The organism is Hydrogenophaga bisanensis, from assembly GCF_042665135.1.
GTDB classification, from domain to species: domain Bacteria; phylum Pseudomonadota; class Gammaproteobacteria; order Burkholderiales; family Burkholderiaceae_C; genus Hydrogenophaga; species Hydrogenophaga bisanensis.
Genome location: NZ_JBHTBX010000007.1, coordinates 1 through 218,960, shown reverse-complemented (window position 1 = coordinate 218,960; position 218,960 = coordinate 1). Strand labels below are relative to the sequence as shown.

General features: G+C 66.1%; 226 protein-coding genes, 1 tRNA gene and 1 pseudogene (1 of these 228 running past the window's edge). 134 read left to right on the top strand and 94 right to left on the bottom strand.

Features of this window, described 5'->3' with window-relative positions; all coding sequences use genetic code 11:
• The 3 genes in view from ACFQNJ_RS12385 to ACFQNJ_RS12375 are tightly spaced (at most 43 nt apart) and all read right to left on the bottom strand, a layout consistent with a single transcriptional unit that may run on beyond the window.
• Positions 1-795: the 5' portion of an MFS transporter gene (locus tag ACFQNJ_RS12385; RefSeq protein WP_382257781.1), read on the bottom strand. It extends 381 nt beyond the left edge of the window; the window shows 795 of its 1,176 coding nt (coding positions 1-795); it begins with the start codon at positions 793-795; its stop codon lies beyond the left edge, outside the window.
• A 43-nt stretch (positions 796-838) separates the two neighbouring features.
• Entirely contained in the window at positions 839-1,564 is a 726-nt protein-coding gene (locus ACFQNJ_RS12380; protein ID WP_382257778.1) for a 16S rRNA (uracil(1498)-N(3))-methyltransferase, read from the bottom strand.
• 11 nt (positions 1,565-1,575) lie between these two features.
• Positions 1,576-2,667, bottom strand: a complete 1,092-nt coding sequence (locus ACFQNJ_RS12375; RefSeq protein WP_382257777.1) for an aminoglycoside phosphotransferase family protein — start codon at positions 2,665-2,667, stop codon at positions 1,576-1,578.
• A 111-nt stretch (positions 2,668-2,778) separates the two neighbouring features.
• Between ACFQNJ_RS12375 and ACFQNJ_RS12370 the strand changes: the two genes are divergently transcribed.
• Genes ACFQNJ_RS12370 through ACFQNJ_RS12360 form a run of 3 tightly spaced genes read left to right on the top strand, consistent with a single transcriptional unit; the run spans position 2,779 to position 7,508 of the window.
• Positions 2,779-5,253, top strand: a complete 2,475-nt coding sequence (locus tag ACFQNJ_RS12370; RefSeq protein WP_382257774.1) for an LPS-assembly protein LptD — start codon at positions 2,779-2,781, stop codon at positions 5,251-5,253.
• Entirely contained in the window at positions 5,246-6,628 is a 1,383-nt protein-coding gene (locus ACFQNJ_RS12365) for a peptidylprolyl isomerase (RefSeq protein ID WP_382257771.1), read from the top strand. The genes ACFQNJ_RS12370 and ACFQNJ_RS12365 overlap by 8 nt, the downstream gene beginning before the upstream one ends.
• A 22-nt stretch (positions 6,629-6,650) precedes the next feature.
• Positions 6,651-7,508, top strand: a complete 858-nt coding sequence (locus tag ACFQNJ_RS12360; protein WP_382257768.1) for a ribosomal RNA small subunit methyltransferase A — start codon at positions 6,651-6,653, stop codon at positions 7,506-7,508.
• Positions 7,509-7,726: 218 nt separating this feature from the next.
• On the opposite strand, the pseudogene ACFQNJ_RS12355 reads toward ACFQNJ_RS12360, so the two are convergent.
• The 8 genes and pseudogenes from ACFQNJ_RS12355 to ACFQNJ_RS12320 all read right to left on the bottom strand — a co-directional run.
• Positions 7,727-8,122 (bottom strand): annotated as a pseudogene (locus ACFQNJ_RS12355) (barstar family protein); the annotation flags it as partial.
• A gap of 54 nt (positions 8,123-8,176) precedes the next feature.
• On the bottom strand, positions 8,177-8,611 hold the full coding sequence (locus ACFQNJ_RS12350; protein ID WP_382257765.1) for a guanyl-specific ribonuclease: 435 nt from the start codon (positions 8,609-8,611) through the stop codon (positions 8,177-8,179).
• Between the two features lie 210 nt (positions 8,612-8,821).
• Entirely contained in the window at positions 8,822-11,122 is a 2,301-nt protein-coding gene (locus ACFQNJ_RS12345) for an NADP-dependent malic enzyme (protein WP_382257763.1), read from the bottom strand.
• A gap of 202 nt (positions 11,123-11,324) precedes the next feature.
• Positions 11,325-11,558 (bottom strand): (2Fe-2S)-binding protein, encoded by a 234-nt coding sequence (locus ACFQNJ_RS12340; protein ID WP_382257760.1) that lies wholly within the window; start codon positions 11,556-11,558, stop codon positions 11,325-11,327.
• Between the two features lie 113 nt (positions 11,559-11,671).
• Positions 11,672-12,148 carry a bacterioferritin gene (gene bfr / locus ACFQNJ_RS12335; protein WP_382257757.1) on the bottom strand — a complete coding sequence of 159 codons (477 nt, stop codon included), beginning with the start codon at positions 12,146-12,148 and terminating at the stop codon, positions 11,672-11,674.
• Between the two features lie 82 nt (positions 12,149-12,230).
• Positions 12,231-13,196: a 1-phosphofructokinase family hexose kinase gene (locus ACFQNJ_RS12330; protein ID WP_382257755.1), complete on the bottom strand. Its 966-nt coding sequence runs from the start codon at positions 13,194-13,196 to the stop codon at positions 12,231-12,233.
• Between the two features lie 42 nt (positions 13,197-13,238).
• Complete coding sequence (locus tag ACFQNJ_RS12325; protein WP_382257752.1) at positions 13,239-13,814, bottom strand: MOSC domain-containing protein; 576 nt, start codon at positions 13,812-13,814, stop codon at positions 13,239-13,241.
• Positions 13,815-13,825: 11 nt separating this feature from the next.
• On the bottom strand, positions 13,826-15,211 hold the full coding sequence (locus ACFQNJ_RS12320) for an aminopeptidase P N-terminal domain-containing protein (RefSeq protein ID WP_382257749.1): 1,386 nt from the start codon (positions 15,209-15,211) through the stop codon (positions 13,826-13,828).
• A 120-nt stretch (positions 15,212-15,331) separates the two neighbouring features.
• On the opposite strand from ACFQNJ_RS12320, the gene ACFQNJ_RS12315 reads away from it, so the two are divergent.
• Positions 15,332-16,192, top strand: coding sequence for a phosphate/phosphite/phosphonate ABC transporter substrate-binding protein (locus ACFQNJ_RS12315; RefSeq protein ID WP_382257746.1), 861 nt, complete (start codon positions 15,332-15,334; stop codon positions 16,190-16,192).
• A 12-nt stretch (positions 16,193-16,204) separates the two neighbouring features.
• Here ACFQNJ_RS12315 and ACFQNJ_RS12310 read toward each other — a convergent pair whose 3' ends face one another.
• Complete coding sequence (locus tag ACFQNJ_RS12310) at positions 16,205-16,948, bottom strand: nucleotidyltransferase family protein (protein ID WP_382257743.1); 744 nt, start codon at positions 16,946-16,948, stop codon at positions 16,205-16,207.
• Between the two features lie 132 nt (positions 16,949-17,080).
• On the opposite strand from ACFQNJ_RS12310, the gene tkt reads away from it, so the two are divergent.
• On the top strand, positions 17,081-19,156 hold the full coding sequence (gene tkt / locus ACFQNJ_RS12305; protein WP_382257740.1) for a transketolase: 2,076 nt from the start codon (positions 17,081-17,083) through the stop codon (positions 19,154-19,156).
• A gap of 45 nt (positions 19,157-19,201) precedes the next feature.
• Entirely contained in the window at positions 19,202-20,200 is a 999-nt protein-coding gene (gene gap, locus ACFQNJ_RS12300) for a type I glyceraldehyde-3-phosphate dehydrogenase (protein ID WP_374640819.1), read from the top strand.
• A gap of 72 nt (positions 20,201-20,272) precedes the next feature.
• Here gap and ACFQNJ_RS12295 read toward each other — a convergent pair whose 3' ends face one another.
• Genes ACFQNJ_RS12295 through ACFQNJ_RS12285 form a run of 3 tightly spaced genes read right to left on the bottom strand, consistent with a single transcriptional unit; the run spans position 20,273 to position 22,271 of the window.
• Entirely contained in the window at positions 20,273-20,989 is a 717-nt protein-coding gene (locus ACFQNJ_RS12295; protein WP_382257737.1) for an SPOR domain-containing protein, read from the bottom strand.
• Positions 20,983-21,780 carry a biotin--[acetyl-CoA-carboxylase] ligase gene (locus ACFQNJ_RS12290; protein ID WP_382257734.1) on the bottom strand — a complete coding sequence of 266 codons (798 nt, stop codon included), beginning with the start codon at positions 21,778-21,780 and terminating at the stop codon, positions 20,983-20,985. The genes ACFQNJ_RS12295 and ACFQNJ_RS12290 overlap by 7 nt, the downstream gene beginning before the upstream one ends.
• Positions 21,777-22,271: an SET domain-containing protein gene (locus ACFQNJ_RS12285; RefSeq protein ID WP_382257731.1), complete on the bottom strand. Its 495-nt coding sequence runs from the start codon at positions 22,269-22,271 to the stop codon at positions 21,777-21,779. The genes ACFQNJ_RS12290 and ACFQNJ_RS12285 overlap by 4 nt, the downstream gene beginning before the upstream one ends.
• Positions 22,272-22,368: 97 nt before the next feature.
• Between ACFQNJ_RS12285 and ACFQNJ_RS12280 the strand changes: the two genes are divergently transcribed.
• Both ACFQNJ_RS12280 and ACFQNJ_RS12275 read left to right on the top strand, forming a co-directional pair.
• Positions 22,369-25,314, top strand: coding sequence for a DNA topoisomerase III (locus tag ACFQNJ_RS12280; protein ID WP_382257728.1), 2,946 nt, complete (start codon positions 22,369-22,371; stop codon positions 25,312-25,314).
• Positions 25,315-25,337: 23 nt separating this feature from the next.
• Positions 25,338-25,994, top strand: coding sequence for a glutathione S-transferase family protein (locus ACFQNJ_RS12275; RefSeq protein ID WP_382257725.1), 657 nt, complete (start codon positions 25,338-25,340; stop codon positions 25,992-25,994).
• Positions 25,995-26,047: 53 nt separating this feature from the next.
• Here the strand turns inward: ACFQNJ_RS12275 and ACFQNJ_RS12270 are convergent, their stop codons facing one another.
• The 3 genes from ACFQNJ_RS12270 to ACFQNJ_RS12260 all read right to left on the bottom strand — a co-directional run bounded on the left by ACFQNJ_RS12270 (position 26,048) and on the right by ACFQNJ_RS12260 (position 28,798).
• The gene (locus tag ACFQNJ_RS12270) at positions 26,048-27,493 is read right to left on the bottom strand and encodes a sensor histidine kinase (RefSeq protein ID WP_382257882.1); all 1,446 of its coding nucleotides are present in this window, start codon (positions 27,491-27,493) and stop codon (positions 26,048-26,050) included.
• 52 nt (positions 27,494-27,545) lie between these two features.
• Complete coding sequence (locus ACFQNJ_RS12265) at positions 27,546-28,220, bottom strand: response regulator transcription factor (protein ID WP_374640813.1); 675 nt, start codon at positions 28,218-28,220, stop codon at positions 27,546-27,548.
• Positions 28,221-28,318: 98 nt separating this feature from the next.
• Positions 28,319-28,798: a MarR family winged helix-turn-helix transcriptional regulator gene (locus ACFQNJ_RS12260; RefSeq protein ID WP_382257721.1), complete on the bottom strand. Its 480-nt coding sequence runs from the start codon at positions 28,796-28,798 to the stop codon at positions 28,319-28,321.
• Positions 28,799-28,930: 132 nt separating this feature from the next.
• Between ACFQNJ_RS12260 and recA the strand changes: the two genes are divergently transcribed.
• Positions 28,931-30,040 (top strand): recombinase RecA, encoded by a 1,110-nt coding sequence (gene recA / locus ACFQNJ_RS12255; RefSeq protein ID WP_382257718.1) that lies wholly within the window; start codon positions 28,931-28,933, stop codon positions 30,038-30,040.
• 3 nt (positions 30,041-30,043) lie between these two features.
• Positions 30,044-30,493, top strand: coding sequence for a recombination regulator RecX (gene recX, locus ACFQNJ_RS12250; RefSeq protein ID WP_382257715.1), 450 nt, complete (start codon positions 30,044-30,046; stop codon positions 30,491-30,493).
• Here recX and argC read toward each other — a convergent pair whose 3' ends face one another.
• Complete coding sequence (argC, locus tag ACFQNJ_RS12245; protein WP_382257712.1) at positions 30,494-31,417, bottom strand: N-acetyl-gamma-glutamyl-phosphate reductase; 924 nt, start codon at positions 31,415-31,417, stop codon at positions 30,494-30,496.
• A 188-nt stretch (positions 31,418-31,605) separates the two neighbouring features.
• Between argC and sucC the strand changes: the two genes are divergently transcribed.
• The 11 genes from sucC to tfpZ all read left to right on the top strand — a co-directional run bounded on the left by sucC (position 31,606) and on the right by tfpZ (position 41,914).
• Positions 31,606-32,769 carry an ADP-forming succinate--CoA ligase subunit beta gene (sucC, locus tag ACFQNJ_RS12240; RefSeq protein WP_374640808.1) on the top strand — a complete coding sequence of 388 codons (1,164 nt, stop codon included), beginning with the start codon at positions 31,606-31,608 and terminating at the stop codon, positions 32,767-32,769.
• Positions 32,770-32,784: 15 nt separating this feature from the next.
• On the top strand, positions 32,785-33,678 hold the full coding sequence (gene sucD / locus ACFQNJ_RS12235) for a succinate--CoA ligase subunit alpha (RefSeq protein WP_374640807.1): 894 nt from the start codon (positions 32,785-32,787) through the stop codon (positions 33,676-33,678).
• A 177-nt stretch (positions 33,679-33,855) separates the two neighbouring features.
• Positions 33,856-34,638: a Stp1/IreP family PP2C-type Ser/Thr phosphatase gene (locus ACFQNJ_RS12230; RefSeq protein WP_374640806.1), complete on the top strand. Its 783-nt coding sequence runs from the start codon at positions 33,856-33,858 to the stop codon at positions 34,636-34,638.
• A gap of 50 nt (positions 34,639-34,688) precedes the next feature.
• Positions 34,689-35,327 carry an FHA domain-containing protein gene (locus tag ACFQNJ_RS12225; RefSeq protein ID WP_382257707.1) on the top strand — a complete coding sequence of 213 codons (639 nt, stop codon included), beginning with the start codon at positions 34,689-34,691 and terminating at the stop codon, positions 35,325-35,327.
• A gap of 56 nt (positions 35,328-35,383) precedes the next feature.
• Positions 35,384-37,531, top strand: a complete 2,148-nt coding sequence (locus tag ACFQNJ_RS12220) for a CHASE2 domain-containing protein (RefSeq protein WP_382257704.1) — start codon at positions 35,384-35,386, stop codon at positions 37,529-37,531.
• 55 nt (positions 37,532-37,586) lie between these two features.
• Positions 37,587-38,393 carry an MBL fold metallo-hydrolase gene (locus ACFQNJ_RS12215; protein ID WP_382257701.1) on the top strand — a complete coding sequence of 269 codons (807 nt, stop codon included), beginning with the start codon at positions 37,587-37,589 and terminating at the stop codon, positions 38,391-38,393.
• A 51-nt stretch (positions 38,394-38,444) separates the two neighbouring features.
• Positions 38,445-38,936: a helix-turn-helix domain-containing protein gene (locus ACFQNJ_RS12210; protein ID WP_382257698.1), complete on the top strand. Its 492-nt coding sequence runs from the start codon at positions 38,445-38,447 to the stop codon at positions 38,934-38,936.
• A complete protein-coding gene (locus ACFQNJ_RS12205; protein ID WP_382257696.1) occupies positions 38,929-39,639 on the top strand; it encodes a nucleotidyl transferase AbiEii/AbiGii toxin family protein in 711 nt (236 codons plus the stop codon). Before ACFQNJ_RS12210 ends, ACFQNJ_RS12205 begins: the two co-directional genes overlap by 8 nt.
• A 248-nt stretch (positions 39,640-39,887) precedes the next feature.
• The gene (locus ACFQNJ_RS12200) at positions 39,888-40,469 is read left to right on the top strand and encodes a pilin (RefSeq protein ID WP_382257693.1); all 582 of its coding nucleotides are present in this window, start codon (positions 39,888-39,890) and stop codon (positions 40,467-40,469) included.
• A gap of 58 nt (positions 40,470-40,527) precedes the next feature.
• Positions 40,528-41,106 (top strand): pilin, encoded by a 579-nt coding sequence (locus ACFQNJ_RS12195; protein ID WP_382257691.1) that lies wholly within the window; start codon positions 40,528-40,530, stop codon positions 41,104-41,106.
• A gap of 37 nt (positions 41,107-41,143) precedes the next feature.
• Positions 41,144-41,914 carry a TfpX/TfpZ family type IV pilin accessory protein gene (gene tfpZ / locus ACFQNJ_RS12190; protein ID WP_382257688.1) on the top strand — a complete coding sequence of 257 codons (771 nt, stop codon included), beginning with the start codon at positions 41,144-41,146 and terminating at the stop codon, positions 41,912-41,914.
• Between the two features lie 72 nt (positions 41,915-41,986).
• On the opposite strand, the gene moaC is transcribed toward tfpZ, so the two are convergent.
• The gene (gene moaC / locus ACFQNJ_RS12185; protein ID WP_382257685.1) at positions 41,987-42,487 is read right to left on the bottom strand and encodes a cyclic pyranopterin monophosphate synthase MoaC; all 501 of its coding nucleotides are present in this window, start codon (positions 42,485-42,487) and stop codon (positions 41,987-41,989) included.
• Between the two features lie 84 nt (positions 42,488-42,571).
• On the opposite strand from moaC, the gene ACFQNJ_RS12180 reads away from it, so the two are divergent.
• A complete protein-coding gene (locus ACFQNJ_RS12180; protein ID WP_382257682.1) occupies positions 42,572-44,152 on the top strand; it encodes a M48 family metallopeptidase in 1,581 nt (526 codons plus the stop codon).
• A 2-nt stretch (positions 44,153-44,154) separates the two neighbouring features.
• Here the strand turns inward: ACFQNJ_RS12180 and ACFQNJ_RS12175 are convergent, their stop codons facing one another.
• A complete protein-coding gene (locus ACFQNJ_RS12175; RefSeq protein ID WP_374640797.1) occupies positions 44,155-44,502 on the bottom strand; it encodes a phage holin family protein in 348 nt (115 codons plus the stop codon).
• An 80-nt stretch (positions 44,503-44,582) separates the two neighbouring features.
• Positions 44,583-45,305, bottom strand: coding sequence for a TerC family protein (locus ACFQNJ_RS12170; RefSeq protein WP_382257678.1), 723 nt, complete (start codon positions 45,303-45,305; stop codon positions 44,583-44,585).
• 388 nt (positions 45,306-45,693) lie between these two features.
• Between ACFQNJ_RS12170 and ACFQNJ_RS12165 the strand changes: the two genes are divergently transcribed.
• Positions 45,694-46,101, top strand: coding sequence for a DUF3717 domain-containing protein (locus ACFQNJ_RS12165; RefSeq protein ID WP_382257675.1), 408 nt, complete (start codon positions 45,694-45,696; stop codon positions 46,099-46,101).
• Between the two features lie 16 nt (positions 46,102-46,117).
• On the opposite strand, the gene ACFQNJ_RS12160 is transcribed toward ACFQNJ_RS12165, so the two are convergent.
• Positions 46,118-46,885, bottom strand: a complete 768-nt coding sequence (locus tag ACFQNJ_RS12160) for an oxygen-binding di-iron domain-containing protein (protein ID WP_382257672.1) — start codon at positions 46,883-46,885, stop codon at positions 46,118-46,120.
• 404 nt (positions 46,886-47,289) lie between these two features.
• Between ACFQNJ_RS12160 and ACFQNJ_RS12155 the strand changes: the two genes are divergently transcribed.
• The 5 genes from ACFQNJ_RS12155 to ACFQNJ_RS12135 are packed head-to-tail and all read left to right on the top strand — an operon-like array spanning position 47,290 to position 49,744.
• Positions 47,290-48,027, top strand: coding sequence for a hypothetical protein (locus ACFQNJ_RS12155; RefSeq protein WP_382257669.1), 738 nt, complete (start codon positions 47,290-47,292; stop codon positions 48,025-48,027).
• A 3-nt stretch (positions 48,028-48,030) separates the two neighbouring features.
• Positions 48,031-48,561 (top strand): GTP-binding protein, encoded by a 531-nt coding sequence (locus ACFQNJ_RS12150; protein ID WP_382257666.1) that lies wholly within the window; start codon positions 48,031-48,033, stop codon positions 48,559-48,561.
• Between the two features lie 30 nt (positions 48,562-48,591).
• Positions 48,592-48,987 carry a roadblock/LC7 domain-containing protein gene (locus tag ACFQNJ_RS12145; RefSeq protein ID WP_382257663.1) on the top strand — a complete coding sequence of 132 codons (396 nt, stop codon included), beginning with the start codon at positions 48,592-48,594 and terminating at the stop codon, positions 48,985-48,987.
• Positions 48,984-49,349: a hypothetical protein gene (locus tag ACFQNJ_RS12140; protein WP_382257660.1), complete on the top strand. Its 366-nt coding sequence runs from the start codon at positions 48,984-48,986 to the stop codon at positions 49,347-49,349. Before ACFQNJ_RS12145 ends, ACFQNJ_RS12140 begins: the two co-directional genes overlap by 4 nt.
• A gap of 35 nt (positions 49,350-49,384) precedes the next feature.
• Complete coding sequence (locus tag ACFQNJ_RS12135) at positions 49,385-49,744, top strand: hypothetical protein (RefSeq protein WP_382257657.1); 360 nt, start codon at positions 49,385-49,387, stop codon at positions 49,742-49,744.
• 7 nt (positions 49,745-49,751) lie between these two features.
• Here ACFQNJ_RS12135 and purB read toward each other — a convergent pair whose 3' ends face one another.
• On the bottom strand, positions 49,752-51,155 hold the full coding sequence (gene purB / locus ACFQNJ_RS12130; protein ID WP_382257654.1) for an adenylosuccinate lyase: 1,404 nt from the start codon (positions 51,153-51,155) through the stop codon (positions 49,752-49,754).
• An 84-nt stretch (positions 51,156-51,239) separates the two neighbouring features.
• Between purB and ACFQNJ_RS12125 the strand changes: the two genes are divergently transcribed.
• Positions 51,240-51,854 (top strand): glutathione S-transferase N-terminal domain-containing protein, encoded by a 615-nt coding sequence (locus ACFQNJ_RS12125; RefSeq protein WP_382257651.1) that lies wholly within the window; start codon positions 51,240-51,242, stop codon positions 51,852-51,854.
• Here the strand turns inward: ACFQNJ_RS12125 and ACFQNJ_RS12120 are convergent, their stop codons facing one another.
• The 9 genes from ACFQNJ_RS12120 to ACFQNJ_RS12080 all read right to left on the bottom strand — a co-directional run bounded on the left by ACFQNJ_RS12120 (position 51,855) and on the right by ACFQNJ_RS12080 (position 59,893).
• Complete coding sequence (locus ACFQNJ_RS12120; RefSeq protein ID WP_382257648.1) at positions 51,855-52,310, bottom strand: nuclear transport factor 2 family protein; 456 nt, start codon at positions 52,308-52,310, stop codon at positions 51,855-51,857.
• Positions 52,311-52,317: 7 nt separating this feature from the next.
• Positions 52,318-53,055 (bottom strand): SDR family NAD(P)-dependent oxidoreductase, encoded by a 738-nt coding sequence (locus ACFQNJ_RS12115; protein WP_382257879.1) that lies wholly within the window; start codon positions 53,053-53,055, stop codon positions 52,318-52,320.
• A gap of 112 nt (positions 53,056-53,167) precedes the next feature.
• Positions 53,168-53,704 carry a DUF3833 domain-containing protein gene (locus tag ACFQNJ_RS12110; RefSeq protein ID WP_382257646.1) on the bottom strand — a complete coding sequence of 179 codons (537 nt, stop codon included), beginning with the start codon at positions 53,702-53,704 and terminating at the stop codon, positions 53,168-53,170.
• A 2-nt stretch (positions 53,705-53,706) separates the two neighbouring features.
• On the bottom strand, positions 53,707-55,044 hold the full coding sequence (locus ACFQNJ_RS12105) for an MFS transporter (RefSeq protein ID WP_382257643.1): 1,338 nt from the start codon (positions 55,042-55,044) through the stop codon (positions 53,707-53,709).
• Positions 55,045-55,052: 8 nt separating this feature from the next.
• Positions 55,053-55,613, bottom strand: coding sequence for a chalcone isomerase family protein (locus ACFQNJ_RS12100; RefSeq protein WP_382257640.1), 561 nt, complete (start codon positions 55,611-55,613; stop codon positions 55,053-55,055).
• A 12-nt stretch (positions 55,614-55,625) separates the two neighbouring features.
• Positions 55,626-56,840: a class I SAM-dependent methyltransferase gene (locus ACFQNJ_RS12095; protein WP_382257637.1), complete on the bottom strand. Its 1,215-nt coding sequence runs from the start codon at positions 56,838-56,840 to the stop codon at positions 55,626-55,628.
• A 34-nt stretch (positions 56,841-56,874) separates the two neighbouring features.
• The gene (locus ACFQNJ_RS12090) at positions 56,875-57,666 is read right to left on the bottom strand and encodes a DUF1365 domain-containing protein (protein ID WP_382257634.1); all 792 of its coding nucleotides are present in this window, start codon (positions 57,664-57,666) and stop codon (positions 56,875-56,877) included.
• The gene (locus ACFQNJ_RS12085; protein WP_382257631.1) at positions 57,663-59,060 is read right to left on the bottom strand and encodes an NAD(P)/FAD-dependent oxidoreductase; all 1,398 of its coding nucleotides are present in this window, start codon (positions 59,058-59,060) and stop codon (positions 57,663-57,665) included. The genes ACFQNJ_RS12090 and ACFQNJ_RS12085 overlap by 4 nt, the downstream gene beginning before the upstream one ends.
• Before the next feature lie 311 nt (positions 59,061-59,371).
• Entirely contained in the window at positions 59,372-59,893 is a 522-nt protein-coding gene (locus ACFQNJ_RS12080; protein ID WP_382257876.1) for a glutathione peroxidase, read from the bottom strand.
• Between the two features lie 139 nt (positions 59,894-60,032).
• On the opposite strand from ACFQNJ_RS12080, the gene ACFQNJ_RS12075 reads away from it, so the two are divergent.
• The 3 genes from ACFQNJ_RS12075 to ACFQNJ_RS12065 are packed head-to-tail and all read left to right on the top strand — an operon-like array spanning position 60,033 to position 62,808.
• Positions 60,033-61,016 carry a MerR family transcriptional regulator gene (locus ACFQNJ_RS12075; protein WP_382257628.1) on the top strand — a complete coding sequence of 328 codons (984 nt, stop codon included), beginning with the start codon at positions 60,033-60,035 and terminating at the stop codon, positions 61,014-61,016.
• Positions 61,013-61,180: a DUF2256 domain-containing protein gene (locus ACFQNJ_RS12070; RefSeq protein WP_382257625.1), complete on the top strand. Its 168-nt coding sequence runs from the start codon at positions 61,013-61,015 to the stop codon at positions 61,178-61,180. Before ACFQNJ_RS12075 ends, ACFQNJ_RS12070 begins: the two co-directional genes overlap by 4 nt.
• On the top strand, positions 61,177-62,808 hold the full coding sequence (locus ACFQNJ_RS12065) for a cryptochrome/photolyase family protein (protein WP_382257622.1): 1,632 nt from the start codon (positions 61,177-61,179) through the stop codon (positions 62,806-62,808). The genes ACFQNJ_RS12070 and ACFQNJ_RS12065 overlap by 4 nt, the downstream gene beginning before the upstream one ends.
• On the opposite strand, the gene ACFQNJ_RS12060 is transcribed toward ACFQNJ_RS12065, so the two are convergent.
• Both ACFQNJ_RS12060 and glnE read right to left on the bottom strand, forming a co-directional pair.
• Entirely contained in the window at positions 62,752-63,360 is a 609-nt protein-coding gene (locus tag ACFQNJ_RS12060) for a rhomboid family intramembrane serine protease (protein WP_382257619.1), read from the bottom strand. The two genes, ACFQNJ_RS12065 and ACFQNJ_RS12060, sit on opposite strands and share 57 nt — an antisense overlap.
• A complete protein-coding gene (gene glnE / locus ACFQNJ_RS12055) occupies positions 63,357-66,128 on the bottom strand; it encodes a bifunctional [glutamate--ammonia ligase]-adenylyl-L-tyrosine phosphorylase/[glutamate--ammonia-ligase] adenylyltransferase (RefSeq protein ID WP_382257617.1) in 2,772 nt (923 codons plus the stop codon). The genes ACFQNJ_RS12060 and glnE overlap by 4 nt, the downstream gene beginning before the upstream one ends.
• A gap of 71 nt (positions 66,129-66,199) precedes the next feature.
• Between glnE and ACFQNJ_RS12050 the strand changes: the two genes are divergently transcribed.
• The 4 genes from ACFQNJ_RS12050 to ACFQNJ_RS12035 are packed head-to-tail and all read left to right on the top strand — an operon-like array spanning position 66,200 to position 73,952.
• The gene (locus ACFQNJ_RS12050) at positions 66,200-70,372 is read left to right on the top strand and encodes a YhdP family protein (RefSeq protein ID WP_382257614.1); all 4,173 of its coding nucleotides are present in this window, start codon (positions 66,200-66,202) and stop codon (positions 70,370-70,372) included.
• Between the two features lie 58 nt (positions 70,373-70,430).
• Positions 70,431-71,237 (top strand): carbon-nitrogen hydrolase family protein, encoded by an 807-nt coding sequence (locus tag ACFQNJ_RS12045; protein ID WP_374640773.1) that lies wholly within the window; start codon positions 70,431-70,433, stop codon positions 71,235-71,237.
• 15 nt (positions 71,238-71,252) lie between these two features.
• Positions 71,253-73,286 carry a two-component system sensor histidine kinase NtrB gene (locus ACFQNJ_RS12040; RefSeq protein ID WP_382257611.1) on the top strand — a complete coding sequence of 678 codons (2,034 nt, stop codon included), beginning with the start codon at positions 71,253-71,255 and terminating at the stop codon, positions 73,284-73,286.
• Positions 73,287-73,322: 36 nt separating this feature from the next.
• Positions 73,323-73,952, top strand: coding sequence for a response regulator transcription factor (locus tag ACFQNJ_RS12035; RefSeq protein WP_374640771.1), 630 nt, complete (start codon positions 73,323-73,325; stop codon positions 73,950-73,952).
• Positions 73,953-73,969: 17 nt separating this feature from the next.
• Here ACFQNJ_RS12035 and ACFQNJ_RS12030 read toward each other — a convergent pair whose 3' ends face one another.
• A complete protein-coding gene (locus ACFQNJ_RS12030; RefSeq protein WP_382257606.1) occupies positions 73,970-74,206 on the bottom strand; it encodes a hypothetical protein in 237 nt (78 codons plus the stop codon).
• Positions 74,207-74,255: 49 nt separating this feature from the next.
• Between ACFQNJ_RS12030 and mltA the strand changes: the two genes are divergently transcribed.
• From mltA to ACFQNJ_RS12010, 4 genes are read left to right on the top strand one after another with little or no spacing between them, the layout of a single operon-like run.
• Positions 74,256-75,356, top strand: coding sequence for a murein transglycosylase A (gene mltA, locus ACFQNJ_RS12025; protein WP_382257603.1), 1,101 nt, complete (start codon positions 74,256-74,258; stop codon positions 75,354-75,356).
• A gap of 46 nt (positions 75,357-75,402) precedes the next feature.
• Complete coding sequence (cysQ, locus tag ACFQNJ_RS12020) at positions 75,403-76,197, top strand: 3'(2'),5'-bisphosphate nucleotidase CysQ (protein WP_382257600.1); 795 nt, start codon at positions 75,403-75,405, stop codon at positions 76,195-76,197.
• Between the two features lie 44 nt (positions 76,198-76,241).
• Positions 76,242-76,571: a helix-turn-helix domain-containing protein gene (locus ACFQNJ_RS12015; protein WP_382257597.1), complete on the top strand. Its 330-nt coding sequence runs from the start codon at positions 76,242-76,244 to the stop codon at positions 76,569-76,571.
• The gene (locus ACFQNJ_RS12010) at positions 76,564-77,802 is read left to right on the top strand and encodes a type II toxin-antitoxin system HipA family toxin (protein WP_382257594.1); all 1,239 of its coding nucleotides are present in this window, start codon (positions 76,564-76,566) and stop codon (positions 77,800-77,802) included. The genes ACFQNJ_RS12015 and ACFQNJ_RS12010 overlap by 8 nt, the downstream gene beginning before the upstream one ends.
• Before the next feature lie 250 nt (positions 77,803-78,052).
• Here the strand turns inward: ACFQNJ_RS12010 and ACFQNJ_RS12005 are convergent, their stop codons facing one another.
• The 6 genes from ACFQNJ_RS12005 to ACFQNJ_RS11980 all read right to left on the bottom strand — a co-directional run bounded on the left by ACFQNJ_RS12005 (position 78,053) and on the right by ACFQNJ_RS11980 (position 83,090).
• Positions 78,053-78,532 carry a hypothetical protein gene (locus ACFQNJ_RS12005; protein ID WP_382257592.1) on the bottom strand — a complete coding sequence of 160 codons (480 nt, stop codon included), beginning with the start codon at positions 78,530-78,532 and terminating at the stop codon, positions 78,053-78,055.
• 72 nt (positions 78,533-78,604) lie between these two features.
• The gene (locus ACFQNJ_RS12000) at positions 78,605-80,617 is read right to left on the bottom strand and encodes a hypothetical protein (protein ID WP_382257590.1); all 2,013 of its coding nucleotides are present in this window, start codon (positions 80,615-80,617) and stop codon (positions 78,605-78,607) included.
• A complete protein-coding gene (locus tag ACFQNJ_RS11995; RefSeq protein ID WP_382257588.1) occupies positions 80,614-81,429 on the bottom strand; it encodes a COG1470 family protein in 816 nt (271 codons plus the stop codon). The genes ACFQNJ_RS12000 and ACFQNJ_RS11995 overlap by 4 nt, the downstream gene beginning before the upstream one ends.
• On the bottom strand, positions 81,426-81,881 hold the full coding sequence (locus tag ACFQNJ_RS11990; protein ID WP_382257586.1) for a hypothetical protein: 456 nt from the start codon (positions 81,879-81,881) through the stop codon (positions 81,426-81,428). The genes ACFQNJ_RS11995 and ACFQNJ_RS11990 overlap by 4 nt, the downstream gene beginning before the upstream one ends.
• The gene (locus ACFQNJ_RS11985; RefSeq protein WP_382257583.1) at positions 81,878-82,498 is read right to left on the bottom strand and encodes a hypothetical protein; all 621 of its coding nucleotides are present in this window, start codon (positions 82,496-82,498) and stop codon (positions 81,878-81,880) included. Before ACFQNJ_RS11985 ends, ACFQNJ_RS11990 begins: the two co-directional genes overlap by 4 nt.
• A 13-nt stretch (positions 82,499-82,511) precedes the next feature.
• Complete coding sequence (locus ACFQNJ_RS11980; protein WP_382257580.1) at positions 82,512-83,090, bottom strand: hypothetical protein; 579 nt, start codon at positions 83,088-83,090, stop codon at positions 82,512-82,514.
• 368 nt (positions 83,091-83,458) lie between these two features.
• On the opposite strand from ACFQNJ_RS11980, the gene ACFQNJ_RS11975 reads away from it, so the two are divergent.
• Together ACFQNJ_RS11975 and ACFQNJ_RS11970 are read left to right on the top strand one after the other, a co-directional pair.
• Positions 83,459-83,695: a hypothetical protein gene (locus ACFQNJ_RS11975; RefSeq protein ID WP_382257577.1), complete on the top strand. Its 237-nt coding sequence runs from the start codon at positions 83,459-83,461 to the stop codon at positions 83,693-83,695.
• A 3-nt stretch (positions 83,696-83,698) separates the two neighbouring features.
• Positions 83,699-84,085: a type II toxin-antitoxin system death-on-curing family toxin gene (locus ACFQNJ_RS11970; RefSeq protein WP_382257574.1), complete on the top strand. Its 387-nt coding sequence runs from the start codon at positions 83,699-83,701 to the stop codon at positions 84,083-84,085.
• 30 nt (positions 84,086-84,115) lie between these two features.
• Here ACFQNJ_RS11970 and ACFQNJ_RS11965 read toward each other — a convergent pair whose 3' ends face one another.
• Positions 84,116-84,598: an Lrp/AsnC family transcriptional regulator gene (locus ACFQNJ_RS11965; protein ID WP_382257571.1), complete on the bottom strand. Its 483-nt coding sequence runs from the start codon at positions 84,596-84,598 to the stop codon at positions 84,116-84,118.
• Positions 84,599-84,775: 177 nt separating this feature from the next.
• Here ACFQNJ_RS11965 and ACFQNJ_RS11960 point away from each other — a divergent pair, with 177 nt between their 5' ends.
• From ACFQNJ_RS11960 to ACFQNJ_RS11940, 5 genes are all read left to right on the top strand, one after another.
• Positions 84,776-88,369 carry an indolepyruvate ferredoxin oxidoreductase family protein gene (locus ACFQNJ_RS11960; RefSeq protein ID WP_382257568.1) on the top strand — a complete coding sequence of 1,198 codons (3,594 nt, stop codon included), beginning with the start codon at positions 84,776-84,778 and terminating at the stop codon, positions 88,367-88,369.
• 177 nt (positions 88,370-88,546) lie between these two features.
• Positions 88,547-88,867: a preprotein translocase subunit YajC gene (yajC, locus tag ACFQNJ_RS11955; RefSeq protein WP_382257565.1), complete on the top strand. Its 321-nt coding sequence runs from the start codon at positions 88,547-88,549 to the stop codon at positions 88,865-88,867.
• Between the two features lie 155 nt (positions 88,868-89,022).
• Positions 89,023-90,906: a protein translocase subunit SecD gene (gene secD, locus ACFQNJ_RS11950; protein WP_382257563.1), complete on the top strand. Its 1,884-nt coding sequence runs from the start codon at positions 89,023-89,025 to the stop codon at positions 90,904-90,906.
• Between the two features lie 30 nt (positions 90,907-90,936).
• Positions 90,937-91,887, top strand: coding sequence for a protein translocase subunit SecF (secF, locus tag ACFQNJ_RS11945; protein ID WP_382257560.1), 951 nt, complete (start codon positions 90,937-90,939; stop codon positions 91,885-91,887).
• Positions 91,888-91,966: 79 nt separating this feature from the next.
• Positions 91,967-94,405 carry a DUF1631 family protein gene (locus ACFQNJ_RS11940; protein ID WP_382257557.1) on the top strand — a complete coding sequence of 813 codons (2,439 nt, stop codon included), beginning with the start codon at positions 91,967-91,969 and terminating at the stop codon, positions 94,403-94,405.
• Positions 94,406-94,444: 39 nt separating this feature from the next.
• On the opposite strand, the gene dprA is transcribed toward ACFQNJ_RS11940, so the two are convergent.
• Positions 94,445-95,548 (bottom strand): DNA-processing protein DprA, encoded by a 1,104-nt coding sequence (gene dprA / locus ACFQNJ_RS11935; protein ID WP_382257555.1) that lies wholly within the window; start codon positions 95,546-95,548, stop codon positions 94,445-94,447.
• Positions 95,549-95,561: 13 nt separating this feature from the next.
• Positions 95,562-96,857, bottom strand: a complete 1,296-nt coding sequence (locus ACFQNJ_RS11930) for a LysM peptidoglycan-binding domain-containing protein (protein WP_417450029.1) — start codon at positions 96,855-96,857, stop codon at positions 95,562-95,564.
• A 283-nt stretch (positions 96,858-97,140) separates the two neighbouring features.
• Here ACFQNJ_RS11930 and def point away from each other — a divergent pair, with 283 nt between their 5' ends.
• The 4 genes from def to ACFQNJ_RS11910 are packed head-to-tail and all read left to right on the top strand — an operon-like array spanning position 97,141 to position 99,768.
• Positions 97,141-97,662 carry a peptide deformylase gene (gene def / locus ACFQNJ_RS11925; RefSeq protein ID WP_382257873.1) on the top strand — a complete coding sequence of 174 codons (522 nt, stop codon included), beginning with the start codon at positions 97,141-97,143 and terminating at the stop codon, positions 97,660-97,662.
• A gap of 57 nt (positions 97,663-97,719) precedes the next feature.
• Positions 97,720-98,697 carry a methionyl-tRNA formyltransferase gene (gene fmt / locus ACFQNJ_RS11920; protein WP_382257550.1) on the top strand — a complete coding sequence of 326 codons (978 nt, stop codon included), beginning with the start codon at positions 97,720-97,722 and terminating at the stop codon, positions 98,695-98,697.
• Entirely contained in the window at positions 98,697-99,440 is a 744-nt protein-coding gene (locus tag ACFQNJ_RS11915; protein ID WP_382257547.1) for an AzlC family ABC transporter permease, read from the top strand. The genes fmt and ACFQNJ_RS11915 overlap by 1 nt, the downstream gene beginning before the upstream one ends.
• Positions 99,433-99,768 carry an AzlD domain-containing protein gene (locus ACFQNJ_RS11910; RefSeq protein ID WP_382257544.1) on the top strand — a complete coding sequence of 112 codons (336 nt, stop codon included), beginning with the start codon at positions 99,433-99,435 and terminating at the stop codon, positions 99,766-99,768. Before ACFQNJ_RS11915 ends, ACFQNJ_RS11910 begins: the two co-directional genes overlap by 8 nt.
• Here the strand turns inward: ACFQNJ_RS11910 and ACFQNJ_RS11905 are convergent, their stop codons facing one another.
• The gene (locus tag ACFQNJ_RS11905; RefSeq protein ID WP_382257541.1) at positions 99,769-100,458 is read right to left on the bottom strand and encodes a phosphatase PAP2 family protein; all 690 of its coding nucleotides are present in this window, start codon (positions 100,456-100,458) and stop codon (positions 99,769-99,771) included.
• Between the two features lie 126 nt (positions 100,459-100,584).
• Between ACFQNJ_RS11905 and ACFQNJ_RS11900 the strand changes: the two genes are divergently transcribed.
• The 7 genes from ACFQNJ_RS11900 (at position 100,585) to ACFQNJ_RS11870 (ending at position 107,276) form a co-directional block, all read left to right on the top strand.
• Positions 100,585-101,382 (top strand): glycosyltransferase family 2 protein, encoded by a 798-nt coding sequence (locus ACFQNJ_RS11900; protein ID WP_382257538.1) that lies wholly within the window; start codon positions 100,585-100,587, stop codon positions 101,380-101,382.
• Entirely contained in the window at positions 101,379-102,065 is a 687-nt protein-coding gene (locus ACFQNJ_RS11895) for a TVP38/TMEM64 family protein (RefSeq protein WP_374641082.1), read from the top strand. The genes ACFQNJ_RS11900 and ACFQNJ_RS11895 overlap by 4 nt, the downstream gene beginning before the upstream one ends.
• Positions 102,062-103,795 carry an ArnT family glycosyltransferase gene (locus tag ACFQNJ_RS11890; RefSeq protein ID WP_382257535.1) on the top strand — a complete coding sequence of 578 codons (1,734 nt, stop codon included), beginning with the start codon at positions 102,062-102,064 and terminating at the stop codon, positions 103,793-103,795. The genes ACFQNJ_RS11895 and ACFQNJ_RS11890 overlap by 4 nt, the downstream gene beginning before the upstream one ends.
• Entirely contained in the window at positions 103,792-104,814 is a 1,023-nt protein-coding gene (locus ACFQNJ_RS11885; RefSeq protein ID WP_382257532.1) for an NAD-dependent epimerase/dehydratase family protein, read from the top strand. Before ACFQNJ_RS11890 ends, ACFQNJ_RS11885 begins: the two co-directional genes overlap by 4 nt.
• A 67-nt stretch (positions 104,815-104,881) precedes the next feature.
• The gene (locus ACFQNJ_RS11880) at positions 104,882-105,580 is read left to right on the top strand and encodes a response regulator (protein WP_382257529.1); all 699 of its coding nucleotides are present in this window, start codon (positions 104,882-104,884) and stop codon (positions 105,578-105,580) included.
• Entirely contained in the window at positions 105,577-106,899 is a 1,323-nt protein-coding gene (locus tag ACFQNJ_RS11875) for a sensor histidine kinase (RefSeq protein ID WP_382257526.1), read from the top strand. The genes ACFQNJ_RS11880 and ACFQNJ_RS11875 overlap by 4 nt, the downstream gene beginning before the upstream one ends.
• Complete coding sequence (locus tag ACFQNJ_RS11870; protein WP_382257523.1) at positions 106,896-107,276, top strand: diacylglycerol kinase; 381 nt, start codon at positions 106,896-106,898, stop codon at positions 107,274-107,276. Before ACFQNJ_RS11875 ends, ACFQNJ_RS11870 begins: the two co-directional genes overlap by 4 nt.
• A 36-nt stretch (positions 107,277-107,312) precedes the next feature.
• Here ACFQNJ_RS11870 and ACFQNJ_RS11865 read toward each other — a convergent pair whose 3' ends face one another.
• From ACFQNJ_RS11865 to ACFQNJ_RS11845, 5 genes are all read right to left on the bottom strand, one after another.
• Positions 107,313-108,620, bottom strand: coding sequence for a sensor histidine kinase (locus tag ACFQNJ_RS11865; RefSeq protein WP_382257520.1), 1,308 nt, complete (start codon positions 108,618-108,620; stop codon positions 107,313-107,315).
• Positions 108,617-109,276, bottom strand: a complete 660-nt coding sequence (locus tag ACFQNJ_RS11860; protein ID WP_382257517.1) for a response regulator transcription factor — start codon at positions 109,274-109,276, stop codon at positions 108,617-108,619. The genes ACFQNJ_RS11865 and ACFQNJ_RS11860 overlap by 4 nt, the downstream gene beginning before the upstream one ends.
• A gap of 10 nt (positions 109,277-109,286) precedes the next feature.
• Complete coding sequence (locus ACFQNJ_RS11855; protein WP_382257514.1) at positions 109,287-109,802, bottom strand: cytochrome b/b6 domain-containing protein; 516 nt, start codon at positions 109,800-109,802, stop codon at positions 109,287-109,289.
• Between the two features lie 65 nt (positions 109,803-109,867).
• On the bottom strand, positions 109,868-110,128 hold the full coding sequence (locus ACFQNJ_RS11850) for a PepSY domain-containing protein (RefSeq protein ID WP_374641091.1): 261 nt from the start codon (positions 110,126-110,128) through the stop codon (positions 109,868-109,870).
• A 151-nt stretch (positions 110,129-110,279) separates the two neighbouring features.
• Positions 110,280-110,933: a DUF5666 domain-containing protein gene (locus ACFQNJ_RS11845; protein WP_382257511.1), complete on the bottom strand. Its 654-nt coding sequence runs from the start codon at positions 110,931-110,933 to the stop codon at positions 110,280-110,282.
• A 173-nt stretch (positions 110,934-111,106) separates the two neighbouring features.
• Here ACFQNJ_RS11845 and ACFQNJ_RS11840 point away from each other — a divergent pair, with 173 nt between their 5' ends.
• The 7 genes from ACFQNJ_RS11840 (at position 111,107) to ACFQNJ_RS11810 (ending at position 119,238) form a co-directional block, all read left to right on the top strand.
• Complete coding sequence (locus tag ACFQNJ_RS11840; RefSeq protein ID WP_382257508.1) at positions 111,107-112,837, top strand: phosphoethanolamine transferase; 1,731 nt, start codon at positions 111,107-111,109, stop codon at positions 112,835-112,837.
• A 32-nt stretch (positions 112,838-112,869) separates the two neighbouring features.
• The gene (locus tag ACFQNJ_RS11835; protein WP_382257505.1) at positions 112,870-113,526 is read left to right on the top strand and encodes a TetR/AcrR family transcriptional regulator; all 657 of its coding nucleotides are present in this window, start codon (positions 112,870-112,872) and stop codon (positions 113,524-113,526) included.
• Positions 113,523-114,731 carry an efflux RND transporter periplasmic adaptor subunit gene (locus ACFQNJ_RS11830; RefSeq protein ID WP_382257502.1) on the top strand — a complete coding sequence of 403 codons (1,209 nt, stop codon included), beginning with the start codon at positions 113,523-113,525 and terminating at the stop codon, positions 114,729-114,731. The genes ACFQNJ_RS11835 and ACFQNJ_RS11830 overlap by 4 nt, the downstream gene beginning before the upstream one ends.
• On the top strand, positions 114,728-115,918 hold the full coding sequence (locus tag ACFQNJ_RS11825; RefSeq protein ID WP_382257499.1) for an ABC transporter permease: 1,191 nt from the start codon (positions 114,728-114,730) through the stop codon (positions 115,916-115,918). Before ACFQNJ_RS11830 ends, ACFQNJ_RS11825 begins: the two co-directional genes overlap by 4 nt.
• Positions 115,919-115,923: 5 nt before the next feature.
• Positions 115,924-116,643, top strand: coding sequence for an ABC transporter ATP-binding protein (locus tag ACFQNJ_RS11820; protein WP_382257496.1), 720 nt, complete (start codon positions 115,924-115,926; stop codon positions 116,641-116,643).
• A gap of 55 nt (positions 116,644-116,698) precedes the next feature.
• Complete coding sequence (locus tag ACFQNJ_RS11815) at positions 116,699-117,088, top strand: DUF2946 family protein (RefSeq protein ID WP_374641097.1); 390 nt, start codon at positions 116,699-116,701, stop codon at positions 117,086-117,088.
• A 95-nt stretch (positions 117,089-117,183) separates the two neighbouring features.
• On the top strand, positions 117,184-119,238 hold the full coding sequence (locus tag ACFQNJ_RS11810) for a TonB-dependent copper receptor (protein WP_382257493.1): 2,055 nt from the start codon (positions 117,184-117,186) through the stop codon (positions 119,236-119,238).
• An 8-nt stretch (positions 119,239-119,246) separates the two neighbouring features.
• Here ACFQNJ_RS11810 and ACFQNJ_RS11805 read toward each other — a convergent pair whose 3' ends face one another.
• Positions 119,247-119,945, bottom strand: coding sequence for a DUF2202 domain-containing protein (locus ACFQNJ_RS11805; protein WP_382257490.1), 699 nt, complete (start codon positions 119,943-119,945; stop codon positions 119,247-119,249).
• A 476-nt stretch (positions 119,946-120,421) separates the two neighbouring features.
• Between ACFQNJ_RS11805 and ACFQNJ_RS11800 the strand changes: the two genes are divergently transcribed.
• On the top strand, positions 120,422-121,177 hold the full coding sequence (locus ACFQNJ_RS11800; protein WP_382257488.1) for a response regulator: 756 nt from the start codon (positions 120,422-120,424) through the stop codon (positions 121,175-121,177).
• The gene (locus ACFQNJ_RS11795; RefSeq protein WP_382257485.1) at positions 121,174-122,481 is read left to right on the top strand and encodes an ATP-binding protein; all 1,308 of its coding nucleotides are present in this window, start codon (positions 121,174-121,176) and stop codon (positions 122,479-122,481) included. Before ACFQNJ_RS11800 ends, ACFQNJ_RS11795 begins: the two co-directional genes overlap by 4 nt.
• On the opposite strand, the gene ACFQNJ_RS11790 is transcribed toward ACFQNJ_RS11795, so the two are convergent.
• The gene (locus ACFQNJ_RS11790) at positions 122,478-122,942 is read right to left on the bottom strand and encodes a potassium channel family protein (protein ID WP_382257482.1); all 465 of its coding nucleotides are present in this window, start codon (positions 122,940-122,942) and stop codon (positions 122,478-122,480) included. The two genes, ACFQNJ_RS11795 and ACFQNJ_RS11790, sit on opposite strands and share 4 nt — an antisense overlap.
• Before the next feature lie 120 nt (positions 122,943-123,062).
• Between ACFQNJ_RS11790 and ACFQNJ_RS11785 the strand changes: the two genes are divergently transcribed.
• Both ACFQNJ_RS11785 and ACFQNJ_RS11780 read left to right on the top strand, forming a co-directional pair.
• Positions 123,063-123,605: an undecaprenyl-diphosphatase gene (locus ACFQNJ_RS11785; protein WP_382257479.1), complete on the top strand. Its 543-nt coding sequence runs from the start codon at positions 123,063-123,065 to the stop codon at positions 123,603-123,605.
• A gap of 46 nt (positions 123,606-123,651) precedes the next feature.
• Positions 123,652-124,842, top strand: coding sequence for a phosphoglycerate kinase (locus tag ACFQNJ_RS11780; protein ID WP_382257476.1), 1,191 nt, complete (start codon positions 123,652-123,654; stop codon positions 124,840-124,842).
• Between the two features lie 73 nt (positions 124,843-124,915).
• Here the strand turns inward: ACFQNJ_RS11780 and ACFQNJ_RS11775 are convergent, their stop codons facing one another.
• From ACFQNJ_RS11775 to ACFQNJ_RS11740, 8 genes are all read right to left on the bottom strand, one after another.
• Positions 124,916-125,578 carry a tetratricopeptide repeat protein gene (locus tag ACFQNJ_RS11775; protein WP_382257474.1) on the bottom strand — a complete coding sequence of 221 codons (663 nt, stop codon included), beginning with the start codon at positions 125,576-125,578 and terminating at the stop codon, positions 124,916-124,918.
• Between the two features lie 31 nt (positions 125,579-125,609).
• A complete protein-coding gene (locus tag ACFQNJ_RS11770) occupies positions 125,610-126,428 on the bottom strand; it encodes an SDR family oxidoreductase (RefSeq protein ID WP_382257471.1) in 819 nt (272 codons plus the stop codon).
• Entirely contained in the window at positions 126,425-127,123 is a 699-nt protein-coding gene (locus tag ACFQNJ_RS11765) for a TenA family transcriptional regulator (RefSeq protein ID WP_382257469.1), read from the bottom strand. Before ACFQNJ_RS11765 ends, ACFQNJ_RS11770 begins: the two co-directional genes overlap by 4 nt.
• 17 nt (positions 127,124-127,140) lie before the next feature.
• Entirely contained in the window at positions 127,141-128,580 is a 1,440-nt protein-coding gene (locus ACFQNJ_RS11760) for an AMP-binding protein (RefSeq protein ID WP_382257466.1), read from the bottom strand.
• Complete coding sequence (locus tag ACFQNJ_RS11755; RefSeq protein WP_382257463.1) at positions 128,577-129,233, bottom strand: thermostable hemolysin; 657 nt, start codon at positions 129,231-129,233, stop codon at positions 128,577-128,579. The genes ACFQNJ_RS11760 and ACFQNJ_RS11755 overlap by 4 nt, the downstream gene beginning before the upstream one ends.
• 110 nt (positions 129,234-129,343) lie before the next feature.
• Positions 129,344-130,726, bottom strand: a complete 1,383-nt coding sequence (locus ACFQNJ_RS11750; protein WP_382257460.1) for a sensor histidine kinase — start codon at positions 130,724-130,726, stop codon at positions 129,344-129,346.
• Positions 130,723-131,382: a response regulator transcription factor gene (locus ACFQNJ_RS11745; RefSeq protein ID WP_382257458.1), complete on the bottom strand. Its 660-nt coding sequence runs from the start codon at positions 131,380-131,382 to the stop codon at positions 130,723-130,725. Before ACFQNJ_RS11745 ends, ACFQNJ_RS11750 begins: the two co-directional genes overlap by 4 nt.
• Positions 131,383-131,394: 12 nt before the next feature.
• Positions 131,395-131,730, bottom strand: coding sequence for a PepSY domain-containing protein (locus ACFQNJ_RS11740; RefSeq protein ID WP_382257455.1), 336 nt, complete (start codon positions 131,728-131,730; stop codon positions 131,395-131,397).
• A 131-nt stretch (positions 131,731-131,861) separates the two neighbouring features.
• Here ACFQNJ_RS11740 and ACFQNJ_RS11735 point away from each other — a divergent pair, with 131 nt between their 5' ends.
• The 3 genes from ACFQNJ_RS11735 to ACFQNJ_RS11725 are packed head-to-tail and all read left to right on the top strand — an operon-like array spanning position 131,862 to position 133,574.
• The gene (locus tag ACFQNJ_RS11735; protein ID WP_382257453.1) at positions 131,862-132,248 is read left to right on the top strand and encodes a DUF1924 domain-containing protein; all 387 of its coding nucleotides are present in this window, start codon (positions 131,862-131,864) and stop codon (positions 132,246-132,248) included.
• Between the two features lie 28 nt (positions 132,249-132,276).
• A complete protein-coding gene (locus ACFQNJ_RS11730) occupies positions 132,277-132,795 on the top strand; it encodes a diheme cytochrome c (protein WP_465262226.1) in 519 nt (172 codons plus the stop codon).
• Between the two features lie 14 nt (positions 132,796-132,809).
• Positions 132,810-133,574 (top strand): cytochrome b/b6 domain-containing protein, encoded by a 765-nt coding sequence (locus tag ACFQNJ_RS11725; protein ID WP_382257450.1) that lies wholly within the window; start codon positions 132,810-132,812, stop codon positions 133,572-133,574.
• Here the strand turns inward: ACFQNJ_RS11725 and ACFQNJ_RS11720 are convergent.
• From ACFQNJ_RS11720 to ACFQNJ_RS11710, 3 genes are all read right to left on the bottom strand, one after another.
• Positions 133,550-133,972 carry a YbaN family protein gene (locus ACFQNJ_RS11720; RefSeq protein WP_382257447.1) on the bottom strand — a complete coding sequence of 141 codons (423 nt, stop codon included), beginning with the start codon at positions 133,970-133,972 and terminating at the stop codon, positions 133,550-133,552. The genes ACFQNJ_RS11725 and ACFQNJ_RS11720 overlap by 25 nt on opposite strands.
• Entirely contained in the window at positions 133,969-134,379 is a 411-nt protein-coding gene (locus ACFQNJ_RS11715) for a SirB2 family protein (RefSeq protein ID WP_382257444.1), read from the bottom strand. The genes ACFQNJ_RS11720 and ACFQNJ_RS11715 overlap by 4 nt, the downstream gene beginning before the upstream one ends.
• A gap of 107 nt (positions 134,380-134,486) precedes the next feature.
• The gene (locus tag ACFQNJ_RS11710; RefSeq protein ID WP_382257441.1) at positions 134,487-135,587 is read right to left on the bottom strand and encodes an alkene reductase; all 1,101 of its coding nucleotides are present in this window, start codon (positions 135,585-135,587) and stop codon (positions 134,487-134,489) included.
• A 149-nt stretch (positions 135,588-135,736) separates the two neighbouring features.
• On the opposite strand from ACFQNJ_RS11710, the gene ACFQNJ_RS11705 reads away from it, so the two are divergent.
• Complete coding sequence (locus ACFQNJ_RS11705) at positions 135,737-136,762, top strand: LLM class flavin-dependent oxidoreductase (protein ID WP_382257438.1); 1,026 nt, start codon at positions 135,737-135,739, stop codon at positions 136,760-136,762.
• Between the two features lie 9 nt (positions 136,763-136,771).
• Here ACFQNJ_RS11705 and ACFQNJ_RS11700 read toward each other — a convergent pair whose 3' ends face one another.
• A complete protein-coding gene (locus ACFQNJ_RS11700) occupies positions 136,772-138,076 on the bottom strand; it encodes an acyl-CoA dehydrogenase family protein (RefSeq protein ID WP_382257435.1) in 1,305 nt (434 codons plus the stop codon).
• A gap of 271 nt (positions 138,077-138,347) precedes the next feature.
• Between ACFQNJ_RS11700 and ACFQNJ_RS11695 the strand changes: the two genes are divergently transcribed.
• From ACFQNJ_RS11695 to ACFQNJ_RS11670, 6 genes are all read left to right on the top strand, one after another.
• A complete protein-coding gene (locus tag ACFQNJ_RS11695; RefSeq protein WP_382257432.1) occupies positions 138,348-139,598 on the top strand; it encodes an NAD(P)H-dependent flavin oxidoreductase in 1,251 nt (416 codons plus the stop codon).
• A gap of 32 nt (positions 139,599-139,630) precedes the next feature.
• Positions 139,631-142,069: an adenosylcobalamin-dependent ribonucleoside-diphosphate reductase gene (locus tag ACFQNJ_RS11690; protein ID WP_382257429.1), complete on the top strand. Its 2,439-nt coding sequence runs from the start codon at positions 139,631-139,633 to the stop codon at positions 142,067-142,069.
• A 25-nt stretch (positions 142,070-142,094) separates the two neighbouring features.
• On the top strand, positions 142,095-143,891 hold the full coding sequence (locus ACFQNJ_RS11685; protein ID WP_382257426.1) for a PHA/PHB synthase family protein: 1,797 nt from the start codon (positions 142,095-142,097) through the stop codon (positions 143,889-143,891).
• A 190-nt stretch (positions 143,892-144,081) separates the two neighbouring features.
• Complete coding sequence (locus ACFQNJ_RS11680; protein ID WP_382257423.1) at positions 144,082-145,395, top strand: NnrS family protein; 1,314 nt, start codon at positions 144,082-144,084, stop codon at positions 145,393-145,395.
• A gap of 30 nt (positions 145,396-145,425) precedes the next feature.
• Positions 145,426-145,998: a hemerythrin domain-containing protein gene (locus tag ACFQNJ_RS11675; RefSeq protein ID WP_382257420.1), complete on the top strand. Its 573-nt coding sequence runs from the start codon at positions 145,426-145,428 to the stop codon at positions 145,996-145,998.
• Between the two features lie 77 nt (positions 145,999-146,075).
• Positions 146,076-146,537, top strand: coding sequence for a bacteriohemerythrin (locus tag ACFQNJ_RS11670; protein WP_382257417.1), 462 nt, complete (start codon positions 146,076-146,078; stop codon positions 146,535-146,537).
• A gap of 8 nt (positions 146,538-146,545) precedes the next feature.
• On the opposite strand, the gene maiA is transcribed toward ACFQNJ_RS11670, so the two are convergent.
• The 4 genes from maiA to ACFQNJ_RS11650 are packed head-to-tail and all read right to left on the bottom strand — an operon-like array spanning position 146,546 to position 150,174.
• A complete protein-coding gene (gene maiA, locus ACFQNJ_RS11665) occupies positions 146,546-147,184 on the bottom strand; it encodes a maleylacetoacetate isomerase (RefSeq protein ID WP_382257415.1) in 639 nt (212 codons plus the stop codon).
• A 5-nt stretch (positions 147,185-147,189) separates the two neighbouring features.
• Complete coding sequence (locus tag ACFQNJ_RS11660) at positions 147,190-147,891, bottom strand: fumarylacetoacetate hydrolase family protein (protein ID WP_382257412.1); 702 nt, start codon at positions 147,889-147,891, stop codon at positions 147,190-147,192.
• A gap of 19 nt (positions 147,892-147,910) precedes the next feature.
• Positions 147,911-148,948, bottom strand: coding sequence for a cupin domain-containing protein (locus tag ACFQNJ_RS11655; RefSeq protein WP_382257409.1), 1,038 nt, complete (start codon positions 148,946-148,948; stop codon positions 147,911-147,913).
• Positions 148,949-148,965: 17 nt separating this feature from the next.
• The gene (locus tag ACFQNJ_RS11650) at positions 148,966-150,174 is read right to left on the bottom strand and encodes a 3-hydroxybenzoate 6-monooxygenase (RefSeq protein WP_382257406.1); all 1,209 of its coding nucleotides are present in this window, start codon (positions 150,172-150,174) and stop codon (positions 148,966-148,968) included.
• Positions 150,175-150,248: 74 nt separating this feature from the next.
• On the opposite strand from ACFQNJ_RS11650, the gene ACFQNJ_RS11645 reads away from it, so the two are divergent.
• Positions 150,249-150,803 (top strand): MarR family winged helix-turn-helix transcriptional regulator, encoded by a 555-nt coding sequence (locus tag ACFQNJ_RS11645; RefSeq protein ID WP_382257403.1) that lies wholly within the window; start codon positions 150,249-150,251, stop codon positions 150,801-150,803.
• A gap of 2 nt (positions 150,804-150,805) precedes the next feature.
• The gene (locus tag ACFQNJ_RS11640) at positions 150,806-151,516 is read left to right on the top strand and encodes an SDR family NAD(P)-dependent oxidoreductase (protein WP_382257400.1); all 711 of its coding nucleotides are present in this window, start codon (positions 150,806-150,808) and stop codon (positions 151,514-151,516) included.
• A 5-nt stretch (positions 151,517-151,521) separates the two neighbouring features.
• Here ACFQNJ_RS11640 and ACFQNJ_RS11635 read toward each other — a convergent pair whose 3' ends face one another.
• Positions 151,522-151,902, bottom strand: a complete 381-nt coding sequence (locus ACFQNJ_RS11635; RefSeq protein ID WP_382257868.1) for a DUF2237 family protein — start codon at positions 151,900-151,902, stop codon at positions 151,522-151,524.
• Positions 151,903-152,047: 145 nt separating this feature from the next.
• Here ACFQNJ_RS11635 and pyk point away from each other — a divergent pair, with 145 nt between their 5' ends.
• Both pyk and ACFQNJ_RS11625 read left to right on the top strand, forming a co-directional pair.
• Positions 152,048-153,481 carry a pyruvate kinase gene (gene pyk, locus ACFQNJ_RS11630; RefSeq protein ID WP_382257397.1) on the top strand — a complete coding sequence of 478 codons (1,434 nt, stop codon included), beginning with the start codon at positions 152,048-152,050 and terminating at the stop codon, positions 153,479-153,481.
• A gap of 42 nt (positions 153,482-153,523) precedes the next feature.
• Positions 153,524-154,417: an alpha/beta hydrolase gene (locus ACFQNJ_RS11625; RefSeq protein WP_382257395.1), complete on the top strand. Its 894-nt coding sequence runs from the start codon at positions 153,524-153,526 to the stop codon at positions 154,415-154,417.
• A gap of 10 nt (positions 154,418-154,427) precedes the next feature.
• On the opposite strand, the gene ACFQNJ_RS11620 is transcribed toward ACFQNJ_RS11625, so the two are convergent.
• Together ACFQNJ_RS11620 and purU are read right to left on the bottom strand one after the other, a co-directional pair.
• The gene (locus tag ACFQNJ_RS11620; protein WP_382257392.1) at positions 154,428-155,297 is read right to left on the bottom strand and encodes a LysR substrate-binding domain-containing protein; all 870 of its coding nucleotides are present in this window, start codon (positions 155,295-155,297) and stop codon (positions 154,428-154,430) included.
• Between the two features lie 100 nt (positions 155,298-155,397).
• The gene (gene purU, locus ACFQNJ_RS11615) at positions 155,398-156,246 is read right to left on the bottom strand and encodes a formyltetrahydrofolate deformylase (RefSeq protein ID WP_382257389.1); all 849 of its coding nucleotides are present in this window, start codon (positions 156,244-156,246) and stop codon (positions 155,398-155,400) included.
• Positions 156,247-156,383: 137 nt separating this feature from the next.
• Between purU and aptA the strand changes: the two genes are divergently transcribed.
• Genes aptA through ACFQNJ_RS11600 form a run of 3 tightly spaced genes read left to right on the top strand, consistent with a single transcriptional unit; the run spans position 156,384 to position 159,922 of the window.
• Positions 156,384-157,739, top strand: a complete 1,356-nt coding sequence (aptA, locus tag ACFQNJ_RS11610; protein ID WP_382257386.1) for an omega-aminotransferase AptA — start codon at positions 156,384-156,386, stop codon at positions 157,737-157,739.
• A gap of 32 nt (positions 157,740-157,771) precedes the next feature.
• Positions 157,772-158,845, top strand: a complete 1,074-nt coding sequence (locus ACFQNJ_RS11605) for an SPFH domain-containing protein (protein ID WP_382257383.1) — start codon at positions 157,772-157,774, stop codon at positions 158,843-158,845.
• Between the two features lie 9 nt (positions 158,846-158,854).
• Positions 158,855-159,922: a zinc ribbon domain-containing protein gene (locus tag ACFQNJ_RS11600; RefSeq protein ID WP_382257380.1), complete on the top strand. Its 1,068-nt coding sequence runs from the start codon at positions 158,855-158,857 to the stop codon at positions 159,920-159,922.
• Between the two features lie 9 nt (positions 159,923-159,931).
• Here the strand turns inward: ACFQNJ_RS11600 and ACFQNJ_RS11595 are convergent, their stop codons facing one another.
• On the bottom strand, positions 159,932-160,738 hold the full coding sequence (locus ACFQNJ_RS11595; protein WP_382257377.1) for a ChaN family lipoprotein: 807 nt from the start codon (positions 160,736-160,738) through the stop codon (positions 159,932-159,934).
• Positions 160,739-160,796: 58 nt separating this feature from the next.
• On the opposite strand from ACFQNJ_RS11595, the gene ACFQNJ_RS11590 reads away from it, so the two are divergent.
• Positions 160,797-161,882 carry an AbrB family transcriptional regulator gene (locus tag ACFQNJ_RS11590; RefSeq protein ID WP_382257374.1) on the top strand — a complete coding sequence of 362 codons (1,086 nt, stop codon included), beginning with the start codon at positions 160,797-160,799 and terminating at the stop codon, positions 161,880-161,882.
• Here ACFQNJ_RS11590 and ACFQNJ_RS11585 read toward each other — a convergent pair whose 3' ends face one another.
• The 4 genes from ACFQNJ_RS11585 to ACFQNJ_RS11570 form a co-directional block, all read right to left on the bottom strand.
• The gene (locus tag ACFQNJ_RS11585; RefSeq protein ID WP_382257371.1) at positions 161,883-163,010 is read right to left on the bottom strand and encodes an ABC transporter substrate-binding protein; all 1,128 of its coding nucleotides are present in this window, start codon (positions 163,008-163,010) and stop codon (positions 161,883-161,885) included.
• A gap of 135 nt (positions 163,011-163,145) precedes the next feature.
• A complete protein-coding gene (locus ACFQNJ_RS11580) occupies positions 163,146-163,433 on the bottom strand; it encodes a BTH_I0359 family protein (RefSeq protein ID WP_382257368.1) in 288 nt (95 codons plus the stop codon).
• A gap of 170 nt (positions 163,434-163,603) precedes the next feature.
• Positions 163,604-164,818 (bottom strand): DUF3108 domain-containing protein, encoded by a 1,215-nt coding sequence (locus tag ACFQNJ_RS11575; RefSeq protein ID WP_382257365.1) that lies wholly within the window; start codon positions 164,816-164,818, stop codon positions 163,604-163,606.
• Complete coding sequence (locus ACFQNJ_RS11570) at positions 164,818-165,693, bottom strand: IclR family transcriptional regulator (protein ID WP_382257362.1); 876 nt, start codon at positions 165,691-165,693, stop codon at positions 164,818-164,820. Before ACFQNJ_RS11570 ends, ACFQNJ_RS11575 begins: the two co-directional genes overlap by 1 nt.
• A 73-nt stretch (positions 165,694-165,766) precedes the next feature.
• Between ACFQNJ_RS11570 and ACFQNJ_RS11565 the strand changes: the two genes are divergently transcribed.
• Positions 165,767-166,780 (top strand): fumarylacetoacetate hydrolase family protein, encoded by a 1,014-nt coding sequence (locus ACFQNJ_RS11565; protein ID WP_382257359.1) that lies wholly within the window; start codon positions 165,767-165,769, stop codon positions 166,778-166,780.
• 127 nt (positions 166,781-166,907) lie between these two features.
• Positions 166,908-168,095 carry a rhodanese-like domain-containing protein gene (locus ACFQNJ_RS11560; protein ID WP_382257356.1) on the top strand — a complete coding sequence of 396 codons (1,188 nt, stop codon included), beginning with the start codon at positions 166,908-166,910 and terminating at the stop codon, positions 168,093-168,095.
• A 10-nt stretch (positions 168,096-168,105) separates the two neighbouring features.
• Here ACFQNJ_RS11560 and ACFQNJ_RS11555 read toward each other — a convergent pair whose 3' ends face one another.
• The 3 genes from ACFQNJ_RS11555 to ACFQNJ_RS11545 all read right to left on the bottom strand — a co-directional run bounded on the left by ACFQNJ_RS11555 (position 168,106) and on the right by ACFQNJ_RS11545 (position 169,458).
• The gene (locus tag ACFQNJ_RS11555; RefSeq protein ID WP_382257353.1) at positions 168,106-168,555 is read right to left on the bottom strand and encodes a VOC family protein; all 450 of its coding nucleotides are present in this window, start codon (positions 168,553-168,555) and stop codon (positions 168,106-168,108) included.
• Between the two features lie 96 nt (positions 168,556-168,651).
• A complete protein-coding gene (locus ACFQNJ_RS11550; RefSeq protein WP_374643159.1) occupies positions 168,652-169,029 on the bottom strand; it encodes a hypothetical protein in 378 nt (125 codons plus the stop codon).
• Between the two features lie 42 nt (positions 169,030-169,071).
• On the bottom strand, positions 169,072-169,458 hold the full coding sequence (locus ACFQNJ_RS11545) for a TraR/DksA family transcriptional regulator (RefSeq protein ID WP_374643160.1): 387 nt from the start codon (positions 169,456-169,458) through the stop codon (positions 169,072-169,074).
• A gap of 193 nt (positions 169,459-169,651) precedes the next feature.
• Here ACFQNJ_RS11545 and ACFQNJ_RS11540 point away from each other — a divergent pair, with 193 nt between their 5' ends.
• From ACFQNJ_RS11540 to ACFQNJ_RS11530, 3 genes are read left to right on the top strand one after another with little or no spacing between them, the layout of a single operon-like run.
• A complete protein-coding gene (locus tag ACFQNJ_RS11540) occupies positions 169,652-170,491 on the top strand; it encodes an enoyl-CoA hydratase/isomerase family protein (protein WP_382257350.1) in 840 nt (279 codons plus the stop codon).
• A 35-nt stretch (positions 170,492-170,526) separates the two neighbouring features.
• The gene (locus ACFQNJ_RS11535; RefSeq protein WP_382257347.1) at positions 170,527-171,387 is read left to right on the top strand and encodes a PhaM family polyhydroxyalkanoate granule multifunctional regulatory protein; all 861 of its coding nucleotides are present in this window, start codon (positions 170,527-170,529) and stop codon (positions 171,385-171,387) included.
• Between the two features lie 7 nt (positions 171,388-171,394).
• Entirely contained in the window at positions 171,395-172,678 is a 1,284-nt protein-coding gene (locus ACFQNJ_RS11530; RefSeq protein WP_382257344.1) for an FIST signal transduction protein, read from the top strand.
• Between the two features lie 77 nt (positions 172,679-172,755).
• Here ACFQNJ_RS11530 and ACFQNJ_RS11525 read toward each other — a convergent pair whose 3' ends face one another.
• Positions 172,756-173,379 carry a TetR/AcrR family transcriptional regulator gene (locus ACFQNJ_RS11525; RefSeq protein ID WP_382257341.1) on the bottom strand — a complete coding sequence of 208 codons (624 nt, stop codon included), beginning with the start codon at positions 173,377-173,379 and terminating at the stop codon, positions 172,756-172,758.
• A gap of 110 nt (positions 173,380-173,489) precedes the next feature.
• Between ACFQNJ_RS11525 and ACFQNJ_RS11520 the strand changes: the two genes are divergently transcribed.
• Entirely contained in the window at positions 173,490-174,392 is a 903-nt protein-coding gene (locus tag ACFQNJ_RS11520) for a crotonase/enoyl-CoA hydratase family protein (RefSeq protein ID WP_382257338.1), read from the top strand.
• A gap of 158 nt (positions 174,393-174,550) precedes the next feature.
• Positions 174,551-175,624 carry a serine endopeptidase gene (locus tag ACFQNJ_RS11515; protein WP_382257335.1) on the top strand — a complete coding sequence of 358 codons (1,074 nt, stop codon included), beginning with the start codon at positions 174,551-174,553 and terminating at the stop codon, positions 175,622-175,624.
• Between the two features lie 25 nt (positions 175,625-175,649).
• On the opposite strand, the gene ACFQNJ_RS11510 is transcribed toward ACFQNJ_RS11515, so the two are convergent.
• The 5 genes from ACFQNJ_RS11510 to ACFQNJ_RS11490 form a co-directional block, all read right to left on the bottom strand.
• Complete coding sequence (locus ACFQNJ_RS11510; protein WP_382257332.1) at positions 175,650-176,846, bottom strand: MFS transporter; 1,197 nt, start codon at positions 176,844-176,846, stop codon at positions 175,650-175,652.
• A gap of 10 nt (positions 176,847-176,856) precedes the next feature.
• Positions 176,857-178,035, bottom strand: coding sequence for a tRNA guanosine(34) transglycosylase Tgt (gene tgt, locus ACFQNJ_RS11505; protein WP_382257329.1), 1,179 nt, complete (start codon positions 178,033-178,035; stop codon positions 176,857-176,859).
• A 43-nt stretch (positions 178,036-178,078) separates the two neighbouring features.
• Positions 178,079-178,468, bottom strand: coding sequence for a c-type cytochrome (locus tag ACFQNJ_RS11500; protein ID WP_382257326.1), 390 nt, complete (start codon positions 178,466-178,468; stop codon positions 178,079-178,081).
• A 19-nt stretch (positions 178,469-178,487) separates the two neighbouring features.
• Positions 178,488-178,637, bottom strand: a complete 150-nt coding sequence (locus ACFQNJ_RS11495) for a hypothetical protein (protein WP_374643124.1) — start codon at positions 178,635-178,637, stop codon at positions 178,488-178,490.
• A gap of 151 nt (positions 178,638-178,788) precedes the next feature.
• A complete protein-coding gene (locus ACFQNJ_RS11490) occupies positions 178,789-179,736 on the bottom strand; it encodes a LysR family transcriptional regulator (RefSeq protein ID WP_382257323.1) in 948 nt (315 codons plus the stop codon).
• Between the two features lie 103 nt (positions 179,737-179,839).
• Between ACFQNJ_RS11490 and ACFQNJ_RS11485 the strand changes: the two genes are divergently transcribed.
• The 3 genes from ACFQNJ_RS11485 to ACFQNJ_RS11475 are packed head-to-tail and all read left to right on the top strand — an operon-like array spanning position 179,840 to position 181,952.
• Positions 179,840-181,150, top strand: coding sequence for an aromatic ring-hydroxylating dioxygenase subunit alpha (locus ACFQNJ_RS11485; RefSeq protein WP_382257321.1), 1,311 nt, complete (start codon positions 179,840-179,842; stop codon positions 181,148-181,150).
• Positions 181,147-181,638 (top strand): aromatic-ring-hydroxylating dioxygenase subunit beta, encoded by a 492-nt coding sequence (locus tag ACFQNJ_RS11480; RefSeq protein WP_382257318.1) that lies wholly within the window; start codon positions 181,147-181,149, stop codon positions 181,636-181,638. The genes ACFQNJ_RS11485 and ACFQNJ_RS11480 overlap by 4 nt, the downstream gene beginning before the upstream one ends.
• A gap of 2 nt (positions 181,639-181,640) precedes the next feature.
• Positions 181,641-181,952, top strand: coding sequence for a non-heme iron oxygenase ferredoxin subunit (locus ACFQNJ_RS11475; RefSeq protein ID WP_382257315.1), 312 nt, complete (start codon positions 181,641-181,643; stop codon positions 181,950-181,952).
• On the opposite strand, the gene queA is transcribed toward ACFQNJ_RS11475, so the two are convergent.
• Positions 181,935-183,047, bottom strand: a complete 1,113-nt coding sequence (gene queA / locus ACFQNJ_RS11470; RefSeq protein WP_382257312.1) for a tRNA preQ1(34) S-adenosylmethionine ribosyltransferase-isomerase QueA — start codon at positions 183,045-183,047, stop codon at positions 181,935-181,937. The genes ACFQNJ_RS11475 and queA overlap by 18 nt on opposite strands.
• Before the next feature lie 99 nt (positions 183,048-183,146).
• On the opposite strand from queA, the gene recG reads away from it, so the two are divergent.
• Genes recG through ACFQNJ_RS11455 form a run of 3 tightly spaced genes read left to right on the top strand, consistent with a single transcriptional unit; the run spans position 183,147 to position 187,185 of the window.
• Positions 183,147-185,264, top strand: coding sequence for an ATP-dependent DNA helicase RecG (gene recG / locus ACFQNJ_RS11465; protein ID WP_382257309.1), 2,118 nt, complete (start codon positions 183,147-183,149; stop codon positions 185,262-185,264).
• A 21-nt stretch (positions 185,265-185,285) separates the two neighbouring features.
• Complete coding sequence (locus ACFQNJ_RS11460) at positions 185,286-186,245, top strand: hydrogen peroxide-inducible genes activator (protein WP_374643138.1); 960 nt, start codon at positions 185,286-185,288, stop codon at positions 186,243-186,245.
• A gap of 16 nt (positions 186,246-186,261) precedes the next feature.
• Positions 186,262-187,185: a 4-hydroxybenzoate octaprenyltransferase gene (locus tag ACFQNJ_RS11455; RefSeq protein WP_382257305.1), complete on the top strand. Its 924-nt coding sequence runs from the start codon at positions 186,262-186,264 to the stop codon at positions 187,183-187,185.
• 3 nt (positions 187,186-187,188) lie between these two features.
• Here the strand turns inward: ACFQNJ_RS11455 and proC are convergent, their stop codons facing one another.
• The 3 genes from proC to ACFQNJ_RS11440 all read right to left on the bottom strand — a co-directional run bounded on the left by proC (position 187,189) and on the right by ACFQNJ_RS11440 (position 190,409).
• Positions 187,189-188,016: a pyrroline-5-carboxylate reductase gene (gene proC, locus ACFQNJ_RS11450; protein WP_382257302.1), complete on the bottom strand. Its 828-nt coding sequence runs from the start codon at positions 188,014-188,016 to the stop codon at positions 187,189-187,191.
• Positions 188,017-188,097: 81 nt separating this feature from the next.
• Positions 188,098-189,591, bottom strand: coding sequence for a glycerol kinase GlpK (gene glpK / locus ACFQNJ_RS11445; protein WP_382257299.1), 1,494 nt, complete (start codon positions 189,589-189,591; stop codon positions 188,098-188,100).
• Between the two features lie 35 nt (positions 189,592-189,626).
• Positions 189,627-190,409, bottom strand: a complete 783-nt coding sequence (locus ACFQNJ_RS11440) for a DeoR/GlpR family DNA-binding transcription regulator (protein WP_374643145.1) — start codon at positions 190,407-190,409, stop codon at positions 189,627-189,629.
• Positions 190,410-190,567: 158 nt separating this feature from the next.
• Here ACFQNJ_RS11440 and ACFQNJ_RS11435 point away from each other — a divergent pair, with 158 nt between their 5' ends.
• The 26 genes from ACFQNJ_RS11435 to ACFQNJ_RS11310 all read left to right on the top strand — a co-directional run bounded on the left by ACFQNJ_RS11435 (position 190,568) and on the right by ACFQNJ_RS11310 (position 207,478).
• Positions 190,568-191,650, top strand: coding sequence for an ABC transporter ATP-binding protein (locus tag ACFQNJ_RS11435; RefSeq protein ID WP_382257296.1), 1,083 nt, complete (start codon positions 190,568-190,570; stop codon positions 191,648-191,650).
• On the top strand, positions 191,647-192,717 hold the full coding sequence (locus ACFQNJ_RS11430) for an ABC transporter ATP-binding protein (protein ID WP_382257293.1): 1,071 nt from the start codon (positions 191,647-191,649) through the stop codon (positions 192,715-192,717). The genes ACFQNJ_RS11435 and ACFQNJ_RS11430 overlap by 4 nt, the downstream gene beginning before the upstream one ends.
• On the top strand, positions 192,714-193,610 hold the full coding sequence (locus tag ACFQNJ_RS11425; protein WP_374643151.1) for a carbohydrate ABC transporter permease: 897 nt from the start codon (positions 192,714-192,716) through the stop codon (positions 193,608-193,610). The genes ACFQNJ_RS11430 and ACFQNJ_RS11425 overlap by 4 nt, the downstream gene beginning before the upstream one ends.
• Positions 193,603-194,415 (top strand): carbohydrate ABC transporter permease, encoded by an 813-nt coding sequence (locus tag ACFQNJ_RS11420; RefSeq protein WP_382257289.1) that lies wholly within the window; start codon positions 193,603-193,605, stop codon positions 194,413-194,415. Before ACFQNJ_RS11425 ends, ACFQNJ_RS11420 begins: the two co-directional genes overlap by 8 nt.
• Positions 194,415-194,723 carry a DUF2160 domain-containing protein gene (locus ACFQNJ_RS11415; RefSeq protein ID WP_382257286.1) on the top strand — a complete coding sequence of 103 codons (309 nt, stop codon included), beginning with the start codon at positions 194,415-194,417 and terminating at the stop codon, positions 194,721-194,723. Before ACFQNJ_RS11420 ends, ACFQNJ_RS11415 begins: the two co-directional genes overlap by 1 nt.
• 102 nt (positions 194,724-194,825) lie before the next feature.
• On the top strand, positions 194,826-196,559 hold the full coding sequence (locus ACFQNJ_RS11410; protein WP_382257283.1) for an ABC transporter substrate-binding protein: 1,734 nt from the start codon (positions 194,826-194,828) through the stop codon (positions 196,557-196,559).
• A gap of 67 nt (positions 196,560-196,626) precedes the next feature.
• On the top strand, positions 196,627-198,201 hold the full coding sequence (locus ACFQNJ_RS11405; protein WP_382257280.1) for a glycerol-3-phosphate dehydrogenase/oxidase: 1,575 nt from the start codon (positions 196,627-196,629) through the stop codon (positions 198,199-198,201).
• A 198-nt stretch (positions 198,202-198,399) separates the two neighbouring features.
• A complete protein-coding gene (gene rplN, locus ACFQNJ_RS11400) occupies positions 198,400-198,768 on the top strand; it encodes a 50S ribosomal protein L14 (RefSeq protein ID WP_009514936.1) in 369 nt (122 codons plus the stop codon).
• 9 nt (positions 198,769-198,777) lie between these two features.
• The gene (gene rplX, locus ACFQNJ_RS11395; protein WP_374643254.1) at positions 198,778-199,098 is read left to right on the top strand and encodes a 50S ribosomal protein L24; all 321 of its coding nucleotides are present in this window, start codon (positions 198,778-198,780) and stop codon (positions 199,096-199,098) included.
• Between the two features lie 2 nt (positions 199,099-199,100).
• The gene (gene rplE, locus ACFQNJ_RS11390) at positions 199,101-199,640 is read left to right on the top strand and encodes a 50S ribosomal protein L5 (protein WP_374643256.1); all 540 of its coding nucleotides are present in this window, start codon (positions 199,101-199,103) and stop codon (positions 199,638-199,640) included.
• A gap of 8 nt (positions 199,641-199,648) precedes the next feature.
• Positions 199,649-199,954, top strand: coding sequence for a 30S ribosomal protein S14 (gene rpsN / locus ACFQNJ_RS11385; RefSeq protein WP_374643258.1), 306 nt, complete (start codon positions 199,649-199,651; stop codon positions 199,952-199,954).
• Positions 199,955-199,972: 18 nt separating this feature from the next.
• Positions 199,973-200,368: a 30S ribosomal protein S8 gene (rpsH, locus tag ACFQNJ_RS11380; protein WP_382257275.1), complete on the top strand. Its 396-nt coding sequence runs from the start codon at positions 199,973-199,975 to the stop codon at positions 200,366-200,368.
• A gap of 24 nt (positions 200,369-200,392) precedes the next feature.
• Positions 200,393-200,926, top strand: a complete 534-nt coding sequence (gene rplF, locus ACFQNJ_RS11375; protein ID WP_382257273.1) for a 50S ribosomal protein L6 — start codon at positions 200,393-200,395, stop codon at positions 200,924-200,926.
• A gap of 11 nt (positions 200,927-200,937) precedes the next feature.
• Complete coding sequence (gene rplR / locus ACFQNJ_RS11370) at positions 200,938-201,303, top strand: 50S ribosomal protein L18 (RefSeq protein ID WP_374643264.1); 366 nt, start codon at positions 200,938-200,940, stop codon at positions 201,301-201,303.
• Positions 201,304-201,321: 18 nt separating this feature from the next.
• Positions 201,322-201,840, top strand: a complete 519-nt coding sequence (gene rpsE / locus ACFQNJ_RS11365; protein WP_374643266.1) for a 30S ribosomal protein S5 — start codon at positions 201,322-201,324, stop codon at positions 201,838-201,840.
• 11 nt (positions 201,841-201,851) lie between these two features.
• Positions 201,852-202,034, top strand: coding sequence for a 50S ribosomal protein L30 (rpmD, locus tag ACFQNJ_RS11360; protein ID WP_374643268.1), 183 nt, complete (start codon positions 201,852-201,854; stop codon positions 202,032-202,034).
• A gap of 29 nt (positions 202,035-202,063) precedes the next feature.
• Positions 202,064-202,498, top strand: a complete 435-nt coding sequence (gene rplO / locus ACFQNJ_RS11355; RefSeq protein WP_382257268.1) for a 50S ribosomal protein L15 — start codon at positions 202,064-202,066, stop codon at positions 202,496-202,498.
• Between the two features lie 26 nt (positions 202,499-202,524).
• Positions 202,525-203,844 carry a preprotein translocase subunit SecY gene (gene secY / locus ACFQNJ_RS11350; protein ID WP_382257265.1) on the top strand — a complete coding sequence of 440 codons (1,320 nt, stop codon included), beginning with the start codon at positions 202,525-202,527 and terminating at the stop codon, positions 203,842-203,844.
• 3 nt (positions 203,845-203,847) lie between these two features.
• Positions 203,848-204,066 carry a translation initiation factor IF-1 gene (infA, locus tag ACFQNJ_RS11345; protein ID WP_043700245.1) on the top strand — a complete coding sequence of 73 codons (219 nt, stop codon included), beginning with the start codon at positions 203,848-203,850 and terminating at the stop codon, positions 204,064-204,066.
• A gap of 42 nt (positions 204,067-204,108) precedes the next feature.
• On the top strand, positions 204,109-204,222 hold the full coding sequence (gene rpmJ, locus ACFQNJ_RS11340) for a 50S ribosomal protein L36 (RefSeq protein WP_009514917.1): 114 nt from the start codon (positions 204,109-204,111) through the stop codon (positions 204,220-204,222).
• 20 nt (positions 204,223-204,242) lie between these two features.
• Entirely contained in the window at positions 204,243-204,608 is a 366-nt protein-coding gene (rpsM, locus tag ACFQNJ_RS11335; RefSeq protein ID WP_374643275.1) for a 30S ribosomal protein S13, read from the top strand.
• A gap of 18 nt (positions 204,609-204,626) precedes the next feature.
• Positions 204,627-205,028: a 30S ribosomal protein S11 gene (gene rpsK / locus ACFQNJ_RS11330; protein ID WP_105746626.1), complete on the top strand. Its 402-nt coding sequence runs from the start codon at positions 204,627-204,629 to the stop codon at positions 205,026-205,028.
• A 180-nt stretch (positions 205,029-205,208) separates the two neighbouring features.
• Positions 205,209-205,832: a 30S ribosomal protein S4 gene (gene rpsD / locus ACFQNJ_RS11325; RefSeq protein WP_374643277.1), complete on the top strand. Its 624-nt coding sequence runs from the start codon at positions 205,209-205,211 to the stop codon at positions 205,830-205,832.
• 91 nt (positions 205,833-205,923) lie between these two features.
• The gene (locus tag ACFQNJ_RS11320) at positions 205,924-206,907 is read left to right on the top strand and encodes a DNA-directed RNA polymerase subunit alpha (protein WP_382257259.1); all 984 of its coding nucleotides are present in this window, start codon (positions 205,924-205,926) and stop codon (positions 206,905-206,907) included.
• Positions 206,908-206,988: 81 nt separating this feature from the next.
• Positions 206,989-207,384, top strand: a complete 396-nt coding sequence (rplQ, locus tag ACFQNJ_RS11315; RefSeq protein ID WP_374643281.1) for a 50S ribosomal protein L17 — start codon at positions 206,989-206,991, stop codon at positions 207,382-207,384.
• Positions 207,385-207,401: 17 nt separating this feature from the next.
• Positions 207,402-207,478 (top strand) — tRNA-Met (locus ACFQNJ_RS11310).
• Between the two features lie 228 nt (positions 207,479-207,706).
• Here the strand turns inward: ACFQNJ_RS11310 and ACFQNJ_RS11305 are convergent.
• Complete coding sequence (locus ACFQNJ_RS11305; RefSeq protein WP_382257256.1) at positions 207,707-209,017, bottom strand: Y-family DNA polymerase; 1,311 nt, start codon at positions 209,015-209,017, stop codon at positions 207,707-207,709.
• 32 nt (positions 209,018-209,049) lie between these two features.
• Positions 209,050-209,490, bottom strand: a complete 441-nt coding sequence (locus ACFQNJ_RS11300; protein WP_382257253.1) for a LexA family protein — start codon at positions 209,488-209,490, stop codon at positions 209,050-209,052.
• A gap of 93 nt (positions 209,491-209,583) precedes the next feature.
• Here ACFQNJ_RS11300 and ACFQNJ_RS11295 point away from each other — a divergent pair, with 93 nt between their 5' ends.
• Positions 209,584-210,246 (top strand): SOS response-associated peptidase, encoded by a 663-nt coding sequence (locus ACFQNJ_RS11295; RefSeq protein WP_382257250.1) that lies wholly within the window; start codon positions 209,584-209,586, stop codon positions 210,244-210,246.
• Between the two features lie 91 nt (positions 210,247-210,337).
• On the opposite strand, the gene ACFQNJ_RS11290 is transcribed toward ACFQNJ_RS11295, so the two are convergent.
• On the bottom strand, positions 210,338-211,732 hold the full coding sequence (locus tag ACFQNJ_RS11290) for a heavy metal sensor histidine kinase (RefSeq protein WP_382257247.1): 1,395 nt from the start codon (positions 211,730-211,732) through the stop codon (positions 210,338-210,340).
• Positions 211,732-212,418 carry a heavy metal response regulator transcription factor gene (locus ACFQNJ_RS11285; protein ID WP_105749752.1) on the bottom strand — a complete coding sequence of 229 codons (687 nt, stop codon included), beginning with the start codon at positions 212,416-212,418 and terminating at the stop codon, positions 211,732-211,734. The genes ACFQNJ_RS11290 and ACFQNJ_RS11285 overlap by 1 nt, the downstream gene beginning before the upstream one ends.
• Before the next feature lie 146 nt (positions 212,419-212,564).
• On the opposite strand from ACFQNJ_RS11285, the gene ACFQNJ_RS11280 reads away from it, so the two are divergent.
• From ACFQNJ_RS11280 to ACFQNJ_RS11250, 7 genes are all read left to right on the top strand, one after another.
• Positions 212,565-213,674 (top strand): TolC family protein, encoded by a 1,110-nt coding sequence (locus ACFQNJ_RS11280; RefSeq protein WP_382257244.1) that lies wholly within the window; start codon positions 212,565-212,567, stop codon positions 213,672-213,674.
• A gap of 13 nt (positions 213,675-213,687) precedes the next feature.
• A complete protein-coding gene (locus ACFQNJ_RS11275; protein ID WP_382257241.1) occupies positions 213,688-215,082 on the top strand; it encodes a multicopper oxidase family protein in 1,395 nt (464 codons plus the stop codon).
• Positions 215,083-215,152: 70 nt separating this feature from the next.
• Positions 215,153-215,647 carry a cupredoxin domain-containing protein gene (locus ACFQNJ_RS11270; RefSeq protein WP_382257238.1) on the top strand — a complete coding sequence of 165 codons (495 nt, stop codon included), beginning with the start codon at positions 215,153-215,155 and terminating at the stop codon, positions 215,645-215,647.
• 41 nt (positions 215,648-215,688) lie between these two features.
• Positions 215,689-216,027: a copper-binding protein gene (locus ACFQNJ_RS11265; RefSeq protein WP_382257235.1), complete on the top strand. Its 339-nt coding sequence runs from the start codon at positions 215,689-215,691 to the stop codon at positions 216,025-216,027.
• 116 nt (positions 216,028-216,143) lie between these two features.
• On the top strand, positions 216,144-216,530 hold the full coding sequence (locus ACFQNJ_RS11260; RefSeq protein ID WP_382257232.1) for a c-type cytochrome: 387 nt from the start codon (positions 216,144-216,146) through the stop codon (positions 216,528-216,530).
• A gap of 104 nt (positions 216,531-216,634) precedes the next feature.
• Entirely contained in the window at positions 216,635-217,135 is a 501-nt protein-coding gene (locus ACFQNJ_RS11255; RefSeq protein WP_374522559.1) for a hypothetical protein, read from the top strand.
• A 57-nt stretch (positions 217,136-217,192) separates the two neighbouring features.
• Positions 217,193-218,833: a multicopper oxidase family protein gene (locus tag ACFQNJ_RS11250; protein ID WP_382257229.1), complete on the top strand. Its 1,641-nt coding sequence runs from the start codon at positions 217,193-217,195 to the stop codon at positions 218,831-218,833.
• Positions 218,834-218,960: the final 127 nt, after the last annotated feature.

The window sequence follows — 218,960 nt, the reverse complement described above, 5'->3', positions numbered from 1 at the left end:
GATCAGGTGGCCGGTGAAGAAGCCAGGCGCGAACATGCCGATCACGTGCCACTCCAGCACCAGCGCGGCATCGTCGAACTCGAAGCCGCAGACCTGCATGGCCAGGGGCGTGGCCGCCATCAGCAGGTTCATCACCCCATAGCCCAGCGCGGCGCCCGCGGCGGCTACGATGAACACCGGCTGCTTCATGATCACCGACAGCGGGCGGCCGGTGTCGGCATTGGCTTTCCTGGGAGGCAGGGGCGGAAACTTCATGAAGGCCATGATCACCATGGACAGCAGCGCCACCACCGCCAGCGCCAGGTAGGCGCCGGCAAACGGCACCTCCAGCAGGTTGCGGGTGCGGCTGGCCAGGTTGGGGCCGAGCACCGCGCCCACCAGGCCGCCGGCCAGTACCAGCGACACCGCTTTCTCGCGGTAGTCCGGCGCAGCCAGCTCGGCCGCCGCAAAACGGTAGAGTTGCCCGTTGGCGCTGTAGTAGCCGGCGATCACGGTGGCTGCCACCAGCAGCCAGAAGTTCCTGTCCATGGCCGCCCACCAGCACAGCAGGGCCGACAGCAGCGCCACCAGCAGACCAATCTGGAACGAGCCCTGGCGGCCGAAGGCGCTTTGCGTGCGCGCCACCAGCGGGGTGGACAGCGCGCCGCCCACCACATAGCCCATGACCGGCAGCGTGGCCATCCAGCCCAGCGGGGCCAGGCTCAGGCCTACCAGCCCGTTGATGGCGATGAAGACCACATTGTTGGTCAGGAACAGGCCTTGTGCGGCGGCCAGCAGCCAGAGATTTCGATTCATAAGCCGCTGTTTATACAGCGGCCGGCGCGCCTGCGCTGTCGCGTCAGCAGCCCAGGGCCTGTGCCAGGGCCACCAGGGCGGCGGTTTCGGCGCGCAAGGTGCGCGGGCCCAGGCTGACCGGCACGAACCCCGCGGCGCGTGCCAGTGCGTCTTCCTGTGCCGACAGACCCCCTTCCGGGCCGCTCAGAAAGGTCACCGGCTCATCGTCCGGCACGCCCTGCAGCGCCTCGCGCAGCGGCTGCGTGCCTTCGGCCAGCGACAGCACGCAACGCAACGCGGGTGGCTGGGCCGGCGTCCTCAGCCAGGCGGACAGATCCTGCACCGGCTGCACGGCGGGCACGCGGTTGCCACCGCATTGCTCACAGGCCGCGGCCGCCACCGATTGCCAGTGCGCGCTTTTCTTCTGGGCCCGTTCGCCGGACAGCCGCAGCACGCTGTGCGCCGTTTGCAGCGGCGTGATCGAGGCCACGCCCAGCTCGGCCGCCTTCTCCACCAGCCAGTCCATGCGCTCGTTGGCGGGCATGCCCATGGCCAGGTGCACCGGGCGAACCGGTTCCCGCTCGATAGGGTCATGCGATTGCACCTGCACCTCGACGTCGGAGCGGCCCATGCGCAGGATGCTCGCGGCCCATTCACCGCCCTCGCCGTTGAACAGGGTGATGACCGCGCCGGGTTGCAGGCGCAGCACCTGCACATGGCGGGCGGCGCCGGCCGGCAGCGTCAGCTGGGCGCCGGGCGACAGGGGAACAGGGCAGTGAAAACGGGGCATCGGCGCTCCGGTCACACCCGCCCGAAGGCAAAGCCGCTGGCCGCCTGCAGGCCCTCGACCTCGTCGATCAGGCGCAGCAGCGGGCCCAGTTCCCGATACCGGTGCGCCGTGGCCCGGATGTAGGCGATGAAGCGCGGCGCGTCGGCCAGGTACTTGGGCTTGCCGTCGCGCAGCGTCAGGCGCGCGAAGATGCCAGCCACCTTCAGGTGGCGCTGCAGGCCCATCCACTCGACCGCGCGGTAGAACGCGCCGAAGTCGCTGTGCCAGTCCTCGAAATCCATCAGTCCGGCCTTGCGGGCCTTTTCCCAGTAGCGGATGGTCACGTCGATGACGAAGTCCTCTTCCCAGCTCAGGAAGGCGTCGCGCATCAGGCTGGCGATGTCGTAGGTGATGGGGCCATGCACCGCGTCCTGGAAATCCAGCACGCCCAGCTGCTGTGCGGGCGTGTTCCCGGCCGTGAGGGGAATCATCAGGTTCCTCGGCATGAAGTCGCGGTGCACGTACACCTGCGGCGCGGCCAGGTTGCGCGCCACGATGGTGTCAAAGGTCTTGTGCAGGGTCTGTGCCATCGCACCTTCCACCGCCACGCCCTTGTGTTGCGCCAGGTACCAGTCCGGGAACAGCTGCAACTCACGGCGCAGCAATGCCTCGTCATAAGGTGGCAGCACGCCAGGGGCCGAGGCCAGCTGCCAGGCCAGCAGGGCATCGGTGGCCTGCTGGTAGCGCGCCAGATTGGCCTGGGGGCGCTCGGCATCGATCTGCGCCATCATCGTGTCCCGGCCCAGGTCGGTCAGCAGCATGAAGCCCTGCGCCTCGTCCCAGGCCAGCACCTCGGGTACCAGCAGACCGGCGTCCTTCATAAGCGAGGCCACCTTCACAAAGGGGCGACAGTCTTCCTTCTGGGGCGGCGCATCCATGATGATCCGGCTCTCGCCCCCCAGAGTGTCCACGCGAAGGTAGCGACGGAAACTCGCGTCGGCCGAAGCCAGGCGGACGCTGTCAGGCTTCAGGCTGTGAGCGCTGGCGATGGCTGCGAGCCAGCGGCCGAAGGCCTGTTCACGGTCGGCATCGGGCCAAGGGACGGACGGGTCAGGCTGGGTCATGAATCGCAAGGATGGGTGGGACGCGATGGCGACCTCCTCGGGTGCCCTGCGTCATAGGATAATGGGCCGGATTTTACTGACGCACCCCGGGCGAGCCTGCCGATCCCTTGCGTGCCGGACGTTCCTGACCTCACCGCCCCGACCATCGTGACCCAAGAACCGACCCCGACCCTGCGCAGGCGCTCCGCCCCGCTGCAATTCCACCTGGAACCCACGCCGATCGCCCGCGCCCTGCAGGTGCTGGTGGCAGCGATGGCCCTGGCGGCGGTGACCTCCCCCTCCATGGTGCGTGCCCAGCAGTCGGGCGATGTGGACAGCGGCCTCACGCTCAGGTCGGGCGGCATGTTGCAGGAAAACCTGTCACCCGAGTTGCGCCGGCAGGTGCCGACCTTTGTCTACGGCGAGCAGATCGAGGGCAAGAACGATGGCAACACGGTCATCGAAGGCGATGCCGAGTTGCGGCGCCATGACCAGGTCATTCGCGCCGATCGCATCGAGCACGACCAGTCCACCGGTGACACCAAGGCCATCGGCCAGGTGCGCATCCAGCGCAACGGTGACCGCTTCTCCGGTCCGCGCCTGGAGATGAATGTCAACACCGACAAGGGTTTCTTCGAGCAGCCCGAGTACCGCCTGCTCAAGAACGAGGGCACGGGTAACGCCAGCCGCGTCGATTTCCTCGACAAGGACCACATGCAGGTCCATGAGGGCACCTACTCCACCTGTCCGCGTCCGCCGGGCGGTGGTGCCTGGAAACCCGACTGGCTGGTGCGCGGCAAGCGCATCGACCTGGACCAGGTGGAAGATGTCGGCTACGCCTATTCCGGTGTGCTCGAGTTCAAGGATGTCCCGATCCTGGCCGCGCCCATCCTGAGTTTTCCCATTTCCGATGCGCGCAAAAGCGGCTTTCTCTCGCCCGCCGTCGGGGTGGATTCGCTCAATGGCTTCGAGGTCAAGGCACCCTACTACTTCAACCTCGCGCCCAACTACGACCTGACGCTCACGCCCACCCTGATGGGCAAGCGTGGTGTCGATGTGGAAGCCGATTTCCGGTACCTGATGCCGACCTTCACCGGTCAGGCCCGAGCCGCCCTGTTGCCTTCGGACCGTTTGCGCGATGAAAACCGCTGGTTCTATTCGCAGCAGCACTTCCAGCGCTTGCCGTCGCCTGTGGGTGCCCTGGTGCTTGGCATGAACCTCAATCGGGTGAGTGACAACAACTATTGGCGGGATTTCGAGCGTGTCGCTGATACCAAGTGGGGGCGCCTGCTCCCCAGTGGTGGCAACCTGGCGTGGTACTACGGCAACTGGATGGTCAGCGCTGGCGCCAACGTCTATCAGACGTTGCAGGATGAGACCTCCAGAATCATCCCCCCTTTCAATCAGCTGCCTCAGGTCAGTGCCGCTTACAACCGGTTTGACCTCGATCTGTTGGGCTTGCCCGAGTGGGAGTACCAGTTCTTTGCCAACAACTCGCGCTTCCGGCGGTCGTTCCTTGACACCGATAACACGCGAGTGAAGGATGGCGGCGATCGTTTCATGGCCAGTGCCATATTGACGCGCCGTTGGCAGGCACCCGGATGGTATGTGCAGCCACGAGCCAGGCTGCACGCCGCCCAGTACAAGTTTGACGACACGATCGGTTCTCCGCTGACCAAGTCCAGGGTGGTTCCCACCTTGAGCGTGGACAGTGGTCTGATCTTTGAACGAAACGCCGACATGTTCGGGCGCAGTTTTGTGCAAACCCTGGAACCGAGGGTTTTCCTGGCTTACACACCTTTCCGAGATCAGAACGAGTTGCCCAACTACGACTCGGGCTTTGTGGACTACAACTTCATGTCCATGTTCTGGGATGGGATCTATGGCGGCAACGACCGGATCAGCGACCTGAAGGCCATGACGGTCGGTCTCAGTTCGCGATTGCTCGACGTCGGGACAGGGGCCGAGATCCTTCGGCTGGGTATCGCACAGCGCTACCTCTTCGACGACATTCGTGTGACCTTGCCCGGGCGCAGCATCATCCCCAAGGGCATGGATGACCTGTTGCTGGCGGCTCGCCTGCAATTCAACCGCCACTGGTCGCTGGATTCCACCTTCCAGTTCAACCAGGAAACCCGGGAGTCGACACGCAAGACCATCGGGGGCCGCTATACACCGGGTGACCACAAGGTGATCAGTGCGGCCTACCGTTTCCAGCGCGACCGCAGCGAGCAGCTGGACCTGGGCTGGCAGTGGCCGTTGTCGGACCTGTTCGGCAAGTTGCCCGATCCTTTGCGGGGCAAGGCCTATGGACCCGGTCAGTGGTATACCGTCGGCAAGATCAACTACAGCATTGAAGAGCGCAAGCCGATCGAGGTGATCGCCGGCTTTGAATACGACGCCGGATGCTGGCTGGGCCGGGTCGTGCTCCAGCGGCAGCAGACCAGCAGCACGACGCGCAACCAGAAGATCATGTTCCAGCTGGAGTTCAACGGTCTGGCGAGCCTGGGTACAGGCTCCCTGCAGAACCTGGGTGACAGCATTCCCCGCTACAAGGCCTTGCGCGATGGCGAGATCGTGCCCAGCCGCTTCGAAAACTATGACTGACCATTCCTTGCCTGTCCGTGCCCTTGTCCGGTGGGCCTTGCCTGTTCTGGCCGGATGCCTGGGTCTGACTGCCTTGGCGCAACCCCTGCAGCGTGCGAACCAGCTGTCGATGCCGATGGCGCCAGCCGGGGCCGCCGCGGGTGCACGCACGGCCGACTTCATCGTCGCGCTGGTCAACTCCGAGCCCATCACCAACCACGAAGTGCGCCAGCGTCTGCGGCGGATCGAGCAGCAGTTTGCCCAGCAAGGCCGGCCACTGCCGCCGCGTGACCAGTTGTTGCCCCAGGTGCTGGAGCAACTGGTCAACGAGCGCGCCCAGATCCAGCACGCCGTGGATACCGGTATCCGGGTCGATGAGGCTTCACTGCTGGATGCCGAGCGCAGTGTGGCCGCCCAGAACCAGCTCAGTGTCGAGGCACTGCGCCAGCGGCTGGCCGCCGAAGGCATTGACCGCAACCGCTTGCGCAACGACCTGCGCAACCAGATCCTGTTGCAGCGGGTGCGGGACCGCGAGGTGGAGTCCCGGGTGAAGATCACCGAGAGCGATATCGATGCCTACGTCAGCGAGCAGACGGGTGGCGCGGCCGCCAACCTGATGCTCGACCTGTCCCATGTGCTGGTCCTGGTGCCCGAGAATGCCTCCCCTGCCCAGGTGCAGGCGCTGCAGGCCAAGGCCCAGCAAGTGGCCGACCGCGCACGCGCCGGCGCCGACTTTGCCGGCCTCGCACGAGAGTTTTCCGACGCGCCCGAGCGCACCAACGGCGGCCGCTTCGGTGCCCGCCCGGCCGACCGTCTGCCCGACCTGTTTGTGCAGGCCACGCGCGCCCTGCCCACGGGTGGCATTGCCGGTCCCTTGCGCAGCCCGGCCGGTTTTCACGTGCTGCGGGTCAACGACAAGGGGCAGGCGGGATTGCCACCGGCCTCGGTGGTTCAGACCCGGGCGCGGCACATCCTTCTGCGCACTGGCCCGCAGCTGACCGAAGCCCAGGCGGTGGCCCGTCTGGAGCAGTACCGGTCGGACATCCAGGCCGGGCGCGCCAGCTTCGAGGAACTGGCCCGCCAGCACAGCCAGGATGGCTCGGCGAGTGCCGGCGGTGATCTGGGATGGTCGGCGCCTGGGCAGTTTGTGCCCGAGTTCGAGCAGGTGATGAACCGCCTGCGTCCGGGCGACGTTTCGCCACCGCTGGTGTCGCGATTCGGTGTCCACCTGATCCGGGTCGACCAGCGCCGCGACGTCGAGATCAGCCAGCGCGAGCAGCGCGAGCAGATCCGGGCCATGCTGCGTGAGCGCAAGGCCGAGGAGGCGCTGGAGCTCTGGGGTGAAGACATCCGGGGTCGGGCCTTTGTCGAGTACCGGGATGCCCCCCAGCCATGACCGAGACAGAGTCGCGGGTGTGATGAAGCACCTGCCCCGCAAGCGCTTTGGCCAGCACTTTCTCAGTGACAGCGCCATCATCGACGCCATCGTCCAGGCCATTGCACCGCAGCCCGGTGAGCCGATGGTGGAGATCGGCCCCGGTCTGGCCGCGCTGACGCAGCCGCTGGTCGAGCGCCTGGGTCATCTGACGGTGGTGGAACTCGACCGGGACCTTGCGGTCCGCCTGCGCACCCATCCGCAACTGGAGGTGGTCGAGTCCGACGTGCTGAAGGTGGACTTCACCGCGCTGGCCGAACGCCTTTGCGCAGGCGTCCAAGTGCGAGACATCGCCGCCGGGCCGTCCCAAGGCGATGTCAGCCCCCTTGGGGGGCAGCGACCCGCGCAGCGGCGGAGCGTGGGGGCCAGAATCCGTGTGGTGGGCAATCTGCCCTACAACATCTCCAGCCCGATTCTTTTTCATCTGCTGGACCATGTGGACGTGGTGCAGGACCAGCACTTCATGCTGCAGAAAGAGGTGATCGACCGCATGGTGGCCCAGCCGGCCACGGCCGATTACGGTCGGCTGTCGGTCATGCTGCAATGGCGTTACGCGATGGAGAACGTGCTGTTCGTGCCACCCGAATGCTTCGATCCGCCGCCCCGGGTCGACAGCGCGGTGGTGCGCATGGTGCCGCTGGCGCAGCCGCCCGCCATTGACTTCAGGACCTACAGCGATCTGGTGCAGACGTCGTTCAGCCAGCGCCGCAAGATCCTGCGCAACACCTTGGGCAAATGGCTGGAGGCTCGGGGTTTTTCCGGTGAGTTCGACCTGCAGCGTCGGGCCGAGGAGGTGCCGGTGGCCGAGTACGTGAGCTTGGCGCAAGCCGTTCAGCCATAGCCTGCATGCCGCCATGAAAAAAGCCGCTGCAGGTGCAGCGGCTTTTCATTTCGAGGAGGCTTTGGACCAGCTCAGGCGGCGGCCATCCAGTAGCCCGCATTGAACGGGCTGCTCATGCGCAGCGCCATCGGGCTCACGTCCAGAATCTTGTCGGTGGGCATGGGCTCTTCGCCTTCGGCCTCGGCGGGCTCTTCACCCTTGGGCGCGCGGGCCACCGAAAAGGAATAGAAGCAGCGGAACGGGATCTTGCGGTCGGACCAGTAGTCTGCGGCGTCGCGGAAGATGTCCAGCAGCTGTTCGCGGGCTTCCTTGTCGAACTTGGCGTGGGCCGGGATGTGCTCCAGCACGACGATGAAGCCCGTTTGCGGCCCGGACTTGTGGACCAGATCGGTCATGCAGTCGTAGAGCGCATCGAAGTTCTTGCCGAAATGCGGCGGCAGCGTGTACTGGGCAGCGATCAGTTCCAGCACGTCCTGCTTGCTCTGGGCCTTGGCCAGGTTGGCGTACAGGAAGTGGTGACCCAGCTGCTCGGCGGCAGCCTGCAGATCCTTCACGCCATAGGCGCGAATGGACTGGACGATGTTGGTGCGTACGTTACGAAGTGGCGTGTCCATCTCCGCGTTTCTTTCCACATGCAAGGTTGAAGATCCGGGGCTCTTGGCCGGGGCTCACTGCAGGATCCGTCTGAAGCTGCTGTAGTGGTCCTCGGTGTAATAACAGGCGTCAGGGTTTCGGGGTTGTTCGCCGCCACACACGATGCGCCGGGCACCACGGTGACGCAGATCCGGGGTCGGGACGGTATATTCCCGGTAATAGCCCCGTTTGGCGCGCGGCAGCAGTCGCTCCCGGTTGCCGAACACGGTGCCGTCCTTCTCGTACCGGAAGGGACCACCCTGGCGGATCTGTTCCATGACCTGCTGCCCCTGTCGAGGCAGTTGTGTCAGATGGATCTGGTCAGCGGCCGCAACCGGTTCGGACAAGCTTTGTGGTGACCGTGCATGCACCATGTTGGTGCCCAACCCTGTCGCCAGCACGATGGTCAAACCTGTCAGCCAGGTCTTTCCGCGCTTGATCCAACCTGCCCGGATCTGATGCAGATCCATGAAAAACCCTGCTCCTGATGTGATCAACCCGCCTCCATGACCCGCCGGCCACATGGCCGGCGACCGGGTGTCGGGGGCGGGTTAACCCTGTAAATCAAGGCCTGTAGTGTGCCTGAAGCGTTACAAAAAGGCAAGCCTTTGCTGAATAAACAGGCAGGTAAGCAAGGGTAAAAACGATCGACAAGTTAGTGCTTGCTTTTTCAGAAAGCCTTATCTCTGCGCATTGGCTTCGGCCACGGTCAGGGCGGTCATGTTGACAATCCGCCGGACGGTGGCACTGGCCGTGAGCACATGCACCGGTTTGGCCACGCCCAGCAGCATCGGCCCGATGGCGATGTTGCCGCCGGCGGCGGTCTTGAGCAGGTTGTAGGCGATGTTGGCGGCGTCGATGTTGGGGCAGACCAGCAGGTTGGCATCGCCTTCCAGGGTGGTGTTCGGCATCAGCGCCCGGCGGGCGTCGGCGTCCAGGGCCACGTCGCCGTGCATCTCGCCGTCCACCTCCAGCCACGGGGCCTGCTCGCGCAGCAGGGCCAGGGTCTGCCGCATCTTGACGGCACTGGGCTGGTCCGACGAGCCGAAATTGCTGTGTGACAGCAGGGCGGCCTTGGGCGTGATGCCAAAGCGCAGCATCTTGCGCGCGGCCATCACGGTGATCTCGGCCAGTTGCTCGGCGGTGGGTTCGTAGTTGACGTGGGTGTCGACCAGGAAAACCTGGCGACCGGGCAGCATGAGCGCGTTCATGGCGGCGTAGCAGTGGGCGCCCTCGCGCTTGCCGATGACCTGGTCGATGTAGTTCAGGTGCATGGGGTAGGTGCCCCAGGTGCCGCAGATCACGCCTTCCACGTCGCCCCGGCGCAGCAGCATGGTGCTGATGAGCGTCAGGCGGCGGCGCATCTCGATCTTGGCCAGCTGCTCGGTCACGCCGCGGCGCTCCATCAGCTGATGGTAGGTCTGCCAGAGTTCGCGGTAGCGGGCATCCTGCTCGACGTTGACCACGTCGTAGTCCTGCCCTTCCTTCAGACGCAGGCCGAACTTCTCGATGCGCTGAGCGATGATGGATGGCCGCCCGATGAGGGTGGGGCGGGCCAGGTTCTCGTCCACCACGATCTGGGCGGCGCGCAGCACCCGCTCTTCCTCGCCTTCGGCGTAGGCGATGCGCTTGGCCGCCGCGCGCTTGGCGGCGGCGTAGACCGGCTTCATCATCGTGCCCGAGGCGAACACGAAGCTCTGCAGGCGCTCGCGGTAGGCGTCCAGATCGGCCACCGGGCGCAGGGCCACACCGCTGTCGGCGGCGGCCTGTGCCACGGCCGGTGCGATCTTCATCATCAGCCGCGGGTCGAAGGGCTTGGGGATCAGGTACTCGGGACCGAAGGCCAGCTTTTCACCGGCATAGGCTGCCGCCACCACCTCGTTCTGCTCGGCCTGGGCCAGCTCGGCGATGGCATGCACCGCGGCGATCTCCATCTCGTCGGTGATGGTGGAGGCGCCGGCGTCCAGCGCGCCGCGGAAGATGTACGGGAAGCACAGGACGTTGTTGACCTGGTTCGGGTAGTCGGTGCGGCCGGTGGCCATGATGGCGTCGTCGCGCACGGCCTTGACCTGCTCGGGCAGGATTTCGGGCGTGGGGTTGGCCAGCGCGAAGATCAGCGGGTGGGCCGCCATCCTGGCCACCATGTCGGGCTTGAGCACGCCGCCGGCCGACAGGCCCAGGAACACGTCGGCACCGGCGATCGCTTCAGCCAGCGTGCGCTGCTCGGTCTTCTGCGCGAACACGGCCTTGTCCGGGTCCATCAGTTCGGTGCGGCCTTCGTAGACCAGCCCGGCCAGGTCGGTGACCCAGATGTTCTCGCGCGGCAGCCCCAGCTTGACCAGCAGCTGGATGCAGGCCAGCGCGGCGGCCCCGGCACCGGAGGTCACCAGCTTGACCTGCGTGATGTCCTTGCCCACCACCTTCAGGCCGTTGAGCAGGGCCGCGCCGACCACGATGGCCGTGCCGTGCTGGTCGTCGTGGAAGACCGGAATCTTCATGCGCTCGCGCAGCTTGCGCTCGACATAGAAGCAGTCGGGCGCCTTGATGTCTTCGAGGTTCACGCCGCCGAATGTCGGCTCCAGCGCGGCGATGATCTCGACCAGCCGGTCCGGGTCCTTCTCGTTGATCTCGATGTCGAAGACGTCGATGCCGGCGAACTTCTTGAACAGCACGCCCTTGCCTTCCATCACCGGCTTCGCGGCCAGCGGGCCGATGTCGCCCAGGCCCAGCACGGCGGTGCCGTTGGTGATGACCGCCACCAGGTTGCCGCGGCTGGTGTACTTGAAGGCGTTGACCGGATCGGCCACGATCTCCTCGCAGGGCGCGGCCACGCCCGGCGAATAGGCCAGCGCCAGGTCGCGCTGGTTGGTCAGCTGCTTGGTGGCGGCGATGGCCACTTTGCCAGGCACCGGTTTCTCGTGGTATTCGAGCGCTGCACGGCGCAACTCGGCGCGCTTGTCGGCTTGGGGATCGGTGCTCATGGCGTGTCTCCGGAAGAAATCTTGCAATGTGGAAACTGATTGCGCATTCTAAAGGTTGGGTGGTGGCAAGACATTGCGGAATTCCACAACCGCCAGTCAACACCATCATGACAAGGCTGGCAGGGATGACAAGGATCCGGGGTCATTCGGGCGCAAAAAAACCCGCCGATGGGCGGGTTCTGGTGCCGAACGGGGCCGGGAATCAGGCTGCCGCCACCAGCATGCCTTCGCGGGCAGTCTCGGGCAGGACCTGGCGGATGTGGGCGAGCGACTGGCTGGCATGGCACTCGGACCACAGCGCCCGGGCACTGCACTCGCACTTGCCGCACTGGGTGGCGACGCCATACTCCAGCTGGATGTCGTCAAAGGCCATGCCGTTGCGGGCGGCGCGGACGATGGTCTGGTCGTTGACCCGGTGACATACGCAAACGATCATGGCTGGGAGGATCAGAAATTGAAGATGCGAGAGAATGATAATTGCTCGCATTCAAAGTCACAAGCCCCTGCCGATCAGAGGGGAATGCCCGGCCACGAGCCGGGCGTCCCCACTCAGGAGGCGTCGCCCATCTGGCTTTGCAGGTAGTTCTGCACGCCGACCTTCTCGATCAGTTCCAGCTGGGTTTCCAGGAAGTCGATGTGCTCCTCGGTGTCGTCGAGGATCTTGAGCAGCAGGTCGCGCGAGACATAGTCGCGCACGGACTCGCAGTAAGCGATGCCGTCCTTGATGGTGGCCTGCGCGCCGCGCTCCAGGGCCAGGTCGCTCTGCAGCATCTCGGGCACGTTCTCGGCGATGTTGAGCTTGCCCAGGTCCTGTAGGTTGGGCAGGCCGTCCAGCATGAAGATCCGGTCCATCAGCCAATCGGCGTGCTTCATTTCGCCGATGGATTCCTCGTATTCCTTCTTGGCCAGCTTGTCCAGGCCCCAGTGCTTGAGCATGCGGTAATGGACGAAGTACTGGTTGATGGCCGTCAGTTCGTTCTTGAGCTGGGCCTGCAGATGGGCAATGGCTTGCTGGTCGCCTTTCATGGGTCGACTCCTTTCAGTGTGTGTTGTGGTCGATTGTGCTTTCAGGTGCAGCGTTTGTGAACCATGGATCCACGGGGCAGATTCATTCAAATGGCACCGCGCAGGGTTGCACCAGCGGTTGCAAACGGTGCACGTCCGCCGGCTGGCACAAGCCCGTGCCCACAGACACGAGGGCCGCCGTGCCACTGGCCACGCCCCAGGTGAAGGCTTCCTTGAGGGCCTTGCCTTGCTGCAGCGCCCACAGCATGCCGCCCACGAAGCTGTCGCCGGCCCCCACCGCACTGGACACCGTGACCGGCAAGGCCGGGGTGGTCCACGCTTCGTCCGCCGTCATCAGCGTGGCACCCAGATGGCCAAGGGTCAGTGCCACCACTTCGGCCTTCCCCTGTTGCACCAGAACCCTGGCCGCAGCGTGCCAGGCGGTTGCGTCCTCCAGCGGGCGTCCACACAGGTCGGACAGTTCGCGCAAATTCGGCTTGACCATGTAGACCCCGGCCTCCAGGGCGGCCTGCAGCGGGGCACCGGAGGTGTCCAGCACCAGGCGGCCGCCCCTGGCCCGCACCCGCCGGGCCAGTTGCGCGTAGAAGTCCACCGGCACACCCGGTGGCAGGCTGCCGCTGGCCACCACCCAGGCCGGGAACGGATCCAGCGTGTCGACCATTGACAAAGCGGCCAGCCACTCGGGCTCGGTCAGGGTGGGCCCCGGCATCACGAAGCGGAACTCGCTCCCGCTGCGGGTTTCGTGGACGGTAAAGCTCACGCGGGTCTCCTCACCGATGGCCAGAAAACGCACGTCCAGGCCCTCGGCGCGCATGCGCTGCTCCAGCCAGTGTCCGGTCGGTCCGCCCTGGGGGCACAGGCTCAGGCAGCGCCCGCCCAGCCGTGTGAGCACGCGGGCCACGTTGACCCCGCCCCCACCGGCGTCGTGCAGGGTCGGCCCGCAGCGCAGCTTGTGGGTCGGCACGACCTGCTCCGTGTCGGTGGCCAGGTCGACCGACGGGTTCATGGTCAGGCACAGGATCGGGTGGGCGGTGGCGGTGGTACTCATGCGGCGTTTGTACCGCAAACCCGGGCGCGCTCGCCGCCCTCGTCAGCGCAGGTGCTTGACCTTGCGTGCCAGAAAAGCGTCGCTGATCGTCAATCCCCGCGGCCCGGGCTGCACGGTGAAGTGCTCACCGGCCGACAGGGTGCCCGGCACCTCGACCGCCAGATAGAAACCGCAGGCCGCGTGCTGCACCATCAGGCGCGCCGCAGCGCCAAAACCCATGACCTCGGTGAACTTGAAGCACGGCTCCCGGGGTGCCGTTACCCGCAGGGTGCAGTGCGGAAACTGAAGGCGGTCGCCCACCCAGACCCCGGACTCGATCAAGCCTTCGATGCTCAGGTTCTCGCCCAGGAAGCCCCAGGGCAAGGCCTCGTCAAACAGGCTGACCCCGGCCGCGCGCCGCGCCTCGTGCCACATGGGGTAGTGCCCGGCAGGGTAGGCGTAGACGGTCTTGTGCAGGCCCCCATGAACGCTCAGGTCGGCCTGTTCATCGCCCGCCAGGCCCAGTGCGCCCACCCCGACAGTTCCATCGACCGCCCGCTTGCCGATGGCGGACAGCACCGTTCTGCCACCGGCGCGCAGCGGGCGGGCGCCACCGATATTGACACTGAGCACCCGCACGCAGGGTCGCCTCAGTCGCGCATCAGGGCTTCGATCTCGGCCGCGTCCACCGGTACGCCGCGCGTGATCAGCTCGCAGCCGGCAGGGGTGACCACAGCGTCGTCCTCGATGCGGATGCCGATGTTCCAGAAGTCCTTGGGCACGTCGGCGGCCGGGCTCACGTACAGGCCAGGCTCGATGGTCAGCACCATGCCGGGGCGCAGGATGCGGCTGGGCCGGTCCTTGATCAGCTCACCCGACAGCGGGTCCTTGCGTTCGCTGAGCTGGCCCACCTCGCTGGGTTCGACGTAGCTGCCGCAGTCGTGCACATCCAGCCCCAGCCAGTGACCAGTGCGGTGCATGTAGTGCCGGAAGTAGTGGCGCTTTTCGATCACGTCATCCAGGTGGCCTACGTCGTTGCGGTTGAGCAGGCCCAGGTCCAGCATGCCCTGCGCCAGCACGCGCACGGTGGCATCGTGCGGATCGATGAACCGGTTGCCCGGTCGCGTGGCCTCGACGGCAGCCGCCTGGCTCGCCAGCACCAGGTCGTACAGATCCCGTTGGGGACCGGTGAATTTTCCGTTGGCAGGGAACGTCCTGGTGATGTCGCTCGCGTAGCCATCCAGCTCGCAGCCGGCGTCGATCAGCACCAGCTCGCCGTCGCGCACAGGGGCGTTGTCGGCGCGGTAGTGCAGCACGCAGGCATTGGCACCGGCGGCCACGATGGAGCCATAGGCCGGGTATTGCGAGCCGTGCTGGCGGAACTCGTGCAGCAGCTCGGCGTCCAGGTGGTACTCGCGCACGTCTTCCCCTGCGCGGATCATGCGCGCGCAGCGCTGCATCGCGCGGATGTGGGCCTGGGCACTGATCTGCGCCGCCCGCTTCATCACGTCGATCTCGTGTGCGTCCTTGACCAGGCGCATCTCGTCCAGGATGCCGCACAGGTCACGCTGAGCGTCCGGGCACAGCGCGCCATAGCGCACCCGCGCCCGCACCTTCTGCAGCCACCCGTCGATGCGGCCCTCCAGCCCGGCATGGATCGCAAACGGGTACCAGACCGTGCTTCGGTTTTCCAGCAGGCGGGGCAGCCGGGCCTCCAGCTCGTCCACCGAAAAAGCCTCATCGACCCCCAGCGCCGCCGGAGCGGCCTGGGGACCCAGGCGGATGCCGTCCCAGATCTCCCGCTCCAGATCCTTGGGCTGGCAGAACAGGGTGGTGTGCCCCTCGGCGGTGATCACCAGCCAGGCCCGCGGTTCGGTAAAGCCGGTCAGGTAGTAGAAGTAGCTGTCAAAGCGGAACAGGTACTCGCTGTCGCGGTTGCGCGTGCGCTCTGGGGCGGTGGGAACGATGGCGATGCCACCGGCGCCGAGCTGGGCGGCCACGCGGGCGCGCCGCTGCTGATGAAGTGTTTGGGACATGGAAATAGCTTATCGCAAGCGCACTGGTCGCGCAGACCCTACCGCTGGTAAGCCCGATGGATGAAACTCATTCAAATATTGGCATGCTCAATATTTAGAGCAAACTTTGCAGGAATGAACATGTCTGTTGGGAAATGGTGGGGCGCCACTCTGCGGCGCAGGGCGGTGGCGGGCTTCCTTGGTCTGGCGGGTTTGTGGCCGGTGGTGGCCAGCGCCGAGCTGGTGTTTGCGGTCAGCGAGGGCACGTCCGGCGGTGGCGCCTCCATCACGGACGCCCAGATGGCCACCAAGTACAAGCCCCTGGTCGATGTGATGGAAAAGATGCTCAAGGACACGGTCAGGGTGCGCTACGTGCGCGATTTCGCCGCGCTGGAAGCCGGCATGCGCAACGCCAGCTTCGATCTGGTGATCGCCAGGCCCAGTGACTACCCGGCCCGGGGCGTGCGCGACTACGGCTATTCGGCGGTCACCACCACCCGGCCCGACGGGCACTGCCTGATCGTGGTCCGCAAGGATGCACCCTTCAAATCCCTGGACGAGCTCGCGGGCAAGAGCCTGATCCTGCCCGAGGAATCGGCCTACATGACCAAGTTCTGCCTGGCCGAGCTGCGCGACAGGGGGATGCGCCTGGGCAGGGTCCACTATGTGCGTGAACAGGCCGCGATTCCGTTTGCGCTGGCCAATCACCTGGCCGTGGTCGGGGGCGTGGCCTCGTACTCGGGCGTGGCCAGGCGCCTGGATGCCGAGGGCCTGCGCGTCCTGGTCGAAAGCCGGCCGCAGCCCTTCCTGCCGCTGATCGCCGGGCGGCGGGTCAGCGCTGAGCAGGTGCAGGCCTTGCGGCGCGCGCTGACGGAGCTGATCCAGACCGAGCAGGGAGCCGCAGCCCTGGGGGCGATTGGGCTCAAGGCGTTCGACACCGACCCTCAGCAGCGTCTGCTGGCTCTGCTGGCATGGCTGGAAGGCAAGTCGGCGTCCAACTGACCGCCGCCACGGTCAAATCGCGTTGAGTTGCGCCAGCCGCTCTGGCGTGCCCACATCGGTCCATGCGCCGTGGTAGATCTCGGCGCTCACCAGGCCTGCGTCCATGGCGCGGCGCAGCACCGGCGCCAGCGGCGCCGCCGTGCCTTGCGGATTGCCAGGCAGGATGTCGCACCAGGGTGCCTCGAACAAGGCCCGCCGATACAGGCCGATGGTGCTGAAGGTCCAGCGGGGTGCCTCATCGGTGTTGAGGGCCAGGCCCTCGCCAGACAGACCGAAATCGCCTCGCGGGTTGTGCTCGGGGTTGGGCACCAGCCACAGGTGGGCCAGCCGCGTGCCCGCCGCAAAACGCCGCACCGCCTCTTCGGTGAAATCGAACCCGGGCACGAACACGTCGCCAGCGGTCACCCAGAAGATGTCCCCCAGCAGGGGCAGGGCGCGCACGATGCCACCCGCTGTCTCCAGGGCATAGCCGAAGTCCTGTCCTTCGTGTGAGTACACCAGGTCCGTGTCCGGATGATGGGCCGCCCAAGGCGCCATCGTCGATGGAATCTGGTCACCCAGCCAGGCCGTGTTGATCACGAAGCGGCGCAGGCCCGCCGCGTGCAGGGCATCCATCGGCCACTGCATGAGCGGCTTGCCCTGCACGGACAACAGGGGCTTGGGTGTGTGATCCGTCAGGGGACGCATGCGCATGCCCCGTCCGGCCGCCAGAACCATGGCCACCAGATCGCCTGCCAAGCCGCTTGTGTTGTTCATGCCAAACCCCCTCTCCTTCTGCCCCGGATTATTCCCCAGCTGGCCCTCCTCAGCCCTGGTTCGGCCCCGCCCGATAAAATCAGGGGTTTTGGCGCCCAGGCGCCCCACCCCTCGTCTCCAAATCGCCCGCCCATGTCCGACGCCACCACCCCCGTTTCTGTTCCGGCCCCCGTCGCCGTCACGCCCCAGGTCATGGCCAATGCCATCCGAGCCCTGGCCATGGATGCGGTGCAGGCCGCCAACTCCGGGCACCCCGGCGCGCCCATGGGCATGGCCGACATGGCGGTGGCCCTGTGGGGTCGTCACCTGCGCCACAACCCGGCCAACCCGTCCTGGGCCGACCGTGACCGCTTCGTGCTCTCCAATGGCCACGCGTCGATGCTGATCTACGCGTTGCTGCACCTGAGCGGCTACAAACTGCCGATCGAGGAACTCAAGGCCTTCCGCCAGCTCGGCAGCAAGACCGCCGGTCACCCCGAGGTCGGTCACACCCCGGGTGTCGAGACCACCACCGGCCCCCTGGGCCAGGGCATCACCAACGCGGTGGGCATGGCGCTGGCCGAGAAGCTGCTGGCCGCCGAGTTCAACCGCGACGGTCACGCCATCGTCGACCACCGCACCTACGTGTTCCTGGGCGACGGCTGCCTGATGGAAGGCATCAGCCACGAGGCCGTGGCCCTGGCCGGCGCCTGGAAGCTCAACAAGCTGATCGCGCTGTACGACGACAACGGCATCTCCATCGACGGCCAGGTCGCGCCGTGGTTCATCGACGACACGCCCAAGCGCTTCGAGGCCTGCGGATGGAACGTGATTCGCGCCGTCGACGGCCACGACGCCGACGCCGTGGACCGTGCCATTGCCGATGCGAAGAACAGCGCCGACAAGCCCACGCTGATCGTCTGCAAGACGGCCATTGGCAAGGGAAGCCCGAACCGCGCCAACACCGCCAAGGCCCATGGCGAGCCGCTGGGCAAGGACGAGATCGCCCTCACCCGCGAAGCCCTGGGCTGGAGCCACGAGCCTTTCAAGATTCCCAAGGACGTCTACGCCGCCTGGGACGCCAAGGCCGCCGGCAAGGCCCTGGAAGCGGCCTGGAACGACAAGTTCAAGGCCTACAAGGCCGCCTTCCCCGAGCTGGCCAAAGAGTTCCTGCGCCGCATGAAGGGCGAGCTGCCCAAGGCCTTCCATCAGGTGGCCGTCAACGCCGCCGTCGAAGCCCACACCAAGGCCGAGACCGTGGCCAGCCGCAAGGCCAGCCAGATCGCGCTGGAGCACTTCACCGCCGCCCTGCCCGAGCTGCTGGGCGGCTCGGCCGACCTGACCGGCTCCAACCTGACCAACACCAAGTCGACCCCCAACCTGCGCTTTGACCTGGCCGGTGACGTCGTCAAGAACGAGGCCGGTGTGGGTGGCCGCCACATCAACTACGGCGTGCGCGAGTTCGGCATGGCCGCCATCATGAACGGCGTCGCCCTGCACGGCGGCTACATCCCCTACGGCGGCACCTTCCTGACTTTCAGCGACTACAGCCGCAACGCCATCCGCATGGCCGCGCTGATGAAGCAGCGCGTGGTGCACGTGTTCACCCACGACTCCATCGGCCTGGGCGAAGACGGCCCGACCCACCAGTCGATCGAGCATGTGGCCAGTCTGCGCCTGATCCCCAACCTGGACGTCTGGCGCCCGGCAGACACCGCCGAGACCGCGGTGGCCTGGGCCGTGGCCTTGCAAAACGCCACCCGCCCGACGGCCCTGTGCCTGTCGCGCCAGAACCTGCCCTACGCACCCAAGAGCGACCTGTCCGACATCAGCAAGGGCGCCTATGTGCTGTCCGAGCCGTCCGATCTGGGCCTGAAGAAGAAGGCGCAGGCGGTGATCATCGCCACCGGCTCCGAGGTGCAGCTGGCGCTCAAGGCCCAGGAAGCCCTCGCCAGGGAGCACAAGATCGCGGTGCGCGTGGTCTCCATGCCCAGCACCACCACCTTCGACCGCCAGGACGCTGCCTACAAGGCCGCCGTGCTGCCGGCTGGTCTGCCGCGTGTGGCGGTGGAAATGGGCTCGACCGACGGCTGGTGGAAGTACGGTGTCGCCGCCGTGGTCGGTATCGACACGTACGGCGAATCGGCGCCCGCCCCGGTCCTGTTCGAGCACTTCGGTTTCACGCCGGCCAATGTGGTGGACACCGTCCGCACCGTGCTGGCCAAGTAAGGTTTCCCTTTCATTCTTTTTCATCCATCCACAGGAGCTGAGGACATGGCTATCAAAGTCGGTATCAACGGTTTCGGCCGCATCGGTCGCAACGTGCTGCGCAGCGCGATCCAGAACTTCCCGGACATCGAGATCGTTGCCATCAACGACCTGCTCGAACCCGACTACCTGGCCTACATGCTCCAGTACGACAGCGTGCATGGCCGCTTCAAGGGCACCGTCAAGGTCGAGGGCAGCAACATCGTCGTCAACGGAAAGACCATCCGCCTGACACAGGAGCGCGACCCCGCCAACCTGAAGTGGAACGAAGTCGGCGCCGACGTCGTCATCGAGTCCACCGGCCTGTTCCTGGACAAGACCACCGCCCAGAAGCACCTGGACGCCGGTGCCAAGAAGGTCATCCTGTCGGCCCCCTCCAAGGACGACACCCCGATGTTCGTCTACGGCGTCAACGACAAGACCTACGCCGGCCAGGCCATCATCTCCAACGCTAGCTGCACCACCAACTGCCTGGCACCTGTGGCCAAGGTCCTGAACGACAAGTGGGGCATCAAGCGCGGCCTGATGACCACCGTGCACGCTGCCACCGCCACGCAGAAGACCGTGGACGGCCCTTCCAACAAGGACTGGCGCGGTGGCCGCGGCATCCTGGAAAACATCATCCCGTCTTCCACTGGCGCCGCCAAGGCCGTGGGCGTGGTGATCCCCGAGCTCAACAAGAAGCTGACCGGCATGTCCTTCCGCGTGCCGACCTCCGACGTGTCGGTGGTTGACCTGACGGTGGAACTGAACAGCGAAGCCACCTACGACGAGATCTGCGCCGAAATGAAGGCCCAGAGTGAAGGCGCACTCAAGGGCGTGCTGGGCTACACCACCGACAAGGTCGTGGCCACCGACTTCCGCGGCGAGACCTGCACCAGCGTGTTCGACGCCGACGCCGGCATCGCCCTGGACAAGACCTTCGTCAAGGTCGTGGCCTGGTACGACAACGAGTGGGGCTACTCCAACAAGTGCCTGGAGATGGTCCGCGTCGTGGCCAAGTGATGTCCGTCGGACGTTGCTGAAAGAGGGCGCCTTCGGGCGCCTTTTTCATGGCTGGCAGGTCTTGCGGGGGCGTTATTCGCAGGGTGAGAGCCGCTTGCCGGCCAGCACCTCACCCAGCGCCTCGACGGCTGCCCGCTGCTCGTCGGTGACGGCGGGCAGGCGCAGGGCGAACACGGTCGCCTCGGGCCGTTCCTGCACCACGCGGGCGGTGCGCACGCCCTTGCGGGTGACGATGGCCAGACCCTGCTGGGCGGCCGCTTCGGTCGAGAAGGTGCCCAGGGCCAAGGCCGGGCCCAGCGCCCCACCTCGGATCTCACGGAACTCGACGTTCATTTCCCTCAGCTCGGTCTTCTTGCGTGCCATCAGCTCGTCGTTGAGCTTGCCCATGTAGACAATCCAGCGACCGCTGGTCTGCGCCTCATCCAGCTGCCACAGGCCCGCCAGGGCAGGCTGACCTTGAAGCGCCTGGCGCAAAGCGTCGGCTTGTGCCGGCGTGTAGCCGCCGACGCGCCAGCAGGCGGTGGCGGGGGGCGCAGCGACCGGGGCAGCGGTCTGCGGTGCGGGCGTTTCCACGGGGGCGGCGGCCTGGACCGTCGGCGGCGTGCGGGAAGCGGTGTCGGTTCTGGGGGCGTTGAGCAGCCGGATGGCCTCCGGCTGGACCTGTTCCTGCAGGCGGTGCGACTCGCTCTGGACCTGGGTGGACAAGCCCAGCGGAGCCAGCATTCCCTGGGTCCAGGCAAAGTATCCGGCGTTGGCCAGCACCAGCAGGATAACGACCAACCTCAGCATGGACGCACACTCACTTCCGCGCTGGTGACTTCCCGATAGCCAGACGCGGTTTGCACCTGCAAGGCGCCCTGCCGGCTCACGCCGCTGGCCACGCCCTGCGTGCCGTCGCTGAGCACCACGGAAAGGCCTTGCAAGGCGTCGCGGACCGCGAACCGGTCCTGGAACGCCTCGAAGCCGCGCGCCTCGAACAGCTGAAGGTCCCGTACCAGGGGGGCTGCCACCCGTTCGAACAGTTCTCCCACCGTGATGCCCATGATCAGCTCGGCCACGCCGGCGGGCGGCATGGGCGCCAGGGTGCCGGCGGGCGCTGACCCCGATGCCAGGGCCACAGCGTCCGGGCGGTTGACGTTCAGACCGACGCCCACCACCAGCATGCGCGGGGCATCCGGGGTGCCATTGCTGGCGGTCTCGACCAGGATGCCGCCAAGCTTGCGCTGTTGCCACCACAGGTCGTTGGGCCACTTCAGGCGCACCTGCGGGTCGATGCTTTCGGCCAGGCTCACGCCCACGGCCAGTGACAGGCCGGACCAGTCCGCTGGCGACAGCGGCAGTGCCAGCGAAAACGTCAGCGACTGGCCAGGCCGGCTGTGCCAGCCCTTGCCCACGCGGCCACGCCCCGCCGTCTGGTCCTCGGCCACCAGCAGCACCGGCTCATGCCGGCCCTGGCGCGCGCGCCGCATCAGTTCGCTGTTGGTCGAGTCGATGCTGGGGACCACCTCAACGGTGAAATCAGGCAACTGCGGAACTACCGCCTGCCAGATGCTCTCGACGTGGGCGAGCAGGTCGGTCATCGCTTCTTGGGGGCCAGCAGGGTACCGCGGCAGTTCTTCGAACCGCACCAGCAGGGGAACTGCTTCTTCAGGCGGGCGGTGTAGGGTTCGTCGATCACGAGCCCGTAGTCGTAGAACAGCTCATCGCCCGCGGGGATGTTGCGCAGCGCGCGAATGAACACGCGGCCGTCCTCGACCTCGGCCTCACAGTTGGGATCGCAGCTGTGGTTGATCCAGCGCGAGGAATTGCCCCCGAACTTGGCATCGATGACATGGTCCTCATCGATGTGGAAGTAGAAGGTGTGGTTCGGGTCCTTCGGGTCGTGCGGGTGACGCCGCAGTGCCTCGTCCCAGGTGATGACCTCGCCCACGTACTCGATGATCGTTTCGCCCTCGGCCAGATCGACCAGCGCGTAGACTCCCCGGCCGTGCACGCCCGAGCGGCGGGTCTGGATGCGTCGGGTCGCCGATGCCGGGCGGGAGCGGGGGGGGACACCTGCGGTTTTCGACACGGGCAGAATTTTTGGTAAGGTTGTTTCATGCAGGTGCGCGCGTGCGTGCGCCTACCCACGTGCGCGTGTACACGCGCGTGAAGCCCAGATTGTAGAGATGAACAAAACCCTGGTCATTGCCGAGAAGCCTTCCGTGGCGCAAGACATCGTGCGCGCCCTCACCCCGGTGGCGGGCAAGTTCGAGAAGCACGACGACTATTTCGAGAACGAGCAGTACGTGGTCACCTCTGCCGTGGGCCATCTGGTCGAGATCGCCGCCCCCGAACAGTTCGACGTCAAGCGCGGGAAGTGGAGCTTCGCCCACCTCCCGGTGCTGCCGCCCTTCTTCGAGCTCAAGCCCATCGACAAGACCAAGTCGCGCCTCTCGGCCGTGGTCAAGCTGGCCAAGCGCAAGGATGTGGGCCGCCTGATCAACGCCTGCGACGCGGGCCGCGAAGGGGAACTGATCTTCCGTCTCATCGAGCAGTACGCCGGTGGCCAGAAGAACGGCCAGTACCAGGGCCTGGGCAAGCCGGTGCAGCGCCTGTGGCTGCAGTCCATGACGCCGCAGGCCATCCGCGATGGCTTTGCGCAGCTGCGCAGCGACGAGCAGATGCGCGGCCTCGCCGACGCCGCGCGCAGCCGCTCCGAGGCCGACTGGCTGGTGGGCATCAACGGCACGCGGGCGATGACGGCCTTCAATTCGCGCGACGGCGGCTTTTTCCTGACCACCGTGGGCCGGGTGCAGACGCCCACGCTGTCCATCGTGGTCGAGCGGGAGGAGCAGATCCGCGCCCACCGCAGCCGCGACTACTGGGAGATTCATGCGTCCTTCCTGGCCGAGGCAGGCGAGTACCCGGGCAAGTGGTTCGATCCGGCTTTCAAGAAGCCCACGGGCGACGATGCCGATGGCGACCTGCGCGCCGACCGCCTCTGGGATCACCGTGAGGCCCTGTCCATCGTGGAGGCGGTGCGCGGCAAGGCCGCCAGCGTCACCGAAGAGAGCAAGCCCACCACCCAAGCCTGTGGCCTGCTGTACGACCTGACCAGCCTGCAGCGCGAGGCCAACGGCCGCTTCGGCTTCTCGGCCAAGACCACGCTTCAGCTGGCCCAGAGCCTGTACGAGCGTCACAAGGCCCTGACCTACCCACGGACGGATTCGCGCCACCTGCCCGAGGATTACCTGGGCACGGTCAAGCAGACCTTCGAAATGCTGGCCGATGTCCAGTCCCATGGCATGAAGCACCTGGCGCCGCACGCACTGACGGCGCTCAACGGCAACTACATCCGGCCATCCAAGCGCATCTTCGACAACAGCAAGGTCTCGGACCACTTTGCCATCATCCCCACGCTGCAGGCGCCCAGCGGCCTGTCCGAGGCCGAGCAGAAGCTGTATGACCTGGTGGTGCGCCGCTTCCTGGCGGTGTTCTTCCCCAGTGCCGAGTTCATGGTGACGACGCGCATCAGCAAGGTGCTCAACCACCACTTCAAGACCGAAGGCAAGGTGCTGGTCAAACCGGGCTGGATGGCCGTTTACGGCAAGGAGGCGGCCGAGGACGTCGAGGGTGCCAAGGACGGCGACAAGGGCCAGAACCTGGTACCGGTGCGCGAGGGCGAGACGGTGCGCACCGAGTCGGTCGAGGCCAAGGGCCTGAAGACCAAGCCGCCGGCACGCTACTCGGAAGCCACGCTGCTCGGCGCGATGGAAGGGGCGGGCAAGTTCATCGAGGACGACGAGCTGCGTGAGGCCATGCAGGAAAAGGGTCTGGGCACCCCGGCCACGCGCGCGGCCATCATCGAAGGGCTGCTGGCCGAAAAGTACATGCTGCGCGAAGGCCGCGAACTGATCCCCACCGCCAAGGCGTTCCAGCTCATGACCCTGTTGCGCGGCCTGGAGGTCGAGGAACTCTCGCGCCCAGAGCTGACCGGTGAGTGGGAATACAAGCTGGCCCAGATGGAGCACGGCAAGCTCAGCCGCGCCGCCTTCATGGCCGAGATCGCGGCCATGACCGAGCGTTTGGTGAAGAAGGCCAAGGAGTACGACCGCGACACCGTGCCGGGCAACTACGCCACGCTGGCATCGCCCTGCCCCAACTGTGGTGGCGTGGTCAAGGAGAACTACCGTCGCTACGCCTGCACCGGCGCCGACGGCCACAGCGAGGGCTGCGGCTTCTCGTTCACCAAGTCACCGGCCGGCCGCACCTTCGAAGTGGCCGAGGCGGAAGCCTTCGTGCGCGACCGCCACATCGGGCCGCTGGACGGCTTCCGCTCCAAGGCGGGCTGGCCTTTCGTGGCCGAGATGACGCTCAAGTACAGCGACGAGGACCGAAACTGGAAGCTGGAGTTCGACTTCGGTGATGACAGGAACGCCGAGGAGACCGGCGAACTGGTCGATTTCGCAGGTCAGGACAGCCTGGGGGCCTGCCCGGTCTGTGGCGCACCGGTCTACGAGCATGGCAGCAACTATGTCTGCAGCAAGGCGGTGCCCACGGCTGCACAGCCCACACCCGGCTGCAGCTTCAAGAGCGGCAAGATCATCCTGCAGCAGCCGGTGGCGCGCGAACAGATGAGCAAGCTGCTGGAAACCGGCAAGACCGATCTGCTCGACAAGTTCGTCTCCATGCGCACGCGCCGCAACTTCAAGGCCTTCCTGGCCTGGGACAAGGAGGCGGGCAAGGTGAACTTCGAGTTCGAGCCGCGCGAGAGCAAGTACCCGCCGCGCAAGACTGCTGGCGCCACCGCCAAGGCCGCTCCCGCGAAGAAGACAGCAGCCGCCAGAAAAGCGCCTGCGGCCAAGAAAGCCGCTGTCCCGAAGGCTCCGCGCAAGACCACGGCCGCCAGTGGCAAGCAGCCCAGTGCCGCGCTGGCCGCGGTCATCGGCAGCGATGCCGTCTCCCGACCCGAAGCGACAAAAAAGCTCTGGGATTACATCAAGGCCAATGGTCTGCAGGACGCCGGTGACAAGCGCAAAATCAATGCCGATGCCAAACTGGCGCCCGTGTTCGGCAAACCGCAGGTGACGATGTTCGAAATCGCGGGTGTGCTGGGCAAGCATTTGAACTGACCCCCGAAACCAGGAGACACCCCGTGAGCCTCAAACTCTTCTACGCCCCCGGCGCCTGTTCTTTCGTGCCGCACGCCATGCTGGAGCTGGCCGGCGCCCCGTTCGAGCCGATGATGGTCAAGCTGCACAAGGGCGAGCAGCGCAGCGCCGAGTACCTGGCGCTCAACCCGCGCGGCCAGGTGCCGGTGCTGGTGGACGACGGCGAAGTCATCACCCAGATCGTCGCCATCCTGCTGCACCTGGACGCGAAGTTCCCCCAGGCCGGCATCCTGCCCGCGTCGGGCCTGGCTCGCACCCGCGCGCTGTCGACGCTGGTCTGGATGAACAACACGGTGCACCCCACCTTCACCCACGTGTTCATGCCGCAGAAGTTCACCGACGACGAAGCGGCGCAGAAGGCCATCCGCGCCCATGCGGTGCAGACCTACCGCGGTCTGCTCGGCGAGATCGAGGCGATGGCGGTCAAGGCCTCGCCCTGGCTGGCGGGCGACCAGCCTTCGGCGCTGGACGCCTATGCGCTGACCCTGCTGCGATGGGGCGGCTACGCCGGCATCGACCCAACCACGCTGCCGGCCACCTGGGCGCTGTCGCAACGCTTTGCGGCGCTGCCGGCCGTGGCCCGCGTGATCGAACGGGAGCGCCTGCAGCTCAACGTCTACCAGCCGCCAACCGCCGCCTGATCCGGTGAGGTCGCCACCGCGGACCGCGCACGCCGGCGGTCCGTGATGCCGGCTCAGAGAATCTCTTCTGCCACCGGCTTGGGTGAGAAGCGGATCGAGGCCCGCAGGCCGCGCTGCGGAGCCTCGGAATGGGCGTCTTCCATGTGGATGGACGCCCCGTGCTGCTGGGCGATTTCCTGCACGATGGCCAGGCCCAGACCTGATCCATCCACGTTCGTCCCCAGCGCCCGGTAGAAGGGCTGCAGCACCAGCTCGCGTTCGCTCTCCGGAATGCCCGGGCCGTTGTCCTCGACCTGCAGAATCTGGACGCCGCTGAAGGGGTCGGCCAGGACCCGCACCGTGACCACGCCACCGCGTCCGGAGTAATTGATGGCGTTGTCCACCAGGTTGCGGGTCATTTCCTTGAGCAGCGTCGGGTTGCCATCCATCAGGCAGGCCTGGGGGACTTCGTCAGGGCCTTCGTAGCCCAGATCCACGCCGTGTTCCAGGGCGCGGGGTACGGAGTCCTGAACCACCTCCGTCACCAGCTGTGCCAGATCGATCTGCGCCGTCGGCAGCGTGCGCCCCGTGGTTTCGGCCCGCGCCAGTGCCAGCAGCTGGTTGACCGTGTGGGTGGCGCGGGTGCTTGAACGGGCGATCTGCTGCAGGGACTTGCGCACGTCCTCCGGGTTGCCCTCGCGCTGGGCAATCTCCGCCTGCATGCGCAGGCCCGCCAGGGGCGTCTTGAGCTGGTGCGCCGCGTCGGCCAGAAAGCGCTTCTGGGTGGACAGCGACAGCTTCAGGCGCGTGAGCAGGTCATTGATCGAGGACACCAGCGGCGCCACCTCCTGCGGCACGAAGGTCTCCTCGATCGGGCTGAGGTCGTCGGGCTTGCGCGCCCGGATGCGCTGCTCCAGCACGTTCAGCGGCCGGATGCCGCGCACCAGCGCCATCCAGACCAGCAGCACCGCCAGCGGCAGGATGACGAACTGGGGCACCATCACGCCCTTGATGATCTCTGTCGCCAGGGTGGATCGCTTGCCCTTGGTCTCGGCCACCTGCATCAGCACCAGACGCTGCGGGTCCTTGTTGCGCGAGAGCCAGGCGTAGGCCACGCGAACCTCATCACCACGGACCACGTCATCGCGCAGCTTGACCCGCCCGGGCGCCGGCGACACGCTCTCCTTGGGCAGCGGGAAATCAGGTTCGCCGCTGATGACCTCGCCCCGGGCGTCCACGACCTGGTAGTACACCAGGTCGCTGTCGTCGGCGCGCAGCAGGTCACGGGCCTGGGGTGTCAGGTCGAAGCTGACCTTGTCGTTGCGGGCCACCACGAACTGGGTCAGGGCCTGCAGGTTGAACTCCAGTGCCCGGTCAAACGGTTTGCTGGCAATGCCCTGCGCCACGAACCAGGTCAGCGCCAGGGACAGGGGCCACAGCAGCAGCAGCGGCGTGAGCATCCAGTCCAGGATCTCGCCGAACAGGCTGCGTTGCTCGCGCTGGAACAGGCCAAAGGACATCGGCCCCAGCCGCTCGTCCGTGGGGACGCGCGATTCGCCGGTGGGAGCGCTGTCAGCCGGGGATCTTTTCAAGGCAGTAACCCAGCCCGCGCACGGTGGCGATGCGGATCGGCCCCTTCTCGATCTTCTTGCGCAGGCGGTGGATGTAGACCTCGATGGCGTTGTTGCTCACCTCTTCGCCCCACTCGCACAGGCGTTCCACCAGCTGGTCCTTGCTGACCAGTCGGCCGGCCCGCTGCAGCAGTACCTCCAGCAGTCCCAGTTCGCGAGCCGACAGTTCCACCATCTTGCCGTCGATCGTGGCCACCCGGCCAGCCTGGTCGTAGATCAGCGGACCATGCTTGATGGTGGACGTGGTGCCTCCCATGCCGCGGCGGGTGAGCGCCCGGACACGGGCTTCCAGTTCCTGCAGGCTGAAGGGCTTGGCCATGTAGTCGTCGGCGCCGTAGTCCAGTCCCTTGACCCGTTCTTCCACGCTGTCGGCGGCCGTCAGGATCAGCACCGGCATCGACGACCCGCGCGAGCGCAGGCGCTTGAGCACCTCCAGCCCGTGCATCCGGGGCAAGCCCAGATCCAGGATCAGCAGGTCGAACTCGTTGTTGGTCATCAGGGCCGCGTCGGCCTCGGTGCCGGACGCCACGTGGTCCACGGCGGCACCGGCCGCGCGCAGGCTGCGCAGCAACCCGTCGGCCAGCACCTGGTCGTCTTCGGCAATCAGGATGCGCATGCAAGTCTCCTCTGGGCAATGCGGGCACGCCCGTTATGACGCCCATTTTAGGCCGCGCGCCCGGTCGCGGCGCAGGGCTTACCCGGTGACGCGGCGCATCAGCTGCCATAGGCCTCCAGCCCGAGCGCCACCACGGTCGCGACGTCATCGCCCACCTGGGCGCGGAATTCGCGTTCCGCCCGGGCCACGGCCTGTCGGAAAGCCTCCAGCCACAGCAGGCCATCGGCGGTGAATACCACCTGCCGTGCACGCCCGTCCAGCGGATCGGGCTCGCGCCGCACCAGGCCCCAGGCTTCGCATTGGTTGACCAGATCGCCCATGGCCTGCTTGCTCATGCCGGCGCTTTTCGCCAGTTCCGTCAACCGTGACCCTTTGAGTGACAGGTGACGTGTGATGTGGATGTGGGCCGCCCCGATCTGGTCGCGCGCCGCCAGGTTCGACAGCGCCAGCGGCACTTGGGCATCGTGCGCCATCAGGTGCAGCACGCGCTCGTCGAAGCGGCGCAGCGCCTCGCCCATCAGGCGGCCCAGGTGGGTGCTGCGCCAACGGTCGTCCAGTGGAAGTTCGGCGGGGTCCATTTGGTCAGGAAAACTGACCATATTTTAGCTTGATTGGCATCTATTGCCAGATAAACTCCTGTTCAAGCATCCAGCCTGTACACAAAAACACTGGATGAAGCGAACACACACTTTCACCCACAGGAGCACCGAATGGACACCGCCGTCAAGAACCCCGCCATCGCCAGCGAAAAAGCCAAGGCCCTGCAGGCGGCCCTGGCCCAGATCGAAAAGCAGTTCGGCAAGGGCACCATCATGCGCCTGGGCGAGGGTGAGGCCATCGAGGACATCCAGGTGGTGTCCACCGGCTCGCTGGGCCTGGACATTGCCTTGGGCGTCGGCGGCCTGCCGCGCGGCCGTGTCATCGAAATCTACGGCCCGGAATCGTCCGGCAAGACCACGCTGACCCTGCAGGTGATTGCCGAGATGCAGAAGCTGGGCGGCACCTGCGCCTTTGTCGACGCCGAACACGCGCTGGACATCCAGTACGCCCAGAAGCTGGGGGTGCACGTGCCCGACCTGCTGATCAGCCAGCCCGACACCGGTGAACAGGCCTTGGAAATCGTCGATTCCCTGGTGCGCTCCGGAGCTGTCGATCTGGTCATCGTCGACTCGGTGGCCGCGCTGACCCCCAAGGCCGAAATCGAGGGCGAGATGGGTGACTCCCTGCCCGGCCTGCAGGCCCGCCTGATGAGCCAGGCCCTGCGCAAGCTCACCGCCACCATCAAGAAGACCAACTGCACCGTCATCTTCATCAACCAGATCCGCATGAAGATCGGTGTGATGTTCGGCAGTCCGGAAACCACCACCGGCGGCAATGCGCTCAAGTTCTATGCGTCGGTGCGCCTGGATATCCGCCGCACCGGCACCATCAAGAAGGGCGAAGACGCGATCGGCAACGAAACCAAGGTCAAGGTGGTCAAGAACAAGGTTTCGCCGCCGTTCAAGACGGCCGAGTTCGACATCCTGTTCGGCGAAGGCATCAGCCGCGAGGGCGAAATCCTCGACCTGGGTGTGCTGCACAAAGTGATCGAGAAGTCCGGTGCCTGGTACGCGTACAGCGGCGAGAAGATCGGCCAGGGCCGCGACAACGCCCGCGAATTCCTCAAGGAGAACCCGGATCTGCGTGTCGAGATCGAGAACAAGGTGCGGGAGGCCCTGGGTGTGCCCCTGCTGCCGGTCGATGGTGCCGACGAAGCCCAGGCGCCTGCCAAGGGCCGCAAGGGCAAGGCCGCCGCAGCCGAGGCGGACGCCGCCGAGTAAGCGGTGGGCTTCCAGAAGCTCTCGCTCAAGGGCCGCGCGCTCAAGCTGCTCGCGGCTCGCGAACACTCAAGGTCCGAGCTCGAGAAGAAGCTGGCCTCTCATGAAGAGGTGCCCGGCGAACTGGCCCAGGCGCTCGACGAGCTCCAGGCCAAGGGCTTCATCAGCGAACAGCGGGTGGTCGAGTCGGTGTTGCACCGGCGGGCTGCCCGCCTGGGGGCGGGTCGCGTCAAACAGGAGTTGCAGGCCAAGGGCATCAGCGCCGAGGTCATGGCCGATGCCATCGACGCGCTGCGCAGCACCGAGATGGAACGCGCCCGCGAAGTCTGGCGCAAGAAATTCGGCGAACCCGCCGCCGATGCTGCTGGGCGAGCCAAGCAGATGCGCTTTCTCGCCGCGCGCGGCTTCGGCGCCGACGCGATCCGCCGCGTGGTCAGCGGCGCCGATGACGACTGATCAGAGGCCCAGCATCAGCTGCAGGTTCTGCACCGCCGCGCCGCTGGCGCCCTTGCCCAGGTTGTCCAGGCGCGCGATCAGCACCGCATGCCGGTGCGTCTCGTTGGCGAAGACGCGCAACTCCAATTTGTTCGTGTCGTTCAGGGCCGTCGCATCCAGCTTGCCATCGGCAGTGGCCGGCTGAACGCTCACCCAGCCGCCGGCCGCGATGCTTGGCGCGTAGTGGGCCGCCAGGGCGTCGTGCAGATCGGCCGCCTTGGGCTGGCTGGGCAGGTCGTCCAGGTGCAAGGGCAGTTGCACCAGCATGCCCTGGCGGAAGTTGCCCACCGCCGGAATGAAGATGGGGCGGCGCGTCATGCCGGTGTAGCGCAGGATCTCGGGCAGGTGCTTGTGGGACAGGCCCAGCGCGTAGGCCTCGTGCAGCGGCGCCTCACCCTTCTCGTAGGCCTCGATCATGCTCCGGCCGCCGCCCGAGTAGCCACTGACCGAGGGCAGGGACACCGGAAAGTCCCTGGGCAGCAGTCCGGCGTCCACCAGCGGCCGCAGCAGGGCGATCGCGCCGGTCGCGTAGCAGCCCGGGTTGGCCACCCGCTCCGCCTTCTGCACGGCCTCGCGCTGCCCGGCGCCCAGTTCAGGAAAGCCGTACACCCAGCCGTCCTGGCAGCGATGCGCGGTGGAGGCGTCGATGATGCGCGGCTTGTGGCCGGGCAGGCTGTCGATCATCGCCACCGACTCGATGGCGGCATCATCGTGCAGGCACAGCACCACCAGATCGGCCTGCGCCATCAGCTCGCGCTTGGCCTCGGGATCCTTGCGCCGCTCGGCGGCGATGCTCAGCATTTCAATAGCGGGCATCTGTTGCAGACGCTCGCGGATCTGCAACCCGGTGGTGCCGGCTTCGCCGTCGATGAAAACCTTGGCCATGGTGTGCCCCTCTTTGTCAGTTAGGGTTCAGCGACTGCTCTCTATAATTATGCATTATGTAAGCGGTCGCTTATATGATGAAATGGTGCGTCGCACCATGATACAGTCGTTGGTTGCCGTGTCCATCACCCGTGCACCGGCTGCGCCTTCCGGCCGGATCAAACAACCCCCAGTCCGAGAGAGACCTCATGAAGATTCACGAGTACCAAGGCAAGGAAATCTTGCGTCAATTTGGTGTGCCGGTTCCGCGCGGCATTCCCGCGTTCACGGTGCAGGAAGCCGTTGAAGCCGCGCAAAAGCTCGGCGGTCCGGTCTGGGTGGTCAAGGCCCAGATCCACGCCGGTGGCCGTGGCAAGGGCGGTGGCGTCAAGGTGGCCAAGACGATCGACGATGTCAAGGCCCGCGCCACCGACATCCTGGGCATGCAGCTGGTCACGCACCAGACCGGCCCGGAAGGCCAGAAGGTTCGCCGCCTGTACATTGAAGACGGCGCCGACATCCAGAAGGAGTACTACCTGTCCGTCGTGACCGACCGCGGCACGCAGAAGGTGGCCTTCATCGCTTCCAGCGAAGGCGGCATGGACATCGAGGAAGTGGCCCACAACACGCCCGAGAAGATCGTCAAGGTCTTTGTCGATCCGCTGCAGGGCTTCACGCAGGCCCAGGGCGAAGAACTGGCCAAGGGTGTCGGCATGCCCGACGACTCCAAGGCGCAGTTCATCGACGTCTGCCAGAAGCTCTACAAGTGCTACATGGACACCGACGCCTCGCTGGTCGAGATCAACCCCCTGAACCGCGACAGCAAGGGCAACATCATCGCCCTGGACGCCAAGTTCAACTTCGACGCGAACGCACTGTTCCGTCACCCCGAGATCGTGGCCCTGCGTGACCTGGACGAGGAAGACCCGGCCGAAATCGAGGCTTCCAAGTTCGACCTGGCCTACATCAGCCTGGACGGCAACATCGGCTGCCTGGTCAACGGTGCCGGCCTGGCCATGGCCACCATGGACACCATCAAGCTGTTCGGCGCCGAGCCGGCCAACTTCCTGGACGTGGGCGGCGGCGCCACCCCCGAGAAGGTCACCGAAGCCTTCAAGATCATGCTCAAGAACGACAAGGTCAAGGCCATCCTGGTCAACATCTTCGGCGGCATCATGAAGTGCGACACCATCGCCACGGGCGTGATCACCGCCTGCCGTGCGGTGAACCTGAACGTGCCGCTGGTGGTGCGCATGAAGGGCACCAACGAAGAGCTGGGCAAGAAGATGCTGGCCGAGTCCGGCCTGCCCATCATCTCTGCCGACACCATGGCCGAAGCCGCCCAGAAGGTGGCCGCCGCTGTCAAAGCCTGAGCCCGGAGAACGAACATGTCCATCTACATCAACAAAGACACCAAGGTCATCACCCAGGGCATCACTGGCAAGACCGGCCAGTTCCACACCGAGAAGTGCCAGGAATACGCCAACGGCAAGAACTGCTTCGTGGCGGGCGTGAACCCCAAGAAGGCCGGTGAGTCGATCTTCAACATCCCGATCTACAGCTCCGTCAAGGAAGCCGCCCAGCAGACCGGTGCCACCGTGTCCGTGATCTATGTGCCGCCCGCTGGCGCCGCTGCCGCGATCTGGGAAGCCGTCGAGGCTGATCTGGACCTGGCGATCTGCATCACCGAAGGCATTCCGATCCGCGACATGCTGGAAGTGCGCAACAAGATGAAGGCCAAGGAAGCGGCCGGCGGCAAGAAGACCCTGCTGCTGGGCCCCAACTGCCCCGGCCTGATCACGCCCGACGAGATCAAGATCGGCATCATGCCCGGCCACATCCACAAAAAAGGCCGCGTGGGCGTCGTCTCGCGTTCCGGCACCCTGACCTACGAAGCCGTGGCGCAGCTGAGCGAACTGGGCATCGGCCAGTCGTCGGCCGTGGGTATCGGTGGTGACCCGATCAACGGTCTGAAGCACATCGACGTGATGAAGGCCTTCAACGACGATCCGGACACCGACGCCGTGATCATGATCGGCGAAATCGGTGGCCCTGACGAAGCCGAAGCCGCCCAGTGGTGCAAGGCCAATATGAAGAAGCCCATCGTCGGCTTCATCGCTGGCGTGACCGCCCCTCCGGGCAAGCGCATGGGCCATGCCGGCGCGCTGATCTCCGGCGGTGCCGACACGGCCGACGCCAAGCTGGCGATCATGGAAGAGTGTGGTTTCAAGGTGACCCGCAACCCGTCCGAGATGGGCCGACTGCTCAAGTCGCTGCTGTAAACCGGCCGGCTGGATCCTGCATCCTCAAAAAGGCAACCGCGCGGTTGCCTTTTTTGTTGGCAAGCCTGCAGAAAATCGCCATGATCCGTGGGGGAAAGCCACGAATGTCAGGCAATCCGTGACAAATGTCAGACTCGACACCCTTGGCCGGGTCGTCAAACCGCTATAACCGACCCCATGATTTTCGAGTACTACAGCCTGACCGATCCAGGCCTGGTCCGCGACAACAACGAGGACTCGGTGGCCGTGGATGCGGGCAACCATGTGGTGGTGCTGGCTGATGGCATGGGCGGTTACAACGCTGGTGAAGTGGCCAGCGCCATGGCGACCAGCCATATCCTGGATGAACTGGGCCGCTGGCTGAGCGAAGGCGGCGTCGAGGCCAATCCGCGCGAGATCAAGCGGGCCATGGAGATTTGCTGCGACAACGCCAACCGCCGCATCTTCGAAGCCGCCCATGCCAATCCCCTGTACAGCGGCATGGGCACGACGCTGGTGATGGCGGTGTTCCAGGATTCCCGCGCCTTCATCGGCCATGTGGGCGATTCCCGCTGCTACCGGCTGCGGGGCAACCAGCTGCAGTTGCTCACCCGCGACCATTCCCTGCTGCAGGAACAGATCGACGCAGGTCTGCTCACGGCCGAACAGGCGCAATTTGCCACCCATCGCAACCTGGTGACCCGCGCGCTGGGGGTGGAAGACACCGTGCTGCTGGAGGTCAATGAATTCCGGTCGGAACAAGGTGATCTGTACCTGTTCTGCTCGGATGGCCTGAACGACATGATGACCGATGCGGACATCGGTGCGTTGCTTGGCAGCCACCTTTCGCTGGAAGAAACCGGCCGTATGCTGGTGGATGCGGCCAATGATCTGGGTGGACGCGATAATATTTCGGTAATACTGGCGAAAGTGCAGGCCCGGACGGCGCGACGTGGTCTGTTTTCTCGCATGCTCGGGTAGCATTGCCCCCAGAATCAGACCAACGCAGCAGGGTTCCAGAGGAGTCGGCCATGCCGAAAATGATCGTTTCCATCGATGGTGTCGTGATCAAGGAGGTGCAGCTCACCAAGGACCGCACCACCCTCGGTCGCCGGCCCTACAACGACATCGTGATCGACAACCTCGCCGTCAGCGGTGAGCACGCCGTGCTGCAGATGTCCGGCAGCGAAGTCTTCATTGAAGACCTCAACAGCACCAACGGCACGTACGTCAACGGCAAGGCGATCAAGAAGCAGCAGCTGCAGAATGGCGATACCGTCGAAATCGGGAAGTACAAGATCAAGTTCATCCACGACAGCGCCGCCCCGGCGCCCGGTAGTCCCGAGCGCACCGCCGTGATCAACACGTCGCAGGTGGCAGAAGGTGCTGTCGACACGGCCCCCCCGGTGGGCAATGCGGCCATCAAGGTGATGTCGGGCGCCGCCGCCGGTCGCGAGGTCCCACTGGTCAAGGTGGTGACCACCATCGGCAAACCCGGCGTGACGGTGGCGGCCATCACCAAACGCCCCCACGGCTATGTGGTGGCGCTGGTGGAAGGGGCCATGCCCCCCACGGTCAACGGCACAGCGATTGGCTCGGATGCCGTCAACCTGCGCCACGGCGACCTGATCGAGCTCGCCGGCACCCAGATGCAGTTCATCCAGCAGTGACGCGGTACTGACCGCGCCTGCCGGCATGCCGGGCGCCCCGGCGGGTGTCGCAAGTCATGAGCACCACCCGAGGCCATCGACGGCTCACCACGGCATCGCTGCTGCTTCTGCTGTGTCTGTTTGTCCTGCACGCCAGCGGGACATTGGCGGTGCTGCTGCTGCACCGCCTGGACGAGCAGATCCAGGACACTCGCCTGCGCGCGACCATGCCGCGCACGCTCGACGAGCGCATCGTCATCGTCGACATCGATGAGAAGAGCCTGGCCGAGGTCGGGCGCTGGCCCTGGCCGAGGGATCGGGTGGCCGATCTGGTCGACCGGCTTTTCGGGCACGACATCCGCCTGCTGGGCATGGACACCGTGTTCGCCGAGCCGGATCCTTTGCCCGGTGCGGACCAGCGCCTGGCGCAGGCCATCCGGGGCAGACCCGTGGTGCTGGGCTACTACTTCACCAGCGACCGGGAGGGGCGCATCACCGGACAGCTTCCGGCCCCGGTGCTGGATCTGTCCGATGGGTCGTCGTCGGTGCCCCTGACCCGCTGGAACGGCTATGGGGCCAACCTGCCCGGGCTGATGCAGGCCGGGGCCTCCGCAGGGTTCTTCAATGCCGTCACGGACGACGACGGTGTGGTGCGTTCCCTGCCCCTGCTGGCCAGTCATGGCGATCAGGTGTACGAATCCCTGGCGCTGGCGCTCTTTCGCCACCTGCTGGACAGGCCGGCGCTGGAACTCGTCGCCTCCGGCGCAGATGGGAGCTCGCCGGGGGTTCAGGGTATTCGTCTGATCCAGGGAGATCGGCAGATCGTTGTGCCGACCGATGGTCGGGGCGCACTGCTGGTCCCGTTTCGCGGCACGGGGGGGCCCCAGGGCGGCTCGTTCACCTACCTGCCCGCCGCCGATGTGCTGGCAGACCGGGTCCCGCCGCAGACCTTGCGTGGGCGCATCGTGCTGCTGGGCACCACGGCACCGGGCCTGCAGGACTTGCGGGCCACGCCGGTGTCGCAGGTCTACCCTGGGGTGGAGGTGCACGCCAACCTGCTGTCCGGGTTGCTGGATGGCCGCCTGCCGTACCGGCCGGACTATGCCGCAGGGTATGAGCTGCTGATGTTGCTGGTCATCGGCTTGGCGCTCGCGCTGTGGCTGCCCCGTCTGGGGGCCACGAAGGCGGTGGCCCTTTGCCTGGTGCTGATGCTGGGGGTGGTCGCTGTCACCCAGTTCCTCTACCTGGAGCATGGTCTGGTCATGCCCATGGCCGCGCTGCTGGCCCTGATCATGCTGGCGCTGGCCCTGTACATGGGGCTGGGCTTTCTGGGCGAGAGCCGGGCCCGCCGCGAACTCGCGCGTCGCTTTGGCACCTATGTGCCGCCCGAGATCGTCGAGGAAATGCTCCGCGACCCCGACCGCTACGACATGAGTGCCACCACGCGTGAGATGACGGTGCTGTTCTGCGACATGAAGGGTTTCACCCAGATGGCGGAAACCATGCTGCCCGCCGACCTGCAGCGCCTGCTCAACGAGGTGTTCAGCCGCCTGACGGCCGTGGTGCAGCGGCACCGGGGAACGATCGACAAGTACATGGGCGATTGCCTGATGGCCTTCTGGGGTGCACCGGTGCCGGCCGAAGACCATGCCACCCGGGCAGTGGACGCGGCGCTGGACATCGTGGCGGAGGTGCGGGCCATCAACCAGGCGCACCGCGACCGGGGCCTGCCCGAGATTGGCGTGGGGGTGGGCCTGAGCACCGGGCCGATGTGCGTGGGGGACATGGGCTCGGACCTGCGGCGCAGTTACACCGTCATCGGTGACAGCGTGAACCTGGGCGCCCGCCTGGAGGGGCTGTCCCGGGTCTACGGGGTCGACATCGTGGCCAGCGACCGCACCCGAGAGCAGGCCCCGGGGCATGTCTGGCAGGAGATCGACCGGGTGCGCGTCAAGGGCCGGTCGCAGGCGCTGGCCGTCCATCTGCCGTTGGGACCGGCCGGCGTGCCGGACGAAGCGATGCAGCGGGAGCTGTCACAATGGCGCGCCTTCCGCCAGGCGTGGCTGGCGAGGGACTGGCTGTCCTGTGACGCTTTGCTGGCCGGCCTGATGACGGGAAACGTCAAAAAAGTCCTTTACCGCTACTGGGCTGAGCGGGTAGGCTTGATGAAATCGTCGCCGCCCGGCCCAGATTGGGACGGCACGACGGACCACACCCACAAATGAACATCGCCAGCCAGGCTTGAGAGCCCAGCCACGCACCATCACCGGTCTGACGCACATGAGGGTACACGTCCTGGGTTGCTCCGGCGCCATTGCGCGCGGCTGTCGCACGACCTCGTTCCTGCTGGATGGCGATGTGCTTATCGACGCCGGCACCGGGGTGGGCGATCTGGACTTGGAGCAGATGGCGGGCATCGACCATGTGCTGCTGACCCACTCCCACCTGGACCACGTGGCCAGCCTGCCGCTGATGCTCGACGCGGTGGCGTCCCGGCGCATTGCGCAAGGCAAGGGGCCGGTGCAGGTGCACGCCCTGCCCGAAACCATCGCGGCGCTCAAGGCCCATGTGTTCAACGACACCATCTGGCCCGACTTTGCCGTGATCCCGCATGCCGATGCGCCGCTGCTGCGCTTCGTCACCTTTGCGGTGGGGCAGACCTTGACCGTGGCGGGCAAATTCATCGAGGTGCTGCCGGCTGTGCACACGGTACCGGCGGTGGGATTTGCCGTAAAGGGCGACCGCGGGCATTGGATGTTCAGTGGTGACACCGAACGCAACCCCGGTTTCTGGGCCCGGGTGAACCAGTTGCCGGTGGCCATGCTGGTGATCGAGACCGCCTTCAGCGACCGCGAGCGCCATGTGGCCCGGCGCAGCCTGCACCTGGCCCCGCACGTGCTGGCCGACGAGCTGGACCACATCGACACCACGCGGGCGCGGTTTCCGATCTACATCACGCACACCAAGCCGGCCGAGACCACGCTGATCATGGAAGAGATCCGCCGCTTCGACCAGAAGCCTGCCCGTGCCGGTGACGCTCCGCACGACATCCGCTGGCTGACCGCTGGCGACGTGTTTGAGGTGTAAAGTGTTTCTCAAAATTGACATTCGATCCAAGTTGTCAATAATGAGAAACAGATGCCTGCTGCACCTCCACCACTGATCCCAACAGCCTCCACAGCGCTCAAGCTTCTGGGCCAGCGCATTCGCGCCCATCGCAAAGCTCTGCGAGTGAGTGCGACAGCTGCGGCCGAGGCTGCGGGCGTTTCGCGGGTGACCTTGCATCGTGTCGAGAAAGGCGAACCCTCGGTGGCCGTAGGTGCCTGGGCGAATGTGATGGCCGCTCTGGGGCTCATGTGGCAGGTGAACCCATCTTACGGTGACGATGACGGCGAAGCCAAGGACTTGTCCCAGTGGCTGCCCGTGCGGGTCAGGCTGGCGGACTATCCCCAGCTCAAGTCACTGGCGTGGCAAGTACATGGCACGGATGAACTCAGCTTGGTCGAAGCGCTGGATATCTACGAGCGTAACGACCGTCACCTGGACAGGGACGCCATGTCTGAACGGGAACGGGCATTGTTGAGTGCACTGCTGGTGGCGTTCGGGCGAAAGAGCATCGGCCATGTTTGAGCGCGCGCACCATCAGCGCATTGCGCGCGTGTTGACCTCGCTCGATGGCGCCTTGCTGGCGCAGCATGGTGCGCTGTTTGGGGGTGGCACCTGTATCGCTTTGCGTTATGGGGAATACAGAGAGTCGGTTGACATCGACTTCATGGTCTCTGATGCGACCGGCTATCGTGAACTCCGCCAACTTTTGACAGGCACCGAGGGCCTGAATGTGATTATTCGGCCGGGTGCGCCACCTCTGATCATGTTGCGTGACATCCGGGCCGATCAATACGGCATCCGCACCCAGGTGCAGATGGATGGCCACGCGATCAAGTTCGAAGTTGTGCGGGAAGCACGCATCGTGCTGGAAACCCCTGGCCCGCTGGACCAGGTTTGCGGGGTAAATGCGCTGACGCCGCTGGACTTGGCCACATCCAAGCTGCTGGCCAACTCAGACCGGCAAGCCGATGACGGGGTGTTCAGTCGTGACGTGATTGACTTGGCGATGATGTCGTTGCCCTTGCCCATGTTGCGCAAGGCCGTGGCCAAGGCGGAGCAGGCCTATGGGCCAGCGATCACGCGCGATCTGGCCAAGGCCCTTGACCGCCTGCAAAACCGCCAAGGTTGGCTGGAGAGGTGCATGCAGGCAATGGCGATGGTCATGCCCAAGGCGGTGCTGTGGCAGAAAGTACGCCGGCTGAGGCGACTGTTGCTGTCAGCTTGACGGGCAGTGTCGCCCCGCACGACATCCGCTGGCTGACCGCTGGCGACGTGTTTGAGGTCTGACATTTCCTGTTGCTATCGTTGCGATTGACAAAATTTGTCACCTGCAGACGGTCGCAAAGGACACGAAATGTCACCTATGGGTGCTCATCCGTGAAAAAGCGCCGGAAAAGCGGCCCAGATCGGCCTGGCACGATGTGTGCTGCAGTACACCCGCAAAGACTTTTTCAACCCCTCAAGGAGTTCTCCATGAAGCGTTCCCTGCAAAAGGGCTTCACCCTGATCGAACTGATGATCGTGGTGGCCATCATCGGTATTCTGGCTGCCGTGGCTCTGCCCGCTTACCAGGACTACACTGTCCGCGCCCGTGTGACCGAAGGTCTGTCGCTGGCGAATACGCCCAAGCAGGAAATTGCGACCGACGGTTCCACCACTCAAGCAGATCTGTTGCGTGTGGCCACCGCATGGAATGAACGCTCGAATGGCAACGGTGCAACCAGCAAGTACGTTACTTCTGTACTGGTCACTGGTGCCGCTGGTGCAACCCAAGGACTGATCACGATTACCTATGCTGCTGCGGCTGGCGCAGGTGCAACGACTCTGACCCTCTCTCCTCAGATTCGCACTGATACTGCTGCTGCTGCTGTTGCTGTCCCGCTCGGAACAGCCTTGGGGACAACTCCGCCCACTGTTGGTACGCTTGACTGGCTGTGCACATCTGCTGCAGGTACAGGTGCTGGCACTCAGACCGCTACAGGTAATTTTGCAGTGCTTGCCGCTGGTAGCGTGGGTACACTTCCCGCTCGGTTTGCCCCTGCCCAGTGCCGTTGATTTGACGCGACGATAAAAAGGGCGCTTCGTGCGCCCTTTTTTTGCCAAGGAGGTTCCCGTGCAGACATTTCGTTGTCGTGGGTTCACGCTCATCGAATTGCTGATCGTCGTGGCCATCATTGGCATCCTGGTTTCCGTTGCTTTGCCTGCCTATCAAGACTACACCGTCAGGGCAAGGGTGACTGAGGGTTTGTCGCTGGCTTCCATGCCGAAGACCATGATCGGATCCGAAGGAGTGGCCTCCCAAGAAGATATGGTTGGTATTGCCACGGTCTGGAATGCACAAGCCGGTGGTAACGGTGCTTCCAGCAAGTATGTGCGTTCGGTTCTGATTGACGCCGGCGGCGCTGGCGCCAATACCGCCGACATCACCATCACGTATGACGAAACAAGGCTCGGCGGTGTGGATGCCGCGTCGAACACCCTGGTTTTGTCGCCCTATATACGTGCTAACGCGGGCCCTATCACCCTGTTAGCGGCCCAGTTGGCTTCGCCACCCATTACTGGGTCGATTGACTGGTTGTGCACGTCTGACGCGGGTGTCGGTGCAGGAACCCAGGCTGCTACTGGCGGATTCGGCGCGCCTGCCAATGTAGGCACGCTGCCCTCGCGCTACGCGCCCGCGATGTGTCGCTGAGTTTTCTGGGACTCTGTGTGCGACGTAAACTTCGCGTATGAGCATCAGTGTCCGATACAAGGCTGCCTTGAAGGCAGCGAGTTTCCATTTTGGTGTGAGCGTTGGTGTCGCGTTGCTCGCCGCAGCGCTGGTTTTTGGGGTTTGGTATCCCTATCCCTATCGGGAACTGGCTGGTGGCCGTGACCTGTTCCTGCTGATTGTCGTTGTTGACGTGGTGTGTGGTCCTTTGCTCACGATGGTGATGTTCAATCCCAAGAAGCCGCGTTGGGAGTTGACGATGGACCTCGGGATTGTGGCGACGATCCAGGTGGCCGCGCTGTTTTACGGTGTGTATACCTTGGCCATGGCGCGCCCCATCTACCTTGTATTTGAAGTTGACCGCTTCCGAGTAGTCTCCGTGGCAGATGTGCAAGAAGGCGAACTCAAGCCTGAGTTGGGCGGGTTGCACCGCGTGCCTTGGTGGGGGCCCAAGACGATTGGAGTTCGAACCTCCCGCGATGGCGAGGAGACACTCAAGAGTTTGGAACTTTCATTGCAAGGCAACGAGCCTTCAGCGCGTCCTGACTGGTGGGTGCCTTACGAAGAAAACCGGGACCAGGCCAAGTCCAGGGCGCAGTCAATCGATGTGCTGCGGCAGAAACATCCTGCACAACAGAACCTTCTGGAAATGGCCATCCAAGAGACTGGACGTAAAGAGTCGGATCTGAAATGGCTGCCATTGACTGGCTTCAAGTCCAGCGAGTGGGTTGCTCTCGTTGATGCTGTTACTGCCGATGTGGTCGGCTTTGCGCCGATAGACGGTTTTTAGCCAAGTATCAGTGGTGCGGTGGACGTTGAAACTGATCGTGGAGTTTTGAAAAGATGGACCATCTTTCTCTTGTCAACCCGCCACAAAACTCCCGCTCTTGCCCCCGTGCTTTTCCAGCAGGCGCACGCCGCTGATGGTCATGCTGCGGTCGGCGGCCTTGCACATGTCGTAGATGGTCAGCAGGGCGACGCTGGCGGCGGTGAGGGCTTCCATTTCCACGCCGGTCTGGCCGGTGCACTCGGTGGTGGCGCGGCAGATGACGGTGCTGGCGGTCTCGTCGATTTCGAATTCCACGGCCACGCGGGTCAGTCCGATGGGGTGACACAGGGGGATCAGGTCGCTGGTCTTCTTGGCGCCCTGGATGCCGGCGATGCGGGCGATGCCGAGCACGTCGCCTTTCTTGGCGGAGCCGCTCTGGATCAGGGCCAGGGTGGCTGGCTGCATGCTGATACGGCCTTCGGCCACCGCGATGCGGTGCGTGTGGGCCTTGGCGGCGACATCGACCATGTGGGCCTGGCCCTGGGCGTCGAAGTGGGTCAGGGGGCTGGCGGGGGAGGCTTTGGGGTCTGACATGGCGGGCATTGACGGGGAATGTGGTCGGGCTGTCTTTACGGGCGGTTCACAGGAACCGGCGCTTTCTCGCGGCATCATACGGGGATGCGCCGCTTAGCTGTCCCTTCGCTGTTCCAACACCTGCGCCGACCTGCGCTGACGGCGCTCAGCGCCGTGGCCCTGCTGGTGGCCAGCGGCGTGATGACCGGCGCTGGCACGCCAGCAGCCCGGGCGCAGGCTTTGCCCTCGCTGGGCGATGGCTCGGGGATGACGGTGGCGGCGGAACGGGCGCTGGGGGACAGCATCGCGCGCAGCATCTACCGCGACCCCGACTACCTGGACGACCCCCTGCTGGGTGACTACCTGCAGTCCATCTGGCAGCCGCTGCTGTCGGCGGCCCGCTCCCGCGGCGATGTGGACCCGGAACTGGCCGAGCGGCTGGCCTGGGAACTGATGATCTCCCGTGACCGCACGGTCAACGCCTTTGCCTTGCCGGGCGGGTACCTGGGCGTCAACCTGGGGCTGCTGTCGGTCACCGAGACACCGCAGGAACTGGCCAGCGTGCTGGCGCACGAGTTGAGCCACGTCTCGCAGCGCCACATCGCCCGCATGATCAGCCAGCAGGACCGCCAGGCCCCGTGGCTGATCGGCGCCATGATTCTGGGCGCGCTGGCCGCCAAGAGCAGCGTGGATGCGGCCAACGCCGCCATCGTGGGCAGCCAGGCGGTGGCCGCCCAGACGCAGCTCAATTTCTCGCGGGACATGGAGCGCGAGGCCGACCGGGTAGGGTTTGGCGTGCTGACCACGGCGGGCTTTCCGGGCGAAGGCTTCGTGTCGATGTTCGACAAGCTGCAGCAGGCTTCTCGGCTGAACGACGATGGCGGCTTTCCCTACCTGCGCAGCCACCCGCTGACCACCGAGCGCATCGCCGACATGAAGGCGCGCCTGCCCCTGGCGCCAGCGCGTCCCGTCGGGCCGGTGCTGCAGGCCGCAGCCACCGTGACGCCGGATCAGGAGATCCACACGATGATGTCGGCTCGCGCGCGCGTCATGGCCGAGAACGGGCCTGACCGCCTGCAGGTCTGGCTGCGCAACGGGCAGGAGGCCAAGGCCGGTCTGGGCGCGCGCTACGCCGCTGCCCTGGCGGCGTCGCGTCTGGGGCGGCACGACCAGGCCGAGCAGCTGGCGGCGCAGGTGGCCCGCCAAGCCGGGCCTGCCGCGCAGCGGCACGCCGAGTGGTTGCAACTGGAGGTGGGGCTGACGGCCTTGCAGCAGCGCGGGCGCAGCACGCCCTCGGCCGACTGGCTGACCTGGCGCGACCGTGCGCTGGCCAGTGGCACGCGGGCCGGACTCCTGCTGGGGGCTCAGGCGGCACTGGCCAGCGGCGTGCCCCGCGAGGCAGCCCAGCGTCTGCACAGCTGGGTGATTGAACGGCCCCGCGACGCCCTGGCCTGGCAGACCCTTTCACGCGCCGAGATGGCCCAGGGACAGCGCTTGCGTTCGGTGCGCGCCGAGGCCGAGGCGCGCGCCGCACAACTTGACTGGCCGGGCGCACTGGAGCGTTTCCGGGCCGCTCAGGCACTTCCGGCGCCAGACCGCAGCGCCGACCCGGTGGAGCTGGCCATCGTGGACGCCCGTGCCCGGGAAATGGACCAGAAGGTCCGCGAGCTGGCCCGCAAGAACTGAGGTCAGCGCAGGAAGGACTTCACCGCCAGGTTGACCACCAGCATGATCAGCGAGTAGATCAGCGAGCCCAGCAGCGCGGCCCAGAAGCCGGCGACATGAAAGCCGTCCAGGATGCTGGCGGCGGCCCAGAACAGCAGGGCATTGATCACGAACAGGAACAGGCCCAGGGTCACCACCGTGACCGGCAGCGTCAGCACCACCAGCACGGGGCGCACCAGCACATTGAACAGGCCGATGACCGCCGCCGCAATCAGGGCCGAGCCGAAGCTCTGGACCTGCACGCCCGGGTAGAGATTGGCCACGAGCAGCAGGGCGCACGCCGCGAGCAGCCAGGTCAGGATCAGTTTCATGGGTGCAGCATACCACCCCGGTCAGAAAAAAGGCGACACCCCCGGAGGGTGCCGCCCTGTGCTGTGGGCCTGGTGCGGGATCAGGCCTCTTCCATCCTGGGCTGGCGCGAGGCCATGTATTTGCCCAGCGCCAGCACCAGCAGGGCACCGGCCACGGCGGCGGCGTACTTGATGGTGTCGGTTTGCTCCAGCTTGAACATCCAGGCCATGTTGGCCGGGTCGGCCACGGCCGGGTCGGTAACCAGCATGCCCCCGGCAATCCAGCCCAGCAGCATGCCGCCGGCCGTGATGATGATGGGGAAGCGGGCCATCAGCTTGATCACCAGCTGGCTGCCCCAGACAATGATCGGGATGGAGATCAGCAGACCCAGGATGACCAGCAGCAGCGAGTGGTCGCCGGCGTTCTGGGCGGCACCGGCAATGGCGATCACGTTGTCCACGCTCATGACCAGGTCGGCCACGATGATGGTCTTGATGGCCGCCCACAGGCGGTCGCTGCCTTCGATGTTGCCGTGGTCGTCGTCACCCGGGGCGATGAGCTTGATGCCGATCCACACCAGCAGCAGGGCGCCCACCAGTTTGAGGAAGGGCACGTTGAGCAGCGTCATGGCAAACGCGATCAGGATCACGCGCAGGACGATGGCGCCGGCGGTGCCGTAGATGATGCCCTTGGTCCGCTGGGCCGGGGGCAGCTTGCGGCAGGCCAGCGCGATCACGACCGCGTTGTCGCCGCCGAGCAGGATGTCGATGATGATGATCTGGCCCAGCGCGACCCAGAATTCGGGAGATGTCAGGAAATCCATGAAGTCCTCGTGTTGTCGGTGTTTGTGGGGATCGCCGGTTCATGGATTGGCCGGCGTTCCTTCTTGTCGTCCCCGCACGGGATGGCCGCCGCTGCGTCGGGCCGCCCGCAGGTTCACCGGAGAGAACGCGAAGGGGCGGGTGCGCAGGCCGCTGCCGGCCCGTGCGGGCCTGCCAAAGGTCTTGCTCGACCTGCCTGTGGGCAGGCCCGGTGCGCCGGGAGCAGGACTCCGTGATGACGACGAACCGGACGGTGGGGAACACCGCAGAGCTACTCCCCTTCGATCGGGGGTGATTGTAGGACGGCACGCTGCCCGGCGGTTGGCCGGCCGCGTAAGCAGTTCCCACAGTACCGACAGGTTGCGCCGGGCTGGCTATGATCGTCGTCCCATGGCCGGTATCCACATCAGCGACATTGAGTCAGCCATCAACTTCTGGCGCGAGCGCCTGCCCTCGCCGGACGGGTTGTCGCTGTCCGAGCCGCTGAAGGCCCTGGCCGAGGTCTATGCCCTCATGGTCTACCGTCAGGTCACCGAATGGCCCGAGGACGAGTTGCCCGCGCCGGCCTGGCAGGCCTGGATGGGCTGGTTCGACACGACCCCGGACACGCCCTGCATCGCCATCTGCTCGACCAGCCAGGGCGATGACACCTGCAAGGGCTGCGGGCGCAGCTTTGACGAGGTGCAGCACTGGCCCGCGATGACGCCCGGCGAGAAGCGGGCCGTCTGGCGCCGCATCACCCTGCAGGCCAGTGCCTGGCGCTTCAACCGCTACGCCGAGCGGGCGATCGAATCCTGACCGCGCCGGATCGCCCTCAGGCGGGCACGGTGTAGTTGGCCTGGGTCAGGTGATCCACGCCGCAGGGCAGGGTCTCGATCCAGTCGATGAATTCCTTGACGGCCGCGCCGGCCAGCGGTGCCCCGTGCTGCGGCACGATCATCTGGATGGGCAGGGTGCGTGCCATGTTGGCCCACAGCTTGAGCACCTTCTGCGACACCATGTAGCGCCGGTGGAAGGCTTCCATGCGCGCCAGGTGCGGTGCCAGGCTGGTGATGGTCTTGGAGGCGTCCGACGAGGTGCCGATGGAGACCCCCAGGTCGCCCGAGAACAGGATGCGGCTGACCGGATCCCAGAACTGGAAGTTGCCCTCGGAGTGCATGAAGTGCGCCGGCAGGGCGACGATTTCGCTGCGGCCCAGGGGAATGCGCATGCCCGGATCGGGAATGCCGATGATGCGGCCCACCGTCTTGCCGGGCTTGCAGAAATGCGGCGCAAAACGTTCCCACAGGCGGGAGATGTAGAGGGTGGCCTGGGTGCTGGTCATCCAGCGGTCCAGAGAAGCGATGATGTCCGGATCGGCGTGCGAGGCCAGAATTTCGGTCAGCTTGCTCGGCGGAAAGTAGCGGCCAATGGTCAGCAGGAGCTCGTTGTAGGCCACGTTGCCGCCCGGATCGATGACGGCCCCCTGTTGCTGGTCGACGACCAGAAACTGGTTGGCCTGAACGGCTTCACCGTCCTCGTCACCCAGGTGGGTGAACATCAGGCACACGTGGCCATCCTTGTTGTACAGCTCGATGGCCATGCTAGGGTTCTCCTGCGAAAGTCTTGGGTCGCTTGTCCGCGACAAAGCCCAGGTGGGCGGACTTGGAATGGAAGCGCACGACTCTAGGAGTTGATGCACTTTTGTGATTTGCGCCACGTCAAACCATGAGTAAGTGGCAAAGCAAATATGTCACACAGGAGTCCATGTCCTTAGTGAAAAAGACAACATTTATTTACATTCGATGTGATCTATTCGCTGAAAGAGCGGTTTCTCCCGATGGGCGGATTCCGTGAAATACCCCGCCCGGTGTCTGGGAAATGAGCAGGGGGTCTGAAAGAAATCTATCGAGCCGGCATGATCAATCGATATGTCCGTATTCCCAGGCCGTCATTTTGCCTGCGGTGATCGCGCCACGACGCGTGGCGTCTGCTCTCCTCATCTTGATGAACCCCACCCTCACCCTTGGTCTGGTCGGCCTGTCCGACCCTGAATGTGCGCTCGTGGCGACGCTGTTCCGTCTGCACCGGGTCGAGCCGAGCTTCATCTGGACGCTGGCCGGCAGTGGCATGGTGGATGCCCTGCTGGTCGATGATTCGGTGGCCGAACAGGACTTCGCTCACCGGATGGGGCCGCGCGCTCAGGTCATGCGCCTGAGCCCGCACGGCGTGGATCGTGAGGGCCAGATGTCACGGCCCATCCGCTCCGACCGGCTCGTGGGCTGGCTCAATTCGGTCGAACTCGAACGCTTGCAGCAGGCCCCGGTCAAGTCTGCCCAGGCGGTCGCCCTGACGCCTGCGGTTCCTGCCGCAGTGGTGACCCGCCGTGAGGCTCCTGCGGCACCCGCAGCGGTGGGTTACGAAGGGCCCGCCTGGCGCCTGCGGCGCTGGCCGGCGCCTGCGCTGCTTGGCAAGGATGCCATCCGCATCCGACTGGCGACCATGCTGTCCCGGCGTGCCATGTCCTTGCCCGAACTGGCCGCGCTGGCCCGGGTGCCGCTGGCGCACTGCCAGCAGTTCGTGACCGAACTTCAGCGCCAGGGCCTGATCGATGTCCTGCCTTCCAGTCCCCAGACACGTGTCCCGCGGCCCGAGGCACGGACGGCCACCGCCGTGACATCGACACGCCGTGGCGTGGGGGCCTCGCTGATTCACAGCATCCGCCGCCGTTTTGGCTTCGCCTGATCCATGAGAGAGCACAAGATCATCCTCACCGGCACCATGGGGGCGGGCAAGACCACCGCCATTGCGGCCGTGAGCGAGACGCCCCCCATCGTGACCGATGTGGTGAACAACGACCGCAGCGTCGACAAGGCGCAGACCACCGTCGGGTTCGACTATGGCCAGCTCACCCTGGACAACGGCGACCGCATCCGCCTGTTCGGCACGCCGGGGCAGGAGCGGTTTCGCTTTGTCTGGCAGGCGCTGTCCTCCGGAGCGCTGGGGCTGATCATCCTGACCGACAACTCACGCCCCGATCCCCTGGCGGATTTGAGGGTGTACCTCGACGGCTTTGCGACGGAGCTGTCCACCCTGCCCAGCGTGGTCGGCGTCGGGCGGCTGGAGAGCCATCCTCATCCCGACCTTCAGGCCTATGCCGATGCGCTGGAGCAGGCCGGGCACGTGTTCCCGGTGCTGCCGGTGGATGTGCGCCAGCGCGAGGACGTTCTGTTGCTGATGGATGTCCTGCTGTCGCAGCTGGAGGCCGATCTGGCCTGACCCGTCCGTTCCCGTTCCCCTGGACCCCTGATGAATCCCTCAGACCTTTTTTCCGCCGCCTTCCTGCGTCAGGCGGCGCAGGAGCTGCAGGCCATGATCGATGCCGCGGTCGGCATCCGCAGCGCCGTGCTGGCCACCGTGGACGGCTTTGCGGTGGCATCGGCACAGACCGACGGCTCCGATTCCGCCCGAATGGCGGCGCTGGCCAGCTCGATCGCCAGCATTGCCTCGGTGGCCACCCAGGAGGCCGGGCTGGGCCGCTGCGCCAGTGTGACGCTGAACACCGATCAGGGCTTCGCCATCGTTCGGCAGCTTCGCCGGGACGGGCACGATCTGGTGATGATCGGCATCTCCGACGGGCAGGCCCTGCTGGCCCAGGTCATGTACCAGGCCAACCAGTTTGCCCGCCGGCTGGAGAGCGCATGAAGACGCAGCCGCTGCGCGAGGCGCTGGCCGACATGGCATCGCTGCCCGACTTTCTGGGCTGCGCCCTGGTCGACATGCAGGACGGCATGGTCTGTCATGCGGTGGGCAGCCTGGCCGAACTGGAGCAGGTGGTGTCCTACAGCTCGGACTACTGGCGGCTGAACCAGCGCAACCAGCCGGTGTTCGAGGGTCTGGGGGACCTGCGGGTGGTCGTGCTGATGCACCGCGCCGGGCAGATCACCCTCAGCGAATGCGGCAAACGGATGCTGCTGGTGCTGGTGACCCGGCGCCTGAGCGCCATCGACTGGGAGCGCTGGAAGACCGATCACACCCGGCTGGCGACCCTGGTCAACCAGCTCTGACCACAGAATTTGAACCAACCAAAGGAAACATCAAGATGGCCACCATCAAGCAGACCCTGGACGAAATCCTCAGCCTGGACGGCGCCATGTGCGCGGCCGTGGTCGACAGCACGAGCGGCATGATGCTCGGTTCTGCCGGCACGGGTGTGGACCTGGAAGTGGCGGCGGCCGGCAACACCGAGGTGGTGCGCGCCAAGCTCAAGACCATGAAGGCCCTGGGCCTGAACGACCTGATCGAGGACATCCTGATCACGCTGGGCAAGCAGTACCACATCATCCGCCCGTCCTCGCGGCAGGAAGGCGTGTTCGTCTACCTGGTGCTGGACAAGGCCAGGTCCAACCTGGCCATGGCCCGGCGCAAGGTGCAGGACGCCGAGAAGGAAATGATGTTCTGACGCGCCTTCAGGCGCGGCGGGCCAGCTCCGCCGCCTTGCCGACGTAGCTGCCCGGCGTCATGGCCAGCAGGCGGTCCTTCTCGGCCTGGGGGATCTCCAGGCTTCGGATCAGGGCGTGCAGGGCCTCGGCCGTGACCGTCTTGCCGCGCGTGACTTCCTTGAGCTTTTCGTAGGCGCCGGGCACGCCGAAACGGCGCATCACGGTCTGAATCGGTTCGGCCAGCACTTCCCACGAGGCGTCCAGGTCGGCGGCCAGCGCTTCCTCGTTGAGCTCGAGCTTGTTCAGGCCGGTCATGAGCGAGGCGTAGGCCAGCACCGCATAGCCCATGGCCACGCCCATGTTGCGCAGCACGGTGGAGTCGGTCAGGTCACGCTGCCAGCGACTGATCGGTAGCTTCTCCGACAGGTGCTTGAGCAGCGCATTGGCCAGGCCAAGATTGCCCTCGGCGTTCTCGAAGTCGATCGGGTTGACCTTGTGCGGCATGGTCGAGGAGCCGATCTCGCCGGCCTTGAGCTTCTGCTTGAAGTAGCCCAGGCTGACGTAACCCCAGATGTCGCGCGAGAGGTCGATCAGGATGGTGTTGGTGCGGGCGATGGCGTCGAACAGCTCGGCCATGTAGTCGTGCGGCTCGATCTGGATGGAATACGGCTGGAAGGTCAGTCCCAGGCCCAGCGGCTCGGGCGTCTCGATGACCTTCTTGCTGAAGGCTTCCCAGTCGAAGTCGGGCCAGGCGCTCAGGTGGGCGTTGTAGTTGCCCACGGCGCCGTTCATCTTGCCCATGAGCTTGACGCCCGCGATGCGCTCGCGGGCCCCGGCCAGGCGCACCACCACGTTGGCCAGTTCCTTGCCCACGGTCGTGGGGCTGGCGGTCTGGCCGTGCGTGCGGCTGAGCATGGGCACCGCCGCATGCTGGTGCGCCATCTCGCGCAGCCGGGCGATGATCAGGTCCAGCGCTGGCAGCAGCACGGCGTCACGGCCGCCCTTGAGCTGCAGGGCGTGGCTGGTGTTGTTGATGTCCTCGCTGGTGCAGGCAAAGTGCACGAACTCGGCGGCCTTTTCCAGCTCGGGCCGGGCCTCGAACTTGGACTTGATCCAGTACTCCACGGCCTTGACGTCGTGGTTGGTGGTTTTCTCGATGTCCTTGATGGCGGCGGCGTCGGCTTCGGAGAAGTTCTTGACCAGTCCCAGCAGGTAGGTGCGCGCGCCGGGGGACAGGGGCTCGAACTCGGCAAAGCCGGCATCGGACAGGGCAATGAACCAGGCGATCTCGACCTGCACGCGGCGGTGCATGTAACCCTGCTCGCTCATGAACGGGCGCAGGGTGGCCAGCTTGCTGGCGTAGCGGCCGTCCAGGGGGGACAGGGCGGAAATCGGGGACAGCGGGGAGGGGGCGGCAGAGGTCGGGTTCATGCCCCCGATTGTAGGTTCGTGGGGATTTGGGCGGCCCGATAGAATCGCCTGTCCGACCCACGATCTGTCTGTCAGACCCCAACCATGAAACTCATCGGTGCCATCACCAGCCCCTACGTGCGCAAGGTCCGCGTCGTCATGGCCGAGAAGAAGCTGGACTACCAGTTCATCCAGGAGGATGTGTGGTCGGCCGACACCACGATCATGGCCTCCAACCCGCTGGGCAAGGTGCCCTGCCTGGTGATGGAAGGCGGCGAGGCGGTGTTCGACTCGCGGGTGATCGTCGAGTACCTGGACACGCTCTCGCCCGTGGGCAAGCTGATTCCGCCTTCCGGTCGCGAGCGCGCCGAGGTCAAGACCTGGGAGGCACTGGCCGATGGTCTGCTGGATGCGGCCATCCTGGCGCGTCTGGAGGCCACCTGGCCGGGACGGACGGCCGAGCAGCGCAGCCAGGCCTGGATCGACCGCCAGATGGGCAAGATCCAGGCGGCCCTCAAGTCCATGAGCCAGGGCCTGGGCGACAAGCCCTTCTGCTCGGGCATCCACCTGAGCCTGTCGGACATCGCGGCCGGTTGTGCGCTGGGCTACCTGGATTTCCGGTTCCCGGACATCGACTGGCGTTCGGCCCACCCCAACCTGGGCAAGCTGCACGAGAAGCTGATGCTGCGCCAGAGCTTCGTGGACACGAAGCCCAACTGATCAGCTGTTGGCCCGGCGTTTGAGGTAGCGCATCAGCGTGCCCACGACGGGCAGCTTTTCGTAGAGCTCTTCGGCAGCGTCCCAGTAATCGCGGTGGTCGCAGACGCGCCCGTCGGCCGCCAGCACCAGATGCGAGCCGCCGCGGATCACCTGCAGCGTCACGGTGTCAAAGCGACGGAACCGGAAGCGGAACTCCCACACCAGAAAGGCCTGCCGCCCGTCCACCAGCCGCTGGGTCACCACGAACCGGGGTTCGTGCAGGTTGTGGAACATGTGCTCGAAGATCTGCCGGATGGCCGGTATGCCACGCACCTCGTTGAACGGGTCCTTGAAGCGCGCGTCGTCGGTGTAAAGCGTACCGAGGCTGGCCAGAGCACCCGGGCTGAGGGATTCGTAGAACACGCAGACACGTTCGACGGCGGCGCGCAGGTCGGCAGGGGAAGACGAATCGCTCATGCCGTGCTTATAACCCGGTGAACCGACGCACCACCGGGAAGTACAGCCGATAGGGCAGCACGCGCAGCAGCTTCATCCAGCGGGTGAATCGCTTGGGATAGTGGATGTCGAAGAGCCCGCGCGCCCAGTCTTCGATCATGGCGGCGGCGGCCTGATCGGGGGTGATCAGGGCCGGCATCTGGAAGTCGTTCTGCGCGGTCAGCGGCGTCTGCACGAAACCGGGGTGCACCACGCTGACCCCCAGTCCGCGAGGCTGCAGGTCGATGTAGAGGTTCTCGGCCAGGTTGGTCAATGCGGCCTTGGTCGGCCCGTAGGCCAGGCTCTTGGGCAGGCCCCTGAAGCCCGCCACGCTGCTGATCAGGCTGATGTGGCCGCTGCCACGGGCCAGCATGGCCGGCAGCACGGCATCCAGGACGTTCAGCGCGCCCCGGTAGTTGATGTCCAGGTGACGCTCCATGTCGATCAGGTCCATGGCGTCGGCCCGCATCGCGCGGTAGTGACCGGCGCAGTACACCATCAGGTCCAGCGGTCCCCGCCGTTGAAGGGATTGCGCTGCCTCACGGACGGCCGCCGCGTCGGTGACGTCGAGCGGGAACGACTGGATGCGGCCCTGGCCCTCGTTGACCAGCGCCTGCAGGGCGGCCTCGGACCGTGCCGACACGGACACCAAGGCGCCCTGACGAGCCAGAGCACGCGCGGTGGCCTCGCCGATGCCGCTGGAGGCGCCGACCACCCACACATGCATTCCGCGCCAGTCGCGCAGCGGCGGGTTGTAGGGGCGCAGCCATGACCAGCCCCCTGCGCGTCCGCTGGGCAGGGTTGACCGGTCGTCGGTGAACTGGTGCACGTGGTGGTCCTCAGGTGCGCTTGACGAAGCTCAGGGTGACTTCACCCAGGCGAACGCCGAACTTGCTCATGACCGCTTTGTTGAGCATCACGCGCTCGTCCATGAGGTACATCCAGTCGTCGAACTGCACCTCCCAGACCCGGCCGTCCACCGGCAGCGCGAGGGTGTAGGCCCAGCGGAACGCATTGCCCCGGGTTTCGCCAAAGGCTGTACCCACCACATCGCCCGCGGTGCCGCTGTAGCGGCCTTCGCCCAGGTGTTTCAGGCGCCAGATCCGCTTTTCGGTGGTGCCATCCGAATAGGTGAAATCCTCGTCGAGCACGCCCTCGTCGCCGTTCCATTGGCATTGCATCAGGACGGTGAAGCGGCGCACGACCTTGCCAGAGCGATCGGTGAACACGCCGTAGGCGTCCAGCGTGCCGTTGAAGTAGCGCCGAAGATCCAGCTCGGGCTTCTGCCCGGCGAAATCGGTGATCTGGGGAGAAGCGCAGCCGGCCAGCACGAAGGGCGTGGCCAGGGCGCCGGTGAGCAGCAGTCGTCGTTGCATGGTCAGGCTTTCAGGGGTTGGGGCGCCGGGGGTGCCGGCTCGTGGCGGATCACCAGGGCATAGAGCAGGCCGCCGGCCAGCAGCTTCAGGACGCAGGGCAGCAGGCAATAAGCCAGCGTGAGGGTCTGAAGCGCGGCTTCGTCGCGCGCGCCGGGGGTGTAGCCCAGCCAGGCCAGCACCGGCAGAGCCAGCCCGGCGGCCAGGGCCAGGTTCATCTTGGCAGCGAAGTTCCACCAGCCCAGATAGGCGCCCTCGCGCTGGCCGCGTTCACCCAGCTCACCCATCAGGCCGGTGAGGAGGGCGCCGGGCAGGGCCAGATCGGTGCCCACGGCCACGCCCGAGAGCGCGCAGACGATCAGGAATGGGACGATATCCCCGGTGCCGAGGGTGGCGGCCCAGACGAAGACGGCCACCGACAAGGCCATGCCGGCCAGCCAGCTGCGCGCCAGGCCCAGCCATCCCACCACCCGCACCCACAGGGGCAGCGACAGGGCGGCGCACAGGAAGTAGACCGCCAGAAACGCGGGTTCGGTTTGTGTCGAGGCCTGCAGGCGGTCCTGCACGAAGAAGAGCACCAGGGTGGCGGGGATGGCGCTCGCGGTGCCATTGACCACGAAGACCGCCAGCAGTCGCTGGAATCGGGGTTGGCGCAGCGGACTCAAGCGTGCGGCACCGCCCTCCGGTGTGTGGGGCTGTCCGGCAGTCGGGGCAAGGGACAGCGTCCAGGCCCACCAGCCCAGCGCGAGGAGGATGGCAAAGGCCGTCACGGTGGCACCCAGGCCGAGCGTGCCGGGCAGCACGGCAGCCAGCAGCACGCCCACCAGCGCGAATCCTTCGCGCCACGCCACGATGCGGCTGCGGGCGGCCTCGGTGCCACCGAGGCGGGCGCCCCAGCTCTGGTGAGCCACGCTGGCCACGCTGTAGGCGGTGTAGGTGATGGCCATCAGCAGACCGGCCCAGCTCAAAAGCGTTGTCATGTCCCCGCGCACCGTCGCTGGCGGAAACAGCAATCCCCACAGGCCCAGGGCCAGCACGATGGCCGATGCCGCGCCGGCGGTGAGTACGGCACGGCGCGAGCGGGCGAAGAGCCGGTCGCACCAGCGGCCGATCAGGGGGTCGAGCACGGCATCGAACAGGCGCGCGGCCAGCAACACGGCGCCCAGCGCCGCCAGCGGCGCCGCAAAGCTGCGGGCGTAGTGGTTGGGCAGCACCACGTACAGCGGCAACGCGACAAAAGCCAGTGGCAGTCCCAGCAAGCCGTAACGCAGGCCATGCCGCCAGGCGCCCGACCGGGTGAACGCCTCGGCCGGGTGGGACAGCGATGACGGCTTCGTGCTCATGGCGTTCTTCAGCGGCGCCACTGGGCCAGCAACGTGTCACGAAATCGCGGCTGCGATGTCTTGGGCGACAGCCAGATGCCGAAGAATCGCGCGGAAAACGCCTCGTCTGCCACCTCACCCAGCAGGCGGCCATTCAGGTAGAAGCGGGCACCCGTCCCGGGCACGTGCACGCCCAGAATGCGATCGCCTGGTTTGACGTCCGGGAAGAGCCCGGTCATCGACTGGAGCCAGCGGCTGGACTGCGCCTCACCCAGGGGCTCGATGCCCTGCATCTCATCGACCGAGCGGCGCGCGATGTCCGCGCCCTTGAAGTTGCGCCGGTACTGCAATTCAAGACCGAAGCGTTGCCGCTCGAAGCGGGCCGGGTCGAAGCCCTCGGGCGCGTACAGCGTGGCTTCATAGATTTCGAAACCCCACAGCCGCAGCAGGGCCTGTCCGGCCACCTGCTTGCCTTGCAGGGCGATGCGGGCGTCGGCCTCGGGCGTACTGGCCCAGCTGCGAGTGACCGGCAGCGCGGCCAGGGCGGTCAGCGAGATGAGCCGTGACAGGGCGTGACGTCGGGTGCTCATGGCGACTCGCGCTCAGTGCGCCGGGCGACGCAGGGTGAACTGGACGACGTCGGTGCTGCCTTCGGCGAAGGCAGCCTCGCAGTACGCCAGGTAGAACTCCCAGATGCGCAGGAAGCGCTGGTCGAAGCCCTGCTGCAACACGCGGTCCTGTTCGTGCATGAAGCGGTCACGCCATTCGCGCAGGGTGCGGGCGTAGTCCAGACCGAAGGCGAACTGGTCCACCACCTCCAGGCCAGCACGCTCGGCCTCGGCGCGGAAGGTCGACGGGCTGGGCAGGCAGCCGCCCGGAAACACGTACTGCTGGATGAAGTCGGTGCCGCGGATGTAGCGCTCGAACAGCTCGTCCTGGATCACGATGCTCTGGATGCAGGCCTGGCCACCCGGCTTGAGCAGGCGCGCGACCGACTGGAAATAGGTCGGCCAGTACTCGCGACCGACCGCCTCGACCATCTCGATCGAGCAGATGGCGTCGTACGGACCATCCTGGATATCACGGTAGTCCTGCAGACGCAAGTCGGCCTGCGGCACGCGCTGCCGGGCGTAGGCCAACTGCTCGGTCGACAGGGTCACCCCGGTCACCGAGGCACCGAACTCGGTGACGGCCTTCTCGGCCAGGGCGCCCCAGCCGCAGCCAATCTCCAGCACGCGGTCGCCAGGCTTGACACCGGCCAGTTGCAGGGCGCGCCGCACCTTGGCGTGCTGGGCCGAGACCATGTCCTGTTCGGGCGTCTGGAACCAGGCCGACGAATAGTTCATGGTCGGGTCCAGCCAGAGCTGGTAGAACGCGTTGCCCAGGTCGTAGTGGGCATGGATGTTCTTGCGGCTGTTGGTCCGCGAATTGCGGTTGAGCTTGTGGCGCACCCAGTAGGCCAGACGACCGAGCCAGGTGCCGTAGATCACGTCTTCCAGGTCGCGCCGGTTGGCCAGGAACAGACGCAGCAGGTCGGTGAGGTTGCCGGTGCTCCAGTCACCCGCGAAGTAGCTCTCGGCAAATCCGATGTCACCCGATTTGAGCGCCGCGCCGCAGGCGTTCCAGTTGTGCAGATGCAAGGTGGCGTGAACGCCCTGGCCATTGCCGAAGCGCTGCAGGCTGCCGTCGGGCAGTTGCAGGGTCAGGCTGCCATGCTGCAGGCGCTGCAGCAGTTGCAGGATGGTGCGGGCGGCGGAGGGCGCGTCGGAAGGCAGCGCGAATCCGACGGGGTGGTGACGGGCGGTGGTGCTGTTCATGGCGGAAACTCGTCAGGGTCGGCGGGAGAGTCGGTCAGGATCTGGACGATGCGGGTGCGTCGCCCAGGGTCACGAAGTCGGCTGGCGGCGCAGGCTGGCGAAAGAAGGGCGTGCGCTTGACCCACAGGCGCAGGGCCTGCCAGTGGATGCGGGCGATCACGCCGAAGGTCATGGCCGGGTGCTGCCAGAGGGCACGGCGTGCGGTGGCCGCGTCCAGCGGCACCAGATCGCCGCTGACGCTGGTGCCGATCAGCACCGGCGCGCCGTGCTCGTCGTGGTAGTCGATGCGGGCGACGGTGCGGTCGCGGCCGCCCTGCGTGGTGCGCATGAAGACGAAGCGGTAGTGACCGCGCACCGGGCAGAAGGGCGACACATGGAAAACCTTGTCAGCACTGCAGGGCACTCCGTAGCGCGGGTTCTCCAGCAGGTAGCAATGGCGCTCGCCGAAGGTGTTATTGACCTCGGCCACCACCGCGCGCAGCGAACCGTCGGCGCGGTGGCAGTACCAGAAGCTGACCGGCTTGAAGGTGTAGCCCAGCACGCGCGGGTAGGTGTGCAGCCAGATTTCGCCGTCGGCATCCTGGATGCCGTGCTGACCCAGCAGCTGCTCCATCCAGGCCAGGGCATCGGGCCCGCCGTCGCCATGGTCGCTGTCGTGAAAGGCCAGGGCCGCCCGGCGGTTGCGCACCAGCGCGCCGTCGCCATGGGCGCGCAGCGCGCGCATTGGCAGCATCAGAAACCAGGTGGGGTAGGCAAAGGCGTTGTGGCGCGGGCGATGGCGCACGTGGCGCACCGCCCCGAAACCGATCAGGGCCCGCTCGTTCATCCAGCCACCCCGGCCCGCACGCGGGTGCGTGTCGTGGTCAGGCCCCACTGGTCGATCAGCGCTCGAGCGGCCTGCAGCCCGGCCTTGAGTCCGTCTTCGTGGAAGCCGTAACCCATCCAGGCGCCTGCGAAGAAGGTGTGCTGCTGACCCTGCAACTGCGGCACCCGTGTCTGTGCGCGGATGGCGGCCATGTCGAACACCGGGTGCGCGTACTCGTACTCGCCAATGATGGTGGACGGATCGATGGCACGGTGCGGGTTGAGCGAGACCACCACCGGAACCTCGGTGGGCAAGGGTTGCAGACGGTTGATCAGGTAGTGCAGGCAGACGCGGGCCGACTCCTGGCCAATGTCCGGTGAGCGCTCGTAATTCCAGGCGGCCCAGGCGCGGCGGCTTTGGGGCAGCACCGAGGTGTCGGTGTGCAGCACCGCCCGATTGGGCTGGTAGCGGATAGCGCCGAGCACCTCCCGCTCCTGCACGCTGGCGCTCTCGCCCAGCAGGGCCAAGGCTTGGTCACTGTGGCAGGCCATCATCACCGCATCGAAGTGCTCGCTGCGCTCGTCGGTGACGATCCGCACGCCGCCGGCCTCGCGCAGCACCTGGCGCACCGGCGTGTTGAGGCGGGCGTCGGCGATCCCGCGAATGATCTTCCTGACGTACTGGCGCGCGCCACCGGCCACCGTGTGCCACTGGGGCCGGTTGGTGATCTGGATCAGACCGTGGTTGTGGCAGAAGCGGATCATGGTCGCCACCGGGAACCGCAGCATCTGGTCGGTCGGGCAACTCCAGATGCAGCCGAGCATGGGCAGGAAGTACCAGTCGCGGAACTCGGCCGAGAAGCGGTGCTCGCGCAGGAAGTCGGCCAGCGGCTGCATCAGCGGGCTGTGGTCGCCCAGATCGGCCTCCTGCAGCGCCAACTGCGTGGTGACGCGGTTGAAGCGAACGATGTCGGCCAGCATGCGCCAGAAGCGCCGGTTGCCCAGGTTGCGGCGCTGGGCAAATACGGTCGAGAGGTTCGATCCGCTCCATTCCAGCGGCCCGCCACCGACACCCGCACCCGGCGTCTGGACGGAGAAAGACATGTCTGATGCGGCCGTCGGCACATCCAGCACGTCCAGCAGGGCGATGAGTTCGGGGTAGGTGCGCTCGTTGAAAACCAGAAAGCCCGTGTCGACGCCGAAGGTGGTCGGGCGGCCGGTGTCGTCGGGCAAGGTCACATCGACGGTGTGCGTGTGACCGCCGAAGTAATCGCCGGCCTCGAAGACCGTCAGGTGGGTCAGGCCGTTGAGCGTGTGCGCGGCCGACAGACCCGAGATACCCGAGCCGATGATGGCCACGCGGGGGCGGCGCTGGGCGCTGCCGCCCATGGAGTGAACGGGGAGGTCCGAGTACATGGCTCAGACCCCCGTGGCCCGGAGGGCCGAATAAGAAATGCCTGCGAAGCGCCCCGAAACGAAGGAGGGAGGGAGGGAGGAGGAGGAGAAGCGCCTCGGGATTGCAACCGGGCCTTTCGGCACCGGAAGGCTTCGCAGAGCAAAAACCGTTTCAATGAATGTCTTCATCGACATCCGCTTGTGTGCATTGAGGGAGGTCTCTCGCAAAAAGTTCCGCGTGGGGATGAAATTCATGGGGAGACCCTCCGGAGTTGGTGTTGGGAAGTGACCAGGACAAACTCATACTGTGTGGTTGCATTGTGACTGAATAGTCACGATTTGTCCGAGAGAATTTTCTCCAAGTCCCTCATGAAGTTGGGGTTATTGGGTTCGACCGCACTCGGATAGCTCGTGACCCGGGCGCCATCGCGGCTGATCAGGTACTTGTGGAAGTTCCATTGCGGTGCCTGGCCGGTGCGGCGAGCCAGCTCTCGGTAGAACGGGTTGGCCTGCGGGCCGGTGACCACCGACTTGTCGAACATCGGAAAGCGCACGCCGAAGGTGTTCTCGCAGAAATCGGCGATGGCCTTGGCATCGCCGGGCTCCTGGCGACCGAAGTCGTTCGAGGGAAAGCCCAGCACCACGAGGCCGCGGGACCGGTAGCGTTCGTACAGGTCCTCCAGTCCGCGGTACTGACCGGTGAAGCCGCAGTAGCTGGCGGTATTGACCACCAGCAACACCCTTCCTGCGTATTGGCACAGGTCCTGCGGGGCGCCGTCCTGCAGCCGTGCAAAGCGGTGCTGAAGCAGGCCGGGGCAGGCGGTGGGCGTGGCTGGTGCATTGGTGCGGGCCATGGCCGGGAGGCTGCCCAGACTGCCCAGGACCAGACCTCCGCAAAGCAGCGTCCGGCGGGAGAGTCCTCTTTTGTCGATGACAAATTGGTGTTTCACGCGCTTCGCTCCATAATTTGTGAACTGATTGAATCATTTGTCCATGACAAATACAAGCCATACCATCGCCGACATCGAGCGTGACACCGGTCTGTCCAAGGACACGCTGCGGGTCTGGGAGCGACGTTACGGCTTCCCGACCCCGGTGCGCGATGCCCAGGGTGAGCGCCGTTACGACGATGGACAGCTGCTGCGTCTGCGGCACATCCGGCGGCTGATCGACGCGGGTCACCGCCCCGGTGCCATCGTCGCCCTGCCGCTGGATGCCCTGCTGGCCCTCTCTCCGGATACGCAGGGCGCGGAAATCCGGATGTCGGCGCCGGCGGGCGCATCGTCAGGCGACCCCGATGCCCCGGACCTGCCCGATCACCTGCGCCAATGGATGAACCTGCTGCGGCGGCACCAGACTCGGGGCTTGCGCGCATCGATCAACCAGTACCTCCTGGCCCACGGCCTCTCGGCGCTGGTGCGCGACGGGCTGGCACCCATGAATGCGCTGGTGGGGCAGTCGTGGCTGGAAGGTCGGCTGGCGGTCTTCGAGGAACACCTGTACACCGAGGTGGTGCTGCGCGTGCTGCGCCAGGCCATCAGTCAGGCGGCGGCCGGCCGTTCCGCCCAGCCGCCCCAGGTGCTGCTGACCACGGTGCCTGGCGAACAGCACCAGCTGGGGCTGATGATGGCCGAGGCCATGATGGTGCTGGAGGGATGCGAGACGGTGGCGCTGGGGGTGCAGACCCCCTTGCCCGACATCGCCCAGGCCACCAAGGCCTGCCAGGCCCAGGTGGTGGCGCTGGGCTTCAGCGCCGCGACCGTGGCCCGGGATGCCCGCGACGCGCTGGAACAGTTGCGCAGCCTGCTGCCACCGAACGTGGACATCTGGACTGGTGGCCAATGCGCTGGCCTGGCGCGCCGGCCGCGCACCCGCGAGGCAGTCGCCGGCCATACCCACCTGGCCCGGCTGGAGGACATCGGCGAAGCGGTGGCGCGCTGGCGCGCCGGTGCGATGTCGGCAGGGGTGACGGCATGAGCCGCCGTGAAGGCCATGCCGGCAACAAGGCATTCCTGCCGTCCAAGCCCTGCGAGCAGTGCGGCCGCCCGATGACCTGGCGCAAGGCCTGGGCGCGCAACTGGGATGCGGTCAAGTACTGCAGCGACCGCTGCCGCGGTCAGGCCCGCCGGCCTTCGGCATGACAGCGGCCGTGTCCAGCACCCCGGGTGTCCGCAGGCTGGTGCTGATCCTGGGTGACCAGCTCTGGCTGGACAACCCTGCGCTGGCGGACTTCGATCCTGCGCAGGACCGGGTGCTGATGATCGAGGCGCCCGGCGAGTCCACCGGTGTCTGGAGCCACCAGGCCCGCATCACCGTGTTCCTTTCGGCCATGCGGCACTTCCGGGAGCGGGTGCTGGCCCAGGGATGGCCCCTGGACTACATCGGGCTGGAGGACGAGCCCGAGGGACACGCCGACCGCTTCACCGACCGCCTCGCCCGCTGCCTGCAGCGCATCCGGCCTGTGCGTCTGGACGTGTGCGAGTGCGGCGAATGGCAGATGCAGCAAGGCCTGGAAGCCTGCGCCACCGCCGCTGGCGTACCCCTGCACTGGCATGCCGACACCCACTTCCTGTGCAGCCGCGAGCGCTTTGCCCGCTGGACACGTGGCCGCCGCGAGTGGCGGATGGAGCACTTCTACCGCGAGATGCGGCGCGAGCATCGCGTCCTCATGGACGGGGACCAACCGCTGGGCGGGCAGTGGAATTTCGACGCCGACAACCGCAAGGCCTACCCCCGCACGGGACCGGGCTGGATCCCGGAGCCGGCGCGCTTCGAGCCGGACGACATCACCCGCGAGGTCATGGCGCTGGTGCGGCGGCGCTTCGCCGGACACCCCGGTTCGCTGGATCACTTCATCTGGCCCGTGACGCGCGAGCAGGGGCTGCAGGCTTTGCGGCGCTTCATCGACGAGCGGCTGCTGGGCTTCGGGCCCTATCAGGATGCGATGTGGAACGACACGCCCTACGGCTGGCACTCCCTGCTGTCGGTGGCGCTGAACCTGCACCTGATCCATCCGCGCGAGGTCATCGACGCAGTGGAGCAGGCCCACCGCGAGCGGGGTGAGCAGGCGCTGCCGCTGGCCGGTGTGGAGGGCTTCATCCGTCAGGTGCTGGGCTGGCGCGAGTTCATCCGCGGCGTCTACTGGCAGGAGATGCCCGGCCTGCGCGAGGCCAACCATTTCGGCCACCAACGCCCACTGCCGGCCTGGTACTGGACCGGCGAGACCGACATGGCCTGCCTGCGCGATGCCATCGGCCAGACGCTGCGCCACGGCTACGCCCACCACATCCAGCGTCTGATGCTGCTGGGCCAATACGCCTTGCTGGCCGAGATCGATCCGCGCCAGGTGGCCGACTGGTTTCTGGCGGTGTACGTGGATGCGATCGAATGGGTGGAACTGCCCAACGTGGCGGGCATGGCGCTGTATGCCAATGGGGGGCGCTTTACCAGCAAGCCCTATGTGGCCAGTGGCCAGTACGTGTCCCGAATGAGCAACCATTGCCAGGGCTGCCGGTTCCGGCCCGAGCTTCGGACCGGCCCGCAGGCCTGCCCGATGACCACGTTGTACTGGCATTTTCTGGACCGCCATGAGGCCGAACTGGCGGCGAGCCCCCGCACGGCATTGATGGTCAGAAACCTGCAGCGCCTGACGCCCGGGGAGCGGCAGGCCATCCGGAGCCAGGCCGCATGGCTGCTGGACGGAGCTGCCGCCTCAGCCCCTGGCGCTGCGCACGGACCAGGCCCTGCGGGCAGCGATCAGTCCCAATGACAGAACAAGGGCCCAGATCACGCCGGTCAGATCGGCCGCCAGCACCACCGAGATCTCGTTGCTGTTGTCCCAGGCCACCGGCTGATGCCAGGCCTGGGCCACCAGCAACTTCACCGCCAGGCCCGCGGCCAGCATCAGACCCCATCGGCGGGCTTTCTCCACCGGGACGCGCTTGAGCAGCAGTTCCACCGCCATCACGGTCGCGGCCGCGTGCAGCAGACCCGACATGCCCACCGCGTGTCCGATCTGTGGCCACAGCAGCAGGGTGACCTGCGCCAGCGGCCAGGCCAGCAGCCAGGCCAGGGTGGCCAGGCGGCTGGGACGCAGCACCCAGGCCAGACCCGTGATGACACCCAGCGCCACCTGATTGACGATCAGGTGCGGCGTGTTGCGATGGACCCAGGCGCTGGTCCACAGCGTCCAGGGCTGCGCCTGCCAGTGGTCCGACTGCCAGGTCAGCGTCGCCAGTGCCGATTCACCCGCCCACCACAGCAGCATGCTGGCCACGCCATGCAGGGCGCAGACCAGCAGCCAGGTGCGGGTGCCTTTCATGCAGGCGCGCCGTCCGTGCCCAGCACGTGCCGCCACAGGGCCCGCACCGGGGTGGCCAGGGCCACCGCGTCGGCGGCCGGCAACTGCGTGGGCACCTCGTCCAGGCGGGCGCGGTGCTGCAGGCGGCGCAACTCGCGGTAGGCGTCGCCCGCGGCCTGTCCCATGCCCGGGCTCAGCAGACCGGCGGACTCGGCATGACGCAGCAGGGTGATGTTGCCCAGGTTGCCGCGCAGTTCAGGGTGGGCGGCGGAGTGCGCCAGCACCAGGTACTGCACCACGAACTCGACATCCACCATGCCCCCGGGGCTGTGCTTGATCTCGAACTGGTCACCCTTGACCGGGTGGGCCGCGCGAACCTTCTCGCGCATGGCGCGGATTTCCTGCGCCAGCGCCGCGTGGTCCCTCTCGGCGGTGATCACGGCCTCGCGCACCGCGTCAAAACGCGGTGCCAGCGCCGCCTGGCCGAGCACGAAGCGCGCCCGCGTCATGGCCTGGTGTTCCCAGGTCCAGGCGGTGTTGCTGCCGCGCCCGCGCTGGTAGTCTTCGTACGCGGTGAAGCTGGTCACCAGCAGACCCGAATTGCCGTTGGGCCTCAGGGCCGTGTCGATCTCGAACAGGTCACCTTCGCCAGTCTTGACCTGCAGCCAGTTGATCAGCTTGCGCACGAAACCGGCGTAGATCTCGCCGGCGCGTTCGTCCTCGTCCTCGTAGACGAACACGATGTCCAGGTCACTGCCGTAGCCCAGTTCCTTGCCGCCGAGCTTGCCGTAACCGATGATGGCAAAAGCCGGTTCTTCGCGGTGCCGGTTCTTCAGGCGCTGCCAGCACCAACGCGCCGTGACCCGCAACACCGTGTCCGCCAGCGCGGACAGATCGTCGGCCACCTGCTCCACGGTCAGCACGCCTTCCACATCCCGTGCCAGGGTGCGGAACACCTCGGCGTGGTGGGCGCGGCGCAGCAGGTTCAGCAGCTCCTCCTCGTCGTCCTCGCCGGTGCGCCGCAGTGCGGTGCGCCGTTCTTCCAGATCGGCCTCGAACTGGGTCGCATCGAAGCGCTCCTCCATCAGCTGGCGTCCGGCCAGCTCGTCGATCACGCCCGGGTGCTTGACCAGATACCGGGCCGGCCATTTGGCGGCGCCCAGCAGGCGCAGCAGGCGCTCGTGCACCGACGGGCGCTCCTGCAGCAGCGCCAGGTAGCTTTCCCGGCGCAGCATCGGTTCGAGCCAGTCGGCCAGGCGCAGGGCTGCTTGCTCACTCGCACGGCCCTCGTCGAGCCAGGACGCGGTGCGTTCGACCAGGCGCACCAGTCGCACCCGGGCGTCCTCGCGCAGGGCCAGCACCCGGGGGTGGTCGCACCATTGCGCCACCTTGGCCGCAAAGGCCTCCGGCAGCGATGGCAGCACACCCTGCAGGTCCTCGACCGCGCTGCGGCCGTTGCGCCCGTTGCATCCCTTGCCGTGGCAGCCACCCTGGGTGGAACCGCCCAACAGGATGTCGAACTCGTGCGCCACGGTCTCGCGGTGGGTGTCGAGCTCGCACAGGAAGGCGCACACGTCCGGGTAGCCCATGGTGGCGGCGATCCAGGCCAGATCGTCGTCGTGCGTGGGCATCAGGTGCGTCTGCTGGTCGTCCAGGTACTGGATGCGGTGCTCGACGCGGCGCAGGAATTCGTAAGCCCGGGCGAGTGATTCGGCGGTGGCCGGTGGCATCAGGCCCGCCTTGGCCACGCGCTGCAGGGCATCCAGCGTCGGGCGCGTGCGCAGTTCGGGGAACTGACCACCGCGCACCACCTGCAGCAGCTGCACGGTGAACTCGATCTCGCGGATGCCCCCCCGGGAAAGCTTCACGTCGTTGGAGCGCCCGGGATTGCCCGCCGCGCGCTTGGCCGCATGGTCGCGGATCTGGCGGTGCAGCGTGCGCAGCGACTCGAACACGTTGTAGTCGAGGTACTTCCGGAACACGAAGGGCAGCACCGGTCCGCGCAGCGCGCTGGCGCTTCGGGCCGCGATGCTGCTGGCCGGCGCGATGACCCGGCTCTTGAGCCAGGCAAAGCGCTCCCACTCGCGTCCCTGGACCAGGAAGTACTCCTCCAGCGCACCCAGCGAGACCGCCGGCGGCCCCGAATTGCCGTTGGGGCGCAGCGCCAGATCGACCCGGAACACCTGGCCGTGCTCGGTGATGTCGCCCACCGTGTTGTAGATGTGCTTGATCGCCTTGGCGAAGTATTCGTGGTTGGTGATGCGGTTTCGCCCGGCGGCGTTGCCTGCCGTCTGCCCGTCCTGGTCGTAGACGTAGATCAGGTCGATGTCGCTGGAGACGTTGAGCTCGCGGGCGCCAAGCTTGCCCATGCCGATGACCCAGAGTTCGGCGCGGCGGGCCGGTGCATCGGGGCTGGCTTCGGTCATGGGCGCGCCGTACAGGTCGTCCAGCTCGGCAAAGGCCAGCGCACAGGCCTCATCCAGTGCGATCTCGGCCAGCTCCGTCACGGCCCGCGTGATGTCGGCCAGTGGTGCTTGCTGCTCGCAGTCCAGCACCACCAGGCGTTCCATCACCAGCTGGCGCAGCACCCGCATGGCCGCCGGCACGGCCAGGCCGCGCTGGCGCAGGGTCTGCAGCGTCTGCGTCATCGTCTGCCGCACCGGGGGGCCGGGGGGCAGTAGCGCCAGTTCGTCCGGGTACCGGCGTCGGATGCGCTGCACATAGCGGGAATGGTCGGCGCGGGCCTGTTCGGCTGAGAGGGCCGGGCAGGCGTCGCCCCGCGGATTCACATTTGTTGACACAGCAGAAACCTCAGCAGCGGAACCTGGATCTTGTCAGGCCGTCATAATTTGCAGTGGACATGAATGCATCGAACCCGGCACCGGATGCCGAAACCCTGGCTCGCGCGGCTCCCTCGCGTTCCCTCAAGACCTTTTCTGCACTGACCCGACTTCTGTTGTGGCTGGTTGTCGCTGTCTGGGCGCTGTTCATACTCACCTGGGGGGCGCTTCACGGCTGGATTGTGCCGCGAATCAGCGACTGGCGTCCTCACCTGGAACGCTGGGCCACAGCGCAACTGGGGGTATCGGTCAAGGTGGGCGACATCCGCGCCGACCATGGTCCATCGCCGGCCTGGTTGCCTCTGCCGGTGTGGGGCCTGACCCCCACCATCCGCCTCATCGACGTGCGCCTGCTCGACCCGGCCGGCCGGGAGGCGCTTCGCCTGCCCCTTGTGCAGGCCAGCCTGTCGCCCGCCTCGGTCTGGCGCCTGGGTTTCGAGCAACTGCTCATCGACAGTCCGGTGCTGGATGTGCGCCGCACGCCCGATGGCCGCATCGAGGTGGCTGGCCTGGACATGGCCAGCGGCCCCGAATCCGACGGATCGGCCGCCGACTGGTTCTTCAACCAGTCCGAATTCATCATCCGCCAGGGCACGGTGCGCTGGATCGACGACCTCAAGCGCCAGCCGCCCCTGGCCCTGTCGCAGCTGGACTTCGTGGTGCGAAATGGCATCCATCGCCATGACTTCCGGCTCGATGCGACGCCGCCGGCGGACTGGGGCGAACGCCTGAGCCTTCGCGGCCAGCTGCGCGAGCCGCTGATCCAGCTGCAGGCGACCCAGCCCGGCCAGCTACCCTGGCGCGACTGGAGTGGCGAGGTCTTTGCGGACTTCCCCCACGTCGATGTGGCTCGTCTGCGCGCTTATGCCGACCTCTCGCGCTGGGACGTGCAGGTGCGCTCCGGACGCGGCGCGCTGCGTGCCTGGGCCGATGTGGAGCGGGGCAAGGTGCATGGCGTCACTGCCCAGATGGACCTGGAGGCGGTCGACACCACGCTGGGCAAGGACCTGCCCGCGCTGGCCCTGGACACCCTGACCGGGCGCCTGGAGCTGCAGTGGGGCGACGAAGGCTTCGAGGTGGCCACGGATGACCTGCGGTTTCGCACCCGGGAAGGCGACAACTGGCCGGGCGGCCAGTTGCGGGTGCGCCACCGCACCGGACAGGCGGGCAGCATCGCGGGTACCCAGCTCAGTGCCGACAGTGTCGATCTGGCGGCCTTGGCCACCATCGCCGGCCGCATTCCCTTGTCGGCCGAGCTGCGGGCACACCTGGCCGACCTTCAGCCCGCAGGCCGGGTCCAGGGCCTGACCGCGAGCTGGCGCCCGGCTGACGACCGGCGCCCCTTGAGCTATCAGGCCAAAGGCAAGGTCGTGGGACTGTCACTGGCCGGCCAACCCAGTGGGCAGAAATCGAGTTACGGCGACTATCCGGTGCCGGGCCGGCCCGGCATCCGCAACGCCGACATCGACTTCGACCTCAACGACACCGGCGGTCAGGCTCGCATCGCGGTGCGGGAAGGTGCGCTGGAGCTGCCCGACGTGTTCGAGGACCCCTTGCTGCCGCTGGACCGCTTCGACGGCCGGGCGCGCTGGACCGTGGCCGGCGAACGCATCGAGGTCACCCTGAGCGATGTTCGCCTGTCCAATGCCGATGCCGAGGGCTCGGCCGATGTCCGCTGGAGCACCGCGGACCCTGCCCGCAGCCAAGCCAAGTCCCGTTTTCCCGGCGAGCTGGACCTGACGGCCACGCTCACCCGAGCCGATGCCACGCGGGTGCACCGCTACCTGCCGCTGAGCGTGTCCCCCGACGTCCGACGCTACCTGAGCGAGGCGGCCAAGGCGGGCAACTCGCCCAAAGTCGATTTCCGTGTCAAGGGTGACCTTTGGGATGTCCCCTTTGATCGCGCGGCCGGCAGCCAGGGAGAGTTCCGGATCGCGGCGCAGCTCAAGGGAGTCGACTTTGCCTATGTGCCGGCTTTTCTCCAGAGCGCGGGCGAGGCCCCCTGGCCAGCGCTCAAGGGCATGGACGGGCAGTTCGTGTTCGACCGGGACAGCATCCGCATCACCGGCCTGCAGGGCGGCGCCCAGCCGCTGCCTGGCCTTCGCCTGAGCCAGGGCAGCTTCGTCATCGAGAACCTGATGAAGAGCCCGGTGATGGACATCTCGGCTCGGGTCCAGGGGCCGGCCAACGAGATCCTGGCCATCGTGCGCGACTCGCCGCTCAATGCCCTGACCAGCCAGGCCCTGGGACAGTCCCGGGCCACGGGCAACGCCAGCGGGCAGTTTTCCTTGCGCATCCCCTTTGACGACATGCGCAAGACCACCGTCAAGGGGAATGTGCGCCTGGCGGGCAACGACCTGCGCATCACGCCGGCAGCGCCGATGCTGGCCAACACCAGCGGCGATGTAAGCTTCAGCGAGAAAGGCTTCGAGGTGACCGCCGCGCGGGCGCGCGCCTTTGGCGGCGACCTGAGCTTCGACGGTGGCATGCAGACCGATGCCCGCGGCAACACGCGCATCCGCTTCCGGGGCCAGGGCACCGCCACGGCCGATGGCCTGCGTCAGGGTGAGCTCGGCATTGTCTCCCAGCTGTTTGCCAATGGCAGTGGGAGTGCGGCTTACGCGGCGCAGCTGAACTTCCGCGCTGGCGTGCCTGAGATCTCCGTGACCAGCAACCTGCAAGGCATGGCCATCAACCTGCCGGCGCCGCTGGGCAAATCCGCCGACACCAGTCTGCCCCTGCTGTTCGAGCAGTCGGTGCAGGGGGTTCGCAGCGCCGCGCAGGGCGAGGTGGCGCTCACCGATCGCCTCAACGTCGATATCGGCCCTCCCGCCGCTCGGGCGGTGTCGCTGCACTACGAGCGCGATATCACCGGCAGCGAGCCTCGCGTGTTGCGCGGGAGGATCAGCGTGGGCACCAGCCCGGATGAAGCCATCTCCACCCCCACATCGGGTGTGCAGGCCAACCTGCGCTTCGATGACCTGGATGTGGGTGCCTGGACCCGGGCCCTGCCGGCGCAGGAAGGCGGACAGACGCCCGCCGCCGGCGCCGCCGGCGCCGCCATGCAGTACCTGCCCACGGTGCTGGCTTTGCGCGCGGCGCGAGTGCTGCAGGACGGCCGCACATTCCAGGACGTGGTGGTGGGTGGCACCCGGGTCGACGATCAGTGGCGGGTCAACGTGTCGGCGCGTGAGTTCGACGGGTACGTTGAGTACCGCCAGCCTTCCGACAACTCGGCCGGCAGCATCTATGCACGCCTGTCCCGGCTGTCGCTGTCTCAGGCAGCCACCACCGATGTGGAGGAAATCCTGCAGCAGCCCAGCAGCGTGCCCGCGCTGGACATCGCCGTGCAGGACCTGGTGCTCTCGGGTCGCAGCCTGGGCCGCGTCGAGGTGCAGGCGGTCAACCGGGTGGGCGCCGACCGTGTGCGCGAGTGGCGCCTGAACCGCCTGCAGGTGATCATGCCCGAGGCGAGGCTGAACGGTTCCGGCAACTGGGCGCCGGCCGCCGGTGGCCGTCAGCGCCGGGCGGCCCTGACGTTCCAGCTGGACATCCGTGACTCGGGCAAACTGCTGGCCCGCTTTGGCCGCGACGGCGTGGTGCGCGGCGGCGAGGGCACCATCGAGGGCAACATCGGCTGGATCGGCTCCCCGTTCCGGCTGGATTACCCCACGCTGTCCGGCCAGATGAAGGCCGACATCGAGCGGGGACAGTTCCTCAAGGTCGATCCGGGGGCCGCCAAGCTGCTGGGCGTGCTCAGCCTGCAGTCCCTGCCCAGGCGACTGGTGCTGGACTTCCGCGACGTCTTCTCCGAAGGCTTTGCCTTCGATTTCATCCGCGGCGATGCCACGCTGGCGCAGGGCGTGATCTCGACCAACAACCTGCAGATGAAGGGCGTCAACGCGGCTGTGCTCATGGAAGGCAGTGCCGACATCGGCCGCGAGACGCAGGACCTCAAGGTGGTGGTGGTGCCCGAGATCAACGCCGGTACCGCGTCCCTGATTGCCACGGCCATCAACCCGGCGGTGGGGCTGGGCACCTTCCTGGCACAGTACCTGCTGCGCCAGCCGCTGCAGAGCGCCACCACGCAGCAGTTCCACATCACCGGCGGCTGGAGCGACCCCAAGGTCGACAAGATCGAGCGGCAGCCCGTTGCACCATCACCGGCCACCGCACCGGCGGCGCCACGATGAGCGCAGGCGTGGTACTTTCCGGTCGTTGATACCGTCATCTTTTCAGGAGCTGTCCACCATGCGAGTCGCCGCCATCCAGATGGTCTCGGGCACCAGCCTTGACGCCAACCTCAGTGAAGCCCTGCGCCTGCTGCGCCAGGCCGCGCAGTCTGGCGTCGAGCTGGCCGTGCTGCCCGAGTATTTCTGCTTCATGGGCCACAAGGACGAAGACAAGCTGGTGCTGGCCGAAACGCCGGGGCTGGGTACCGTGCAGGACTTCCTCTCGGACGCCGCGCGCGACCTCAAGATGTGGATCGTCGGCGGTACCCTGCCCATGGCCACCGACGACCCCACCCACGCGGCCAATGCCTCGCTGAGCTACACGCCCAAGGGGCACTGCGCCAGCCGCTACGACAAGATCCACCTGTTCCGTTACGACAACGGCCGCGAGCGCTATGACGAGGCGGCCGTGCTCAAGGCCGGCGACACGCCCACGGTCTTCGAGCTGACCGACCATGCCGGTGTGCACTGGCGCGTGGGCCAGAGCGTCTGCTACGACCTGCGTTTTGCCGAGCTTTACCGCGCGCTGGCGGCCGATCTGATCCTGGTACCGGCGGCCTTCACTTACACCACCGGTCAGGCCCACTGGGAGGTGCTGCTTCGCGCCCGCGCCATCGAGAACCAGGCCTACGTGCTGGCCAGTGCCCAGGGCGGGACGCACGAGAACGGACGCCGCACCTGGGGCCACAGCATGGTGATCGACCCCTGGGGCGAGGTCATGGCCCTGCAGTCGGGCGGTCCTGGCGTGGTCATTGCCGACATCGACATGGAGCGCCTGCGCAGCGTGCGCGAGCAATTGCCCTCCCTGCAGCATCGTCGTCTGTGACCGGACGCTGACGGCATGAAGCTGCCTGCGCGCCTTGCCGTGCTGGCCTCGCGGCGCTGGCTGCTGTGGGGCGCGCTGCTGCTGCTGGTGGTGGCGCTGCTTGTGGTGCTGGTGTTTCTGGCGGCCGAGTACGAAGAGGGCCGCGACCAGTCCGCTCTGGAGGCTGACGTGGCCGCCACCGCCAGCGACATCCGCGCCGGTCTGCTGCGCAACGTCCAGACGCTGCAATCCCTGCACAGCGTGGCGCCGACGGCCGCCTCCTGGGAGGCGCCGGCCGCCGAACTGCTGGCCATCAGCCGCGAGTTGGTCCGGCTGGAGTGGCGCGACAACCAGCTGAACCTGCTGGCCTGGCGCGATTCGCCCTACCAGGCGGGCCTGTTCGACATGCTGCCGCGCCAGGACGCCCTGCCGGATCTGCGGCTGGCCTGCGAGAACGCGCGGCGCCTGTCTGGGCACGCGTTCTCGCCCAGCTACTTCTGGCCCCTGCCCGGTGGCCAGGGACTGGAGCTGGTGGAGATGTGCCTGCCGGTGGTCAGGGCCGGCAAGCCGCAGGGGTACCTGGTGGCCACCTACTCGCTGCACGGCATCCTGTCCGAGCTGACCAACCGCGATCTGCTGCGCGGGCGCGGTCTGGCCTTCACCGATGCCGATGGCACCCGTCTGGCCCTGTACAGCTCCGTGCCGGTGCGCCGCCGCCTGCTGGTGGCCAACCATCTCATCGACATGCAAGGGATGACCCTGGTGCTGCGCATGGAAAGCGCCCGGGCCGCCTACGGATTGTTCCCCAACGTCCTCACCGCGGTGGTGGGGGTGCTGTCGCTGTCGCTGCTGGCGGTGCTGGCGCTGCTGGGGCGCGACATCCGCCGGCGCCAGCGCGCCGAGACCGAGCTGGCCGCCGCCCTGGCCTTTCGCAAGGCCATGGAGGACTCGCTGGTCACCGGCCTGCGTGCGCGCGACATGGAAGGGCGCATCACCTACGTCAACCCGGCCTTCTGCCAGATGGTGGGGTTCCCGGCCGATCAGCTGGTGGGCAGCGGTATACCGGCGCCGTGGTGGCCGCCCGAACTGGTGGACGAGTACCAGCAGCGCCAGGCGGTGCGCCTGGCCGGCAATGCCCTGCCGCGCGAGGGATGGGAATCGGTGTTCCAGCGCAGCGACGGCACCCGGTTTCCGGTGCTGATCATCGAAGCGCCTCTGATCGACGCCCGGGGTGTGCAGACCGGCTGGATGAGCGCGATCCTGGACATGACCGAACAGCGCCGGATCGAAGAACTCAACCGCGCCTCCCAGGAACGGCTGCAGGCCACCGCGCGGCTGGCCACCGTCGGTGAAATGGCCTCGCTGCTCAGTCATGAGCTCAACCAGCCGCTGGCGGCGATTGCCAGCTACACCACGGGACTGATCAACCTGATGGATCAGGCGCCGGCCGAGGACTTGCCGCCCGCCGAACTGCGCCAGGCCATCCGGCGCATCGGGGAGCAGGCCGATCGCGCCGGCCGTGTCATCCGCAGCGTGGCCGACTTCGTCCGGCGTCGCGAGCAGGCCCGTGAAACCGTCTCCCCGGCCGCCCTGTTCGATGCCATCGGCCCGCTGATTCACCTGCAGGCCAAGAAGACGGCCATCCGGCTGCACACCGACATCGCCGCCGACTGCCCGGCGGTCAGTTGCGACCGCACCATGGTCGAACAGGTGTTGCTGAACCTGGCGCGCAACGGCATGCAGGCCATGCCCGACGGCGAGCCGCCGCTGCGCTCGGGTCTGCGGGTGCTGACGATGTCGGCGCGGCCGGTGCGACCTCTGGCCGGCACCGATGCGTCAGCCGCTTCGGGACGTCTGTGGGTCGAGTTTGCCGTCACCGATCACGGCATCGGCCTGGCGCCCGAGGTGGCCGAGAAACTCTTCACGCCGTTTTTCACCACCAAGTCCGAAGGCATGGGCCTGGGGCTGAGCCTGTGCCGCACGGTCATCGAGCAGCACGGCGGCGCGCTTACCCACGAGCCCGCCCAGCCCCGCGGCACGGTGTTCCGGTTCACCCTCCCCGCGGGCTGATGTTTGACGCTGGCCACCTCGGTCTATCATCCGCCCATGACGCCCCATCCCGACGCCCGCATCTACCTGGTCGATGACGACGCCGGTGTGCGCGAGGCCTTGTCGTGGCTGCTGCGCACCCGTCGCCTGCTCAGTGTCGGTTTCGACAGTGCCGAGGCTTTCCTGGCGGAGGTTCAGGGCTGGCGTGCCGAACCCGATGTGCCCTGCTGCCTGCTGCTGGATGTGCGCATGCCGGGCATGAGCGGACTGGCCCTGTTCGACCACCTGCTCACGCAGCCCTGGCAGGCCTTGATGCCGGTGATCTTCCTCTCCGGTCATGCGGATGTGCCCACGGCGGTCGACGCGGTCAAGCGGGGCGCCTTCGATTTCTGCGAGAAGCCGTTTTCAGACAACGCCCTGGTCGACCGAATCGAGCAGGCGCTGGCGCAGTCGGCGCAGGTGCTGGCCCAGCGCACCGCCCGGCGCAGCCTTCAGCAACGCCTTGACAGCCTGACCGATCGGGAGCGGGATGTGATGCGGCTGGTGGTCGACGGCCTGCCGAACAAACTGGTCGCCGATCAGCTCAACATCAGTGTGCGAACGGTCGAGGTTCACCGATCGCGCGTGTTCGACAAGATGGGTGTCAAGTCGGCGGTGGAACTGGCCAATGCCTTGCGTGCATCCTGAGCCGACGGGGGCCTGGTTCAACTGCGAGGGGTCGGCGGTTCGCCCGGGTCCTTTTCGTCCGCTGTCCTGTCGTGAACCTCGTCGCGCAGTTCACCGTTCTTGCGCCCGGAAAACATCGTCCACCAGACAATGAAGATCAGCAGCAAAAAGGCGCCCAGCGCCTCCAGCAACAACAAGGTCATGCCAACATCCGGTGAAAAGTGTTCGGTGCCAGTCCGGCGCGCCAGCGTGGGTCGCTGGCGCCAGGCGCTCATGGGCGGCATTGTAGGAATTCTGGCCGGCTGCGCCGTGGTCACCCAGGACATGCCCTCCGCCCCCGCGGGGGCACCCGTCACCGCGGCGCCGGCGCCCGTGGTCACCGTGCCGGATACCGGCACCCTGCCGCCACCGATTGTGCGCGGCAAGAGCCTGTGGACACCGGTGCGCTGGGCCGATGTGCCCGGCTGGGGCAGTGACGGGCTTCACGAAGCCTGGAACGCCTGGCTCAAGTCCTGCGAGCGGCCCGGCGAGGGCGCAGGCCCCGGCAGTGCGACCATCTGCGGCGAGGTGCGACAACTCTCGATCGCCAGTGCGCAGGAGCAGCACGACTGGGTCCAGCGCCGCTTCGTGCCCTATCGCATCACCGAATCCGACGGCCGGGCGCCGGAGGGTCTGCTGACGGGCTACTACGAACCCGTGCTGGCCGCCCGCCGCCTGCCCGATGCCACCTACCGGGTGCCGCTCTATGGCCTGCCACGCGACTGGCGGCGCGGCCAGACCTGGTACAGCCGCAAGGAGATCGACACCCAGCAGGCTGCACAACGTGCGCTGGAGGGCAGGGTGATTGCCTGGCTGGCTGATCCGATCGATGCCCTGATCCTGCAGATCCAGGGTTCCGGGCGCCTGACCATCAGCGAACCCGATGGCCGCCAGCGCCAGGTGCGCCTGGCCTTTGCCGCGCACAACGGCCACACCTACCGCAGTCCGGTGCGCTGGCTGCTTGATCAGGGCGCGATCAGGGAAGGCCACTGGGCGGCGGTGCGTGCCTGGGCCCGTCAGTATCCCCACCTGGTCAACGAGATGGTGTGGAGCAACCCGCGCACCGTGTTCTTCCGTGAAGAGGCGCTGGGGGAATTTGACGCCCGCTTCGGCCCGCGCGGCGCGCAGGGCGTGCCGCTGACGCCCGGCCGCTCCATCGCAGTCGATCCGCAAAGCATTCCGTACGGCACGCCAGTCTGGATGGCCACGCAAGGCCCCACGCTCAACCAGCAGCGGCTGGTGCTGGCCCAGGACACCGGTGGCGCCATCCTGGGCGCGGTGCGCGCCGATTACTTCACCGGCTGGGGTGGATTCACCGACCCCGCCTACACCGTGGCCGCGGCGCTCAAACAGCCCTTGCAGCTGTGGGCGCTGTGGCCGAGGTGATTGATCGCACACACATTGGAAGTCCCGCGCAGTCGGGCGTTCGGCCATGACCTCTGCCACACCCCATCACCTGCCCACCCTGCTCGACAGCCTCGTCCCCCTCATCCGCCAGGCCGGCGACGCCGTCATGGCCGTCTATGCCACCGACTTCGCCGTCACCGGCAAGGCCGACGCCTCCCCTGTGACTGAGGCGGACCGCCGGGCCGAGGACATCATCACCGCCGGTCTGGTTCGTTTGACCCCGGACATCCCCGTCGTGGGTGAAGAGGCCGAGGCGGAGGGCCGCGCGCCCACCGCGGTCGGCCAGCGCTTCTGGCTGGTCGATCCGCTGGACGGCACCAAGGAATTCATCCATCGCAACGGTGAGTTCACGGTCAACATCGCCCTGATCGACCAGGGGCGTGCGGTGCTTGGGCTGGTGCTGGCGCCGGCGCTGGGCCAGTTGTATGGCGGTGGCCCGGGCCTGGGCAGTTGGGTGGAAGATGCCCACGGCCATCGCCAGGCCATCGCCTGCCGGGCGGAGCCGCCCGAGGGCCTGACCGTGGTGGGCAGCCGCTCGCACGGCGATGCAGCGGCACTCGACGCCTTTTTGCAGGGCCGGCGCGTGGCGCAGGTGCGCAGCGCCGGTTCATCGCTCAAGCTGTGCCTGCTGGCGGCCGGTCAGGCCGACGTGTATCCGCGCTTTGGTCGCACCATGGAATGGGACATTGCCGCCGGCCATGCGGTGCTGGCCGGGGCAGGGGGCGCCGTTCAGGTCATCGACACCGGGCAGCCTCTGTCGTACGGCAAACCCGGCTGGGAGAACCCCCACTTTGTGGCGTGGGGTGACTGCCCGGTATGAAACTATGAATTGATCGAAAGGCATGAATGTGAAAAAATACTTTCATGCCCATGCGATCTCCTGCCGTCGACACGCTGCCATCGGCCGTGGAAGCTGCCCTGCGCAAGCTGGGGGCAGATCTGTCGATCGCCCGCAAGCGTCGAAAGCAATCGTTGGCCAACTGGGCTGCCCGCCTCAACGTGTCCGTGCCCACCCTGTCCAAGATGGAAAAGGGTGATCCCAGCGTATCTGCCGGGGTCTACGCCACCGCCTTGTGGCTGATGCAGCGCCACGAGGCGCTGGGAGGTCTGGCGGATCCCCAGGTCGATCTGGGCGCACTTGAGAGCGAAGTCCAGGCTGCTGTGCAGCGTGGGGTCCGGAGAACCCATGCTTGACCCCAGGCCCTACACCCCGCAAGACCAGCTGACGCTGTGGATGCTGACCGATCCTGTCCGGCCGGTGCGGGTGGGGCAACTGTCCCTGGTGCTGGGCGGTCAAGGTGTGGCTTTGCAGTACGACCCTTCCTGGCTGGCGGTCGGCTACGCGCTCAGTGAGGACCTGCCGCTGGTGGACACCCTCTTCATGCCCGCCCACAAGCAGGAAGCTGTCGGCGCGGTGGATGACGCGCGCCCGGACCGTTGGGGTGAGCGTGTCATGAAGAAATTCGAGCGTTCACCGCGGCTCTCATTGCTGGAGCAATTGCTGTTTGCCGGTGGTGATCGCTATGGCGCGCTGGGAGTCAGCCAACGGGCCGATGTGTACCAACCTTGGCCCACCTCACCCATGCCCCTGCTGGGTGACCTGATGACCATGCATGAGGTGGTTCGCAAGGTCATGGCCAACGAGCCCGTGTCTTTGCTGGAACAGCGGCTTCTCAGGCCAGGGGTCTCCTTGGGTGGTGCCCGGCCCAAGTCGCTGATCGAGATCGAGGGCGAACCCTGGCTGGTCAAGTTCTCTGAGGGGGAGGACGAGGATACCCCGCTGATCGAGCACGCCGCCATGACGCTGGCTGCACGTTGTGGCATCCAGGTGGCCACCACCCGCGCGTTGCCGGTGGGGGACCGCCATGCCGTCGCCGTCAGGCGGTTCGATCGGGTCGGGGGGCACCGGATCCATGTCATCTCCGCCCGCGTCGCCTTGCGGGCAGCGCATGGAGAGCCGGGCTATCCCCAGTTCTCGCAACTTCTGCGTCGTCTGCTCCCTGCCCAGGACATCGCTGCCGCACAAGCCCAGCTGTTTCGCCGGATGGTGTTCAACATCCTGATGGACAACACCGATGACCACGAAAAAAACCACGCCCTGATGCGCAGGACCGATGGCTTCTGGGCCTTGTCCCCCGCATTTGATGTGGTTCCAAGCCTCAGCGGGCTTGGCTATCAGGCCATGGAGATCGGGCGCGAAGGCACTGTGTCCTCTCTGGACAATGCACTGTCCGCTTGTGCTTCATTCGGTCTGAAACTGCCCGCGGCCAGAGCCATCATTCACGAGCTGGCTCAGGTCATCGGCGGGTGGCAGATGCATTTCCGGGCCTGTGGTGTCCGTGAAACCGACATTGCCCTGCTGGCACAGTACCTGGATGGTGGCGTGCCGGGGCAACTGAGGCGCAGCGTGATCAGCCGCCCCTAAGCGCCCTCAAGCTCGCTCAGGACTTGGCTGGCGGTGTGTCAACGCACTCCAGCGTGGGCCGGCTCTTGCGTGCGTCCCTGCACATTGTGTTGGAGGTGGCGCGGTTGCGCGCTTCTACATCCGCGGTGTAGGTGCCCAGACCGGTGGCCGGGCCAATCAGCGGGCATACGGCTGCGGCTGCATGGACTGACAAAACACCCAAGAAATGTGTACAAGAATTCACACTGGCCAGAACAGGGTCAGGCGGAGATCAGATGGCGTGCAGGTCGGTTTGCACTGGCCAGGGCAGCGGCTGTGTCTGGCCGTGCGCCTCAAAACGATGCACCAGCGCGATCGCGGTGCGACCGATGCGCTGGGTGCACAGGCGGTAGCCGTCGCCGCCCAGGGGAGTCAGGCTGGCCGACGCCGGGTCGGCCACCTGCACCTGCCAGCCGCTGACCTGGGGCAGCGCCAGGCGCAACTGCATGCACAGGCCGCGCCGCAGGTTGCTGAACACGACCAGGCGCTGTTCGGCCCGGTGCATGCCCCTGTCCAGGTCATCTGCAACCGTTTGCAACGGATGCTGGTTCGATTCCAGTTGGGCCACGGCGGGCACAAGAATACGAAAGTTGAGGTGGGCGCTGGCCTTGCCGCCGGGTTCGGCGCGGGCGGTGTCGGCCTGCACAGGGCCAGCCGACAGCAGGCCGGCAGCGACCAGCAGCAGGGCAGACAGCGCAGGAACACAGTTCATGTTCCTGTTATCGGCCAGCCGCGGCCGAACTTGATGCCTGGCTGGATGCCCTGCGGAGGGCCAATGGTCGCTTTACTGGTCGCGCTGGACCGGCATCAGCAGCTGGGTCGTTTCGCGCAGGCGCACATCCACCCTGACCTGGCCGTCGTCCACCGTGGACCAGGGCAGCGGCAGGGTTTCGCTGCGCAGGGTGACGGTGCGCGGGCCGGCGGCAACAAAGGGGAAGCTGAAGCGCCCGAAGTCGTCGGTGCGAACGGCGTAGCGGTTGTCCAGGAAGATGGTGACGCCGGCCACACCGGTCTCGCTGGCCTCCTGGCTGCCGTTGCGGTTGTTGTCGAAGAAGACCACGCCCTCGATCCGGCCGCCGCCTTCCTGCGGCTTGCCGCCCAGCGGTGCGCTGCGGCTGCCGCCCTGCAGCTCATACCGCAACAGGGCATAGAAGCTGCGGTCCGACAGGGTGGCCACCTCGGGCAGCGGAGGCGCCAGCGGGTCGAGCGAAGGCTGGGCACGGCTGCGCCCGGTGTTGCGGTTGTAGTGCCCTTCCAGCGTCCAGCCCTGGCTGACGCGCCAGTTGGCCGACAGGTTGACGTTCTGACGGCTTTCGCCGTCGCTGCCATGCTCGGTGAGCAGGGTGCCACGCAAGGTGGTGCGGCTGTTGACTGGCGCGACCACGGCCAGTGCGGCGGTGATGAAGTCCTCGGCAAGTTCGTTGCGTAAGGGCACGGCGCTGTAGCGACCGGCCGACAGGCTGGTGCTCAGACTCCAGCCCAGCGGCACGTCCCAGTCCTGGTCGTAGGTCAGCTGCTGGGTACGCTGCGCGTCGCTGGCACTGCCGTCGCTGAGCTCCAGCCGCAGGCTGCTGGTGCCCCAGCCGTTCTGCCAGCGCCAGTCGGCATAGCTGTTCCAGGCGTTGCTGCGGAAGCGCCGGAAGGTCAGACCCGCGCCCAGTGCGTGGTCGCGGTTGACACGCCATCGGGCGCTGCCGGTGGCATAGGCGCCATCGGCCCGCTCGCCGCTGAGGTTGCGCAGCCAGTCGATCGAGAAGTCGGTGACCAGCTGGCGGGTGCGCCAGTTGTTGCGGTAATAGATGCCGCTGAGGTCGTTGGCGATGGCCTGACCGGCCCAGCTGAGGTCCCGCTCGAAGCGGTACAGCCCGTAGCCGTGGGTGCGCGGGCCTTCCATCAGCTCGCCCTCGAACCAGTAGCCCAGCCGGTTGCCTTCGATGTCGCTGCTGCGGGTGCTGATCAGGCGGGCGTGGATGTGATAACGGTCGACCTCGTGGCTGAAGCCCACCAGTGTGGAGTCGGCGTCGACGCGGCGGTCCAGGCCGCTGGCACCGATCACGCCCCGGGCGTTTTCATGAAGGGCCGCCACCATCCAGCCGGGACGGCTGGGATCTTTGCCGGGCCGCAGCTGCCACTGACCGCCCACGGTGCTCACGCGGCCGGGCTGGCGGATAAAGGCGTTGAGCGGCTGACCCGCCAGGCGACCCGGGGTGCCGGTACTGACCTGCACCTGGCCGAAATTGGCCAGGGATTCGACCTCGGCGCTGACGCCACGCAGGGTCACCAGCGGCAGGAAGATCCGTGAGGGGGTACGCAGCACGTCGGGCGACGGGGCACCGATGACGCCGGCCTCCAGGTGGGCCAGACGGTCGGCGTCGAGCGGGATGCCGCGCTGGCGCAGCGTGACACTGCCCAGCCCTTCACGCGGCGCGTAGTTGCCGTCCATCGAGAACGTGCCGTGGTTGGGTGTCTCGATCAGACCGTACAGGGCCATGGACGACTGCACGGTGCGGGTGGGGTCGAAGGGCAGGGTGCCCAGCCGTGTCTCGAAGCGCAGGTAGCGGGGCAGCCCGCTGGCGTCGTAGCTGAACTCGGTATCGGCGTCGTCATCGGACAGGGTCAGGCCCTCGATGACGCGATCCTCATAAGTCTGATCGGTTTGCGTGCCGGTGGCGGTGCCGATGCTGGTGCGACCGCCGCTGCCTGCCGCAGACCCAGGTGCCTGCGCCTGGGCGGCCAGGCTCAGCAGGGCCACCAGTGGCAACAGCACAGCCCTGGCAAAGCGGCCCGCCAAGGTCATGGGGCGCTGAACTGCAGATCCAGCGGCACGCGCTGGTTGCCCGACTCCAGCTGTCCGGTGACACGCAGGGGAAAGCGCGGATCCGGGGCGGGCAGACCGGCCGCGGCCACCGGGTTGAGCGAGATGCGGCGGGTCTCGTTGGGCAGGATGGGCAGGTCGGCGGGCGCCAGCTCGATCTTCTTGCCACTGGCATCGGTGCCGTCGACGACACCATCCAGCCGGCCATGGGCCAGTCCGTTGTTGCGCACATCGATGACGGCCAGCGGTTTGCCCTCCCGCAGAATCACGCCGCTGCCGGTCACCGACAGATCCGGCGAGGCGTCGCCCACCGAGGCGTAGACGATGACACCAATGCGCCCGCCCACCTGAGGCACAGGACCCTGCACCTGGGCGGCATCGCGTCCCTCGACCATGAGGGCAAAGCGGCATTCACCCGCAGGGGTGTTGGCCGGGGGGGTGATCTCGAAGCGGTATCGGTAACGGTTGCCGGGGTTGAGCGTCAGTTCTCGCCGCTCGATGGCCACCCAGGGTCGGCAACTGCCGGGCACCAGGGCGTCGGTGAAGCTCACCGCGTGCTCGGGGCTGAGGGTCCAGTCGTTGGTATAGAAGCGGTAGGCGCCCGGCTGCGTGCCCACGTGCTGGATCTCCACGATGAGGCGCGTGGGCTTGCCCGGTGTCAGCTTGGCCTCGAAGCGCGGCGGCGAGACGAAGGCGGAGAAGCCCTGCGCCACCGAAGTGGCGGGCAGGCACATCAGGGCCATCAGGGCAGACAGGAGCAGGGCGCCCGGGGATCGTGTCGGCAGCAGACTCACGGGGTGTCAAACTCGAAGTGGAAATTCAGGCGGCGGGTATTGCCCCGCCAGTCGGAGAGGGAGCGCAGCCGCATGACGAACTGGTCTTCCAGCGTAGCCGTGGTCAGGGTGCCCGAATACACCAGCGTCCGTTCCCCCGACTGGATACGGCCGGGCAGCAGGCGGCCCTCGGTGGTCCACTCGGCCTCGATGGCCGAGGTGTCGTCGCGGTCAAGCACCAGGTAGACCTGCCCAGGGCGGCCCACCCATTCGCGGGTGTCGATGCGCACGTTCACGCGCACCCAGGCTTCCATGCCCGAGTCACGCTCGCCGCGGACGAAGGGGCGCCACTGCATCTGCACATTGGCTGGCACGGTGTGGGTGAGCGAATCGTCCAGCCGGTAGCTGCCCGCATGCGTGGCGCTGGCGCACATCCACAAGACCAGGGCGAGTGCGGCGGTTCGTCCGGTCATGGATTGCTCAGGGTGTAGGTCACCCGCCCGTTGTAGGTGCCCGCAGCCCGGATCGCCGAGTTGGCGTAACGGAAACTGTGGCAGTTCTCGATGTAGGTGTTGGCGGGCACCGTGGCCAGCGTCTGCGTGCCGGTGGTGAAGGTGCTCGCGCGGATGACGTTGGGGTTGGGGCTGCCGGCGGCCGAGACGGTCCAGCTGATTTCGCTGAACGGAATGGTGTCCCCGCTGGCGTTGGTCAGGACGGCTGGGGCGGTCACGCTGAGGATGGCGGTGGCCGGGGCACCGTTGTTGTTTCGCCGGTAAGAGGCACCGATCATGACCTGGTTGGCCGGGTCGGGGCAGGTGAGGTAGTTGTCACCGTACAGGCTGCGGGACTGGCTGCTGTTGCTGGTCATGGCCAGCGGGACGCCATTGCCCAGCTGGTTGGCCGGCACCGTCACCTCCACCCGGTTGATCGTGCCGTTGCCGCCATTGAGGGTGCCGTCACCCACGTGCAGGAACACCCGCCGCGATGCCGACGCGATCGACAGCGACCAGGCGCGCGCGTCCAGCACCGGCAGCGCTGAGACCAGCGCTGCGGCGGAAAGGGTCAGTGCATGACGAAGTGCGAGCGGCACCTCAGATCAGGCCTCAGGGCATGGACGCGGTGTAGGTGACCCGGCCGTTGTTGGTGTTGACGCCACCATAGGTGCCCGCCGCCGGAATGATGTTGTTCAGGTACGAGAAGGTCCACTGCGCCTGACTGTCGGTGATCTTGCCGGCGGTGGTGGGCAGGGTGGTGGATCCGCTGAAGTTGGTGGCAGGATGGGGTACTCCACCGCCAGACACCGCTGCCGAGTTCACGCCGATGGAGTCCCAGGGAATGGTGTCGCCGGCGCCATTGGACAGGTCGCCGGTGTTGTTCACTGCCAGGGTGATGGCGCCGTTGTTGCCCAGCACGCGCACCGGCACGGCGCCGCCGTTGGTCCGGCCGACGGGGTTGTTGTCGCCCAGCGTGGTGGTGGTGGGCAGGCTGAATTCAACGAGGTCCACGTTGTTGGCACCCGTCGAACCCACCTGCAGCAGCAGCACCTGCGGGATCACGACACGGAAATCCAGGCGCGCGGTGGCGGGGCTGCCGTTGATGACCAGATTGGATTCGGCCGACGCCAGCATCGGCGAGACCATGGCCAGCGCCAGGGCCGACTTGAGTACGAAAGCTTTTTTCACGACATTTCCTTCCAGAACCGGGGGCGGACCACATGAACACTTCGGTAGGACATGCGGCCGACGAACGGTGGCGATGCTATGAAAACTTTTGGTGGAGGGCAAGCGGAAAGCGAGAACTAAGTCACGAACAAGGGTTTTGTTGGTAGTCTTTTGAGCCCAAAGGTCGGAAATCGGCGATGAATGGCCGTTCTGGATCTCAAGTTTTCGGCTGGCTTGCCGCGCGAGAACTTGGGTATGTGTTTGATGCAGGGTGCACAAGGGTTGTGTCGCCAACCCTGTTGACCCATCGGGCATCGAGCGGCATCTCTATGCCGGCAACCGGCCTCATCCTGATATATCATGAAATGTCAAGATAAATCATGATGGGGATGGCAATGACGATTGCTGCTCGCGAAAAGTTTTCTTCTCAAGCTGCCCCGGAGGTGCTGGCGGCATTGCGCCAGATCGCTGAAAGCCAAGGTCGACAGTTTCAGGCGGTGCTAGACGATGCCCTGCGCGACTACATTGACCGGCAGCAGAAAGAACGCCCACGTCGCCATGTGATGACTGCGTTTGCGTCCAGCGTGGATGAGTTCGACAGTCTCTACCGCGAACTGGCCAAGTAAGTGGTGGCCCGCGATTTCCTCACCGTGGCCGACGTGCTCGGCATGCACACGGCGCTGATGCAGCGCTATGGCGGCGCCACTGGCGTGCGGGATCCTGGAGCTCTGGAGTCTGCGCTGTTCCGTCCGCAGACAGGCTACTACGATGACGTCGTGAACGAGGCGGCCGCCTTGATGGAAAGCCTGGCGATCAACCATCCGTTTGTGGACGGCAACAAGCGCATCGCCTTTGCGGCTGCCGACGTGTTTCTCCGCATCAACGGATGGCGGCTGAAACGTGCTCCGGCACAGATCTACGCGGAGATGATGCAGATGTTCGAATCGGGCGCGTTTGATATCGCTCACCTCGATCCATGGCTGCGGTCTTTCGCCAGTCCGCCTGAGCGCGATTAACGATAGAACGGATGGCGAGATTCTCTGCCCTCAGTGACGTTGGGCCAGATGCCCCAGCGGCAGCGCGCCGCCGGCCTTGACCTCGCCCAGCGAGAAGCTGGTGTGCAGGTCCTTGACGTTGGGCAGGTTAATGAGCACCTCGCGTGCAAAGCGGCTGAACTCGGTCAGGTCCGGGCAGACCACCTGCAGCTCGAAGGTGCCCGAGCCGCTGATGTAGTGGCAGGAGACGATCTCGGGGATCTTGCGGATGGCCGCTTCCATGTGGCGCAGCACATCGCCGCTGTTGCGCTCGGCGTCCAGCCGCACAAAGGCCAGCACCCCCAGGCCGATCTTCGCGCGATTGAGTTCGGCCCGGTAGCCGGTGATGTAGCCCGCTTCTTCCAGGGCCCGAACGCGGCGCCAGCAGGGCGCGGCCGACAGGCCGACCCGGCTGGCCAGTTCGGCGTTGGTCAGGCGGCCGTCGGATTGCAGTTCGTGCAGGATGGCCAGATCAAACTTGTCAAGTGTTTCCATGATGAGACTATTCTAGAAAGAGTCTTTCTTCATCGTGGCAAATCAGGGCACGAAAAGCAAACACCTGTCGGCGGTGCGGCCATACACTGTGCGGCACACTGCACGGAGCCGAACCGGCTTCTTGTCGTCCACCGAAACCGCCCACAAGGTGGTCCCACCCCACGCAGGAGACAACACATGAACGCGCCGCTGCCCGAGCACATTCGCAAGGCCCTGGAAACCGTTACGCTGGACGACAAGTACGCGCTGGACCATGGTCGCGCCTTCATGAGCGGGGTGCAGGCCCTGGTCAAGCTGCCCATGCTGCAGCGCCAGCGCGACGCCCTGATCGGCAAGAACACCGGCGGCTTCATCAGCGGCTACCGCGGATCGCCGCTGGGGGGCTACGACCAGGCGCTGCAGAAGGCCCAGAAATACCTGGCCGCGCAGAACATCGTGTTCCAGCCCGGTGTGAACGAGGAACTGGCCGCCACCGCCATCTGGGGTACCCAGCAGCTGGGTTTTGCCCCGCCCGGCAGCAACAAGTTCGATGGCGTTTTCGGCATCTGGTACGGCAAGGGCCCTGGCGTGGACCGCTGCTCGGACGTCTTCAAGCACGCCAACATGGCCGGCACCACGCCCTGGGGCGGGGTGATTGCGGTGGCCGGTGACGACCACGTGGCCAAGAGCTCCACCGCCGCGCACCAGAGCGACCACATCTTCAAGGCCTGCGGCCTGCCGGTGTTCTTTCCGGCCACGGTGCAGGAGATCCTGGACCTGGGCATCCACGCCTTTGCCATGAGCCGCTTCAGCGGCGTGTGGACCGGCATGAAGACGATCCAGGAGATCGTCGAGTCCAGCGCCACCGCGATGATCGACCCCGAGCGGGTGGAGATCGTCATCCCCGAGTTCGAGATGCCGCCGGGCGGCGTGCACATCCGCTGGCCCGACCACGCGCTGGACCAGGAAGCGCGCCTGTTCGACTACAAGTGGTACGCGGCCCTGGCCTATGTGCGCGCCAACCGCCTGAACCACAACGTGATCGCCGGCCCGAACGACCGTTTCGGCATCATCGCCAGCGGCAAGGCCTACAACGACATGCGCCAGGCGCTGATCGACCTGGGTCTGGACGATGCCACCTGCCGCCAGCTGGGCATCCGCGTGCACAAGGTGGCGGTGGTGTGGCCGCTGGAGGCGTCCATCACCCGTGAATTCGCCACCGGCCTGCGCGAGATCCTGGTGGTTGAGGAAAAGCGCCAGGTCATCGAATACCAGCTCAAGGAAGAGCTCTACAACTGGCGCCCCGACGTGCGCCCCAACGTGCTGGGCAAGTTCGACGAGGTCGAGGGCGACCACAGCGGTGGCGAGTGGAGCAAGCCCAACCCCAGCAGCAATGCGCTGTTGCGCGCCAACGCCGACCTGTCGCCCGCGCTGATCGCCCGGGCCATTGCCAAGCGCCTGAAGAAGCTGGGCCTGCCGCAGGACATCGAATCGCGCATCGACGCGCAGCTGGCGATCCTGGATGCCCAGGAAAAGTCCACCCAGACGCTGCTGCTGCAGTCTTCGCCCGACGCCAACCGCCAGCCCTGGTTCTGCAGCGGCTGCCCGCACAACACCAGCACCAGGGTGCCCGAGGGCTCGCGCGCCATGGCGGGCATCGGTTGCCACTTCATGACCATCTGGATGGACCGCGCCACCGTGGGTTTCACCCAGATGGGCGGCGAGGGCGTGCCCTGGGTAGGCCAGCAACCCTTCAGCCACGATCAGCACATGTTCGCCAACCTGGGCGACGGCACCTACTTCCACAGCGGCATCCTGGCCATCCGCCAGAGCATCGCTGCCGGGGTGAACATCACCTACAAGATTCTGTACAACGACGCGGTGGCCATGACCGGCGGCCAGCAGGTGGGTGAGCGGCCCGAGGGCCACAGCGTGGTGCAGATTGCCCAGAGCATGCGCGCCGAGGGCGTCGTCAAGATCACCATCGTGACCGACGAGCCCGAGAAGTACGCGGGCGTGACCGGCATTCCGGCGGGCATCGCCATCCAGCACCGCGACACCCTGGATGCGGTGCAGCGCGAGTTCCGCGAAATCAAGGGCACCACGGTCATCATCTACGACCAGACCTGCGCCACCGAAAAGCGCCGCCGCCGCAAGCGCGGCACCATGGCCGAGCCGGACCAGCGCGTGGTCATCAACGAGCTGGTGTGCGAGGGCTGCGGCGACTGCGGCGTGCAGAGCAACTGCCTGAGCGTCGAGCCGCTGGAGACCGAATTCGGCCGCAAGCGCCGCATCAACCAGAGCACCTGCAACAAGGACTTCTCCTGCGTCAAGGGCTTCTGCCCGAGCTTCGTCACCGTCAAGGGCGGGCAGCTGCGCAAGAAGGACAAGAAGGGTGCTGGCGTGGAGTGGAGTGGCGGTGCCGTGCCGTCGCCGAAGCTGCCGGCACTGGGCGCCGACGCCTGGGGTATCGTGGTGGCCGGCGTGGGTGGCACGGGTGTGATCACCATCGGCCAGCTGCTGGGCATGGCCGCGCACATCGAAGGCAAGGGCATCGTCACCCAGGACGCGGCGGGCCTGGCTCAGAAGGGCGGCGCCACCTGGAGCCATGTGCTCATCGGTGCCAGCCAGGAGCACATCCGCACCACGCGGGTGGGCACGGCCTCGGCCGACCTGGTGATCGGCTGCGACCCGATCGTGGCGGCCGGCAAGGAAACCCTCCAGCGCCTGCGCACCGGTCGCAGCCACGTGGCCCTGAACACCAGCGCCACCCCCACGGCGGCCTTCGTCAAGAACACCGAATGGCAGAACCCGGCGCAGTCCTGCGTGGACTCGCTGGTGCAGATCCTGGGCGATGTCGATGTGGGCCGCTTCGATGCCGAGGCCGCCGCCACCAAGCTGATGGGCGATTCCATCTACACCAACCCCATGATGCTGGGCTATGCCTGGCAAAAGGGCTGGGTGCCGCTGGGCCTGGAGGCGCTGATGCGCGCCATCGAGCTCAACGCGGTGCAGGTGGAGAAGAACAAGCAGGCGTTCGAATGGGGTCGCCGGGCGGCCCACGATCCCCAGGCCATGGCCGCCCTGCTCACGCAGGCCGCCGGCACCGCCCAGGTGATCCAGTTCAAGCCGCGCGAGACGGTGGACAGCCTGCTGGCCCGCCGTGTGGAATTCCTGACTGGCTACCAGGATGCCGCTTATGCCGGCCAGTACGAGCTGTTTGTTCGCAAGGTGCAGCAGGCCGAGGCCAGGCTGGGCAAGACCGCCCTGACCGAGGCCGTGGCCCGCTACCTGTTCAAGGTGATGGCCTACAAGGACGAGTACGAGGTGGCGCGCCTGCACACCGATCCGTCCTTCCAGGCCAAGGTGGCCGAGCAGTTCGAGGGCAATTTCGAGCTGCGCCTGCACCTGGCGCCGCCCCTGTTTGCCAAGAAGAACGACAAGGGCGAACTGATCAAGCAGCAGTACGGCCCCTGGATGCTCAAGGCCATGGGCGTGCTGGCCAAGCTCAAGGGACTGCGCGGCACGGCACTGGACATCTTCGGCCGCACCGAGGAGCGCCGGATGGAGCGTGCACTGATCGCCCAGTACCGCGAGGACATCGAGCGGATCCTGGCCGGCCTGAACGCCGACAATCATGCGCTGGCGCTGGAGATCGCCCGTCTGCCCGAGCAGATCCGTGGCTTCGGCCATGTGAAAGAGCGCCACTTCAAGGCCGCCCAATCGCGCCGCGAGCAGCTGCTGGCCCAGTGGCCCCACCCGGTGGCCGCCGCCGAGCAGCGCGCAGCCTGAGATCGCGGCCGCCAGCGCGGCCGTCTTCAGGAAAAAGCGGCAGGAACCTCAGTTCGCCCGTGTCACCGGTGCGGCATACAATGCCCGTTTGGGCCGAAGTGCTCCCGGTGACCGGCGACAGGCGGGTCGCCGGGTTTCGGCTGTCTGTCACAACCGTCGTTTCCGGAGACCTCTGACGTGTTCATTTCCAACGCTTACGCCCAGGCTGCCGCTGGTGGCGATACCCAGAACACCCTGATCAGCATGATTCCGCTGGTGCTGATGTTCGTGGTGCTGTATTTCGTGATGATCCGGCCCCAGATGAAGCGCCAGAAGGAGCACAAGGCCATGATCGAGGCCCTGGCCAAGGGCGACGAGGTGGTGACCGCCGGTGGTTTCCTGGGCAAGGTGTCCAAGATCGGTGAGGTCTACATCGGTGTGGAACTTGCCAACGGCGTGGAAGTCCAGATGCAACGCACCGCCGTGGTCCAGGTGCTGCCCAAGGGAACTGTTAAATAACTCCCCCCTGCGCCGCTGCGCGGCTTCCCCCCTCTCTGGCGCCTTCGGCTTGGAGGGGGGACGGCACCAGTGGCCCGGCGGAGCCGGTTCCACGGTGCCCCTGACCGGTTCCGGCGCTGCTTCGATTCGATTTTTTGCCTACCGTAGGCTCGCTTATGAACCGTTATCCGCTGTGGAAGAACGCCATCATCGTGGTGGTTTTCCTGATCGGCCTGATCTATTCGCTGCCGAACCTGTTCGGTGAGTCGCCTGCGGTGCAGGTGTCTTCGGGCAAGGCCACGGTCAAGGTGGATACCGATACCCTGGCCAAGGTGGAGTCGGCACTGGCGGCCGAGAGCCTCAAGCCGTCGCTGGTGCAGTTCGACGGCAACTCGGTCAAGGCCCGGTTCGAGACGACCGACGACCAGATCAAGGCGCGCGACGTGCTGGAGCGCACCTTCAACCCCGATCCGGCGGCTCCGACCCATGTGGTGGCCCTGAACCTGCTGCCCCGCACGCCCGCCTGGCTGGCCAGCATGGGCGCCGCGCCCATGTACCTGGGTCTGGACCTTCGCGGTGGCGTGCACTTCCTGCTGGAAGTGGACATGGCCGCCGCCCTGCAGCGCCGGGCCGACGTGCTGGCCACCGACCTGCGCACCAGCCTGCGCGAAAAAGGCATCCGCCATGGCGGCATCAGCCGCAGCGGCCAGTCCATCGAGATCCGCACCGGCGACGCCTCGACCTTCGAGGCCGTGCGCAACGCGGTGCTCGACCAGTTCCAGGACCTTCAGGTGGCCGAGAACGCCGATCCCGCCAGCGGACGCCTGGTGGTGAGCATCCGACCCGAATCGGCCCGTGCTGTCCAGGACCAGGCCCTCAAGCAGAACATCACCACCCTGCACAACCGGATCAACGAGCTCGGCGTGGCCGAGCCGGTCATCCAGCAGCAGGGTGCCAACCGCATCGTGGTTCAGCTGCCTGGCGTGCAGGACACCGCCAAGGCCAAGGACATCCTGGGTCGCACCGCCACGCTGGAGGTGCGCCTGGTGGACGAAAGCGCCGAAGGCAAGGCCGCCGAGCGTGGCAACGGTCCTGTGCCGTTTGGCGCCGAGCGCTATCTGGAACGCAGTGGTCAGGCGGTCATCGTCAAGCGGGAAGTCCTGCTGACCGGCGAGAACCTCACCGATGCCCAGGCCGGTTTTGACGACCAGCAGCAGCCCGCGGTGCACCTGACCCTGGACAGCAAGGGTTCGCGCGTGTTTCGTGACGTCACGCGCGAGAACGTGGGCAAGCGCATGGCCATCATCCTGTTCGAGAAGGGGCAGGGCGAGGTGGTGACCGCGCCGGTCATCCGCACCGAGATCGGTGGCGGCCGGGTGCAGATCTCCGGTGCCATGACCACGGTGGAAGCCAACGACACGGCCCTGCTGCTGCGCGCAGGTTCGCTGGCTGCGCCGATGGAAATCATCGAGGAACGCACCATCGGCCCGAGCCTGGGCGCCGAGAACATCGCCAAGGGCTTCAACAGCGTGATCTGGGGCTTTGCGGTCATCGTGATCTTCATGAGCGTGTACTACATGCTCTTTGGCGTCTTCTCCAGTCTGGCGCTGGCCTTCAACCTGGTGCTGCTGGTGGCGGTGCTGTCCATGCTGCAGGCCACGCTGACCCTGCCCGGCATTGCCGCCATGGCACTGGCGCTGGGCATGGCCATCGACGCCAACGTGCTGATCAACGAGCGTGTGCGTGAAGAGCTGCGCAATGGCGTCTCGCCGCAGACGGCCATCAACATCGGTTACGACAACGCCTGGGGCACCATCCTGGACTCCAACATCACCTCCCTGATTGCCGGTATCGCGCTGCTGATTTTCGGCTCCGGCCCGGTGCGGGGCTTTGCCGTGGTGCACTGCATCGGCATCCTGACCAGCATGTTCTCGGCTGTGGTGTTCTCGCGCGGTCTGGTCAACCTCTGGTACGGCCGGCAGAAGAAGCTCAAGAGCGTCTCCATCGGCACGGTCTGGCGCCCCGACGCGGATGGCAAGTCCGTTGCCAAGGCCGACTGACCCCACGAGCGCACACCAAGGACTCCCGTCATGGAACTCTTCCGCATCCGCCGCGACATCCCGTTCATGCGGCACGCGATCGTCCTCAACGCGATCTCGGCCCTCACCTTCATCCTCGCGGTGTTCTTTCTGGTCACCCGTGGCCTGAACCTGTCGGTGGAGTTCACCGGCGGCACCGTCATGGAAGTGGCCTACGAGCAACCCGCCGACCTGGAGGCCATCCGCAAGGTGGTCGAGGCCCAGGGCTATGCCGAGGTGCCGGTACAGAACTTCGGTACCTCGCGCGACGTGCTGCTGCGCCTCCCACCCCAGGAAGGCAAGAGCTCCGGTGAGCAGGCCCAGACCCTGCTGGAGGCCCTCAAGGCGCAGGACCCCAAAGTGGAACTGCGACGCACCGAGTTCGTCGGTCCGCAGGTGGGCGAAGAGCTGGTGGAAAGCGGCCTGATGGCGCTCGGTCTGGTGATCGCGGGCATCATGATCTACTTGGCGATCCGCTTCGAATGGAAGTACGCGGTGTCGGCCATCATCGCGAACATGCACGACGTGGTGATCATCCTGGGCTTCTTTGCCTTCTTCCAGTGGGAGTTCTCGCTGGCCGTGCTGGCCGCGGTGCTGGCGGTGCTGGGCTATTCGGTGAACGAATCGGTGGTGATCTTCGACCGGATCCGCGAGAGCTTCCGCAAGTACCGCAAGAAGACCACGATCGAGGTGATCGACCACGCCATCACCAGCACCATCAGCCGAACCATCATCACCCACGGGTCGACCCAGATCATGGTGCTGTCCATGCTGCTGTTCGGTGGCCCGACGCTGCACTATTTCGCCCTGGCCCTGACCATCGGCATCCTGTTCGGTATCTACTCCTCGGTGTTCGTGGCCGCCGCCATTGCGATGTGGCTGGGCATCAAACGCGAAGACCTGATCAAGACAACCCGCAAGGAAGGCGATCCCGACGATCCGAACGCTGGCGCTGTCGTCTGACGGCCACAACCCGCCGGGGTATGGCAGACTCTGACAAAGGCTCACCAATGGCCGGTTGGTTTCATGTCATACTGAAATGATGGCGTCGCCACCTGATCCGCACGTCTCATCGCTGGGCAAGCAGGCACGTGAACTGTTCGTGGTTCACGTGGGTCGCATGCTGTCCGAACTTGGGCAGGTGTGCGAGACGCGCCTGCGCGAACTGATGGATGCGCCGGGCTCCAACAAGGACCGGCAGGATCGCACCGACGCGTGGCAGGCTTTTCAAAAGGCCCATGGCCCCTGGATCACGGCCAGCAAGAAAGCCCTGCAGCGCACGCTGTTGCCCCGCAGCACGCCGGCGAACAAGCCGCTGGCGATGACGGGGCGCCTGGAGCTGATGGCCGAAGGCGCCATGGACGACCAGATTCTGGCGTCGCGCCTGGCGCTGCGGGTGCTGGATGTGGCCTCCACCGAGCTCAATGACCTGCGCCTGCGCATTCAGCACCTGGAGCACCGGCAGGAACTGCCCAAGGGCGACGTGCTGCTGCCCGATGTCACCACCCGCATCCTGATCGATCACTGGCTGGAAGCCCAGATGAGCCGCGAGGCCTGGCAACTGGTGCAGGACGCCATGGCGCCGCTGCTGGCCAAGCGCATGCTGGAGGCCTATCAGGCGGCGAACCAGTTCCTGGTGTCCAGTGGCGTCATGAAGGACATCGATTTGAATGCGCTGGTGCGTCGCGCCCCGGGTGCCCGTTCCGACGTTCGTCCTCAGGACCCGGCCCAACCGCAGGCCAACATGGCGCCCGGTGGTGCCCGCCCGCCCGCCATGGCGCGGGTGCCGACGGCAGGGCCATCGGCCCTGCCCGGGCAGCCAGGCTACCGTGCGTCTTCGCCGATGCCGGCGGGCCCGGCCTCCGGGGGCATCAGTTCTCCGAGTTCTCTCGGTGCGGGGCGCCTCTCCAGTGCCAGTGGCAGCCTGTCGGGTGTGCATGAGGAAACCCGCATGATGACCGGTGCCACACCGCTGGCCCGTGCGCGCATGCGGGCGCAAGGGGTGGTGGGCAAGCTCAAGCGTTTCATCATGGACCGGGTGGGCGAGGACTTTGCCGCCACCGAGGTGATGCCTGTCTCACCCCGTCTGCAGCACGCCATCGCGGGCGCGGCGCCGGTGCTCAGTGCCGATGCGGGGCTGCCCTCCACCGGCCACTCGGGCGCGGAACCGGTGCCGGTCACCCGCGTCAATGTCGAGCGTGCTGCCGCCGCCCTGCGGGACCGCAGCAACGAGCTCAAGCAGGCGGCGGAGACGCCCAGTGAAAAGGCCACCATCGAGGTCGTGGCGCTGATGTTCCAGAGCATCCTGGCCGAGGAGCGCATCCCGGCCAGCGTGCGCGTGTGGTTTGCCAGGCTTCAGATTCCCGTGCTCCGCGTAGCGCTGGCCGAGCCCGAGTTTTTCAGTGCCCTGCAACACCCGGCCCGTCGCCTCATCGATCGCATGGGCAGCTGTGTGATGGGCTTCGAGACCGACGTCGGTTCGGCCGCGCTGGAGGCCGAGATCAAGCGGGTGGTCCAGGTAATCGAGCAGTACCCGGAAACCGGCCGCCGCGTCTTTCAGCTCGTCTATGACGAATTCGAGAAGTTCCTCTCCACCTACCTGAGCGAGAACACCAACGCCAGCCGGTTTGTACCCATCGCCCAGCAGATCGAACAGAAGGAAACCCTGTCGGTGCAATACACCATCGAGCTGCGCAAGCTGCTGGACGAAGTGCCGGTGCGCGACGAGATCCGCGAGTTTCTCTTCAAGGTCTGGGTGGAGGTGCTGGCGGTGGCCAGTGTCAAGTTCGGCATGCGTCACGATGAGACCGCATCCCTCAAGCAGGTGGCATCAGACCTGCTGTGGGCTGCCAGTGCCAAGCCCAACCGCAACGACCGGGCGAGGGTGATCCAGCAGTTGCCGGGTTTGCTTCAGCGTCTGCGGCAAGGGATGTCGCTGCTTGGCTACCCGCCTGGCCTGCAGGACCGCCACATCAAGTCCGTCAGCGACACGCTGGCCGATGCCTTCATGTCGCGCACCGAGCCGATTCCGCAGGAGAATCTGGACCGCCTGTCCGAGCGCCTGGCGAACCTGGAGGATTTCCTGCCCGAAGGCGGCATCGGCGATCTGGACCTGGACAACGAGAGCATCGAGATGATCACGGGTGTCGATGCCAGTAACATCGAGGTCATCAGTGCCGGCGGCAGTCAGCCTTCCGAGGCCATGCGGGCCTGGGCGGTGGAGCTGCAAATCGGCAACTGGTACAGCCTCGACCACAACGGCAAGCTGGCCAACGTTCAGCTGGCCTGGCGCAGCCAGCGCGGACAGCTGTTCATGTTCGTCACCAGTGGGGGACGCTGCTATCTGATGCAGGTCAACCGGGTGGCATCCTACCTGCAGGCAGGGCTGCTGTTGCCGAGCGAGGAAGAGGCGCTGACCGTGCGGGCCACGCGCGACGCGCTGGCCAAGCTCGACGCCAATCCGGAGCGGCTGCTGGCCTGACGTGTTCTCGGTTGGGCGACCGGCGATCCGGCCAGGCGCTCAGCCAGCGCCTGTTCTTTGAAGCAATCCACCTGGCAAGCGGGCCACCTGCCCGGCAAGCTCCAGTTCAAGCAATCGTGCCTGCAGCTGGGGTGTGGGTTCGCCCGTGCGGGACTGCAGAACATCGAAGCTGACCGGATCGAAACCCATGGCATCCAGCAGGGGGTCCCCGGTGTCGCTGAACAGCGCCGGCGCATGGTCCGGGGTGGCGGTCGGCGCCTGCAGGCGCAGGTCTTCCAGAATGTCCTGCGCCGATTCCACCAGTTTGGCACCCTGGCGGATCAGCGAGTGACAGCCTTTGGATTGCGGGGAATGGATCGAGCCGGGGATGGCAAACACCTCTCGCCCCTGCTCGGCCGCCACCCGGGCGGTGATCAGCGAGCCTGACTGCAACGCCGCTTCGACCACGAGCGTGCCCTGCGAGAGGCCGGAAATGATGCGGTTGCGTTGCGGAAAGTTCGGTGACAGTGGCGGTGTTCCCAGCAGGTATTCGCTGATCAGGGCGCCCTGGGCGGCAATCCGCCGGGCCAGCGAGGCGTGCTGGCGGGGGTAGACGCGATCCAGTCCCGTACCTACCACGGCAATGGTGGGCCCTCCAACCTCCAGCGCGCCTTCGTGGGCGGCACCATCCACCCCCAGGGCCAGTCCGGAAACCACGCACACGCCAGCCTCACCCAGGGCTTTGGCGAACTCGTGGGCGTTTTCCTGGCCCTGCGGGGTCGGGTGGCGGCTGCCGACGATGGCCAGCCGCCTGGGGTGGCGCAAGGTCTCCAGGTCACCCAGCACCTGGAGCATGACCGGTGGATCGGCAATCTGCAGCAGCTCGGCGGGATAGCCGGTGTCGCCCAGGGTCAGGATGTGCCGCTCGCCGGGGGCCAGGGCGAGCCATGCCAGGTGTCGTTCCAGGGCGTCTGCCAGTTCCGGCGGCTCCTGGGCAAGTGCACGCGCCACCTTGGCGCTGGCCACGTCGGCCAGCCGTGAGGTCGGCTGTGACAGGACCGCATCGGGCATGCCGAAGGCGGCCAGCAGACGCCGGGCCGTGTCGCGGCCCACGCCGGGGGTGAGAACCAGCCGCAGCCAGGCGGCCAGTTCGTGGCGATCCATCCCTCAGCGGGGTTCAGGGATTGACGAAACGGTCACCCACCTTGGCGGTGTCACCCACTTCCAGGATGAGCGCGTAGGACACCTTCTGGAACGTGAGGAACACCATCATGAGGCCGTTGCGTTCCCCGGGCAGTCGCAGCATGGTGCGGCTCTCGTCGGTCTTGTCGACCACCTGGCCAGCGTCGCGCAGCAAGGCGAGCACATGGCCGCGCTCCAGACCATGATCGGTGCCACGGTTGATGGCCACCACCTGGTTCTGACCGGCGTAGGTCACGCCGTTGCCGTAGACCTTGACGATCTGGCCGTTCTGCTCGGATGTCGGTGCGCTGGGCACGTAGCTGGAGAGGTCGCGTGGGGGTTCCGGCAGCAGCCGGTCGCCGACACGCAACTCTTCCTTGACGGCCACCACGTCGATGGTGGCTGGCACGATTTCGCCATCGGGGGCCTTGTCCTTGGCGGGGGTGGCCGCCACCTGCGAGCGGTCGATGTTCGTCGCCTGTTCGTGCGCCGGCTTGTACAGATCGGTCTTGGGTGTGGTCTCGTCGGCCTTGACCGGCACCACGGGCGCGGCCTGGACAGTTTCCTCCCGCGCCAGGTAGACACGGCCCACATACTGGGCTTCGTGGCCCAGGACTTCACCCGTGGTCGGGTCCTTGAGCGGCACGGCATTGCGGAATGCCCGGTACTCACGCGTTTTGCCATTGGCAAAGCTCAGGGGCTCTGAAGTGGTGTCGTTGCCGTAGCGGGCACGGGCATAGGCGCGGTCACCCCGACTGAGCAGAACCCGGTTCTCGGGCGTCGCGACGATCCGCGGTGCCTTGGCGAACGTGGCTTCTTCCACGATCAGGGGTTCGGTGAGGAAACTCTCGATCGCCTGGAGGTTGACCGGCGGAATGGCCGAGGCGGACAGGCTCTCGGCTCGGATGCGAGGCGACACCTTGACGGTTTCCAGTCCGCCGCCAGGCTTGCGGGTGGACAGACGGGCCCGGTCACCGTCGCGGATCAGGTACAGGTCCTGACCGGGGTAGATCAGGTGCGGGTTGCGGATCTGGTCCAGGTTCATGCCCCAGAGTTCCGGCCAGCGCCAAGGGCTGCGCAGGAAGACCTTCGAGATGCCCCAGAGCGTATCGCCGCGCTTGATCTTGTACTGATCGGGCGCGTCGGGGGCCAGTTCCGACAGCGGCACACCCGCCTGCGCCACCTGGTTGGCGGTGGAGCGCTGTCCTGCGGTGACCGGCCAGTCGCGTGCCATGGCGCTGCCAGTGGTCAGCATGGACAGGGCAGCGGCGGTCGCCAGCAGAGTGGGCATGGCGCGGAAAGTGCGCGCCGCAATGGTCGGACGGGTTTGTTTCAGCATGTATGGCCCCTGAGGCACGCCACCACCCGGCACCAGATGGGCCATCAGGCTCGGTGGCAGCGCTCTTTCTTGACAATTCGCTTTTGATTTTGCGCCCAAGCCCTTGATTAGGCAATGTTTATGGGGTGGATGCGCAGCGCGCGGGGACAAAAGTAGCGAAAATAACGACAAACGCCGTCGGTGAACCGTGACAAAGCGTGACATCGGCCCGACCAAATTTCCGCCGCTGCTGACCATGACCGCCCCCTTGCCCCTGCCCATCCTGCGCTACCCCGATCCCCGCCTGCACACGGTGGCCAGGCCGGTCGCCGCGGTCGACCAGCGCATCCAGGACCTGATCGAGCGCATGTTCGTGACCATGTATGAGGCCAACGGCATCGGTCTGGCGGCCACCCAGGTGGATGTGCATGAGCGACTGATCGTGATCGACGTCAGCGAGACCCGTGACCAGCGGCTGGTGCTCATCAACCCGGAGATCGAATGGGCCAGTGCCGAAAAGCGCAAGGGCGAGGAAGGCTGCCTGTCCGTGCCCGGCATCTACGACGGGGTGGAGCGCTCGGTCGAGGTCAAGGTGCGGGCACTCGATGAGCACGGCCACACCCGGGTGATCGATGCACAGGGCATGCTGGCGGTGTGCATACAGCACGAGATGGATCACCTGCTGGGCAAGGTCTTCGTCGAGTACCTCTCGCCCCTGAAGCAGAACCGGATCAAGACCAAACTGGTCAAGGCCGAGCGCGAGTCACGCCGGGGCTGATTCGCCTTGACCCCCTCGACGGGCGGCTGATCGCTGGCAGCCCGGGAAAGTTGCACCATGAGAGTCATTTATGCCGGTACGCCGGAGTTCGCCCGAGTGGCGCTGGAGCGCCTGCTGGCGGCCCGGTTCGAGGTGCCGCTGGTGCTGACGCAACCAGACCGCCCGGCTGGTCGCGGGATGAAGCTGCAGGCCTCGCCGGTCAAGCAGCTGGCGCAGGCCCACGGGATCACCGTCGCCCAGCCCCGCAGCCTCCGGCTGGAGGGCAAATACCCGGAAGATGCCTCTGCTGCGCAGATGGCGATCGAGAAGGCTCGTGCCGATGTGATGGTGGTCGCGGCCTACGGTTTGATTCTGCCCGCCTGGGTGTTGCAGGCGCCCCGGCTCGGGTGCCTGAACATTCATGCATCGCTGTTGCCGCGCTGGCGCGGTGCCGCGCCGATCCACCGCGCGATCGAGGCTGGCGATACCGAGACGGGCGTGACCATCATGCAGATGGACGAAGGCCTGGACACGGGTGACATGTTGCTGATCGAGAGGCTGCCGATCGGCCCCGAGGACACCACGGCAAGCCTGCATGACCGTCTGGCCGATCTGGGCGGGCGCCTGATCGTCGAGGCGCTGGAGATGGCCGCCTGCGGTGGCCTGACCCGCACGCCCCAGCCGACGGAGGGTGTGACCTACGCGCACAAGATCGAGAAGGCCGAAGGGGCCATCGACTGGACACTGCCGGCCGAGGTGATCGGGCGGCGGGTGCGGGCCTTCAATCCCTTCCCGGGGGCTAGCACCGCGATGCGGGGTGAGGCGGTCAAGGTGTGGTTGGCCAGGGTCGAGTCCGGCACCGTCGGCGGCGTGCCGGGACAGGTGTTGTCGGCGGGATCTGAAGGCATCCAGGTGGCCACCGGTGATGGTGCGCTGTGCCTGCAGGAGCTACAGCGCGCGGGGGGCAAGCGCCTGCGCGCCGCCGAGTTCCTCAACGGGTTTCCGCTGGAGGCGGGTGAGATCTTCGATCCCCCGGCTGGCGGGGAGGTCGCCTGATGTTTCTCAGCGCCGAGTACCGCCATCGGCCGGAATACCGCGAGGGCATCCGCGACCAGACCACGGTGGCCATGGGCATTGCCGCCTGGGGACTGATGACCGGTGTGGCGATGGTCAAGTCCGGGCTGTCGGTGCTGGAGGCCCTGCTGATGACCTTCATCGTGTACGCCGGCAGCGCGCAGCTGGCGGCGGTGCCCATGATCGCGGCCGGCGCGCCGATGTGGGTGATCCTGGCGGCGGCCTTCTGTGTGAATCTGCGCTTTGTGGTGTTTTCGGCGCACCTGCGTCCGTACATGATGCACATGCCGCGATTCACGCGCGTGATCTCGGGTTTCGTCACCGGGGATCTGAGCTATGTGTTCTTTGCCCGCCGCTACCCCAAGCCAGGCACGACGCCCGACGAGCTGACCGGACAGCAGGCCTATCTGATGGGCAACTGTGCGATCAACTTCGGGGCGTGGATGACGGCCAGTGTGATCGGCATCCTGCTGGCCAATGCCATCCCCACCGAATGGGGGCTCGGCTTTGCCGGCATTCTGGCGCTGCTGGGGGTGCTGTGTTCGCTGGCGACCTCACCGCTTCGCATGGTCTCGGCCGGGGTCGCAGGCGCTGCGGCTGTGGTGGCCTGGGCGCTGCCGCTCAAGCTCAACATCCTCGTGGCGATTGCCTGCGCGGTGGCGATGTGCCTGCTGCTGGAGAAGACCCCGCTGGCCGGGCGCCGGGAAGATGGTCACCATGCTTGATCTGGACCTGCACACCCTGCTGATCATCGTGGCCATGGGTGTGGTGACGGTGATCACGCGATCGTTCTTCCTGTTCTCCGACCGCCCCTGGAGCCTGCCGCACTGGGCCCAGCGCGGCCTGCAGTACGCGCCTATCGCAGCCCTGTCGGCGGTGGTGATTCCGGAAATCGTCACGACCCAGGGCGCTTTCGTCAGCACCTGGCAGGACGCCCGCCTGTTTGCCGCCGTGGCCGGCGCCGCCTGGTTCTTCTGGCAGCGTGGGGTGCTGGGCACCATCGTCGCGGGCATGGCGGTGTACCTGCCCCTGCACGTGGGGCTGGGCTGGTGATCAGGCGATCGCGCGCAAGCGCTGGCGGTGCATGACCACCATCCATGCTGCCAGGGAGCTGCCCAGGCAGATCACCAGCGTCCACAGGGTGTGGCTGGGGTAGTGCGCGCCGCGCAGTGTTTGCGCGCCTCCGGCGATGGCGCCCATGACCAGCACCAGGGCCAGCCAGGCCCAGCCTGAACGCTGTCCGCGGACGAGCCCTGGCAGTGCCAGTCCGACAAAGGCCAGGGCGCTGGAGGCGTGTCCCCCCGGAAAACAGCGCCCGCCGCCGCCATCGGGCGTGCCCCAGGCCCAGTGCGAGACGTAACGGGCGGAGCCACCGAAATCGGCCAGCTCCCAGGGGCAGCTGGTGAGGCTGCCCAGCTTGATCAGGTTGATGGCCAGCAGCGCCAGTAGGACGCCGGCGAGCACCGCCAGCCGTTCGCGGCGGGGCTGATCGCTGCGACCACCCGGCCGGACGGCCCAGATGCCAAGAACCAGCAGCAGTCCCAGTGCCACCTGCTTGAAGCCGTCGTGCAAGCCCAGCTTGAGCAGGGGGGCCTGGCGCAGGGCAAAGCCCTGCGCATCACCGAGCAGACGCATCACGGGCAGGTCCAGAGCGCTCACGTCCCAGGTCAGTGCAAGCCCGAGACAGCTGGCCCAGATGAGCAGGGGGCGTTGGAGCGGGTGGGCGGGTACCGTGGGTGGCATTCGGTCATCGTGAGCCCGAATCTTTAAGTCCAACTTAAGAACGGACGCCAAAATGCGAAAATTCATCTTTTGGCGTCGCCCCGATCTGGGCGGCGCATCCCATGGGCCTCTGTGCCACCTTTTCTCATGACCCCATCCACTCCCTTTCCCGATGTCCTGGACCAGTCTCCGGACTTGCAGGTTTCCGTCCTGATTCCCGCCAAGGACGAGTCGGGGAACATCGGTTCGCTGGTGGCCGAGATCGTGGCGGCGCTGCAGCCGGTGTGCAGCTACGAGATCGTGCTGGTAGACGATGGCAGCAGTGACGGTACCGGCGAGGTATTCCTTGCGCGCTGCCGTGAGCTGGGTGCCAGCGCGCAGTTGCTGCGCCATGAGCGCAGCTGCGGCCAGAGCACCGCGCTGTCGACAGCGGCGCGGCATGCACGGGCCCGCTACCTGGTCACCATCGATGGCGACGGACAGAACGACCCGGCCGACATACCAGCCCTCCTGATCGAGGCACAAAAAATGGCGGCCCAGGGCCCCGATTTCTGCATCGCCGGGTTCCGCAAGAACCGGCGTGATACCGAGTGGAAGAAGATCCAGTCGAAGATCGCCAATGCGGTGCGCCGCCGCATCCTGGATGACGGTGTGCCCGACACCGGCTGCGGCCTCAAGCTGATCCCGCGCCGCACCTGGCTGATGCTGCCGTACTTCGATCACATGCACCGCTACATTCCCGCCCTGGTGCGCCGGTTGGGCGGCCGTATCAGCGTGGTGGCGGTCAACCACCGTCACCGCCAGGCGGGTGTGTCCAAGTACACCGCCTGGAACCGGGTCTGGGTGGGTATCGTCGACATGTTCGGCGTGCGCTGGCTGACCCGTCGCAGCAAGCTGCCACGACTGGCGGCGCGCGAAGTCCTGGACGGGGCGGCCCGCGGATGAAGTCCGACCTGGGGATGCTGGTCAAGCCGCTGGTGTTGACGGCGGTCCTGACGCTGGCGTTCGTGTCGTTCCACTATGGCTGGTGGGGTTCCTACACCGAAGAGGACCTGCTGCGCGACCTGTTCCAGCAGCACTGGGCGCTGGCCTGGCCGCTGTTCTGCCTGGGGGCCATCGTGTTCACCGCCGTGGGCGGACCGCGCCAGGTGCTGGCCTTCAGTTGCGGCTACCTGCTGGGCGGGTGGTGGGGGGGCATCGTCAGCACCCTGCTGACCGGACTGGGCGCGCTGCTGACCATGAGCGTGATCAAGCATGCGGGCATGGACTGGCTGCGCCAGCGCCACGGTGCGCGCATCGAAGTGGTGCGCCGGGTGCTGGGTGGTGACACCTGGAAGTGGATCTGCATTGTTCGCCTGATGCCGGTGGGCAGCAACCTGGTCACCAACATCGCCGCCGCCCTGGCGGGCCTGAGCCGCCGTTCGGTGCTGCTGGGCAGCCTGCCCGGTTATCTTCCACAATCGCTGCTGTTCAGTTACGCCGGCCGCGGTGTGGCCTTGCAGGACGGTTCCAAGATCTGGATGAGTCTGGGTCTGCTGGTGGGCTCCACCGTCCTGGCCCTCTACCTGTATCACCATGGCTTCAAGCAGCGCCTGGCCCAGGTGCTGCAGGAGCGTCAGAGCGCATGACAACCTCTACCCAATCCCACACCAGTCCGCGCGAGCTGGGTGTGCTGGTGATCCTGATCGCCGTGGCGGTGGTGCTGGCGTCCGGCATCGGACTGCGCGCCCCCTGGCCCGCCGACGAGCCGCGTTTTGCTCAGATCGCGCGCGAGATGGTCGAGTCGGGGCAATGGCTGTTCCCGATGCGCGGCGGCGAACCCTATCCGGACAAGCCTCCCGTGTTCGTTTGGCTGGTGGCGGTGTTCTACCTGCTGACGGGCCATCTGAAGGTGGCCTTCCTGTTGCCCAGTGCCCTGGCGGGGCTGGGCACGCTGTGGCTGGTGCATGACATCGGCCGGCGCCTGTGGGGCAGCGATGTGGCCCGCACCGCGCTGCTGGTGCTGGTGTTCACGCCGCAGTTCCTGTTGCAGGCCAAGACGGCACAGATCGACGCGCTGGTGTGCTTCTGGATCACGCTGGGTTGCTACGGGCTGCTGCGCCACTTCATGACCGGCCCGGCGTGGGGCTGGTACCTGACGGCCTTTGCGGCGATGGCGCTGGGCATCATGACCAAGGGGGTGGGCTTCCTGCCGGTGCTGATGCTGATTCCACTGGCGCTGTGGGGCGCTGCGGCCAAGGGGCCTGGCGATGGCCGCCTGTGGGGCTGGCGCAGCTGGCTGGGTCTGGTGGTGCTTCTGGGCACGCTGGCGCTGTGGCTGGGGCCGATGCTCTGGCAGGTGGCAGCGTCTGGCAGCGAGGACCTGCGGGCGTACCGCGACAACATCCTGCTGCAGCAGACGGCCAAGCGCTATGCCAACCCCTGGGGCCACATCAAGCCCTGGCACTACTTCCTGACCGCGGCGATACCGACCATCTGGTTCCCGTTGGCCCTGTTGCTGCTGACCCAGGTCGGGCGTCTGGTGCGCGTCCTGCGTGACGACGCCCGGGTCCGCGTCCTGTTCGTGTGGGTGGTGCTGGTGATCGTGTTCTTCTCGCTCAGCCGGGGCAAGCGAGAGGTCTACATCCTGCCTGCCCTGCCCATGCTGTCCCTGGTGGCGGCTGTGGTGTGGCGTCGGGCGCAGGCCGAGGGTGGCACACGCTGGTCAACCGGCGCACTGCGCGTGGCCCTGGTGCTGGTCGGTCTGGCCACTGTGGCGCTGGGTGCGACCGCCTGGTGGCGACCGGAGCTGTTGGGCCCTCGGGTGGACGACTACGCCGACGAGCTGGCAGCGCTGGGGTTGCCGGTCTTGACGCTGGGTGTGGCGGTGCTGGGCGTCACGGTGCTGACGTGGCGACGGCAGGTATTGGAGCAACTGTCCATTGCCGCTCTGGCCTGCTGGCTGTTCGTGGCCTGGTGGGTGTGGCCGGTGATGGATCCGCACCGCACGCCTAAGGCCATGATGGCCCAGCTGGAGCAGCGTCTGGATCACAGCCACGAGGTGGGTCTGCTGAAGTTCAAGGAGCAGTTCCTGCTCTTCTCGCAGCGGCCGCTGGTGCACTTCAGTTATCTGGACCCGGCTGAGGAGCAGGAGCGCAACGCCTGGCTGTGGATGCGCGAGAGTCCACAGCGCGTGCTCCTCCTGCCAGACAGCCTGGCGCTGACCTGTTTCGACATCGCGCGTGCGCAGGTGCTGGGAACCGAGCACCGGCGCGACTGGGTGCTGCTGGATGCGTCGGCGATGAAGCCGACCTGCGAGGCGCCGGAACGTGTGCGCCGCTACCGCTGGGCGCCCCAGCGCATGGACATTCTCGAATGAGTGCAGATTTTTTGCAGCCGCGCCGGGTCCTGGTGACCGGCGCCGCCGGCTTCATCGGCTACCACCTCTGCGAGCGCCTGCTGGACGACGGCGTTCAGGTGCTGGGGGTGGACAGCCTGACTCCCTATTACGACCCGCGCCTGAAGGCCGATCGTCTGGCGCGACTGAGTGCCCGGGAGGGCTTTCGCTTCGAGCGCCTGGATCTGGCCGACCGGGTGGCGACCGCCGAGCTGTTTGCCCGCGAGCCGTTCGATGCGGTGCTGCACCTGGCCGCGCAGGCCGGCGTGCGCTACTCGGTGGAGAACCCGTTGGCGTATCTGGACAGCAACCTGGCCGGCATGATGAACGTGCTGGAGGGCTGCCGCCATGCCCGGGTGGGGCACCTGGTCTACGCATCGTCCAGTTCCGTCTACGGTGCCGGCAACACCATGCCCCTGTCGGAAGACAAGGTGACCGATCGGCCTGTCTCGCTCTACGCGGCCAGCAAGAAGGCCAACGAGGTGATGGCCTACAGCTACAGCCACCTGTACGACCTTCCAGCGACGGGGCTGCGGCTGTTCACGGTCTACGGCCCCTGGGGGCGTCCTGACATGGCGATCTTCCGCTTCGTGCGGGCCATCGAGGAGCGCGCGCCCATCGATGTCTACAACCACGGGCAGATGCGCCGCGACTTCACCTATGTGGGGGATGTGGTCGAAGCGATTGTGCGGGTCATGCACCGGCCACCGCAGCGCGAAGGTGCGGCCCCGCCGCAGCGCATCCTGAATGTCGGCAACAGCAGCCCGGTGATGCTGATGGATTTCATTGCCTGCCTGGAGCAGGCGCTGGGCAAGGTGGCCGACAAGCGCCTGTTGCCGATGCAGCCGGGCGATGTGCCTGACACCTGGGCCGACGTCACCCGACTGGGGGAGCTGACCGGTTTCTCGCCGGCCACCCCGATCCGCGAAGGCGTGCAGCGCTTTGTGGACTGGTACCGTGCCTATGTGCGCGAGCGCGGGGAACCTCCTGCCGCTTCCTGACCTGCGCTAAGGCCGGGATAAGGCACCGGTGCAACAATGCCCGGCTGAAATCGGAAAGGATGCGGGCATGCGTGTGCTGGTGGTGGAAGACGATCCGGGCATTGGTGAGGGCATCGTGACGGCACTGCGCGCGGCCGGTCATGCCGCCGACCTGTGCGGCACCCTGTCCTCGGCCTGGACGGCGCTCAACGTCGAGCCGTTCGATGTCATGTTGCTGGACCTGGGCTTGCCCGACGGGGATGGCCTGGACCTGCTCACGCGCCTGCGCCGGCAAACCGCGACGCCAGCCGCAGCCGCCACCGGGAGCCGGTCGGACATGCCGGTGCTGATCATGACCGCGCGCGATGGCGTGAGTGACCGCATCCAGGGGCTGGACAGCGGCGCCGACGACTACATCATCAAACCCTTCGATGCCAACGAGATGCTGGCCCGGCTGCGGGCGATGACCCGCCGGGCGTCCGGCCGCAGCCGGCCCGAGATCGAGTATGGCCGCCTGCGCATCGACCCGGCCGCCCGCCAGGTGTGGCTGGATGGCGAAGTCGTGGCCCTGGGGGTGAAGGAGTTTGCTCTGTTGATGGCCTTGATGCAGGACCGACCCCGCGTGATGTCGAAGTCGCGTCTGGAGTCGGCGCTGTATGGCTTTGGCGATGCGCTGGAGAGCAACGCGATTGAGGTGCACGTCCATCACCTGCGGCGCAAGCTGGGCGACGGCCTGATCAAGACCGTGCGGGGTGTGGGTTACTTCATCCCCGAGGAGCCCGCATGAGCGCCCGCCCTTCGTTGCAGCGCCACCTGTGGGGGTGGGCGGCGGGTGCGCTGGTGATGGTGTGGCTGACGCTGGCGTTGGCGGCATGGAACAGCGGCCACCATGAGGCCCGGGAGATCACCGACGGCAAGCTGGTGTCGGTGGCGCGGCTGTTGCTGAAGCCCCATGACCAGGCTTCTCTGGACACGAAGGAGAACCAGGCCACCCACCGCCGGGAGTATGCCCTGGAGCTCATCGTGCTGCGCTGGGCGGGCGATCGGCTGGTGGAGGACACCCATGCCATGGCCCCTTTGCTGGGGCTTACCACTCCTCCGTCCCCGGGCTTGCGGACTGTGCGGGTGAGTCAAGGTCAAGGGGGGCAGCCGCGCGAGTGGCGCATGTATGCCGCGGCCGATGACCAGGGCAACCGCGCCGCGGTGCTGGTGGACATGGACGAGCGTTACGACCTGGGTGCCGATCTGGCCGAACACGTGGTGTTGCCCGTGCTGCTGGTGCTGCCGCTGGTGATGCTGGTGCTCTGGCTGGCGATCCGGCGGGGCTTGCAGCCGCTGTCGCGCCTGTCGGCCGATGTGGCCGCGCTGGATACAACGGCCGGTCAGCGCCTGCAGTCCGATCACCGGTTTCGGGAGTTCGCCAGTTCGGTCGAGGCCATCAACCACCTGGTCGATTCGTTGCAGGAGCAGGCGCGCCGGGAACGGGCCTTTGCCTCCGACGTGGCGCACGAGCTGCGCACACCACTGGCTTCGCTGGCCCTGGGAGCGGCGGCTGCTCGCCAGGCACCGACGCCGGAGTCTCTGGAGCGGCTGGAAAAAGATGCCTTGCGGGCGGGACGGATCCTGCAGCAGCTGCTGGACCTGGCGCGTGTGCAGCGGGATGCGCTGGCGCAGTCCTCGACGGCGGTGGACCTGGGCGCCCTGGCGGCTTCGGTGGTCGAAGACCACGTACCCCGCGCGTATGAACAGGATCATGAACTGGCCCTGCTTCGGCCCGATGCGGCGGTGAAAGTGCAGGTGCCAGCCATGCTGGCGGAGCTGGCCTTGCGAAACCTGGTAGACAACGCGATCCGCCACACACCCGCCGGCACGCAGATCCAGGTGGATGTCTGGTCCGGCCCTTCGTCCCGGGGCGTGTCTGTCAGTGACGACGGGGGCCGCGCAGGGGCCTTTGGTGTGCCGACCTCGGATGGCCTGGGGCTGGGCTTGCGCCTGGTTGAACGCATGGCTGAACAGATGGGCGCACGCCTGGAAACCGGCGATGCCCTGACGCCCATGACCACCCGTTTTGCGCTGGTCTGGCCGACATCAGATTCACAGAAATGAACACTTCCCCCATCAAGAAGCGGCATGGTCTGCAGCGCGTCTGGTACGCCGCAGGATACTCTCTCAAGGGCCTGCGTGCGGGATGGCACGAGCCAGCCTTTCGTCAGGAGCTGCTGCTGTCGCTGGTGCTGATTCCGCTGGCGCTGGTCATTGCCCGGCAATGGCTGGAAGCGGTGGCCCTGATCGGCACCGTGGTGCTGGTGATGATCACCGAGCTGCTCAACACGGCGGTGGAGTCGGTCGTGGACCGCGTGGGGCCCGAGTGGCATGAGCTGTCCGGACGAGCCAAGGACATGGGCAGTGCCGCGGTCCTGCTCAGCCTGCTGCTGTGTGGCGGGGTCTGGGTGACGGCGGTGGTGCGCTGGTGGTGGTATTGATGGTGCGATGCCGCTGACGGCCCTTCTGCCCCCTTGTCAGGGCACGATGGGCCATTCGAGCCTGATGTGAAAACCCTTTGCGGCATCCGGCAGCCGCACCCGGCCCCCGTGGGCACGCATCACGATGTCTGCCAGTGTCAGGCCCAGCCCGTTGCCGCCGCGAATCGGATCGTGGTGTCCGGGTTCCAGGCGGTTTCTCTGCGCCATCAGTTGCTCCTGCGTACAACCCTCGCCGTCGTCGATCAGGTCAATGAACCAGGTTGAGCCTTCCTGGCCCGCCTGCACCGACAGGCGACTCGCCCCATGCCGCATGGCGTTGTCCATCAGGTTGAGCAGCACGGCGGACAGCAAGTCGGGATCGACGATCACCATCGACGACTCCGGAACATCGACGCTCAGGCCCGCAGGCGCGAGTGGGAGGATCATGTCGGCCAGGTCCACGGATTGTTGCCTGGGGGGCTCACCACTGCGGAACATGGTCAACAGGGCGCTCATGACCTGATGCAACCGGGCGGCGGCCTGCCTGGCGGTGGCGATGCGTTCTTTCAGGGGCGCCGGCGCCTCCCTTGCCGCCATGGCCAGCTGGACGTCGATGCCGGCCAGGGGCGTGCGCAGCGCGTGTGCCGCATGGGCGGTGAATGCCTGTTCGCTGCGAATGCGCTGCGCCAGACGGGCGCCCAGGGTGGTCAAGGCTTCTGCCAGAGGCAGCAGTTCGGCCCGCGTGGTCATGGCGCGGGCCGATGTCGGGTTCAGCGGATCGAAGGCAGCCACTTCCCGGGAGAAGTCGCGCAAGGGTGAAAGTTCCCGCCTCAGCAGCAGGGTCAGCAGCAAGGTCACACCGGCCCCCAGCAACATGGCCGCCACGGTGACGTATTGAACCGCTTCACTCTGGGCCTCTTCACGCTCACGCATGCTCTGACCAACCAGCAGCCAAGATCCGTCGGATGTCATGCGCAGCTGAACCACACGCCACAGACCGTCGGCTGAGTCGTCCATGGCAACCCCCGACGGCGTGGCGATCGGTGCCTCGGGGGCCTTGTGTGAGCGGTGCACGACCGCACCGGTTTGCGACGACACGATCTGCCAGATCAGGTGTTCTTCGTAGTCGCTGTGGGTCGTCAACTGCGGTGGCGTACTGCCCTCCCGGTACATCGCCGCCAGGGTGCCCTGCAGGATCTCGGCAGACTCCCGCAGACCCTGGTCCAGCAGTTCATTGACTTCGTGCTGTGACACATGTCGCATCACCATCGCCAGCACCACGGATCCCAGGATGGCGACCACCGCAAGGGTCCAGCGGATTCGGACCAGGATCGACGGCAGCGATCGGCGTTCCGATGAGGTCATTGGGCGTTTTGGCGAATGCGGTAGCCCATGCCTCTGACGGTCTCGATGAGTGTTTTGCCGAGCTTCTGCCGCAGGTTGAAGATGTGCACATCGATGGCGTTGCTGCTGAGCATGGCATCCATGCCCAACACCAGCGACTCCAGGTCATGGCGCGATATCACGCGGCCGCTTCGGAGGACCAGCGCCTCCAGGATGGCCCACTCCCGAGACGTCAGCTCCACCTCGACATCACGCAACCAGGCTTGTTTGGCGGCCAGGTTCAGGCTTACCTCGCCCCATTGCCGGATTTCCTCGGTGGAGGCCGTTCGGCGGAACAGAGCGCGAAGCCTGGCCGACAACTCTTCGGGGGCGAACGGTTTGACCAGGTAGTCATCTGCGCCGCTGTCCAGGCCCTCGATGCGGTCGGCCACTAGGTCGCGCGCCGTCAGCACAAATGCGGGTGTCTTGCGGCCGACCCGCCGCTGGGCGGACAACCACTGCACCCCCGAGCCATCGGGCAGGTTCCAATCGACGAGCCAGGCGTCATAGGGTTCGTCGGCCAATGATCTGGCCTGTGAAAGGCTGATGCACCAGTCGACGCGATAGCCATCCAGGGTCAAGAAGTCGCGCAGACCCGCACCCAGCGCCGGATCGTCTTCAATCAGCAGTACCCGCATGGATGTGTGCTCAATAGCTGCGTTTGAAGCCGGTGATCATGGCGCGCACCAGGTGCACGCGCTCCAACCGCCCCATGACAATGGCCGCAGCGGCATGAAGTCCGGCGGCCAGCAGGAGGCCGTTGGCCAGCCATTCGTGGAGTTCCATCAGCCACTCTTCGCCGAACCAGGTGTCGGTGGTCTGCATCCATCCGGTCACGCCCAGCGACAGAATCAGACCCATCAGCGCCAGCATCATCACGGCGCCCAGGGGGTTGTGGCCGGCGTACTGGGGATGCTCCCCACGGGCCAGCGCACGGACGTGGCGAGCCAGTCGGGCGGGCGTCGGAAAGAAATCAGAGAAGCGGGCATGCCGGCTGCCCACGAAGCCCCACACGATGCGGGCCAGCACCAGCGCGCTGGCGGTGTAGCCCACCCATTCATGGGGGGTCTCGCCCGCTTCCAGCACGAACTGGTTCAACACCACGCAGGAGACCAGGCTCCAGTGGAAGACCCGGACAAACCGGTCCCAAACCGGTTGATTCATGGGGGTGGCGGGCGAGGTCGGCATGATGCTTGTATTTCGGTCTAGGCGAGATGGACAGCAGTGGCTTACTTGCGCTCGAGCTCAGCGCCGTTGGAGGGGTCGAAGTAGATCTCGACCTTTTTGCCATCCTTGTCGAAGCCGTAGATCTCGTAGCACTTGCCTTTGCTGACCTTGAAGGTCTTGATCTGGTAGCCCTGCTTTTCCATCATGGCCTTGAAGTCGGCTTCCTTCATCCACTTGTCTTGCGGCACGGTGCAGGTGGGGCCGGCGAATGCGGCGGTGCTGGAGGCCAGGGCGAAGGCGATGGTGGCGATCTTGAGTTTCATGGTGAGTATTCCCTTGTTGGTTGATAAGACGTGAATGCATCCATCCACGGGTCCTATTGCACCGCTGCCTCCTTAAGCCACCATGAAGAAGCACCAAGAAATCAAAAAAAACCCCGCCGAAGCGGGGTCAATCAGAGAACCAAGACCTTGATCAGTCGTCGTCCCGACACGTCGGATCGACGTCGTCATCGCAGTCGTCTCTGTCGTCAATGCTGTCGTCATCTCGGTCATCGTCGGTGCCATCATCGTCCCGGTCGTCGTCAATCCCATCGTTGGTCTCCAGTTCGACGCGGGAGGCCTGCATGACGCCGTTGACCAGAATGCCGTAAACCTCGACAAGGCTGCCGACCCTCAGACCTGTCGGCAAGGCGGTGGCGCCGGTGGCGTCGACCGGTACGCCGTTGACCGAGAAGCTGGTGGGGCTGCTCATGGCGGTGATGGTGCCCTTGAGTTCGTTGCGGATGCCATCGGGGACGTCGTCGCTGCGGTCATCGTCCAGTTCGAGTCGCGTGGCCCGGATCACCCCGTTGTCGAGCGTCCCTTCCAGTTCCACGCGGGTGCCCACGGAAAGCCCGGCGGGCACCGAGCCCAAGGTGCTGGTGTCCACGGCGATCCCATCGACGGTCAACACGCCGTCACCGTACTGGGTGACCACACCCGAAAACGGCTTGGCCGTTGTGCTGGCGGTATCGTCGCTGCCGCCGCCGGTGCAGGCCATCAGGGCCGCCGTGGCGAGGATGGCTGTCGCGGTGCGCAAGGTCCGACCGAGATGGCTCGTCCGGCGGACATTCGTGGGTTTCTTCATGGGGTATCTCCGTGAATGTTTGGTAAGGCTTGCCGCCAAAGCTTAGCCGCCACCGCTTAGTTTTTCATTAAGACGCCAGGGCCGATCCCGCAGGGGGCCGCCCTAAGACACGCTTAATGTTCGGCTCCCATGCTGTCAGGTGAACGCGTTCTGCACCTACCTGCCCAGCTTCCATGCCCACGACTGCCTTTCGGCGCTTCCCACGGCTCCACGCACCCTTCCCTGGCCTGTTCAACCCGGCCGACGCTGGGGCGACGCCATTGCCAACGCTGGGTGCCCCCCCCTGGCAGACCAATGCCGTCCTGGCACTGTGGCTGACGCTCGCGGGCAATGTCCCGCTGTGGCAAAAGGTCCTTTCGGTCGGTGGCTCAGGGGCATGGACCCTTTGGATGACGATGGCGGCGCTCGTTGCATCGGTCAATTTCGCGTTGTTGTCGTTGATCACCTGGCCGCGTGGGTACCGGTGGATAGCCAGCTTGCTGGTGCTGGCAGCCGCCGCGAATACCCATTTCATGCGAACCTATGGGGTGGTGATCGATCCGTCGATGATGGCCAATGTGCTCAACACCGACGCTAGGGAGGTGGCCGATCTGCTGACACCGGCCTTGCCCGTGACCCTGGTGCTGGTGGCGGGGCCTGCCCTGTGGTGGATCTGGCTTCGGCCGCTGCGCCCGCGCCGGACGTGGCAACGGCTGTGGCGCAACACCGGGGCGGTCTCGCTGGGTCTCTCGTTGGCGGTGGCCTCTGGTGTGGCCGGTTATCAGGGGCTGGCCTCCCTGATGCGCAACCACAAAGCAGTCCGTTACATGATCAACCCGATCAACACGGTCTATGCTGTGGGCGCCCTGGCGGCCGAGCGTGTGCCGACCTCCGCGCGTGCCATCGAACCGGTGGGCGAAGACGCCCGCCTGGGAGCGAGTTACGCGGAGCAGGCACGGCCGCCCTTGCTGGTACTGGTGATTGGTGAGACCGCGCGTGCAGAGAACTTCGGCCTCAATGGCTACATTCGACAAACCACCCCGGTCCTGGCCCAATGGCAGCGCGACAAAGGCCTGGTCAATTTCCCGGACGTGAGCGCGTGCGGCACCAATACCGAGGTGTCCGTGCCTTGCATCTTTTCCCCCTTGACCCGTGAGCAGGGCGGCAACCGGAAGCCTGTACATGAAAACCTGCTGGACGTGCTTCAGCGCGCCGGACTGGCGGTGCTGTGGCTGGACAACCAGTCGGGCTGCAAGGGCGTCTGCGCGCGGGTGCCCACGGTGTCGACTCGCCAGCTCACCGATGTACGCTGGTGCCGCGATGGCGAGTGCCATGACGAGATCATGCTGGAAGGACTGGAAGAACGGCTGGCTGCTCTGGATCCGCAGCGCCGGGAACGCGGGGTGGTGCTCGTGATGCACCAGATGGGCAGCCACGGGCCGGCCTACTTCAAGCGTACGCCTGCCGATGCCAAACCCTTTGGACCGGAGTGCGTCAGCCAGACGCTCTCGGACTGCCGTGTCGAGGAAGTGCGCAATGCCTATGACAACACCATTGCGTACACCGACCGCTTCCTTGGCCGTACCCTGACGTGGCTGGAGGCGCAGTCCGGACAGTACGACACCGGCATGATCTATCTGTCCGACCATGGCGAGTCGTTGGGCGAGAACGGGCTGTACCTGCATGGCCTGCCGTACGCGGTGGCACCCGAGCAGCAGCTCAAGGTGCCGATGGTGGCGTGGTTGTCGCGTGGCATGCAACGGCGCACGGGGGTGGAGCCCCGATGCCTGCAGGGTCGGGCATCGCAAGCCCTGAGCCATGACCACCTTTTTCACTCTGTGCTCGGTCTGATGGATGTGAAGACACAGGTCCATGATCGGCGGCTGGACATCTTCTCTTGGTGTGCTCCCGGGGGTATGCTGTAGAATAAGTAATAGATTAATTACTTGTATGAGCCATGACGCCACGACTTCCCTCTCGGGAGCGCCAGCGTGAACTGATTGACGCGGCAATCGAACTGGCGGCCACCTGCGGCCCAGGCGACATCAGCACCGCTGCACTGGCGGCCCGGGTGGGCATTTCCCAGGGGGCGGTGTTTCGCCATTTCGACTCCAAAGAAGCACTCTGGGTGGCGGTCGTCGACGAGGTTCATCGGGGTTTGTTTGTGCAGCTTGACCTGGCCAGCCAGCGGGCCGGTCGGCGGTCGATGGACCGTTTGCAGGCGGTCTTCCTGGCGCACGCTGCCTATGTGGTCGCCCATCCTGGTGTTCCCCGCATACTGTTTCATGAACTGCAGCGGACCCAGGAGACGCCGGTCAAGGCCCGTGTCCGACTGCTGTTGCAGGAGTACCGGCTGCGGATTCTCGGATGGCTGCAGGCAGCGATGGATGAGGGTGACCTTCCTGCCGGGCTGGATATGCGGGCGGCGGCTGTGCTCTTCATTGGCGCCCTTCAGGGATTGGTGATGCAGGCTCTTTTCACTGGCGATCTGGCGCAGGTCTCGGTGCTTGCGCCACGTGTCCATGCGCTCTGGTGGTCTGGTTTGAGCAGCACGGTCGAACACCTCGAAAACCATCAGGATCGCCCGCAATGGGTGCAGGAGTTGCTGGCATGACAAGCACATCTTCATCGAAACGCCGCCTCTTGTTGGGCGTACTGGCCCTGCTGCTGTTGGGCACCCTGGCCTTCGTCGCCCTGCGTACCGGGCCTTTGGCGCCGGTGAAAGTCCAGGTCACCGAAGTGGCCAGGGGCCGCGTGAGTCCCGAGATCTTCGGCATCGGCCAAGTGCAAGCGCGGCGCAGCTGGCTGGTGGGACCCACCGTGGCTGGTCGCGTGCGCAGCGTCGCGGTGGACGTGGGCCAGGTGGTGCAGCCCGGTCAGGTGCTGGCCGAGATGGACCCGGTGGATCTGGACCAGCGCGTGATCGCGCTGGATGCTTCGCTCGCCCGCGCCCAGAGCGCCCGTGCCGCCACCCAGGCGCAGGTGGCCGACGCCCAGGCACGCCGCGCGCTGGCGCAGGCCAACCTGAAACGCAACCAGGACCTGGCCCGACAGAAATTCATCAGCACTGGCGCGCTCGAGGCGCGGCAGCAGGAGGTCGCCTCTGCCGAGGCGGGCCTGCAGGCCGCCCAGGCCAACGCTGGTGCCGCCGCGCAGGACATCAGCCGTCTGCAGGCCGAGCGGGCGGCTCTGCTGGCACAGCGCAACAACCTTCGCCTGCTGGCACCGGCCCCCGCGGTGGTCGCCAGCCGCGACGCCGAAGCCGGCAGCACGGTGGTGGCGGGCCAGTCGGTACTGCGTCTGATCGACCCAGCCAGCCTGTGGGTGGCGCTGCGGGTGGATCAGGGCCGCTCGGCCGGGCTGGCCCCGGGCCTGGCGGCGCGCATTACGCTGCGCTCGCTGCCGGGCCAGACATTGGCTGGCCGGGTCGAGCGCGTCGAGCTCCTAGCCGATGCGGTGACCGAGGAACGCCTGGCCATGGTGGCCTTCGAGGCGCCGCCGGCTGGCGTATCGGTGGGCGAGATGGCCGAGGTCACCCTGGCCTTGCCCGCCAGCGCCGAAGGCCTGCTGTTGCCCAACGCGGCATTGCAGCAGTACGAGGGGCGCACCGGTGTCTGGCGCGTACAGGGCGGCGACCTGATTTTCGTGCCGGTCAGCACCGGTGCACAAGGACTCGGCGGCTCGGTGCTGGTGGCACCCGTCGACGGCGCCGCGCTGGCCGAAGGCGACCGTGTGGTGCTCTACAGCCAGACCGCCCTGCGGCCGGACGCGCGCATCAGCGTGGTCGAGTCGCTGCTGCCCGCCGGAGGTGCGAAGTGATCAGCCTGGCTGGGCGCGACATCCTGCACGGCTGGGCCAAGTACGTCTTCACCGGCGTCGGCCTGGGCCTGCTGATCGGCGTGACGCTGACCATGGCCGGTGTCTACCGTGGCATGGTGGACGACGCTCACGCCCTGCTGGCCAACAGCCGGGCCGACCTGTGGGTGGTGCAGAAGGACACCCAGGGCCCCTATGCCGAATCCTCGAGCATCAAGGACGACGTGGTGCGCAGCATGCGCGGTATGCCCGGTGTGGCAGCTGCCGCCAATGTCAGCTACCTGACCATGCAGGTCCAGCGCGACGGGCACGACGTCCGTGCCATGGTGGTTGGCGCCGAACCCGGCGGCCCGGGTGCGCCGGGTTATCTGGTGGCTGGGCGCCACCTCACGCGCAGCCACTACGAGGCCGTGGTCGACATCAAGACCGGGTTTGAGATCGGTGACGCGATCCGTATCCGCCGCCACGACTACACGGTGGTGGGCCTCACGCGGCGCATGGTGTCCTCGGGGGGCGATCCGATGGTCTTCATCCCGCTCAAGGACGCGCAGGAAGCGCAGTTCCTCAAGGACAACGACGCCATCGTCAACGACCGTGCGCGCACCGCCGACAACCCGGCCTTCAACCGCCCCGGCAGCCCCGGCCTGCTCGAAGCCGTGCAAGGTCTGCAGACCAGCAGCCGCAATGTGAATGCGGTGCTGGTGCAGGTGGCGCCGGGTTTCAGCGCGGAGCAAGTGGCCGAACCGATCCGCCGCTGGAAGCACCTGAACGTGTTCACGCGCGACCAGATGAAGGACATTCTGGTCGTCAAGCTGATTGCCAACTCGGCCAAGCAGATCGGGATGTTCCTGGTCATCCTGGCCATCGTCAGCGCGGCCATTGTGGCCTTCATCATCTACACCATGACCATGGGCAAGCTGCGTGAGATCGCGGTGCTCAAGCTCATCGGCACGCGCGACCGGACCATCGCCGGCATGATCCTGCAGCAGGCGCTGGGTCTGGGCCTGATCGGCTTTGCCGTCGGCAAGATCGCCGCCACCATCTGGGCGCCAGCCTTCCCCAAGTTTGTGCTGTTGCTGCCGGATGATTCGCTGCGTGGGTTGGCGGCCACCCTGGTCATCTGTGCCCTTGCCAGCACCCTGGCCATCCGCATCGCGCTCAAGGTCGATCCGGGCGCCGCCATCAGCTGAACGTCATGAATACCCCCAGCCCCGGCGGCATCCAGATCGAAGGCCTGCGCAAGGTCTATGGCCACGGCGACACCGCGGTCGAGGCGCTCAAGCACGTCAACATGCAGGTCGCCCCGGGCGAGGTGGTCGGCCTGGTCGGCCCCTCGGGCTCGGGCAAGAGCACCCTTCTCAAGTGCCTGGGCGCCATCATCGAGCCCACGGCCGGCCGAATGACACTGGGCAACGAAGTCATCTACGACGAGGGCTGGAAAGTCAGGGACCTTCGCGCGCTGCGCCGAGACCGCATCGGCTTCGTCTTCCAGGCGCCGTACCTGATCCCCTTTCTGGACGTGACCGACAACGTGGCCCTGTTGCCCATGCTGGCCGGCCAGCCCAACGCCAGGGCACGCGAGCGTGCGCTGGAACTGCTGACGGCCCTGGACGTGCAGCACCGTGCCAGGGCTGAGCCCAACCAGCTCTCGGGCGGTGAACAGCAGCGCGTGTCCATTGCCCGTGCGCTGGCCAACCGCCCGCCCGTGATCCTGGCCGATGAGCCCACCGCCCCGCTGGACAGCCAACGCGCGCTGGGGGTCATGCGTCTGCTCAACCAGATGGCACGCCAGTACCAGACGGCCATCGTCGTGGTCACCCACGACGAGAAGATCATTCCCACCTTCAAGCGGATTTATCACATCCGTGACGGCCAGACGGTGGAGGAAGCGGGCGAGGGCCGCACGCTGGATTGAGCATCCCGCACGCCTACAATGGCGGCCGATGCTCACTGGCCGCGCACTCTTTCGCATGAACCTCCGCTGGCATGCGGTGGTGGCTGCTGCGTTGTTCTGCCTGCAGTTGCTGGTGTCGGGGCTGTCGGGTCTGGTGCTGTCTTCCCGGGTGGCCAGCGGTGAACTGATCGAGGTGTGCACCGCCAGCGGCGTGATGTACGTGGCGGCAGATTCGGCGGACCTTGCAGGTGAAGTTGGCTCCCTGTCGGTCAGTGCCCTGGGGGATTTCTGCCCCTTCTGTCCGGGGCTGGCAGGCGCTCCCCCGTTGCTGCTCGCGGCTCTGAGTTATCAGCTGCCCACCCTTTCTTCCAGGCCCTGGCTGCCTGAGCATGCGCAAGGCGCCCGCCCGGTCGTGCCCGACCTGCGACACGCGCCTCCCCACGCGCCTCCCCCGCGTTTCGCCTGATCCGCCCGCGCCCCATGCCGGCTGGCATGGCGTGTCTTGCATGCCTGCAACGTTTGCCGGCGTGCGCCTGTTCGATCCAACGAAACGCAATTCCGATGAAACCGTTTTCCCTTAACGCCATGGCGTTGGCCGTGGCCTGCGCCTATCCCCTCACCACGCTTGCCGACGATGCCACCCTTGAACCGGTCGTGGTCACCGCGCCGGCCATGAAGGCACCCCTGGAGGTCAGCTTCGATCCCCGGGCACCGCAGCAACCCTTGCCCGCCACCGATGGCGCCAGCCTGCTCAAGGCCATTCCCGGCATGAGCGTGATCCGCAAGGGTGGCACCGACGGCGACCCGCTGTTCCGTGGCATGGCGGCTTCGCGCCTGAACATCCTGCTCGACGGCGAACAGATCCTGGGGGGCTGCGGCATGCGCATGGACCCGCCAACGGCCTATGTCTTTCCGGATAGCTACAACCAGGTGACCCTGCTCAAGGGCCCGCAAAGCGTGGTGCACGGCCCGGGCGCATCGGCCGGAACTGTCCTGTTCGAGCGCAAGGCGCCCAGTTTCGACAAGCCCGGCTACCAGGTGGACGGTGCCTTGACGGTGGGCAGCTTCGGTCGTCACGACGAACTGATCGATGTGAAGGCCGGCAACCCGACCGCCTACGTGCAAGGCATTCTGACCCACGCCGAATCGGACAACTACCAGGACGGCGATGGCACCGAGGTGCACTCGCGGTATCAGCGCAGCAGCGCCACCGCGATCGTGGGATGGACGCCGGACCGAAACACGCGCCTGGAGTTCTCCAGCATCCACAGCGCGGGTGAGGCGGCCTATGCCGACCGGGGCATGGACGGCGTCAAGTTCGACCGGAGCAACTATGGCCTGAAGTTCGAGAAGAAGCACCTGGGCGGTCTGGTCGATGCGGTGGACGCACAGGTCTACTACAACTACGTCGACCATGTGATGGACAACTACTCGCTGCGACGCTTCATGCCCACCGCCATGATGGCCAATCCTTCGGTCAGCAACCCTGACCGCAAGACGACCGGGGGGCGCGTGGCGCTGACGCTGGTGCCCGGTGAGCGCACGCAGGTGATCGCGGGTTTGGACCAGCAGTCCAACACGCACACGGTGCGCTCGTCGATGAATGCCACGGCCATGCCCTACGAGGCCAAGCCACGCACCGATGACGCCGCGTTCCGCAACCTGGGTCTGTTTGCCGAGGCCACGCATGAACTGAGCGACAGCCGTCGGCTGGTGATGGGGCTGCGGGCAGACCGCTGGAAGGCCGAGGACCGTCGTCAGACACTGGCGGTGGGGATGATGAGCATGCCCAACCCGACCCGTGGACAGACCCGGGAAGAGACCCTGCCGTCGGGCTTTGCGCGCTATGAGTGGGACCATGCAGGCGGAGGCACCGCCTACGTGGGTGTTGGTCATGCCCGCCGGGCGCCCGACTACTGGGAACTGATTGCCAAGGAGTCGACCGGCAGCCTCAGCGCCTTTGACAGCCTCAAGCCCGAGAAAACCACGCAGCTGGATGTCGGCAGCACCTGGAAGCAGGGCGCCTGGGAAGCCTCGGTCTCGGGCTTTGTCAGCCGTGTGGATGACTATGTGCTGATCCAGACCGCCTATGCCAAACCGGCCATGGGTGGCATGACCAGAACCACCACTGTGGCCAGAAACATCAAGGCCACCACCTATGGTGCCGAAGCGGGCGTGAACCATGCGTTCAACGCCGCCTGGAAGGGCCTGGCCAGCCTGGCCTGGGTGCGCGGGCAGAACGACACCGACGATCGCCCGCTGGGCCAGATGCCACCGCTGGAAGCCCGCTTCGGGCTGGACTGGACGCAGGGCCGATGGACCGCTGGTTCGCTGCTGCGCGTGGTGGCGGCCCAGACCCGCTATGCCTTGAACCAGGGCAACATTGTGGGCCAGGACCTCGGGCCGACATCGGGCTATTCGGTGTTCTCCATCAACGGCAGCTACCGTTGGAACGACAGTGCCCGCGTGACCTTCGGGATCGATAACCTGTTCGACCGGACCTATGCCGAGGCGATCAGCCGCGGTGGTGCCATGGTGGCCGGTTACGACCGGATCCTGCGTGTCAACGAGCCTGGACGCACCTTCTGGGTCAAGGCGCAGTTCACGCTGAAGTAGACCGGCACTCAGCGTTCAATGGGGCTGCTGACGATCGCCTCGTAGGCAGCCCCACTGAGATAGACAGGGATGTAAGCCACCCCTTGTTGTCCCAGTGTCTTGACGAATGACCTCAGGTGGTTGCGGGAGCCTTTCATCAGGTTCTCGTACACCAGCCGGATGTCCTGGTTGTTGATGTTGGCCAGTGCGGCCTGGATGTCGGCAATATCGAGCTCCTCGATCTGTGCCCCGACCATCAGGGCTTGTGTCAGGGAAGGAGATCCCTTGGCCACCAGATCCGCGTAAAGCCCCTGCAACGTGGCGTTGGCGAAGCGGCCCGGGGGCAGGCCAGCGGCCGGATCTGGCAAGGCGTACCGGTTGAGCAACTGAAGCACCGCCGCCGTGTGGGTCGCTTCACTGGAAGCGATGTTGCCAAAGATCCTGAGCTGACCACCCCATGCGGCATCAAAGACTGCGTAAACGTCATGAGCGAGCTTTTCCTCTTCGCGCATGTAGGCCAGGGATGCCTTCTCCGCATCTGATACGGACTCCTGCGGGAGGCCATCCAGGTTGCTTGCCAGTGCAGATCCGTCCACCTGACTGGTGCCATCTTCGTTGACGACCAGCGGGGGGCCACTGCGCGGATCGGCGTCATCGCCCCCTGTGCATGCGGTGAGGCTCAGCATCAGGAGCGTGGCGGTCGCCAGGGTTCGGATGGGTGTTTTCATGACAGTCCTTTGGTGGGTGAAGATCGGTGTCTGGAGACGGGTGGCCAAGGTGCGTCAGCGTTTTCCGCCGGAGTTGCCGCCCCGACCGCCTGCGGCGCGGCCCTGTGCTTGTGGTGATCGGGTCTGTCGTTGCTCGAACCCGGTCCCGTATGGCATCGGCGCGCTCGGTGTGTTGGAGGTGGACGTGTCCGATACGACCGCTGCCGGGGTGGCTGCCTGGGTGCCATCCCCTGGCGGCTGCGAAGCCAGTGCACCGAAGGCATGGAAGAGCAGCACCGCAAACGTACCAACCCATCGTGAAGTCATGTGCCTAGATATCGCTGAAGGGGACATGAGCGGATCATGCGATTGCGCTGTCTTCGTTTGATGCCAACCTGGATCGGTTTTGTCGCGGTGTGTCGCAGACGGTCGCCATGGGCGTCTCCAGGCCACGAGTGCCAGCCATGAAAACTGGTGGACGATCTACACTCAAGCGCATGACATCCGAAGAGTTTCCGCAGGTGCTGGTCGTCGATGACGATGCGGATATCCGTGAGTTGCTCACAGCATACCTCGGTCAGAACGGGTTTCGTGTCAGCACCGCCGACGGCGGTCTTCAGATGCGAGCCATGCTGGCGGCATCGGTTCCTGATGTGCTGGTGCTGGACCTGATGATGCCGGGCGAGGATGGTTTGGCTTTGACACGCTGGGTCAAGGCACAGTGGAATTTGCCGATTCTGATGCTGTCTGCGCGTGGCGAGGAGACCGACAGGGTGGTGGGTCTGGAAGTCGGTGCGGACGATTACCTGCCCAAACCGTTCGGACCGCGCGAGCTGTTGGCCCGCCTCAGGGCGTTGCTTCGTCGCCATGCGACGGCCTCGTCTGTGCCCACCAAGGCCGTCGTGCCGGCGGGCAATCTGAGGGCAACGGGTGTGCCGGAATCGGTCGTTTTCGGACCGTTTCGGTTGAGCCTCCTGTCAAGGACACTCTGGCGAGACGGTGCAGAGATCGACCTGACGGCGGCCGAATACGACTTGCTGGCCGTGCTGGTCCAGCGGCCTGGCCGCGTACTGTCGCGCGATGTGCTCATCACCCTACTCAAGGGCTATGACCGGGATGCGTTTGACCGGAGCATCGACAACCGGGTCACCCGCTTGCGTCGCAAGATTGAAACCGATCCCGCTGCGCCCCGATACATCCGTACCGTCCGCGGAGAAGGGTATCTGTTCAACCCGCTAGGGGCATCGGGTTGAGGCGCACCACCAGTCTGGCAGGCCAGCACGCGCGGTGGCTGATGGGCGGTTTTGTGCTGATGCAGCTGGCGCTGACCGTAATCTTCGTGTTCATGCTGGTGTTGCCGCTGGCACAGCGGGCAGCCGACGACCTGGCCGGGCTTGCGGTGCTGTCGGCACAGACCTGGGCAGAGTTGCCGCCACAGACACGCCCTGCTTTCGAGAGGGAACTGCGGGAGCAGCACCGCCTGGAGATTCGACCTTCGCAGCCTTATGACATGCAAGATGAGCTTCATCCGCCGTTCGTGTGGTTGTATGAGGCGGCCATCAACCGGCGCCTTGCGACACCGACGCATCTGATGCGTCAGCAGCGAGGCGACGAAGTCTGGTACTGGGTGAACATCCCGACCGGCACCCATCCATTGTCCGTGGGTTGGCCGGAGAGCCGCAACCAGACGCACCCGTTTGCTGCCCTGTCGATCGGGTGGCTGCTGAGCATCGGCCTGTCCTGGTGGCTGGCACGGTGGCTGGCATACCGGGTGGTGAAGCCGCTGGCCCAATTGAACGAAGCGATGTCAGCCGTTGGCGAGGGACAGGTGCCTGCGCTTCTGTCGGAGGACGGTCCGCAGGAACTGGGCACGGTCAGTCGCCGGTTCAATGCGATGGCCAGGCAGGTGCAGGAACTGGTGCGGGCAAGGACGGCACTGGTAGCCGGTGTCTCTCACGACCTGAGAACGCCCCTGACGAAAATGAGGCTGACGCTGGAGCTGATGCGGGCCGCGCCTGATCCGTTGCATATCGAGCGCATGGACCGGGAGGTGACACGCATGAACCGGCTGATCGGGCAAGTGCTGGATCTGGCGCGTGGCTTGCAGAAGGAGCCTGTGCAGACGGTTCACGTGCCCACGCTGCTGACTGTCATCGCGGACGATTGGCGAGATTCTTCGATGGCCTTTTCCTATGCGTCGCCCGAGGTTGAGATACCCGTCGCCCGACAGGCCATCGAGCGTGCCTTGGGCAACCTGCTGGAGAACGCCCGTCGCTATGCGCCAGACGGACCGGTCGAGCTGGTCTTCGAATCGGATGGCCAGGTGGGCTGTTTTGGCGTGCTGGACCGAGGGCCGGGCATTCCGGCCAAGGAGATCGAACGGATGAAGCAGCCCTTCGAGCGCATGGAGCCGTCCCGCAGTCCGCTGACCGGAGGCACTGGCCTGGGGCTGGCCATCGTGCACGCGTTGGCCGACGCCAACGGCTGGCAGGTGCGCATGCTGCCGCGCGAGGGCGGTGGACTGGGCGTCTGGATCGATGTGCCGCTGGTTTCCTAGGGTGCCGGCGAAGGGCGGTCACCCTCACCGGCAGGCAGATCTATTGATCGCCTCAGCAGGTGCACCTCGTTTCTCAGGTGCCGGATTTCCCTCAGCAACTCCGCCTCGACCCGCCGCTCGTCTTCGACGACATCCTTTTCGACAAATATCGCCGCCAGCGACGCGGTGACCAGCGACAGGACAGACAGTCCGAGCAGGACCACCAGAACGGCAAACGCCCGAGACCAGGGGGTCGAGGGCACCATGTCTCCGTAGCCCACCGTGGCCGCGGTGGTGAACGAGAGCCAGAGGCCATCCTGCAGGGTGCTGACTTTGGGGTCGAGCATCCAGAAGCCGATGCCGCCGATCACCAGGATCACCACCACCAGGATCAGGGAGTAGGTGAGGCCCCGACGAACCACTTTGTGTCGCCACAGGCGGCGGGATATCGAGATGTCCATGCGGCAGGCAATCGAAGACAAGACCGCTCATGTTACCCAAGGGAGTATGCGTTGTCAGCACAGCCCCATGCAGCCGTGGTCTCAAGGCCACGTGATAATGAAAAGCTTCGGGTCTATGGGCCATTGATGAGAGATATCTGAATGGATGACATCAACGCAGCGCTGCTGCCCCTTTGGAACCTGTCGCCGGCCGCGCCTGGCTGGCTGGTCACGCTGGCCCGCCTGAGCAGCGAATACCTCTCCAAGATCGCCCTGGCCTGGGTGTTCGCGTTGCTGGTGTTCGGGAAACCGGCGTGGCGCCGCATGGCGATCCAGGTGCTGGTGGCCATCGCCATCGTCTGGCTGGTGGCGCGCGGCATCCATGAGACCTGGCCGCAACCCAGGCCTTTCATGGTCGGGCAGGGGCATCAGTGGATCGAACATTCACCGTCGCCGTCGTTTCCCAGCCGCCACGCCACCATTGCCATGGCCTTTGGCGTCATGGCCCTGCTGACGGCGCCGCGCCGCTGGGTGGGGGTGCTGTGTCTGGTGGTCGCCCTGATGGTGGGCTGGAGCCGGGTGGCGTTGGGCGTTCACTTTCCGATGGACATCATTGCCGGCGCACTGATTGCCACGCTGGTGGCCGTGGCGGTTCACCTGGCCTGGCGTGTCCGGGAGCGGTCAGGTCGATTGCCTACAATTTGAGCCGCTCCTTTCTGACCTTCTATGGCCCCGCGAGGCCCGCCACACCATGAAATTCATCCGCTTCTCCGACCTCTGTGCCAATGGCCAAGCCAAGGGCAAACGCGTTTTCATCCGTGCCGATCTGAACGTGCCGCAGGATGACGCGGGCAACATCACCGAGGACACCCGCATCCGCGCCAGTGTGCCGGCCATCCAGATGGCGCTGGATGCGGGTGCCGCCGTCATGGTGACCAGCCACCTCGGCCGTCCGACCGAGGGTGAATTCAAGCCCGAGGATTCGCTGGCCCCGGTGGCCAAGCGCCTGGGCGAGCTGCTGGGCCGCGAGGTGCGCCTGGTGGCCAACTGGGTGGACGGGGTGGAGGTGGCCCCGGGTGAACTGGTGCTGCTGGAGAACTGCCGCCTGAACGTGGGTGAGAAGAAGAACAAGCCCGAGCTGGCCGCCAAGCTGGGCCAGCTGTGCGACATCTTCGTGCACGACGCCTTCGGCACCGCGCACCGCGCCGAAGGCACCACCTACGGCATCGCCGAGACCGCGCCCATTGCCACCGCCGGCCCCCTGCTGGCCGCCGAGATGGACGCGATCAGCAAGGCCCTGGCCAACCCGAAGCGCCCGCTGGTGGCCATAGTCGCCGGCTCCAAGGTCAGCACCAAGCTGACCATCCTGCAGAGCCTGAGCAACAACGTCGACGGCCTGATCGTCGGGGGTGGTATCGCCAACACTTTCATGCTGGCAGCCGGTCTGAAGATCGGCAAGAGCCTGGCCGAGCCCGATCTGGTCGGCGAAGCCAAGGCCGTGATCGAAGCCATGAAGGCACGCGGCGCCGAGGTGCCGATCCCCGAGGATGTGGTGTGTGCCAAGGCCTTTGCCGCCGACGCGCAGGCCACCGTCAAGGCCGCGACCGAGGTGGCCGACGATGACCTGATTCTGGACATCGGTCCAAAGACCGCCGCCAAGCTGGCCGAGAAGCTCAAGGCAGCAGGCACCATTGTCTGGAATGGTCCGGTGGGTGTGTTCGAGTTCGCTGCGTTCGAGAACGGCACCAAGGTCATTGCGCAGGCGATTGCCGAGTCCAGCGCTTTCAGCATTGCCGGTGGTGGCGACACGCTGGCCGCGATTGCCAAGTACGGCATCGAAAAGGACGTGGGCTACATCTCCACAGGTGGCGGCGCCTTCCTGGAGGTGCTGGAAGGCAAGACCCTGCCGGCATTCGAAATCCTGGCCAAACGCGCAGGGTAAGTCGCTTCCACGTTCTGCAGAAGAAAAAAGGCGACCCGAGGGTCGCCTTTTTTCTGGGTGTTTGCGGTACTGTTCAGGAGGCCTTGGCCTTCTGCATCAGCTGGCGAACCTCTTCGCGCCGGCCCTTGTCGGCCAGCGCTCGGCCAGGGCGGTCCGGCGCCTGCAGGGCTTTCTGAAGGTAGGGCAGGGCGTTCTCGGCCTTGTCGTTTTCCAGCAGGAACTCACCGTAGAAGAAATTCGGGTCGATGCCCTGCGGGTTGATGGCCAGGGCCTTTTGCAGCAGATCGCGCGCCTGCTTCTTGTCGCCGAAGCCGATGGGCCAGCCTGGCACCTTGTAGTACAGCACGCCCAGGCTGTTGTAGGCCGATCCGTCCAGCGCCTTGCCGTCGATCTGGATGGCCTGTTCGTACAGACCCTTGGCCTGCTTGACCAGGGGCAGCGCGCCCAGCCCGCCCTTTTCGCCGGCCAGCGAGCTGACGATGATGCCTTCCCAGATCAGCGTTTCGGCCTTGCCGGGATGGGCCTGGCTCAGGGCATGGGCGCGGGCGGCCAGGGCTTCAAAGCGCTTCTCGCGTTCGTTGGCGGGTGCCTGGTAGCGGACGGCCTCCCAGCCTTGTTGGAGTTCCTGGACGGCATCGTCGACACCGGCGGCCTGTCCCAACAGGGGGGTGGCGAGCAGCAGGGCGGTCATCGAGGCACTGATCCAGTAGCGGCGGGTGATGCGGATGGGGTTCATGGTCGGGGTCTCCTGGAAGGAAAGAAAAGGGTCAGGTGCGGGCCACGCGGGTGGTGGCCGCGTGGTTCTGCAGGGATTGGCGGTGGCGCCGGAAGCTGCCGTCCAACCATTCGGGGGCCAGCCCGTTCAGGCGCGCGGCCAGCTTCTCCGGGAAGCCCAGCACGCGCTCGACCGCCTCGTCCTCGAGCATCTGCACGATCGCGCCAGCCACCACCTCAGGGCTGTCCTGCGCGGTGCCGGTGGCGCGGTTGTAGGCTTGCACGGCGGCGCTGTTGAAGCCGGTGTCGGTGCTGCGCGGGCCGATGTACTGGACCTTCACACCGCTACCCGCCAACTCGCGGCGCAGGGCCTGGGAGAAACCATGCACCCCGAACTTGCTGGCGCTGTAGACGCTGTAGCCCGGCAGCCCGATGCTGCCCAGCGCCGAGCCCACGAAGAGGATCCGGGCGGCGGGCAGGGTCTGCAGATGCGGCAGCAGCGCCTGTGTGAGCAGCATGGGGGCCAGCAGGTTGGTCTGCAGCACGGCGGCCATTTCATCGGGTGAATGCTCGGCCAGCGGACCGAAGGAGGGCAGCCCGGCGTTGTGGATCACGACATTGCAGCCCAGCCGCGCCGATTCGCTGGCCAGGCGGGTGATGTCATCGTGGCGTGTCAGGTCCGCCGGCACCCACTTCAACCGGGACGGGGAAATGCCCTCGCCGGTCAGTTCCCGGTGAAAGCTCTCCAGCGCGGGGACCGAGCGGCCCACCAGCATCACCGAAGCACCGGCCCCCAGCAGGGCGCGGGCCGTGGACTTTCCGATGCCGCCAGTGGCACCGGTGAGCAGGACACGCGAGTCCTGGGCTTTCATGCGGCCACCTCGTCGGCGATGACCGCCGTCGGTGCGGCCTGGGGCTGGGGCAGGGGGAGGCTTCGGAAGACGTCGGCGTACAGGTGATAGAAGGCGCGGGCGGCGTCAATGATGGCGGCCTGGTCGGCGGGATCCTGGATCTGTTCCATGAGCAGCGCGAAATGGGCCGTGTGCTCCTGATCCAGCGTGCCGTGCGAACGCAGGTAGCTGAAGGCCGAATCGGGCAGCCCCAGACCCCCCTGGATCTTGTCGGCCGCCATCAAGGCCAGGGCCACGCTGGTGCCTTCGAGCACGTGCACCATGCCAAAGAAGCCCAGCGGGTTGCGGCGCGCGATCATGTCGTAGGCATAGGCCACCATGACCTCGGTGGCCAGGGCCGGCCGGCCATGGCGCACGGCCTCGGCGTCCGCGCCGCAGGCGGCGATGTCGTCCAGGATCCACTCGTCGTGGCCCTGTTCTTCCTCCACGTACTCGTCCATGGCGTCATTGAGCCAGGCGTGGTGTGCCGGCAGGGCGGCCTTGCACGCCTTGAGCAGCGGCACCGTGTGGCGTACATGGTGATAGGCCTGCGTGAGGAAGGCCACGTAGCTGGGGATGGAGACCCGGCCCTGCAGGGCGCCCTGGATGATGGGGACCGACAGCAGTTCCTGCTGGGCCAGGCGGGTCTGGGCGATCAGTTGGTCGTGAAAGGACATGGGGTTCTCCTGAAAAATCATGCGGTGGCCGCCGGCACCAGGGCACCGGCGTGGCGCTGGAAGATGGCGTCGCGTTGTGGGCGACCATTGGCGGTGGCCATGCCGCTGGCGGTGTTGAAGGGTTCCTGGGCGCGGACCCAGTGACCGATGCGTGCGTAGTCCGGCAGGCTGTGGTTGGCCGCTTGCACCGCGGCCTCGATCTGCTCATCGGGGACCGACGGCTGCAGCGGCCAGATCACTGCGCTCAGCTGGGGCTGGCCTTCGCCGAAGATCACGGCCTGAGCGACCACGGGTTCGCCGCGCAAGGCGGTCTCGACCCATTCGGGCGAGACATTGCGACCATAGGCGGTGATGAGCACATGGCGCAGGCGGCCGTGAACGTGGAGGAAGCCATCGGTATCGAGGTGTCCGATGTCGCCGGTGGCCCACCATGCCGGTGCCAGTGCGGTGTCGCCCAGGTAGCCGGCCATCAGGCTGCCGGCGACGTGAATCTGGCCCTGCTCGTCGATGTGCAGCTGGGTGTGCGGCAGCGCACGGCCGGCACTGCCCGGCCGGCTGGCACCCGGCAGGTTCAGGGTCTGCACCGACGAACCTTCGGACAGGCCGTAACCTTCGTAAGCGGGGATGCCCACAGCGTGGGCCGCCTCGATCAAGCGTGCGCCGACCGCGGCACCGCCGACGGCCACCATCTTCAGCGACGCGGGCGCGCGCTGCCCGGTGGCCTGCAGCCACAGGGTCCAGGCCCTGAGCATCTGCGGCAGCAGGATCAGGCTGTCGGGCGCGTGTTGGACGACCGTCTGGTGGAACACCGCCGGGTTGAAGCTGGACGAGCCGCTCAGTCCGACACGTTCGAGCGGCAGCACCACACACTGTGCGCCGTGTGCCAGAGGGGCCATGACACCCGCGATGTTCTCCAGCAGGACGGGCAGCGGCAGCGCGCACAGGTGCTTCTGGATGTCCAGTGGCGCCAGCGCCTGCACGAGGCCCTGGACCACCTGGTCCATGCCCTGGGCACTGAGGCAGACCCCTTTGGGGTTGCCGGTGGTGCCCGAGGTGAAGGTGATCTTGCAGGTGCCCGCCGGCATCGGGACCGTCCGTCCGGGCAGGCTCAGTTGCGTCAGCATCTGGACACCGGCGGCCAGCGCGCGATGGGGGAGTCCGGCCCACCGTGATGCCATGGCAGAGGGTGCGATCAGGGTGTCGGCGCCACTGGCCGCGAGGGCGTGCTGAACCTGGGCCTCGGTGAAGAACACCGGGATCGGGATGTGCACCGCGCCGGCGCGTGCGAGGGCCATGTCCGCGATCACCCAGGCCGGGCCGTTGTCCAGCAGGGTGGCGGCGGTTCGCACACCCTGCATCCTGAACTCACCGGCCAGGCGAGTGACCTCGGCGTCCAGGTGTCCGTGGGTCAACTGTCCATGCTCGTGGGTGAGGGCGGGTCGAAAGCGATCGATCATGAGGAGGACTTCGAAGGATGTGACGGGGTGGCGGTCCGGCGGCGCATCAGCCGCAACGCGGCATCCAGGCGGCCGGCCAGCACCACCGGGTGATGCTCGTAGTAGCTTCCCCAGTCGGCGGCATCGGGGCCCACTGCCGAGGAATCGGCCTGACCCAGTGCGATGGGCGTGACACCCAGGCGGATGAACAGGTGGCGCAGCTCCTGGGTGAGCGTGCTAACCACCCATTGGGTCGATTGACGGGCCAGATGCTGGCCGAGCAGCGGAATGAGCAACCGTCCCGCGCCAGGCCGGCTGGCCGACAGGTGGCCGACTTCCACGATGCCCTGACGTGCGACCGGACGTCCCCGGTGCTGGCTGAGCATGTGTTCAACCGGCGCCTCCAGATAGCGCTCCAGAAACAGGGGCGACTGGTCGGCATGCCGGAAACCGGCCGCCGCGACCCACGCACCGCTGTGTGGATCGCGCAGACCCACCAGGTGAGGCGCAAACTGGGACACGCGTGCGCCAAAGCGCCGGGCGTAGACGCCCGCGATGAAGTGTTCGACCCCTGCGCGACCGGCATCGCCAGGCTCGAGGACTTCCAGCTCGCCCAGCGGCACGGGGCCGAACTCACCGGCGGATGTCGACGGCTGGGGTTGGGGTAAGGACATGCGATGGACTCCCGTGGTGGCGTCAGCCGCTGTGGCTGGTTTCGCACACCATGGAGCGCATCGTGCGCCGCCTGAATTAAGCGAGTCTTAGCCCCCTGGCGCGAGGTGCTTCAACCGACAGACGGCAGGGAAAGGGAAGCCTGCAAGCCGCCCAGGCTGGAGGAGCCCAGTGTCACGCGACCGTCGTAGAGCTGGGCCAGATCGTCCACGATGGCCAGGCCCAGTCCGCTGCCCGGGGTGGACTCGTCCAGGCGGATGCCACGCTGGAGCACCGCTTTCCGCTGGGCATCGGCGATGCCCGGTCCGTCGTCTGACACGTCGATGACCAGCAGTCGGTCATCCAGCCGGCGTGCCTCCACACGGACCACCTGACGGGCGGCCCTGCCGGCGTTGTCCAGCAGGTTGCCCAGCATTTCCTGCAGATCCTGTGCCTCGCCCGCAAAACACAGTGCGGGGTCGATGTCGGTGGCCACCCACCGGATGGCCCGGTCGGCGTGGACTTTCTGCATCACGCGCAGCAGACCGGTCAGGACCGGTGCGATCGGTGTCCGCTGACCTGGCAGACGGTGGGTGGCCGCCACCCGTGCCCGGGCCAGATGCCAGTCGACCTGCCGGCGTGCGGCCTGCACCTGCTCGCCAACTGTCGTCGCCAGCGGATGGCCAGGGTGCTGTCCAGCTGCATTGGTCAGGACCGCCAACGGCGTTTTCAACGCATGCGCCAGGTTGCCCGCCTGGGTTCTCGCCCGCTCCAGCGACGCCTCCTGCCGTTCCAGCACGGCATGGAACTCATCGATCAGCGGCTGTACCTCGGCCGGGAACCGACCCTCGATCCTTTGGGCGGATCCTCCACGCACCCGGGCCAGGGCCACCTGCATGGCCTGCAAGGGCGCCAGCCCGATGGCCACCTGGGCCAGGGCCCCGAGCACCAGCAGCAAACCCAGCGCCACCAGCGACAGGGTCAGCACCCGACCGAATCGCTGCACAGCCACGTCCGATGCCTGCAGGTCGGCCGCCATCATCAGCCGCCAGCGGCCGCTGGCTCCTTCGATCTGCAGGGCCCGTTCGGCCACCCTCAGGCGCGTGCCTTGCGGTCCCGTGGCTTCATGCAGGTGCAGCTGTCCGTCGGCCAGGGTGTCGACGGACAGGCTCAGTGCTTCGTCCCAGAGTGATCGGGACCGCAGCACCTCCTCGCGACTGCTGCCGTCAGGTGCCAGGCGGTCGAGTTGCCAGTACAGACCCGAAAACGGCTTGTCCAGTCGGGGGTCCGACAAGGCCCGGGTGTCGATGACGGGAGCACCTTTGTCGCCGATCTGCAGGCGCGCGGTCACTTGGTCCAGTTGCCGCACCAGGGTGGCATCGAACTCGCGCATCACCTCGTCGCGGAACAGGCTGGTCAGCCACCAGCCCGCGCTGCTCAGGGCCAGGGCCAGGGTCACCAGCGTCAGCGCCAGCAGGCGCACGCGCAGGGAGGTGAGCCAGGCGCGAGCGGTCACGGTGCAACCAGGCGGTAGCCCAGGCCCCGCACGGTTTCGATCAGGCTGGCCGGCAGCTTCTTGCGCAGACGGGCAATGAAGACTTCGATGGTGTTGGAGTCACGGTCGGCATCCTGCGCATAGATGTGCTCGGTCAGCTCGGTGCGCGAGACCACGGTGCCTGGGCGGTGCATGAGGTACGCCAACACTTTGTACTCATGGCTGGTCAAGGGGACCGACTGGTCTTCCAGCGTGACGCGGCCACTGCGTGTGTCCAGCGTCACCGGACCACAGTGCAGCAGGGGCGAGGCGTGACCCGATGCGCGGCGGATGAGCCCGCGCAGGCGTGCCAGCAGTTCCTCCATATGGAAGGGCTTGGTCAGATAGTCGTCGGCCCCTGCGTCAATCCCGGCCACCTTCTCGTGCCAATTGTCCCGGGCCGTGAGGATCAGCACCGGCATGGAACGTCCGCCACTGCGCCAGCGCTTGAGCACCGTCAGCCCGTCGATCTGCGGCAGTCCCAGGTCAAGCACCACCGCATCAAAGCTCTCGGTTTCGCCCAGGTGCAGGGCATCGCGCCCGTTGTCGGATTCGTCGACGGCGTAGCCGGCTTCCTGCAGGCCGCTGCACAGCTGCTGGCGCAATGTGGGTTCGTCTTCGACCAGGAGGATGCGCATCGTGTCAAGCTTTCATCGCTGGCTCGGCCGGCTGCGGCTGCGCAGCACCTCGGCGGTGGCCGCATCCAGTTCCAGTTTGACGAGCTTGCCGTCGGCCTGCAGCAGGCGGACTTCGTAGACCCAGCGACTCTTTTCCTCGTCGAGTTCGATCTCGAGCACCTGGCCGGGGTGGTCACGCTCCAGTCGCTCCAGCACGGCCCTGAGCGGCAGGATCTGTCCGGACTGCACGGCGGCACGGGCCCGGTTGTGGTCGTTGTCGGCCATGGCCGGCAAGAGGGCGGTCGAGAGGACGGCCGCCAGCGTCAGTCGGGCCAGCCACGAAGGAGGACGCGGGTGTGTGGATGTCATGAGCGAATTGTCCTGACGCCATTCTGAACCAGACATGAATGCCGGCTTCAGGTTCTGTTCAAGGATCTGGCGGCACAGTGATGCCGTCGCAGCGCTGCTGCCTGTTCATCCACGCTGGAGGAGTTCACGTCATGAAGGTCCCTGTCCTGGTTTCCCTGTTGCTGGCTACTGCGATGTCTTGGGCCGGCGACACCACTGCCGTGCAGCAGCAGGCCCGCTGGAGCGCCGAGGCCGGTGCACCCGCCAGCGCCGAGCGCGGTCGCTCTTTCTTCGTGAACCGGCACGGCGGCGAATGGTCTTGCTCATCTTGCCATGGCACGCCGCCGACGGCCGAGGGCAAGCACGCCAGCACCGGCAAGCGAATCCCGCCGCTGGCACCCGCGTTCAACGCCAAGGCCTTTACCGACAGCGCCAAGGTGGACAAGTGGTTCCGCCGCAACTGCAAGGACGTGCTCAGCCGGGAGTGCAGCGCCGCCGAAAAGGCCGATGTGCTGGCCTACCTGAACAGCCTCAAGTGAACGACATCCATCACCGGAGTACCTGACCATGAACCGATTCACCCCACGTGCGCTGTCCCTGGTGCCCATGCTGATGGCCGGCCTGGCCGCCGTCTCTCTGACCCATGCCGACAGTGGCCGCCAGTTGCCGCGTGACATGCCGGCCGCCTATGTGCAGGAATGCGGCAGCTGCCACACCGCGTATCCGCCGGGCATGCTGCCCGCGCCCTCGTGGAAGCGCATCATGTCCGGCTTGGACCAGCACTACGGCACCGACGCCTCGCTGGATGCCACCACCGTCCAGCAACTCAACCGCTGGCTGGTGGCCCACGCGGGCTCCTACAAGCGGGTGGCCGAAGAGCCTGCCCAGGACCGCATCACCCGATCGGCCTGGTTCGAGCGCAAGCACCGAAAGATCGAGCCGGCCGTCTGGAAGCACGTGAGCGTCAAGAGCGCCGCCAACTGCGCTGCCTGCCACACCGGCGCTGATCAGGGCGACTACGACGACGACAACCTGCGCTTTCCCGCCGGCCTTGACGCGCGCTACCGCCGCGCGTGGAACGACTGAACCCGGAGACCACCATGCATGCACCTGCTTCTGCCACCACCGCGCCGGCCAGCGTTCAACCATCCGCTTCATCCGGTCGCCGGGTGACCGATGCCCCCACCCGAATGTTTCACTGGCTCTTCGCGCTGAGCTTCCTGGGGGCCTATGTCACGGCCGACGGTGAGCGCTGGCGCCTGCTGCACGTGACGCTGGGCTACACCATGGCGGGCCTGCTGGGCTGGCGGGTGATTTATGGATTAATCGGCCCCCGGCACGCGGGTCTGGGTCTGCTGTGGCGCAAGCTCACCGGGCTGCCCGCCTGGTTGAGATCCCTGCCGTCCGCTTCGTCGCCGTCGTCCGTCAACTGGCGGCAGGGGCAGAACCTGCTCATGGCCATGGCGGTGGCGCTGCTGCTCGTGCTGGTGGTGCCGCTGACCCTCAGCGGCTACGGCACCTACAACGATTGGGGTGATGTGCTGGGGGGTGACTGGCTGGAGGAGTTGCACGAATTCTTCGGCGAAACCTTCCTGATGGTGGTGCTGGGTCACCTGGCCCTGATCGCGGGCCTGAGCGTCCTGCGACGCAAGAACCAGGCGGCGCCGATGCTCACCGGCCGCATCGAAGGCTCCGGACCGGATCTGGTCAAACACAACCGGGCCTGGCTGGCGGGCGTGCTGCTGATGGCGGTGTTGGCCTACTGGACCTGGGAGTGGCAGCAGTCACCGCAGGGTTTGATCACCCCGCAGGCCTTGAGCAGCCTGACCATCGGCAGCCATCACGACGATGAGGATGACGACTGAGCCCCAGGGCGCCGCGTCGGGATGCGTAGCACCACCCACGCCCCGATGGTGCCCAGCAGCACCAGCGCCAATTGGGCGATCAGGCGCCCGCGAAAGCTCCAGACCGACAGGCTGACCATCAGCGCCATCGACACGACGGCCACGGTCTTGGTACGCCGGGTCAGGCTGCGATGCTGTTCCCAGTCGCGCAACATGGGGCCCAGCAGGCGGTGGTTCAGCAGCCATGCATGCAGGCGTGGAGAGGCCTTGGCATAACAGGCGGCCGCCAGCAACACGAAGGGCGTGGTGGGCAGGCCCGGCAGCACCACCCCGAGCAGACCCAAGCCCAGCGCCAGCGAGCCTGCGGCCCACAGCAGCCAGCGCACCGCGCGCGACCGATGGGGCCTGGGCTGACTCATTGGGCCAGCAAACCCAGGGGGTGGTGGGCCACCGCGATGCTCGCCATGAAGCCGACCACCGCCAGTGCCGCCACGAAGAAGAACGCCTTGGTGGCACGCGTGGGTGCCCGCTTAAGGGCCATGCTGCCCAGTGCGATGTAGACGACCAGCAGCACCAGCTTCGCCCCCAGCCAGGTCTGCTGCCAGGGGTGCAGTTGCAGCATCCACCAGAGCGTGCCGCCAGCCAACAGCAGCAAGGAATCGATGACCGGGGCGAGGGCCCGCGCCGCCGGGCGCATGGGCCAGGCCTGCCCGGTCAGCACGCCCAGTCCGCGCGCGGCAAACAGCAGAACGCTGGCGCTCACCAGCGTGATGTGCAGGTGGCGCAGCCAGGGGTAGTGGGCGGCAACGAATTCGGCGGACGGCATGGTCCGCACATCATAGGCGCCTGGTGTTTCGCCGCCGGGCCGCCCCAAGGCGAAACGCGCCCCCTTGGGGGGCAGCGACCCGCGCAGCGGTGGAGCGTGGGGGTCCGTTAACCCAGCGTGGGGTAGTCGGTGTACCCCTTCTCGCCACCGCCGTAGAAGGTCATCTTGTCCGGCACATTGAACGGTCCCCCAGCCTTCAGGCGCTCGACCAGGTCCGGGTTGGCGATGTAGGCCTTGCCAAAAGCCACCAGCTCGGCGCCACCGGCCAGGGCCTGCTGGGCCAGCGGCAGGTCGTAGCCGTTGTTGACCATCCAGGCCCCGGTGCCGCCCGCCGCGCGGTACGCGGCCTTGAGTGCGGCGTAGTCGAAGGGACGGTCGGGCAGCTCGCGCGGGCCACCGGTGGCACCCTCGATCACGTGCACATAGGCCAGGCCCAAAGGTGCCAGCTGGCGCACCACAGAGTCGAACAGCGGCTGCGGGTCGGCGTCGACGATGTCATTGGCCGGCGTGACGGGCGAGAGGCGGATGCCCACACGACCGCCACCAATGGCGGCTGTGACAGCCTGCATCACCTCCACCAGCAGGCGGGCCCGGTTTTCGATGCTGCCGCCGTAGGCGTCGGTGCGCTGGTTCGCCCCGGTCTTGAGGAACTGGTCCAGCAGGTAACCGTTGGCCGCGTGCACCTCGACACCATCGAAACCCGCTTCGATGGCGGCCAGCGCCGCGCGGCGGTAGTCGTCCACGATGCCCGGCAGTTCATCCAGGCGCAGCGCGCGCGGCTCGGAAGTGTCGACAAACACCGCCCCGCCGTCCTTGAGCAGCACCGTCTTGGTCTTGGCGGTGATGGCTGATGGGGCCACGGGCGCGCCGCCGCCGGGTTGCAGTTCGGTGTGCGAGACGCGGCCCACGTGCCACAGCTGCGTCACGATCTTGCCGCCGGCAGCATGGACCGATGCCGTCACCGCCTTCCAGCCGGCCACCTGTTCCGGAGCATACAGGCCAGGCACGTCGGCGTAGCCCTGACCCTGGTGGCTGATGGCCGTGGCTTCGGTGATGAGCAGGCCGGCGCTGGCGCGCTGGGTGTAGTAGGTGGCCATGAGGGGGGTAGGCACGGCGCCCGGCGCGCGGTTGCGCGTCAGCGGGGCCATGACGATGCGGTTGGCCAGGGCAATGTCGCCGGCCTGGATGGGATCGAACAGGGTGGTCATGTGAATGATCAACGAAAGAGACAACACGAAACCGTTAGCCTAAGGTCGGTGGGGCCGGCGGGACGATCACCTGCCGGACATGCTGTGGCCTGGTAAGGCTTTCGATGCACTTTCTGCAGGACGGCGACGACAGGCGCACAATCGCGCGCATGAACGCCCTGCCCAAGTCCCTCTCGCAAATTCGCCTGTCCATGCTGGACCTCGTGGCCGTCCGGCAAGGCGGTACGGTCGGTGACGCGCTGGCCATCGCGCTGCGCACCGCACAGCATGCCGAACGACTGGGCTTTCAGCGCTACTGGCTGGCAGAACATCACAACATGCCGGGTATCGCCAGTTCCGCCACGGCGGTGCTGGTGGGGCACATCGCCGGCGGCACCAGGACCATCCGTGTGGGCTCTGGCGGTGTGATGCTGCCCAACCATGCCCCGTTGGTGGTGGCCGAGGCCTTCGGTACCTTGGCCGAGCTGTATCCGGGTCGCATCGATCTGGGGCTGGGCCGCGCGCCAGGCACCGATCCGCTGACCATGCGCGCCCTGCGCCGCGATCGCATCGAGACGGAAGAGGACTTCCCCCGCGACGTGGCCGAGCTCCAGCGCCTGCTGGGCGAGCCCCAACCCGGGCAGAAGCTGATCGCGATGCCGGGCGCCGGTACCCGCGTGCCGATCTGGCTGCTGGGCTCGAGCCTGTTTTCCGCGCAGCTGGCGGCGCAAATGGGTCTGCCCTATGCGTTTGCGTCCCACTTCGCACCCCGCTTCCTGATGCAGGCCCTGCACCTGTACCGGCAGAACTTCCGGCCGTCGGCGGTGCTGGACAAGCCCTATGCCGTCGTCGGCGTGCCCTTCATCGGCGCGCCCACCGACGAAGAGGCCGAGTACCTGGCCAGCAGCACCTACCAGCGGGTGCTCGGCATCCTGACGGGGCGCCGTGGCCAGTTGCCACCGCCGGTCGAGGGCTTCATGGCCGGTCTGGATGCGCAGGCACGCGCGGCCATCGACGATTTTCTGGCCTGCGCGGTGATCGGCAGCCCCCAGACGGTGCAGCAAGGCCTGCAGCGCCTGGCCGACGCCACCCAGGCCGATGAATTCATGATCGTCAGCGATGTGTTCGACCCGGCCCTGCGGCTGCGCTCACTGGACATCGCCGCCGAGGCGATGCGGGAGCCGGTGCCGGCCTGATCCGGCGGATCAGAGATCGAGCCTGACCGGTGCCCGCATCTGCTCGGGTGTGGTGAACCAGGCCGAAGAGCCGCCCATGCGCTCGCGTGCCCGGTCCAGCTCATGCCGGGCCACGCTGCGCAGGTGCACTTCGTCGGGACCGTCGAGCAGGTGCAGCGCACGGCCCCAGGTCCAGAACTGGGCCAGTGGCGTGTCCGGTGACAGGCCCATCGCGCCAAAGACCTGCATCGCGCGGTCGACCACCCGGGTCTGCAGGCCGGCGGCCACGACCTTGATCGCGGCCACCTGGGCCCGCAGGGCCCGGGACTCGGTCTGGTCGGGGTGGTCGAGCATCCAGGCGCAGCGCAGGACCAGCAGGCGCGCCTGGTCGATCTCGATGCGCGAGTGCGCGAGCCATTCCTGCACGTTGGCGTAGTCGGCCAGGTAGTGACCGAAGCTGCGGCGTTCCAGTGCGCGCTCGGCGGCCAGTTCCAGGGCCAGTTCGCACTGGCCGATGGTGCGCATGCAGTGGTGCACCCGCCCCGGGCCCAGGCGCGCCTGCGCCATGGCAAAGCCCTGTCCCCAGCCGCCCAGCAGATGGTCGACCGGGACCCGCACCTGGCGCAGGGCGATCTCGCAGTGGCCCTCCGGGGCATGGTGGTGGACGACCGCGATGTTGCGCAGCACCTCCAGTCCCGGGGTGTCCATCGGCACGATCACCATGCTGTGCTGGTGATGACGATCGCTATCGTCCGCCGGGGTGTCGCCATCGGCCGCATGGCGCGCCATGACGATGAGGAAGCGGCAGCGCGGATCGGCCACGCCGGTGATGAACCACTTGCGGCCGTTGAGCACGAGCGTATCACCCTTGCGCTTGACCGTGGTCTGCAGGTTGGTCGGGTCCGACGAGGCCACGTCGGGTTCGGACATGGCAAAGGCCGAGCGGATGCGGCCCTCCAGCAGCGGCATGAGCCAGCGCTCGCGTTGCGCTGCCGAGGCAAAGCGGTGCAGCAACTCCATGTTGCCGGTGTCCGGGGCGCTGCAGTTGAAGACCTCGGAGGCCCAGTGCAGCCGGCCCATGGTCTCGGCCAGCGGGGCGTAGTCCAGGTTCGACAGGCGGGTGCCGGGCTCATCTGGATGCAGTCCGGGCAGGAACAGGTTCCACAGCCCTTCCTCGCGCGCCAGGGTCTTGAGGTCCTCCAGAAAGGGTGGCGGCCAAGTGCCGTCCAGTACCGACTGGTGCCAGGCCGGGTTGTGCGGCAGGACATAGCGTTGCATGAAGTTCTGCAGGCGCTGCTGCAGGGCCTGGGCCTGGGGGCTGTGCGTGAAGTCCATGCGGGCCATTGTGGGCAAGGGGGTGCCTGGTGTCTGCGCACGGGCGACAGCGTGGCACCGGGGCACACCGGTCGTCGCCCCGATTTGATCAATGTGAGCACTTGCTACCTGAAATTTCTTTTCAAATCATGGCAAGTGCTGACAGACAACCCTTTTGCAGACAGGGGGATGGCGTGCAGATTTGATGCAGAACAAGGACCGTGGCGGATTGCGTCGCTAGGCTCCCCCCATTTGCCCGGCGATCCCCGTCCGGGGTTTCTGGACTTGCCTCATGATTTCTCAAGACCTGCTTGCCTCCGCCCGCTCGGCCGCCGAAGCGATCCCCAACCCGGTGACCTGGTTGCTGGACCTTGCCCGCCAGACGGGCCTGCGCACCTGGCGCCTGGGCGGACGCGAACTCATTCCCGTGGTGCAGGGTGGCATGGGCGTGGGTGTGTCGGCCGGCGGCCTGGCCGGTGCGGTGGCCCGCCACGGCGGCATCGGCACCGTGTCCTCGGTTGACCTGCGCCGCCTGCACCCGGACCTGATGGCCGAGACCGGGCATCTGGAGAAGGAACCCGACGCCCGAGAGCGCATCGACGCCGCCAACCTCGTGGCCCTGGACCGTGAAATCCGCCGCGCCAAAGAGACCTCTCAAGGGCAGGGGCTGATCGCGGTCAACGTGATGAAGGCCCTCTCGGCGTACGAGGCCTATGTGCGCCAGGCCCTGGCCAGTGGAGCCGATGCCATCGTGGTGGGCGCCGGCCTGCCACTGGACTTGCCCGAGATCGCCAAGGACCACCCGGCAACCGCCCTCATTCCGATCCTGTCGGACGCCCGGGGCGTGCAGCTGGTAGTCAAGAAATGGGAGAAGAAAGGGCGCCTGCCCGATGCCATCGTCATCGAGCATCCCCGCCTGGCCGGCGGCCACCTGGGCGCAGCCAAGGTGGCCGACCTGCAGGACACCCGGTTCGATTTCGAGAACGTGCTGCCAGCGGTGCGCCAGTTCCTCAAGGACGCCGGCTTCGAGCGCGACATTCCCCTGATCGCCGCGGGCGGCGTGAGCTCGCACGACGACATCCAGCGCCTGCAGGATCTGGGCGCCACCGCGGTCCAGCTGGGCACCGCGTTTGCCGTGACCGAGGAGTGCGACGCCGACCCGGCCTTCAAGCAGGTGCTGGCGGGCGCCCGGCCCGAGGACATCGTCGAATTCGTCAGCGTGGCGGGTTTGCCGGCCCGGGCGGTGCGCACGCCCTGGCTGGACAAGTACCTGCGCATCGAACCGAAGCTCAAGGCCGTGGCCCATGCCAAGAACCGGTGTAACATGGCGTTTGACTGCCTCGCCCATTGCGGGCTGCGCGATGGGAAGGCCGACATGGGCCAGTTCTGCATCGACCAGCAACTCGGACACGCCTTCGACGGCGACCAGCGGCGAGGCCTGTTCTTTCGCGGTGCCGGCCGCCTGCCTTTCGGCAGCGACATCCGTCCGGTCCGCGACCTCCTCCAATGGCTGCTGGCTGGACCTCGTCCCGCCGCGGCCTGATTTTTTCTGCGTTTTTCGACACCTTCATTGCCATGAAACGAGACACCGCCTTGCGTGCCCAGGACCTCACCCACACCCAACCCATCAGCCAGGACGTGCTGGCCGAGAAATACCTCAAGGAGGGGGAAACCGGCGTCGAGGACCTGTACCGCCGGGTGGCGCGGGCGCTGGCCTCGGTCGAAAAGGAAGACATCCGGGCCGAGTGGGAGCAGAAGTTCCTGGCCAACCTGCACGCTGGCGCCATCGGTGCCGGCCGCATCATGAGCGCCGCCGGGACCGACATCCAGGCCACGCTGATCAACTGCTTTGTGCAGCCGGTGGGTGACTGTATCCAGGGTTTCGACGACGAAGGTTACCCCGGCATCTACGAGGCCCTGCGCGAGGCGGCCGAAACCATGCGCCGCGGCGGTGGCGTGGGCTATGACTTCTCCCGCATCCGCCCCAAGGGCGCCGAGGTCAAGGGCACGCATTCGATGGCCTCGGGCCCGTGCAGCTACATCAACGTGTTCGACCAGAGCTGCTCGACCGTGGAGAGCGCCGGCGCCCGCCGTGGCGCGCAGATGGGCGTGCTGCGCATCGACCACCCCGATGTGCTGGAGTTCATCACCGCCAAGCGCACCCCGGGCCGCTGGAACAACTTCAACGTGTCGGTGGGTGTGCCCGATACCTTCATGGAGGCGCTGGCCAAGGACGACCCGTGGGAGCTGGTGCACAAGGCCCGGCCGGGCGCCAAGCTGATCGACAAGGGCGCCTACCAGCGTGCTGACGGGCAGTGGGTTTACCGCACCATCGCCGCGCGCGAGCTGTGGGACACCATCATGAAGTCGGCCTACGACTTCGCCGAGCCGGGCATCCTGTTCCTGGACCACATCAACCAGGACAACAACCTGCGCTACTGCGAAGGCATCGCTGCGACCAACCCGTGCGGCGAGCAGCCATTACCATCCTACGGCTGCTGCGACCTCGGCCCGATCATCCTCACGCGCTTCGTGCGCAATCCCTTCGGGTTCGGTGGCATGCCTGCGTTCGACTTCGACGCGTTCGAGCAGGTCGTGGCCACGCAGGTGCGTGCGCTGGACAACGTACTGGACGTGACATTCTGGCCGCTGGACCAGCAACGCGAGGAGTCCGCCGCCAAGCGCCGCATCGGCGTGGGCTTCACCGGCATGGGCAACACCCTGGCGATGCTGTGCCTGCGCTATGACCGCGAGCAGGGCCGCGAGATGGCGGCCAAGATCGCCGAGCGCATGCGCAACGCCGCCTACCGCGCCTCCATCGAACTGGCCAAGGAAAAGGGCGCCTTCCCCAAGTTTGACGCCAACGGCTACCTGGCCCCGGGCACCTTTGCCAGCCGCCTGCCGCAGGACATCCAGCAGGCCATCCGTGAGCACGGCATCCGCAACAGCCACCTGCTGTCGATCGCGCCCACGGGCACGGTCAGCCTGGCCTTTGCCGACAACGCCTCCAACGGCATCGAACCGCCGTTCTCGTGGATGTACCGCCGCAAGAAGCGCGAGGCCGACGGCTCCACCAGCGAGTACGCGGTGGAAGACCATTCCTGGCGCCTGTACCGCGAGCTGGGCGGCGACGTGGACCAGTTGCCCGAGTACTTCGTCAACGCGCTGGCCATGAGCGCCGGCGAGCACATCGGCATGATGGAGGCCGTCCAGCCTTACGTGGACACCGCCATCTCCAAGACCGTCAACGTCCCGGCCGACTACCCGTACGAGGACTTCAAGGGCCTGTATCAGCAGGCCTGGCGCGCCAACCTCAAGGGTCTGGCCACCTACCGTCCCAACAACATCCTGGGCTCGGTGCTGGACACCGGTACCCCGGAGAAGAAGGATGAGCCTGCTCCGGTGATCGCCACGCCGGTGGACCCGATGCGCACGGTGATCGAGAGCCGTCCCAAGGGCGCACTGTCGGCCGTGGCCGACAAGATCGAGTACTGGACCCAGGAAGGCCACAAGACGCTGTACATCGTCGTGTCCTTCCTGCCGGTGCCGACCGCCGATGGCGCCGGCATGGTCGAGCGTGCCATCGAGTTCTTCATGCCGGTGGGCCAGAGCGGTGAGTCGCAGCAGTGGACCACGTCCACCATGCGCATCCTGTCGCTGGCCGCGCGTGGCGGCTTCCTGGAGCGTGCGCTGGGCGACATGCGCAAGGTCGCCTGGGACCGTGGCCCGGTTCGCCTGGGCACCTACCAGAAGGCCGACGGCACGCATGTACCGATGTGGCACGACTCCGAAGTGGCCGCCATCGCGTTCGCGATCCAGAACATTCTGGCGCGCCGTGCCCAGCAGGTCGCGACCTCGGCCCCTGTCCACGCCCCGGCTGCACCTGAGCTGACGGGCATGCCCTCGTCGGTGATGGCGGGCAAGAAGTGTCCCGAGTGCGGCGCGCACGCCATGATCCGCAAGGACGGTTGCGACTACTGCACCTCCTGCGGCCACCTGGGTTCCTGCGGCTGAAAACCATGGTGATGGCGCGCGCGTGATGTCGCGATTCCCCTCGAAGTCCGGCGCCGGCACCTGCGCCGTGGCACCGCCTGCCAACGAGGCGCGTGCGCGTGCCGAGGCGCTGGACAGCCTGTTGCATGCCAAGGCGGCCGAGCTCTGGGGTGGCCTGTCGCCCATCTCGCTGGCCCTGGCGGCGACCGACTGGGCGCTGCATCTGGCCACCCAGCCCGCACAGATGTCGCGCCTGGCCAGCGAGGCGCTGGGCATGGCGACGCACGCCGCCCTGGCCGCGGCCACGCAGAGCCACCTGCCGCGCGACGCCAGCGATCGGCCCGATGACCAGCGCTTCCAGGCCGATGTCTGGCAAGCCTGGCCCTATTCATGGATCGTGCGCAACTACCTGGACGCCGAACGCTGGTGGCGTGACGCCACCGAGCTGCGCGGCATGACGGCCCACCACCGTGATGTCGTCGCCATGTTCGCGCGCCAGTGGCTGGACATGCTCTCGCCGGCCAATGCCGGCCTGGCCAACCCAGAGGTGATGGCGCGCACGCTGGAGCGGCGGGGTGACAACCTGCTGGAGGGCTGGTCGCACGCTTTTGACGACTGGCGCCGCCGTCAGGGCCTGGCGCAGATGTTCGATCACGGACAGCGCTTCGAACCCGGCGTGGACGTCGCGGTGAGCCCCGGCCGCGTCGTGCACCGCAACCACCTGGTCGAGTTGATCCAGTACAGCCCGACGACGCCCACCGTGCACGCCGAGCCGGTGTTCATCGTGCCGAGCTGGATCATGAAGTACTACATCCTGGACCTTTCGCCGCACAACTCGATGGTCCGATGGCTGGTGAGTCAGGGGCACACCGTGTTCATGCTCTCCTGGCGCAATCCGGATGAGAACGACGCGCTCCTGGACATGGACGACTACCTGCAGCTGGGTGTGTTCGATGCGCTGGCGGCCATCGGGCAGCGTGTGCCCGGTGAATCCGTGCATGCGGTGGGTTATTGCCTGGGTGGCACGCTGCTGGCCATTGCCGCGGCGGCGCTGGCACGTCCGGGTCAGGTGGCCGCCGCCGAAATGCTGCCGCCACTGGCGTCCGTGAGCCTGCTGGCCGCCGAGACCGACTTCAGCGAACCCGGCGAAATGGGCGTGCTGATCGATGAGAGCCAGATCTCGCTGCTGGAAGACATGATGGCCGAGCGCGGTTATCTGACGGGGCGACAGATGGCCGCGAGTTTCCAGTTTCTGCACTCGCGCGAACTCATCTGGTCGGCCACCCTGCGCGAGCTCTGGATGGGTGAGCCGCTGCGGCCGAACGACCTGATGGCCTGGAACGCCGACACCACGCGCATGCCCGCGGCCATGCACAGCGAGTATCTCCGGCGCCTGTACCTGCACAACGACCTGGCCGAGTCGCGCTACTGCGTGGAAGGTCGGCCGGTGTCGCTGAACGATGTTCACCAGCCGATGTATGTCGTGGGCACCGAGAAGGATCACGTGGCACCCTGGCGCTCGGTCTACAAGCTTCACCGGCTGACCCATGCCGAGATCACCTTCGTGCTGACCAGTGGCGGCCACAACGCCGGCATCGTCAGCGAGCCAGGCCACGCGGGACGTCGCTGGCGTGAGGCGGTGCGCGCGCCGGGCGATCCGTGGCTCTCGCCCGGCGAATGGGAAGCCCAGGCCAGAACGCATGAAGGTTCATGGTGGACCTCCTGGGGCGCCTGGCTCAAGGCCAGGGGCAGCGGTCGCGAGGTGCCGGCGGCCAGACGGGCCGTGGGCAAAGGCCTGTGCGCCGCGCCCGGAACCTACGTGCACCAGCGATACGACGACTGATCGCCCAAGAGGCCGCCAGCGGGCTTTCCATCCCCCGCATCAGGGTCTTTGCCTTCTGCGGCATTGACGTTAGATTCACGGAAAGTGAATCAGATCAAGGAGTGGTCGCGCTGCATCGATGACACTGGCCGTGTCCGTTGCGGGTTGCCGTGACGGCTTATTGATGTTCCATGGATGAAACAGCCAGCCTATGAGTAAGCCCATACCGGTGCGTCCGGTCGGAGCACCCGATGCCGCGATCAGGGCCGCGCGCCCGGAACCCGTGCCCACGCCCTGGCGTTGGTCCAACCTGTGGCTGGCGCCGCACCGTCTGGCGTTCTTTTCGGGCATGGTGGTGCTGATGGCCTCCGGTCTCTGGTGGGCCGCGGTGCAGGTCGACCGGGTGACGGGGTGGTTCGGTCTGGGCTATGCGGTTTCGCCCACGCTCACCCACGCGGCCGTCATGACGCTGGGCTTCATGCCTCTGTTCTTCTCGGGCTTCCTGTTCACCGCCGGTCCCAAGTGGCTGGGGGTCGAGGGCCCTGATGCCCGGGTGGTCACCCCGGCGCTGCTGCTGCAGGTGGTGGGCTGGATGCTCTGGCTGGCGGGTGCCCACTTGGACCTGTCGGTGGCGGTGGCCGGCGCGCTGCTGGCCAGCGCCGGCCTGGGGCTTCAGTACCTGCGCTTCTGGCGCCTGCTGCTGGGCAGCCACGTGGAGGACAAGGTTCATGCCACCGTCGTGGCTTTGGGTGGCGCGCTGGGCACCCTGTGCGCCGCCGGTGTGGCGCTGGCCTTGCTGTCCGATGCGGGGCCGGTGGCGCTGGCGCTGGTGCACACCGCGTTGTGGGGCTTCATCGTGGCCACCTATGTGGCGGTCGCGCACCGCATGATCCCGTTCTTTACCTCCGGCGTGCTGCCCATGATCGAGATCTGGCGCCCGTTCTGGGTGCTCTGGCTGATGCTGGGTGCGGCGGTGCTGGAGCTCATCTCGGTCTGGTTGCTGGTGGCTGGCTGGGGCGAGGCGACCGCCTGGCGTGTGGTGCGTGGTGCGCTGGAACTGGCGGCCGGTGGCGTGCTCGTGTGGCTGGCCTGGGTCTGGGGTCTGGTCCAGAGTCTGAAGTTTCGTCTCCTGGCCATGCTGCACCTGGGTTTCCTGTGGTTTGGTCTGTCGCTGATCCTGTCGGGATCGTCCCAGTGGCTGCTGGCGGCCGGTGGCGTACCGACGCTGGGTCTGGGCGCATTGCATGCCCTGACCATGGGCTTCCTCGGCTCGATCCTGCTGGCCATGGTCACGCGGGTCTCCTGCGGGCACAGCGGGCGCGCCCTGGTGGCCGATGCCACGGTGTGGGGCCTGTTCTGGGCCCTGCAGGTGGCGGTGGTGTTGCGCATCGCCGGTGCCCTGCCCTGGGTGGGCGGCGTCTGGCTGGCCCTGGCGGCCGGGGTGTGGGCCGTGGTGATGCTGGTCTGGGGCGGACGCCTGCTCAACTGGTACGGCCGTCCCCGGGCCGATGGCCGCCCCGGCTGACCCGCCGCCGGACCTTGAAGGACCCGCACCATGAAGATTCCCCTTTCCTCCATTGGCTCGGCCCTGCCGGGCCACCTGTCACCCGATGCGGGCTTTGAAGCGCCCTTTGACATGCTGACGGCCTGTCATGAACGGGTCCACCGCATGCTGCGTCTGCTCGATCGCCTCCAGCAACACCTGGCCGACAAAGGTTGGGACAGCCAGGCGGCCGATGCCGCGCGCGATGTGATGCGCTATTTTGACCAGGCCGCCCCGCTGCACCACGAGGACGAGGAACGTCATGTGTTTCCTGCGCTGCTGGCACAGGGCACGGAGACGCAGCGGTCCGTGGTTCGCCGCTTGCAGGCCGACCATGAGGCCATGGCGCAGGCCTGGCCCCGTGCCCGTGCGCTGTTGCTGGGCGTGCGGGACGCGGGCGCGCGCGAACACTGGCAGCCCTGGGATGACCAGGCCCTGCAGGTCCTGGCCGATTTCAGCGGCCGCTACGACGAGCACATCCGTCTGGAAGAAGAACTCGTCTACCCGGCGGCGCAGACCGTGCTGGACGAGCCTTCATTGTCCGCCATGGGTGCCGATATGCAAAAAAGGCGCACCTTGCGCTGAGCGCACCTGTCGTTCATCATGAGGACGACGGGTCGGGGCGGGCCAGCCTCGCTGACTTCAGGAGGATCTGCATACCCATGACAGAGGAACAGGCCACCGCTTTGGTCGACGGTGTCGGTGCGCCGGGAAGGCCGGCTTGGGACGCCCGTCTGGAGACAGGCGTGCCGACCATCGACCTGCAGCACCGCATCCTGTTTGAACTGATGCAGCGCATCCCCCACGGCGATGAGCGAGGCCTGAGCCCGGACCTTAGTGACCTGCTGCTGCAGTTGCGGTCCTATGCCGACTACCACTTCCGCTATGAGGAAGACTGGATACGGTTGAACGCCAGCACCCCCCGGATGGCCGAGGGTCACCAGCACCTGCACGCTGCCTTTGCGCAACGGCTCGATCAGCTGGAGGCCGACCTGGTGGGGGGCCGCCTGAAGTCGGCGGCGCTCCACGATTTCCTGCGTCGCTGGCTGATCGATCACATCGTCCGGCAGGACCTGCCGATGATTGGTGCGCTGCGCCAACGTTCCCCGTCGCATTTTCCCTGAGAAGCCCGTCAGGCCGCGTCCGGCTGGCGGGCGGGCGCCGCTGCCTGGAACGCGGGCAGGGCCATGCAGGCCTGCTCCACGCCGGCGATCAGCGGCCAGCGCGAGAGGTCGACCTGGAAGCGGCGTGCGCTTTCGATCTGCGGGATCAGGTACACGTCGGCGATGGTCGGCGTGTGGCCAAAGCTGAACGCACCGCGCTGCGCGTCGGCGGCCAGCAGGGCCTCGTAGGCGTCAAAGCCGGCCGTGATCCAGGTGCCGCACCAGGCGTTGATCGCGGCCTCGTCGGCGCCGAAGCTCTTGCGCAGGGTTTCGAGAATGCGGCGGTTGTTGATCGGGTGGATGTCGCAACCGACGATGGCGGCCAGTGCGCGCACCCGGGCGCGGCCGTCCGCGTCCTGCGGCAGCAGCGCGGGCGTGGGGTACTTCTCCTCCAGCCATTCGATGATGGCCGGCGACTGGATCAGCACCTGCTCGCCGGTGTCGAGCGCGGGTACCAGCTGCTGCGGGTTGACGGCCTTGAAGGCCTCGGTCAGGTGCGCCTCCTTGCCCAGGTGCACCGCGATGTACTCGTAGCTCAGACCCTTGAGGTTGAGCGCGATGCGCGTGCGGTGCGAAGTACCGCTGCGCCAGAAGTTGTGCAGCTTCATCGGGCTCACTCGGGCTGGCCGACGGTCAGCGCGATCTCGGCCACGCCGTCAACGCGACCGGTGATCCGATCTCCGGGCACCACGGCGCCCACGCCTTCGGGCGTGCCGGTGTAGATCAGGTCGCCGGGTTGCAGGTGGTAGTAGGTCGACAGGTCGGCGATGATTTCGCGGATGTTCCAGATCAGCTTGTCCACGTTGGACGACTGCTTGGTGGCACCATTCACTTCCAGCGCGATCGCGCCGTTCTCGATGACCCGGCCTTCCATCGGCACGATCTCGGAGCAGACCGATCCTTCCTCGATGTCCTTGCCGGTGTCCCACGGGCGGCCCTTGTCGCGCGCGATCAGCTGCAGGTCGCGGCGGGTCATGTCCAGACCGGCGGCGTAGCCGTAGATCAGTTCATGGGCCTGGTCTTCGCTCACGCGGAAACCGGGCTTGCCGATGGCCAGCACCAGCTCCATCTCGTAGTGGTAGTTGCTGGTGCGCGGCGGGTAGGCCACGGTGGCACCGCTTTCCACCAGGGTCTGGGGCGACTTGGTGAAGTAGAAGGCCTGCTCGACGCTCTTGTCGACCGGGCGGCCCATCTCGACGGCGTGCGCGTGGTAGTTGCGGCCGACGCAGAAGATGCGGTTGATGGGGAAGCGCTCGGCCCGGCCACGTATGGGCAGCGACGGGACGGCGGGCGGGGAGAAGAGGTACTGGGTCATCTGGAAGTCTCTGGAGGGCTTATCGGGTTTCGTAGACACCGAGTTTTCTGTGAAGGGGGGATTCGTCGGCGATGAAGACGAAGGCGGGCTGGTCGGCCGAGCGGTTCTTCAGCGTGACGGGTTCGTAGCCGGGCGCGCAGCAGGTGTCGGCCTCGACCAGACCGAAGGTCTTGCCGCAGGTGGACACATCCACACCGCCTTCGATCAGGTGGAACACCTGCGAGGGCGAGCGCGCCGGCAGGTTCAGCGTCTGGCCAGGCTTGAGCATCAGCGCGTAGAAGCCCAGGATGTTCTCGGCGTCATCACCGGTTTCCGGGTTCACGTAAGTGACCTGCACGCACTCCAGTTCGGGCTGGTTCTCGGCCATGGACACCAGTGCGGCGCGGGCGTCCACCCAGGGGTAGCGCAGCATGGGGTAGCGTTTGTCGCTTCGGCTGAACACCTGCGTGGGCACCACGCCGGCGCGGGTCCAGGCACGGTCGCCGCTGCCCTGCTTGACGGTCTGGCGCGTGCCGTTGATGTGGTAGCTGGCCTCCATGTAGTACACCAGCGGCAGGTCCAGCACGTCCAGCCACACCACCGGGTCCTTGCCGTCGTGGCCGTGCTCGTGCCAGAGGCCGGTGGGCGTGAGGATCAGGTCGCCGCGGCTCATGGGGCACTTCTCGCCATCGACCGTGGTGTAGGCGCCTTCGCCTTCGACGATCATGCGCACCGCGTTGGGCGTGTGGCGGTGGCTGGGCGCCCATTCGCCGGGCAGCAGCAGCTGCATGCCCAGGTACATGGCCGGGCTGGCCTTCATGTTCTCCAGGCCGTGACCGGGGTTGGCCAGCACCAGCACGCGGCGCTCGGCCTTCTCGATGGGCGTGAGTTCGCCGGCCTTGAGCAGCAGCGGTTTGAGCGTGGCGTAGGGCCAGTGGGTGGCCTGCGTGGCGCGCGTGGGCACGCCCGGCGGCAGCACCGCGCGCAGGCTGGGCCACAGGGGCACCAGGTTCAGCTTCGTGAGGTCGTCGCGGTAGTCCTGCGGCAGGTCTTCCAGGCGTCCGAGTTCGTGGCTCATGCGTGTCTCCTTGGTGTTCAGGCTTGCTGCAGACAATTCGTGACGTTCCAGCCATACAGCCATTCCATCGCGTCGTAGAAGCGCTCTTGCGAACGTCCCTTCCACAGGCTGTTGCGCACCAGGCGCTCGACGCCGGCGGCGTGGTACAGGCGGCCCATCTCACGGCCCGACAGCACGATGCGCGCGGTGCGGGTCACGCGGTTCTTCTGGTAGAGCGCCAGTGCAGCGTCCCAGTCCTTGTTGGTCACGCGCAGGGCTTCGCCCAGCGTCACGGCGTCTTCCATGGCCATGCAGGCACCCTGCGCCATGTACTGCGTGGTCGGGTGGGCGGCGTCGCCCAGGATGGTGGCGCAGCCGAACACCCAGGTGTCGATCGGTTCGCGGTCCGCCGTGGCCCAGCGCTTCCAGCTCTTGGGCAGCTCGATCAGCTGGCGCGCCTTGGGGCTGATGCCCTGGAAGTAGCTCTCGACCTCTTCCTTGCTGCCGTCGGTCACGCCCCAGGTTTCCTGCTGGCGGCTGTGGAAGGTCACCACCACGTTGTACTGCTCGCCGCCGCGCAGCGGGTAGTGCACCAGGTGGCACTTGGGGCCGGCCCACAGGCTGGCCGCGTTCCACTTCAGGTCATCGGGGAAGTCGGCCTTGTCGACCACGGCGCGGTAGACCACGTGGCCCGTCACGCGCGGCGGATCGTTCACGTACTGCGCACGCACCACCGACTTGCCGCCGTCGGCGCCGATCAGGGCCTGGCCCACCCAGCGCTTGCCGTTCTGGTCGATGGCGGTGACGGTCCTGGTGGTCTCGTCCTGCTCGATCTTCTCGATGCGGGTGTTGGTGAAGAACTGCACGCGGCCGGTTTCCACCGCGCCTTCGAGCAGCGAACCGTGGATGTCGGCGCGGTGGATCACCGCGTAGGGGTTGCCGAAGCGCTTTCGGAAGGCCTCGCCGGTCTCGATGCGGCCGACCAGGGTCTCGTCGATCGCGTCGTGCATGCACATGTAGTCGGTGTAGACCGCACGGCCGCGTGCCTTGTCGCCCACGCCCAGGGCGTCGAAGGCGTGGAAGGCGTTGGGGCCGAGCTGGATGCCGGCGCCGATCTCGCCGATCTCCGGCGCCTGCTCGAACACCTGCACATTGAAGCCCTGGCGCACCAGGGCGAGAGCGGCGGCCAGACCGCCGATGCCGCCGCCCGACACCAGGACGGGCAGATCCGAATTCGTTTGACTCATGGAGAGGTTTCCGGTGATGAAATGATTGACAGCATACAAATCATCAGTACGCTTACGATTAGTGTAGTGCTAACATGACTTTTCTCAAGATCAGGGTTTCCCCTGACCCTTTGGACTTCGCCACCGCTATGCATACCCCCGAGACCGTGGTCGGTATCGATATCGACCTTCAGCCAGGCCATGCCATTCGCCGTCTCCACCAGATTTCGGTGGGGGTGTTCCTGCAGGAGATGGGCGATCTGGGCATCACGCCGGTGCAGTACGCAGCCCTGCAGGTGGTGGCCAACCAACCGGGTATCGATCAGCGTACGCTGGCGCGGACCATTGCGCTGGACGCCTCGACGACCGGTGGCGTCGTCGACCGGCTCGAAGCACGCGGCTGGCTGGAGCGTCGCACCGCCCGGGAAGACCGCCGCACGCGCCAGTTGCACATCACCCCGGCGGGCCTGGACGGGCTGGCCCTGGCCGTGCCCGCCATGTTGCGCGCCCAGGAGCAGATCCTGGCGCCCCTGAGCCCGGTGCAGCGCCAGCAATTCATGTCCTTGCTCAATACCCTGGTCACCGAGAACAATGAACTCAGCCGGGCACCCAGTGAACTGACGGGCAAGCCGAGCACCGCGGCGGTCTGACCATGCCAGCGCCCACCCTGTCCCAATTGCGTCCGGGTTACCGCGCCCTCGTCGTGGGCGCCACGGGGGCGATCGGCTCGGCCTGGGTGGCTGCGCTGCACGCCGACCCGCATTGCGGCGAAGTGATCGCCCTGTCGCGCCAAAGCCAGCCAGCGCTGGATCTCCTGGACGAGGCGTCCATCGCAGACTGCGCGCGCTGGTTGTGCATGCAAGCCCCGCTGCACCTGGTGGTGGATGCCACGGGGGCGCTCACGATCAACGGCCGGGGGCCGGAAAAACGCCTGGATGAGCTGGACCCGCACGGTCTGCTGCAGGCCTTGCACCTCAATGCGGTGGGGCCGGCGCTGCTGATGCGGCACTTCCTGCCCCGGATGGCCACTGGCGAACGGGTGATCTGGGCCAAGCTGTCGGCGCGGGTGGGCAGCATCGAGGACAACCGCAAGGGTGGCTGGTACGGCTACCGGGCGGCCAAGGCGGCGCTCAACCAGCTGCTGCAGACCGCTGCCATCGAGGCCGCCCGCCGGCGCCCCGAGATGGTGGTGGCCGCCCTGCAGCCCGGGACCGTGCGCTCTGCCCTCAGTCGCCCGTTTGTCGGCGACCAGGCCATGGACCCTGCCGAATCGGTGCAGCGGCTGATGGGTGTGATCGATGCGCTGCCGGCCACCGGCCGGGCCCACTTCGTGGATCACCAGGGGCAGCCGATTCCCTGGTGAGGGATTCAGACCGGCGGCTGACGCAGGGTCAGGGCGTGGGCCTTGAGGTCTTCCAGGCGCACATAGTCCAGCGCCTTCTGGTGCGTGGCTTCCAGGTGCACCGGCGGGGCCACGCCGGCCTCCAGTGCTTCCTTCCAGCGCAGGGCGCAGAGACACCAGCGATCACCCGGCTTGAGGCCGGCAAAGCGGTACTCCGGTCGGGGTGTGATCAGGTCGTTGCCGCGGGTCATCGAGAACGCCAGGAAATCGGCGGTCACCCGGGCACAGATGACATGGCTGCCACGGTCGTTCGCGTCCGTGCGACAGCAGCCGTCGCGGTAGAAACCGGTCAGCGGATCGAAGGAGCAGGCCTGCAGCTCGGCGCCGAGCACATTGAGTTCATCCATGACAAAAGGCAGCAACAACAGATGCCGCATGTTGCCACGCGTGCGAAATCCCCGGCCGCTGCCGGGTCGCCGTGACCCGGTCTGTAACCCGGCGGTAACCCGTTTCAGGGACAATTGAAACCAAGTTACAGACGGAGACCCCTTCATGCCCCAGCGCGCCACCAAAATCGTCGCCACCCTCGGCCCCGCATCCAGTTCCCCCGAGATCCTCGAAGCCATGATCCGTGCCGGCGTCAACGTCGTGCGGCTGAACTTCTCTCACGGCAAGGCGCAGGACCACATCGACCGGGCGAACCTGGTGCGCGAGGCCGCCCGCCGCGCTGGCCGGGAGGTGGGCATCATGGCCGACCTGCAGGGGCCCAAGATCCGGGTCGGCAAGTTCGCCGAGGGCAAGGTCATGCTGGAGTCAGGCATGCCGTTCGTGCTCGATGCCGCCCGCACCGAGCCCGGTGACATCCACGGCGTGGGGCTGGACTACAAGGAGCTGCCGCGCGACGTGAAGGCCGGAGATGTCCTGCTGCTCAACGACGGCCTGATCGTGATGACGGTGGACAAGGTGGTCGGCGATGCCGTGCACACCACCGTCAAGCTCGGTGGCGAACTGTCCAACAACAAGGGCATCAACAAGCAGGGTGGCGGCCTGACCGCGCCGGCCCTGACCGCCAAGGACATGGAGGACATCAAGACCGCGATGAGCCTGCAGGCCGATTACGTGGCCGTCAGTTTCCCCAAGAATGCCACCGACATGGAACTGGCACGTCAACTGTGCAACATGGCCGCGGCCCAGTACAACCACAAGCCTGGCCTGATCGCCAAGATCGAACGCGCCGAAGCCATCCCCGAGCTGGAGAACATCCTGCGCGTCTCCGACGGCATCATGGTCGCCCGGGGCGACCTCGCGGTCGAGGTCGGCAACGCCTCGGTGCCTGGCCTGCAGAAGCAGATGATCAAGCTGGCACGCCAGATGGACAAGGTGGTGATCACCGCCACCCAGATGATGGAGTCCATGATCGTCAACCCGGTGCCCACGCGTGCCGAGGTCTCCGACGTGGCCAACGCCGTACTCGACGGCACCGACGCGGTCATGCTCAGCGCCGAGACCGCCGCCGGCAAGTACCCGCTGGAGACGGTGCAGCAGATGGCGGCCATCTGCCAGGAAGCCGAAAAAACCGATCACGATCCGCTGGAAGACGACTTCATTGGCGAGACCTTCAAGCGCATCGACCACGCCATTGCCATGGGCGCCCTGTTCACGGCGCACCATCTCAAGGCCAAGGCCATCGTGGCCCTGACCGATTCAGGTTCCAGTGCGCTGTGGATGAGCCGGCACAGCGTGCGCATGCCCATCTTTGCCGTCACCTCCAAGCTGGCCACCCAGCGCAAGATGACCCTGTACCGCAACGTGCGGCCGCTGCTGGTGGACACCAGTGCCGAGCGCGACACCGCCTTGCAGCAAGCCGAGGCCGACCTGCGCAAGCGCGGCGTGATCCAGTCCGGTGACGTCTACGCCATCACCTTCGGCGAACCCATGGGCACGCCCGGCGGCACCAATACCCTCAAGATCTGTCGGGCCGCCTGACCCCCTGCACATCCGATTCGCTCCTGGTGGCGTAATCGGATCATGGACGATCTGAAAGCCACTTCCCCCCGGCGCCACTGGCTGGCGGTACTGGGCATCTTGCCGCTGCTGCAGGCCTGCTCGCCCCTTCGCCTGATCAATGCCACGGTGCCGGGCGACACCCATGAGCGTCGGGACGGCCTGGCCTACGGGCCGCTCGAGCATCAGCAACTGGACCTGTATCTGCCCCGTCCGGCGCGGGCCGCTGCGCCCATGGTGGTGTTTTTCTACGGCGGCTCGTGGACCAGCGGCCGGCGGGAGGACTACCGCTTTGTCGGCGAGGCACTGGCCTCGCGCGGCGTGGTCGTGGCGGTGGTGGACTACCGCCTCAGCCCCCAGGTGCGATACCCGGCCTTTCTCGAGGACAGTGCGTTGGCGGTCTCCTGGGCGATCTCGCAGGCCGAGGACTGGGGCGTGGATCGCGATCGCATCTACCTGATGGGACACAGCGCGGGCGCCTACAACGCCGCCATGCTGGCACTGGACCGGCGCTGGCTGTCCCGCCACGATTCGGAGCCCGCCGCGTTGGCTGGCTGGATCGGTCTGGCTGGCCCTTACGACTTCCTGCCCATCGCTTTGCCTGCCGTTCAGCGGGCGTTCAACTGGCCATCCACCCCGGCCGACTCCCAGCCACTGCACCACGCGAGGCATCCCGAACGACCACTGCAGCCCCATCGGGTCCTGCTGATGGCCGCGCGGGAAGACCGGCTCGTCGATCCGCAACGCAACACCGTGGCCATGGCCGAAGCGCTGAAGGGGCGCGGGCTGGCGGTGCAGACCGAGTTGCTGGATGGGGTGGGCCATGCCACGCTGATCGGGGCCCTGGCACCGCCGCTGCGCGGCCTGGCGCCCGTGCTCGACCGCGTGACCGGTTTCCTGCTGCCCGCCGGGGGCTGATGCGCCTGATTCAGCTCAGGGATTTCTTGAGCCACTCGGCAAAGGCCGAGCATTCCCATCGGTCCATGGTGCCGGTGCGCCAGCACAGGTAATGGGCATGCGGGCTCGGGACATGGCGCGGGTACAGCGGGACCAGCGTGCCGTTGTCCAGCCAGGGCGCCGCCAGCTTCAGGCGCAGCAGGGCAATGCCCATGCCCGCTGCCGCGGCGTCGCACATCAGGCCTATGTCGTTGAACTGCGAGCCCTCGGTGGGCTCCGGCCAGTCCAGGTCATGGGCGGCGAACCAGGTGCGCCAGGGCTCCAGCGGGCTGCGCAGCAGCGGCAGACCCTCCATGTCCATGACCGAATCGAAGGGGCCGTGTTCCCGCACAAAGGCCGGCGAGGCCATGGGCGTGACCTCGTCCTTGGCCAGGCACAGGTGTTCCACGTCCGCATAGCGGCCAGTGCCAAAGCGCACCATCAGGTCCGCATCCTCGGCCACCACATCCAGCAACGGAATGCTCACCTGCAGCGTCAGGTCGATTTCGGGATAGGCGTCCGAGAACTGCTTGAGACGGGGCAGCAGCACCGATCGCGCAAACGTCGGTGTCACCGCCAGCCGCAGTTTGCGCCGCCCCGGCGAGACGCTCTGGCTCGGGAACTTGGCCAGCGTCGCCAGCCCTTCGCGCACGTGGGCCAGGTACTCGATGCCCTCGGTCGTCAGCGAGAAGTCCGCCCGGCCGAACAGCTTGGTGCCCAGGATCTGCTCCAGCTGCCGGATGCGGTGGCTCACGGCGCTGGGCGTCACACACAGCTCATCCGCCGTCTGCGTCACGCTGCGCAGGCGCGCCAGCGCTTCAAACGTCAGCAGGCACTGGATGGGCGGAATGCGAATGGTCATGTGGCCCCCACACTCCGCCGCTGCGCGGGTCGCTGCCCCCCGAGGGGGCGCGATTCAAGCTTGGGGCGGCCCGGCGCTTGAATCATCTGTGCGCTCTTGATCACTTGAATACGACGGTCTTGTGGCCGTTGAGCAGGACGCGGTGCTCGCTGTGCCACTTGACGGCACGGGCCAGCACCTGGCTTTCGGTGTCCCGTCCGACCGCGGTTAGGTCTTCGACCGTGTCCGTGTGGTCCACCCGCGCCACGTCCTGTTCGATGATCGGCCCCTCGTCCAGATCGGCCGTCACGTAATGGGCCGTGGCACCGATCAGTTTCACACCCCGGTCGTGTGCCTGATAGTAGGGCTTGGCCCCCTTGAAACTGGGCAGGAAACTGTGGTGGATGTTGATGGCCTTGCCCGAGAGTTCGCGGCAGAGGTTGTCCGAGAGGATCTGCATGTAGCGCGCCAGCACCACCAGCTCGGCGCCTTCGTTGCGGATGATCTCCAGTTGCCGTTCTTCAGCCTGGGCCTTGGTGGCCGCCGAGACCGGAATGTGGTGGAACGGCACGTTGTAGCTGGCCGCCAGCTGGTAGAAGTCGCGGTGGTTGCTCACGATGGCGCGGATGTCCAGGCGCAGCAGGCCGCTCTTCCAGCGAAACAGCAGATCGTTGAGGCAATGGCCTTCCTTGCTGACGAAGAGCACGGTCTTCATCGGCTCGGCCAGCGGGTGCAGGCTCCAGCGCATGCCAAAGGGCTCGGCAAACAGCCGCACATGGGTGTGCAGGTCTTCAGCCGTCAGCGTGGCGCAGGTGAACTGCACCCGCATGAAGAACAGGCCCGTGTCGTGGTCGTTGTACTGGGCGGCTTCCTCGATGTTGCCGCCGCGCTCCAGCAGGAAACCCGAGACGGCGTGCACGATGCCGGGACGGTCCTGGCAGGAAAGGGTGAGGACGTAGGTATGGTTCATGACCCCCGGATTGTCGCAGGAGCGGGCGCGCCGGGTCACCGGCGGCCTGCCGGAGTGGATCTGCCGGTCGGCGGGTACCGGTGCCACAATCCGGTCATTCCACGACCCATTCGCCCCCATTCCAGGAGTCCGAGCCCATGGCCTACAACGATTTCCGCATGGACAACCAGTGGTTGCCCTTCACGCCCAACCGCAGCTTTGCCCAGGACCCGCGGGTGTTTGTGGCCGCCGAAGGCATGCATTTCACCACCCACGATGGCCGCCAGGTCATTGACGGCATTTCCAGCCTCTGGTGCGTGGGCGCCGGCCACAACCGCAAGCCCATCAACGAGGCGATCAAGGCCCAGCTGGACACGCTGGACTACGCCACCGCCTTCAACGCCAGCAACGACAAGGCCTTCCGCGCCGCCGAGATGATCGCCGCCATGGCCCCTGGCGACCTCAACAAGGTGCTGTTCTGCAACTCCGGCTCCGAGGCGGCCGACACCTCGTTGAAGGTGGCGCTGGCCTACCACCGCGCCCGCGGCGAGGGCCACCGCAACATCTTCATCGGCCGCGAGCGCGGCTACCACGGGGTCAACTTCGGCGGCATGAGCGTCGGGGGCATTCCGGCCAACCGCAAGGTCTATGGCGCCGCGCTGCTGCCGCGCGTGGACCACATGCGCTTCATCCATGACCCGCTGCACCCTGAACATGCTGGCCACGCCTACATCCACAACCAGCAACCAGTGTGGAACGAGGACATCCTGCTGGAGCTGGAAAACCGGATCCTGCCGCTGCACGACCCGAGCAACGTGGCGGCCGTGATCGTCGAGCCGGTGGCCGGCAGCGCCGGCTGGTACATCCCGCCCCAGGGGTACCTCAAGCGCCTGCGCGAGATCTGCGACAAGCACGGCATCCTGCTGATCTTCGACGAGGTCATCACCGGCTTCGGCCGCCTGGGCACCGCCTTCGGCGCCGACTTCTACGGCGTGGTGCCCGACATGATCAACTTCGCCAAGTGCGTGACCAACGGGGTCATTCCCATGGGCGGCGTGATCTGCAGCGACCGCATCTACGACGCCATGATGGGGGCTCACGGCAGCGCCCCGGGCCACGCCATCGAGTTCTTCCATGGCTACACCTACTCGGGCCACCCGGTGGCCTGTGCGGCCGCGATCGCCACGCTGGAGCTGTTCCAGCGGGAAAACCTGTTTGCCCGCGCGGGCGAGATGGGCCCGGTGCTGGGTGATGCGGCCCACAGCCTGATCAAGGGTCTGCCCAACGTGATCGGCATCCGCAGCCTGGGGCTGGCGGTGGCGGTGGAACTGGCCCCGGTGGCGGGCCTGCCCGGCAAGCGGGCCTACGACGTGTTCCTGGACTGCTTCCACAAGGGCGTGCTGGTGCGCAACGCCGGCGACAACCTGGTGTTCGCGCCGCCCTACATCGTCGAGAAGTCGCACATCGAGACCATGGTCGGTACACTGGCCGACGCGATCCGCCGCGCCGCCTGAGCGCAGCGACCACACCACAGGAGGAGGACAGCATGGCCATCATGGACTTCATCAACCGGCAGTTCATCGACGTCATCGAATGGGTCGATGACTCGCGCGACACGCTGTCCTACCGCTTCCCGGACGACGACAAGCAGATCAAGAACGAGGCCCAGCTGATCGTGCGCGAGAGCCAGGTGGCCCAGTTCGTCTACGTGGGCCAGTTCGCCGACACCCTGGGGCCGGGCCGCCACACGCTCAAAACCGAGAACATCCCGATCCTGTCGGACCTGCTGGGCTGGAAGTACAAGTTCCAGACCCCGTTCAAGGCGGATGTCTATTACGTCACCACCCGCGTCTTCACCGGCAACAAGTGGGGCACCTCCAACCCGGTGATGATGCGCGACGCCGACTTCGGTGTGGTGCGGGTGCGCGCCTTCGGCACCTACGACTTCAAGATCGTCGACCCGGTGCGCTTCCTCAAGGAGGTGGCGGGCACCGACCATCAGTTCCGCCTGGACGAGTTCAACGACGTCATGCGCTCGCGCATCGTCAGTGTCTTCAGCGAGACCCTGGCCCGCGCGAAGGTGCCGGCCCTGGACGTGGCCACCCGATACAGCGAACTAGGTGCTGCCCTCCTCGATCCGATCAACCAGGTCACGCGCGAGAAGTACGGCCTGGAGCTGACGGCCTTCGTGGTGGAGAACGTGTCGGTCCCGCCGGAGCTGGAGCAGGCGATCGACAAGCGCGGCGCGATGACCGCCATCGGCAACCTCAACGACTATATCAAGTACAACATGGCCAACGCGCTGGCCGAAGGTAAAGCAGGCGCCGCCGGCATCGGCGCCGAGCTGGCGGCCGGCCTGGCGATGGGGCAGCAGATGCTGCAGGGTGGTCTGGGCGCGGGCGCGCCGCCGGCCCAGCCGGGCATGGTGCCACCGGTGGCCGCTCCGGCAGCGTCGCCCGAGCCATCTTTTGCGCTCATGACGCCCGAGCAGGTGGCCGAGGCCCTGGGGGTCGCCCCGGCCGATGTGCTGCAGGAGCTGGAAGCGGGCAACCTCAAGGGCCGCAAGATCGGTTCGCAGTGGCGCGTGCCCAAGGCGGCGCTGGACGAATTCCTGAAGTGATCCATCCGAATGCGTTTGACGGAGCTGACCGCCGGGCAGAAACTGTCCTGCCCGGCCTGCGGCGGTGAGGCCCAGTGGAACCCGGCCCGGCAGGCGCTGATCTGTGCCTACTGCGGCACCGAGTCGCCCTATGAGGTCAAGGCCGACGGCGAGATCGTCGAGCACGATCTGGTCGCCGCGCTGCAGGCCATTCCGAAGACCGCACGGGGCTGGCAGGATGAACGCCGGGCCGTGCGTTGCCAGCACTGTCAGGCCATCAGTGTCTTCAGTGCAGCGCAGCAAGGCAAGGCCTGTGACTTTTGTGGCTCCACCGCGCTGGTGCCGTTCGAGGAAACCGGCGACATCATCCGGCCCGAAAGCCTGCTGCCCTTTGCCGTCAACGAGCCTGACGCGCGCGACCGGCTGCGGCAGTGGTACCGCTCCCGCTTCTGGGCGCCCAACAACCTGGGCAGCAAAGCCCTGACCGACACGCTCAGTGGGGTGTACCTGCCCTACTGGACCTTCGACGCCGAGGTGAGTGCCGACTACACCGCCGAGGGCGGTCGGGTGACCCAGAACGCCAAAGGTGAACGACAGGTGCACTGGTATCCGGTCAGCGGACACGTGCAGCATTTCTTTGACGACACCCTGGTCTGCGCCTCGCGCGGTGTGCATCCCCGTCTGGTGCAGGCGGTCGAACCCTTTCCGACGGCGTCTGAACGCCTCAAGCCCTATGACCCGGGCTACCTCAGTGGCTGGACCGTCGAGCGCTACCAACTGGACCTGGTGGCGGGTGCCCAGCGCGGGCGCGAGCGCATGATGGATGCCGTGCGCCAGATGTGCGCGCGCGACATCCGTGCCGACCTGCACCGCAACCTGCAGGTCTCGGCCCATTTCGATCGGCAGACCTTCAAACACGTGCTGCTGCCCGTCTGGCTGGTCGGCTACCGCTACGGCAGCAAGGACTATCAGGTGGTGGTCAACGGCGCCACCGGCCAGGTGGCGGGCGAGTACCCCAAGAGCTGGGTCAAGATCGCCCTGGCGGTGCTGGCGGCAATCATCGTGCTCGTCATCGTGGCCTCGCTCGAAGGCCGCTGATTCCCCGACTCAGCGCCTGGCGGGCTGACCCATCTGCTCGCGCAGCTGCGCGCAGTGGTCTTTCCCGGGCACGGCCGGGGTGGCCCAGGTGGCATCTGCCTGACCGGCCGGAACGGGGTCGCCGCCGGCCTGCATCCACACGACCCGCGCCTGCTGTGCCAGCGCCGGGTCCAGGTGCCGCGGGATGCCGAGGTCGCGCCGCACGTGGCCGCTGCCGGCCAGCAGCAGCACTGTCTGCCCCGGGCGCAGGGCGCTAGTTGCCGTGTGCGCCAGGCTGAGATCCCGTGCGATCTGGATCCGCACCATGGCCGGCAGCTGGGAGTCCGGCAACAGGCCGCAGTGCCCGCGCTCGATGGCCTGGCGCTGGGCGTCCAGCGCGGCGGCGTCGAGCCGCTGGTCCAGGCGGCTGTCCTGCATGGATGCGCGCATCTGCGCGCGCGGCTGGTTGCCGCCGATCACCGGCACGCCGGCCTGTACCGCGGCCATGACCACCGGACCGTAGCGTTCCCAGGGCCAGCCGTCGCTGTTCCAGACCAGGCGCTCGCGCACCTGGGCCTCGCTGGCCTGCGGCGGCAGGCCCCGCGTGTCACGGCCGGCGTCCGCCATCTCCACCACCAGGGCCGCCAGACGGCCTTGCACGGCCAGACGCCTGACGGCATCGCGGGCCAGACGCTGGTGCTCGTCGGCGTCGTGCTGCTCGCCCAGGAGCACCAGCGGGGCATCCGGGATCGCGGGCACGGGCGGCTGATGGGCGCAGGCGCCCAGCAGCGTCAGGGCCAGGAGCAGGGCAGGGGTGACAGGCAGTCGACAGGGCATGGCGCCATACTACGTCCATCGCTGCCCACCGGTGGGTGGCCTCCATCCGATTCCCCTCATGCTTCGTCTGCCTTCGCGGCCGGCATCCTGGTGGCGTGTGCTGTGCACGCTGGTGCTGGCCTATGCCGCTGCGCGCCTGTGCGTGTGGCTCAACACGCCCATCCCCTGGATGATCGGCCCCCTCCTGGCCACTTCTCTGGTGTCGGTGCTGGGCGCGCCGACCGACAGCTGGATCCCGCTGCGCAACACCGGCCAGTGGATCATCGGCGCGGCGCTGGGGCTGTACTTCACCCCGGCGGTCGGTCAGCTGGTGATCGGCCTGTGGTGGGCCATCGCGCTGGGCATCGCCTGGGCCCTGATGCTGGGCACCGGCTTCGGCGCCTGGCTGCACCGTGTCCACCAGGGCCTGATACCGGGCGTGACGCCGGCCCAGTGGCGCTGCACCACCTACTTTGCCGGCTCGATTGGCGGAGCGTCCGAAATGACCCTCATCGCCGAGCGGCAAGGTGCCCGCACCGACCTGGTGGCGGCGGCCCACAGCCTGCGGGTGCTGCTGGTGACGGTGACCGTGCCCTTTGCCATGCAGGCCTGGGGCGTGCATGGGCTGGATCTGGGTGTGCCCGGCGCGCGGGTGGTCGACGGACAGGGGCTGGTCTGGCTGGCGCTGCTGACGTTTGCCGGCGGTGCGCTCATGCAGCGTCTGGGGCGCGCCAATCCGTGGTTCATGGGGGCGCTGGTGGTTACGATGGTGATCACCCTTTCCGGGGTCACGCTCTCGGCCATTCCCACCGTGCTGACCAATGCGGCGCAGCTGGTGATTGGTGTCAGCCTGGGGGTGCGCTTCACGCCCGCCTTCATCCACACCGCGCCGCGCTGGCTGGCGTCGGTGGCGCTGGCCAGCGCCGTGATGATGGCGCTGTGCGCCGCCTTTGCCTGGCTGATGGCCTGGCTCACGGGTCTGCATCCGGCCACCCTGGTGCTGGGCACGGCACCCGGCGGCATCGCCGAGATGTCCATCACCGCCAAGGTGCTGCAGTTGGGCGTGCCGGTGGTGACCGCCTTCCAGGTCTGCCGCCTGGTGGCGGTGCTGGTCTTGGCCGAGCCGGTGTACCGGTGGTGGGTGCAACCCCGGCACTCCCACTGATCAGTGCCTGAACTTGCCCTCGCGGGTGACGATGGAAAGATCCACCAGCGGCAGGCCGACGTGTTCCCCGTCCCGGTAGCTGATCTTCAGGCCTTCGACATCCAGGGTGGTGTTCTTCAGCCCGTTGATGAAACTGGCCCGGGTGGGCGTCGGGCCCGCACGCCGAAGTGCCTCGGTCAGGGCACGGCCAGTCAGGTAGCCCTCCAGACTGCCATAGGAGAAGGCCTTGCCCGGGGCGGCCTTGGCAAACGCGTCCTGATAGGCCCGTGTCAGGGCCGTCTTGCGCTCCCAGGGGCTGGGTACCACCTGGGCAAACACCATGCCATGCGACAGCTCTCCCAGGTGCGTGACCATCTGGGCGGATCCGGAGTTGACCCCGTAGAAGGACATCCGGGCCGACAGCGGCCGGGTCTGGCGGATCAGCCGTTCGTAGAGGCTGGCGCTGCCATGGTTGAACACCACCTGGATATCGGCCTTGACCAGTTGACGGGCCATGGCCGCCAGGGCGGCCTCATCGATGTCGGACTTGAAGGGCAGGTCCAGTACCGGGGGCAGGGACAGGGTCTCGGCGAGGCGCTGCACGTTCTCCAGATGCTGGCGCCCGGTGTCCGAATCGGCGCGCAGGAAGGCCAGGCGTTGCATGCCCAGGCTGCGCGCGTAGGTCATGAGGGTGCGGAATTCTTCCTTGTGCTCGGCACGCACCGGAAACACCAGGGGCTGATGGGGGATGCGCAAACCTGGTGAGCCCGCCATGGGACCGAAGAAGGGAACCTTGAGTTCATTGGAGGCCTTCATGACGGCCGTGGACGGTCCGCCCTCGATCGATCCGAACAGCAGGAACACCTTGTCGCTGGTGATCAGCTGGCGGGCGTTGGCCTCGGCCTTGGCGGCCTGGTTGTCGTCGTCCAGCACCTTCAGTTCGATCTGTCGTCCATTGACGCCCCCCTGCCGGTTGACCTGATCGATGGCGACCTTGACCCCGTCCATGACAGCGCTGCCGTAGTCGTTCTTGCCGCCCTGAAGCGTCAGTGTCTGGCCAATGAGGATGCGTTGGGCGGTGACGCCGTCCTCGGCCGCTGCGGCCAGGGGCAGCAGCATCGATAACACCAGAAGGGAGCGTGCAAGCATGGGCAGGTGTCCGCAGGTTGGGATGGCGCCAGAATACGCCCTCGGGCAGGCGCCCGGCTTACAGCACGGACAGAAAAACGAAGGGCTGCGTGAAAACGCAGCCCTTGGACCTTTGGTCGGTGCGATTTGTCACGGTCAGTGCATCACCACCGGCATCTGGGCCAGGGTCGCGTAGCCTTCCAGCGTGTCTTCCACCTCTTCCTGCGAGGGCATGTTCTGCTGCCAGGCCTGGATGCGCTGCTGGAACATCTCTGCCCAGGAACCGTCCAGGTACACCTCCTTGCCCGAACGCTTGTCCACGATCTCGAAACCGTGACGGGGCATCTGGGGCAAATCGTCGCCGTTGGCGGCGGCCTCCGGGTCGGTGGCGTTGGCCAGGATGTGGACAACGGCAAAGGAATCCGAGTCGTAGAGCATGTGCATGACTGAAATATCCTTCCTGCGGAAAAACCTCTGAACCTTTGGTACTTATATCGGCAAATCCCTTGCGGGATTCAATCCATCTGCGGGTTTAGATGGGGATGTCGGTCAAGGGTTCAAGAACCGTGGGGTTTTTCGGACAGGACGGAGCACTTTGGCACTCGGCCAGCGGGTCAGTCCTTGGCCTCCAGCAGCTGGTCGATGTGATCGCCGTTGGCCTCCGAGACGCGCAGGCGGGCCGGCAGGTACGACAGTGTGGGGGCCAGCCACATCTCGACCTTGCGGTCACCGGGCCGGCGCGGCTGGCGCGTCAGCCGGACGACCTGGAGTTCGCCGCTGACCATCGCCAGCTTTTCTTCAGGCCCGACCACGAACTCCCAGAACTCCACCTGCGAGGTGTCGGTCACCGGCAGGCGAATCGTGCTGCCCGCCGGGTAGGCCTGCGGCCGGGCGTTGAGCAGCGCGCCCAGTTGCAGGGCCACCGACAGCCGGTCCTGTGTGCCGCGCTGGAGGGGGCGTTCGCCGCCGTGGGTGTAGCGGATGCGGCCGGTACCGGCATCAAGTTCCGCGGTCCGCTCGCGCCGGCTGCGGTCGCTGAAGCGCTCCGGATGCAGGCCCTGATCGTCCACCCGGCCCTGGCTCAGTTGCTCGCGGCTGCCCACCAGAAAGGCGCTGACGCCGAAGCTGGCTTCGTAGCGGCCCGCGCCGTGCTGCCAGCGAAGGGAGCCCTTGGCGTGGTAGGAGAAGCCTTTGGCCTGGCCGCTGACCTGGTAGCGCAGTGTGCCGGCCGGGGGCAGTTGGGCTGGTGGCAGGACGAGCGCAGGATCGCCGGGCAAGGGTGCCTCCGGTGCCATCGCAACGGCCGGGGTGGTGGCAGGTTCCTTTGTGGCCAGGGCTGGCGTACCGGTGTCCGGCACAGGCAGGGTGTCAGCGGACGGCGCCTGCGCCATCTCAGGGCCCAGGTCGGACGGGATGCCGGCGGCCGGCGTGAGGTCAGGCACGGGGACCTCGGCCACCGGTTCGGGGGCTGGCACCGGCGCTGGCGCCGGAGGTGGGGGAGGCGGTCGGCGCTTGACCGGTGCGGGAGGCGGTGGCTCGGGCGGCGGGGGGGGGGCCAGCTCAATCCACCTGACCTGGCTTCGGGTGACCGGGCGCGGGCGCGCAGGGGCCGTCGATTCGGCCGACGGTGCATCGGCAGCCGGGGTCTGGCGGTCGGCGACGGCTTCGCTGGCATCGGCCAGTTCGCCCGGCAGGCCCGTGTCCTGGAACGTGGGCAGGCCCCCGTTGAGCACCAGGGCGTGGGCCAGCATCACCGCCACCGTCAGGGCGCTCAGGCGCGCCCAGGGCGTGGTGTCCGCCCGGGTGGCTGTGGGTGCAACTGCCGACATCATCCGGGTCGGTGGCCGATGTCGGCGCTGATCTGGTCGGCGCACCGGCGCAAGGCCTGGGCCGGCTGACCCTCCCAGCGCGTGTCCAGGGAGGCCAGTGAACCCAGCACCACCAGGCCCAGCGTCAGCCGGCCCTGGGCGTCGAAGACGGGGGCGCAGAAACCGCCCACCCCTGCCACCATGCTGTGCACCACCCGACCCATGCCGTGGCGGCGGGTGTCCTCCAGCATGGCATCCACCTGCGCAGGCGTGAGCGGCACGTCCTCCATGGGCAGGCCGGTGCTGGGCAGCCGGTTCAGCCGTGCCAGTTCCTCGCGGATCATGGGCGGGATGCGCTGTCCGTCCTGCCCCTCGTGAGGCATGAAAGCGGCAAAGCAGCGGCCGGTGGCCGAGGTCAGCAAGGGCATCACGTCCCCCAGCCGCAGCGTGACCGGCACAGCCTGCGGCGCCTCGGCCCAGTGCACCATGGTCGGTCCCTGGTTGCCCCAGACGGCGATCGCCAGGGTATGTCCCGTTTCCTGCAGCAGTGCGGGGATGCGCTCGCGGGCCATCTTCACCGCGTCGATGCGCGAGAGCGTGGCCAGGCCCAGGCGCAGGGCGGCAGGTCCCAGGTCGTAGCGGTTGCTCAGCGGGTCCTGCACGATCAGGCCCATGCGCTGGAAGCTCACCAGGTAGCGGTGCGCCTTGGCGGCGCTCATGCCGGCCGCAGCCGCTAGGTCGCGCAGCATCAGCGCGCCCGGCACTTCCGACAGGGCCTTGAGCAGTTCGAACCCCACCTCCACCGACTGGATGCCGGCGCGCTGCGGTTCGCCCTCGTCCGGGGCGTCGGCAGTGACGTCGCTCTCGTTGGCGTGGCTCGATCGGGTGTGATTCATGGTCGGCACAATAGCGGGTTTCGGGCGGCACCTTCGCCTCATTCGCCGGCCCACACGGCCGCAGGAGACTTGCATGAAACTCGCCACGTACAAGGATGGCTCGCGCGACGGACAGCTGGTGGTCGTCTCGCGCGACCTGTCAACCGCCCATTATGCGACGGGCATCGCGCAGACGCTGCAACAGGTGCTGGATGACTGGAACTTCCTGGCGCCACAGCTGCAGGACCTGTCGGTGACCCTGAACCATGGCAAGGCCCGGCACGCCTTTGCGTTCGATCCGGCGATGTGCATGGCGCCGCTGCCCAGGGCCTACCAGTGGGCCGACGGATCGGCCTACCTCAACCATGTGGAGCTGGTGCGCGCGGCCCGCCAGAGCGAGGTGCCCCAGAGCTTTTACACTGACCCGCTGATGTATCAGGGCGGCAGCGATGACTTCATCGGGCCTTGCGATCCGGTGGTGGTGGCCAGCGAGGACTTCGGGATCGATTTCGAGGCCGAGATTGCCGTGGTCACCGGTGACGTCCCCATGGGCAGCAGCCCAGAGCAGGCCCTTGATGGGGTGCGCCTGCTCATGCTGGCCAATGACGTGAGTCTGCGCAACCTGATCCCGGCCGAACTGGCCAAGGGCTTCGGCTTCTTCCAGAGCAAGCCGGCCACCGCGTTCAGTCCGGTGGCCGTGACCCCCGATGAGCTGGGCGACGCCTGGCAGGGAGGGCGCGTGCACCTGACGCTGCAGAGCACCTGGAACGGCCGCAAGGTGGGCATGTGCGACGCCGGACCGGAAATGACCTTCCACTTCGGGCAGCTCATCGCCCACATCTGCAAGACCCGCAACGTGCGGGCTGGCTCCATTGTCGGCTCCGGCACCGTCAGCAACCAGGCGGTGGAGGTCAACGGCCGCAAAGAGTGGCCCAAAGGCTACTCCTGCATTGCCGAGAAGCGCGCCATCGAAACCATTCTGGACGGCAAACCCTCCACCGGGTTCATGAAATACGGTGACACCATCCGCATCGAGATGAAAGGTCGTGACGGCCAGAGTGTCTTCGGCGCCATCGACCAGGAAATCGCACCGCTGGCCACTGATTGAGCCCCAAGGTCGTTTCGTCGGCCCATGACCGCCGTCTGGCGACACCGCCAGCGTGAACAATCCCACGTCCACCGATGCGTTCCTAGAATGCTCTGCAAGGGCAGCTTCCGCCCGGCAGGGGACAACGATGCGCAAGACGATTCGCCACCGCCGGTTCGGGCCGGTGGTTTCTGTGATGGGTCTGTTGATCGCGGGCACGATGTCCGCCGCGCAGGCCCAGACCAAGGTGCTGATCAACCCGGGCGATCAGGGCGAATCTTCGCGATTTGCGGTCTACAGCCAGTGGAAGCAGGCGGTTGAGCAGGCGCTGCGCAAGAACGGGGTGTCGGCCCCGGCGGTGCAGCTCTCGACCGACGCCACAGTGGATCTGCAGGCCACCCGCTCCCGCATTCAGGACGTCTTCATCGCGCCCTCACATGTGGTGGGCAGCGCGGTGCGCTATGGCTACACCCCTGTGCTGGGATTGGACCGGCCGGTCAGGGCCGTGCTGGTGGCACCGGCGGGCAGTGGCGTGGATTCGCTGGCCAAGGCGCAGGGCAAGCGCCTGGGCATGCCATCGCAGGACAGCGTGGTCACCTACCTGATGCGAGGCGAAGTCAATGCCGCCAACACCACCTTCAAGCGTCACTTCGCCTCGGTGTACCAGACCCGGTACCAGGAGGCACTGCTGCCCTGTCTGCAGGTCAAGCGCTGCGAGGTGGTGGCGGTGGAAAAGGCCGTCTTCGAGCGGTGGGTCGCGGCCGGTGAAAAGCTGGTGGCCGTCATGGAGACCCAGTCCGCCCCAGGCATGAGCGTGGTCTTGCGCAACGACAGCCGCATCGCGGTCGATGCCTTCCGAGCCGCCCTGGGCGATGCCCTGTCATCGGCCGACCAAGGGCCAGTCGTCAGCCTGAAGGCCGACGACTTCCGCTATGTGTCCACCCTGGGCTATTTCACGCCGCGCAGCCTGCCGGGCGCGGAAGTGGTGGACGCTGCCGCCGTGGCGCAGTTGCTCGCCCGGGGTGCCCGATACATCGATACCCGGACCGAGCCCGAGTTCAAGGCCGGGCATGTGCCCGGTGCCAAACTCGTGCCGTACGTCGAGAAGAGCCCCAAGGATGCGGACTACGACGCCTCGATGGACCAGTTCGATGTGACCCAGCTGGGCAGCGACCGCAATGCCGAACTGGTGTTCGCCTGCAACGGCGCCGAGTGCTGGAAGAGCTACAAGGCCAGCCACGCGGCCATCAAGGCGGGTTTCAAGCGCGTGTACTGGTTCCGCGGGGGCTTCCCCGAGTGGCGCGGCAGCGGACAGAAGGTCGACGCACTGCTTTGAGCCCTGACGCTCAGGTGGCGAAGATCCCTTCGATGGTCGGGAAGCCCTTGACCTCGATCGGGTTGCCAAAGGGGTCGCAGAAGAACATGGTCCACTGTTCGCCGGGCTGCCCCTGGAAGCGCACCTGGGGTTTGAGGACGAACTCGATCCCGGCGGCCTCCAGTCGTTGAGCCAGCGCCTGCCACTGAGGCAGCAGCAGCACCAGACCGAAGTGCGGCATGGGCACCATGTGGTCACCCACCTTGCCGGTGCGAGCGGTCTTGAAGGGCTCGCCCAGATGCAGCGAGATCTGGTGGCTGAAAAAATCGAAGTCCACCCAGGTGTCGGTGCTGCGGCCCTCGGTGCAGCCCAGCACGCCGCCATAGAAGCGGCGGGCTTCGTCCAGGTCGGTCACGTGGAAGGCCAGGTGAAACAGGCTGCGGGCGGGCAGGGTGGCCATGTCGGTGGTCGATGTGCTCATCGGGCCAGCATATCAAAGCGGTGCCGGCCCTGTCTCGCACAGACACAAAAAAGCCCGCCGGGGGGCGGGCTGTGAAACGACGGGAAGCGTGGCGACTCAACGCTGGGTCGGGTCGGCGGCTGTCTGGTCGTACTTGAGGAAATACTGTCGGGCCATGGCCACGAGTTGTGCATCGGTCGGGTGGTCGGCGCTGACCACGTCCACGATGGCCTTGTCGACGGCGTGGGCGTGGTGCTTGCAATAGTCCCGGAACTCGATCTTGGCGTTGGCCGGCCCGGTCACCAGAATCTCGGCGACGCCTTGCAGCGATTGCACGATCTGCGCAAAGAAATCCTTGTCGGCGCCGACGTGCCCGTGCTTGGGGGTGTGCTGGTGGCGTGCCTTGACGCGCTGCGACTCGACATGCTCCTTGTCGAACATCAGCACATGGGCCTGGGTGTGGTCCAGCCAGACGACGGCGTGGAATGTGGTCATTCGGGGTTCTCCTTCGGTCAAAAAACGGGTTGATTCGAAAAACTACATGCTGGGTGTGCTGACGCCACCGTGGGCCTTTTCGGCTTTTTCCTGGCAGGCCACGCAGCGCATGGCGGTCGGGTTGGCGTGCAGCCGGGCGGTTCCGATGTCGATGCCACAGTCGGTGCATTGACCGAAGCTGCCATCGGCAATCCGTTTGAGCGCCTCATCGATGGCCACCAGCTCGGCTGACTCGCGCTCTTCCAGCGCGAAGGTCAGGTCCCGCTCGGCATCGGCGGCTGCCCAGTCGTCGCTGGCGTTCTCGCGCGCTTCGGCCGCCGATTCAGCGCGACCGACGCGACCGCCGCGCTGGGCCCGCAACTGCGCCAGCAGATCGGTGCGCATCTGGGTCAGCTGCAGCTTGAAGGTGTCGGAAATGTCCTGGCTCATGGTTGCTCCTGTGGGTTCTGGTTGGTCTCTGTCTTCATGTGTATCTTGAACCTGGCCGCGCCCGGGTGTGTTGACACATGTCAAGCAAGCCCATGTCGGCAGGGAATCCCCCGAGGAATCGCCGCAGGATCGGACCAGAATTCCACCGAGAATCCGGACATCGCTTTTTCCCGAAGTACACCGGAGACCGTGCATGAATACCGTCGACTACAGCCGATACCAGACCCTGGAGATCACCCGCCGAGGCCCCGCCGTGGATGGCGTCCCGTCGGTGCTCGACATCCGCATGAAGGCCGATGGTCCCGGCGGCAACGGCAAGCTGCCCACGGCTGGCCATGAGGGCCACTGGGAGCTGTCGGAGATCTGGCGCGACGTGGGCCGTGACGACAGCGTGCGGTGTGCGGTGCTTCGCGGCAGCGGCATGGGCTTCTCCGGGGGCGGAGACCTGGCCCTGGTGCAGGACATGGCCACCGACTTCGAGGTGCGCACCCGCGTCTGGAAGGAAGCCCGCGATCTCGTCTACAACGTGATCAACTGCGACAAGCCCATCGTCAGCGCCATGCACGGTCCCGCTGTGGGCGCGGGTCTGGTGGCTGGCCTGCTGGCCGATATCTCGATTGCCGCCAGGAGCGCCAAGATCGTGGACGGTCACACACGCCTGGGTGTGGCGGCGGGCGATCACGCCGCCATCGTCTGGCCGCTGCTGTGCGGCATGGCCAAGGCCAAGTACTACCTGATGCTGTGCGACCCCATCAGCGGTGAGGAGGCTGAGCGCATTGGTCTGGTCTCGCTGGCGGTCGAGGACGACGCCCTGCTGGACAAGGCCTATGAAGTGGCCGACCGTCTGGCCAGTGGCAGCCAGACAGCGATCCGCTGGACCAAGTACTCGCTCAACAACTGGCTGCGCCAGGCCGGCCCGGCATTCGATACCTCGCTGGCCCTGGAATTCATGGGATTTGCCGGCCCCGATGTGCGCGAAGGTGTGGCATCCTTGCGGGAGCGCAGGGCGCCGCGTTACGGCATCGACGGCTGAGCACCTGCCACCCCAGACCACCGAGGAGAAGCCCCATGACCCAGTCCAGCGGATTTGGCAAGTTCGTACCCGGTTTCGATTTCCTGCAGAACCTGGCGGGGCAGGCCGCCAGCGGTGTGGCCCAGGGCATCAGTCAGAACCTGCCGCAGATCCCCAACCTGTCGAACTGGGTGGCGCCCACCTTCAATGTCGAAGAGCTGGAAAAGCGCATCGAGGAACTCAAGGCGGTGCATTTCTGGCTGGACCAGAACGCCAAGGCACTGGGCGCGACCATCCAGGCGCTGGAGGTCCAGAAGATGACACTGGCCACGCTCAAGACCATGAACTTCAGTCTGGGCGATGTGGCCAACGCGCTCAAGATCAAGGCGGCCGACACGGCGGCCGGTCTGGGGGCCACCCTCACGCCCGAAGGCAAGCCCAAGTTTGCCGGTCTGGAGGTGCCTGAACGCACGTATGGCCAGTCGGCCGCAGCCGCTGAGCCAGCCAAGCCAGCCAGCAAGAAGGCACCCGCCCGCAAGACCGCGGCGTCCAGGAGCAAGTCCAGCGCCGGGGCTGCCGGTGCCCCTGCCGGGGTCGTGGACCCCATGCAGTGGTGGGGCGCGGTGTCCCAGCAGTTCCAGCAGATCGCCACCAACGCGATGAAGGACGTGGCCAAGCAGGGCGTGCTCGACGCCACCCAGCACATGGCCAGCGAGCTCACCGGTCAGGCGGTCAAGACCGCCACCAACATGGCCGGCAAGGCCGCCGACACGGTCGGGCGCAACATGGGCGTGGCCGCCGGTGTGGGCAAGGCCGCCGCCCGCGCGGTCACGGGCCAGGGGGCTGGCAAGAAGGCGCCGACCGCTGCCCGCAAGGCGGCTGCTCCGGCGACAGCGCGACGGCGATCCACGAAGTGAGTCGGACATGAAGCGTTTTCCCCTTGCCCATGCCACCCACCCGCAGTGGCGCATGGCCGCGGCACTGGTCGTGGCCCAGTTGCGGGCCCAGATGAGCCTACCCGGACACGCTGCCACGCCGCCGCTGGGTCTGCTCTACATCACCGACCACTACGCCGCGCACGCCCGGGACATCCTGGGTTACCTGTCCGACGAGCTGCCCGAGATCCGGGACTGGGCGGGCACCGTGGGGGTTGGCATCTGCGCCACCGGGGTGGAGTATTTCGACGAGCCGGCCATGGCGGTGATGGCCTGCGATCTTTCGCCGCAGCAATACCGGGTCTTCAGCGGCGTCGCCCCCTTGCCCGCCCGTGGGCTGCCTGACACCGGGTTTCAGGCGCACACGGCCCTGATCCATGCCGACGGTCAGACGGCGGACCTGCCGGAACTGATTGCTGAAATGGCGTCGCGCACCGCCACGGGCTACCTGTTCGGCGGGCTGTCCAGCAGCCGTGGCGCATCGGTGCAGTTTGCTCTCGGTGATCGGGGTGCTGCCAGCGCTCTCAAGTCTGCAGACGGTGTGTTCGCCGGCGGCATGAGCGGGGTGGCCTTTGCCTCCGGGGTGCAACTGGTGTCCCGGGTGACCCAGGGCGCGCGGCCCATTGGCGCGCAGCATGTGGTGACCCAGGTCGATGGCAATGTGGTGCTCGCTCTGGATGGCCAGCCGGCGCTGGGTGTGTTGCTGGAGGAGGCCGGGATCGATCTCAACCACACCCAGGAAGCGATGACCAGGCTTCGGTCCACCCTGGTGGGACTGTCTGCGCCCGGCGGCCAGGACGATGCGCGCCTGATGGCCAGAAGGCAGTTCGGTGATGCCGTGGAGGTGCGGCATATCATCGGACTGGACCCCGCGCGCCGGGGGGTGGCGATTGCGGACAGGCCGCCGACCGGCACTTGCCTGGCGTTCTGCGAGCGCCACGTGGATGCGGCCCGTGCGGACCTGGTCCGCATCTGCACCGAGATCCGCGAGGAGCTGGAGCCGCAGGGGGTGAGCGTGGGTGTGGGCGGCTCTCTGGGGCCGGATGAGGAGGACAGCGCCGCCCAGGTCAGCAGGGAGATCGTCGGCGCGGTCTACGTCAGCTGCTCGGGCCGGGGCGGCCCCCATTTCGGTGGCGACAGTGCCGAACTGCAGGTGGTGCGCCGCGCGCTGGGCGATGTGCCGCTGATCGGCTTCTTCGCCGGCGGAGAGATCGCACGGCACCACCTCTACGGCTACACCGGTGTGCTGACGGTATTCACCGCCGCAGCATAGAGAAAGTTTCGAGATTTCCGACGCAATTCGTTGACGTGATCGGTGCAGCCTGTCAGGCGCAGGTGCCAGTCAGCTGCTCAGGACCAGTGCTCCAGAAGAATCTTTGTGGCGCGTACCCAGTGACTGATCATCTGTTGCCGACGCGCGGAGCTGCGTCGCAACACCCCCGACAAGACAAACCCACGCAGGAAGTCCGTCGTCATCGCGATCACCGCGTCGTGACCAGGCAGGTCGGCCACAGACGAAAACAAGGCTTTCAGAACCCGTTCGCTGTCCTTGCGCGCATCACGTTCCACCTTGCCCAGGGCATCCCGCAGGCCAACATCGGTGCGGGCGATGGCCCAGAGTTCCAGCTCCGCCATGAAGGCGGGTTGGGCCATCATCAATGCCAGAGCTCGCACGGCACGCTCCACCGCATCGGGTGCGTCCTGCAGTTTGTCCAGCATCTCATACACGGTTTGCTCGTTGCGGCGGACGAGCTCGTTCACAGTGGCGGACAGCAGATCGGCATGCGTGGGGAAATGGTGGAGTAAAGCCCCGCGGCTGACCCCCGCCCGCTGCTGCACCGCCAGCGTGGTCGTCCGGGCCGCACCTTGCTCAATCAGGAGAGAGACCGCAGCACCGAGAACCCGATCCCGGATGGAGGGCTCCACGGGGTCGCGGCGTCGCGCTGTCTTTTTCCGTTTGGCCGTGTCTTGCATGTGTCCAATCATCATACCGTCAGTATTGACTGTCCGATGTGTCCTGCATACAGTCAATGTTGACTGCCTGATTTGATTGCCATGTTCATCCCTTGAAGGAGAAGCCATCCATGCCCAAATACACCACGCTCCAGATCGACAAGGATCCGCAGAATCCTCGCGTCGCTCGGCTCCTTCTGAATCGGCCTGAGCGACTGAACGCCATCAGCGACGAGACGCCACGCGAGATCCGGGCCGCGGTCGAGTGGGCGAATGCCGACGACGAGGTGCATGCGATCATCATCGAAGGTGCTGGCAAGGGCTTCTGTGGTGGCTATGACCTGTCGGGCTATGCAGAGCAGCAGATCGAACATCCCTGCCAGCAGGAGACGACGCCATGGGACCCAATGGTCGACTATGCCTACATGAAGCGCAACACCGAGGACTTCATGGCGCTTTGGAGAAGCTCGAAACCCACCATCGCCAAGGTCCATGGTGCTGCCGCGGCCGGTGGCAGCGACATTGCCCTTTGCTGCGACCTGCTGGTGATGGCCGAGGATGCCCGCATCGGCTACATGCCCACGAGGGTATGGGGTTGCCCGACCACGGCGATGTGGACATTTCGCCTCGGGCCCATGCGGGCCAAGCAGGTGATGTTCACCGGGGATCTGATTGACGGGAGGACTGCAGCTGAATGGGGGTTGGCCACCATGGCGGTGCCGCCAGATCAGCTGGAAGCGGCCACCATGAAGCTGGCTTCCAGGATCGCGGGAGTTCCCCGCGCCCACCTGGCCATGCACAAGATGGTGGTCAACCAGGTCATGCTGAACATGGGCCTTGAGCAGACCCAGATGATGGCGACCGTGTTTGATGGCATCACCCGCCACAACCCTGAGGGTCTGTGGTTCCGGCGCCATGCCCAGGCACATGGCTTCAAGTCCGCTATCGAGTGGCGGGACAGCGGACGTCCCATTCCGGAGGGAGACGAGGCCAGAGAGTTGATCCGGGAGATCGATGCTCAAAGAAAGATCTAGCAAGATACCCTCGTTGGTACATCTGTCCTCCTTGTTGAACGGTTGGCTGTCGGCGCAGTGCCTGAATGGCTGGCGCGGTCCGGTCTGGGTTCCGCAGCGCATCAGCCGGTGAGTGGGCTGACAATCATGATCACACAACGGTTTTCAAGGGGAAGAGGATGAGCAAGTCTTTGCGGTTGTCAGAAAAGTGGTTTCGTCGGGGCCTGTGGCTGGTGGCGTTCCTGTTTGCCTGGTTCCTGACCGGGTTGGGCAGCACCATCGTGGGGGATCTGCCCAAGGTGGAGCAGGTGCGTTCCCTGGACGACTTCATGGACCCGCAGCGCACCCCCCAACTCAAGGCGACCATCAAGTCCGCGGAGCGCGAGGCCGAAGAGGCGCAGGCGGCCCTGGACCAGGCCCAGCTCAAGCTGCAGACTGCCCAGGCCAACAACCGTGCGGCCCGCGAGACCTATTCCAACTGGCTGGCCACGCGGCGGGCCACCGAGCGTCCGGAACAGGACGAGGAACTGCTGCGCCGAACCCGCGAACTGGACGGACTGCGCCAGACCGAGCGGGAAGCGCTGGCGGCCGTGGAACGGCAACAGCAAATCGCCCTTGATGCGCGTCAGGCACAGCAGCGGGCGCAGACCCAGTTGCAGGACCTGCGCGAACAGGCGCGCGATTCCTACGAGTCTGCCCTTCGCGCTCAGGAGCTGAGGGTGTTTGGCTACCGGCTGGCGCTGACGCTGCCCCTGCTGCTGGTGGCCGGATGGCTGTTCAGGAAGCACCGCAAGGGCGCATCGTGGCCGTTCGTCTGGGGCTTCATCATCTTCGCGCTGTTTGCCTTCTTCGTGGAACTGGTGCCTTATCTGCCGAGCTACGGAGGTTATGTGCGCTACATCGTGGGCATCGTGCTGACGGTGGTGGGCGGGCGCTATGCGATCCAGGCCTTGCAGCGCTATCTGGAGCGGCAGAAGCAGGCCGAAGCCTTGCCGGACACCCAGCGTCGGCGGGAACTGGACTACGATCTGGCGCAGGCGCGGCTGACCAAGAACGTCTGCCCGGGCTGCGAGCGTGCGGTCGATCTGAAGGATGGCAAAACCGATTTCTGCCCGCACTGCGGTCTGTGCCTGTTCGACCATTGCGGCCATTGCCACACCCGCAAGAGTGCTTTTGCCCGCTATTGCTATGCCTGTGGCACAGCGGCCGCGCAACCGACAACAGACGCGGTGCCGCCGGCTGTGCAGGCCTGAGGCGGCATGCTCAGTGGCGGTATGGTCAGGGGCGGTGTTCGGCCTTGACCAGTGGCCGCAGGGCCAGCAGGCCCAGCACCGGCCCCAGGGCCAGGGCCGGCAGCAGCAGGCCCAGTGACATCACCGTCGACAGCTGCACGAACAGCAGGATGCTGACGATGGAGATGGCAAAGCCGATGCTGTTGGTCAAGGTCAGCACGCTGCCCACCGCTTGCGCCGGGGCGTTGCGCGCGGTCAGCGTGGAGAACTGGGGCGAGTCGCCCGCCACCGTGATGCCCCAGATCAGCAGCCAGCCGTAGAACAGCAGGTCCGGTGCCTCCATGGCCCAGGGGGCCACCACGCAGCACAGGCCGCTGAGGGCCAGCTGCACGCCGGCCACACGGGCGCTGCCCCAGCGCTGCGCCATTTGCCCGCCGGCGATGCAGCCCAGGGCCCCGGAGCCCAGCAGCGCAAACGCGGCCCAGGACAAGGCCGTGCCCTCCAGCCGACTGGCCAGGATGAGCGGCATCAACACCCAGACGGTGTATAGCTCCCACATGTGGCCGAAGTAGCCCAGCACCGAGCTGCGCACCTTCGCATCCGACAACAGGGTGCCCAGCGCCCGCCACTGCAGGGTGGTGACGCGGGCCACCGCACCTGGTGCGTCGGGCAGCAGCAGGTACAGCATCAGGCCACCGGCGGCGGCCAGCGCGGCCACGCCCAGCATCAGGGTGGGCCAGGGCAGGGCGTAGGACAGGGCGCGCAGCGCATGCGCGCTGGCCGACCCGATCACCAGGGCGCCCACCAGCAGACCCAGGGCGGCGCCCAAGCCCCGCGAGTACCACTGTGAGGCGATCTTCATGCCCACCGGGTAGATGCCGGCCAGGAAGAAGCCGGTGGCAAAACGCCAGCCCATCAGTGCCTGGTAGTCCGCCACCATCGCCCAGGCACCCACCGTGCACGCAGCACCTGCCAGGGCGCAGACCAGAAACACGGCGCGGGCCGGGAAGCGGTCGGCAATGGCCAGCAAGGCAAACACCAGCGTACCCAGGATGAAACCGAACTGCAGCGCCGAGGTCAACGACCCCACCGCCGTGGCGGGCCAGCCGAACTCGCGCTGCAGGTCGGGCATGACCGCATTGACCGCGAACCACAGCGAGGTGCCGGCGAACTGCGCCGCCACCAGCACCGGCAGCACCCGGCGCGGGATCAGGGACTCGTGATGGGCGGTGGCGGCCGTCATGCGCCAGCGCTCACACGCCGCGCGCGCGGTCGGCCTTGAAGCGGCTGCGGAAGGCCTCGAACGCACCAGCATCCAGTGCGTCGCGTACCTCCTGCATCAGGTTCAGGTAGTAGTGCAGGTTGTGGATGGTGGCCAGCATGGGGCCGAGCATCTCGCCGCAGCGGTCCAGATGGTGCAGGTAGGCGCGACTGAAGCCCTCGCGCCCGCCATCGGCGTAGCTGACGCCGCTGCGGCCGGCGCAGGCGTAGCAGGTGCAGGTCTCGTCCAGCGGGCGATGGTCGCTCTTGTGGCGCGCGTTGCGGATCTTCAGGTCGCCATAGCGGGTGAACATGTGGCCGTTGCGCGCGTTGCGCGTGGGCATGACGCAGTCGAACATGTCCACGCCGCAGGCCACGCCCTCAACCAGGTCCTCCGGTGTGCCCACCCCCATCAGGTAACGCGGCTTGTGGGCCGGCAGGCGGTGCGGGGTGTGGGCCATGATGCGCAGCATCTCGTCCTTGGGTTCGCCCACGCTGACACCGCCGATGGCGTAGCCGGGGAAGTCCATCTCCACCAGGGCGTCGAGCGACTCCTGGCGCAGGTGTTCGAACATGCCGCCCTGCACGATGCCAAAGAGCGCGTTGGGATTGCCCAGGCGCTCGAACTCGGCCTTGGAGCGAACCGCCCAGCGCCGGCTCATCTCCATGCTCTTGCGGGCTTCGGCCTCGGTCGTGATGTGACCGGAGCCTTTCTCGCCCTGCCAGTAGGGCGTGCACTCGTCCAGCTGCATCACGATGTCCGAATTGAGCACCGTCTGGATCTGCATGCTGACCTCAGGCGACATGAACAGCTTGTCGCCGTTGACGGGCGACGCGAAATGCACCCCTTCTTCGGTGATCTTGCGCATGTCACCCAGGCTCCAGACCTGGAAGCCGCCCGAGTCGGTCAGGATCGGCTTGTTCCACTTTTCGAAGCCGTGCAGTCCGCCAAAGCTCTTCATGATGTCCAGGCCCGGGCGCATCCACAGGTGGAAAGTGTTGCCCAGGATGATCTGGGCCCCCATGTCCTCCAGGCTGGCGGGCATGACCCCCTTGACGGTGCCGTAGGTGCCCACGGGCATGAAGATGGGGGTCTGGATCACGCCATGGTTGAGCGTGAGGCGGCCGCGGCGCGCATGGCCTTCGGTTTTGAGCAGGTCGAATTGGAGCATGGGCCGCATTGTCTCAAAGCGGCCGATGCGATGCTGGCGGAACTTATTTCAGGGGTTCGAGCGCCAGGATCCAGGCAACGATGCGGGCTGCGTCGGCCTGGGTGACCGCGTGCCGGTGCGTGGGCATGAACTCGCCCTGAACCTTGCCGGTCCAGTGGCTGGCGTAGGGGCTGCGGCCCTGGTCAGCGGGCAGCGAACCGGTCATGACAGTGGCGGTCAGCTGCTGCTGGGCGCCCTTGACGCTCTTGTAGCGGGTGGCGATGTCGCGCCAGGCCGGCGCCAGCGGTGGTGGACTGCCGGCCGTGCGCGACGGTTCTGTCTGGTGGCAGGCCACGCACCCCGAGGCCTGGGTCAGGCGCAGGATCTCGTCGTCCGCGGCCTGAACCGTGAGGGCGCCAAGCAGGGCGGGCAGCGCGATCCAGCGGGTGTTCATGAGCGGCGGCCTCGGTGCTTCAGCGAGCGGCAGATCCCGCCGGGGCTTCGACCATCTGCGCGGCCGTCGCGTTTTGGTGATCCGAAGCGTCCCAACCCCAGGCCAGCAAGACGGCGAGGGTCACGGAAAGAACAAGGGCGATGCCAAGGCGGGTCAGGATTTCGATCACGGGAGATGACGGTGGCTGGTGAGACGCAGTCGATTGTCCATGCGCACGGTGGCGATTCTGGCACGAGAAGGTACCAAGGTGTTACGGGATGCGGCATCGGTCGCAGCCGCAGCCCGGCGTGTGGCGCGGGCGAGACGTGCCGCACGGTTCATCAGCCGTTCGCTCGTGCCTGGCCGGTGGTTTCCGCGGCCTCGGTCGTGCCGAAGTGCGAAGCCATCAGGTGCCTGAGCCATTGGTGACCGGCGTCGCGGTGCAGGTGGCTGTGCCAGTACTGGCAGATGACGCTGGTGGGCAGGGTCAGGGCCAGCGGACGGCTGACCAGTCCGAAAGGCTGGCAGACCCGGGTGGCAAAGCGCTCGGGCACGATGGCCATCAGCCGGGTGTCCGACAGCACCTGACCCAGCGCCACGTAGTGGGGGACGGTCAGCTGGACAGGTCGGCTCACGCCCCGCTGCGCCATCCATTCGTCCAGGCGCCCGTGGTCGGTGCCCGAGGCGGCCACCCGCACCTGGGCCGTCTGGCGCAGTTGCGCTGCACTGATCCGTCGCGCCGGCGTGAGCGGGTGGTCGGCCCGCATCAGGGCCACGTGGCGCTGCCGGAACAAGGCCTGCTGGTAGAAACCCGCCTGCAGCGAGGGAAGTGCACCCAGCGCCAGATCCACCCGCCCCGCCGCCATGTCTTCACGCAGGTTGGGGTCGGCCACCGGCACGCAGCGCAGGGTCACACCAGGGGCCAGGTCCGCCAGCGCCTCCATCAGCACGGGCAGGAAGTAGATTTCTCCCACGTCCGTCAGGGCCAGGGTGAAGCAGCGGCGGCTCGTGGCCGGTTCGAAGCGGGTGCGTACGTTCAGGGCGCCATGCAGCGTCTCCAGTGCCTGAGCCACGGGGCCGGCCAGTTCCTGTGCGTAGGGCGTGGGGGCCATGCCGGTGGCGGTGCGCAGAAAGAGCTCGTCCCCCAGCAGCCGGCGCAGCCGCGCCAGGGCGTTGCTGACCGCCGGCTGGCTCAGGCCCAGCGCATCGGCCGTGCGCGAGACCCCGCGCTCGCGCACCAGGTGGTGAAAGACCACCAGCAGGTTCAGGTCGATGTCGGTCAGCTTCATGGTCTGACCATTATTTCATTGGTGAATGTGACCTATTGATGAAATCCGATTGCCGGATAGTGTGGCGTTCTGCATGATCGGCTTGAAATACCGGAGACAAGCCATGACGACGACCGCCTGCAGCGGCCCCGACAACCTGCACTGGGAAGGCGGGGGCACCAGCCGCATTCCTTTTGCCGTCTACACCGACGAGCAGCGCCACCAGCGCGAACTCGACCGCTTCTTCTATCGGGGCCACTGGTGCTACGTGGGGCTGGAGGCTGAAATCCCGAACCCCGGTGACTTCAAGCGCACGGTGGTTGGCGAGCGATCGGTCATCATGACCCGCGCGGCCGACGGCCAGATCCACGTGGTGGAGAACGTCTGTGCGCACCGCGGGATGCGCTTTTGCCGCAAGCGGCACGGCAACACGACCGAATTTGTCTGCCCGTACCACCAGTGGAGCTACACGCCCGACGGCAGCCTGCAGGGTGTGCCACTGCGGCGCGGCGTGCGCCAGGACGGCAAGGTCAACGGCGGCATGCCCGCCGACTTCAACCCCAGGGACCATGGCCTGACGCGGCTGAAGGTGGCTGTACGAGGGGGGGTGGTGTTCGCCAGCTTCGACCACGAGGTCGAGTCGCTCGAAGACTACATGGGGTCGACCATCCTGCGCTACTTTGATCGCCTCTTCAATGGTCGCAAGCTCACCATCCTGGGCTACAACCGCCAGCGCATCCCGGGCAACTGGAAGCTGATGCAGGAGAACATCAAGGACCCGTACCACCCGGGCCTGCTGCACACCTGGTTCGTCACCTTCGGCCTCTGGCGCGCCGACAACAAGAGCGAGCTGCGCATGGACGCGCACCACCGGCACGCCGCGATGATCTCCACCCGCGGCAGCATGGGCCAGGCCAGCGGCCAGGCGGCGCAGGTGACGCAGGTCTCCAGCTTCAAGGAAAGCATGCAGCTGGAAGACCCGCGCTTCCTGGACATCGTGCCGGAGCCCTGGTGGCAGTTGGACGACAAAGTGCCCACAGCAGTGATGACCACACTGTTTCCCAGCGTGATCTTCCAGCAGCAGGTCAACAGCGTGAGCACGCGCCACATCCAGCCCGACGGCCACGGTGCCTTCGACTTCGTGTGGACCCACTTCGGTTTCGAGGATGATTCGCCCGAGATGACCGAGCGGCGCCTGCGCCAGGCCAACCTGTTCGGCCCGGCCGGTTTCGTCAGTGCCGATGACGGTGAAGTGATCGAGTTCTCGCAGCAGGCCTTCGACAGCAAGCCGCAGCACCGCGCCCTGGCCGAACTGGGCGGGCGCGAGGTGGGCGAGACCGACCACATGGTCACTGAGACCCTGATCCGCGGCATGTACGAATACTGGCGCAAGGTGATGGAGGCACCTGAACACACCGCGGAGGTGCAGCCATGAGCGCCCCCGTCAAGATCGACTTCGACACCTGGCAGGCTCTGCAGGCGCTCTACAGCGACTACGCCTCGGCCGTCGACAGCGGCGACTGGGACCTGTGGCCGACCTTCTTCACCGCCGACTGCGTCTACAAGCTGCAGCCGCGTGAGAACCACGAGCGCGGTTTCCCTCTGGCCACCCTGGCCTTCGACAGCCAGGCCATGCTGCGTGACCGGGTGTATGGCATCAAGGAAACGCTGTTCCACGATCCGTATTACCAGCGCCATGTCGTGGGCGCCCCCATCGTCCGTCAGATCGATGACCAAGGGCGCCTGCATTGCGAGGCCAACTATGCGGTGTTCCGCACCAAGCTCGACGGACCGAGCACGGTCTTCAACGTCGGCCGTTATCTCGACATCGTGGTCAGCACGCCGCAAGGTTATCGCTTCGCGCATCGGCTGTGCGTCTACGACAGTGAGATGATTCCGAACTCCATCATCTACCCGATCTGACCATGAGCAACTGGATCGATGTGGCCGCCGAGGCCGATCTGTTCGAAGGCGCGGGCATCGCGGTCACCCCGTGCGGTCACGACATTGCCCTGTTCTCGGTGGAAGGCCAGGTGTTCGCCACCGACAACCAGTGCACCCATGGCCCGGCCAAGCTGTGCGACGGCTTCATTGAAGGGACGGAGATCGAATGTCCGTTCCACCAGGGACGATTCGATCTGCGCACCGGCGCCGCCACCCTGGAGCCGGCCAGCAAGCCCATCAAGGTCTGGCCGGTCAAGGTTGAGGCCGGGCGAGTCCTATTGGATCTGGGTTGACCGCTCCAGCAGCATCGCGTCGCCGTAGCTGAAGAAGCGGTAACGCTGGGCCACCGCGTGGCGGTAGAGCGCCATGATGTGGTCATAGCCCGCAAACGCGCTGACCAGCATCATCAGCGTGCTCTTGGGCAGGTGGAAGTTGGTGATCAGGCGGTCCACCACCTGGAACTGGAAGCCCGGCGTGATGAAGATGTCGGTGTCACCCTGCAGTTCGCCGCTGCGTGCCCAGCTCTCCAGCGTCCGGACGGTGGTGGTGCCCACCGCCACGACCTGGCCGCCGCGCGCCTTGCAGTCCGCCATCGCCTGAACCGTCGCGGGCGGGATGGCGTAGCGTTCGCGATGCATCACGTGGTCGGCGATGCGCTCGGTCTTCATCGGGGCAAAGGTGCCGGCGCCCACATGCAGGGTCACGTTGGCCCGCTGAACACCGCGTGCCTCCAGCGCCGCCAGCACGCCTTCGTCAAAGTGCAGCGCGGCGGTGGGCGCGGCCACGGCGCCAGGCACCCGGGCAAACACGGTCTGGTAGCGGCGTGCGTCGTCTTCGGTGTCCCCGTGGGTGATGTAGGGCGGCAGCGGCACGTGGCCGTGGCGCTCCATCAGCGCATATGGGTCCTCCCCGGCCGTGCCTTCCAGCCGCAGGCGAAAGAGCTGACCTTGCTCGTCGGGCCAGCGGCCGATGAACACGGCGTCAAACCCGCCGCCCTTCAGGCCTCCGGCCAGGTGCAGTCGCCCGCCGGGCAGGGGCTTCTTGCTCACCCGCAGGTGGCCGACCACCTCGTTGCCGGAGCCGTCGGTGGCTTCGTGCGGCAGCAGCACGCGCTCGATCAGCAGTTCCAGCTTTCCGCCGGAAGCCTTCTCGCCAAAGATCCTCGCCTTGACCACCTGGGTGTCGTTGAACACCAGCAGGTCGCCCGGCTCCAGCAGGCCGGGCAGGTCCCGGAAGATGCGGTCGACCGGGGCTGTGCGCCTGCCGTCCAGCAGGCGCGAGGCACTGCGCTCGGCGGCCGGGTGCTGGGCGATCAGGTCTTCAGGGAGGTGGAAGTCAAAGTCGGCGACGGTGAACCCGTGTGCCGGGGAGGAGGATGGAGTGCTCATGCGCTTGAGGGCCGGACCAGGCCCGTTCCAAGGTGATCGGGGAAAGGCATCACCCGAAAGGGTGGATAAAAATACAGGAAATGCAGGCAGAATTCTCCCATGTCCGCCGAAGCCGCCGCTGCCACGCCCTCAAAACCCTTGTCCGCGCCCCAGAAGGCGCTGCGCAAGCTGGGCCTGGTCCGCGACATCGACCTGGCCTTGCATTTGCCCTTGCGCTACGAGGACGAAACCCGCATCACGACCCTGCGCGATGCCCGTGACGGGCAGGTGGTGCAGCTTGAAGGCACGGTGACCCACCAGGAGATCAGCTACCGGCCCCGGCGGCAATTGCTGGTGACGCTGGACGACGGCACCGACACCTGCACCCTGCGTTTCTTCACCTTCTATCCCTCGCACCAGAAGGCGCTGGCGGTTGGTGCGCGGGTGCGGGTGCGCGGGGAGATCCGGGGAGGTTTTCTGGGACGCAGCCTCATGCACCCGGCCTTCCAGGCCGCCGGCGGTGACCTGCCCGATGCGCTCACGCCGGTCTACCCCACCAGTGCGCAACTGCCCCAGCCCTACTTGCGCAAGGCGGTGGCTTCGGGTCTGCGCCGGGCGGACCTGGGCGAGACGCTGCCCACCGGGGTGCTGCAATCGTTGCAAACAACGCTCAGGGGATTGCGTGCGCCGCTGATGAGCCTGCGCGAGGCATTGCACTACCTGCACCACCCGGGGCCGGATGTGTCGCTGGACGCGCTGGAAGACCACAGCCACCCGGCCTGGCAGCGGCTCAAGGCTGAAGAGCTGCTGGCCCAGCAGCTGTCACAGCTGGCAGCCAAGCGCGAACGAGATGCCCTGCGGGCACCGGTGCTCCCGCTGCGCAGTGGCGGCTTGCATGAGCAGCTGCTGGGGGCGCTGCCCTTCGGTCTGACGGCGGCGCAGCGCCGGGTGGGTGAGGAAATCGCGCGCGACCTGTCACGGCCGGTGCCCATGCACCGCCTGTTGCAGGGGGATGTGGGCTCAGGCAAGACCGTGGTGGCCGCGCTGGCCGCCGCCATCGCCATGGATGAGGGCTGGCAATGCGCATTGATGGCGCCCACCGAAATCCTGGCCGAGCAGCACTTTGCCAAGCTGGTCGGCTGGCTGGAACCCTTGCTGGCCCCCCTGGGCAAGCGCGTGGCCTGGTTGACGGGCAGCCAGAAGAAAAAGCAGCGCACCGAGATGCTGGCGCTCATTGCCAGCGGTGAGGCGGCGCTGGTGGTGGGCACCCATGCGGTGATCCAGGAGCAGGTGCAGTTCCGCAACCTGGCCCTGGCGATCATCGACGAGCAGCACCGCTTCGGTGTGGCCCAGCGGCTGGCGCTGCGCAGCAAGATGGGAGACGGCGCCTCTGACGTGGCCGGAGAACCGCACCTCCTGATGATGACCGCCACCCCGATCCCGCGCACCCTGGCCATGAGCTACTACGCGGACCTCGACGTCTCGACCATCGACGAACTGCCGCCCGGACGTACGCCGATCGTGACCAAGGTCGTGGCCGACAGCCGACGCCACGAGGTGATCGAGCGCATCCGCGCGCAGGTGGCCGAGGGCCGGCAGGTCTACTGGGTCTGTCCGCTGATCGAAGAGAGCGAGGCCCTGGACCTGTCCAACGCCACCGCGACCCACGCTGAACTCAGTGAAGCCTTGGGTGGCGTCATGGTTGGCCTGCTGCACTCGCGCATGCCGGTGGCGGAGAAAAAGGCGGTGATGGCCCTGTTCAGCGAAGGGGTGATGGGGGTTCTGGTGTCCACGACGGTGATTGAGGTCGGCGTGGACGTGCCCAATGCCTCGCTGATGGTGATTGAGCACGCCGAGCGCTTCGGCCTGTCGCAGCTGCACCAGTTGCGCGGACGGGTGGGGCGGGGGGCAGCGGCCTCGGCCTGCGTGCTGCTGTACACCCCGCCCGAGGGCGGGCGTCTGGGCGAGACAGCACGGGAACGCCTGAAGGCCATGGCCGAGACCACCGACGGGTTCGAGATCGCTCGCCGGGATCTGGAGATCCGCGGTCCCGGCGAGTTCCTGGGCGCCCGCCAGTCCGGTGCGCCGCTGCTGCGCTTTGCCGACCTGGCCACCGATACCCACCTGCTGGAGTGGGCACGGCAGGCGGCAGCCGAGATGCTGACGCATTACCCCGAAGCTGCCGAGCGGCACGTGGCCCGTTGGCTGGGTACCAAGGCCGAATACCTCAAAGCCTAGAAGCACGGGCAAAATACGCCCATGACGCTCACCGAACTCAAGTACATCGTCGCGGTGGCCCGCGAGCGGCACTTCGGCAAGGCGGCCGAAGCCTGCTTCGTGTCGCAGCCCACGCTGTCCGTGGCCATCAAGAAGCTGGAAGAGGAGCTGGAGCTCAAGATCTTCGAACGCAACGCCAGCGAGATCGCGGTGACGCCCCTGGGGGAGGAAATCGTCCGCCAGGCCCAGACGGTGCTCGAGCAGGCCGCCGCCATCAAGGAGATCGCCAAGCGTGGCAAGGATCCGCTCGCCGGCCCCCTGCGCCTGGGTGTCATCTACACCATCGGCCCCTATCTGCTGCCCAACCTGGTGCGTCAGGTGATCGAGCGGACCCCGCAGATGCCGCTCATGCTGCAAGAAAACTTCACCACCAAGCTGCTGGAGCAGTTGCGTCTGGGTGAAATCGACTGTGCCATTCTGGCCGAGCCCTTTCCGGACACCAACCTGGCCCTGGCGCCGCTGTACGACGAGCCCTTCCTGGCGGCGGTCCCGGTCAATCACCCGCTGGCCAAGGCCGACAGCATCACGTCCGAGGAACTCAAGCGCGAGACCATGCTGCTGCTGGGAACCGGGCACTGCTTCCGTGACCACGTGCTGGAGGTCTGCCCGGAGTTCGCGCGCTTTTCCAACGATGCCGAGGGCATTCGCAAGAGTTTTGAGGGCTCTTCGCTGGAAACCATCAAGCACATGGTGGCCGCCGGGATGGGCGTGACGCTCGTCCCTCGCCTGTCGGTGCCCAGTTCGGCGCTGGACGGGTCGGCGCCCGAGGATGCCGATTTTGGCGACTCGTCGTTCGTGCGCTACCTGCCCTTCCAGGGTGACCCGCCAACGCGCCGCGTGGTGCTGGCGTGGCGGCGCAGCTTCACCCGCTACGAGGCCATCGCGGAGTTGCGCAACGCCATCTATGCCTGCGAACTGCCGGGCGTCAAGCGGCTGTCCTGACATGGGAGCTGCGGCCATGGCGGCGCCTTCGCGCCTGAATCTCTATCTGGACCTGATCCGCTGGAACCGCCCGGCAGGGTGGCTGTTGCTGCTCTGGCCCTCACTCTCGGCACTCTGGGTGGCGGCCGATGGCTTCCCCGGCTGGCACCTGCTGGCTGTTTTTGTCGCGGGCACCATCCTCATGCGCAGTGCGGGTTGCTGCGTCAACGACATCGCCGACCGCGACTTCGATCGCCACGTCAAGCGGACCGCGGCGCGTCCGGTCACCAGTGGCCGTATCGGCGTCCGGGAGGCGCTGGCGGTCGGTGGCGTGCTGGCCTTTGTGGCTTTCCTGCTGGTGCTGACCACCAATCTGTCGACCATTGCCTGGTCGGTGGTGGGCTTGGTCCTGTCGCTCATCTACCCCTACGCCAAGCGCCATGTCTCCATGCCGCAGGCGGTGCTGGGGGTGGCTTTCAGTTTTGGCATTCCCATGGCATTTGCCGCGGTGCTGGGCGGACCCGCCTGGGAGCTGTTCGGTGCCCGCGCCGTCACCGATGCTGCCAGTCCCGGTGTGCTGGAGAGCGTGCCCACCGAGGCGTGGTGGCTGATGGTCGGCAACCTGTTCTGGGTGCTGGCGTACGACACCGAGTACGCCATGGTGGACCGCGACGACGATCTGAAGATCGGCATGAAGACCTCGGCGATCACCCTGGGCGATGCCGATGTGCCGGCCATCACGGTGTTCTATCTGGTCTTTCTGGGCATCTGGACCGCGGTCCTCTGGGAGCAGGTGAATCTGGTGGTCTGGGCGGTCACGCTGGTCGTGGCGCTGGCCCAGGTGGTCTGGCACTACCAGCTCATCAAGGACCGCACGCGTGAAGGCTGCTTCAAGGCCTTTCGCCTCAACCACTGGCTGGGCTTCACCGTATTTGCCGGGGTGGTGGCGGGTCTGGCCTGAGGCTCAGGCACCGAATTCGCGCCCCAGCTCGGCGGCCCGTGCCTGTGCCGCTTTCAGGGCCTGGGCGAAGCGGTCCTTCATGCCCGAGGATTCCATCGATGTGATGGCCGCGTAGGTGGTGCCCCCTTTGGAGGTGACCCGCTCGCGCAGCACCTGCGGCGGGTCATCCGAGCGCTGGGCCAGCGTCGAGGCGCCGACAAAGGTGCCGACCGCCAGCTGGTAGGCCACCTCGGGCGACAGGCCCATGGCGGCACCCGCATCGCGCATCGCTTCCAGGAAGTAGAACACGTAGGCCGGGCCCGAGCCGGACAGGGCAGTCACGGCGTCCAGGTCGGCTTCCACGTTCACCCACACCAATTCGCCCGTGGTGCGCACTACTTGCTCGACCAGGGCCTTGTCGTCGGCGCTCACCGCGGCGCGCGCCATCAGGCCGGTCATGCCCAGGCCGACCAGGGCCGGGGTGTTGGGCATGGCACGCACGACGCGCTCGGTGCCGAGCCAGCGGGCGATGCTCTCGCTGGTGATGCCGGCGGCCACGCTCAGGTGCAGCGCGCCGGCCACGTGGGCGCGGGCGGCTTCGGCGGCGTCCTTGAAGGTCTGCGGCTTGACGGCCCAGACCACCAGGTCGGACGGCTTCAGTTCAGCGCTGGCGGCGGGCAGCACGGTCATGCCAGGAAACTGCTGCGTGAGCCTGACGCGCTGCTCGTCCCAGGGCTCCACCACCTGCAGAGCGTTGACCGGGTGGCCCTGGCGGACCAGACCGCCGATGATGGCGCTGGCCATGTTGCCGCCGCCGATGAAGGTGATGAGGGGAGTCTGTGATGAGCTCATGACCAGCCGTCCTGAATGTTGGGTCCGCTATTTTGCGACGACCCGGTGGACGCTGGCTTGCAGCAGACTGGCGATATCGGGTCAGGCCGCGACCGTCTGCCTCACGGCATGCTCCCATTGCGCCATGCGTTCCGTCGCGCGCTCGCGCGAAAGTGTCGGATGGAATACCCGCTCGGCTTTCCATTGGGCCGACAACTCTTCCAGGCCTGAGTACATCCCGGCATGCAGACCCGCCAGGTAGGCCGCGCCCAGCGCCGTGGTTTCGATGACCGCAGGTCTGACCACCGGGATGCCCAGCAGGTCGGCCTGGAACTGCATCAGCAGGTCGTTGACGCAGGCACCGCCGTCCACCCGCAATTCGGCTACCGGCACGCCGCCGCTGGCCACCGCGTCGCGGCTCATGGCCTGCAGCAGCGAAGCGCTCTGGAAGGCAATGCTCTCCAGAGCGGCCCGGGCGATGTGGGCCATCGTTGTGCCGCGCGTCAGCCCGACGATGCTGCCCCGGCAATCCGGCTGCCAGTACGGCGCGCCCAGGCCCGTGAAGGCCGGCACCAGCACCACGCCGCCGGCGTCGGGCACGCTCTCGGCCAGTGCCTGGACCTCGCTGCTGGATTCGATGGCGCGCAGGCCATCGCGCAGCCACTGCACCACCGCACCGCCAATGAAGACGCTGCCTTCCAGCGCGTACTGGGGCGTGCCGGGCGGCTGCGCGGCTGCTGTGGTGATCAGCCCGTTCTGGCTGATCTGGAAACGCTCGCCAGTGTGCATCAGCATGAAGCATCCGGTGCCGTAGGTGTTCTTGGCCATGCCCGCCGAGAAGCAGGCCTGCCCGAACAGCGCGCTTTGCTGGTCACCGGCCACGCCGCCGATCACCAGCGGCGCACCCAGCCACGCGGGGTCGACTTCCCCGAACGGAGCACTGGACGGCAACGAGCGCGGCATCATGGCTGCGGGAATGTCCAGCGCCCGCAGAAGATCCGTGTCCCAGTCCTGCGTGTGGATGTTGAACAGCATCGTGCGCGCCGCGTTGCTGTGGTCGGTCACGTGGGTGCGGCCCTTGGTGAGCTGCCAGATCAGCCAGCTGTCCACCGTGCCAAAGGCCAGTTCCCCCGCCTCGGCCTGCGCCCGTGCGCCGGGCACCTGGTCCAGGATCCATTTGAGCTTGGTGCCGGAGAAGTAGGCGTCGATCCGAAGTCCCGTCTTCTCCTGGACCACGGGCGTCAGTCCGGCATCCCGAAGGGCAGCGCAGGTGGCTTCGGCGCGGCGGTCCTGCCAGACGATGGCGTTGTAGACCGGTTCACCGGTGCGCCGGTTCCAGACCACGGTGGTCTCGCGCTGGTTGGTGATCCCGACCGCGCGGATATCCCTGGCGCTCAGGCCGGCTTTCGCCAGGGCCTCGCGCGCGGTCTCCAGCTGGGTCTGCCACAGGTCGCGCGGGTCGTGCTCCACCCAGCCAGGCTGGGGATAGATCTGGCGAAACTCGCGCTGCGCCATGGCCACCACGTGGCCGTCACGGTCGAAGACGATGCTGCGGGAGCTGGAGGTGCCCTGATCCAGGGCAAGCAGGTAACTCATGGGAAACACCAGGGAGAAAGGACGAAGAAAAGGGTTCAGTGGCTATCGCCTTGCTCGGCCGCCACCACGCATTCGACATGACCCTGGGCCAGCAGGTCGTCGAATGGCGCAGGCGGCGCCGCATCGGTGAACAGCACGTCGATGTCGTTCACATGGGCCAGTTCCACCATTGCCGGACGGTTGAACTTGCTGTGGTCTGCCGCCAGCCAGACCTCGCGCGACTGTTCGATGATGGTGCGGGCCACCTTGACCTCGCGGTAGTCGAAGTCCCGCAGCGTGCCGTCGGCCTCAATGCCGCTGATGCCGATCAGGCCGATGTCGACCTTGAACTGGCGCATGAAGTCCACCGTGGCCTCGCCGACGATGCCCTGGTCGGAGGCACGCACCTGTCCCCCGGCCACGATCACCTCGCAGTCCGGGTTGGCGCTCATCAGGGCGGCCACGTGCAGGTTGTTGGTGATCACACGCAGTCCCCGGTGGTGCAGCAGCTCCCGCGCCACCGCTTCCACGGTCGTTCCGATGTTCAGGATCAGCGAGCATCCGTTGGGCACGCGCCGGGCGATCGCGCGCGCAATGCCGTTCTTGGCCTCGGATTGCATGGCCTGTCGCTGCCGGTAGGCGATGTTCTCGGTGGTGGAGCCCGGCAGGCGCACGCCGCCGTGAAAACGCGACAGCAACCCGGCCTCGGCCAGGCGCTGGACGTCCCGGCGCACGGTTTGCAGTGTGACGCCGAAGCGCTCGGCCAGGGCTTCGATCGACTGCGGCCCTTGGGCGCGCACCAGATCGAGCATTTGTGTGTGGCGGGGGGCCAGATTCATGACGGGCGATGTGTCTGCAATCGTGATGACCCGAACATAACGGAAAACCAACTGTCGGCCCTAAGGGTAAGTACCGAATAAAAACGAAGAAAAACGAACATTAAAATCGGCGAAACGAACAAAACAGCAACGGCTTCGCGCCACTTCCAGGAAGACGAATGCAGCTATCTCTGGAGCAGGTGGGCAAGACGGTGGGCCCTGCGGTCCATCTCTATCCCATGAGCCTCACCCCTGTGCCCGGTGCCGTTACGGTGCTTCTGGGGGCCACCCAGGCGGGCAAGACCAGTCTGATGCGCCTGATGGCGGGGCTTGATGTGCCCAGCCAGGGCCGGGTTCTCGTGGACGGCCGGGACGTCACGGGCGTTCCGGTGCGCGATCGCAACATCGCCATGGTCTACCAGCAGTTCATCAACTACCCGTCCATGACGGTGTTCGACAACGTCGCCTCGCCCCTGAAGCTGGGCGGACGCCCGAGGAACGAGATCGACCAGCGTGTGCGCGAGATCGCATCGCGCCTGCACATCGACATCTTCCTGGAGCGACTGCCAGCCGAGCTCTCGGGCGGCCAGCAGCAGCGGGTGGCGCTGGCCCGTGCGCTGGCCAAGGGTGCGCCGTTGATGTTGCTGGACGAACCGCTGGTCAACCTGGACTACAAGCTGCGTGAAGAGCTGCGCGAGGAGTTGTCCTCGCTGTTTTCTGCGGGCAATTCGACGGTCATCTACGCCACCACCGAGCCCTCGGAGGCCCTGCTCCTGGGGGGCTACACCGCCGTCATGGACGCGGGTGAACTGCTGCAATACGGGCCCACCGCCGAGGTCTTCCACCAGCCGCGATCCATCCGGGTGGCCCGGGCCTTCAGCGATCCACCCATGAACCTGGTGGAGGCCGAGGCGGTCGATGGCGGCCTGCGCCTGCGCGGCGGCGCCACTCTGCCGGTGGACCTGCCGGGTGAGGCTTCGCGCTCCGTTACCGTGGGAATCCGCGCCAGCGCGCTGCGGGAAACGGCACGCCCGGGTGATATTGGCATTCCGGGTGAGGTGGAACTCGCCGAGATTTCCGGATCGGACACCTTTGTCCATGTGAACACCGCGCAGGGTGAACTGGTGGCCCAGCTCACCGGGGTCCACGAATTTGATCTGGGTGCGCACATCACCCTGCACATCGACCCGTCGCAGGTCTACGTGTTCGATCGGGCTGGTGACCTTGTTCGCGCACCCCGTCGCCAGGAGGTGAAGGCATGAGCCGCATCGATCTCGACCTGGCCCATTCCTACCGGCCCAACCCCTCGCAGGACAGTGACTACGCACTCCTGCCCCTGAAAATGAGCTTCGAGGATGGCGGTGCCTACGCCCTGCTGGGGCCGTCGGGTTGCGGCAAGACCACCATGCTCAACATCATGTCGGGGTTGCTGGTGCCTTCGCACGGTTCGGTCTGCTTCGATGGCCGGGATGTGACCCGGGCCACCCCCCAGGAGCGCAACATTGCCCAGGTGTTCCAGTTTCCGGTCATCTACGACACCATGACCGTGGCCGAGAACCTGGCATTCCCCCTCAAGAATCGCAAGGTGCCGGCCGATCAGATCCGCCAGCGTGTCGGGCAGATCGCTGAAATGCTGGACATGAGCCACCAGCTGGACATGCGGGCCGCAGGGCTGTCCGCGGATCAGAAACAGAAGATCTCGCTCGGTCGGGGTCTCGTCCGGCCGGACGTGTCCGCGGTCCTGTTTGACGAACCCCTGACGGTGATCGACCCGCACCTCAAGTGGCAGTTGCGGCGCAAGCTCAAGCAGATTCATCACGAACTCAAGCTCACGCTCATCTATGTGACGCACGACCAGGTCGAGGCGCTGACGTTTGCCGACCAGGTGGTGGTCATGACGCGTGGAAAGGTGGTGCAGCTGGGTGCGCCGGACGCATTGTTCGAACGCCCGGCCCACACCTTTGTGGGGCATTTCATCGGCTCACCCGGCATGAACCTGCTGGAAGTGGAGGCTCAAAACGGCTCGTTGCGGATCGGTGACCGGGTATTGCCAGTACCCCGTCCACTTCCCGAGGGCCCGCTGCGCCTGGGTATCCGGCCCGAGTACCTGCGGCTGGTGCCACTGTCGGAGCAGGGTTGCCTGCCTGGCACCGTGACGCGTGTCCAGGACATCGGAACGTATTTTCTGGTCACCGTCGATGCGGCGGGCCAGTCGCTCAAGGCCAGGCTGTCGAACGAGACCGCCATCCCAAGCACGGGATCGCTGGTCGGCCTGCAGATCCTGGGCGATCACACCTGCTTCTACCAGAACGAGGAGCTCGTCGCATGAGCGCCACCACCAAACCTGTCAACCAGAAAGCCTGGTTCCTGATCCTGCCCGTCTTTATTTGCGTGGCCTTCTCGGCCATCCTGCCGCTGATGACGGTGGTGAACTACTCGGTGCAGGACATCATCAGTCCCGAGCGCCGCGTCTTTGTCGGCACCGAATGGTTCGCGGCCGTCATGCGCGACGAAGACCTGCATGCCGCGCTCTGGAACCAGATGAAGTTTTCCCTTGCGGTGCTGGTGGTGGAGATCCCGCTGGGCATCGCCCTGGCCCTGGCCATGCCGGCGCAGGGGTGGAAAGCCTCGGCGACCCTGGTCATTGTGGCGCTGTCGCTGCTCATTCCCTGGAACGTGGTCGGGACCATCTGGCAGATCTTCGGGCGCGCCGACATCGGCCTGATGGGCCACAGCCTGGAACGTCTGGGCATCGAATACAGCTACACGGGGGATGCCACCCAGGCGTGGCTGACCGTGCTGCTCATGGACGTCTGGCACTGGACGCCACTGGTGGCGCTGCTGGCCTACGCCGGGCTGCGCAGCATCCCCGACGCCTACTACCAGGCCGCCCGCATCGATGGCGCCAGCAAGCTCTCGGTGTTCCGCTACATCCAGCTGCCCAAGATGCGCGGCGTGCTGATGATCGCGGTGCTGCTGCGCTTCATGGACTCTTTCATGATCTACACCGAGCCTTTCGTGCTCACCGGCGGCGGTCCCGGCAACGCCACCACCTTCCTGAGTCAGTACCTCACCCAGAAGGCCGTGGGCCAGTTCGATCTGGGGCCGGCAGCGGCTTTCTCCCTGATCTATTTCCTCATCATCCTGCTGTTCTGCTTCGTGCTCTACAACTGGATGCAAAGCCTCGGCCAGGCCGAGAAAGAAGGAGCCGGCCATGCATGAGCGGCGTTTCCAGAAGCGGTCCCTGTTCCTGATCGCCTATCTCATCTTCGCCCTGTTACCCATCTACTGGATGGTCAACATGAGCTTCAAGACCAACGAGGAAATCCTCTCCTCATTCAGCCTCTGGCCCCAGGCCTTCACCTGGGACAACTACAAGACCATCTTCACCGACGAGAGCTGGTACTCGGGCTACATCAACAGCCTGATCTATGTGGGCATCAACACGGTCATTTCCCTGACCGTGGCCTTGCCCGCCGCCTATGCGTTCAGCCGCTACAGCTTCCTGGGCGACAAGCACGTGTTCTTCTGGCTGCTGACCAACCGCATGACGCCGCCGGCCGTGTTTCTTCTGCCGTTCTTCCAGCTCTACACCACCGTGGGACTGATGGACACGCACATTGCCGTGGCGCTGGCACACCTGCTGTTCAACGTGCCGCTGGCGGTCTGGATTCTGGAAGGCTTCATGTCGGGCATCCCGCGCGAGATCGACGAAACCGCCTACATCGACGGCTACAGCTTCCCTCGCTTCTTCCTCACCATCTTTCTGCCGCTCATCAAGGCGGGTGTGGGGGTGGCAGCGTTCTTCTGCTTCATGTTCAGCTGGGTGGAACTGCTCATGGCCCGCACGCTGACCAGCGTCAACGCCAAGCCCATCGTCGCCACCATGACCCGCACCGTCAGTGCCAGCGGCATGGACTGGGCCACGCTGGCGGCGGCGGGCGTGCTCACCATCGTGCCGGGGGCCATCGTCATTTGGTTCGTCCGGCACTACATCGCCAAGGGCTTCGCCATGGGGAGGGTGTGATGTTCAACTGGATGGCCTGGACCACCCCTGTTGCCGTGTTCTTCACCTGCATCGCGCTCATGCTGATCGGCATGACGGTGTGGGAGATCAAGTCCCCCACCGTCAAGCGCAAGGGCTTTCTGCCCATGGCCACCACCCGGGGCGACCGGCTCTTCATCGGCCTGCTGACGGCCGCCTACCTCAACCTCGCCTTTGTGGGCGCAGCCGAGTGGATCGGCGAACTGATGACGCTGGATGAGCCGCCCAGCGTGTGGATCAGCTTTGTCGCCTCCATGCTTGTCCTGGCGCTGATCATGCGCAAGGGCTGATCGTTCACCCCAGGGAATACGGCCCGGCGCTGCCCCGGGGCCGTGGTCACCCACCCGCTTGAGGGGCAGCGCCCATTTCAAACCTGAGAGAAGGAGACACCGATGAGACTGCGTTACAACGCCCTCGCGCTGGCCGCCGCCTGCGCCCTGGGGGCCCAGATGGCCTGGGCCAATGAGGCTGCGGCCAAGAAGTGGATCGACAGCGAGTTCCAGCCGTCCACGCTGACCAAGGACCAGCAGCTGTCCGAGATGAAGTGGTTCATTGACGCCGCGAAGAAGCTCCAGGCCAAGGGCGTCAAGGAGATTTCCGTCGTCTCCGAGACCATCACCACCCACGAGTACGAGGCCAAGACCCTGGCCAAGGCCTTCACCGAGATCACCGGGATCACCGTCAAGCACGACCTGATCCAGGAAGGCGACGTGGTCGAGAAGCTGCAGACCTCCATGCAGTCGGGCAAGTCCATCTACGACGGCTGGATCTCCGACTCGGACCTGATCGGTACCCACTACCGCTACGGCAAGGTGCTCAACCTGACCGACTACATGAGCGGTTCGGGCAAGGAGTGGACCAACCCGGGCCTGGACCTGAAGGACTTCATCGGCACCAAGTTCACCACCGCGCCCGACGGAAAGCTCTACCAGCTGCCCGACCAGCAGTTTGCCAACCTGTACTGGTTCCGCGCCGACCTGTTCGAGCGCAAGGACCTCAAGGACAAGTTCAAGGCCAAGTACGGCTACGACCTGGGCGTGCCGCTGAACTGGTCGGCCTACGAGGACATCGCCGAGTTCTTCACCAACGACGTCAAGACCATCGATGGCAAGCCGATCTACGGCCACATGGACTACGGCAAGAAGGACCCGTCGCTGGGCTGGCGCTTCACCGATGCCTGGCTGTCGATGGCCGGTACCGCCGACATCGGCGCGCCCAACGGCCTGCCCATCGACGAATGGGGCATCCGCGTGGCGGCCGACAAGTGCACCCCGGTGGGCGCCTCGGTCGAGCGCGGTGGTGCCACCAACTCGCCGGCCGCTGTCTACGCACTGACCAAGTACGTCGACTGGATGAAGAAGTTCGCGCCCAAGGAAGCCACCGGCATGACCTTCGGCGAGGCCGGACCCGTGCCCGCGCAGGGCCAGATCGCGCAGCAGATCTTCTGGTACACCGCCTTCACGGCGGACATGACCAAGCCCGGCCTGCCCGTGGTGAATGCCGACGGCACGCCCAAGTGGCGCATGGCCCCTGGCCCGAACGGCCCGTACTGGAAGCAGGGCATGCAGAACGGTTACCAGGACGTGGGCTCCTGGACCTTCTTCAAGGACCACGACGCCAACAAGACGGCCGCCGCCTGGCTCTACGCCCAGTTCGTGACCGCCAAGACCACCTCGCTGAAGAAGACCCTGGTCGGACTGACCCCCATCCGCGAGTCCGACATCCAGAGCAAGGCCATGACCGACATGGCGCCCAAGCTCGGTGGTCTGGTCGAGTTCTACCGCAGCCCCGCCCGCGTGGCCTGGTCGCCGACCGGGACCAACGTGCCCGACTACCCCAAGCTGGCCCAGCTGTGGTGGAAGAATGTGGCACAGGCGGTGACGGGCGAGAAGACGCCACAGGCCGCCATGGACACCCTGGCCAAGGAGATGGACGACGTGATGGCTCGCCTGGAGCGCGCAGGCATGGCCCAGTGCCCGCCCAAGCTCAACAAGCGGGAAAGCGCCGACAAGTGGCTCTCCGACAAGTCGGCGCCCTGGAAGAAGCTCGCCAACGAGAAGCCGAAGGGCGAAACCATCAACTACCAGGCACTGCTCGACGCCTGGAAGGCTGGCAAGGTGCGCTGATGCGCGGCCCATGCTGATCTGAAACCCCCGCACACACCCTCGGGTGTGTGCGGTACCCCATCACCCCATGAAACGCGCAGACATCCTTGATACCCTGACCCACCCGAAACCCTTCGATCTGGTGGTCGTGGGGGGCGGAGCCACCGGCCTGGGTGTGGCACTGGATGCGGCGCTGCGCGGTTTCTCCGTCGCCCTGTTCGAGTCAGACGACTTTGCCGGCGGCACTTCGTCACGCTCGACCAAGCTGTTGCATGGTGGCGTGCGCTACCTGGCCCAGGGCAATGTGGCGCTGGTCAGGGAGGCACTGGCCGAGCGCACCACCGTGCTGAACATTGCGCCACACCTGGCGCAGCCATTGCCGTTCGTCATGCCCTCCTATTCCTGGTGGCAGACGCCGTTCTATGGCATCGGACTGACGCTGTACGACCTCATGGCGGGCAAGGCGGGCCTGGGTCGTACCGAGTTTCTGGATCGCGCCAAGACCCTCAAGGCGTTGCCCGGTGTTCGTGGCGATGGTCTTCGAGGTGGCGTCAAGTACTGGGACGGCCAGTTCGATGATGCGCGGCTGGCCCTGGCGCTGGCCCGCAGTGCCGAGGCCGCTGGTGCGCTGATCCTCAATCACGCCAAGGTGGATGCCATCGAGGCGCTGGACGATGCATCCCGCGGCTTTGTCGTCAAAGTGAGTGATCGCTTCTCCGGGAAGGTCATGCATCTCAAGTCCCGGTGCGTGGTCAACGCCACCGGTGTGTGGGTCGATGCCCTTCGGCAGCAGGCCGCTCCCGCTGGCCAGGCCCCGGCCCCCATGGTCAGTCCCAGCCAGGGCGTCCATGTGGTGGTGGACCGGGATTTCATGCCCGGCGATCATGCATTGCTGGTGCCCAAGACCCAGGACGGCCGGGTGCTGTTTGCCGTGCCCTGGCTGGGCAAACTCATTCTCGGCACCACCGACACACCCCGCCAGGACCTGCCACGGGAGCCCGACGCGTTCGCCGAGGAGCTCCGGTTCATCCGGGAGGAGGCTGGCCGAGTCCTTTCCCGCCCGGTGCGGGATGAGGACATCCGCAGCGTGTGGGTGGGTCTGCGTCCGCTGGTGGCTCCCCCGCAAGGGCAGGGCGGCGCCACCAAGGTGATCTCCCGCGAGCACACCATCGTGGTGGACGCCAATAGCCTGGTCACGGTCACCGGCGGCAAGTGGACCACCTACCGGGCGATGGCCGAAGATGTGCTCGAACGCTGTTTTGCCGCCGGTCTGTTGCCCAGACAGGGCGGCCACCAGACGGCCGGGCACCGACTCGTGGGCGCACCCGTCCCGGCATCGGCGCAAGTGCCTTTGCACGCCGCCCCGGGTTTGCATCTATTTGGTGCATTGGCCAGGGAGGTGGCTGCCTGTCCGGGAGCACTGGATGAGTTGGGCATGGGGCTGACCGAGGGCATGGTCCGCTATGCGGTGCGCCATGAGCATGCCTGCACCGTGGAAGATGTGTTGGCCCGCCGTTGGCGCGCGCTGTTCCTGGATGCCCGCCAGGCCGCGGCCCTGGCGCCTGCTGTCGCCCGAATCCTGGCCGAGGAAGGTGCTCCCGACCCCGACCCGGCGGCATTCGTCGCCTTGTGCGACCACTACCTCCCGATCAGCGGTCGTTAAGAACTGCTTGACAGGCCCTCAAGGCTTTGCAACAATAGAGGGCTTCGCTGTCAAAAGGCGAAGATTTCTGCCCACCGAAGCTGGCAGATGTGGCCCCGGCGCCATGCCGGATGCTCCATCAGCATGGCGACGACGGGCCCAAGACTGATCGCTCCTGGCCGTGGTGGCTGGGGGGATTCAAGTTGGGACTTAAATCAAATGATTCAAACGCAATCTCGACTCGATGTTGCTGACAACACGGGTGCGAAGTCCGTGATGTGCATCAAGGTGCTGGGTGGCTCCAAGCGCCGCTACGCCAGCGTGGGCGATGTCATCAAGGTCAGCATCAAGGAAGCAGCACCGCGTGGCCGCGTCAAGAAGGGCGAGGTCTACAACGCTGTGGTGGTTCGCACCGCCAAGGGCATCCGTCGCCAGGATGGCGCCCTCATCAAATTCGACGGCAACGCCGCCGTGTTGCTCAACGCCAAGCTGGAGCCCATCGGCACCCGCATCTTCGGCCCGGTCACGCGTGAACTGCGTACCGAGAAGTTCATGAAGATCGTGTCCCTGGCCCCCGAGGTTCTCTGAGGAATCATCATGAACAAGATTCGTAAAGGCGATGAAGTCATCGTGATCGCCGGCCGCGACAAAGGCAAGCGTGGCAAGGTGGTGCTGCGCGCCACCGAAGACCGCGTGGTCGTCGAGGGCGTCAACATCGTCAAGAAGCACGCCAAGCCCAACCCCATGAAGGGTGTGACCGGTGGCATCGTCGAGAAGACCATGCCCATCCACCAGTCCAACGTGGCCATCTTCAATGCCGCGACCGGCAAGGCAGATCGCGTGGGCGTCAAGGTGCTGGCTGACGGCAAGAAAGTGCGCGTCTACAAATCCAGCGGCGAAGAAATCAAGGTGGCATGACCATGGCACGCTTTCAAGACATCTATCGCGACAAGGTCGCGCCCGAGCTGACCCAGAAGTTCGGTTACAAGTCCCCGATGGAGGTGCCCCGCATCACCAAGATCACCCTGAACATGGGTGTGAGCGAGGCTGTGGCTGACAAGAAGGTCATGGACAACGCCGTGGGTGACCTGACCAAGATTGCTGGTCAGAAGCCGGTCGTGACCAAGGCCAAGAAGGCCATCGCGGGTTTCAAGATCCGCGAGCAGCAGCCCATCGGCTGCATGGTCACCCTGCGTGGCGCCCGCATGTACGAATTCCTGGACCGTTTCGTCACCGTGGCCCTGCCCCGCGTGCGCGACTTCCGTGGTATCTCGGGCAAGGCATTTGACGGCCGTGGCAACTACAACATCGGCGTCAAAGAACAGATCATCTTCCCCGAGATCGAGTACGACAAGGTCGATGCCCTGCGCGGCCTGAACATCAGCATCACGACAACCGCCAAGACCGACGAAGAGTGCAAGGCTCTGCTGGCTGGTTTCCGTTTCCCGTTCAAGAACTGAGGTGGCGCGTGGCTAAACAAGCACTACTCCAACGTGAACTCAAGCGCGAGAAGCTCGCCGCCAAGTTCGCCAAGAAATACGCCGAACTGAAGGCGACCGCCAACGACGCCAAGCAGAGCGACGAAGCCCGCGACGCTGCCCGTCTGGCTCTGCAGAAGCTGCCCCGCAACGCCAACCCGACCCGCCAGCGCAACCGCTGCGAGATCACCGGTCGTCCGCGTGGCACGTTCAACTATTTCGGCCTGGCCCGCGCCAAGGTCCGCGAATTGGCTTTCGCCGGTGAAATCCCCGGCGTGACCAAGGCCAGCTGGTAAGCCCTAGGAGAACCACAAATGAGCATGAGTGATCCTATCGCTGACATGTTGACCCGCATCCGCAACGCGCAGATGGTCGAGAAGGCCACCGTGTCGATGCCGGCTTCCAAGCTGAAGGCTGCCATTGCCCAGGTCCTGAAGGACGAGGGCTACATCGATGGCTTCAAGGTCGTGAACGACGCTGGCAAGAACCAGCTCGAGATCGCCCTGAAGTACTACGCCGGCCGTCCGGTGATCGAGCGCATCGAGCGCGTCAGCAAGCCTGGCCTGCGCATCTATCGCGGCCGCGATGCCCTGCCCCAGGTCATGAACGGTCTGGGTGTGGCCATCGTCACCACTCCCAAGGGTGTGATGACCGATCGCAAGGCGCGCGCCACCGGTGTCGGCGGCGAAGTGCTGTGCTACGTCGCCTGATGCGGGCATTGAGGAGAAACTGAAATGTCACGTATTGGTAAGCTGCCGGTCGTCGTCCCCGCCGGGGTCGAGGTGGCCGTCAAGGAAGACCAGATCAGCGTCAAGGGTGCCCTCGGTGCCCTGACCCTGGCCCAGAACGCCCTGGTCAAGATCGACAACAACAGTGGCTCGCTGTCGTTCACCCCGGTGAACGATTCCCGCGAAGCCAACGCCATGTCCGGCACCATGCGTCAGCTGGTGAACAACATGGTCAACGGCGTCAGCAAGGGCTTCGAGAAGAAGCTGTCTCTGATCGGTGTGGGTTACAAAGCCCAAGCCCAGGGTGCCAAGCTGAACCTGAGCGTCGGTTACTCGCATCCGGTCGAGATCGAGATGCCTGCAGGCATCAAGGTCGAGACCCCGACGCCGACCGAAATCCTCATCAAGGGCGCTGACCGTCAGCGCGTGGGCCAGATCGCTTCCGAAGTGCGCGCCGTGCGCCCGCCCGAGCCTTACAAGGGCAAGGGCATCCGCTATGCGGATGAGAAGGTCGTGATCAAGGAAACCAAGAAGAAATAAGGACCAGGATCATGTTGACCAAGAAAGAGCAACGCCTGCGTCGCGCCCGTCAGACGCGCATCCGCATTGCACAGCAAGGCGCCGTCCGTCTGACCGTGAACCGCACCAACCTGCACATCTACGCCAACGTCATCTCCGGCGACGGCACCCGCGTGCTGGCCTCTGCTTCTACCGCAGAAGCCGAAGTGCGTGCCCAGCTGGGCGCAGCCGGCAAGGGTGGCAACACCGCCGCCGCTGCCCTGATCGGCAAGCGCATTGCTGAGAAGGCCAAGGCCGCTGGCATCGAGAAGGTTGCCTTCGACCGCGCCGGTTTCGCCTATCACGGCCGTGTCAAGGCCCTCGCCGATGCGGCTCGTGAAGCCGGTCTGCAGTTCTGATCAGACGGGATACACAAAATGGCTAAATTTCAGGCAAACGTAAAGAACGAAGGCAACGACGACGGCCTGCGCGAGAAGATGATCGCGATCAACCGTGTGACCAAGGTGGTCAAGGGTGGTCGCATTCTCGGTTTCGCTGCGCTGACCGTGGTCGGTGACGGCGATGGCCGTGTCGGCATGGGCAAGGGCAAGGCCCGCGAAGTGCCGGTGGCCGTTCAGAAGGCCATGGAGCAGGCCCGTCGCAACATGATCAAGGTGTCGCTCAAGGGCGGTTCCATCCATCATGAGGTGCACGGTGAGCACGGCGCCGCCAGCGTGATGATGCTGCCGGCTGCCAAGGGTACTGGCATCATCGCCGGCGGCCCGATGCGCGCCGTCTTCGAAGTGCTGGGCATTACCGACGTCGTCGCCAAGAGCCACGGCTCGAGCAACCCCTACAACCTGGTGCGTGCCACGATGGACGCGCTGAAGAACTCGACCACTCCCTCGGAGATCGCTGCCAAGCGTGGCAAGTCGGTTGAAGAGATCCTGGGTTGATTGGAGCGATCATGACCACCCAAAACACCGTCAAGATCCAGCTGGTTCGCAGCCCCATCGGTTGCAAGCAGTCGCACCGTGACACGGTTCGCGGCCTGGGCCTGCGCAAGCTCAACAGCGTGAGCGAGCTGCAGGACACGCCCGCCGTGCGCGGCATGATCAACAAGATCAGCTACCTGGTCAAGGTGCTGTAAGCACAGCACCTGAAGAGGACTCATAAGTCATGGAACTCAATACCATTCAACCCGCAGCGGGTGCCAAGCACGCCAAGCGCCGCGTTGGTCGCGGTATCGGCTCTGGCCTGGGCAAGACCGCCGGTCGCGGTCACAAGGGTCAGAAGTCCCGCTCTGGTGGTTACCACAAGGTCGGCTTCGAGGGCGGTCAGATGCCCCTGCAGCGCCGTCTGCCCAAGCGCGGCTTCAAGTCTGCCAAGCTTCAGTTCAATGCCGAAGTGACGCTGTCCGATCTGAACGATCTGAACGTCACTGAAGTGGATGTGCTGGTGCTCAAGCAGGCCGGTCTCGTCGGTCAGCTGGCCAAGCGCGTGAAGGTCATCAAGACCGGTGAAATCACGCGTGCCGTCACGCTCAAGGACATCACGGCCACGGCTGGCGCCAAGGCTGCGATCGAGGCTGCCGGCGGCGCTGTCGCCGCCTGATCCCGGGCAAACGACAAAGGCACTCTGTGGCAACCGGATCCACGACTCTGGCCAAGACAGGCAAGTACGGCGACCTGCGTCGCCGTCTGGTCTTCCTGCTGCTGGCGCTCGTCGTCTACCGCATCGGGGCTCACATCCCGGTGCCGGGGATCGACCCGGCCCAGCTCGAGCAGCTCTTCAGGGGGCAGCAGGGCGGCATCCTGAGCCTGTTCAACATGTTCTCGGGTGGCGCTCTCTCGCGCTTCACGGTGTTCGCGCTGGGGATCATGCCGTACATCTCGGCATCGATCATCATGCAGCTGATGACCTACGTGGTTCCGGCCTTCGAACAGCTCAAGAAGGAAGGCGAGGCCGGGCGTCGCAAGATCACCTCCTACACCCGCTACGGCACGCTGGGTCTGGCGATCTTCCAGGCCATGGGCATTGCCCTGGCCCTGGAGGGTCAGGCGGGTCTGGTGGTCGATCCTGGCATGGCGTTCCGCCTGACGGCGGTGGTCAGCCTGGTGGCCGGCACCATGTTCCTGATGTGGCTGGGCGAGCAGATCACCGAGCGTGGGCTGGGCAACGGCATCTCGATCCTGATCTTCGCCGGTATCGCCGCGGGCTTGCCCAGCGCCATCGGCGGTCTTCTGGAACTGGTCCGCACCGGTGCCATGAACATCCTGGCGTCCATCTTCATCATCGCTCTGGTGGTGCTGGTGACCTGGTTTGTGGTCTATGTCGAACGCGGTCAGCGCAAGATTCTGGTGAACTACGCACGCCGTCAGGTGGGCAACAAGGTGTACGGCGGTCAATCGTCGCACCTGCCGCTCAAGCTGAACATGGCTGGCGTGATCCCGCCGATCTTCGCTTCGTCCATCATCCTGCTGCCGACCACCATCGTCAGCTGGGTCAGCACGGGTGACTCCACCCGCTGGCTGAGGGACATCGCTTCGGCCCTGTCGCCGGGGCAGCCGATCTACGTTGCCCTGTACGCGGCCGCCATCGTTTTCTTCTGCTTCTTCTACACGGCCCTCGTGTTCAACAGTCGCGAGACTGCCGACAACCTGAAGAAGAGCGGCGCTTTCATCCCGGGTATCCGCCCAGGTGATCAGACGGCGCGCTACATCGACAAGATCCTGCTGCGCCTGACGATGGCCGGTGCGATCTACATCACCGCAGTCTGTCTGCTGCCCGAGTTCCTGATCCTCAAGTACAACGTCCCCTTCTATTTCGGTGGCACCTCGCTGCTGATCATCGTGGTGGTGACGATGGACTTCATGGCCCAGGTGCAAAATTACATGATGTCTCAGCAGTACGAGTCGCTGCTGAAGAAGGCGAACTTCAAAACATCCCTCGGCGGCTGAGTTATGGCCAAGGACGACGTCATTGAGATGCAGGGTGAGGTGATTGAAAACCTCCCCAATGCCACCTTCAGGGTCAAGCTCGAGAACGGGCATGTGGTCCTGGGGCACATTTCCGGCAAGATGCGTATGCACTACATCCGCATCCTGCCTGGTGACAAGGTCAAAGTGGAGCTCACGCCCTATGACCTGACGCGTGCGCGGATCGTTTTCCGCGCCAAGTGACAGGTCAGCTGTCGTACGAATCTGGAAATTTAGGAGAAGACAATGAGAGTTTCGGCTTCCGTCAAGAAAATGTGCCGCAACTGCAAGATCATCAAGCGTCACGGTGTTGTGCGTGTGATCTGCACTGACCCGCGTCACAAGCAGCGCCAAGGCTGATTGGAATTCAGAGGACCAACATGGCACGTATTGCAGGTATCAACATTCCGCCGCACAAGCACGCCGAGATCGGCCTGACTGCGATCTTTGGCATCGGCCGCACCCGCGCCCGCAAGATCTGCGAGGCCTGCGGCATCGACTACAGCAAGAAGATCAAGGATCTGACCGACGCTGAACTCGAGAAGGTGCGTGACCAGGTCGGCCAGTTCACCATCGAAGGTGACCTGCGTCGCGAAACCACGATGAACATCAAGCGACTGATGGACATCGGCTGCTACCGCGGTTTCCGTCACCGCCGTGGCCTGCCGGTTCGTGGTCAGCGCACCAAGACCAATGCACGCACTCGCAAGGGACCGCGCAAGGCAGCCCAGTCGCTGAAGAAATAATCGGTTTGAAGGATTTCCATGGCTAAGCAACAATCCAGCGCCGCCGCCCGTGTTCGCAAGAAGGTCCGCAAGAACATTGCGGATGGCATTGCCCACGTGCACGCCTCGTTCAACAACACCATCATCACCATCACCGACCGTCAGGGCAACGCTCTGTCGTGGGCGTCTTCCGGTGGTCAGGGCTTCAAGGGCTCGCGCAAGTCGACCCCTTTCGCGGCCCAGGTGGCTTCCGAGGTGGCCGGCCGTGCCGCCATTGAACAGGGCATCAAGAACCTGGACGTCGAGATCAAGGGTCCCGGCCCGGGTCGTGAGTCTTCCGTGCGTGCCCTGGGCGCGCTCGGTATCCGCATCACGTCCATCTCCGATGTGACGCCGGTGCCGCACAACGGTTGCCGTCCGCAGAAGCGTCGCCGTATCTGATGCGTGCGTCCGCTTGCCGGGTTTGACCGGCGCGCGGTACAATTCAAAGCTTTTTTGAGCGCCACCGCAGTCAAGCTGCGGTGGCATTTTTGCTAAGCCCACCGCCGCCGGTCAACGGACGGCTCCCGCGATGGTGTCCAGTTGGGCACCGGTTGCGGCAGATATTTCAAGGAAACCAACGTGGCACGTTACCTCGGCCCCAAGGCCAAACTCTCCCGCCGTGAAGGCACCGACCTGCTGCTCAAGAGCGCCCGCCGTTCGATCAGCGACAAGGCCAAATTCGACTCCAAGCCCGGACAGCATGGCCGCACCTCGGGTCAGCGTACCTCCGACTTCGGCCTGCAACTGCGTGAAAAGCAGAAGGTCAAGCGCATGTACGGCGTCCTCGAGCGCCAGTTCCGCCGCTATTTCGCCGAAGCGGACCGCCGCCGTGGCAACACCGGTGCCAACCTGCTGTTCCTGCTGGAATCGCGCCTGGACAACGTCGTGTTCCGCATGGGTTTTGCTTCCACCCGCGCTGAAGCCCGCCAGATGGTTTCCCACAAGGCCATCACGGTGAACGGCAATGCCGTGAACATCCCCTCGTACTCGGTCAAGGCCGGCGACGTGATCGCCGTGCGCGAGAAGTCCAAGAAGCAGGCCCGCGTGATCGAGGCCCTGGAACTGGCCAAGCAGATCGGCTTCCCCGCCTGGGTGGAAGTGTCTGCTGACAAGGCTGAAGGCGTCTTCAAGAAGACCCCTGATCGCGACGAATTCGGTTCGGACATCAACGAATCGCTGATCGTCGAAATGTACTCGCGTTAATTTCGTTCCCGGTGCGCGCCGGTGGCGCCTCCGGGCCATGCTCCGTCTGCCTTATCGGTGTAACGAGCCGAGGGAACTGAAGGAAGTCTGAATGCTGAACAATCTGCTCAAGCCCAAAACCATCAACGTCGAGCACCTCTCGGCCAACCGTGCCAAGGTTACTCTGGAACCGTTCGAGCGCGGCTACGGCCACACCCTGGGCAACGCGCTGCGTCGCGTGCTGCTCTCGTCGATGGTCGGGCATGCGCCCACCGAGGTGACGATTGCTGGCGTCGTGCACGAGTACTCTTCCATTGACGGCGTCCAGGAGGACGTGGTCAACATGCTGCTGAACCTCAAGGGCGTGGTGTTCAAGCTCCACAACCGTGACGAGGTGACCCTGAGCCTGCGCAAGGATGGCGAAGGGATCGTGACCGCCGCTGACATCCAGACGCCTCACGACGTCGAGATCGTCAACCCCGGCCATGTGATTGCCACGCTGTCGGCGGGTGCCAAGCTGGACATGCAGATCAAGGTGGAAAAGGGTCGCGGCTATGTGCCGGGCAACCTGCGCCGCAACGACGACGCCTCGCGTTCGCTGGGTCGCATCGTGCTCGACGCCTCCTTCTCGCCGGTGCGGCGCGTGAGCTACACGGTCGAAAGCGCCCGTGTGGAGCAGCGCACCGATCTGGACAAGCTGGTCCTCGAAATCGAGACCAACGGCTCCATCGGTCCTGAGGAAGCCGTTCGTGCCTCCGCCAAGATCCTGGTCGAGCAACTCGCGGTGTTTGCGCAACTCGAGGGTGCTGAACTCAACTTCGACGCCGCTCCGCAGCGCAGCTCGCAGCAGTTCGACCCGATCCTGCTGCGCCCGGTCGACGAGCTCGAACTCACGGTGCGTTCGGCCAACTGCCTCAAGGCCGAGAACATCTACTACATCGGTGACCTGATCCAGCGCACCGAGAACGAGCTGCTCAAGACCCCGAACCTGGGTCGCAAGTCGCTCAACGAAATCAAGGAAGTGCTGGCCTCGCGTGGTCTCACGCTCGGCATGAAGCTCGAGAACTGGCCGCCGGCTGGTCTGGACAAGCACTGATCACCAAGACCCCGTCAATCGTCTGACGACCCCTCCCAGTACCTGATCCGGCTGGGAGCAAAACACTGAAAGGAAATTACCATGCGTCACGGACACGGACTGCGCAAACTCAACCGCACCAGCGAGCACCGCCTGGCGATGCTGCGCAACATGATGAACTCGCTGCTGACGCACGAAGTCATCAAGACCACCCTGCCCAAGGCCAAGGAACTGCGCCGTGTGGTCGAGCCCATGATCACCCTGGCCAAGGAGCCGACCGTCGCCAATCGCCGTCTGGCGTTTGACCGCCTGCGCGACCGCGACGTGGTGGTCAAGCTGTTCGACGAACTGGGCCCGCGCTTCAAGGCCCGTCCCGGTGGCTACACCCGCATCCTGAAGATGGGTTTCCGCGTGGGCGACAATGCCCCGATGGCCCTCGTGGAACTGGTCGACCGCGCACCTGAAGCTGCCCCGGCAGCCGACGGCGAAAAAGCATGATATAATTCAAGGCTTGACGCGGAGTGGAGCAGCCTGGTAGCTCGTTGGGCTCATAACCCAAAGGTCGCAAGTTCAAATCTTGCCTCCGCAACCAACAAAATCAAGCACTTAGCTTGTCTTAGAACCCGCCGAAAGGCGGGTTTTTTGTTTCTGTGTCGAGGTTTGTGACGAGGTCTGTGCCGTCACAAGATACCCGTTTTGGTTTGTGACCTTTGGGCAGATGGATACAGGTCGCAGATCCAGTGACCGTTGGGCATCTCTTTTTGCGCTGAAGCTGTGTCGACCCTACCCCGTCACAAGGGTAATGGAGGCCATGACGTTCCTAAGCCCTGACCACCGGCACATCCTCCAGCCGCGTCGTGTACTGCGGCGTGCGCCTCTCCTGCTTCATGCCCCATGCCCGCACCGGTACTGTCTGCCCGGTGGACCCCACATGGACTGTCCCCTTGCCGTAGCGCTGGTTGATCACGTCCATGGCCACCATCAGCCGTGAGCGGTCCCGTGGCATCTCGGCCTCCTGCTCGGGTTCCAGATCCAGCTCCTGCTGCTGGACGCTGGCCGGCTGCAAATCCACGAGGATGACCCCGGCCTTGATGAATCGGTAACCCGCCAGGTACATCCGGCGCATGCCATCGGCTGCTGCGCCTGCGAGCAGGCGGCTGTCATCCGTAGGCCTGCGCAGCGGTACGACCACACTGCGCGAGAGCTGTGGCCCTTGCCGATGCGGTGAGGTGTGCATGAACACCAACAGCTCCCTTGCCAGACTGTTCTGCTTCCTCAGCTTCTCTCCCGCCCGGCTGGCGAACTCGCTGACGGCTTCGATCAGCGACTCCAGTTTGGTCACCGGCTGCCCGAAGGACCGGGTACAGGCGATCTGCTGTTTGGGCTCTGGAGCATCGTCCAGATCCACGCAGGGTTGGCCCTGCAACTCCTTGACCGTCTTCTCCAGCGTCACATTCCAGCCCCGGCGGATGGTGGCCGGGTCCATGCGGACCAGGTCCAGCACGGTCTGGATGCCTTGCTCCTTGAGTTGCTTGCTGATTCGCCTCCCCACACCCCACACGTCGCCCACATCCGTGGCCTGCAGGACGTCATCCAAGTCCTGTGCCGGCAACGCAGCCAGGTTGCACACCTGGGCCAGTTCAGCCGGATAGCTGCCCGGCTTGCGCTCGGCTGTCTTGGCGATGTGGTTCGCCAGCTTGGCCATTGTCTTGGTCGGAGCAATGCCGATGCAGGTCGGGATACCGATCCATTGCAGGATTCGGTCCCTGACCTTGTGCCCCCGGGCAACCAGATCTCCCCGTACGCCGTTCAGCCCGATGAAGCTCTCGTCGATGCTGTAGATCTCCTGGGTCGGTCCCAGACCGGCGGCCAGGCTCATCATCCGGTCGCTCATGTCACCGTACAGGGTGAAGTTGGCCGACAGGGCCACCAGTCCCGCTTGCTGCTCCAGGTGGCGGATCTGGAACCAAGGGGCTCCCATGCAAATGCCGAGGTCTTTGGCTTCGTTAGAACGCGCAATGGCGCAGCCGTCGTTGTTGGACAGCACGATCACCGGCCGGCCGTTCAGACTGGGACGGAAGACCCGCTCGCAGGAGACATAGAAATTGTTGCCATCGACCAGGGCATACATGGCCGCACCTTCATTTCGCAGTTGCCTGGCCTTCAGGTGATGAAGCGCTTGATGCAGGAAGAGACCACGCCCCAGACCTCGATGGTCTGACCATCCTTGGGGATGATGTCCGGAAAGGTCGGGTTGGCGGCCTTGAGGCGAACACGCCCGGCCCTCTGGTGCAGGTACTTGACGGTGTACTCGCCATCCACGACGGCCACCACCACATGGCCGTGGCGGGGCTTGATCGCCCGGTCGATCACCAGCATGTCACCATCATCAATGCCGGCGTCCTGCATCGACGTGCCTGAGACCCGCATCAAGAAGGTGGCCTGGGGGTGAGACACCAGGATCTGGGTCAGATCGAGGCGGTTGACCGTAAAGTCTTCGGCTGGAGAAGGAAACCCGGCCTTGAGGTGGGCCTGAGGCATGGGAAGCACCAGCGGCGTGGCCACCGCTGGCTCAGGCTCTGTGCTGATGCATATACTGTTCATGTATCCAGTATAAATCCCGGACATTCATCCACGGGAATGACCGAGCAAAGCACCGGCCTGATCGCCTGATGCATTCCTGGACACAATCGGGCCATGTGCTCGAACTACGACCCGGTAACCCACCCCGATCGGCTACGGTTGTACTTCGGTGTGGACGCGCCAGCGGGTATCCGTCCTCAGGTCTGGCCCACCTATCTGGCGCCCTTCATCCGGCGCCATCCCCATGCCGATGTGGGTGACGACGCGGTGCCACCCAGGGAGGCCTTGGCCGGGGTATTCGGGATGATCCCGCACTGGGCCGGTGAAATGAGCTTTGGCCGGCGGACCTACAACGCCCGGTCAGAGACCGTGGCCGAGAAGCCAAGCTTCCGGGATGCCTGGCGCCATGGGCAGCATTGCATCGTGCCAGCGGAAGCCGTCTATGAACCCGACTGGCGATCGGGCAAGGCGGTGCCCACCAGGATCGAACGGGCCGATGGCAAGCCCATGGGTATTGCCGGCCTGTGGACCAGCAACCGCAAAGCCACCGGCAGCGAAGTGCTGAGCTTCACCATGCTGACCATCAATGCCGATGAGCACAGCCTGTTCAACCAGTTCCACAAGCCGCAGGATGAGAAGCGGATGGTCGTGATCCTGGGTGAGGATCAATACGACGAGTGGCTGACGGCGCCGGCGGGAAAGTCGATGGACTTCATGCGGCAGTACCCGGCGGAACGCCTCGTAGCGATGGGAGACCCAGGCCGCGGTCGTGGTTGACTATGGCAAGACTGCTCAAGGCTGGGTACGGTCACCCGAACTTGCCAACTGAAAGGTCGCGATCGACGTAACCGGTCATCCCAAGCACCAGTCAATCTGCAACTGAGCCGGGAAAGACGAGGCAGAAGGTGGTGATGCCGTTGCTGGAACTGGCTGTCACGGAGCCGCCATGGGCGGCCATGATCGCCTGGGTGATCGACAGGCCCAGGCCAGCGCCATCGGAGTCCGGGTGGCTGCGCGACTTGTCCACCCGGAAGAAGCGGTCGAACAGCCGAGGCAGAACCTCAGGGGAAATGGTGGGCCCCGTGTTGGTGAGACACAGGGTGGTGGTGGTGCCTTGCTTTTCGATCGTCACCGTCACGTCGGCATCGTCAGGCGAGTGCCGCAAGGCGTTGGACAGCAGGTTGCCAATGGCGCGCCGAACCATCAGGCGGTCACCCATGATCACCGCCTGCCCAGCAAGCGAAAGACGAATGCGTTTCTCGTCGGCCACCGCGTCATAGAAGTCGAACAGCGCCCGCGTTTCCTGCTCCAGTGCGATCGCCTCCGGGTTGGGCAGTTCGATGCCGTGTTCCGTCTTGGCCAGAAACAGCATGTCAGACACCATGCGGGCCAGTCGCTGGAACTCTTCGGCGTTGGACGCGAGGATGTCCTGGTAGGCGCTCGCATCCCGTTTCTGGGTCAGTGACACCTGTGTCTGGGTCAGCAGGTTGTTGATGGGGGTGCGCAGCTCGTGCGCCAGGTCGCTGGAGAATTCCTGCAGCCGCGCAAAGTCGGACTGCAGGCGTTCGAGCATGGTGTTCAGGCTCTGCGCCAGGTCGGCGAACTCCGCCGGCACCGCGTCCACGGGCATGCGCTGGTCCAGCTTGTGGGCCGTGACCGTCATGGCGCGCTCTTTCATGATTCGAAGCGGCGCCAGGCCCCGGCGGGCGGCCCACCAGCCCAGCAAGCCGCTGGCCAGGATGGCGCCGATCAGGTAGAGCGCCAGCGTCTGCCTGAGCGACTGCATGAAATGGGTGTGGTGCGCCGTGTCCAGCGCGATCAGCAGTTCAAGCGGTTGGCCGTCCGCGGCCTGACCCGTCCATGTGGAGGGCGGACGGATGGCCGCCCTCAGACCGCGCAGCGTGTGATCGCCGGCCGTCCAGTCAAAGGCCTGTTCATCTGTACCGATGGACGGTGGCAGGCGGGAGAACACCGAACCCGCTTCGCCATAGACCTGACCGGCGCTGTTGTGCAGCTCGATGAACAAGCCGTGGTGACTGGTCAGCAGCTCATCCAGCCGGGATGCCAGCATCTCCGATGACGAGGCCTCGCCGACGATGGTCTGCACCAGTTCGATCTTGTCCTTCAGGAAATCCCGGTCGAGTTCGACAAAGTGCCGACCCACCGCGATCGAGACCAGCAGGCCCAGTCCGACGAGCACGCAGGCCGAGACCAGGGTGTACAGCGCGGTCAGGCGCGCCGTCAGCGACAGCCGGCCGAGCATCAGTGGGCGTCCTCGGGTGCTTCGAGCACGTAGCCCATGCCGCGCACGGTCTGGATCAGGCGCGGTTCGAATCCATCGTCCACCTTGGCCCGCAAACGCCGCATGGCCACCTCGATCACATTGGTGTCGCTGTCGAAATTCACATCCCACACCTGGGATGCGATCAGGGAACGCGGCAGCACCTCGCCGTGGCGGCGCATCAGCAATTCCAGCAGGCCGAATTCCTTGGCCGTCAGATCGATGCGTTTGCCGGATCGGGTCACGCGACGGCGCAGCAGGTCGAGCTCCAGATCGGCCACTTTCATCGAGGTGGCTTCCAGACCTGAGCGGCCTCGCCGCAGGATCGTCCGGACCCTGGCCAGCAGCTCGGCAAACGAAAACGGCTTGACCAGGTAGTCGTCGGCCCCCAGCTCAAGTCCCTTGACGCGGTCTTCGACCTGATCGCGCGCTGTGAGGAACAGCACGGGCATCTGTCGCCCCTGGCTGCGCAGGTTCTTGAGCACCTGCCACCCGTCCATGCCCGGCAACATGACGTCCAGGATCACCAGATCGTGATCCCCTTCCAGGCCGTGGTGAAGTCCGTCTACGCCGTTGGTGACGAGGTCCACGGCAAAGCCCGCCTCGCGCAGGCCTTGCCTGAGGTAGTCACCCGCTTTGGGTTCGTCTTCCACGATCAGAATTTTCACGTTCACGTTCTCCTGACCTCGAGTTTGCCCGTATCGAGGCGGGCGCGACAAAAGCTGACATTTTTGTAATCTGACCGACAGGGAAGTGACGAACTCGCCTCGCCAGAATCCGCACCACTTGATCCACATCAAAAGGAGCGATTGCAGTGAAACCTTTGTTCAGTTATCGAGCCACAAGCCAGCTGCTGGTGGCAGGCCTGTTGGTCGTCCCATTCGCGCTGGCTGCGCAGACGGCCAGCCCGACGCAGGAGGCCGACTGGCGCCGTGCCAATGACGCGGTGGGAGCGTTCAAGCGCGGCCATGCCGATGTGCTCAAGTGGGAGCAGTCCAACACCAGTGCTTCCACCACGACCCCAGGTATTTCCTCGGGTATGGCCATCCCCACCGCAGAGGCGGCGGTTCGCATGGCTTGGACGGTCCATCGCGAACTGGCTCGCCCTCTGTCGAAACTGGGTCCCCAGAATGAACAGCTGATTGCGCAAGGCCGCTGGACGGAACTCGATCCCAGCCTGCAGCGCCGCGTCGAGGATGCGGGCGAGGTGCTGGAGGTGGCTGCGGCGGGGCGCAAAGCCTGGATTGACGCTGTGGCCGCCCAGCAGGTCCTGAAGCACCAGCGCGACATGCTGGAGGCGGCTCAGGCTGCCTACGAACTGGGGCAGCGCATGGTGACGGTGGGCAACTGGAGCAAGCTGCAACTGTCTCCCGTACAACTGGCTGCCTCCAACGCACGCATGAATCTGAGGCGAGCGCAGCAAGCCGCCGCCCAGGCGCAGGCCAATCTGGTCAAGACGATGGGGCAAACGGGTCTTCAGGATGGCTTTGTGTTGCCAGACCAGTTGCCTGCCATCCCGGCGCAACCCATGGCGGCAGCGGACCTGCAAAAGCGCGGTGATGCTGTTCGCAACCAGTTGCCAGATGCAGAAAGCCTGCGTAACCGTGCGCTATCGAAGTCAGCCATGAACGTCTATTGGGCCGCCCACGCCTTGGCGCAGGACAGCCAGGGCGACATCCTGAAGACCCGTGAGTTCATCACCGAAGAGACTGTGCTGCACTACAACGGCATGCTCAAGAGCGTCTGGGACCTGCTGGACGAGGTGCGCAACCAGTCTCAGGCCACGGTGGATGCAATCGGTGCACAGCGCGACTTCTGGCTGGCCGAGGCCGATCTGCAGTGGGTCTTGCAGGGCGGAGAGCCCGAAAGTTTTGTGAATCTTGGCGGCGCCGGTGGCGAGGCTCCGGCAGCAGCAGCGCATTGAAAGGACACACCACATGACCAACACCCCTACCAACTCCAGACGACAGTTCTTCGCCGGCGCCGCTGCCTCCGTGGCCGGCCTGGCCGTGGCCCGCTCTGCTTTGGCTGGCTTGCCCGAGCCGGTCATCCAGACTTCGGTCGACACCGCGCCGCCGCTGGTGCCACAGACTGGCCGACCCTACAACCCGGTGGTCACGCTCAACGGCTGGACGCTGCCCTGGCGTATGAACAAAGGCGTCAAGGAATTCCACCTGGTGGCCGAGCCCGTGGTGCGCGAGGTCTCGCCGGGCTTCAAGGTCAACATGTGGGGCTACAACGGTCAGAGCCCAGGCCCGACCATCGAGGTGGTGGAGGGCGACCGCGTGCGCATCTTCGTGACCAACAAGCTGCCCGAGCACACCACCATCCACTGGCACGGCCAGCGCCTGCCCAGCGGCATGGACGGCGTGGGCGGGTTGAATCAGCGCGCCATTCCAGTGGGCAAGACTTATGTCTACGAGTTCGAGGCTCGGCGCCCTGGCACCTTCATGTACCACCCGCACGCCGACGAGATGGTGCAGATGGCCATGGGCATGATGGGCATGTGGGTGACCCACCCCAAGGCCAAACACCCGCACATCAGCGAGGTGGACCGCGATTTCTGCTTCCTGCTCAACGCCTTTGACGTGGAGCCCGGCAGCAAGACACCCAAGGTCAACACCATGACCGACTTCAACATCTGGTGCTGGAACAGCCGGGTTTTCCCGGCCATCGACACGCTCAACGTGCGCCTGAACGACCGCGTGCGTATCCGGGTGGGCAACCTCACCATGACCAACCACCCGATCCACCTGCACGGCCACGAGTTCCTGGTCACAGGCACCGACGGCGGACCGACCCCACCCAGCACCCGCTGGTACGAAGTCACCACCGACGTGGCCGTGGGGCAGATGCGCCAGATCGAGCTGATCGCCGACGAAGAAGGCGACTGGGCCATGCACTGCCACAAGAGCCACCACACCATGAACGCCATGGGCCACGATGTGCCGACCATCATCGGCGTGGACCACCGGGGTCTGGTCAAGAAGATCCAGAAGGTCGCGCCCGACTACATGCTCATGGGTGAACGCGGCATGGCCGACATGGGCGAAATGCAGATGCCGATTCCCGACAACACAGCGCCCATGATGACCGGCACCGGCCAGTTCGGCCCGCTGGAAATGGGCGGCATGTTCACGGTCTTCAAGGTGCGCAAGGACCAGAAGCCAGGTGACTACAAAGACCCGGGGCCGTACAAGTTCCCGGAGGGCACCGTGGCCTACGAATGGAACGGCGCACTTCCCCCAACGCCGCGCCCCGCGGCCAGCGCTGACACGACACCGGCTGCCGCCACCGCGATCAAACCCACCGCCAAGGGCATGTCCCACTGAAATGGGCCTTTGCATGCCTCACCACTGTTTTTCCTCAACCGTTTCCCCAACCAAAACCCCAAGGACAACCATGATATCCCTCAAGTTCAACTTCGCTTCTCGCGCTGGCTTTGTTTTCGCTGCTGCAGCATTGGCCGCATCGGCTGCTTTCGCTGGTGGCACCCACGGCGGTGGCCACCACGAAGAGTCTCCTATCGGCGAACCGGGCGTTGCAGCCAAGGTCACGCGCACGATCGAGGTGGACGCTGCAGACAGCATGCGCTTCACACCGTCGAACGTGTCGGTGAAGAAGGGTGAGACCATCCGTTTTGTCATCAAGAACTCCGGCAAGGTGCCGCACGAGTTCAGCCTCGGCACGGAAAAGGAACTCAAGGAGCACTACGAAGTCATGAAGAAGTTCCCGACCATGGAGCACGAAGAACCCAACAAGATCTCGCTCAAGCCTGGCAAACAGGGTGAAGTGATCTGGCGCTTCACCAAGCCCGGCGTGGTGAACTTCGCCTGTCTGCATGTGGGCCACTACGAGGCCGGCATGAAAGGCCAGGTCAATGTGGCGGCCAATTGAGCTTTTTTCTCGCGATCTCAACTCAACGAAAGGACTTTACGATGAAGCTGCGAGCAATTTTGAGTGCGGGCGCACTGGCCTTCACCGCCTTCGCCATCAACCCCGTGTTTGCCCAGATGAACATGGACCACGCCAAGATGGGCTTGGCTGCAGCTCCCGGCATGACCGACGGTGAGGTGCGCAAGATCGACAAGGACGCCGGCAAGATCACCATCAAGCACGGTGACATCAAGCACATGGACATGCCCGGCATGACCATGGTCTTCGTAGCCAAGGACAAGGCCTTGCTGGACAAGACCAGCGTCGGCGCCAGGATCCAGTTCATGGCAACGAACGAGAACGGTCAGATGACGGTGACCGACATCCAGCCAGCGAAGTGATTCTTCAGCGCACAGGTTTCCTCCGTTCAGCTGCGGTCGTTCTGGCACTCGCCGGGGCTTCCGCAGCCTTTTTCTGGTGGCAATCTGCGGACCTCTTCCGGCCAGTTCCTGTCGGGATGCTTCGCACGGATGACGCTGCGATGCTCAAACAGGGGGCGCTGATTTATCAGACCCGCTGTGCAAGCTGCCACGGTGTCCATCTGGAGGGGCAAGCCAACTGGCGCGAAAGAGGCGCCGATGGGCGAATGCCTGCACCTCCCCACGATTCAAGCGGCCACACCTGGCACCACCCGGACGATGTGCTGATTCGCATCACCAAGGAAGGGGTGGCGAAGGCCGTCGGCTTGCCCGACTACGCCACCAACATGCCCGCCTTTGGCGATTCGCTCAGCGATGCCGACATCGTGGCCGTGCTGTCCTGGATCAAGTCGCAATGGGCGCCAGAGACCCGACGCCACCACGACGACATCAACCGGCAGGCCCAGCAGCAGTCGCCGCGCTGAACCTGACTTTTTTGTCATCTCCGGGTCATCTTGCCGACCCGGGTCGATCCCTACAGTGACCCCATGGCATTTCGCCATGCGTTCTGTCACGAAAGGAAATCGTCATGTCCGCCTTGATCCGAGCCCTACTGTCCGTGGCTGTCGCCGGTGCGGCGTTCTCCGCCGCAGCGCAGCAAACCGCCGACCACACCCAGCACCACCCGTCCACCCCGGCGGCCAGCACCGCGACCCAGCCGGCCACACCCCAGGCAGGCATGCCCATGGGCATGTCGTCGATGCCGCAGATGCAGCAGCACATGCAAGAGCACATGGCCACGATGCAGTCGCTGCGCGCCAAGATGGCGGCCGCCAAGACACCGGCCGAACGCGAGGCCCTGATGGCCGAGCACATGAAGGCCATGCAAGAAGGCATGGACATGATGAAAGGCATGAAGCCCATGGGCGGCATGGCCGGCATGCAGGGGATGGGTACCCCGGGAGTGGCCACGCCAGACCTGACCCAGCGCCATCAAATGATGGAGATGCGCATGGACATGATGCAGAACATGATGGAAATGATGATGCAGCGCATGCCGCCGTCGCCCGCCAAACCCGGCGCCCAGTGAGCGCGCCGACGTTCTGACGCTGTTCTTGTTTTCGTATCCAGTTCAGGAGATTGTGTGATGTCGATGTTTTCACGGCGACAGTTTCTGGGCAGCATGGGCGCAATGGGGGCCGCAGCCGCCTACCCGGGTGCCTGGGCCGCCTCAGCCACGCCGTCAGGCCTTTCTACCGACGAGGTCCTGCGCCTTGAAGCGCAGGCGACGGGCTTTTTCAACCCCTTGCGCCTGCCGGGCACCAGTGGCCTCTTCGGGGTGCTGCCCGTGACGGACTTCAAGGAAGTCCATGTGGTCCGCAGCGAGATCGAGGTGCTGCCGGGGCAGCGCACCCCCGTCCTGGCCTATGCCGTGGAGTCGGGCGGCAAGAAATTCCTCAACCCGGCGCTGCTGGCCCGACAGGGCGATCAGATGCGGGTCAAGCTGATCAACCGCATCGATCAGCCCACCGTCATCCACTGGCACGGCCTGAGCGTGGATTCGCGCAACGACGGCAACGGGCTCCACGTGGTGGCGCCGGGCCAGCAGATGGACTACGCCTTCACCGTGCAGGACCGGTCCTCGATGTACTGGTACCACCCCCATGCGCACGGCTTCATTCCCCGGCAGGCCTACCACGGGTTGGCCAGCTTGCTCTTCGTCGAAGACGAAGACGAAGCCACCCTGCGCAAGGAACTGGCACTGGCTCTGGGTGAATCCGAGATCCCGCTGGTGCTGCAGGACAAGGAATTCGATGCACAGGGACGCCTCCAGTACGCGCCCAGCGCCGCCCAGTCTTTTGGTGGCTGGGTGGGCAGCAGGATGATGGTCAACCTGACCGAGCGTCCGGTGCTCAAGGCGGGTCGCCGCATCGTGCGTTTCCGGCTGCTCAACGGGAGCAACGCGCGCAGCTACCGGCTGGCGTTCCTGCAACAAGGCCGGGCCCTGGGCTTCTACCTGGCGGGCTCGGACGGGGGATTGCTGGCCCAGCCCGTGCGTATCGATCAGACCTTCCTTTCGCCCGGTCAGCGGCTGGATGTGCTGGTGGATTTCCGGGAAGCCGAAGGCGGTCGGCCGGTGACCCTGGCCTCGCTGCCCTTCGATCCGATGCACCAGGAGGGTGGACACGATATGGCTGCGATGGACCACAGCCAGCACGGCGCGGCCCTCGGTGCCGCCGCGCCCGCCGCCATGGCGATGGAAGGCGACGCGCGGGCGCTGATGCGTATCGACCTGACGGCAACCGAAGCGCTCTATGACCGGCGCATGCCGACCCGGCTGTCCAGCCTAGCCGCACCAGTGGAACTGGCGGGCACCCCGCGCCGCATGCAACTGGGCCACGACGGCAAAGGCCACTGGACGATCAACGGTGGCGTGTTCGACCACGCTGCCGTGCCGCTGACAGTGCAGCGTGGTGCGCGTGAGACCTGGCTGATCGAGAACGCCGAACGCAGCATGCCGCACCCCATGCACTTGCACGGCTTCTCGTTCCGGGTGCTCGAACGCCTGGGCAGCCCGGACCAGATCCGTCCCCTGGCAGGGGCACGCGGTCTGCTGCCGCAGGACCTGGGCGTAGTGGACACGCTGCAGGTCTGGCCGGGCGAGTCGGTCAAGATCGCCATCGACTTCTCGCACCCGCACACCGGCGACCAGGACTACGTCTTTCACTGCCACACGCTGGAACATGCCGAGGCGGGAATGATGATGCGGTACGCAGTCAAAGCCTAGGGAAGGTCTGCATAACCCTGCCGCCACCCGCGTGATGTGAGACATTGCCGACATGAAGCAAATGAGCCTGGGCGAGAGCGGATACGAGCGCAAGACCAAGCGCACGCGCAAGCGCGAGTTCCTCGAC

Coding starts and splice junctions, on each gene's coding strand:
- ACFQNJ_RS12380 (WP_382257778.1), bottom strand. CDS start 1,564: ATGCCCCGTTTTCACTGCCCTGTTCCCCTGTCGCCCGGCGCCCAGCTG.
- ACFQNJ_RS12375 (WP_382257777.1), bottom strand. CDS start 2,667: ATGACCCAGCCTGACCCGTCCGTCCCTTGGCCCGATGCCGACCGTGAA.
- ACFQNJ_RS12365 (WP_382257771.1), top strand. CDS start 5,246: ATGACTGACCATTCCTTGCCTGTCCGTGCCCTTGTCCGGTGGGCCTTG.
- ACFQNJ_RS12360 (WP_382257768.1), top strand. CDS start 6,651: ATGAAGCACCTGCCCCGCAAGCGCTTTGGCCAGCACTTTCTCAGTGAC.
- ACFQNJ_RS12350 (WP_382257765.1), bottom strand. CDS start 8,611: ATGGATCTGCATCAGATCCGGGCAGGTTGGATCAAGCGCGGAAAGACC.
- ACFQNJ_RS12345 (WP_382257763.1), bottom strand. CDS start 11,122: ATGAGCACCGATCCCCAAGCCGACAAGCGCGCCGAGTTGCGCCGTGCA.
- ACFQNJ_RS12340 (WP_382257760.1), bottom strand. CDS start 11,558: ATGATCGTTTGCGTATGTCACCGGGTCAACGACCAGACCATCGTCCGC.
- bfr (WP_382257757.1), bottom strand. CDS start 12,148: ATGAAAGGCGACCAGCAAGCCATTGCCCATCTGCAGGCCCAGCTCAAG.
- ACFQNJ_RS12330 (WP_382257755.1), bottom strand. CDS start 13,196: ATGAGTACCACCGCCACCGCCCACCCGATCCTGTGCCTGACCATGAAC.
- ACFQNJ_RS12320 (WP_382257749.1), bottom strand. CDS start 15,211: ATGTCCCAAACACTTCATCAGCAGCGGCGCGCCCGCGTGGCCGCCCAG.
- ACFQNJ_RS12315 (WP_382257746.1), top strand. CDS start 15,332: ATGTCTGTTGGGAAATGGTGGGGCGCCACTCTGCGGCGCAGGGCGGTG.
- ACFQNJ_RS12310 (WP_382257743.1), bottom strand. CDS start 16,948: ATGAACAACACAAGCGGCTTGGCAGGCGATCTGGTGGCCATGGTTCTG.
- tkt (WP_382257740.1), top strand. CDS start 17,081: ATGTCCGACGCCACCACCCCCGTTTCTGTTCCGGCCCCCGTCGCCGTC.
- gap (WP_374640819.1), top strand. CDS start 19,202: ATGGCTATCAAAGTCGGTATCAACGGTTTCGGCCGCATCGGTCGCAAC.
- ACFQNJ_RS12295 (WP_382257737.1), bottom strand. CDS start 20,989: ATGCTGAGGTTGGTCGTTATCCTGCTGGTGCTGGCCAACGCCGGATAC.
- ACFQNJ_RS12290 (WP_382257734.1), bottom strand. CDS start 21,780: ATGACCGACCTGCTCGCCCACGTCGAGAGCATCTGGCAGGCGGTAGTT.
- ACFQNJ_RS12280 (WP_382257728.1), top strand. CDS start 22,369: ATGAACAAAACCCTGGTCATTGCCGAGAAGCCTTCCGTGGCGCAAGAC.
- ACFQNJ_RS12270 (WP_382257882.1), bottom strand. CDS start 27,493: ATGTCCTTTGGCCTGTTCCAGCGCGAGCAACGCAGCCTGTTCGGCGAG.
- ACFQNJ_RS12265 (WP_374640813.1), bottom strand. CDS start 28,220: ATGCGCATCCTGATTGCCGAAGACGACCAGGTGCTGGCCGACGGGTTG.
- ACFQNJ_RS12260 (WP_382257721.1), bottom strand. CDS start 28,798: ATGGACCCCGCCGAACTTCCACTGGACGACCGTTGGCGCAGCACCCAC.
- recA (WP_382257718.1), top strand. CDS start 28,931: ATGGACACCGCCGTCAAGAACCCCGCCATCGCCAGCGAAAAAGCCAAG.
- argC (WP_382257712.1), bottom strand. CDS start 31,417: ATGGCCAAGGTTTTCATCGACGGCGAAGCCGGCACCACCGGGTTGCAG.
- sucC (WP_374640808.1), top strand. CDS start 31,606: ATGAAGATTCACGAGTACCAAGGCAAGGAAATCTTGCGTCAATTTGGT.
- sucD (WP_374640807.1), top strand. CDS start 32,785: ATGTCCATCTACATCAACAAAGACACCAAGGTCATCACCCAGGGCATC.
- ACFQNJ_RS12230 (WP_374640806.1), top strand. CDS start 33,856: ATGATTTTCGAGTACTACAGCCTGACCGATCCAGGCCTGGTCCGCGAC.
- ACFQNJ_RS12225 (WP_382257707.1), top strand. CDS start 34,689: ATGCCGAAAATGATCGTTTCCATCGATGGTGTCGTGATCAAGGAGGTG.
- ACFQNJ_RS12220 (WP_382257704.1), top strand. CDS start 35,384: ATGAGCACCACCCGAGGCCATCGACGGCTCACCACGGCATCGCTGCTG.
- ACFQNJ_RS12215 (WP_382257701.1), top strand. CDS start 37,587: ATGAGGGTACACGTCCTGGGTTGCTCCGGCGCCATTGCGCGCGGCTGT.
- ACFQNJ_RS12210 (WP_382257698.1), top strand. CDS start 38,445: ATGCCTGCTGCACCTCCACCACTGATCCCAACAGCCTCCACAGCGCTC.
- ACFQNJ_RS12205 (WP_382257696.1), top strand. CDS start 38,929: ATGTTTGAGCGCGCGCACCATCAGCGCATTGCGCGCGTGTTGACCTCG.
- ACFQNJ_RS12200 (WP_382257693.1), top strand. CDS start 39,888: ATGAAGCGTTCCCTGCAAAAGGGCTTCACCCTGATCGAACTGATGATC.
- tfpZ (WP_382257688.1), top strand. CDS start 41,144: ATGAGCATCAGTGTCCGATACAAGGCTGCCTTGAAGGCAGCGAGTTTC.
- moaC (WP_382257685.1), bottom strand. CDS start 42,487: ATGTCAGACCCCAAAGCCTCCCCCGCCAGCCCCCTGACCCACTTCGAC.
- ACFQNJ_RS12180 (WP_382257682.1), top strand. CDS start 42,572: ATGCGCCGCTTAGCTGTCCCTTCGCTGTTCCAACACCTGCGCCGACCT.
- ACFQNJ_RS12175 (WP_374640797.1), bottom strand. CDS start 44,502: ATGAAACTGATCCTGACCTGGCTGCTCGCGGCGTGCGCCCTGCTGCTC.
- ACFQNJ_RS12170 (WP_382257678.1), bottom strand. CDS start 45,305: ATGGATTTCCTGACATCTCCCGAATTCTGGGTCGCGCTGGGCCAGATC.
- ACFQNJ_RS12165 (WP_382257675.1), top strand. CDS start 45,694: ATGGCCGGTATCCACATCAGCGACATTGAGTCAGCCATCAACTTCTGG.
- ACFQNJ_RS12160 (WP_382257672.1), bottom strand. CDS start 46,885: ATGGCCATCGAGCTGTACAACAAGGATGGCCACGTGTGCCTGATGTTC.
- ACFQNJ_RS12155 (WP_382257669.1), top strand. CDS start 47,290: ATGAACCCCACCCTCACCCTTGGTCTGGTCGGCCTGTCCGACCCTGAA.
- ACFQNJ_RS12150 (WP_382257666.1), top strand. CDS start 48,031: ATGAGAGAGCACAAGATCATCCTCACCGGCACCATGGGGGCGGGCAAG.
- ACFQNJ_RS12145 (WP_382257663.1), top strand. CDS start 48,592: ATGAATCCCTCAGACCTTTTTTCCGCCGCCTTCCTGCGTCAGGCGGCG.
- ACFQNJ_RS12140 (WP_382257660.1), top strand. CDS start 48,984: ATGAAGACGCAGCCGCTGCGCGAGGCGCTGGCCGACATGGCATCGCTG.
- ACFQNJ_RS12135 (WP_382257657.1), top strand. CDS start 49,385: ATGGCCACCATCAAGCAGACCCTGGACGAAATCCTCAGCCTGGACGGC.
- purB (WP_382257654.1), bottom strand. CDS start 51,155: ATGAACCCGACCTCTGCCGCCCCCTCCCCGCTGTCCCCGATTTCCGCC.
- ACFQNJ_RS12125 (WP_382257651.1), top strand. CDS start 51,240: ATGAAACTCATCGGTGCCATCACCAGCCCCTACGTGCGCAAGGTCCGC.
- ACFQNJ_RS12120 (WP_382257648.1), bottom strand. CDS start 52,310: ATGAGCGATTCGTCTTCCCCTGCCGACCTGCGCGCCGCCGTCGAACGT.
- ACFQNJ_RS12115 (WP_382257879.1), bottom strand. CDS start 53,055: ATGCATGTGTGGGTGGTCGGCGCCTCCAGCGGCATCGGCGAGGCCACC.
- ACFQNJ_RS12110 (WP_382257646.1), bottom strand. CDS start 53,704: ATGCAACGACGACTGCTGCTCACCGGCGCCCTGGCCACGCCCTTCGTG.
- ACFQNJ_RS12105 (WP_382257643.1), bottom strand. CDS start 55,044: ATGAGCACGAAGCCGTCATCGCTGTCCCACCCGGCCGAGGCGTTCACC.
- ACFQNJ_RS12100 (WP_382257640.1), bottom strand. CDS start 55,613: ATGAGCACCCGACGTCACGCCCTGTCACGGCTCATCTCGCTGACCGCC.
- ACFQNJ_RS12095 (WP_382257637.1), bottom strand. CDS start 56,840: ATGAACAGCACCACCGCCCGTCACCACCCCGTCGGATTCGCGCTGCCT.
- ACFQNJ_RS12090 (WP_382257634.1), bottom strand. CDS start 57,666: ATGAACGAGCGGGCCCTGATCGGTTTCGGGGCGGTGCGCCACGTGCGC.
- ACFQNJ_RS12085 (WP_382257631.1), bottom strand. CDS start 59,060: ATGTACTCGGACCTCCCCGTTCACTCCATGGGCGGCAGCGCCCAGCGC.
- ACFQNJ_RS12080 (WP_382257876.1), bottom strand. CDS start 59,893: ATGGCCCGCACCAATGCACCAGCCACGCCCACCGCCTGCCCCGGCCTG.
- ACFQNJ_RS12075 (WP_382257628.1), top strand. CDS start 60,033: ATGACAAATACAAGCCATACCATCGCCGACATCGAGCGTGACACCGGT.
- ACFQNJ_RS12070 (WP_382257625.1), top strand. CDS start 61,013: ATGAGCCGCCGTGAAGGCCATGCCGGCAACAAGGCATTCCTGCCGTCC.
- ACFQNJ_RS12065 (WP_382257622.1), top strand. CDS start 61,177: ATGACAGCGGCCGTGTCCAGCACCCCGGGTGTCCGCAGGCTGGTGCTG.
- ACFQNJ_RS12060 (WP_382257619.1), bottom strand. CDS start 63,360: ATGAAAGGCACCCGCACCTGGCTGCTGGTCTGCGCCCTGCATGGCGTG.
- ACFQNJ_RS12050 (WP_382257614.1), top strand. CDS start 66,200: ATGAATGCATCGAACCCGGCACCGGATGCCGAAACCCTGGCTCGCGCG.
- ACFQNJ_RS12045 (WP_374640773.1), top strand. CDS start 70,431: ATGCGAGTCGCCGCCATCCAGATGGTCTCGGGCACCAGCCTTGACGCC.
- ACFQNJ_RS12040 (WP_382257611.1), top strand. CDS start 71,253: ATGAAGCTGCCTGCGCGCCTTGCCGTGCTGGCCTCGCGGCGCTGGCTG.
- ACFQNJ_RS12035 (WP_374640771.1), top strand. CDS start 73,323: ATGACGCCCCATCCCGACGCCCGCATCTACCTGGTCGATGACGACGCC.
- ACFQNJ_RS12030 (WP_382257606.1), bottom strand. CDS start 74,206: ATGAGCGCCTGGCGCCAGCGACCCACGCTGGCGCGCCGGACTGGCACC.
- mltA (WP_382257603.1), top strand. CDS start 74,256: ATGCCCTCCGCCCCCGCGGGGGCACCCGTCACCGCGGCGCCGGCGCCC.
- cysQ (WP_382257600.1), top strand. CDS start 75,403: ATGACCTCTGCCACACCCCATCACCTGCCCACCCTGCTCGACAGCCTC.
- ACFQNJ_RS12015 (WP_382257597.1), top strand. CDS start 76,242: ATGCCCATGCGATCTCCTGCCGTCGACACGCTGCCATCGGCCGTGGAA.
- ACFQNJ_RS12010 (WP_382257594.1), top strand. CDS start 76,564: ATGCTTGACCCCAGGCCCTACACCCCGCAAGACCAGCTGACGCTGTGG.
- ACFQNJ_RS12005 (WP_382257592.1), bottom strand. CDS start 78,532: ATGAACTGTGTTCCTGCGCTGTCTGCCCTGCTGCTGGTCGCTGCCGGC.
- ACFQNJ_RS12000 (WP_382257590.1), bottom strand. CDS start 80,617: ATGACCTTGGCGGGCCGCTTTGCCAGGGCTGTGCTGTTGCCACTGGTG.
- ACFQNJ_RS11990 (WP_382257586.1), bottom strand. CDS start 81,881: ATGACCGGACGAACCGCCGCACTCGCCCTGGTCTTGTGGATGTGCGCC.
- ACFQNJ_RS11975 (WP_382257577.1), top strand. CDS start 83,459: ATGGCAATGACGATTGCTGCTCGCGAAAAGTTTTCTTCTCAAGCTGCC.
- ACFQNJ_RS11965 (WP_382257571.1), bottom strand. CDS start 84,598: ATGGAAACACTTGACAAGTTTGATCTGGCCATCCTGCACGAACTGCAA.
- ACFQNJ_RS11960 (WP_382257568.1), top strand. CDS start 84,776: ATGAACGCGCCGCTGCCCGAGCACATTCGCAAGGCCCTGGAAACCGTT.
- secD (WP_382257563.1), top strand. CDS start 89,023: ATGAACCGTTATCCGCTGTGGAAGAACGCCATCATCGTGGTGGTTTTC.
- secF (WP_382257560.1), top strand. CDS start 90,937: ATGGAACTCTTCCGCATCCGCCGCGACATCCCGTTCATGCGGCACGCG.
- ACFQNJ_RS11940 (WP_382257557.1), top strand. CDS start 91,967: ATGGCGTCGCCACCTGATCCGCACGTCTCATCGCTGGGCAAGCAGGCA.
- dprA (WP_382257555.1), bottom strand. CDS start 95,548: ATGGATCGCCACGAACTGGCCGCCTGGCTGCGGCTGGTTCTCACCCCC.
- ACFQNJ_RS11930 (WP_417450029.1), bottom strand. CDS start 96,857: ATGCCCACTCTGCTGGCGACCGCCGCTGCCCTGTCCATGCTGACCACT.
- def (WP_382257873.1), top strand. CDS start 97,141: ATGACCGCCCCCTTGCCCCTGCCCATCCTGCGCTACCCCGATCCCCGC.
- fmt (WP_382257550.1), top strand. CDS start 97,720: ATGAGAGTCATTTATGCCGGTACGCCGGAGTTCGCCCGAGTGGCGCTG.
- ACFQNJ_RS11915 (WP_382257547.1), top strand. CDS start 98,697: ATGTTTCTCAGCGCCGAGTACCGCCATCGGCCGGAATACCGCGAGGGC.
- ACFQNJ_RS11910 (WP_382257544.1), top strand. CDS start 99,433: ATGCTTGATCTGGACCTGCACACCCTGCTGATCATCGTGGCCATGGGT.
- ACFQNJ_RS11905 (WP_382257541.1), bottom strand. CDS start 100,458: ATGCCACCCACGGTACCCGCCCACCCGCTCCAACGCCCCCTGCTCATC.
- ACFQNJ_RS11900 (WP_382257538.1), top strand. CDS start 100,585: ATGACCCCATCCACTCCCTTTCCCGATGTCCTGGACCAGTCTCCGGAC.
- ACFQNJ_RS11895 (WP_374641082.1), top strand. CDS start 101,379: ATGAAGTCCGACCTGGGGATGCTGGTCAAGCCGCTGGTGTTGACGGCG.
- ACFQNJ_RS11890 (WP_382257535.1), top strand. CDS start 102,062: ATGACAACCTCTACCCAATCCCACACCAGTCCGCGCGAGCTGGGTGTG.
- ACFQNJ_RS11885 (WP_382257532.1), top strand. CDS start 103,792: ATGAGTGCAGATTTTTTGCAGCCGCGCCGGGTCCTGGTGACCGGCGCC.
- ACFQNJ_RS11880 (WP_382257529.1), top strand. CDS start 104,882: ATGCGTGTGCTGGTGGTGGAAGACGATCCGGGCATTGGTGAGGGCATC.
- ACFQNJ_RS11875 (WP_382257526.1), top strand. CDS start 105,577: ATGAGCGCCCGCCCTTCGTTGCAGCGCCACCTGTGGGGGTGGGCGGCG.
- ACFQNJ_RS11870 (WP_382257523.1), top strand. CDS start 106,896: ATGAACACTTCCCCCATCAAGAAGCGGCATGGTCTGCAGCGCGTCTGG.
- ACFQNJ_RS11865 (WP_382257520.1), bottom strand. CDS start 108,620: ATGACCTCATCGGAACGCCGATCGCTGCCGTCGATCCTGGTCCGAATC.
- ACFQNJ_RS11860 (WP_382257517.1), bottom strand. CDS start 109,276: ATGCGGGTACTGCTGATTGAAGACGATCCGGCGCTGGGTGCGGGTCTG.
- ACFQNJ_RS11855 (WP_382257514.1), bottom strand. CDS start 109,802: ATGAATCAACCGGTTTGGGACCGGTTTGTCCGGGTCTTCCACTGGAGC.
- ACFQNJ_RS11850 (WP_374641091.1), bottom strand. CDS start 110,128: ATGAAACTCAAGATCGCCACCATCGCCTTCGCCCTGGCCTCCAGCACC.
- ACFQNJ_RS11845 (WP_382257511.1), bottom strand. CDS start 110,933: ATGAAGAAACCCACGAATGTCCGCCGGACGAGCCATCTCGGTCGGACC.
- ACFQNJ_RS11840 (WP_382257508.1), top strand. CDS start 111,107: ATGCCCACGACTGCCTTTCGGCGCTTCCCACGGCTCCACGCACCCTTC.
- ACFQNJ_RS11835 (WP_382257505.1), top strand. CDS start 112,870: ATGACGCCACGACTTCCCTCTCGGGAGCGCCAGCGTGAACTGATTGAC.
- ACFQNJ_RS11830 (WP_382257502.1), top strand. CDS start 113,523: ATGACAAGCACATCTTCATCGAAACGCCGCCTCTTGTTGGGCGTACTG.
- ACFQNJ_RS11820 (WP_382257496.1), top strand. CDS start 115,924: ATGAATACCCCCAGCCCCGGCGGCATCCAGATCGAAGGCCTGCGCAAG.
- ACFQNJ_RS11815 (WP_374641097.1), top strand. CDS start 116,699: ATGAACCTCCGCTGGCATGCGGTGGTGGCTGCTGCGTTGTTCTGCCTG.
- ACFQNJ_RS11810 (WP_382257493.1), top strand. CDS start 117,184: ATGAAACCGTTTTCCCTTAACGCCATGGCGTTGGCCGTGGCCTGCGCC.
- ACFQNJ_RS11805 (WP_382257490.1), bottom strand. CDS start 119,945: ATGAAAACACCCATCCGAACCCTGGCGACCGCCACGCTCCTGATGCTG.
- ACFQNJ_RS11800 (WP_382257488.1), top strand. CDS start 120,422: ATGACATCCGAAGAGTTTCCGCAGGTGCTGGTCGTCGATGACGATGCG.
- ACFQNJ_RS11785 (WP_382257479.1), top strand. CDS start 123,063: ATGGATGACATCAACGCAGCGCTGCTGCCCCTTTGGAACCTGTCGCCG.
- ACFQNJ_RS11780 (WP_382257476.1), top strand. CDS start 123,652: ATGAAATTCATCCGCTTCTCCGACCTCTGTGCCAATGGCCAAGCCAAG.
- ACFQNJ_RS11775 (WP_382257474.1), bottom strand. CDS start 125,578: ATGAACCCCATCCGCATCACCCGCCGCTACTGGATCAGTGCCTCGATG.
- ACFQNJ_RS11770 (WP_382257471.1), bottom strand. CDS start 126,428: ATGAAAGCCCAGGACTCGCGTGTCCTGCTCACCGGTGCCACTGGCGGC.
- ACFQNJ_RS11765 (WP_382257469.1), bottom strand. CDS start 127,123: ATGTCCTTTCACGACCAACTGATCGCCCAGACCCGCCTGGCCCAGCAG.
- ACFQNJ_RS11760 (WP_382257466.1), bottom strand. CDS start 128,580: ATGATCGATCGCTTTCGACCCGCCCTCACCCACGAGCATGGACAGTTG.
- ACFQNJ_RS11755 (WP_382257463.1), bottom strand. CDS start 129,233: ATGTCCTTACCCCAACCCCAGCCGTCGACATCCGCCGGTGAGTTCGGC.
- ACFQNJ_RS11745 (WP_382257458.1), bottom strand. CDS start 131,382: ATGCGCATCCTCCTGGTCGAAGACGAACCCACATTGCGCCAGCAGCTG.
- ACFQNJ_RS11740 (WP_382257455.1), bottom strand. CDS start 131,730: ATGACATCCACACACCCGCGTCCTCCTTCGTGGCTGGCCCGACTGACG.
- ACFQNJ_RS11735 (WP_382257453.1), top strand. CDS start 131,862: ATGAAGGTCCCTGTCCTGGTTTCCCTGTTGCTGGCTACTGCGATGTCT.
- ACFQNJ_RS11730 (WP_465262226.1), top strand. CDS start 132,277: ATGAACCGATTCACCCCACGTGCGCTGTCCCTGGTGCCCATGCTGATG.
- ACFQNJ_RS11725 (WP_382257450.1), top strand. CDS start 132,810: ATGCATGCACCTGCTTCTGCCACCACCGCGCCGGCCAGCGTTCAACCA.
- ACFQNJ_RS11720 (WP_382257447.1), bottom strand. CDS start 133,972: ATGAGTCAGCCCAGGCCCCATCGGTCGCGCGCGGTGCGCTGGCTGCTG.
- ACFQNJ_RS11715 (WP_382257444.1), bottom strand. CDS start 134,379: ATGCCGTCCGCCGAATTCGTTGCCGCCCACTACCCCTGGCTGCGCCAC.
- ACFQNJ_RS11710 (WP_382257441.1), bottom strand. CDS start 135,587: ATGACCACCCTGTTCGATCCCATCCAGGCCGGCGACATTGCCCTGGCC.
- ACFQNJ_RS11705 (WP_382257438.1), top strand. CDS start 135,737: ATGAACGCCCTGCCCAAGTCCCTCTCGCAAATTCGCCTGTCCATGCTG.
- ACFQNJ_RS11700 (WP_382257435.1), bottom strand. CDS start 138,076: ATGGACTTCACGCACAGCCCCCAGGCCCAGGCCCTGCAGCAGCGCCTG.
- ACFQNJ_RS11695 (WP_382257432.1), top strand. CDS start 138,348: ATGATTTCTCAAGACCTGCTTGCCTCCGCCCGCTCGGCCGCCGAAGCG.
- ACFQNJ_RS11690 (WP_382257429.1), top strand. CDS start 139,631: ATGAAACGAGACACCGCCTTGCGTGCCCAGGACCTCACCCACACCCAA.
- ACFQNJ_RS11685 (WP_382257426.1), top strand. CDS start 142,095: ATGTCGCGATTCCCCTCGAAGTCCGGCGCCGGCACCTGCGCCGTGGCA.
- ACFQNJ_RS11680 (WP_382257423.1), top strand. CDS start 144,082: ATGAGTAAGCCCATACCGGTGCGTCCGGTCGGAGCACCCGATGCCGCG.
- ACFQNJ_RS11675 (WP_382257420.1), top strand. CDS start 145,426: ATGAAGATTCCCCTTTCCTCCATTGGCTCGGCCCTGCCGGGCCACCTG.
- ACFQNJ_RS11670 (WP_382257417.1), top strand. CDS start 146,076: ATGACAGAGGAACAGGCCACCGCTTTGGTCGACGGTGTCGGTGCGCCG.
- maiA (WP_382257415.1), bottom strand. CDS start 147,184: ATGAAGCTGCACAACTTCTGGCGCAGCGGTACTTCGCACCGCACGCGC.
- ACFQNJ_RS11660 (WP_382257412.1), bottom strand. CDS start 147,891: ATGACCCAGTACCTCTTCTCCCCGCCCGCCGTCCCGTCGCTGCCCATA.
- ACFQNJ_RS11655 (WP_382257409.1), bottom strand. CDS start 148,948: ATGAGCCACGAACTCGGACGCCTGGAAGACCTGCCGCAGGACTACCGC.
- ACFQNJ_RS11650 (WP_382257406.1), bottom strand. CDS start 150,174: ATGAGTCAAACGAATTCGGATCTGCCCGTCCTGGTGTCGGGCGGCGGC.
- ACFQNJ_RS11645 (WP_382257403.1), top strand. CDS start 150,249: ATGACTTTTCTCAAGATCAGGGTTTCCCCTGACCCTTTGGACTTCGCC.
- ACFQNJ_RS11640 (WP_382257400.1), top strand. CDS start 150,806: ATGCCAGCGCCCACCCTGTCCCAATTGCGTCCGGGTTACCGCGCCCTC.
- ACFQNJ_RS11635 (WP_382257868.1), bottom strand. CDS start 151,902: ATGGATGAACTCAATGTGCTCGGCGCCGAGCTGCAGGCCTGCTCCTTC.
- pyk (WP_382257397.1), top strand. CDS start 152,048: ATGCCCCAGCGCGCCACCAAAATCGTCGCCACCCTCGGCCCCGCATCC.
- ACFQNJ_RS11625 (WP_382257395.1), top strand. CDS start 153,524: ATGGACGATCTGAAAGCCACTTCCCCCCGGCGCCACTGGCTGGCGGTA.
- ACFQNJ_RS11620 (WP_382257392.1), bottom strand. CDS start 155,297: ATGACCATTCGCATTCCGCCCATCCAGTGCCTGCTGACGTTTGAAGCG.
- purU (WP_382257389.1), bottom strand. CDS start 156,246: ATGAACCATACCTACGTCCTCACCCTTTCCTGCCAGGACCGTCCCGGC.
- aptA (WP_382257386.1), top strand. CDS start 156,384: ATGGCCTACAACGATTTCCGCATGGACAACCAGTGGTTGCCCTTCACG.
- ACFQNJ_RS11605 (WP_382257383.1), top strand. CDS start 157,772: ATGGCCATCATGGACTTCATCAACCGGCAGTTCATCGACGTCATCGAA.
- ACFQNJ_RS11600 (WP_382257380.1), top strand. CDS start 158,855: ATGCGTTTGACGGAGCTGACCGCCGGGCAGAAACTGTCCTGCCCGGCC.
- ACFQNJ_RS11595 (WP_382257377.1), bottom strand. CDS start 160,738: ATGCCCTGTCGACTGCCTGTCACCCCTGCCCTGCTCCTGGCCCTGACG.
- ACFQNJ_RS11590 (WP_382257374.1), top strand. CDS start 160,797: ATGCTTCGTCTGCCTTCGCGGCCGGCATCCTGGTGGCGTGTGCTGTGC.
- ACFQNJ_RS11585 (WP_382257371.1), bottom strand. CDS start 163,010: ATGCTTGCACGCTCCCTTCTGGTGTTATCGATGCTGCTGCCCCTGGCC.
- ACFQNJ_RS11580 (WP_382257368.1), bottom strand. CDS start 163,433: ATGCACATGCTCTACGACTCGGATTCCTTTGCCGTTGTCCACATCCTG.
- ACFQNJ_RS11575 (WP_382257365.1), bottom strand. CDS start 164,818: ATGTCGGCAGTTGCACCCACAGCCACCCGGGCGGACACCACGCCCTGG.
- ACFQNJ_RS11570 (WP_382257362.1), bottom strand. CDS start 165,693: ATGAATCACACCCGATCGAGCCACGCCAACGAGAGCGACGTCACTGCC.
- ACFQNJ_RS11565 (WP_382257359.1), top strand. CDS start 165,767: ATGAAACTCGCCACGTACAAGGATGGCTCGCGCGACGGACAGCTGGTG.
- ACFQNJ_RS11560 (WP_382257356.1), top strand. CDS start 166,908: ATGCGCAAGACGATTCGCCACCGCCGGTTCGGGCCGGTGGTTTCTGTG.
- ACFQNJ_RS11555 (WP_382257353.1), bottom strand. CDS start 168,555: ATGAGCACATCGACCACCGACATGGCCACCCTGCCCGCCCGCAGCCTG.
- ACFQNJ_RS11550 (WP_374643159.1), bottom strand. CDS start 169,029: ATGACCACATTCCACGCCGTCGTCTGGCTGGACCACACCCAGGCCCAT.
- ACFQNJ_RS11545 (WP_374643160.1), bottom strand. CDS start 169,458: ATGAGCCAGGACATTTCCGACACCTTCAAGCTGCAGCTGACCCAGATG.
- ACFQNJ_RS11540 (WP_382257350.1), top strand. CDS start 169,652: ATGAATACCGTCGACTACAGCCGATACCAGACCCTGGAGATCACCCGC.
- ACFQNJ_RS11535 (WP_382257347.1), top strand. CDS start 170,527: ATGACCCAGTCCAGCGGATTTGGCAAGTTCGTACCCGGTTTCGATTTC.
- ACFQNJ_RS11530 (WP_382257344.1), top strand. CDS start 171,395: ATGAAGCGTTTTCCCCTTGCCCATGCCACCCACCCGCAGTGGCGCATG.
- ACFQNJ_RS11525 (WP_382257341.1), bottom strand. CDS start 173,379: ATGCAAGACACGGCCAAACGGAAAAAGACAGCGCGACGCCGCGACCCC.
- ACFQNJ_RS11520 (WP_382257338.1), top strand. CDS start 173,490: ATGCCCAAATACACCACGCTCCAGATCGACAAGGATCCGCAGAATCCT.
- ACFQNJ_RS11515 (WP_382257335.1), top strand. CDS start 174,551: ATGAGCAAGTCTTTGCGGTTGTCAGAAAAGTGGTTTCGTCGGGGCCTG.
- ACFQNJ_RS11510 (WP_382257332.1), bottom strand. CDS start 176,846: ATGACGGCCGCCACCGCCCATCACGAGTCCCTGATCCCGCGCCGGGTG.
- tgt (WP_382257329.1), bottom strand. CDS start 178,035: ATGCTCCAATTCGACCTGCTCAAAACCGAAGGCCATGCGCGCCGCGGC.
- ACFQNJ_RS11500 (WP_382257326.1), bottom strand. CDS start 178,468: ATGAACACCCGCTGGATCGCGCTGCCCGCCCTGCTTGGCGCCCTCACG.
- ACFQNJ_RS11490 (WP_382257323.1), bottom strand. CDS start 179,736: ATGAAGCTGACCGACATCGACCTGAACCTGCTGGTGGTCTTTCACCAC.
- ACFQNJ_RS11485 (WP_382257321.1), top strand. CDS start 179,840: ATGACGACGACCGCCTGCAGCGGCCCCGACAACCTGCACTGGGAAGGC.
- ACFQNJ_RS11480 (WP_382257318.1), top strand. CDS start 181,147: ATGAGCGCCCCCGTCAAGATCGACTTCGACACCTGGCAGGCTCTGCAG.
- ACFQNJ_RS11475 (WP_382257315.1), top strand. CDS start 181,641: ATGAGCAACTGGATCGATGTGGCCGCCGAGGCCGATCTGTTCGAAGGC.
- queA (WP_382257312.1), bottom strand. CDS start 183,047: ATGAGCACTCCATCCTCCTCCCCGGCACACGGGTTCACCGTCGCCGAC.
- recG (WP_382257309.1), top strand. CDS start 183,147: ATGTCCGCCGAAGCCGCCGCTGCCACGCCCTCAAAACCCTTGTCCGCG.
- ACFQNJ_RS11460 (WP_374643138.1), top strand. CDS start 185,286: ATGACGCTCACCGAACTCAAGTACATCGTCGCGGTGGCCCGCGAGCGG.
- ACFQNJ_RS11455 (WP_382257305.1), top strand. CDS start 186,262: ATGGCGGCGCCTTCGCGCCTGAATCTCTATCTGGACCTGATCCGCTGG.
- proC (WP_382257302.1), bottom strand. CDS start 188,016: ATGAGCTCATCACAGACTCCCCTCATCACCTTCATCGGCGGCGGCAAC.
- glpK (WP_382257299.1), bottom strand. CDS start 189,591: ATGAGTTACCTGCTTGCCCTGGATCAGGGCACCTCCAGCTCCCGCAGC.
- ACFQNJ_RS11440 (WP_374643145.1), bottom strand. CDS start 190,409: ATGAATCTGGCCCCCCGCCACACACAAATGCTCGATCTGGTGCGCGCC.
- ACFQNJ_RS11435 (WP_382257296.1), top strand. CDS start 190,568: ATGCAGCTATCTCTGGAGCAGGTGGGCAAGACGGTGGGCCCTGCGGTC.
- ACFQNJ_RS11430 (WP_382257293.1), top strand. CDS start 191,647: ATGAGCCGCATCGATCTCGACCTGGCCCATTCCTACCGGCCCAACCCC.
- ACFQNJ_RS11425 (WP_374643151.1), top strand. CDS start 192,714: ATGAGCGCCACCACCAAACCTGTCAACCAGAAAGCCTGGTTCCTGATC.
- ACFQNJ_RS11420 (WP_382257289.1), top strand. CDS start 193,603: ATGCATGAGCGGCGTTTCCAGAAGCGGTCCCTGTTCCTGATCGCCTAT.
- ACFQNJ_RS11415 (WP_382257286.1), top strand. CDS start 194,415: ATGTTCAACTGGATGGCCTGGACCACCCCTGTTGCCGTGTTCTTCACC.
- ACFQNJ_RS11410 (WP_382257283.1), top strand. CDS start 194,826: ATGAGACTGCGTTACAACGCCCTCGCGCTGGCCGCCGCCTGCGCCCTG.
- ACFQNJ_RS11405 (WP_382257280.1), top strand. CDS start 196,627: ATGAAACGCGCAGACATCCTTGATACCCTGACCCACCCGAAACCCTTC.
- rplN (WP_009514936.1), top strand. CDS start 198,400: ATGATTCAAACGCAATCTCGACTCGATGTTGCTGACAACACGGGTGCG.
- rplX (WP_374643254.1), top strand. CDS start 198,778: ATGAACAAGATTCGTAAAGGCGATGAAGTCATCGTGATCGCCGGCCGC.
- rplE (WP_374643256.1), top strand. CDS start 199,101: ATGGCACGCTTTCAAGACATCTATCGCGACAAGGTCGCGCCCGAGCTG.
- rpsH (WP_382257275.1), top strand. CDS start 199,973: ATGAGCATGAGTGATCCTATCGCTGACATGTTGACCCGCATCCGCAAC.
- rplF (WP_382257273.1), top strand. CDS start 200,393: ATGTCACGTATTGGTAAGCTGCCGGTCGTCGTCCCCGCCGGGGTCGAG.
- rplR (WP_374643264.1), top strand. CDS start 200,938: ATGTTGACCAAGAAAGAGCAACGCCTGCGTCGCGCCCGTCAGACGCGC.
- rpsE (WP_374643266.1), top strand. CDS start 201,322: ATGGCTAAATTTCAGGCAAACGTAAAGAACGAAGGCAACGACGACGGC.
- rpmD (WP_374643268.1), top strand. CDS start 201,852: ATGACCACCCAAAACACCGTCAAGATCCAGCTGGTTCGCAGCCCCATC.
- rplO (WP_382257268.1), top strand. CDS start 202,064: ATGGAACTCAATACCATTCAACCCGCAGCGGGTGCCAAGCACGCCAAG.
- infA (WP_043700245.1), top strand. CDS start 203,848: ATGGCCAAGGACGACGTCATTGAGATGCAGGGTGAGGTGATTGAAAAC.
- rpmJ (WP_009514917.1), top strand. CDS start 204,109: ATGAGAGTTTCGGCTTCCGTCAAGAAAATGTGCCGCAACTGCAAGATC.
- rpsM (WP_374643275.1), top strand. CDS start 204,243: ATGGCACGTATTGCAGGTATCAACATTCCGCCGCACAAGCACGCCGAG.
- rpsK (WP_105746626.1), top strand. CDS start 204,627: ATGGCTAAGCAACAATCCAGCGCCGCCGCCCGTGTTCGCAAGAAGGTC.
- ACFQNJ_RS11320 (WP_382257259.1), top strand. CDS start 205,924: ATGCTGAACAATCTGCTCAAGCCCAAAACCATCAACGTCGAGCACCTC.
- rplQ (WP_374643281.1), top strand. CDS start 206,989: ATGCGTCACGGACACGGACTGCGCAAACTCAACCGCACCAGCGAGCAC.
- ACFQNJ_RS11305 (WP_382257256.1), bottom strand. CDS start 209,017: ATGTATGCCCTGGTCGATGGCAACAATTTCTATGTCTCCTGCGAGCGG.
- ACFQNJ_RS11300 (WP_382257253.1), bottom strand. CDS start 209,490: ATGAACAGTATATGCATCAGCACAGAGCCTGAGCCAGCGGTGGCCACG.
- ACFQNJ_RS11295 (WP_382257250.1), top strand. CDS start 209,584: ATGTGCTCGAACTACGACCCGGTAACCCACCCCGATCGGCTACGGTTG.
- ACFQNJ_RS11290 (WP_382257247.1), bottom strand. CDS start 211,732: ATGCTCGGCCGGCTGTCGCTGACGGCGCGCCTGACCGCGCTGTACACC.
- ACFQNJ_RS11275 (WP_382257241.1), top strand. CDS start 213,688: ATGACCAACACCCCTACCAACTCCAGACGACAGTTCTTCGCCGGCGCC.
- ACFQNJ_RS11270 (WP_382257238.1), top strand. CDS start 215,153: ATGATATCCCTCAAGTTCAACTTCGCTTCTCGCGCTGGCTTTGTTTTC.
- ACFQNJ_RS11265 (WP_382257235.1), top strand. CDS start 215,689: ATGAAGCTGCGAGCAATTTTGAGTGCGGGCGCACTGGCCTTCACCGCC.
- ACFQNJ_RS11260 (WP_382257232.1), top strand. CDS start 216,144: ATGCTTCGCACGGATGACGCTGCGATGCTCAAACAGGGGGCGCTGATT.
- ACFQNJ_RS11255 (WP_374522559.1), top strand. CDS start 216,635: ATGTCCGCCTTGATCCGAGCCCTACTGTCCGTGGCTGTCGCCGGTGCG.
- ACFQNJ_RS11250 (WP_382257229.1), top strand. CDS start 217,193: ATGTCGATGTTTTCACGGCGACAGTTTCTGGGCAGCATGGGCGCAATG.